We start from the raw sequence: 226,627 nt of genomic DNA on the forward strand, positions 1-226,627 counted from the left end.
GCCCCAGCGCACCGGATCGAGGCCCTTCAGTTCATCGGCGTTGTCGTCGTCGCGGGAAAACAGGAACTTGCCGGTCAGGCCGGCGCGGACACCGCCATCGTCGACCAGCGCCAACGAGATGTTGTCGTTGCGCGAGACAAAGCGTGCCGCCGGTCCGGCCTTGCCCAATGAGATGATGGGTTGGGCGCTCAGCATGTATTTCCTGCCGCCCTCGAAATTGGGCGCGACCAGGCCGGTGGCGCCAACGGTCAGATACCAGTCGCCGGACAGCCAGCTGCCCTCGCCCGCATTGGCGGCGCCCGCCCCGCCCAGCACCGCAGCGGCCAACACCAGAGAGATTCTTCCGACCGGACTCATGGCCACTCCACTAACACGATACACACGATTACCGATGACAGCTTTGACGGCCGTTTGGTAAAATTTGATTTAAACCCGAGACATACGCTCGCGCTTTGCCGCGATCCCCCTGCCGGTCGTCGACTGGACGTTGGCCCGCGCCCGGATTACCTTCCATCCGCAGTATTCCGCAGCCCTCGATGGAGACCGCGACAATGACCCTGCATGGCGAGGCCCTGAAAATCGCGATCGAACAGACACGGACAAAATGGGGATGGTTTGTCGCGCTCGGTGTGCTGCTGCTCATCTTCGGCGGCATTGCCTTCGCCAACCTGTTCGTCGCCACGGTGGCTTCCGTATACGTCGTGGGATGGCTGATGCTGATGGCGGGCATCATCGAGATCGTGCACGCGTTCGGCGTCAAGACCTGGAGCCGCTTCTTCTACTGGCTGCTCAGCGGACTGCTGTACGCCGTTGCCGGCTTCTTCGCTTTCGGCAATCCGCTGCTTGCCTCGGCGGTGCTGACATTCCTGCTGGCGATTACGCTGGTCGCGTCAGGGGTGCTCAGGGCCTGGGTCGGCTACAGCCATCGGCCGGAACGCGGCTGGGGCTGGATCGTCGCTGCCGGTGTCATCACCGCGCTTGCGGGCCTGATCATCGCCATGGGCTGGCCGGTCAACAGCCTGTGGGTGCTCGGTCTGTTCCTGGCGATCGATCTGATCTTCCAGGGCTGGACCTTCATCGCCGTCGGCCTGGCACTGAAGAAGTAGCTTAAAATGCCATCTCAGCGTCGAGGTCGGAGAGCGGCCTGACGCCGGCAAGCAGCGCGCGTGCCTCGGCTTCATCGCGCTTCATCTGCGCGACCAGCGCGTCGAGCCCTTCGAACTTCACCTCGGGGCGCAGGAAACCGAAGAAGGAAACCTGGCAGACCTCGCCATAGAGGTCGCCGGAGAAATCGAAGACGAAGGTTTCCAGCAGCGGCGCGCCATTGTCGTCGACGGTCGGGCGGCGGCCGAAGCTGGCGACGCCGTCGTGAAGCGTGCCGTCGGCGCGGCGGAAGCGGACGGCATAGATGCCCTCCTTGAGTGCGGCTTCAGCCGACAGCCTCATATTCGCGGTTGGAAAGCCAAGGGTGCGGCCAAGCTGCTGTCCGCCGACCACCTCGCTTTCGACGGTGAACCGGTAGCCGAGCAGACTGGCGGCTTCAGCCACCTCGCCCTCGCCCAGCAATCCGCGGATGCGGCTGGACGACACCACCTCGGCGCCCTCGTCCCGGAACGCGTCGACGAGCGTGACGCCGAAGCCGTGACGCTCGCCGGCCGCCATCAGGTAGGCCGGGCCGCCCTGACGATCCTTGCCGAAATGGAAGTCGAACCCGGTTACGGCGTGAGTAATGCCGAGGTTCGTTTCCAGCACATCCGTCACGAACGCTTCCGCCGACAGCGAGGCGAAGTCGCGCGTGAACGGCTGCTCGACGAGCGCGGCAAAGCCCAGCAGCGACAGCAGCCGCGCCTTCATCGGCGGCGGCGTCAGCACGAACAACGGGATATCAGGCCTGAAGATCTTGCGCGGATGCGGTTCGAATGTCAGCACCAGGGCCGGCACGCCGCGCCGTCCTGCCTCGGCCGAGGCTCGCTCGAGCACCGCCTGATGGCCGCGATGGACGCCATCGAAATTGCCGATCGCCACGACGCCGCCGCGCAGGTCGGCGGGAAGCGGCGCGGTTGCCAGGATGCGCTGGAAGGCAGCCATCGTCACCTACCGAAGTCTGGGAATGACGGCCACCGGACCATAGCCATGCTTTTCCAGGAAGGCCGCCAATCTTGCCGGATCCGGTTGCAGGGCATCGCCATAGTCGCGGGCATGGATACCGCCGGAGACATAAAGAACATCGAAGCCATTGTCGGCGGCGCCCTTCACATCGGTCATCATGCCGTCGCCGATGGCCAGCACCTGGCCGCGCTCGACCGGCTGGCCAAGAATCTCGGCAACCTCCTTCATCGCGAGATTGTAGATCGGCGCGTAAGGTTTTCCAGCGATCAATGTGCGGCCGCCGAGCTGGGCATAGTCACGCGCCAGCGCGCCGGCACACCAGATGATGCGTTCGCCACGTTCGACCACGATGTCGGGATTTGCGCAGATGAAAGGCAGGTTCCTGGCGCGCAGCCGCCGCAGGAGCTCCGTGTAATCCTCGGGCTTCTCGATCTCGTCGTCGAACAGGCCGGTACAGACGACGCCGGACGCCTCGAACTCCTCGACAAGCTCGACGTCGAGACCTTCATAGAGGGTGAAGTCGCGGTCGGCGCCGATATGGAAAATCTTGCGCGGCCCTTCGGCGATCAGATCCCGGGTCACGTCGCCTGAGGTAACCACCCGGTCGTAGGCTGACGGTGGAACACCGATCGCGTTCATCTGCGCCACTACATCGGCACTTCTGCGCGGCGAATTGGTGATCAGGACGACGGGGATTTTCGCCGCTCGAGCCCTTGCCAATGCGGAGGCCGCCACAGGGAAATGCGTTTCGCCATTATGGACCACGCCCCAGACGTCGCACAGGATTGCCGAATAGGCCTTCGACACGTCTTCGAGCGAGCCGATGATTTCAGGCGAATCCGCCATGCCGTTTCCTTCAGTCATGATCGTTGCGACCGCCACGACAGACGGTTCGCCGCAGCCGGTTCGGATTAGCCGAACCATTCCGGCCTGTCACCAGCTTTCGCCAGGCACGATTGGTTAGCGGTTGGTGAAGCGCTGCCCCGGCAATAGAGCGATTTGCCAAACCCGGCCTTCAGCGTTTTGTGGAAAGCTGGCGTCGATCGAGAATCCGCCGGCGGGGGCCGCTCCAAGACATGCATGGACTTTGGCGTCAGTTCTGCCGCGACCAACGCGGCAACTATGCTCTCATGACGGTCGTCGCGATGGTTCCGCTGATGGGCGCCCTGGCAATGGCCGTCGACTTCACCGAGATGAGCCGCGAAAAACAGGCGGTTTCGAACGCGCTCGATGCCGCAAACTTCGCCACGGCGCGCCGGCTGACGGAGGGTGCCACCGACGACCAGTTGCGGGCCTATGCGCTCGACTTCTTCAATGCCAACCTCAACAAGATCAATCCCGCCAATACGACGCTCACCGTCACCTTGCCAAGCAACACCACCGGCGGTGGCTTGCTCAAGATGACCGCGCGGCTTGACTATAAGCCCTATTTCTATCCGGTCTTCGGCCAGCTCGTCGGCAAATCCGAAACCGACGCCAACCAGAGGATCAGCTTCAACATCACCTCGGAAGTGCGGCTGAAGAACACTCTTGAAGTCGCCCTGGTACTCGACAATTCCGGGTCGATGACCAAGACCGGAACGGGCTCGGGGCAAACGCGCATCGACCTTCTCAAGACCGCGGCAAAACAGCTGGTCGACACGCTGGCCCAGCAGGCGGCGATGATCAAGCAGGTCGACAGGCCGGTGCAGTTCGGCCTCGTGCCGTTTGCCGCCTCAGTCAATGTCGGGCCCGGCAACGGCAATGCGCCCTGGATGGATACCGAAGGCCTGTCGCCGGTATCGAACGAGAATTTCGACTGGTCGACGCTGAACGCAGCCGACAAATACGCCCAGCAGACCAACGGCATCTGGTACAAGCGCGGCACCGGATGGGGAACCGACGAAGGCCAGATGCTGACCCGGTTTTCGCTTTATCGCGACATGAAGGTCGTCACCAACCATGAGCGTGTCGTCAACAGCAAGCGCGTGGTGTGCGACGAATACAACCCGAACAACACCTGCAAACGCGACCACGACGAATACGACTACATCGACACCTATGGCCCGTTCGCCAGTTGGCAGGGCTGCGTCGAGGCCAGGCCTTATCCCTACAATGTCAACGACGCGGCGCCTTCCGGCGGCTCGGCGAACACCGGCATAGGGGTCGGCGATCCGGCGACGATGTTTGTGCCGATGTTCGCCCCGGACGAACCCGGCAACCATTGGAGGCTCACCCAGGATCCCGACGAGGCCGCGCCGACGACCTATGGCGCCATCAACAGCTGGTGGAATGACGACCCGACGAGCAGCACCGGCCAATCCCGGCTGCGCAACATGTCCAAATATTTCCAACCGAGGCCGATCAATGCGCCGGCGCTGGCCGCCGGCAACGGGCCGAACTACAGCTGCTCCACCAACCCGATCACGCCGCTGACCGATGTCAGCGTTACCACTGGGCTTACCGCGATCAAGGCCGCGATCGACCTGATGAAGCCCGATGGCGGCACCAATGTTCCCGAAGGCATGGCCTGGGGTTGGCGGGTGGTTTCGAGCGGCGAGCCGTTCACGCAAGGCCGCCCGGAAACCGAGAGAGGCAACGACAAGGTCGTCATCGTGCTGACCGACGGCGCCAATACCTACTACACGCCGTCCTCGCTCAGCCATTCCGACCCCGCCGATTCGAAATCGACCTATGCGTCCTTCGGCTATCTCAACCCAGGCTACAACGGCACTTCGGTGGGCCGCCTGTTCATGGGCACATCGAGCGCCATTGGCCAGTTCGACTATTCGAACGGCAACTACACCAACGCGCTCAACGAGCAGATGGCGACGCTTTGCAACAACGCCAAGGCAGCCAATATCATGGTGATGACGGTGGCGCTCGACCTGTCGACGACCAAAACCGCCGATCAGCAGGCGATCGAGGCGCTGAAATCCTGCTCGTCGAACTCGCGCTTCCGCAAGGATCCAACGGACGCGAGCAAGCCGGCAAAACTGTTCTGGAATGCCACCGGCGCCAGCTTGTCGAACGATTTCAAGGAAATCGGCAACGAATTGTCGAACCTGCGCATCGTCGGCTGATCCTCAGGCTTCGGGGGCTGGCTGGAACAACGGCTGGCGCCGCCATGCACTTGCGCGCGCCTCCCGGGACAGGCACATCTTGGCCGCCTGCCGGATCGCGCGTCCATTCGCGGCGCGCTGGGGAAGAACAGATGCCCGAAACAGCCAATCATCTCGCCTTCGCGCTGGTCTGCCTCGGCATGGTGCTGACGCCTGGCCCCAACATGATCTATTTGATCTCGCGTTCCCTGTCGCAGGGGCCGAAGGCGGGGCTCATCTCGCTTGGCGGCGTGGCGCTCGGCTTTGTCTTCTATGTACTGGCGGCGGCATTCGGCATCACCGCGCTGCTGCTCGCAGTGCCCTACGCCTATGATGCGCTGCGCTTTGCCGGCGTGCTCTATCTCCTGTGGCTGGCCTGGCAGGCGGTGAAGCCGGGCGGACGCTCGCCATTCGAAGTGCGCGAATTGCCGAGGGACCGGCCGCGCAAGCTTTTCGCCATGGGCCTGATGACCAATCTGCTCAATCCGAAGGTGGCCGTGCTCTATCTGTCGCTGTTGCCGCAGTTCATCAGCCCCGGCAAGGGTCACGTCCTGTCGCAGCTCCTGGTGCTCGGCGCGACACAGATCTCGATCAGCCTCAGCGTCAATGCCGTCATCGCGGTAACGGCCGGTTCAATCGCCACCTTTCTCGCCGGACGGCCCTTGTGGCTGGTCATCCAGCGCTGGATGATGGGAACCGTGCTGGCGGCTCTTGCGCTGAAGATGGCGACAGACGCGCAGCGCTGAGAGTGCAAACCGGCGGTCGCCGCTGTCAGCCGCCGAAGACTTCTTTCAGGAATGCATGAGAGGCAAGGATGGATTGCTCGGCAGCATTGTACTGACCATAGGCCTCGATGCCGGTCTTCAATCCTGCGGAGTCAAATCCGTGACGAGCACCCGGGTAGACGTCAAGCTGCACAGAGCTTCCCTTGCCGCTGCGCTGCGTCATCATCTCCTGGCAATTTTTGGCGGGGGTCCGATCGTCCAGCTCGCCGATCAGGATCAAGGTCGGGACCGCCATGTCGCCATTCGTTGCCGAACAATCCGGATAGTAGGCGATCGCAGCCTTGAATTTGCGCTCCATAAGCCGCTCGTCTCCACCAGACTGCAAGGCCTCGAGCGTTGCGTTCCCGCCAGCGGAGAACCCCATCAACGCAATGCGCCGCGGGTCGACAAAACTGTATTTTGATAGGTATTCCAGAGCGCCGTAGGCGTCATATACGCGATCAACAGGGTGGAGGCCATCACAGGTCTCCTTAATGCCGCGGGTGCTGAAGCTATCGACGACGAGGACGACGTAACCCCAGGAAGACAGTCGCTCGGACCAGGTTTTCCTTACACTTCGGGGCAAACCTGAACATCCGTGCAGAACCACGACAGCCGGGAACGGCCCCTCACCCGGCGGACGCGTTAAATACCCCTGCAGCGGCGTGCCGGGAACGGCCCTCGGGACGTTGCCGCCCGCTTGCGCAATGCGCTTCTGAAATGGCGTTGGCTCCGAAGCCGCGCTTTCAAACTGCACCGGCTGGTCAGCGCGCGCTGGCGCGGCATGCAGATAGCTACCGATACAAAGGCAGGTCAGACAGACGACCTTGTTGGGCAGTCTCGGCAAGGTGAAGGCCATGGGTGCCTGCTTCGTTACATCGGCCGTCTTATCTGCTGTGCCCGCTCCGGCTCGACCACCTTGCGGTAGAGATGCCAGGTGGCATGGCCGAGCACCGGCATGACGACGGCGAGCCCGGCAAACAGCGGGATCGAACCGATCACCAGAAGCACGGCGACCAGCAAGCCCCACAGCGCCATTTGCAGCGGGTTGGCCATCACCGCCCGGGCCGAGGTCTCGATGGCTGAGACGGCGCCGACGTCGCGGTCGAGCAGCAGCGGGAAGGCAACCACAGTGGTGGCCAGCACGATTACGGCAAAGACAAAGCCCGCGGCATTACCGGCAAGGATCAGCGTCCAGCCCTTACTGGTGGTCAGCACGTCGCGGATGAAGCCGCCGATCGAGGCCGGCGGCTGGTCTCCGAACAGGCCAGTGTAGATCGATTGCGCGGTGTAGAGCCACAACAGGAACAGCGCCACCAGCATGACGCCGATGACGGCGATCGACGGGATCGCGGACGAGCGCCGGACATCAAACGCGTGCCGCCAGGAGGTGTTCATGCCGAGCTCGCGCCGGCGGCTGATCTCGTAAAGACCGAGCGCCGCAAACGGCCCGACCAGCGCGAAACCCGACATCAGGGGATAGATGAGCTGGATGGCATTGGCGCCGGACGTCCACTGCGTCAGGATCAGGCCGACGATGGGATAGATCAGGCATAGGAACACGTAGTGCGATGGTTTTGCCCAGAAATCCTCGAACCCGAGACGCAACGCATCCCAAAGGTCCGACGTGGCGATGCGGCGCACCGCCGGCTGCACATGCATTCCACGTGCGTCCGCCATGACATGAAAACCGGCCATAACCTTCCTCCCGTGTGTCGGGGCGGTCACCGCCTGGATGGCCGCCAGAGCTGCCACTTCAAGATCGAGAAGCATGATAGCAGAGTTGGCGGCGATTGTCGCCGGGTCAATGGCCTGGGGAGCAACTCCTCGTTGTGTTCAACTCTCCGTATGGCCTCTCATATGGCGTACCTTGGCAGACCTTCGTTTTGGCCAATCATTGTGCTGCATTTTAGCATTTACGCATTTTAGCATTTACTTAAATTACTCGTAGGGATCCCTGGCGTATCACCTGAGCTTTACGAGTTTCGGCGAGGGACTATGTTCGCATTGAAAGCCTTCTGGTCTTCGGAGCGCGGCAACTTTGCCATAACGACCGCCTTCGCTATGCTGCCAATAATGATTGGTTTGGCCGGCGCCGTCGATCTGATCGGCACGAGCCATGACGCCTCGCAACTCCAGAACTCGCTGGACGCGGCTGGGCTCGCCATCGGCACGAAGTTCTCTCCCGATATGGCGGCTGGCGATGTCCAGCAGCTTGGGCTGCAGTTCTTCGCCGCCAATATGAGCGCGGCCGACCAGCAGGAATATTTGGGCAGCGTCTCCGCTTTCGCGGCAACGGCAAGCGGCAGTCCAAGCGCCTACTTTATCTCGCTGTCGTCCAGCATAAGCCGCCCAAGCTTCATCAGCGCCTCGGCCCCCTGGCAGGCCTACCGCTCGGCCTCGGTCAAGATAAAACCTGGCGCACAGGCCTGCGTGCTGGCGCTCGATCCGCATGCGTCCGCCGCCGTGAACCTGCAGGGCTCGACCAACGTCTCGATGGACAATTGCGTGATCGCGGCGAACTCGGACGCGTCGGATTCCGTCAACAGGGGTGGTTCCGCACTGGTTTCGGCCGGCTGTGTCTCAACCGTCGGCGGCACCAGCGGGCTGTTGCCACCCAGCGCCAGTCTCGCCTGCGGAACGCCGCACGAACATAGGTACGCGTCTTTTGATCCATTGGCCGACGTCGTTCCTCCCCCTTACACATTGTGTTTGCCTGTCCCGAACGGCAAAACCTACACGCTGTCGCCCGGCACTTATTGCGACAAGACATTATCGGGGAACATCACGCTTAATCCGGGCGTCTACATCATGCGCGGCACCACCATAAAGCCAGGGGGAAACGGCAGCCTGACTGGCCAGGGCGTGACCATTTTCCTCATGGAAAGCGCTCAGATCTACATAAATGCCAATGAGAAGGTGAACCTTTCCCCGCCCACCAGCGGCCCTTATGCTGGCATCACCATTTTCCAGCATCCCGGCAATACGTCTGCCCTGACATTGAATGGTGGCGCAAATTCCGTGCTCAGCGGTTTCATCTACGCGCCGGACGCGCCCATTTCCTACGCCGGCAATTCTGATATGAGCGCCCAGGGCGACTGTCTCAGGCTTGTCGGCAATACGATACAGATGACCGGGAACTCGTCCGTCAAGTCCGACTGCGCGGCGGCGCTTGGAAATCGCACAATGTATGCCGATCGGATGATCACTCTGGTGAAATGAGAGACAACCTGACGTCCGGCGGCGCCAGCGGTAGCGTTGAGAAAAATGGCGGTAACGCACGGCCGGATCGGTTTCGATGCGAGGCGCAATCCGGCCAGCCTGGGATAGGCAGCGCCGTCGATCGCCTGGTGAAATTCCGCCCAGCATGCCACGCCGATCGCCGTTGTACCGGCCAGCGTCAGTCTGTCGCCCCCTCTTCGATTTTCGCCGCCCTGCCCGGCAAAAGCCATGATCACTATTATCTCAGAGGCATGACCATAGCGAAAATCGAAACCCACCCGATCCCGAAGCTGAACAGGCGCATGGTGCTGACCGGCCTCGCAGCCCTGGCGGGGCTCGCCGCCTGCAGCACCGTTTCACTGCCAACCGGCGAAGGCGCCGGGGTCTCCTCCTCCGCCACCAGCACGCTGGGCAGCATCCGCGCCTCGGCCGGGCTCGCGCCGCTGGTCCCCGACCGGCAGCTCGAACAGGCCGCCCTGCAGCAGGCAGGCTACATGGCGCAGCGCCGCCGCATGAGCCACACCACCGGCTGGGGCAAGGATTTCGCCTCGCGCGTCAGGGACAATCGAATTTCCGGTGCCGCGGCGGAGAACATCGCCGAGGGTCGTTTCGACCTCGAGAAGCTGTTCGACATCTGGGTGCATTCACCAGGCCATCGCCGCAACATGCTCGACCCGCGCTTCACACGCTTCGGCCTTGCCTATGTGCGCGACGGCAGCGACAGCAAGCTCCGTTACTGGAGCCTCGTGCTCGGAAAATAGGAAAACGTGCCGGTTCGGTGCGCCACCCCCAAGACGATTTGATGGAAAGCTAGTCCATATGCGCCGCCGGCGCGCCGCCGGCTGGCGCCTGCTTCGGCTTGCGCAGCAGGAAAACAAACGGGATGGCAAGCAGCGTCATCACCATGAGTATTTTGAAGTCGTTGACGTAGGAGATCATCATGGCCTGGAGATTGACCATGCGATCGACCTGCGAGAGCGCCGTTGGGTCGCCGCCTGCGGCAGCCGGCGAGACAGCCCACAGATTGGGGTTGAACGGATTGATGAAGGCCGAAAGCTCGGCATGGTTGATCTGCGTGTTGCGCACCATCAACACCGTCACGACCGACACGCCGATCGACGAGCCAAGATTGCGCACCAGGCTGAACAGAGCCGTGGCATCGGTGCGGAAGCGCACGTCGAGCGTGGCGAAGGCGACGGTCGACAGCGGCACGAACACCATCCCCATGCCCAGGCCCTGGATGACGCCGGAGCTGATGATCAGCCAATTGTCCATCTGCGGGGTGAAGCTGGACATGGTGTAGAGCGACTGCGCGGTCAGCAGGAAGCCGATGACGACGAGGATCCTGGCGTCAATCCTGCTCATGAGCCGCCCGACGACGAGCATCGAAATCATGGTGCCGACGCCGCGTGGCCCCATGACGATGCCGATGGTGACGGTCGGATAGCCGAAGATGGTCGACAGCATCGGCGGCAGCAGCGACATGCTCGCCAGGATGAGCACACCCATGACGAAGATGAACGCCAGCCCGGTCACGAAATTGCGGTCGAGGAAGATCTTGGGATCGATGAAGGGGTGCTCGGCCGTCATGGTGTGAATGATGAACACCCAGAAGCCGGTGAGCGAAAGACCAAGTTCGATCCAGATCTCGACCGAGGAAAACCAGTCGACCTCGCCGCCGCGGTCGAGCAGCAGCTGAAGCGCGCCGACGCCGAGCGATATCATGGCGAAGCCGAAGAAATCGAAGCCGCGCACGCGCCGCGCGATAGCCGGCAAATAAGCGGCCATACCGAGAAAGGCGACGATGCCGACCGGCAGATTGATGAAGAACACCCAACGCCAGTTGAAATTCTCGGTCAGCCAGCCACCGAGTGTCGGGCCCAGAATCGGACCCAGCATGATGCCGGCGCCCCAGATGGCCATCGCCTGGCCATGGCGTTCCCTGGGATTGATGTCGAGCAGGAAGGTCTGCGACAGAGGCACGATCGTGGCGCCGAACACGCCTTGCATCAGCCGGAAGAACACCATGGTCTCCAGGCTCCAGGCGATGCCGCACAGCATCGAAAACACGGTGAAGCCGACCACCGCCGTCAGGAACAGTTCCTTGCGGCCGAAGCGATCGGCCAGCCAGCCGGTGACCGGCGTCATGATGGCGGCGGCAACGATGTAGGAGGTCAGCACCCAGTTGATGTTGTCAGGCGAGGCGCCGAGATCGCCGGTCATGGTCGGCAGCGCGACGTTGGCGATCGTCGTGTCGAGCGCCTGCATGATCGTCGCCAACATGAGCGCGACCGTGATCAGGCCGCGATGCGGCACTTCTTTGAAGGGTTCGGGCGTGCTCATGGCGTGGAACTTCCAGCAGGTAACAAAAACGTGTACAAGGGGTTTCCGGGCGGCAACGCCTTCCGTTGAGAGACCCTCGTCGCGGTGGGACGCGATTGTCGATGTGGGGGTTACATCGACTGAAAGTCTCTGATGAGCGGATGCCTGCCGCCCGGAAACATGAGGACCGACGGGTCCGCGTCGGAGATTTCAGACTTCGGCCAGGCCGCTATGCGGCGTGCCCAAACGCTGATCCTTCCAGCTCCTCCCATCAGACCAATCCTGCTATTCACCTCCGCCGCTGGTCCTGCGGCATTCTGTTGACGTTACTGCGCGGCCTCGCCGGCCGTGGCGTGACCGAAGATCGAAGGCAGGCCACGCGCCACGCCGGTGTCGACGGTAACGGTGGCGCTCATGCCGGTGCGCAACGCCATCTTGGCGTCCGCATCGGTCAGTTCGAGACGAACCGGGATGCGCTGTGTGACCTTGACCCAGTTGCCGGTGGCATTCTGGGCCGGCAGCAGCGAGAATTCGGCTCCCGTGCCGGCGCCGATCGCCTTGACCGTCGCCTCGAAGGTGCGCCCCGGATAGGTGTCGACCACGATCTCGGCCTTCTGGCCGGGCTTCATGTGGGTGAGCTGCGTTTCCTTGAAATTGGCATCGATCCAAGTGTCGCCGGTCTCGACCAGCGAAAACAGCGGCGTGCCGGAACCGACATACTGGCCGACCTTGAACGACGAGGCCTGGCTGACGATGCCGTCAGCCGGCGCCTTGACCGTGGTCTGCGCCAGGTCGTAGGCGGCCTTGTCGCGCGCGGCGAGCGCGGCCATCACGGTCGGATGCTTGTCGGTTTCGATGTCGGGATTGCCGCCAAGGGCTGCCTTGGCGCTGATGATGCCTTGCTCGGCAACGGCGAGCTGCTGCTTGGCCTTGTCGAGATCGTTCTTGGCTTCGTCCAGCGACGATTTGGCGTTGATGCCCTTCTGGGCAAGATCGGCGGCGCGGTCGAACTGCGACTGGGCGAAGGCGACCTGGCTGGCATCGGACTTCTGCTGAGCCATCGACTGGCCATAGGCGGCGCGCAACTGCTCGACATTGAGACGCGCGCCCGCCACCGCCGCGTCGGCCTGCGCCAACGCGATCCGGTAGGGCTCGGGGTCGATGGCAAACAGCTCGTCACCCTGCTTGACCAGCTGGTTATCGAAGATGTCGACCTTGACGATGCGGCCGGCCGTGTCGGAAGCGATCGACACCTTGGCCTGCTGCAGATTGGCGTTCTCGGTCTCCTGATAACGGCCGCCGGTAACCCAGACATAGCCGCCGCCAACAGCCAATGCCGCAGGCAGCGCGACCATGAGCAGGAAGCGGCCCAGCCGGCGCTTTTTCTTCACCGGCGCCGGAGCCGGCTGCACCGGGGGAGCAACGGTTGCCGGGGCCGCGGCCGGCTGCGCCGGCGCTTCCATTTCCAGTTCGGTCACTTTCTCGTCTATCTTGGCTACCGCGTTCATGCTGCTGCGCCCTCTGTGTTCTTCACTTTTTCAATGGACGGCGTCTCGTCGTCGGTCAGGTTGCGGACCATCGCCTCAAGTCCCTCGACGAGGACGCGACGGGCTTCCGGTTTCACGCCGACCAGCGATTCCTCATAGACTTCTCCGGCAATGCTCTTGATCACGGCGTAGGCATCGCTTGCCTTGGGCGTCAGGAAGATCATGCGGACGCGACGATCGGTGGCGTCGGGACGACGCTCGATCCAGCCGCCCTCCTCCATGCGATCGACCAGGCGCGAAACGCTGATCGGCTCGATTTCGAGAAGTTCGGCCAGCCGCGCCTGCGCGACACCGTCTTCCTTGGCAACGCGGACCAAAAGCCGCCATTGCGCCGAAGAAAGCCCCAAGCCACTGGCCCTCGCCTCGAAGCGCTTGCGCATCAAGCGCTGCACGTCGTGGATCAAGAAGCCCAATCTGTCGATGCCATCGGAAACCATGAGCGGGATATATAATAAGCGTGCTCACTATTCAAGGTGCCGCAGTGCACACAAAGCCGACAAATGTGCATGACAGCTTTGCCGGGCCAATCATGGTTATCGATTTGCGAACGCATGATGGCCGCGCCGCCTCTCCGCTGGTCGCGTCTGGCATATTGATGTACAGCCGCTGAACAGGATCGGGGGATCAACGCAATGCCGACGCTTTACGCTCTCAAGCCGGCCTTCCAGGGTCGACTGCGGCCGCTGGTCAATCGGCTGGCGGCCATCGGGGTCACCGCAAACAGCATAACCATCCTGGCGGCCGCGATGTCGATAGTCGCCGGCGCGGCCATTGCGATCCGGCATGAATGGCGCTGGCTGCTGTTGCTTATCCCCGTGGTGATGTTCGTGCGCATGGCGCTGAATGCCGTGGACGGCATGCTGGCGCGCGAGCATGGCCAAGCCTCGACGCTCGGCATGTATCTGAACGAGTTGTGCGACGTCGTTTCGGACCTCGCGCTGATCTTGCCTTTTGCCGTCTTTCCGGAATTTGGCGCATGGGGCGTCGTCGCCTTCGCAATATCGGCGGTGCTGACCGAGTTTGCCGGCGTGCTCGGCATCGCCGCCAAGATCGGCCGCAACTATGCCGGGCCGTTCGGCAAGAGCGACAGGGCGCTGGCGCTTGGCGTCGTCGCCGTGCTGTGCGCCCCAGGGCTGTGGCCGGCATCGATCGCGCCATTTGTGTTTCCGGCCATGGCAACGCTTTCGCTGCTGACCGCCATAAACCGGATACGCGCCGGGCTTATTGGCAGCGCCAGCTGAGCATCGAGGCTCGCCATGCCGCCAGTGGGCCGCCAGAGGGAAAGACCATGATGCACGAACCGGTCGCCGCCGCGGCCACGGAAAGCCTTGCGCGGCAAGCGCAGGAGCGGGTCTTCCGCAGCCATGACGGGACGGAGATCTTCTACCGATTCTGGCCGGCGGCTTCGGCCGATGCCAAAGGCGCGGTGGTGCTCTTCCATCGCGGCCACGAGCATGGCGGCCGCATGGCCCATCTCGTCGATGAATTGCAGATGCCGGGCCACGCCTTCTATGCCTGGGATGCCCGCGGCAATGGCCGTTCGTCCGGCGAGCGCGGCTATGCCCCGTCCTTCTCGGCGCTGGTGCGCGACATCGACTGCTTCATGCGCGAGATCGCTGAAAGGGATGGCTTCGCCACGCGCGATATCGCGCTGATCGCGCAGTCCTTCGGCGCCGTTCTGGCCGCCGCCTGGGTGCATGACTATGCGCCGAAGCTGCGCGCCATGGTGCTGGCCTCACCGGCCTTCTCGGTAAAACTCTACGTGCCCTTCGCCAAGGAGGGCATAGCGCTCTGGCAGAAGATCAAGGGCCGCTTCTTCGTCAATTCCTACGTCAAGGCGAAATTCCTGACCCATGATCCCGTGCGCATCGCCTCTTTCGAGAGCGATCCACTGATCACGCGGCCGATCGCTTCCAACATCCTGGTCGAACTCTACCAGCACGCAGCCCGCATCGTCACTGACGCCCGCGCCATCACCGCGCCGACGCAGCTTCTGCTTTCGGGCAGCGATTGGGTCGTGCGCCACGGCCCGCAGCACGAGTTCTTCGTCAATCTCGGCAGCCGCATCAAGGAACGTCATGTGCTGCCGGGCTTCTTCCACGACACGCTGGGCGAACGCGACCGGGCGCAGGCCCTCGACCTGATCCGGCCGTTTCTGGCCAGGCAGTTCGCGGCACCGGATGCGCCGGTCGACCTGAAGCAAGCGGACATCGCCGGCTACACACGCGACGAGGCCGACCGGCTTGCTTCACCGCTCGCTTTGATGTCGCCAAAGGGCCTCTATTGGGCATTCAGCCGCGCCTCCATCCGCATGGGCGCCTGGGTCTCCCAAGGCATGAAGACCGGCATTGCCACCGGCTTCGATTCCGGCTCGACGCTGGATTATGTCTACGAAAACGACGCGCGCGGCCTTACGCCCCTTGGCCGCGTCGTCGACCGTGTCTTCCTGGAAGCCATCGGCTGGCGCGGCATCCGCCAGCGCAAGCTGCATCTCGAAGAACTGATCGGCTCTTGCCTGGCAACGCTCAAGACCACTGGCCGGCCAGTGCATATTCTCGACATCGCCGCCGGCCACGGCCGCTATGTTCTCGATGCCATCGTGAAGAGCCCCGACCAGCCGGCGAGCGTGCGTCTGCAGGATTATTCCGACCTCAACGTGCAGCTTGGCCGCAAGCTGATTACGGAGCGGCAATTGCCGGCTGACGTCACGTTCCAGCGCGCCGACGCTTTCGATGCCGACATGCTCGCCAACGCCGATCCGGCGCCGGACCTCGCCATCGTTTCCGGCCTCTACGAGCTATTCTCGGACAATGCGATGATCGCCCGCTCGCTCGGTGGATTGGCCAGCGCCATGCAGCCGGGCAGCCTGTTGCTCTACACCAACCAGCCTTGGCACCCGCAGCTCGAGATGATCGCCCGCAGCCTGACCTCGCATCGCGGCGGCGAGGCCTGGGTGATGCGCCGGCGCACGCAAGGCGAAATGGACCAGCTCGTCGAAGCCGCCGGTTTCGAAAAGCTCGACCAGCGCATCGACCAATGGGGCATCTTCACCGTCTCGCTCGCGCGGCGCCGCTGAGCAGCATGGTGTCATCGCCTGCATCCGTGGCGCGTGCCGAACCCTATAGCCGGGTGGTCGTCAGGGCAGCCCTGTGGCTGGCCTTCCTGGCGCCGTTCTTCTATCTCAGCTACGGCTTCGCCAACTGGCTGGCGTCGCGGCGCGACGATGTCGGCAGTATCGTGTTCTCGTGGGAGCACGGCATCCCGTTCGTCGCCTGGACCATCGTGCCCTATTGGTCGATCAACCTGTTCTACGGCCTGTCGCTGCTGCTCAACAACGACAGGCAAGGGGTCGACCGTCTGGCCGGACGCTATCTCACCGCGCAAATCGTCGCCGTTATCAGCTTCATTCTGTTCCCGCTGACCGCGACGTTCGTGCGGCCGGCGACGACCGGCCTGCCGGGCTTCCTGTTTGCCGTGCTCGGCGGTTTCGACAAGCCGTTCAACCAGGCGCCCTCGCTGCATATCGCCCTTTTGGCGATCATCTGGGATCATTGGCGCCACCGGCTCGGCGGGTTGCTCCTGCCGCTCTGGCATGGCTGGAGCTTCCTCATCGGCGCCTCGGTGCTGACGACCTGGCAGCATCACTTCATCGACATCCCGACCGGCGCGCTGCTCGGGTTCTTTGCGCTGTGGCTGTTTCCGCGTAGCGGCGCATTGCCGTTTGCAGGCTTCCGGCTGACCAACGATGCGAAAGCGCGGCGGCTGGCGCGGTTCTACGCGCTGGGCGCCGTCCTCGCGCTGGCCGGTGCCGCGCTCGGTGCCTTCCTTTGCGCTGTCGCGCTCTTCCTGCTTTGGCCGGCGCTGGCGCTGGCCATCGTCGCCTTCGCCTATGCTGGCGCAGGCGAAAAGGTGTTCCAGAAATCCGCCGATGGCACCATGACGCTTGCAAGCCGTGTCCTGCTCTTGCCTTATCGCCTCGGCGCCAGGGCAAACATATGGGCCTGGACGCGCAATCTTGCCCCCCAGGTGGCGATTGCCGAAGGTGTCTTTCTCGGGCGCTTTCCCACGGCAAGCGAGGCCAACAGCTTCGGCACGGTCATCGACCTCGCCGCCGAACTCGAAAAGCCGGCGACAACCGATTGCCGCTGGATCAGCTTTCCGATGATCGACCTGTTGCCGCCGCCACTGGCGATACGGGAACAGGCAGCCGGCGCGCTGGAGAATGCACGCCGCGACGGCACCGTCCTGGTGTGCTGCGCGCTCGGCTTCCAGCGCAGCGCCGGCGTCGTCGCCGAATGGCTGGTGGCGACCGGCAGGGCCGGGACGCCAGCGCTCGCCCGCGAGATGCTCGCGGCCGCCGGCCGGCCGATTCATCTTGCAGAGGCTACGGGGCGGGCGGCGTCATGACAGGCAATACCTATCAGGACCGCACCGACCGCTTCGCCGGCATGCTGATGCGACAGGCCGCGTGGCCGGCCGCAATCGTGCTGGCCGCAAATGTCCTTGCGCCTCTAGCCGCATCGGCGCGCGGTGCCTTCGAGACCTTGCCCGCGGCCATCGCTTTGTCGATCGCCGCCGCGAGCGCGGTTGCGGTGCTGGCGCTGTCGGCATTGCTGGCATTCGACGCGCTGCTGTTCCGACTGATGGCGAGCCATGACGACGAAGCTTCCGGCGGTGCCGCGGTAGATGACATGTTGGCGCGCATGCGCCTGAAACCGGCTCCGTTCGCGACACGCTTGCTCGATGACCGCATGGCCGGCACAAGCCGCTTGCTGTTCAAGCAGCGCGCTGCCCTGGCTCTGTTTGCCGCAGCGCTTCTGGCGGCAGGGTTTTGGGCGCCGCGATGAACAAGCTTTCGCTCAAGACCTTCACCTTGCTGCAGACGGTAACCTCCGTCGGCCTGTCGGCTCTGGCCCGGATGGTGACCGGGGTGCGGCCGATCTGGAACGGCAGCCTGCCCTCCGAGCGGCAGCGCATCTATTTCGCCAATCACACCAGCCATGGCGACTTCATCCTTTTGTCGGCCTGTCTCAGCGAAAGGGAGCGCGCGATCACCCATGCTGTTGCCGCAGGCGAATATTGGGGGAAGTCGCGGCTGCGCCGCTTCATCGCGCAGGACATGTTGTCGTCCGTGCTCATCAACCGGCAATGGACGAGACCTGAGGAAAACCCCATCGAGATCATGCTGTCGGTTCTCGACCAAGGGCACTCGCTTATCCTGTTTCCCGAGGGCACACGCAACATGACAGACGAGCCGCTGCTGGCGTTCCGCTCCGGGCTCTACAATCTGTCGACGGCGCGGCCTGAGGTCGAGCTGATCCCGTGCTGGATCGAGAACATGTCGCGCGTGCTGCCCAAGGGCCAGTTCCTGCCGGTGCCGCTGCTGTGCCGCGTCGTTTTCGGCGCGCCTGTCGCGGTTGGCCCGGGCGAAGAACGCCGCGCCTTTCTCGAGCGCGCCCACGCCGCGCTTCTGGCGCTCAACCCGCGTCCCGAGCGAGACGATTGATGCGCCACGAGATCTCCATCCTGATCATCGGCCTGCTGGCGGTTTTGACCACCGCCAGCATCGTCGCCACCATCCTTTCGGCGCGAGCGCCGAAGCCGCTGAGCTCGACGCTTGTCAATCTCACGCAGCGCATCAACGCCTGGTGGGTGATGGTGGCGCTGATGACGGTCGCCTTCTTCTTCGGCCGTTACGGGATGACCATCCTGTTTGCGCTGATTTCCTTCGCCGCGCTGCGCGAATTCGTGACGCTGACGCATACGCGCCGCAGCGACCATTGGGTGCTGCTCGGCATGTTCGGCATCATCATCCCGTTTCAGTACTGGCTGGTGTGGACCGCCTGGTACGGGCTCTTCGTCATCTTCATTCCGGTCTACTGCTTCCTCTTGATGCCGGCCATCACGGCGCTGCATGGCGACACCGAACGCTTCCTCGAGCGGATCGCCGCGCAGCAATGGGCGGTGATGATCTCGGTCTATTGCGTCAGCCACGTCCCCGCCCTGCTGACACTCGACGTGCCAGGCTTCGAAGGCCGCACCTTGCTGCTGATCGCCTTCCTGATCATCGTCGTGCAAGGCAGCGACGTGCTGCAGTACATCTTCGGCAAGCTGTTTGGTAAACACCGGTTTTCGCCGAACGTCTCGCCGTCGAAAACCTGGGAAGGGCTGATCGGCGGATTGGTGTCGGCGAGCCTGCTCGGCGCGCTGTTGTCGTTCGTGACGCCCTTCTCGCCGCTGCAGGCGGCAGGCGTGGCCTTCGTCGCCTGCTCGATGGGATTCCTAGGCGGGCTGGTCGCCTCGGCCATCAAGCGCGACCAGGGCGTCAAGGACTGGGGCCATCTGATCGAAGGCCATGGCGGCATGATGGACCGCACCGACAGCCTGGTCTTCGCCGCCCCGGTGTTCTTCCACATCGTGCGCTATTTCTGGACCGTGTGATCCGGCGACCGGTTGCCAAACGCGCTCAAAGCCGGTTGCGGATCAGCATGGTGACGACGAAGAACGCACCGACCGAGCTGGTGATGATGCCGATCGGCAGTTCCTGCGGCGGCAGCAGCGTTCGGGCCAGAAGATCGCTGGCCAGCAAAAGCACCGCGCCGAAGACGGCGCAGCTGGCAACCAGGCGCAGATGCAAGGGGCCTGCCAGCGGCCGCGACAGATGCGGGATCATCAGCCCGACGAAGCCGATGACCCCGGCGACAGAGACCAGGATCGCCGTCGAGAAGGCGGCGACGAGAAACGTTATTCGGCGCATGCGCGCCACTGGCACGCCAAGGCTTTCGGCGGCGTTTTCGCCGGCCAAGAAGGCATCGAGCCGGCGGTGGTTCCACAGCGCGTAAGCCAGAATGGTGCCCGCACCCAGCGCGCCCAACCAGATATTGTCCCAGCGCGCCAGGCCAAGGCCGCCCATCGTCCAGAACAACACGGAGTGGGCGGCGCGCTGGTCGCCGGCAAAGACCAGGTAGTTGGTCAAGGCGGTGAACATGAAGGACACGGCAAGGCCGGCGAGGATCAGCCGCTCCGGCCCTTGGCCCCTCACCCGCGCGACCAGCAGCAGGACGACGCCGGCGGCCAATATGCCGCCGGTGAAGGCCGCGACCGGCAACGTCCAGATGCCAAAGCTGTCGCCGAAGACGGTGATGACGGAAACAGCACCGGCGGCGGCGCCCGACGACAGGCCGAACAGGAACGGATCGGCGAGATCGTTGCGGGTCACTGTCTGCAGCAGCGCGCCGACGACGCCGAGGCCCGCGCCGACGCAGATGGCCAGGATCGTGCGCGGCAGCCGCAGATCGACGACGATCTTGCCGACCGGCCCGGACACGTCGTGCCCGCCTAAGCCGATTGCGCGGCCAAGCGCTGCTACAACGTCGGCCAGCGGGATCAGCGTCGAGCCATAGGCGATCGACAGCAGAGCGAGAGCGGCGATCGCCGCCGCTCCCGCCAGCATGGCCAACGCAAATGCCGGATGGCGCAAGCTCAAAATGCTTCCGGGTGCATGGCCTTGGCGATCTTGTCGATCGCTTCGATGTTGGCGGGTCCAGGCGTCAGCTCGGCGTAGCGGAGGGCAACGAAGCGCTCGTTCTTGACCGCGTCGGTCTCCTTCATGGCCGGATGCGCCTTCAGGAAGTCGAGCAGCTTCTTGTAGCCGCCACCGTCCTGGTAATCGAGCAGGATGAGGAATTGCGGATTGCGCGACGCCACCGTTTCCCAATCCGTGTTGCCCCAGCTGGTGTCCATGTCAGCCATGATGTTGTCGCCGCCGGCGGCAGTGATCATGGCGCTGGGGATGGCGAACTTGCCTGCGGTGAACGGCTTGTCCTCGCCGGAATCGTAGAGGAACACCCGCGTGCCCTTGGCGCTGCCGACCTTGGCGGTGATGTCGGCGAGCTGCGCCTTCCAGCCAGAGACAAGCTTTTCCGCCTCTGTCTCCTTGCCGAAGATCTTGCCCAGCTTTTCGACGTCGCCATAGAGCAGGTCCATCGAGGCGGCGGGGCGGCTCTTGTCGAGATGGACGCAGCTTTCCGTCAGCACCAGCGTCTTGATGCCGTGCGGGGCAAGCGTGTCGGGCGTCACCTCGCCACCCGGCTTCATGCCGTAGTACCAGCCGGCGAAGAAGAAATCCGGCTCCACGGCCACGAGGTTTTCGAGCGTCGGATATTTCGGCGCCAGCTCCGGGATCGAACCCTGCTCTGCCTTGAATTCGGAACCGACCTTGTACCATCCGGTGATGCCCGTCAGGCCGACGATTGACGGCTGCAATTTCAGCGCGAAAGCCATCTCGGCCATGTTCAGATCATGGATGACAGCGCGCTTCGGCGGCGCGTCGAAGGTCAGCGGCTTGCCGCAGCTGTCGACGGTTACCGGGAAGGCGAAGGCGGTCGAGGTCAGCAGCGAGACGGCAAGCGAAAAAGCGAGGCGTTTCACGGGTATGCTCCTTGTGGGTGGGATCGGGTCGACTATGGAACGGCTTCAATCACGACGGCGGCGCGGCACGGTTCGGAACCTCGAACACCGTCAACTCTCGATCCTCGGTCGGATGGCGCAGGCGCAGCACATCGATGCCGAAAATCTCGCGGATCAGCTGTTGGGCCAGCGCTTCGCGCGGTGCGGCGAGCGCTTGCAGGCGGGCATGATTCATCACCGCAACCCTGGTGGCGAAGGGTGCTACCAGCGCCAGATCGTGCAGCACCGCGATCACCGTCATCTCGAAGCCTGCCACGAGATCGAGCAGTTCGCCGCGGGCGCGCGGGTCCAGATGGTTGGTCGGTTCGTCGAGGAACAGGATTTTGGGCTGCTGGGCGATGGCGCGCGCCAGTTGGGCGCGCTGGCGCTCGCCGCCCGACAGCGAGCCGACGGTGCGGCCAAGCAGCGGCAGCAGGCCGGTCCGGCGCAGCGCCTCGACGGCGATATCGCGTTCCTCGCGCCTGCGCCGCAGCCCGGCGTGCGGGACCCGGCCAAGCTCGACATAATCGATCACCGCCAGCCGCGGATCGGGCTGGTCGGTCTGGCCGACAACGGCGATATGCAACGCCCGCTCGGCGGCCGAAATCCTGTCCAGCCCGCGTCCGCCAAGCTTCACCTCGCCGGAACTTGGCCGCAGCATGCCCGACAGCATGCGCAGCAGCGTCGTCTTGCCGGCGCCGTTGGGACCGATGATGGCAAGGCGATCGCCAGCGGCCACCGAGAAGCTGACCGCCTGGACCAGATTCCGCCCATTCGCCATGGCACAGAGGTCATGGGCTTCGAGAAGCACTGCGCTCATCGGCTGCTGCCCGCCGGATTGCGGGGACGGCAAAGCGTGCGCATGGTGATGCGATGATCGATGGAGCCGTCCAACTTTCCGTCACTTTCCAAAACTGGCGACGGAAGGAAGCTGGCGAACCGGCCGACAAGACCGGGACTCGCGTTTCCTCCCGGCACACCCCGTCCGGTCAACTCAGTGATGGCAGGTCTCCTGGCTCGCGGGTCGTTGCGCCATCCTGCCTTCCCAGCCTTGCCGGCCAGTGGCATTCACGGATTTTGCTCGCCGCTTACAGTTGCGGGGGCAGCCACGGCCTCGACCTGAACAGGCCTCACCGTGTTCCCTTTTCACCCCTCGCCTTTCGGCTCGGGGACCATCACCACTTCAGCGTAGATTTCCACCAAACGCTTCGCAATGGATTTCTCGGACGAAGTGGTGGGCCAGCTAAGGGAAACAGGCATTGCACGCTCGCTTTATGTAATAACATAACATTCTTAGGAGATGACGCGGCCCGCTGTCAAGCGAAAGCCCATGGGATCGGCGCAGATTGCACGGAATGCGCAATTTCGATCAAACTGGCCGCGCCAGGAAACGCCAAGATGATCCGGCCAATGCGAAAAGGAGCCCCATGAACCCGACCGAGAAAGCGCTGTGGTTCGTCGAGAGCCATCTGCCGGAGGCGATCTCGCTTGACGATGTCGCGCAAAGCAGCGGCGTGTCGCGTTTTCATGTGACGCGCGCCTTCGGCGCCGCAACCGGCCGCTCGGTGATGGGTTACATGCGCTCACGCCGGCTGACCGAGGCGGCGCGCAAGCTGGCCGGCGGAGCGCCCGACATCCTCGCCGTCGCGCTCGACGCCGGCTACAACTCGCATGAGGCGTTCACCCGTGCCTTCCGCGATCAGTTCGGCACCACGCCGGAACTGGTGCGCGCGCAAGGCTCGACCAACAACCTCGACCTCGTGGAGCCGATCCTGATGGACCAGTCCTTCCTCACCAATCTCGAACCACCGCGCTTCGAGACCAGCCGGCCGTTCCTGATCGCCGGCCTCGGCGAACGCTACAGCTGTGAAACCAGCGCCGGGATTCCGATGCAGTGGCAGCGTTTTGCACCCTATATCGGCAACATCCCCGGCGAGATCTCAGGCGTTTTCTACGGCGTGTGCCTTAACGGCGACGACGCGGGCAATTTCGACTATGTCGTCGGCGTCGAAGTGTCCGGCTTTGCGGATCTGCCGAAGGACTTCTATCGGGTGCGGGTGCCGGCGCAGAAATATGCGGTGTTCTCGCACCGCGAGCACATCTCATCCATCCGCCGGACGATCAACACGATCTGGAACAGTTGGCTGCCCGACTCCGGTCACGAAATCGCGGATGCACCGGAATTCGAGCGCTATGGACCGGAGTTCGATGCCCACAGCGGCAATGGCGGGCTGGAGATCTGGGTACCGGTGAAGGCGTAGCTCGATCACGCCATCGGCAGCGCCGGCCAGCGATCGATGACCTTTCCGCCGGAAAACACGGCGATCGACCCGAATTGCTGCAGCACGGCCTCGCTCTGCGTCGGCCTTAGAAACGCGTAGTCGCCTGGCCTTGCGGTCGCATCGGCGGGCAAGCCCATGAATTGCTGGTTGGAGGACAGGCCGAGCAGGCCGTTCGTCTTCATGCCTTGGGGGAAGACCGGCTCGGCCATCCACTTGCCGCCATAGAGATAGCAGCCCTTGCGCGGAAACCGGCCGAGCGCCTGCAGCAGGCGGGTAACGGCCGGCGGGCCAGGCAGCATCGGCTCGACCACTTTCAGGATCGGCGTAGCGATGAAAGCCGCCGGCTGGAAGCCGTCGAGGCCTGGCGTATCGAAGTCGCTGGGCAGCACGAAGGCCGAGCCCATCGACACTTCATTGGCCGCGCCGCCACGATGAAGCAGCGCGGTCTTGCTGCCGCCGATGTTGAGGATGCGGCGCTGGTCGGCACCGAGACAGGCGACGAACGCCGCAGCCTGCGCCGACGCCTCCGCCAATGCCTTTGCCGGTCCGCCGAAAAGGCCGGGAATGAGCGGCGCATGCGCCTCGTAGGCCATGACGCCTTCGCAATGCAGCCGGACCGGCAACGCGCTCAGCGCCTTCGACAAGGCCGCGGGATCAGCAAAGCCGCCGCGATGCAGCCCGACATCGATCTCGAAAGCGATGCGCAGGCCGATGCCGAGTTCGTCAGCGAGAGCACCGTATTCCGCCAGTCTCTCCTCGCTGTCGATCAGCCAGCAGACACGCGACCAGTCGGCATCACCCTTCACCAGCGCAGCCCTTGCCGCACCGATCGGCATCGGCTTGCCGTAGAGCAGATCGGCATCCGGAAACGCCTTCAGCACCGCCTTGCTGATCGGCGGGTGGAAGGTCATGAAGCGCTCATGGCGAAGCGCCTTGCCTATATGCGCAAGCAGCGGCAGGCAGGCGAGCGATTTGTCGACCAGCCGCACGGCCAGGCCGGGATCCAGCCTCCTTTTTACCAGGGCAATGTTTCCGTCCAGCCGATCGCGGTCGAGCAGCAGGCAGGGCTGGAAGATGCCGGCTTCCTTCAGCGCATCCGAGAGGGTGGAAAAATAGGTGCTCATCATTCGATGCCGAACAGGCCGGCCATGTAGGGCGACACGAAGCGGTTTTCCGGATCGATGTCGCGGCGCGCCGCCATGGCATCGTCCCAGCGCGGGTAGAGCTTTTTCAGCTCCGCCGCTTTCAGGCTGTGCATCTTGCCCCAATGCGGCCGGCCGCCATATCTGCGGAAGATCGGCTCTGCCGCCCGCATGAACGGCAAAGGATCGTTCGCGGCGTCATGGTGGATGGCGATGGAGCAGGTCAGCCTGTTGTAGAATGGCGAAAGCCAGAACTGGTCCGGCGTGACCGAGCGCACCTCCATCGGGAAATAGACCTCGGGAAAGCGCTTCTCGGTCAGCTCGATGATCTCGGCCAGCGCCTTCGGCCCTTCCTCGAACGGCAAATGATATTCCATCTCGTTGAACTTGGTCTGCCGGTCGCTGGCATAGACGTTGAGCCAGTCCTGCACGTAGTCCTCGGCGGGAAATTTGGCGGCCGCCGATCGGATCAGGCGGCCACGCAGCGATGGCAGCCAGGCAAGTGAAGTGCGCAGCCTGCGCAGTGTCCTCAAACCCGCCTCGTCCTCTTCCGGCGGCCGCGTGGTGGGTGCGGCATCGCTGAAATCGCTGGCGATGAACTGCGCATAGCCGGAAAACGGAATGTAGTAGAATTCGGCCGAGCGATGCGCGGCCATCATCGCCTCGAAATCGCGCAGCATCTCGGTGATCGGCAGCACATATTTGCGGCGGCGCAACCGGTAGGTCGCGATGTTGTTCAGCGTCACTTCGGTGAGCACGCCGAAAGCGCCGAGCGCAACACCGATGGCGTGGATCATGTCCCGATCCCCTGCCCGCTTGAAGTCGCGGACCTTGCCAAGTCCGTCGACGATCTGCACCGTCTCCAGCTGCGTGTGATAGGCGCCGAGCGTCGGTCCCGAGCCGTGCGTGGCTGTGCCCAGCGCGCCGCCGATCGCCTGGCGGTCGATATCGCCCATGTTGGGCAGGCCCTGGCCAATGCCTTGCAGGATGTGCATGAGCGGGCCGAGCCGGGTCCCTGCCCGCACCCGCGCCTGATGTTTTTGCGCGTCGTGCGAGACCAGCCCTTCCAGTCTCTCCAGGGACAGGATCGTGCCCTGCGATTTCACCAGCGGTGTGAAGGAATGACCGGCGCCGGCAACGCGCACCGGGCCAGGCGCGGTCCGGACGAGATCACCGAGTTCACCGGCATCGCCGGGGCTGGCGATCAGCTTGGGCTCGGCACTTACGAAGCCCGACCAGTTGCTCCAAGTGTTCGACATGGCGCTCCCCGCTCAGGCAACCGCACGACGGCGACGTGACACAAGGACGAAGAGACCGAGCAGCGCCACGCTTGCCACCGCGCTGGCGGCGGCGAATTCCGGCACCGGCCGGAAATCCTTGCCATCGATGAGCAGCGACGCCGCAATCGGCCCGATCGCCAGGCCGAACAGTTGGGCTGCCGGCACCAGCAGCACAGCGGTGCGCGTCTCGTCGGCGGTGATCGCCAGACGGATCTGGTAGGGCACGATGAACAGCAGGATAAAGCCCATGGCCAGGGCAGCGACCCAGAACGTCGTCAGGCCGGGGCTGCTGGCAAGAACCAGGGAACTGACAAGCGCCACGACGCCGATCGCCGCGATGGCAAGGCGATAATCGATGCGCGCCTCGAACGCGGTCGCCGTCATCGCCCCCAGGACCTGCACCGCGAGGCTGGCCGAGACGATCAGGCCGACGGTGCGGCCATCGATGCCGTATTGCGCGCCTAGCGGCTCCAGGAAAGCCCAGACCGCGCCGAAGAACATGAAGTAGCAGAAGACCGACAGCAGCGCGGTCATCGAGGGAACCGTCAGCACATTGGCCAGATTCTCTTCCTTGGGCAGGTCGGCATAGTCACCGGGCACGGTGAAAGCGACCGCCAGCGACACGACGCAGACGACGGCAAGAACGATGAAGCCACCCGCCGACCCTGCGGCCGGGATGACATAGAGCGCCAGCAACAGGGCGAGCGCGCATTGCGCCAGCGTCTGCATGGTGACGAAATAGCCGCCGATGCGCTCGGCACGCCGCGAGCGGGCGATCAGTTCGGTGGCGATGGCGACCAGACCGCCCTCGGCGAGCCCGGCAAGGGCGCGGGCCGCAATCAGCATGTTGGCGCTCGCGGCATAGGCCGTCCACACATTGGCCAGCGCCAGCAGCAGCAGAAGGACGGCACTTTTCCAGCGCATATTGTGGGCCGAAAGCAGCATCGCCACGACGGCCGAACCGATGGCAATGGCGATCATCTCGGCGGTGGCAACCAGCGCCAGTTCGTCGCCGCTGACATGGCCTTCGGTGTAGAGAGCTCCGAGCAGCACCGGCTGCAGGCCGAGGATGAGCAGGCCGACCGAACCGATCCACAGGGCCGAGGCGAGCTGCCAGCTGGTCGGATTGCCGACCAGCCAGTCGCCACTGCCTGCGTGGCCGATATCTGTCGAAGCCAAAGGCGCCTCCCCAACGTCCTTGCCGCGAGGCAAAAAAGCTGACAACCTGTCAGTATTTCAGAAACTGATACTTGATCATATTTCTTGTCAACCGGAATCTAAAAACCGTGCGAAAGATCGGTGCATGACGGAATTGAAGAGAATGGCGACCGAGCCGAGGCGCAAGCCCAAGCAGGAACGCAGCCGCGAGCGCATCGACGCGATCCTGTCGACGACCATGCGGCTGATCGGGGAAAAGGGTATCGACGCCGTCACTATGAAGGAGGTCGGCATGCTGGCGGGCGGGCCAATCGCCACCGTCTACCACTACTTTCCCAACAAATCGGCGATCCTGGCGATGCTCTATGAGCGGTTTTCAGAGGTCAGCCGGGCACGGCTGACGACGATCATCGCCGAAATCCACGAGGCGAAAGATGTCATCGTGGCCGCTGACCGGCTGCTCGATGATTATCTCAGCCGTGTCGCCGGCGATCCGGCCATCCAGGATCTGCAGAACGCCATCCAGGCCGACAAGGCGCTCAAGAACCTCGACCTCGCCGAAACGCGGCACCAAGCCAAAATGTTCTGCGACCATGTCATCGCCTTGCTGGAGCCCGAGAGGCGCGAGCAGTTCGAACGCATGGTTCTGCTGATCTTCCAGCTCGCCGGCGGCGTGGTGCGCCTGGCGCTTGCCGAGGGCGAAGCGGAAAGCCGCCGGACCATCGAGGATTACCGGTCTATCATTCACACGCAGCTGCGGCTGTTCCTCTAGAGCCGCGCCTATTTCGCCCGATGGACGAGGCCTTCGAAGCCGTGTGTCAGATCCGAAGCGCCGGCCGCGAACATCTTGACGAGATTTTGCGGACGGCCGGGAGTCTTGTTCGCATCGAGGAGGATGGCCCTGCCCTCATGCATGACGAAATCGAATTTTCCATAGTCGAAGCCGAGTTCACGCCGGCGCTCACGCAGTTCGTCGGGCACCGGGACGGGCTCGCGCCGGATCGTCTCCGATGCCTTGACCAGGCCGTTCGGGGAGACGTAGCGGGTGCAGCGCTCTCGCTCTCCGCAAAACACCCAGAAACGAACAGCAAAACCGTCGGGTTCTCTCTCCGGAATGAACTTTTCCACGACGAGATCGTCGCAATCAAAGACGCCGTCTGGAACGTCGCCGAGAGATCTGTGGATCTCATAGGGGTGCAAGATTGGCAAATGCGGAAACGGCGGCTGTTTGCCCGCGCGCTCGGATCGCCGGTTGAGGAGCGTCTCCGGGATTCCCCGATTGTTGAGATTGCTTTTGACGATCACCTGACCTTGCCAGCTGTCGGTTTTGTCGATCAATGCACCACTGATCCGCCGTTTGGATATGTCGGCGGCGCCGATGTTGAGGCAGAATGCAAAACTCCGGGCATAGTCGACATAGTCCGTGGGCGTCACCGTGGCATCGACATGCAATACCGCCATATCGGCGCTGACCGGCTTCGACAGGCCTTGCTGAACCCGAACCGAATGGCCGCGCCTTTTCAATTCCGCAAGAATGTCGAACAGCATGTATGGGCTGCTCCTGCGCAGCAGAATATCGCGCCTGCCCAGGAACCTGTCATGCTCATGCGTTATCACGGCGATACGCGCCACTATCCACCTCCTGGACTGTCTGTAGATGCCTTGAAATGTCTTGGCTTGTCCAACGACCTCTATTAAGCCCCGGTGATATCCAAAATCCAGGCGTGCAGGGGGCCAATGGAATTGCATGACAAATCATTGGGACGATTACCACCGCCATTGGAAACTTCTGGAAGCGCCGCTCCGGCCGACAGCGGAAACCGTCGCTATATTCGATCGCGAACTTGATCTCGGAAATGCCGATGTCCTTCTCTTGGGGGTTACCCCGGAATTGGCAGTTCTGGGCAAGTCGATGTTGGCGGTCGACCAGTCGGCGGCCATGATTTCCGGCGTATGGGCTGGCGACGACGGCTCGCGACGGGCAATCGCCGGCAACTGGCTTAACCTGCCCGTGGACCGCGCAAGCATCGACGCCGTCATCGGCGACGGATGCCTGTCGGCGGTCGCTTCCCAGGCGGCGCGCAGTTCGTTGTTTGGCGAGGTCGCCAGGGTGCTGAAGCCTGGCAGGCGCGCAGCGATCCGCGTCTTCGCACGACCGGAAACGGCGGACGATCTGTGCGGCATCGAAGCTCTGGTTCTGGCCGGCGGGATCGAGAATTTCCACGCGCTCAAATGGCGGATTGCGATGGCGTGTACGACCGACGACCGCGATTTTACCATCAAGGTGGCAACGATCCGCGATGCATTCGGCAGACTGTTTCCGGACCGCGAAGCTCTTGCCGCGCGAACAGGATGGAGCATGAGCTCGATCAACACGATCGACGTCTATGCAGGCTCGGACATAAGCTACAGCTTCGCGACGCTGGCCACGCTGACCAACGAGGCAGCCAACTGGTTCGGCGACGTGCGCGTCGTGCCGAGCGGAAGCTATCCGCTGGCGGAACGGTGCCCGCTTCTGGTGCTCGGTTCGGCCAGGCACCGGTAAGTTCATCATCATGCGCCAAGAGGCGCTCCGAGCGCCTTGACTCCGGCGCGCCGCCAGCCTATTTCAGCGCCACGTTAGCACTCGCCTTTGGTGAGTGCTAACCACATGTCCGGCGCCGCCGGATGGAGGAACTGTTTCTCACCGTTCTCATCGAGGAAGAAAAAATGGCAAAGTCGAAGTTCCGCCCGCTTCATGACCGCGTGGTCGTTCGCCGGGTCGAATCCGAATCCAAGACCGCTGGCGGGATCATCATCCCCGACACGGCAAAGGAAAAGCCGCAGGAAGGCGAGATCATCGCTGTCGGCTCCGGCGCTCGTGACGAAGCTGGCAAGCTGGTCCCGCTGGACGTCAAGGCCGGCGACCGCATCCTGTTCGGCAAGTGGTCGGGCACCGAAGTCAAGCTCAATGGCGAAGACCTTCTGATCATGAAGGAATCCGACATCATGGGCATCATCGGCTGATATCAGGCCTTTCCGTCAACTGAATTCCCGGGCTCGATCAAAGCCCCTGCCAGGAGCTAAAAATGGCTGCCAAAGACGTAAAATTCTCCCGTGATGCCCGCGAGCGCATGCTGCGCGGCGTCAACATCCTCGCCGACGCGGTGAAGGTCACGCTCGGCCCCAAGGGCCGCAACGTCGTCATCGACAAGTCGTTCGGCGCCCCGCGCATCACCAAGGACGGCGTCACCGTCGCCAAGGAAATCGAGCTTGAAGACAAGTTCGAGAACATGGGCGCGCAGATGGTCCGCGAAGTTGCTTCGAAGACCAACGACATCGCCGGCGACGGCACCACGACCGCGACCGTTCTGGCGCAGTCGATCGTCCAGGAAGGCCACAAGGCCGTTGCCGCCGGCATGAACCCGATGGACCTGAAGCGCGGCATCGATCTGGCCGTGACCGAAGTCGTCTCGGCGCTCGGCAAGGCTGCCAAGAAGATCAAGACCTCCGAGGAAGTTGCCCAGGTCGGCACGATCTCGGCCAATGGCGACGAGTCGGTCGGCAAGATGATCGCGGAAGCGATGCAGAAGGTCGGCAACGAAGGCGTCATCACGGTTGAAGAAGCCAAGACCGCCGAGACCGAACTCGAAGTCGTCGAAGGCATGCAGTTCGACCGCGGCTATCTCTCGCCCTACTTCGTCACCAACGCCGACAAGATGGTTGCCGAGCTCGAGGACGTCTACATCCTCCTGCACGAGAAGAAGCTGTCCAACCTCCAGGCCATGCTGCCGGTTCTCGAAGCCGTCGTGCAGACCTCGAAGCCGCTGCTCATCATCTCGGAAGACGTCGAAGGCGAGGCTCTGGCCACGCTGGTCGTCAACAAGCTGCGTGGCGGCCTGAAGATCGCTGCCGTCAAGGCGCCGGGCTTCGGTGATCGCCGCAAGGCCATGCTGGAAGACATCGCCATCCTCACCGGTGGCCAGGTCATCTCGGAAGACCTCGGCATCAAGCTCGAGAACGTCGGCCTCAACATGCTCGGCCGCGCCAAGAAGGTGTCGATCTCCAAGGAGAACACCACCATCGTCGACGGCGCCGGCAAGAAGGCCGAGATCCAGGGCCGCGTTGCCCAGATCAAGCAGCAGATCGAAGAGACCACTTCGGACTACGACAAGGAGAAGCTGCAGGAACGTCTGGCGAAGCTCGCCGGCGGCGTTGCGGTGATCCGCGTCGGCGGTGCGACGGAAGTCGAAGTCAAGGAAAAGAAGGACCGCGTCGATGACGCCCTCAACGCGACCCGCGCGGCCGTGGAAGAAGGCATCGTTGCTGGTGGTGGCGTCGCGCTGCTGCGCGCTTCGGCCAACATCAAGGCCACCGGCGTCAACGCCGACCAGGCCGCCGGCATCAACATCGTTCGTCGTGCGCTGCAGGCTCCGGCCCGCCAGATCGCGGCCAACGCCGGTGCGGAAGCATCGATCGTTGCCGGCAAGATCCTTGAGAACAAGGGCGCGACCTTCGGCTACAACGCCCAGACCGGCGACTATGGCGACATGATCGCCATGGGTATCGTCGATCCGGTCAAGGTCGTTCGCACCGCTCTCCAGGACGCGGCCTCGGTCGCCGGCCTGCTGGTCACCACCGAAGCCATGATCGCGGAGGCTCCGAAGAAGGAGTCGGCTGGCGGCGGCATGCCTGGCGGCATGGGCGGCGGCGGCATGGGCGGCATGGGCGGCATGGATTTCTAATCCAGCCAACCTGGCTAAGCTTACGGAAAGGGCGGCAGCGATGCCGCCCTTTTTCGTTCTTTTAGGACGCGTCAGAACGGGTGTTGGCTGTCGTCTACAGGTCGCGTTACAATTCCACATCCGCGTAAGGGATATACCGACAGGAACCGTTCGCTTTGTTGAAGCAGGCGGGCCTCCTGAACCAAAAGTGAGAAGCTTGCGTTACATTGCCTTCATCCACAAAGACCCGGACAGCATCTACGGTGTGAGCTTCCCCGACATGCCTGGCTGCATCTCGGCCGGAGTTACGATCGACGAAGCCGTACGCAACGGCGTAGAGGCGCTGTCGGGCCATGTCCGGATGCTGGAAGGGGATGGCGATCCAGTTCCGCCGCCGCGCGACTTCGATGCCATCATGAGCGATCCCGAACTGGCGGAGGATCGCGACGGCGCCATGACGACTGTCATTCCGTTGATCCGTGATCGCGGATCAACGACGCGGATCAACGTATCTTCCGATCTGGGCCTGCTCGAAGCTATCGATGCGACGGCGCGTGAACGTGGACAGACACGCTCGGCCTTCCTTGCTTCAGCTGCTCGCAAAGACATTGTGGATTAGCTGCGCAAAAAGCCCACTGCCTTCGGCTGCATGGCTGGAATACGCTGGGTCTTTGCCGCGTTGACCACATCAGGCGCGGTCGCAACGTTAGGTCCCCGGTGAGGATATCCCGACCGCGGAAATCGCCGCGTCGCGATTGCGGCCTGCTCCATCAAGCACCGCGGCTTCGATCAACGCCGCCACCTCATCGGCCACGGCCTGTACCGGGGCGCGGTCGCTTGTGGCGCGGGCGATCACCATCAGCCCTTCCAGTGACGATTCGACCAGCAGTGCCAATGCATGCGCGCGGCGCGCGGGCACCCCTGCCCTGACGAAGGCGTCCCGCAGCAGGCCTATCCACTGTTCGAAGGCCGAGCGGCACAACTCCGCCAGTTCCGGCACGTCGGTGGGCGAGTCCAGCACGACAGGCGCGATCGGACAGCCGAGTGAAAACTGGTTGTCTTCCAGCATGCGCCCCACCGACTGGTAGATATGATGGACGGCTACCGCCGGATCCTTTTCGGCGGCCAGCGCTTCGCCCAGCCTCTCCGTCACGTCGGCAACGCTGGCGCGCGTCACCTCGATGACCAATTGGTCCTTGCCGCCGGGAAAATGAAAATACAGCGAGCCCCGCGGTGCGCCGCTGGCGCTCAATATGTCGTTGAGCGAGGTGCCGTGATAGCCGCGCTGCCTGAGCAGCAGCCCAGTCGTCTCGAGTATGCGGGTGCGGGTGTCGTTGGCCATGTCAACCTCTGTCAGGAGAGATCATTATAGGCCTTGCGCAAAATATGACAATCGGTCTACATAATATGTAGATCAGTCTATATATTTGAGGTTCGAAATGCGCAGCTATCGCCTTGAAGGGACCGGCGGAATCGAAAGCCTGGTGCTGCGGGACGAGGCGCGACCGGAGCCGGGAGCGCACGAGATCGTGGTGCGCATTCGCGCCACCTCGCTCAACCGGCGCGACACGATGATCCTCAACGGCGCCTATCCGCTGACGCCGCGCCAGGGCGTCGTGCCGCTGAGCGACGGGGCTGGTGAGATTGTAGCCGTCGGCGCTGCCGTCACCCGCTTTGCCGTCGGCGACCGTGTCACCGGCAGCTATTTCGCGCGCTGGATCGACGGCCGCATCCATGCCGGGCTCGTCGACCAGCTCGGCTGCACGCTGGACGGCATGCTGGCGGAATATGCGGTTCTCGACGAACAATGGGCGGTGCGGCTGCCCGATCATCTCGACTGGCAAGAGGCCGCAACGCTGACCTGCGCCGGCCTGACCGCCTGGAATGCGGTGACGGGCGCCGGAATTCCGAAGCCCGGCCAATGGGTTCTGGTCATCGGCTCGGGCGGCGTCTCCCTCTTTGCATTGCAGTTCGGCAAGCTGCTCGGCTGCCATGTCGCCGCCGTCACCTCGCGCGGCGAGAAAGCCGACAGGCTGCGGGCGCTGGGCGCCGACCTGGTGATTTCGACATCGGATATGCCGCAATGGGGCGCGGCCGTCCGCGACCAGACCGGCGGCATCGATCTCGTCGTCGAGACCGGTGGCCCGGCGACCTTCACGCAGTCGCTGATCGCCAGCACGCTTTACGGGCACATCGTGCTCTTGACGCTGCAGGATGCGAAAGGCGGATCGATCCAGCTGCCGGCGGCACTCTACCAGCGCAGCCTCGCCACCATCAGCCGCCTGTTCGTCGGCAGCCGGACCAATCTCGAAGCCATGCTGCGCGCCGTCTCGCAGCACCGCCTGCGGCCCGTCATCGACAAGGTCTTCGCCTTTACCGAGGCCGGCGATGCCTATCGCTATTTCCAGCAGGGCGACGTCTTCGGGAAGGTGATCATCGACGGCGCCTGACCCATCGAGTCCTCAAACCCAAGGGAGAACGACCATGACAATTCGTGAAGCCTCGGCCAAATGGCAAGGGACGTTGAAGGAAGGTTCGGGCCGGTTGCGGCTCGGCAGCGGCGTCTTCGAAGGCGCCTATTCCTTCCCGTCGCGTTTCGAGAACGGGCCGGGCACCAACCCGGAAGAACTGATCGCCGCGGCGCATGCAGGCTGCTTCTCGATGGCGCTGAGCGCCATACTGGGCAACGCCAATTATGTCCCGACAAGCATCAGCACCGTCGCCAAGGTGCATCTTGGCGCAACCGCTGCCGGTCCGACGATCACCCGCATCGAACTCGAAACCGAGGCAGAGGTCGCGGGACTTGCCGAAGATGAATTCGAGCGCCTTACACAGTCCGCCAAGGCGGGCTGCCTCGTCTCGCGGGCCCTTGGCGGCGTGTCTCAGATCACCCTCAAGGCAACGCTCGTCGAAGCCACCAAAGGTCAATGAAGCCAGGAGAAAGAAGATGACACAGGAGATTGTCATGGACGCAAACGCGTACGATCTGTCCCAGAAGACCGCCGAGATCATGCGGCGCTACAACGACGTATTCCAACGCCATGATCCTTCGGCACTCGCCGAGCTGGTGGCCGAGGATTGCGTGATCGAGAACACCGTGCCGGCGCCGGACGGCGCTCGCCATGCCGGCAAGGAAGCGTGCGTCGGGCTTTGGACGGCGATCGCGACCCAGGCCGGCACGCGCTTCGATATCGAGGAAACCTTCGTTGCCGGTGACCGGGCAACGATCCGCTGGCGCTATTTCATGACCGACGGCAATTCGCTGCGCGGCGTCAACCTCATGCGTGTGGCCGATGGGCGGATCGTCGAAGCGATGGGCTATGTGAAGGGGTAGCGCGCCCCGAGCAATGCCCCGAAAGCGCATAACCGCTTTTCGCCCGGAATAGCGCAACAAAGGAGAGCGGATCAGCGAGACTGAACCGCTCCCCGCTACCGATCGGCCAGCGCCAGCTTTGCGCCGAGCATGACGAAGGCGCCGGCGAAGGTCCGGCGCATCCAGGTCAACACCATTGGCCGCGAGACGACATGGCTGCGGATCGAGGCTGCGAAGATGCCGTAGCCGACGAAAACCACGAACGTCAAAAGCATGAAGACGGAACTCAGTTCCAGCATTTTCGACAGCGCATTGGGCTCGGTGGTGCTGACGAACTGCGGCAGGAAGGCGAAGAAGAAGATCGACAGTTTCGGATTGAGCACGTTGACGAGGATACCGGTGGCAATCACCTTGCCGGCCGAGCGCGGCGTCACATCCTGCTCGACGCTGAGGCCGCCCTTTTCCTTCAGCGTGTTCCAGGCCATGTAGAGCAGGTAGGCGACGCCGAGATATTTCAGCGTCTCGAAGGCGAGCGCACTGGTGTGCAGCAGCGCCGCCAGGCCAGTGATGGCGGCGGCCATGTGCGGGATGATGCCGAGCGTGCAGCCGAAGGCGGCGATGACGCTGGCCCGCGCACCGCGCGAGAGGCCGGCGCTCAGCGTGTAGAGAACGCCGGTGCCGGGCGAAGCCACGACAATCAGGGACGTCAACAGAAATTCGATGCTCACGATGGTTCCTCCGCCACCCTACCAAGCCAGGAAGGTACCGGGCTGCGGGTCGGCGCACAAGCGGAGGCGACGGGAGATTGGCTACACCGGTAATCCGAGCGCCTGGCGTGCCATCAGACACTCCTCGTCGCCGGGCATGCAGGCGCGACAGACGTCCGGCCGCACGTCGTAGATGCCGCAAGCGGTCGACTTGCCGATCTCGCCGGACAGCGCCGAGCAGCGCACGCCCTCGCAACGCATGCCTGACAGGTCGGATGCGACATATTTTTCCGGGATACGGTCGAGCTGTGCGTCATCCTCGGTGGAAAAGCGCGGCCACTCGGCCGAATAGGAACAGCAGGCACCGCAGCTTTGGCAATCGAAGGTGCCCTGTTGCGACGACAAAACGCTTGCGGCGGCCACCAGGGCGGACAGCCCTGGCGCGGCGGGGTTGTGATCGGCGTCTTGCGGCAAGGCGCTATTTCTTCTTGGCCGTCTTGCCCTTCGGCGAATCCGCCGGCGACTTGAACAGGTCGGTCGCGGCCTCGGTGGCGTCGCCGGCTTTCGGCGCGGCAACCGGCTTCGCCGGTTTTGCCGCAGCACCCGAGGCTGCCGGCTGATCCTTGGAGGAGAATTTTATGGCCATGTCAGTCCTCGTCGGCGAAGCGCGATGATGGGGCGCGCGGATTGCGCAGGCGGCCGATCAGCGCCGAAACGGCCGTGATGTTCATTTCCTCGGGCGACCAGTTTTTCACCGCCTCGATGTGATGGGCTGCCAGCTCGCGATGCGTGCTGCCGCTGTAGGCGGCGTCCTGATACGTCACCCGCTCATGGGTCTTGGCGTCTTCGCGGACATACTCGATCAGGTAGTTCGGGCATTCGGCGCGGCCGCGCACGCCGACGCGAACCTGGGCATCACCGTGGGCACGCTTGCAGCGCTCGAGCTTTTCCAGCACACGCCGGACGAATTCGACCGGCTTGTCGAGGCCTTCGACCATATCGGCAATGGTTGCGTCGGCGGCGATCGGTGTTGGCGGTACGCGTTTGGTGGCCATCAGCGTCGTCCGGCCCGCTTCGGCAAAGCGGCTAGCGCGGCGGCGGCGGCCATCTCGTCGGCCTCCTTCTCCAGGCGCAATTCGCGCAGACGCGCGGTCTTGGCTTCGCGTGCCTCACTGACGGCGTCGCGCTCGGAATTGATGCGGTTGAGCGACATCGACTGGGTTTGCGTCTTGCTGAACAGGGACACGGCCTGATCGACGGTTGTCTTTGAACTGGTGGTCAAATCTTTCTCCTGTCAGGAGCCTGTGCCGATGGAGCGAGACCGGGTCTTCGGTCAGGATCACGCACAAAGCAATACGCGCGGCGAATTCAAATTGCTGGAGCGTCCCTTAGCACGTCCAGGCCGGCGCGCAGCGCACTTTCGGCGGCAAGGCGCGGAAAATGAAAAAGGCCAGGCACCGCCTGACCTTCCATGAGAGCGTCGCGCAACCAGATGACATCCAAAAGGATGCACCGCACGGGAACGCCCTGCTTATGCACATGATATGCCGTGGAAACTCAGGTCTCCGCGGCCATGCGCCCGAATTCGCCACTCACCGGTGCCAGTACATCCGTGGTCACCGGGAGAGCAGAATTCGTTTTTCAGGCCGCCTTCAACTGGTCGGCGGACATCTTGCCCGACTTGTTGTCGCGGACCATCTCGTAGCCGAGCTTCTGGCCCTCGACGATGTCACGCATGCCGGCGCGCTCTACGGCCGAGATGTGGACAAAAACGTCGGCCGAGCCGTCGTCAGGCTGAATAAAACCAAAACCTTTGGTGGCGTTGAACCATTTAACTGTGCCGGTGCTCATGACGAACCCTTTCCATGGCAAATATTCGTTCGACGCCATGCGGATGCACAACGTCGTTTGTCCCGATTTTTGATGTGGGAAGTTCGTCAAAGGCGCGCTCGAAAGCGCGGATAACAAAAGTCAGTCAAACAAATATCGACGATTTGCTTGTAGGCTTCTTTTGGCGCGCTGTCAAATTTGCATAAAGCCACAGATGCGGATTTCTCCCAAAACGCCAGGCCAAACCAGCTGGCATGACGGCAAACCGGGCGCCAAACAGCGCGCTTGCGCCAAGTTGAAAAAATTTTCTGGCATCCAGGAACCATCCGCGCAAAGGCGCATTTATGCCTTGTCGTCAGCAGTTCGTGAGAGCAATCGAAAGAACGGTTGATGGCAAAGACGCCCCCCGCACGATAAAAGGTGCGAGGGGCGTTTTCGTTGGATCCGGCTATTCGTCCGGGCCGGGTTCCGGCCACCTCTCCTTGGCCGCCTCGGCATACCAGTGCCGCATCGCCGGCGTTGCCAGCACGGCGTCGAGATAGGCGCGCGTATCCGGCGCCAGCGTGCCGCCATAGGTGTCGAAACGGGTGACGACAGGCGCATACATGGCGTCGGCCGCGGTGAAATGGCCAAACAGGAACGGGCCGCCCCTGCCGTATTTTTCCCGGCACTCGCGCCACAGCGCCTCGATACGGGCGCGTTGCGCCTCGCCCTCGGCGTCGAGCGGCTTGTGGCCCTTCGGCCGGCGCAAATTCATCGGCCAGCCATAGCGGACCTCGCGAAAGCCGGAATGCATCTCGCTCGCGGCCGAACGCGCCAGCGCGCGGGCGTCGATATCGGCCGGCCAGAGCTTTTTCTCGGGAAACAGGTCGGCGAGATATTCAAGGATAGCAAGGGTTTCCCAGACGATCTTGCCATTGTGATTCAGCACCGGCACCTGACCGGTCGGCGACACTTTCGCCAGATTGGCAAAGGTTTCAGGTGTGCGCAGCCGCACGAAACCTTCCTCGAACGGGATCTCCAGATGCCTCATCGCCAGCCATGGCCGCAACGACCATGAGGAGAAACACTTGTTGCCGATGTAGAGCGTGAATTCAGCCATTTTTCTCCCCGCATGCACGGCCATCCAAATTCCATGGTCGACGCGTGTTCGCAGCCTAGCCCACCAGCCTTGCCCCAGGGCGGCGGCCGCGCGACCTGATCTGCCGTCCGGGCGACGCCTGGAACCTAACCGACGCCGGCTCGTTAGCTACCGCAAATGAATTCCTCCGAATTCAGAACCCCAGGAGATGCGCAAAAAATGGTGAACAAGGATCAGGTTGCGGGCGTGGCCAAGCAGGTCAAGGGCTCGGTCAAGGAAGCCGCGGGCAAGGCAACCGGCAACAGGCAGACCCAGGCCGAAGGCACGGGAGACCGGACCGCCGGTAAGGCGCAGAAGGCCTATGGCGACGTCAAGGACAAGGTCAAGAAGGCGCTCTGATCCGACATCGGCAAACGCGCTTTATCGAGGGAAAGGCGGTCGCGAAGGCCGCCTTTTTCAGGTGCTCCAACCCTTGCTGAAAGCATTGGTGAAGGCGACCTCGCCGTGATCGCCGGTCGCCTCGCCCAGCACCACGTCCATGCCGTCGCTGGTCACCCTGGCCAGCGCGAAACCGCCCATATAGGCAGCCTTCGGCTTGAACAGGTCGATCCCGTCCCTGCGATAGATCAGCGGCGTTTCGTGCTGGTGGCCATGGAAAATGCCGACGATATTGTAGCCCTTCAGCGCCGCCAGCAACGCCTGCCGGTCGGCCTCGCTCCACCAATGCGGCGCACCACTGCCGTCATCATCGAAGTGCCGCTTGGCGGCATCCCAACGTTCCACCGAGAAGGTGTCCCAGCCATAATGCTGGAACAGGATGACCGGACGGCCGTCCGCCGCATAGGTCGCCAGATCCTGCTTCAGCCATGGCAGGCTGCTCTCGGCGCCGTGGCCGGTATCGCCGGCGAAACGATGCGTCTGGATCAGATGCAGGCCGCCCCAGTCCCAGGAGTAGCAGTCGGTGTCGACATCATAGTCGGTGGCCGGCACCGGCGGCTTGAAGAACACGCCGGCGCGATGGTTGACCTCGACATAGTCGCGCAGTTCGCGCCGATACCAGTCGACATGGTGCGGCGGGCCGTTCTGGTCGAGATCATGGTTGCCGAGCCCGATATAAACCGGCATGTGCACGCGATCGGGACCGACGCCCTGGCTGTAGCGTTGGCTGAACTGGAGCAGTTGGGTGCCCTCGCTCGGCTGCGTGATCTGGCCGCCGCCATCGTCGGTGATGTCGCCGCCGACGACAAGGCCGAGCGGCGTGCCTATCCTGCCGGCCGAACGCAGGCCGGTGGCGACGCCATTGATCTCAGTTGGCCAGTCCTTGTCGCCAAGCGCATTCAGCGCCGCCACGTTGCGCAGCAGCGCGGCGTCGGTCTTGCCTTCCTGCAGGCAGTTGGGGCTCAAGCCGCTCGCCATGCGGCAGGCATGGACATCGGCGATGAACAGGAAAGTGGCGTCGATCGACTGGACGCGTTGCCCGGTCTGGCTGAAGGCCGGGCGCGACAAGGCGCCGGCCGCGGCAAATCCTGCAGCCTGCGCCAGGAAGTTGCGTCGGGAAAGCGATGCAGTCGAACGGCGATTCATCATACGCTGATTCAGCATGGACAGCGGCCGGTCGTCCAGCGCCTCTGCGCCATCATCGACATGATGCCACGGGTCTGGCATGTCTCGCTTGCGCAAGCGGAGGAGGACGAAAAATGAAAGCCGCACCTATCTGCATGATCCTGGCCGCGATGTTGTGCGCGAGCACTGCGCATGCGGCCGGTTGCGTCGACGTCAAGTCCGCCAGAAAGGGTTTCGTTCTGGCGAGGCCCGGCATCCAGAGCGAATTTCGGCCCGTGGCCGGCGGGATGATGTCGGTTGCCAACACCTACGAATCGCAATCGCCGCAAACCCAGTATCTGTTTGCCGGCCTGATCGAGGTGTTTCGCGACAGCGACACCGGTCGCCTGGCGATGATCCCGCTTTCCGATCTGCGAAAGCTGTTTCCGCTGAAGGCGGGGACAAAGGCCGCGATGGAGTTCGTCGAGCTGTCGCCGAACAAGCCGCCGAAGGGCACCAAGACGCTGAGCCTGGTCGTCAAGGGCAAGGAGACATTCAGCCTGGGCGAGTGCAAATACAATGTCCTGGCGGTCAAGGAGACCTTCAAGAACGGTGCCGGCGAGACGCTGGATTCATTTACCGCCCTCTATGCGCCAGATCTGCAAGCCGCGCTCGCGCGGCGCTACGATGAAGGCACCAGTTCGGAATCCGTCAACGGCTACGAGACGATCAAGCCGCTGGCCGAGTAGCTGAACCAGAGCACGGCGAGTCAAGGGGTTCCCGGCCGTGGCAGTATCCTGTTGCGTCGCCTGGCCGCCAATGCGCCCTGCGATGGCGACGGCGCGCTTCGCTCAAGTCCCGCCAGACAATCCCGCAGCACACCGGCATCCTGCGTGGCCTTGGCCATCGACATCGCTCCGGAATAGGCGGCGACCGTCAGCGCGGCGAAGCGTTCGGGGTCCGTGCCCTCGTCCTTGCCCACCTGCTGGTCGGCATGCAGCTTGTCGGCAATCGCGCGCCGCCACCCGGCAAATATCCCGGCAAGGGCAATGCGGAAATCCGGGTCGGCAAGCGACAGTTCGTGCGCCAGATTGTTGAGCGGACAGCCGCGCACGAAACCCTGCTGCTCCAGTTGCGCCGCCACGGCCTCGAACACCGCGCGCACGCCTTCGCGGGCCGACGCCGCCGCCAGCACCGGCGCGATCCATGTCTCTTCGACCGCTGCCGCCACACGCTCGTCGATCACCGCCAGCGCGAGCGCCTTCTTGGTCGGGAAATGGTGATGCAGCGCACCGCCGCTGACACCCGCCGCCGCCATCAGGTCGCCGATGCTGGAGGCGTGATAGCCGCGCGCCTGGAACGCGTCCTCGGCGACATCGAGCACTTTCTTGCGCATGCCTTCAGGGTCGTTGATGCGTTTTCCCGGGCGCGGTTTTGGTTGAGCGATCATCTCTGCTGACATTGCCGGACATTAGCATATTGACAAAACAGGACAACCGGTCTGTTTTACAAACAGGACAATCACCCTGTTTTGGAGAATGCCGGATGAACCTGCCCCAGAACGTCGCGCCGAAACCCTCGGCGCTCGCCTCGCCTGTCGTCGAGTTGCGGCAATACACGCTGAAGCCAGGCCAACGCGACACGCTCATCGACATCTTCGACAGCAGGCTGATCGAGGGCCAGGAGGCCGCCGGCATGACCATCATCGGCCAGTTCCGGGATCTCGATCGGCCTGACATGTTCGTCTGGATGCGCGGCTTCGACAGCATGGATGCGCGGAAAAATGCTCTTGCCGCTTTCTATGGCGGGCCGGTCTGGGCGGCGCACCGCGATGCGGCCAACGCGACGATGATCGATTCCGACGATGTGCTGCTGCTCAAGCCGGCGTGGCCGGGCGCCGGCTTCGACCTTGCGGGGGCGCAGCGGCCAAGCCTGGCCGGCGACGAAAAGCCCATTCGAAACAGGCCGCTGACCGGCATCGTTGTCATCGAGATTCATCATTTGCAGCCCGGCACGGAGGCAGATTTCACCACCCGCTTCGAGATTGAGACGGCGTGCCTGATGACGGCCGACGCACGCCTGCTCGCCGCGTTCGTGACCGAGCCTGCCGAAAACAATTTTCCGCGCCTGCCGGTACGGGCTGACGAAAACGTCTTCATCAGCGTCATGGGTTTTGCCAGCACAGAAGCGCATGCCCGCCACAAGGCCGCGCTTGCCGCCTCGCCGGCATGGCAGGATTTTTGGCGGGCCGCGCAACCCGGCTTGACCAAACCCACGGAGACCTTGCGGCTGTCGCCGACATCGCAATCACTGGTCGGGATCTATTCCTAAAGCGCGTCGACGCGCTTAGGAATAGATCCTTTTTTGTGCATTTCGTTCTCCCAAAACCGGGGCCACTTTTGGGCGACATGCATCAGACTTCAAATGCCTCGACGATGGTCTTGGCGACAAGGGCCGGGTCTTCCCAATGCGGGTTGTGGCCACAGCGCTCGGCCCGGACGAAGACGGCTCCGGCAAGAGCGGATTGCAACGCCTGCTGGTGCGCCTCGCCGAACAGCGGGTCGCAGGCGCCGGCGATGATCAGCGTCCGGGCCTGCACGGCCCGCGCCGCATCGCTCAGATCGGCGCTGCGGATTTCCTCGAGAATCGCGCGCCAGCGCGGCGCCGGCAATGCCGACGCGTCTCTCGCCAAGCCGGCGAGAAAGGCTGGAGGCACGTCGGGACTGCAGGCATGCCACCAGGCGTAGAACGGATCGGCCGGCGATATCGGGTCGCGCAGCGCCTCGACGCCCGCGACCAGCGGATGATCCGGCGCGAAATCGGGCTTTAGCGTGCCGGCCAGCACCACCAGCCCGCCAATCAGCTCCCTGTGTCGCCCTGCCAATGCGATGGCCACCATGGCGCCCAGCGAATGGCCGACGACGAGCGGCCGGTCGAGCCGCAAGCGTAGGATCAGCCCGGCAATATCGTCGGCGAAATCGGCTATGCCGCAGCCTTTGCCGGCCTGCGAGGCGCCGTGGCCGCGCAGATCCGGCATGATCAGACGGCGGCCGGCCAGATAGGGCGCCAGAAGCGAAAAGCTGCGGCTGGTGTCGGTGAAGCCGTGCACCGACAGCAGTGCCGGCTCGGCGCCTGTTATCTCGACATAGGCGATGTCGAGATTGCCGACAGTGACGAACTGCTTGCGGCCGGCCCAGCCGTCCTGGTTCGCGCAGGCATTCAGCACCGCCGCCCTCACAGGCCGAGCTTTTCCTTGACCGCGGCAAGGCCGGGTTGGCCGTCGAAGGTGGTGACACCGGCGAGCCAGGCATCGAGACGGCTCTTGTTGGCCGTGATTGCCTTCAGCGCGCCGTCCTCCGGCTTCATGCCGTCATTGATCAGATAACCCATGCCGACATTCTCGAAATCGATGTCGAAGGCGAGGTTTTTCAAGAACTGTGCGACGTTCGGGCATTGCTGCAGATAGCCCTTGCGCACCTGCGTCGTCACCGTCGCGGCGCCGAAATTCGGGCCGAAGAACTTGTCGCCGCCGGTCAGATATTTGAAGTCGTACATCATGTTCATCGGGTGCGGCGCCCAGCCCTGGAAGACGATGAACTGCTTCTCCTTGATCTCGTAGCCGACCTCGGAAAGCATGCCGGCTTCGCTCGATTCGACCACCTGCCAGCCGTCCAGGCCAAAGGCGGGATCGGCGATAGCGTCCATCATCAACTGGTTTGAACCGGGCTCGATGCCGTACATTTTCTTGCCGAATTTGTCGGCGAATTTGTGCAGGTCGGAAATGTCCTTGACGCCGGCTTCCCAGACATAGGTCGGCACGGCGAATGTGTATTTGGCGCCTACGAGATTGACGCGCACATTCTCGACCGAGCCGTCCTTCTTGTAGGGCTCGTAATAGGTGACCATGGCCGGGTCCCAGTAGCCCAGGAACAGGTCGAGGTCCCTGTTTTTCATGCCCTCGTAGATGACGTTGATGCCGAGCACCTGGCTTTGCGGCTGATAGCCAAGCGCCTCCAACAGGACATTTGCGACTCCTGTGGTGAAGGCAAGGTCGTTCCAGCCGGGTTCGGCCATGCGGACCGTCTTGCACTCTTCGGCCTCGGCCGCCTGGGCCGCATGAGTGGCCAACATGAGGCCGGCAAGGCAGACGCCATTTGCAAGGATGCGCAACATTTCGGTTCTCCTCGTCCGTAAAATTGACCAATTGGTCTTTTTATTGTCCCATGGGTCAATTCTTGATCTGAACGGACGAAGATGTCAACGTGGATTCGAAATGCATGGACCGATCCCGTGAAACTCAAGCGTCTCAGTGAGATCCGCCGCAAGGAATTGCGGCAGGCGGCCTTCGCGGTGCTGGAGCGCGAGGGCATTGCCGGCGCGACACTGGAAAAGGTGGCGGCGCAGGCCGGTGCCTCCAAGGGCATCGTGCTGCACTATTTCCGCAACAAGCAGGAATTGTTCGAGCACGCGATGCGTGAGGCAAACGCCGTCCTGTGCCAGGCGGTGATCGCGCGGCTTCGCCGGGCGCAGACTCCGATGGAGCGCATGGATGCGGTGATCGAGGGCAATTTCGAGGAGCATCTGTTCCAGCCGCCTCTCTGCCATGCCTGGCTGTCGCTCTGCGCCGAGGTGCCGCGCGACGAGAAGATGGCTCGTATCCAGAGGGTGATCCATGCGCGCATGCGCTCGAACCTGTTGTCGGGCCTGCGCGGCCTCGCCTCGCCCGGAGATGCCGACGACATCGCGCTTGGCGTCACCGCGCTGATCGACGGGCTTTGGTTGCGGCTCGGCCTGCAGCCGGGCAGCGTGTCGCGCGAACAGGCTGTCCGCCAGGTCAAGAATTATGTCGCGGGACGGCTGGCTTTGGGGGAGCTTGCGACCGCCGGCGCTTAAACCAGCCTCGGCCGGCCTGCCGGGTGGCGGCGGTCGAAGTTCATACCGTGGGATTGGCTGACGGCTTGACCTTGGCCGCCACTATACGGTGCTCTCGACGACGCAGAAATCTCGGAGCATCCGATGAGACTTCACAAAAAGCGCGCGCTGGTTACCGGCGGGTCGGACGGTATCGGCCTGGCGATCGCCGAGGCCTTTTCGCGCGAGGGCGCCGACGTCCTGATCGTCGGCCGTGACACCAAAAAGCTCGACACTGCCGCCAAGCAGCTCGGCGGCACTATCGAGACGCTGTCGGCCGATCTTGCCACCTCGGCCGGCATCGCGGCCGTCGGCGAGCACGTCAAAGAATCCGGCAGGCCGCTCGACATTCTCGTCAACAATGCCGGGGTGGCTTTCCTGGTGCCGTTCGAGACCGTCAGCGAGGCGCAGTTCCAGCAATCCTTCGCGCTCAATGTGACGGCGGTGTTCTTCCTCACCCAGGGTCTGCTGCCGCATCTGGCGGCCGGCGCGTCGGTGATCAACGTCTCGTCCTATTTCGCCAACAAGATGATCCCGAAGCGGCCGTCGAGCCTCTATTCCCTGTCAAAGGGCGCGTTGAACTCGCTGACCAAATCGCTGGCCTTCGAACTCGGCCCGCGCGGCATCCGCGTCAACGCCATCGCGCCGGGCACTGTCGACACCGCCATGCGACGCAAGACCGTCGACAATTTGCCGGCCGAGGCAAAGGCCGAGCTGAAAGCCTATGTCGAGCGCAGCTATCCGCTTGGCAGAATCGGCCGCCCCGACGATCTGGCGGGCATCGCAGTGTACCTCGCTAGCGACGAGGCGGCCTGGACCAGCGGCGGGGTCTTCTCCGTCGACGGTGGTTATACTGCGGGCTGATCCGTCCGGGCGCCACGCCAAGCGCCGACATTTTCTGCGACGCCACTTTCTACAAATCCAAGTACGCCTACCGCCTCCAGGACCTGATCGCGAACCCAGCGATGGGGTGGCTCGTCGTCGTGGCGCGCGTGCCAGTACATCCTGATTTCCGGAACAGCAATGGGAAGCGGTGGTTCAAAGATGACGAGCGGCAGGGTCTCGGCCGCCCAAACCGCGAACTGCCTGGGCACCGCCGACAGGTGGTTTCCATTTGCCACGGCTAATGCGACAGCCTGAAAGTGCGGCAGGGTCAGGCTTACACGGCGCGTTCGCCCGATCTTGCGGAGCGCCTCGTCGGTGGAGCCCGACATCGAGCCGTCGATAGAACGAAGAATATGGGGCAGTTCGCAGAAGAGGTCGATCGGCAGAGTCTTGCCTTCCATGATTCCCGCCTGCCTGATCGCAGCGTTGTCGTGCGCGGCGATGATGGCGAATGGTGAATGGAACAGAGGCGTGCTTGAGACCCAGTCGGAGACCTCCAGCGGACGCTCGAGCGCTACGTCGATTTCATCCTCCTGGAGCAGCCGCGAGACATCGCCGCGCGCGCTATCGAGAAACCTTAGCGACGCGCGCGGCGCGGCGCCAGCGATGCGTGCCGCCAGCGCTGGCATCAGCATCATGGAAAAGAAATCCGCCCCCATGAACGTGAAGGTTCGCTCCAGTTCCGCCGGATCGAACGCCTTGGCCGAATGGAAGACGCGTTCGATCTCGCGAAGCGCCACGCGCAACGGCTCGGCCATGCTCTCGGCGCGCGGTGTCGGCATCATGTCATTGCCCCGTCGCACGAACAGCTGGTCGTTGAGGAGATGTCGCAAGCGATTGAGCGCAGCGCTGACGGCAGGCTGGCTGAGGCCGATCTGCTCGCCGGCACGCGTAACGCTTCTCTCCCGCAGAAGGGCGTCGAACACCTTGATGAGATTGAGGTCGAGCGCGTTCAAATTCATCGCATCAATTCGCCCCATACGATCATTCGATTTCCGTTGTCGGCGTATCCCTGGCTAGATCGTCATCGGCCCAGCAGGCACAGGCAACAGAAGGATCAGACACGCCATGACAATGACCCCCGGCACGATCACAGGCAAGGAACTCTTCTGGTTCAACAACACGCTCGTCGCGATCCACGTCTCGTCGATAGCAGGAGAGGACGGCACCTGCGTCGTCGAGCATCACATGCCCTATGGCGACTCGCCACCGCTGCATGCGCATCGCAGGGAAGACGAAGTGTTTCACATCCTGGAGGGGAGATTGCGCTTTCAGATCGACGGCCACGAACGCATTGCGGACGCCGGCGAAACCGTCATCGCACCGAAAGGCCTGCCGCACACCTACCGGGTCGAATCCCCGGAAGGTGCGCGCACCCTCACCATCACGCGCGGTTCGGATTTTGAGACGATGCTGCGTCAGGCGAGCCGTCCCGCCGAACAGCCCGAACTGCCGCCGCTGATGGAACCAACACCGGAAATCATCGCGGCACTGGTGCAGCTTTGCGCAAAAAACGGCATCGACATTGTCGGTCCGCCGCTGGGGTGAGAGGCCGAAACTGCGCAGTCCTTCCCTTCTCCCCTTTGTGGGAGAAGGAGAGACGCGCCGCGCCTTCAACCGATTTGCATCCTCGCCGCCCGCATTCTCCGCTTGAAGCCGTTTGTGCAACGCGATACGCCGTTGCCGACTTCGACAAGGAGAGACCCGTGACCGCTGCAAAGACCAGAACCGAAACCGACACGTTCGGTCCCATCGAAGTCGCCGCCGACCGGTATTGGGGCGCGCAGGCGCAGCGTTCGCTCGGCAATTTCAAGATCGGCTGGGAAAAGCAGCCGGCGTCGATCGTGCGCGCATTGGGCATCGTCAAGCGGGCGGCGGCCGAAGCCAACATGGAGCTCAAGCGGCTCGATCCGGCGATCGGCAAGACGATTGTCGAGGCAGCGCAAGAGGTCATCGACGGCAAGCTCGATGAGCATTTCCCGCTGGTGGTCTGGCAGACCGGTTCGGGCACCCAGTCCAACATGAACGCCAATGAGGTGATCTCCAACCGGGCGATTGAGATGCTGGGCGGTGTCATGGGCTCCAAGAAGCCGGTGCATCCCAACGATCACGTCAATATGAGCCAATCGTCGAACGACACCTATCCGACAGCCATGCACATCGCCTGCGCCGAACGCATCGTGCACGATCTGTTGCCGGCACTGAAGCACCTGCACAAGGCACTCGCCGCCAAGAGCAGAGAGTTCAATCACATCATCAAGATCGGCCGCACGCACACGCAGGATGCCACCCCCCTTACGCTTGGCCAGGAATTTTCGGGCTATGCCGCGCAGGTCGCTTCGTCGATCAAGCGCATCGAGCTGACGTTGCCCGGCTTGCAGGAACTGGCGCAGGGCGGCACCGCCGTCGGCACCGGCCTCAACGCGCCGGTCGGCTTCGCCGAAAGGGTCGCGGATCGCATCGCCTCCATCACCGGCATCGCCTTCGTCACCGCGCCGAACAAGTTCGAGGCGCTGGCGGCCCATGATTCCATGGTGTTTTCGCACGGCGCCATCAACGCGGCGGCCGCCGCGCTATTCAAGATCGCCAACGACATCCGCTTCCTCGGCTCAGGCCCGCGCTCGGGCCTCGGCGAACTGTCGCTGCCGGAAAACGAACCGGGCTCGTCGATCATGCCGGGCAAGGTCAACCCGACCCAGTGCGAGGCGCTGACGCAGGTCTGCGTACAGGTGTTCGGCAACAATGCGGCGCTCACCTTCGCCGGCAGCCAGGGTCATTTCGAGCTCAATGTCTACAATCCGCTGATGGCCTACAACTTCCTGCAGTCGGTGAAGTTGCTCTGCGACGCCTCGGTCTCCTTCACCGACAATTGCGTCGTCGGCATCGAGGCCCGCGAAGACAACATCAAGGCGGCACTCGACCGCTCGCTGATGCTGGTGACGGCGCTGGCGCCGACCATCGGCTACGACAATGCCGCCAAGATCGCCAAGACCGCGCACAAGAAGGGCACCACTTTGCGCGAGGAAGCGCTCGCCACCGGGCTGGTCAGCGAAGCCGATTACGACCGGCTGGTGCGGCCGGAGGATATGACGCATCCGGGGTAGGCAATTCCAGGAAAAGTGTCTGCGGTTTTCGGTCCGGAATTGCGTCAACCAAAAGCCCGGTATTTCGTGAGGGGAGAATTTACTCCCGTCACGACCTCACCCGAAGCGAATTTTGCGCAGGCCGCCCGATCACGGAAACGTAAGTACTGTGAACAATGTGTCGCCAGTCTGGTGGCTTTGGTGAACAGTCGGTTTGCTCTATCTCCCCGGCATCAACCCATCCCGGAGAGCCACCATGTCCACCAACATTTCAGTCGCCGGTTCCGGCGCATCCAATGCCTCGACCACCATCCTCCTCGGCCGCGTCCTGCTCGCGGTCATCTTCCTGCTTTCAGGTTTCGGCAAGCTCACCGCCATTAGCGGAACAGCGGGCTATTTCGGCAGCCTCGGCCTGCCCTTGCCGACCGTAACGGCCACCGTCGTCGGCCTGATCGAGCTTCTCGGCGGCCTCGCCATCCTCGTCGGCTTCAAGACCCGGATTGTCGCCTGGGTGCTGGCGGTCTTCACGGTCGCTACCGGTTTGGTCGCCCATACCGGTTGGGCCGACCAGATGCAGATGATCCAGTTTCTCAAGAACCTCGCCATTGCGGGCGGCTTCCTCGTGCTGGCTTCCTCGGGCGCCGGTGCCTATTCGATCGACGCCAAGCGCGGCTGAGCCAAGACCCGGCAATAGCCGAACAAGAAAGCGGCGCGGAATTTTCCGCGCCGCTTTTTCGTTGTTGGTGCATGACCGCCGATCTGTCGGCCGGAGTTTCTGATAGGATCGGGGCTATCGGGACGAGGCCGGCCGGCGGCCGACAACGGAGGTGAACATGCCCCGCAACGCGCTGCTCCTGCTCTCCCGGCTGCTGCTCGCCGCCCTGTTCGTGCCTTCCGGTTTCCATGCATTGAGCGACATCGCCGGCACCACAGGCTATTTCGCCGGCCTCGGCCTGCCGCTGCCGACACTTGCTGCCTGGGGCACGGGACTGTTCGAACTGATCGCCGGGCTGCTCATCCTGGTCGGTTTCCAGACCCGGATCATAGCGCTTCTGCTCGCTGCCTTCTGTATCGTCGCCGGCTTCATCGGCCATTATGGCCAGGGCGGCGGCGACGCGATGCTCGCCTTCCTGCACCAGCAGATGCTGATGAAGGACATTGCGATATCAGGTGGGTTTGTAGCGCTGGCGATGGCCGGCGCCGGCGCATGGTCGATCGACGGGCGCGGCGCGGTTTGATATTTTTGCGTAGATGGGCCCGAGCTGATCGACCCCACTCCGTCTCGGCTTCGTCGAGTCACCTCTCCCCTGATCGACGGGGTAGAGGAAGGCCGCGAGCCTATTGCCGCCAACGCTCTTCCAACGAGGCTCCCTTCCTTTCCCTCCGGAGGGGGGAAAGGTGGCGCTGCAAAGCAGCGACGGATTGGGGGAAGCCGGTCATCAAAGGCGAAGCCGCCGGCGAAGTACGACCGGCAGGTCTCCGCTTAAGTCAGATAAGACACGGGTCTGCTAGCAGCTAGCGCCTTATTTCACTGACATGCTGGGGCCACCCTCGACGGCCAGCACCAGCCGGCGGTTGGTGATCCTGGCCAGCTGCGCCAGGCGCCCGGCCGGCCGCTCGCCATAGAGATCGGCCAGCGATGCCGGCAAGACCAGCGCCAGCATGCCGTTGGCGCGCTGTTCCCATTTCAGCCTGGGCATGATGCCGGGCATCGACGCCGTCAGCAGGTAGACGACGCGCATCATCGCGGCGAGGACGCGGGCGCGCTCCAGATAACGCGGCGATGCCAGAGCCTTGATCTCGGGGGCGATGGCTTCGTTGAAGATGCCGTCGTGACGATAGGCGTTGGCCATCGCCAGGAAAGCACGGCCAGGATGGTCGACGCCGAAGAAGGACGCGTGCGCAATGATGTTGAGCGATTGCTTGCCGCGGTATTCGGGATGCGCGCGCCAGCCGATGTCCGCCAGCAATGCGGCCGCGTGGCGGTAGCGCGCCTCGTCCTCGGTCTCGTCGATGCCGAAGGCGGCAAAGGTCTTGGCGGTCCAGTCGACAAGTTCATGCGCATGGGTGACGGAGCGCGAGCGCAGGCGGGCGAGTTCCTCCGAGGCCGAAATCAGCGGATCGGCCTTCCGCTCGGCCTCGTCGAGCAGCGAATAGAGAAAGCCTTCGCGCACGCCAAGCGCCGAGACGATGATCTTCGACGGCTGCATCGCCGCCATGATCTCCTGCAGCACGATGGCGCCATAGGGCAGCAGCGAACGGCGGTTCTTCGAAACGCCTTCGATGCCCTTGACCTTCTCGATCTCGGCCTTGGCCACCTGCTTGAGGAAGTTCGCCGCGCTTTCGGCCGATATCTCGTAATGGTGCATGACGCCAAGCGGATAGTTGGTCATTTCCATGTGCAGCCGGGCAAGATTTCGCCAGGTGCCGCCGACGGCGTAGAAGGGCCTGCCCTGCCCGCCTTTCAACAGCTTGGCCTTCGCCAGTTCGTCACGCGCGATCCTGGCCGCCTGGGTCAGCGAGTTCTTCGCCATGTCCTGCAGGCGCAGGCCGCCCAGCGGCAGCGTGATGCCGTCGCCGATCGCCTCGCCGCTGACATCGACCAGTTCGAGGCTGCCGCCGCCCAGATCGCCGGCGATGCCATCGGCCGGATGGAAACCGGAAATGACGCCGAGCGCGGAATAGTACGCTTCCTGACGACCGCTGATCACTCGGATCTCGGTCTTCAGCACATCCTCGGCGCGGTGGATGAAATCGGGGCCGTTGACCGCCTCGCGGGCCGCCGCGGTCGCCAGCACATACATCTGCTCGGCGCCCGCCTGGTCGGAAAGCGCACGAAAGCGGCGGAACTCTTCCATCGAGCGCGTTACCGCCTCGGGGTCGAGCTTGCCCGTCGAAACGATGCCGCGGCCGAGACCGGCCAGCATCTTTTCGTTGAACAGCATGGTCGGCGAGCGCGCCAGCCCCTCATAGACGACGAGACGGATCGAGTTCGATCCGATGTCGATGATGGACAGCGGTCGGCGGTCCTGCAGCCGGCCCTGAGAATCAGACAGCATCAGCCGGACGCTGCAGCGTTCTTCTTGCGGCGCTTGAACTGCGCGATGCGCTTGGGCGCATGCGACTTCAGCGCGTCACCCCGTCCCGACAGGCTCGGATTGGTCATGAAATATTCCTGCGCGTTGAACGGTTCCTCGCCCTCCTCCAGCACGACGCGCCGGGAGGTTCCATCAGCCAATACGTCGAAACTTTGCTGATTGTCCATAATGTTGCCCAGCATGATCTGGCCAAGGATCTGTTCATGCACAGTTGGATTGGTGATCGGCACCATGGTTTCGACGCGGCGGTCGAGATTGCGCGGCATCAGGTCGGCCGAGGAGATGTAGACGATCGCCTCGTCCGACGGCAGGCCGAAACCATTGCCGAAACAATAGATGCGGCTGTGCTCGAGAAAACGGCCGACGATCGATTTTACGCGGATGTTTTCCGACAGGCCCGGAACCTGCGGCCGCAGGCAGCAGATGCCGCGCACGACAAGGTCGATCTCGACGCCGGCGCGGCTGGCATCGTAGAGCGCGTCGATGATGATCGGATCGACGAGGGCGTTCATCTTCATCCAGATGCGCGCCGGTTTGCCTTGCACCGCGTAGGCAATCTCGTCGGCAATGTGCTTCAGGATGCGGCTTCTCAGCGTGAACGGCGAGATCGCCAACCGCATTTCGTCCGTCGGCTCGGCATAGCCGGTGATGAAATTGAACAGCTGGGCGACATCGCGGGCAATCGTCGGATCTGTGGTGAAGAAGGACAGGTCGGTGTAGATGCGTGCGGTGACCGGATGGTAGTTGCCGGTGCCGAGGTGCACGTAATTGCGCAGCTTGCCGTCCTCGCGCCGCACCACCAGCGACATTTTCGCATGTGTCTTCAGTTCGAGAAATCCGAACACCACCTGCACGCCGGCCCGCTCCAGGTCGCGCGCCCAGCGGATGTTGGCTTCCTCGTCGAAACGCGCCTTGAGCTCGACCAGCGCGGTGACCGACTTGCCGGCCTCGGCCGCGTCGACCAGCGCGCGCACGATCGGGCTGTCGTTGGAGGTGCGGTAAAGCGTCTGCTTGATCGCCACCACCTCCGGATCGGCCATTGCCTGGCGCAGGAACTGCACCACCACATCGAAGGATTCGTAAGGGTGATGGACGACGATGTCCTTCTCGCGGATGGCGGCGAAACAATCGCCGCCATGCTCGCGGATGCGCTCGGGAAAACGCGGATTGTAGGGCGTGAATTTCAGGTCGTCGCGGGGAACGGCGACGATCTCGGAAATCTGGCTGAGCGCCAATGGACCGGTCAAGACGCTGATGCGGCTGGACGACACGCCAAGCTCGCCGGCGACGAAATCGCGCAATTCGCCAGGCATCAGCCTGTCGAATTCGATGCGGATCACCGATCCGCGCCGACGCCGCTTCAGCGCCGTTTCGAACAGGCGCACGAGGTCCTCGGACTCCTCCTCGACCTCGATATCGCTGTCACGGATGATGCGGAACGTGCCGGAGCCCTTGACCTCGTAGCCGGGGAAGAGCTTGCCGATATAGAGGCCGACAGCCTCTTCCAGCGGGATGAAGCGGACATGATGCTTGCGGTCCGGCAGACGGATGAAGCGCTTCAGCGCCACCGGCAGGCGCAGCAGCGCGCTCATCTCCTCGCCATTCTTGCGATGGCGCAATTGCAGCGCCATCGAGAAGCCGAGATTGGGGATGAACGGGAACGGATGCGCCGGGTCGATCGACAGCGGGGTCAGCACCGGGAAAACCTGTTCCTGGAAATGGTCTTCCAGCCAGATTTTCTCGTCCTTGGTCAGCGCATCGCGGGTGATGCTCTCGATGCCTTCCTTGTTGAGCAGCACGGTGAGCGCCGAAAGGCTCTTCTGCTGGTCTTCCTGCAGCCGCTCGACCTCACGCAGCAGCTGTTCGAGCTGCTGTTCGGGGGTGCGGCCGTCGGGGCTCTTCAGCGTGATGCCCTCGCGCACCTGGCCGGCAAGACCGGCGACTCGGACCATGAAGAACTCGTCGAGATTGGCGGCCGAGATCGACAGGAAGCGGACGCGCTCCAGCAGCGGATGATTGAGGTTCAGCGACTCCTCGAGAACGCGCCGGTTGAACTGCAGCCAGGAAAACTCGCGGTTGACAAACCGGTCCGGGTTGCCGCCTTCCGGGCGAGCCACCTCGACATCCACGAATTCGTTCTGCACCGGCTTCAGTTCGTTCATGATTCCCGCTCTTCCACACCCGCTCAAGCCGGCTAGCCAGTCACTCTAGCGACCCATGGTCCCTCCCGGAAACCGAAATCGGTTTTCGGGCCATGGGTTAACCGGCTTAACTTATCCTCTGACAGGCTTTTGCGACAGTTTGATTTCATCGAACTTGCAAAGAGGCCTGATATGATCCAGATGCAGACGAGACTGCGTTAAGGAGACGACGATGGCAGGCGGTTCCATTCCCCATTTTCAGAACGATGCGGGCTATCCGGCAATCGACATCGGCGTGAAGGAATTCATGTGCACGGGCGCCAATCCGCCTTTCGACCACCCGCATGTGTTTCTGGACATGGGCGACGACAATGAAAAAGTCTGTCCCTATTGCTCGACGCTCTACCGCTATTCGCCGAAGCTGAAGGCGACGGAAACGCTGCCGGCCGGATGCATCTACATCGAACAGGCCGCCTGAGACTTTCGCGACCAGCCCGATGAACGACACGCGTTCCCGGCAAATTGTCGTCGCCGGGGCCGGTGTCGCCGGATTGACCGCAGCCCTTGCATTCGCCTCGCGCGGCTACGCGGTTCGGGTGTTCGAACAGGCGCAGCGCCTGGAAGCTGCCGGCGCCGGCATCCAGCTCTCTCCAAACGCGACGCGCATCCTTCGCCAGCTTGGCGTGCTCGACCGGCTGCTGCCGGCAGCGGTGCGGCCGCAAGCCGTGGTGTTGAAGAAGGCCGCGACCTTGCGCGAACTGGCGCGCGTGCCGCTGGGGCAAGCCGCCGAAACCCGCTGGCAAGCACCCTATCTCGTCGCGCACAGGGCCGATCTGCAGAGCGCATTGACCGCGCGCGTTGCCGAGGTGCCGGATATCCATCTCACCACCGGCGCGCGCATCGGCGACGTTGCCTCCGGCCCGCATGGCATCACGGCGACGGCCGAGATCGACGGCAAGACCATCGAGGCGGAGGGCTTCCTGCTGGTCGGGGCCGATGGCGTCTGGTCATCGGTGCGCCCACTTGTCGACTCGGCCAAGGGGTCGGCTTCGCCAAGAAACCATTTCTCCGGCGAACTGGCCTGGCGCGCGACCATCGCAGCCGATAGCGCCGCGGGGCAGAGCTTTGCCGCCATCGGCGCCAGGGACTGCGTCACCACCTTCCTGCATCCCGGCTTCCATATGGTGGCCTATCCCGTCAGCAAGGGTGCGGCCTTCAATCTCGCGGCCTTCACCAGGGGCGACCGCATTGCCGAGGGCTGGTCCGGCAACGCCGACGCCGGGATCCTGACCCGAGCTCTTGCCGGCACTGCGGCAGAACTTGCCCGTCTGGTCGAGCAGGCCGGCCCGTGGACCGCGTGGCCGATCCACACTGTCGACCCGCAACAGCCCTGGACAACACCGAACGGCATGGCGCTGATCGGCGACGCCGCGCATGCGATGACCCCATTCGCGGCGCAAGGTGCGGCCATGGCGATCGAGGATGCAGCGACGCTTGCCGACGCCGTCTACGCCTCCCCTACGAACCCGCTGGCCGCGCTTGCGGTTTGGGAACAGTCACGGCGGCCGCGTGTCGCGCAGGTCGCCCGACGCGGCGCTGTCAACCGGCTGGCCTGGCATGCCGCAGGGCCGGTGGCGATTGCGCGCAACGTGTTCCTGAAAATGCGCTCGTCGGAAAAACTCGCGGCGGATTTGGACTGGCTCTATGGCTGGCGGGCACCGGAGGCTGACGAAAGCTGAAACCTGCGAAAGGTTGGCGGGACAGAGGGGGGTGTGAAGGAACGCGACACTCGCCAATTCGCGGAATGCCCACGCTAATTATACAGCCGCATCGATAGCCCGAGCGATACAGGCAGCGGGTTCCACCAGCCGGTGCGCAGGCCTGCGGTGCGCAAGGCGGCCGCCGTCCAGGTGTTGCAGCCGATCAGTGCGTTGAAATGGCCGTTGGCTTCGTAGAAGCCGTCGAACCTGGAATAGGCCGCGTCCGGAACGAGGATCGGGCCTTCCGGTCCGCGCTGGAAACTCGCATCGATGAAATCGAGCAACGCCGCGAACCGGTCCTCTGTGATGTCGAACCCCGCGATGTCAGGGGGCGGTTCGAGGATGTCACCGGCGACATCGACATGCATGACCGACGCGTCGAGGGTCAGTGCCTTCATCACCGGTACCGCCTTCAGCTCGGACCATGTCGGCGTCTCCAGGTAGAAGGCGCGACCGCCCCAGCCGAAGACGATGTAGCGGACCTCCGGCCTGTCGGCCGGTATGCCGGCGTCGACCAGGAAGTGGAAACGCTGGCGCACGGCATCGTCGACCGGGATGGCGATATCGGTGTGGATCGGATTGTTCAGCACCAGGATGTGGCGCGTCGCGGCGGGCATGGCGGCGGCCGCCGGCCACAGCGGCCGCGGCACGAGGGTGCCCGTCGTCACGGCGAGAGCGACGACAATCAACAGAAGGCCTAGAAAACGTCCCAGTCTCTTCATGAAAAGCGGCTCTGCAAAAGCGCTCCAGCGCGACAGGAACGGTCGCCTGTTATGCCATACGCAAAAGAGCCCGGCAGTGTTTCAGCCGGGCTCCTCGCAAACATCGAAAGCCTAGTGCAGGATCTGCGACAGGAACAGCTTCGTGCGCTCATGGCGCGGGTGGTCGAAGAACTCGGCCGGCGTGTTCTGCTCGACGATCTGGCCCTGGTCCATGAAGATCACCCGGTTGGCGACCTTGCGGGCAAAACCCATCTCGTGGGTGACGCACAGCATGGTCATGCCTTCTTCGGCAAGGCCAACCATGGTCTCCAGCACTTCCTTGATCATCTCCGGATCAAGCGCCGAGGTCGGCTCGTCGAACAGCATGATGCGCGGGTTCATGCACAGCGAGCGGGCAATCGCCACACGCTGCTGCTGGCCGCCGGAAAGCTGGCCGGGATATTTGTTGGCCTGTTCCGGGATCTTGACGCGCTTGAGGAAATGCATGGCGATTTCCTCGGCCTGCTTCTTCGGCGTCTTGCGCACCCAGATCGGCGCCAGCGTGCAGTTCTCCAGGATGGTCAGATGCGGGAACAGGTTGAAGTGCTGGAACACCATGCCGACCTCGCGGCGCACCTCGTCGATCTTCTTGAGATCGTTGGTCAATTCCTTACCGTCGACGATGATCTTGCCCTTCTGGTGCTCCTCCAGGCGGTTGATGCAGCGGATCATGGTCGATTTGCCGGAGCCGGAGGGGCCGCAGATGACGATGCGCTCGCCGCGCATCACTTTCAGGTTGATGTCCTTCAGCACATGGAACTCGCCATACCATTTGTGCATGGCGATGATGTCGATGGCGACATCGGTCGTCGAAATCTGCATCTTGGCGGCGTTGACCTTGATCTCTTCGGCGCTGACGGCATTTTCGGTGGCCATGAGAGGGATCCCCTTGTTCTTTTGTTTATGTTTAGCGTTTGTGGCCGGTGTCGAGCCGGCGTTCGGTGTACATTGAATAGCGCGACATGCCGAAGCAGAACAGCCAGAAGACGAAGGCGGCGAAGATCAGGCCGGACCTCGCCGTCTGCGCGGTTGCCCAGTTTGCATCGGAAAAATTCTGTTTGACGATGCCGAGCAGGTCGAACATCGAGATGATGATGACCAGGCTGGTGTCCTTGAACATGCCGATGAAGGTGTTGACGATGCCCGGGATGACCAATTTGAGCGCCTGCGGCATGACGATGAAATACATCTTCTGCCAATAGCCGAGGCCGAGCGAATCGGCACCTTCATATTGGCCCTTGGGGATCGCCTGCAGGCCGCCGCGCACCACTTCGGCCATATAGGCGGCGGCAAACAGCGACACGCCGATCAAAGCGCGCAGGAACTTGTCGAACGAAACGCCCTCCGGCAGGAACAGCGGCAGCATGACGCTGGCGAAGAACAGCACGGTGATCAGCGGGATGCCGCGCACCGTCTCGATGAAGACGACGCACAGCGTCTTGATGATCGGCATCTTGGAACGGCGGCCGAGCGCCAGCACGATGCCGAGCGGCAGCGACACGGCAATGCCGACGAAGGACAGGCTGAGCGTTACCAAGAGCCCGCCCCAAAGCGAGGTCTCGACATGCGGCAGGCCGAACATGCCGCCGACCAGCAGGACGAAGGCGACGATCGGCAGCACGAAGAACAGCAGAACCGCATTCAGCCCTTTGCGTGGCACCTTCGGCATCAGCATCGGCACCAGCAGCGCCACGAACAGGATGGCGACCAGGATCGGCCGCCAGCGCTCCTCGATGGGATAGCGGCCGAGCATGAACTGGCCGAACTTGGCATTGACGAAAGCCCAGCAGGCGCCGGTCCAGCCATCCGGCTGGATGCCGCCTTGCGCCACCGTGGCGCATACGGTCCGGTCCGGCCCCGTCCACACGGCGTTGATGAACGCCCAATTGATGATTTGCGGCAGGATCATCGCCACCAGGGCGATGCCGACGATTGTCAAAATGGTGTCGCCGGTAGACGCGATCAGGTTCTTGCGCACCCATGCGCCGAGGCCGGTGACGCTGGCGGGCGCCGGCTGCGCCAGCACCATTTCGGTGCGCACCCAGGACATATCATGTTCTTGCATGTCCTTACCTCACCTCTCCACCAGCGCCATCTTGGCGTTGAACCAGTTCATCACAAGCGAGGTCAGAAGGCTGATGGCGAGATAGATCACCATCATGATCACCACGCCCTCGACGGCCTGGCCGGTCTGGTTCAGCACTGTCCCGGCGGTCGCCGTCAGGTCCGGATAGCCGATGGCGATGGCCAGCGACGAGTTCTTGGTCAGGTTGAGATACTGGCTGGTCAGCGGCGGAATGACGATGCGCATGGCCTGCGGCACGACGACCAGCCGCAGGATCGATCCGGAACGCAATCCCAACGCTCCGGCGGCTTCCGTCTGGCCCGCGCTGACACCCCTGATGCCGGCACGCACGATCTCGGCGATGAAGGCGGCGGTATAGCAGGACAGCGCCAGATAAAGCGACAGGAACTCCGGCCGGACCTGAAAGCCGCCGGTCAGGTTGAAAGTCGACTGCTTGGGGTAATCGAAGCTCAGGGGAAAGCCGCTCAGCGCATAGGCGAGCAGCGGCAGCCCGACGATCAGCGCCGCGGATGTCCAAAACACCGGAAATTGCTGGCCGGTCGCCATCTGCCGTTGCCGCGCCTTGCGCGCGACGAACCACGCCATGGCGATGCCGACGAGCAGGGCGACGAAAATCAGCCATGAACCGTCGCCCCATACGGCGCGTGGAAAATAGAAACCGCGCTGGTTGAGAAAGGAGCCGAACGGCAAATTGATGCTGTCGCGTGGCGCCGGCAGCACGGCCAGCACGCCGGAATACCAGAAGAAGATGACCAGCAGCGGCGGGATGTTGCGGAAGACCTCGACATAGACGGTGCAGATCTTCCTGATCAGCCAGTTCTTCGAGAGCCGGCCGATGCCGATGACGAAGCCGATGATTGTCGCGGTGATGATGCCGACGATGGCGACGATGACCGTGTTGAGGAGGCCGACCAGAATGGCGCGGCCATAGGTCGAATCCGACGAATAGGCGATCGCGCTCTCGCTGATATCGAAGCCGGCGCGGCCCTTGAGGAAGCCGAAGCCTGAAGCGATGCGCAACCGCGTCAGGTTGTCGATGACGTTGTGGGCAATCCACCAGACGCCCGCCACCAGCAGCACGACGACCAGCACCTGGAAGAATATGCCCCGGATTTTCGGATCGTTGATGAAGGAGCCGCGGCTGGGCTCCTCGCGAAGTACGTCCTGCGATGCCATTCGACCGTCCCCTGGAAAGAGAAACCGGGAGGCAGATGATCTGCCTCCCGGATCACATTTCGATCAGCGGATCGGCGGCGCGTATTGCAGGCCGCCCTTGGTCCACAGCGCGTTGATGCCGCGCGCGATCTTCAGCGGGCTGCCCGAGCCGACATTGCGCTCGAACATTTCGCCATAATTGCCGACGGCCTTGACGATGTTGACCACCCAGTCATTGGAGACGCCGAGATCGGTACCGATCTTGGTGTCGGCTTCCTGGCCGAGAACGCGCTTGATCTCGGGGCTGGCCGAGTTCTTCATCTCATCGACATTGGCCTTGGTGATGCCGAGCTCTTCAGCCTGCAGCAGCGCAAAATAGGTCCATTTGACGATGTGGTACCACTGGTCGTCGCCCTGGCGAACGGCAGGTCCGAGCGGCTCCTTGGAGATGATCTCGGGCAGCACGACATGGTCGGCCGGCGATCCCAGCGTCAGGCGTATGCCATAGAGGCCCGACTGATCGGTGGTGTAGACGTCGCAGCGGCCGGCATCATAGGCGGCGTTGACCTCTTCCAGCTTTTCGAAGACGACGGGATTGTACTCCATCTTGTTGGCCTTGAAGTAGTCGGCGAGGTTCAGCTCGGTGGTGGTGCCGCTCTGCACGCAGACGGCTGCGCCCGAGAGCTGCAATGCCGAATTGACACCCGGCAGCTTCTTGGCGTTGATCATGAAACCCTGGCCGTCATAATAGGTGACGCCGATGAAATTCAGGCCGAGTGCCGTATCGCGGTTGATGGTCCAGGTGGTGTTGCGCGACAGGATGTCGATCTCGCCCGACTGCAGCGCGGTAAACCGCTCCTTGGCGCTGAGCGGCGTGAACTTGACCCTGGAGCCGTCACCGAAGACGGCGGCCGCGACAGCGCGGCAGAAATCCGCATCGATGCCTTGCCAGTCACCCTTGTCGTCCGGCGCCGAAAAGCCGGCCAGGCCGGTGGAGACGCCGCACTGGATGAAGCCCTTCGCCTTGACGGTGTCGAGCGTGGCCGCCGACGCGGCGGACGCCATCAATCCAAGCGTGGCGGCGCCTAGAATGCCGATAGCAATGTGTTTCATGACCCACAGACCCTTTTCTCTGTTTTTCAGGAGTAAATCCTGATTTTTTTCTCCCGTGTGAACGCGGCTTCATCCCGGCCCATCCCGAAACCCCGCATCGTAACCGACGCGCCGCCTCCCATTCACAAATGTCATCGAAGGCGATAATTCCTGTGAGGTCAAGGGAAATGACCCAAACCCGAAGAGTTTGAAAACCGATTGCCGTAAATGCCTGATTTACAGACAAACACGCCCGCGAATTAGTCAGCAGGGGCCAATAAAGGCGGCAAAGCTGATGCAACGCCAACGCGGGGCCGATACCGGCCGCGGCAGCGAAATCCATCCCGGGCAAATACCTCGTGGTTGTTGACCTCCGCGTGGGGCGAACTACCATGTCCCAAGATTGTCTTCTGACGATTTACTGGCGGCTGCAGTCCAATACAGGTCGCAGACGAAGACTGTTCTCAAGAGGCTTGAAAGACGATCCAGGTCCCGATGCCAGCCATCAACGCGCCTGAAACGCGCGGAATCAGCTGCCCGGTCGGCACCGTCTTCTCCAGCAGGACGAGGATGGCGATGCCGGCGATCCACAGCACGTTCATGACGCCACCGACGAACAGCAGAGCCATCAGCGCCCAGCAGCACCCCAGACAGTAGGCGCCGTGATCGATGCCCAGCCGGAGCGCGCCGAGCGGAGCGGAGCGGAATCCGCCATGGCCGGCCAGGAACGCGATCGGGGCCTGACATTGGCGCAGGCAGACGCCCTTCATCGGCGTCCATTGATAGAGACCGGCGGCGATCAGGACGAGGCCGCCGAGGACCGCGCTGCCGGTCGCCATCGAGGGGTCGAGCAAGGCAAGACGGGCGAGCAGCCATTGCGCACCGGTCGCCACGAGGCTGAAGACGGCCCAGACGGCGAGGTAGCCGGCAAAAAACCATCCCGTCGAAGCGATGGGCCTGCCATCCGCCCGCGCCTTGCGGCCGACACCGGCATAGAGCAGCAACATCGGTGCGACCGAAGGCGTCATCATGCCGACCATCATCACCGCCCACATCGTGAAGGTGAAAGCGAAATCGGCCAATGCCCAGGCCCGGATGCCTGGCGCCACGGCGGCGCCCATATCCATGCCGCCCATACCCATGTTCGACCCGTCCATATTCGACATGTCCATTCCGGCCATGTCACCGCCTCCGCTGTCCGGCAAGGCGGAGCCGGGCATGACCATGTCGGTGGCGAGCCACAGCACATAGGCCCAGGCGAGCACGGCAATCACCACGAGCGCGGCCATCACGACCGCGCGATCGCGCCGCAGCACCGCCTCGAGGGCCGTGTCGCCCATTGGATCAGGTCAATGCACGATGCCGCTCTGCGTGAGATGCAGATTGGCGAAATGGCTGTGCGTATCGGCCAGCTCGAACTTGATCGGGCCCGTCGCCTTTGTCCAGCCGCGCCCGACCTCGGCGATCGCGTATTCGAAGCCGTGCGGCAGGTCGATGCGCGCCTGGTGGGCAGCGCCGGTGACCGGATTCCGGATCGGCTCGCCACGACCGTCGGTTATACCCTCGACATGCAGCTGACTGGTTCGCGCGTCGACGTCGATGTTGAATTCGATCGGCGCAAAGATCGGGTCGTGGAACTTCTCCAGCGTGGTCGAAAAGACCTGGAATATCGTTGCACCCGGTTCGGTATCCAGACCGCCCAATATGCGAAGCAGCGCGCCACGTTGGGCTTCCGTCGCCCTCTCGTCGATGATCACCGCGGCTTCGCCCCCGCCCTGGTGTATGGCGCCGGGCCAGCTGAAAATCCCGACGAACCGCAATCCGTCGAGCTTGGTGTCGCCGTGATGGCCGCTTTCGATTTCCATGCCGGCGACCGCCTGGCAGAACCCGTATGTCGGCATGGCGTTGAACTGGCACGGGCAGCCATAGGCGCAGTTGCAGTTGATGAATTCGCGCGCCTTCATGGCCCATTTGACGTCCGGCATGGCATTCCTCCCTTGCCGCGCTCACGCTTGGTGAGCGCGATCCGGATCGTGGAGGACCAGAGGTCAACCGGCAGCAACCATCCGGCAGCATCTGATCGAAGCAATCCGGCGATTAATATTAGCCGACAATCATATACCTTCCGCAGCCGCCCACAATAGCCGATCGGCGGAGATGAGGGCTCCGAACGCAGGTCAATCAAAGACCGCCTTTTCGCGATAGGAATTTTTTCTTGACAGCCTGCCCTCAGCTATGATACATTTTCGTCCATGGTGCTGATTTGCGCCGATGACCCGCCGCACAGGCGGGTTTTTCGTTTTGATATCCTGTCCCCGCATCGCTGTTTTTGCCGCGACGAATTGGCATATTCGAAGTCCATCTCCTGGCGGACGGTGGCTGTTGCACGGTCCATGCCGCCGCACTATGGCTAGCGGCTTGTCAAACAAGGCGACGCAGAATGGCGAAAGACGGCGAGCACTTTAGCGGCGGGATGGGCATCAACACGCGGCTTGCCCATTCGGGCAACAATCCGCACGACTATTTCGGCTTCGTCAATCCGCCGGTGGTGCATGCCTCGACCGTGCTTTTTCGCGACGCGGCGTCAATGGCGGCTCGCACCCAGAAATACACTTACGGCACGCGCGGCACGCCGACGACCGATGCGCTCGCCCACGCCATAGACGCGCTGGAAGGTTCGGCAGGCACGATCCTGGTGCCGTCGGGCCTTGCGGCGGTGACGGTACCGCTGCTCGCCTTCGTGTCGGCCGGCGACCATCTGCTGATCGTCGATACCGTCTATCATCCGACCCGCAACTTCGCCGACACGATGCTGAAGCGGCTGGGCGTCGAGGTCGAGTACTACGCCCCCCATGTCGGCGCCGGCATCGCGGCGTTGATCAAGCCCAACACCAAGGTGGTGTTCACGGAATCACCGGCCTCCAACACCTTCGAGGTGCAGGACATCCCAGCCATCGCCAAGGCGGCGCACGCCGCGGGCGCCATCGTCATGATGGACAATACCTGGGCGACGCCACTGTATTTCCGCCCCCTCGACCACGGTGTCGACATCTCGATCCATGCGGCGACCAAATACCCGGCCGGCCATTCCGACGTGCTGCTTGGCACGGTGTCGGCCAATGAGAGCTGCTGGACGCATCTTTATGAAAGCTTCTGCACGCTTGGCTGCTGCGCCGGGCCCGACGACGTCTACCAGGTGCTGCGCGGCCTGCGCAGCATGGGCGTGCGCCTTGAACACCATCAGCGCAGCACGCTTGCCATCGCCTCCTGGCTCGAAGGCCAGAAGGGCGTGGCGCGCGTGCTCCACCCGGCCCTGCCCAGCCACCCGGACCACGAACTGTGGAAGCGGGACTTCTCCGGATCGAGCGGCATCTTTTCCATCGTGCTTGCCGGCGGCGGACAAAAGCAGCAGCACGCCTTTCTCGACGCGCTGCAAATCTTCGGCCTCGGCTATTCCTGGGGCGGCTATGAGAGCCTTGCCGTGCCGGTCTGGCTCGGCGACCGCGTTGTCGCGAAGGCCCCCTATGAGGGTCCATTGATCCGCCTGCAGATCGGCCTCGAGGACGTCGACGACCTGAAGGCCGACATTTCGCGCGGCCTGACCGCGGCGGCGGCTGCGTAGCGGAATTCTATTCCCTCAAATTGCAGTTTCCCGGATCAGTTTGGCTTTCAAATTCAACGATGCCGCGTCATTGCGGTGCGATCAGCACATTTTCGACTTCCCCTGGAATATCGGCAGAGTTTTCGACCCCATGGCTTTCCGCCTTTTTGTTCCCATTCTTGCCGGCGCGACGCTGCGCGAGCGTCTCGTCGCCTGTATCGGCGCGACGATCGGCATTGCACTCACCGGTGTGATCGCCAGCCTTGTGCTCGGCAACGGCCCGCACGTGCCGCTGCTGGTGGCGCCGATGGGGGCGTCGGCGGTGCTGCTGTTCGCCGTGCCCGCCAGTCCGCTGGCACAGCCATGGTCGATCATCGGCGGCAACACGATATCGGCACTGGTCGGCGTGATCGTGGCGCATTTCATCCACGAAACCGCCCTTGCCAGCGGCATCGCGGTGGCACTGGCCATCGCCGCCATGTCGTTCACGCGCTGCCTGCATCCGCCGGGCGGAGCGGCCGCGCTGACCGCGGTGCTGGGAGGGCCTGCCGTGATCAGCGCCGGCTTCCTGTTTCCATTCGTGCCGGTGGCGCTGAACTCGATCCTGCTGGTGGCGCTCGGCTACGGCTTCCACAGGCTGGCCCGGCGCAATTATCCGCATGTGCCGGTTGCGGCGCCGGCAAACAGCCACGGCACCGGCGATCTGCCGGCGCAGCTGCGCGTGGGCTTTCGGTCGGAAGACATCGATGCCGCGCTTGGCGCACTCGACGAGACGTTCGATATCGATCGCAACGATCTCGACCGGCTGCTGCGGCAGGTCGAATTGCAGGCGATGGTGCGCGCGCACAAGACCCTTCTGTGCGAGGACATCATGTCGCGCGATGTGATCTCGGTCGATGCTCACACCTCCACCGAGGCGGCGCGCCAATTGCTGCTTGACCACAACATCCGCACCTTGCCGGTCGTCAATGCGGAAGCCAGGCTGGCAGGCACGGTGGGGTTGCGCGAACTCACCCAGGCCTCGGGGACGGTTGGATCCGTCTTAACGCCCGCGGCAACAGCCGCCGCCGGCGTCGCCGCCATGGGTCTGCTGCCCGTCCTCACCGACGGCCGCAGCCATGCGGTCATCATCGTCGACGACGACAAGCGGATTCTCGGGCTGATCACCCAGACCGATCTGTTGGCGGCCACGGCGCGCCTGCAGGCTGCCTGACAAGCCTTCGCTCGCACTGTAGTGTAGCGGCCGCCGGACCCGGCAGAAAATCTTCGGGAACCTTTTGCCGGCGACAGCGTCCAATCTCCCAATCGAGATCCTGGTTCGGAGATTGGGTTGAGGAAACTTGCCATGCCTGCTGTGTTGACGGCCGTGCCTTCCGCTGTGCCAGGCGAGATGCAGCTTGTGCACCGCGCGCTGGCGCGCGACGGCGACGCCTTCCGCACCATCATCAAGACACACAATCAGCGGCTTTACCGGATCGCGCGCGGCGTCGTGCGCAATGACAGCGAGGCCGAGGACATCGTGCAGGAGGCATACGTCAAGGCCTTCGCCCATCTCGATGCGTTTCGCGGCGACTCCTCGCTCGCCACATGGCTATCGCGCATCGTCATCAACGAGGCGCTCGGCCGGCTGCGCAAAAGACGCAAAACGGTGGCGCTGCCGGAAAATCCGCAAGCCGAGATCATCCGGTTTCCCCTCAATCCCAGCGACGATCCGGAACGGACAATGGCGCAACGGCAGATCCTCCAACTGGTCGAACAGGCCACCGACAGCCTTCCCGACGTCTACCGGACGGTGTTCGTGGCGCGGGTGATCGAGGGGCTGAGCATCGAAGAGACCGCCGACCTCCCCGGCGTGCGGCCGCAAACCGTCAAGACAAGGCTGCACCGCGCCCGCGCCCTTGTCCGCAAGGCGCTGGACGACCAGATCGGGCCGGTGCTGCTCGACGCCTTCCCCTTCGCCGGCCGGCGTTGCGAACGACTGACCAGCGCCGTGATGCGACGGCTCGGGCTGGAAAGCTGAGCCTCAGCGGATTTCAGTTCATTTCAGCGGGAACGTTTGCCGCTGACCAGCATCCAATGACCGTCAACCGAAAAACACTGTCCGGGACGATTTCAGCGTCCCGGCGAAGGAGATGCCATGTCTATCCGACACACTGCTGCGCTCGCCGCCCTGCTGCTGCTCGGCACCGCGCCGTTCGCACAAGCCGCCGACAAGCCGACCGATCCGCAGATCGCCCATATCGCCTACACGGCCGGGGTCATCGACATCGAAGCGGCCAAGCTGGCCATCGACAAATCGAAGAACAAGGAGGTTGTCGATTTCGCCAAGGATATGGTCCGCGATCACGAGGCTGTAAATGTTCAGGCGCTCGACCTGGTCAAGAAGCTCAAGGTCACCCCGGAAGACAACCCCACCAGCAAGGCGCTGACCAAAGCTGCGACGGAGGAGCGGGCCAAGCTCGCCAAACTCCACGGCGCTGCCTTCGACAAGGCCTATGTCGACAATGAGGTCGCCTATCACAAGCAGGTCAACGGCGCGCTCGAAACCCTTTTGATCCCGTCGGCGCAGAATGCCGAGCTGAAAAGCCTGCTGGAAACCGGCTTGAAGATATTCCAGGGCCATGAGCAGCACGCCGAACACGTCGCCGGCATGCTCAAGTAAGGACCGGGAGCATGCAGAACCACCATCTGTGGATTGCGTTGACGCTCGCCGTCGGGATCGTGCCGGCGCAAGCCGAAACCATCCAGGTCACCATCGACAGGCTGGTGTTCTCTCCGGCCACCGTCGAGGCAAAGGTCGGCGACACGATCGAGTGGGTGAACAAGGATGTGTTCGCCCACACGGCAACCGTGAAAGGCGGCTGGGAAGTGATGATCCCGCCGAAGAAATCCGCAAGCCTGACTTTGAAGACGGCGGGACCGGTCGACTACTTCTGCCGCTTTCACCCCAACATGAAGGGCCGTTTGGTGGTGGCGCCCTGATCCAGCTCCGACGAGTGCATGTCGCCCAAAAGTAACCTCGGTTTTGGGAGAACGACACGCATAAAAACAAAGACCTGAAGCGGGTCGCCTGAGGAATTCCAGCGACCCGCTTCAGGCTCGCCTGGCCTCGTCGGGACGCGCGATATGTGTCCACGAGCCGTCATAGCCCGGCTCGCGGCGTGCAATCCAGGCATTCAGCCCTTCGCGCAGATCAGCGGTCGGGGCCACGCGGGCAAACTGCTCGGCCTCGACCAGCAAACCTTCGGCGATGCTCTGGTTGAGGCCGCGCGCCACTGCCGTGAGGATGCCGGCAATCGCCAGATCGGAGTGCCGCAGGATACGCCTGGCCAGATCAAATGCCGCCGGCATCAACTCGGCATGCGGCACAACCTCGTTGACGAGACCCAGTTCAAGCGCCCGCGGCGGCGCAAACCAGTCGCCGGTCAACAGCAGTTCGAGCGCCCGCTTGCGCCCCGCGAGCCTCGGCAAGCGCTGGGTTCCACCAAAGGTCGGCGGCATTGCGAGGTTGATTTCCGGCTTGGCGAACAAAGCGCGGTCACTGGCGATAGCGAGCGGTACGGCCTCGGTGATTTCGCAGCCGCCACCAAAGGCAATGCCGTTGACGGCGGCGATGATGGGCTTGCGGTAGGCTTCCAGCCTCGCCGTCAGCCGCTGCCCGCGCATGACGAAATCCCGCATCGCGACACCGACGCCAAGCGCCACGCTGGCCGAGAACTCGTGAATGTCGCCCCCCGCCGAAAACGCCCGCTCCCCTGCTCCGGTCAGAATGACCGCTCGGACGCCGTCATCGACTTCCATGTCGTCAAGGACCGCAAGCAGGCGGTCGATCAGGGCATAGTTCAGCGCGTTGAGTTTCTCCGGCCGGTTGAGGGTGAGGATGGCAATCCCATCCCGGGTTTCGCTAAGGACAAGATCTGTCATTTGGCTGTTCCTTCTCCATCATGCTGATGGAAGGAAGACTATGCCCTTTGTCGCTTGTGTATATTCACTAGTCGGTATACATAGGCTTATGCCCGACACGCAGAGCCCTACCCGCAAACGCATTGTCGATGCCGCGACCAGGCTCTTCTATGCAGAAGGAATCGGTCGTGTCAGCGTCGATGCCGTTGCCGAGGAAGCGGGTCTCACCAAGCGCACGCTCTACTACCATTTCAAGAGCAAGGACGACCTGATCGCCGCCTATCTCGACGGCCGCGACCAACCCAATCTGAAGCGGATGGCCGGCTGGTTCGAGGCTGCCGAAGGCGGCGCGGATCGCAAGGTCGAGGCGATCTTCACCAATCTGGCGAGGTCCGCTCGCCACCCGAAATGGAAAGGATGCGGCTTCCTGCGCACGGCCGCCGAACTCGCCTCGATGCCCGGACATCCGGCGGTCAAGGTGGGCGCGCGGCACAAGCTGAATTTCGAAACATGGCTGGCCGGCGCCCTGTCGGACCATGGCGTCGCGGAGCCGCAAACCCTGGGGCGCGAGATCGTGCTTTTGATCGACGGCTGCTTTTCGATCATGCTGATCCACCGCAACCCCGATTACATCGAAGCGGCCGGACGCGCCGCGGCGACGCTGGTGCGGGCGCGACTTTCAGGCAGTCAGGTCTAAAGCGCGACGCGCTTTAAGCCTTTGGTTTTATGCATGTCGTTGGCCCAAAACCGGGGCCACTTTTGGGCGACATGCATTAGAAACCGAAAGCCAGCCATGCGGTGCCGGCGGCCAGCGTTATCAGCGTCAAAGGCAAGCCGACCTTGAAAAAAGCGCCGAACGACAGCGTCGTGCCGGCGGCCCGCGCCTGTTCGGCGACGATCAGGTTGGCGACCGAACCCAGCAGCGTGAAATTGCCGGCCAGCGTCGAGCTCATGGCGACGACCAGCCAGGCGCGCTCGGGGTTTTCGAGGCCGGGTATGAAGGGCCGCAGCGCCAGCACGGCCGGAACATTGCTCATGATGTTGGAAAGCACCGCGGTGAAGCCGGACAAGCGCCAGACGTCGTCCAGCCCGAGGTTCCTGGGCGAAGCGATCATGTCGGGCGAAAGAAGCGTCTTTTCAGCGCCGGCGACGACAACGAACAGACCGGCGAACATGAACAGCAGCGGACCGTCGATCTCGCGGTAGATGCGCTCCGGCTTGATGGCCCGGGTGAGCAAGAGGATGGCGCCGCCGATGAGTGCTGCCTTGGCGACGGGCACGCCGGCGAAGAAGGCAATTGCCAGCCCGATGCAGACCACCACCGCCTTCAGCACCTGCCCCTTGTGCATGCGGCCACGCGAGACCTCGGGCGTCAGTTGGACGGTGCGGGCGAATTCGGCCCGGAAGACAATGCGGATGATGACAACGACCGCGACGAGGCCGAACAGGGCGACCGGAGCCAGCGCTGCCGAAAAGGCCGGATAGGAAATGCCCGACAGTGCACCGATGACCATGTTTTGGGGATTGCCGGTGATGGTTGCGACGCTGCCGCAATTCGACGCGGTGGCGGTGGCGATCAGATAGGGGATCGGGTTGCGCTTGATCACACGGGTGACGTGGACGACGATCGGCGCCATGACGAGACAGATGGCGTCGTTGACCAGGAAGGCGGACAACACGCCGGTCAGCAGCGTCACCATCACCAAGAGCATGAAGGGCGCATGCGCGTGCTCGATGGCGACGGCGCCAAGGCCACGAAAGGCGCCCGACACTTTTAAATGCGCCACCACAATCATCATGCCGAGCAGAAGCGTGATGGTATCGAAATTGATCGCCCGGTACGCATCCTCCATGCTGAGCGCGCCGATGGCGATCATCGCGGCCCCGCCGAGAAGCGCGATCCCTGCCCGGTCGAGGCGCAGGCCGGGGATGCGGCCAATGGCGACACCGGCGTAAGTCAGGATCAGGATCAGCAGTGCCGCCGCGCCCATCAAAGTCATCGATAAGAAGTCCTGCCCAGTCTGTGGCACGCCGCTGGCTGTCGGCCCCATTCGTCCGCTTTGCGTGCCTGCTTTAGCGCGATGTCGAGATCGATGACAGCGGGCATGTTGTTGCGCCAAGGATGTCCCATGGCCCAAAGGATGACGTGCAGCTAACGCAGGTAGAAATCCAGCCTCTGTCGCACAGCTTGGGAAGAATAGGTCTGCTCGACGGTCTGCCGTGCCTTGAGGCCCACTGCCGCCCGCAGCGCCGGGTCGGCTTTGAGATCGGCCAGGATGCGCGCCGCCTGCTGCGTCGTTTCGAACAAGAAACCGTTTTCGCCATGCCTGATATGGTCGGAATAACCGCCATATGAATGGCAGACCACGGGCAACCCGCAGGCCATCGCCTCGAACACCACGCGACCGAAGGTTTCCATATGCCAACCGGTGCGATAATAAAACACGTCGAGCGTCTGCAGAAACTCTTCGGCGGAAAATTGGCCGGGTGGGAACAGTTCGAGTTGCGGATGCGGCATGAGGCTGTCCTTGAGCCCTATCCCTCCCTGTATCCGCAAGGCTGTACCTTCGGCCAGCAATGTCTTGTAGAGGGGTATGTCATCGGGATGATGTTTGCCCGGCCCATCGCGGCTCAAGCGTCCGACGGTGAAGGGACGATCCGAACCCAGACGCCGTGGTGAAAAACGTTCGATATCGATCGGAGACGGATGCACGGTGCCATCGACTTGGAGCATCCGTCTCTGAAAATCGGAAATCAGCACCAGTTCGGCGTCGGGCCAGTTCAGCATGCGGGGCATGCGTCTCGTCAGCGAGATGATTTTCGGGTGAAAGGTATTGAAGACATAGATCAGCCGGCGCGGCCGCGGGATCAGGTAAGGCCATATCTTGTTGCGCCAATGAGAGCCGAGAAAGACGTAGGTACCGCCATTCGGTACATCCCACTTCGACAGCGAGACGCGGCGAATCGGGAAATTCCGCATCAACTCGCCGGACACGCTGGAGGAGGTTGCCCACAGATGCACCTCGGAATCGACACTCAACAACCGGTACAGTTCCAGAGCTTCAAGGTCACTGCCACCGAAGGGGTCCTGAAAGCCGTTGAACAAATGGATCATAATAGCTGTGTTTACCTGACCGTTTCCGCATATGTTCGCCAGCATCAAAAATCATGATCGCTGTCGGCCGGAACGCTTGGAAACTCAGAGTCAAAACCGTTTCTGCCGACAACGAAAATCGCCAACGCGGGGGAGTATACCGGCAAGCGGTTGCAGTCCATGGCCCATCGAGCCGGCATGCTATCCGTAAGGATCGGATTCCTTGCGGCTGATTATAAGCATTTGGAAACATAGAAGGAGCGTCTGTTTCGAGAGCTTCCCGATCAGCCTTCTGCAAGTTTCTGCCATCAATGCACGGTGGCGACGCCGGGCGCAGGCGCCGGAGACGTTCCGGCCGGATCGAAGCTGACTTGATCGCGTCCGTTCGACTTGGCCGTGTAAAGCCTTCTGTCGGCAGCGGAGAAAATTTCCTCATAGGTGATCGGGCCGGTAAAGCTTGTGCCGCCGATGCTGACGGAAAGCGGACAAGGCCTGCCGCCGGGTGAGAATTCCATCTCCCTGATACGCCGGCGGATGCTTTCGGCAACCACCCAGGATTGCGAGGGATCCACGCCGGGCAGAAACACGCCGAATTCTTCGCCGCCGATGCGGCCGACGATATCGCTGCCACGCAGTTGCCCCTTGATCGCCTGCGCTATCAGTTTGAGGGCCTGATCGCCGCAATCATGGCCCAGGCGGTCATTGATCGACTTGAAGTGGTCGGCGTCGATGATCAGCAGCGCCCCCGAACGGGTCTGCTCCTGCTTGCGGGTCTGCTCGAGATAGGCTTCGACCAGCATCGAGAAGGCGCCACGGTTCAGCACCGCCGTCAGGCTGTCGGTCGCGGCGATGACGCTGAGATCGCGCTGCGCGATGGCCAGCTGGCGAATCTTCCACATCAGGAAAAACAGAAACGAGCCGCCCAGCACCAAAGGCAGCATCAGGTCGGTCATCTGCGCCCGCCACACGGCCTCGGGCGAAAGATAGGGAAAATTGAAGGAATCGACGAAGAACGCCACGGCAATGAAGAATGCCGTACCGACTGCCGTGACAGCGATCACCCTGCCCCAGCTCGTCGGCGACAGATCGAGCTTCATCGCGTCCACTCCGTTAGCCGTCGCTACTATGACGCACCAACCCAAACAAATTGATAAGACTTTCCCTCCAATTCGATGTCGGCGGCGGAATCAAATCCACCGGCCAACCAGCCCCTGCCTATGACTTGCGACAGACGCTTGGGCAGACGCCACAGGACGGCCGCTGGAAAGCAGCCATCCTGTTTCAAAGTGTGAAGGCGTGGGCCAATTGCCGGCCGGGCAAGGGCAAAACGGCGCGCGAAGCCAGATCGCCCGTCGTCAGTTGAGCGTCGGTTCACCCAGCGCATCGACGACAAAGGATGCCGCGATCAGGTCGTCGGCATCGAGACGCAGGGAGCCTCCGTCGCCTCCCATGGCTGAAGCCACTTTTTGAAAGGTCTTCATTTCGTATTCCGTGATCCGGGCGTCCTGCATCCTGGCCCTGAGATCGGCAATGCGCCGATCGAGGGCCGAAGATATCCCTATTTCTCGCTTCGACATGGCAACACTCCTCCCCACCCTTGTTTGCCTCCCGCCTGTCCACTTTTATATGAGGGTCCGCGAATACAGCGGGCCGAACGCGCCGTGCGCGGGAAGGTTCCGAAAAGGCCGAGTAACGAAATAATACGCTGGCGCCGAGCCACGCCCGCGGACTTTTCTATATCAGACGCAGCTAATCCTTGACGCCGGCAGATGCCGCCCCAGAATCAGAGCATGGCAATAAAGTCGGCGACGAGGTGGCGGTCATGGCGACGGTGCTGAAGCGCGTCACGAAGGACCGCGTCAGCGTGTCGATCCCCGGTCTTCCGCATTCGGTCATTGATCCGGCAACCAGGCTGACCAGGGGCCAGCAGATGGAATTATCCGGCGACGTTACGCGGATCGACGGCGACAAGGTCACGGTGTCGCTCGGGACAATGGTCACGGTGGATCTGGACAAGGCGGGCCTGGTGCAAAGCCGTGTCCCACCGAAGCGAAGGACCGTCAGGATGTGAACAAGCGAAGCGCCACCGTCTCAGGGACCCAACCCCTTACACCCCAGCAGTGCAGAGCTGCACGAGCGATCCTGAAGTGGTCGCAGGTGCGACTCGCCGCGAAGTGCGGCCTCAGCGAAGGAACGATTGGCAGTTTTGAGAGCGGGCGAAGGATTCCCAGTCCCGCCAAGCTGGCTGCCATCCGTCGAGGCTTGGAGGCAGCGGGCGTGGTTTTCATCGATCAGAAGACCGCAGTGACAAAGAGCGGTCCGCCTCGCGAAACTATTAGTGGAACATAATTTAGACATCGCTGTTAGGCCGTAAATGGGAGGCGCGCGATGTCACAACATGAAATCGGCATTGTTTCGGACTGGTCGAAATTGGTGGCGGACGATCCTCTGATCGCCGCCGATATAATCCAGCGCCTTTCTGTGCGCGCTTGCAATGACAACGCTGCCACCGCCGCCGACGTCCCGTCGCCCGGCACCGAAACATTTCGGGGTCCCGACATAACCAGCCTCGCAACACCCACCGAGTATCCTCGGCCGATCGTGCTCCTAGCGACGATCTATGCGTCGACGGTCCTGGGGGTAACGCTGCTTCTGGCGGCGGCGGTCTGAGCGCACGAGGCCTGATACCGCTCTCTGAAAGCCCGTGTCTCCGGTATAAACCGTAACCTATGTGTCCGGAACGGACCGAAAGGCTTTGGCGATCCCGACAGGATTCGAACCTGTGACCATCGGCTTAGAAGGCCCAAAGCCAACCCCTTAGTTCTGCGGGTTTTCGGGTTTCCAGCTGTAAACGGGACCCGTTGAGCCATTGAATAATTCGGTTCTGCTGTAAACGGCGGTTGGCTCTATTCGCCTCCATGTTCCCTAGACTCGCAGCCAGGGACCCCCTGTTCGGTCGAGCGTCCTTCTTGGGTTCTTTCGGACGTCCAGAATTTCATTGGCGGAGTTCGCACTTACTGCATGAGATGTACATGAACGGCGGCATTCCAGGGGAAACCGGCACTCCCGCCGAACGCACAGAGTGGCGCAATTTGTCTGGCGTCCTCCGGCAAACTCTGGCATCCCTTGACGTCCAATCCAACAGGGGCGGTCTCATGCCGGACGAGATTCAAACTCTCACCGAAGTGGGTCGATTGCCAAAGGTGCCGAGAAGACTGTGTACATAATGGCCCAAAAGAACCAGCTACCAGCCTTCAAAGTGCGCGGCCAATGGCGCTTCAAGCGTGTAGATCTCGACAGCCGGATCGAGCAGCAGAAAGAAGCCGTGCGCGGCGAAGGTCAGACCTGACGTGTCCAGATCACTTGCCTCTCAGATCCAGGATGTTCTGCCCAAGACGTCGGACACTTACTACAAACTGATTTTGACCGTAGGGCCGGAACGCGCCGGCAAGACCGCCGCGCTCACCGAGCTGGCCGCCAAGCACAAGTGGCCTCGGGTAAATGTCAATCTCTCTTTAGCGGAGCAACTCCTCGGGCTGACGCATCGGCAGCGAGCCGTTCGAGCCGCAGGCATTCTTGACGACATAGCTAGCGCCAGGAATTCTAATGTTGTCCTGCTTGACAATATCGAGCTGCTCTTCGCTATCGAGCTAGCGCAGGATCCGCTTAAGCTTCTTCAATCACTCTCCCGAAACCGCACGATTGTTGCAGCGTGGCCGGGAGACTTCGAAGGTGCCACTCTGACATATGCGGTTCCCGGCCATCCGGAAGCACGGCGATATCCGGCGCCGCAAGCGGTCATCGTCAGGGCCGGCGACACTGAACGGCAAGACGTTCGAGCGGTTCGACGGGAGACGAAATGAAATACTCAGACCTGATCCAGTTCGAGCCTATTGAAACTGTTGTCCAACTCCGGGAGGCGGACTCTGCAGTAGACGCCCGCCGTCTAGTCGAAACATTCGTCATTTCTGACCGAATGGCTGACGTGCTTGGCGAGCTCGTATTTCCGCAACTGCAGTTCAGCAAGCCGTCAGACAACAAGGGCATTCTCGTCGTTGGCAATTACGGTACGGGCAAGTCGCATCTCATGGCTGTCATCTCGGCGATCGCCGAACACGGCGATCTCGCTTCCCGCCTGACCAATCCAAATGTCGCTGAAAAGGCCGCCGATGTTGCCGGCCGGTTCCGCGTAATCCGGGCGGAGATCGGTTCCACCACCATGTCGCTGCGGGACATTGTATGCTCGGTCTTGGAAGATGGCCTGTCGCGGCTTGGAGTCACCTTCGAATTTCCGTCAACCGACGATCGGCATGAAAACAAGTCCGCCTTACAGGAAATGATGGCCGCGTTTCAGGCCAAGCACCCCGATCGCGGCCTTGTCCTCGTCCTCGACGAGCTCCTAGATTATCTGCGCTCTCGCGCAGACCAAGCGCTAAGCCTCGACCTTTCTTTCCTCCGGGAGCTGGGTGAGGTCTGCAAAGGCTCCCGCTTCCGCTTCATCGCAGGCGTGCAAGAGAGCCTGTTCGACAACCCACGCTTTCAGTTCGTCGCTGATACCCTCCGGCGCGTGAAGGATCGCTTCGAACAGGTCCGCATCGCTCGCGATGACGTTGCCTTCGTCGTGGCCGAGCGAATCCTCAAGAAGGATGCCAAACAGCAGGCGTTGATACGGGAGCACCTAAAACAGTTCGCGCCTCTCTACGGCTCCATGAATGAACGAATGGAGGAGTTTGTTCGTCTTTTCCCGGTACACCCAGCCTATCTCGACACATTCGAACGTGTGTTCGTAGCCGAAAAGCGTGAAATTTTGAAAACGCTTAGCGCTGCAATTCGCCGGATCATCGGGCTCGATGTTCCAACAAACGATACAGGACTAATCGCTTACGACTCCTACTGGGGCGTATTGCGCGATAATCCATCATTCCGATCCGATCCCGCCATCAAGGAAGTCATCGATCGCAGCGGCGTTCTAAGCGCTCGGGTGGAGCAAGCTTTTACCCGCCCACAATACAAGCCTGCCGCCATTCGCATTGTGAACGCACTGTCCGTCCACCGCCTGACGACGTCAGATATATATGCGCCCATCGGAGCAACCGCGGAGGAATTGAGAGACGATCTCTGCCTGATGCTACCTGTTCCGGAAAAGGACGCGGGCTTTCTCCGTACGCTTGTCGAAACGGTACTCAAGGAACTGCTGCGTACGGTGAGTGGACAGTTTCTCAGCTTCAACAAGGAGAACGGTCAATATTTCCTCGATCTGAAGAAGGATGTCGATTTCGACTCCCTTATCGAGAAGCGAGCAGAGACACTCAGCGACACGCAACTGGATCGATACTATTTCGATGCGCTGCGTCGAGTGGTTCTCGAAGACCCCGATGCTGCGCCCTACGTTAGCGGCTATCGCATCTGGGAACATGAGATCGAGTGGCGCGAACGGCGTGCTGGAAGAAGCGGGTACCTATTCTTCGGCGCTCCGAACGAGCGCTCAACCGCGCAGCCCGTTCGCGATTTCTATCTCTATTTCCTGCAGCCGTTCGATACTCCCTATTTCAAGGACGAGAAGAAGGCTGACGAGGTCTTCTTCAAACTGAAGGAGCGCGACGATACCTTCGACCGTACGTTGCGCCTCTATGCCGGCGCTCGTGAACAGGCGGCTGCGGCCTCCGGCAGCAACAAGAAGACCTACGAGGATAAGGCCGGTGATCACCTCCGGACGCTTACGTCTTGGCTCCGTGAACATATGCCTACGGCGGTCGAAGTTATGCATCAAGGGCGGTCAAAGACGCTGTTGGAAGTCGTTCGCGGCAAGCTACCTCCCGATGCGACGGTCAAGGATTATGTCGACACCGCTGGTTCTGCTCTCTTGGCACCCCACTTTGCGGACCGTAGCCCGGAATATCCGCTCTTTAGTGTTCTGGTCACGCGACAAAACCGCGATCAGGCCGCGCAAGAGGCACTGCGGTGGATCGCCGGCAGCGTCAAGAGTAAGCAAGGCACCGCAATTCTCGATGCGTTGGAATTGCTCGACGGCGAGACGCTCAAGCCGCGTAACTCACGCTATGCAAAATACGTGCTCGACACCTTGAGCCAGAAGGGCCAAGGCCAAGTTCTCAATCGATCTGAGCTGGTAGCCTCGGAGGCGGGTGTCGACTATTGGACGAAATTTCGCATCGAGCCTGAGTTTCTAAGCGTGGTTCTGGCTGCGCTGGTTCACAGTGGCGACATCGTCCTCAGTCTCACCGGCAAAAAAATTGACGCTGCCGACATCGATCAGTTCGCTAAGGTCGGAATTGCCGACGTCACTGAGTTCAAGCACATCGATAGGCCTCGCGATTTGCCACTCGGGCCGCTCCAGGATCTGTGTGATCTGTTGGACGTGCCAAAAGGTCTTGTCGTCAATCCTGCGAACCGGGATGAAGGTGTGGCCAAGATTCAGCAGCGCGCCGGCGAACTTCTCGGCAAGGTCGTCGCCGCCCACGCGCGCGTTCCCGACCTGATCTTCTGGGGCCGTCCCATTCTGTCCGACCAGGAGCAGAAAGACTGGAGAGACCGGCTAGGCAGTCTGAAGGGATTTCTTGAATCGCTCCAGCCGTTCAACACCACCGGCAAGCTCAAGAACTTCCCACATGACTCTGCAGCGGTCTTGGGACAGAAGCCTGCGATTGGGCTCTCCCGCGAAGTCGATGAGCTTGGCACGTTGCTTCAGCAGTCCAACCCAATGACATCCTACCTCGGCAAGGCAGAGGCGCTGCTCGACTCGACGCATCCCTGGCAGGACATGGTACGAACGGCGCGCGCTGATCTCATGGGGCGGATTGCAAATCCAAAACAGCGCTCCGAAGCTGATTTCAAACGCTTTTTGACCCAGACCCTGAGCGATCTGAAGAGCAAATACCAGGACGCCTACCTGGCCGCGCACGAGCGCTCCCGCCTCGGGGTCAACGATGACAAACGCAAGGCAAACCTCGCCAAAGATCCCCGCTTGGCTCAGATTCAAAAGATCGCCAACGTCGAGATGATGCCAACGCCGCAACTGCGGGATTTCGAGAACAGACTGTTTGCACTGAAGACCTGCTTCCAGCTCGGTCGTCCAGACCTTGAAAGCGATCCATTGTGCCCACATTGCGGCTTCCGGCCCGCGGAAGAACCTGCAGGCGGCGCAGCTGCAAAGAAAACGCTGTCCGACCTTGATGAGGTGTTAGACGGTATCGTGCGCGGTTGGACGGAAACCCTGCGTACTAATCTCGAAGACCCGACCGTATCTGGAAACATCGAGTTAGTCAGCGATGCCGATGGAAAGAGCGAACTACAGGCATTCCTGGGCAGTAAGCAGTTGCCGGATCCTGTAAACCCAGCCTTCGTGAAGGCCCTGCAGGAGGTGTTGAGCGGATTGCAAAAGGTGGTGCTCGGCAGCGCTGAGATGCAGGCTGCTCTCTCCGATGGCGGCCTGCCGTGCACGGTCAGCGACCTACGGGAACGCTTCGACCGCTATATCGCCAACCTGACCAAGGGCAAGGATTCGTCCAAGGTCAGGATCGTGATAGAATAGGGCAGCCAATGTCCGATGGAATCATAGACCCGGTTTCTTCAAGCTTGAAACGGGCATCACTGGTTTACCCGCAACCCGTCGCCATTGCCTGCGGTAGGGTGTTGCGGGCCCGTTCACTGTCAGAACGGTTAGATGCGTGCTTGCGGGCTGCGGAAGTGCTGGCGCGCTATATCACTGCGGTAGCATTGTCCTCGTTTGCAGCGCGAGATGGCGGAGCCAACCTCAATATATCGCCCCTCGATGGAAATCTGTCCTTCGGTCACTTCCTCTCCGCGTCGCAGCAAGTCGCAAATGTTGGGGTTCCGCACCCAGCGGCACCATACCTCCACGCGGGCTTCCGGCCAAAGAAGGGGCAAGTTGTGGGCGTCACCTACGCTGCCTTGGAAGCGCTGCTAGCCCTTCGCAACGATCTAGGTCACCAGCTTCAAGCCATGACCAGTTCTCAGGCCCAGGCCATACTTGATGATCGGAAGCCGGACACGCTGCTCACTGACGCGATGGCAGGCATCCACGGCCTTCTTTCGTTACCGCTCTTCGTAGTCGAGGAGCAACAAGTCGTGCAGCGCGTCATCCGAGCCCGCAGGCTACTGCTTATGGGGGAGTCAGCTGACCCAGCACCCGACGAAATCGAACTTGCCGAAGCCTTGGATGATGCCGGAGTTCCCTACATTGCCGTTGGGCCTATCGTGCTTAGGCTGCCACCCGTTCTGGTGTGGGAACTCGTCCAGCAACGGGCAAACACTCGCTTGCTGTTCCTCGACAGGGTGGCAGCTCAAGGCTGCCGCTATAAGACTGTGGAAGGTGACGAAGCCGCTGGGACACCGGAGCGTGCCGCAGAGGTCGCAGCTCTATGCGCGGGGCTGACCCGAGCGAGCGAGCGAGTGCAACTCCGAGACGGCCGCCATCTTGCGCACGAATGGGGAGAGCGACGGCGCCTCATCGAGGAAACAGGCGCCCGTGGCGAAGGATTGATTCCTTGGCATCTCTTAGACTCGGACACCATAAGCTGGTTTGTGAACCGCCTTGAGCCGGGTGCCGAGCATCCGCACTCTGAGGTTGTTTGTGAGCACCTTCTCGACGGCCGGACATCCATCGATGCTCACGAACGCCGTCAGTTGGTGCTGCTATTCGGGACGGATGCAGCGACACGGGAGGAGCTTCGACGTGACATCATGGATCTTCAAGTCATCTCGGACCCAACCAAACGCTGGGACGAACGACTTCTCATTAATCAAGGGAATCTGTTCGGCGCGCTCCGCCAGGCGCTTGAGTTTCTTGCAAAACATCTCAGCCGCGCGGGTTTGACTCTTGAGGGCTTAACTCAGACCGATGGGCCACCGGACTATCTCGCGATACGGGAAGCTCTGATGAACCTGTTCATTCATCAGGACTACGCCGATCAGAGAACATGTGCTCGAATCATTCTTCGGTCCGAAGAGACTGTGTTGTCCAACGCGGGCCACTCCCTGGTTGCTGTCGAACGGCTTGAAGAAGGAGGCGCACACCAAGCGCGAAATCCGCTTGTGGCTCGGGCACTTCGCCTAGTCGGATTTGCTGAGATTGCGGGCTCAGGGCTACGAATGCTGCACGCTGCGTGGCGCGGGGCTCACCGCCTCTCGCCGGCCATTTCGTCTGATCGAGAATCGAACAGCTTCGAAATGAGACTCGATTGGCGACCGGTCGAAAAGGCCTATGACGAGAAGTGGCTTCGAAGAGGTATCAAGCTCACCCAAGTCGACGTCAAGATAGTTGAACTTGCAAGGAAACCGGAAGGCGTGACGCTCCAAATCCTTTGCGAAACACTTGGTCTGTCACGCGAGGCAGTGAAGACCGCCACCAGCCACCTCGTGGTCCAGGCGCTGATTGAAGCGTCCGGCGAGCGGTATGTCATTGCGGACCATTGGAGAGAAAATTCATGACGCGACGCTCGAAACAGCCTGGTGACCTCTTCATCGAAGAGTCCGGTCAACTGCGCTTGGTCGACAGATCGGTCGAGCAGCAGGCCTTGGAGAAAGGAAAGGTCAAATGTCTTGGAATGACGTTTGACAGTGAGGACAAACGCCGGGCCTATTTCACTGATCGGCTACGGGAGAAGCTGGCGGATCCTGAGTTCCGCAAGACGCCGGGATTTCCCAAGGGGACCGACGACGACATCATCCGGATGTCGGATGCTCCTTGGTACACCGCCTGTCCCAATCCCTTCCTTGTCGACTTCGTGCGCGTGTACGGCAAACCTTACGATCCGAAGGAGCGCTATGAGCGCGACCCCTTCGCGGTCGACACGAGCGTCGGGAAGACCGATGCGCTCTACAAGGCGCATGGCTACCACACGAAGGTGCCGCATCTCGCGATCGTCCCGTCGATCCTCCACTATACGGAGCCAGGCGATATTGTACTCGATGGTTTCGCAGGATCGGGCATGACTGGCGTCGCCGCCCAATGGTGCGGTTCGGCGCCTGCGGGGTACCGCAAGCAACTCGAGGCGGATTGGTCGAAACAGGGGCTGCCAAAGCCGAAATGGGGCGCTCGCCGGGCAGTGCTAAACGATCTTGGGCCGGCGGCCACCTTCATCGCTGCGAACTATACACTGCCATTCGACGTAAGAGCGTTCTCGAAGGGGGCAGAGCAAATTCTTGCCGAGGTTCAGCAAGAAGTCGGCTGGATGTACGAGACGCTTCACACAGACGGGAAGTCGAAGGGAACTATCAACTTTACAGTGTGGAGTGAGATATTCAGCTGCCCACATTGTGGCGGCGAGGTAAATTTCGTCAAAGAAGCTTTAGATCCGGTCACCAAAAAAGTTCACAGTAATTTCCCTTGCCCTCACTGTTCGGCTGAGTTGTCAAAAGAATCGCTCGATCGCATTTTCGACTCTGCTCTTGACCCATCAACAAACCAGTACTCGAAAAAGGTTAGGCTCCGTCCATCATTCATAAATTACAGCATTGGAAGAGTAAATTACGAAAAAGCGCCCACCTCAAAAGACCTTGAAGTACTTGAGAAAATTTCTGCTCTACCAGTTCCGGCAGAGTTGCCTATTGTCCCGTTCCCTATCGAAGAGATGTATCATGGGTCGCGAATCGCACCCAAGGGATTCACATATGTGCATCACCTGTTCTTACCACGGATTGCACACACGCTCGCGTTATTTTGGCGTAAGGCGCGGGACTTCAAGGACCCGTCCCTCAGTCTGATCCTTCGGTTTTGGGTCGATAGTCATATCCTCAATCTTTCGATCCAAAATAGGTATCGGCCCGAGGTAAGTTTTCCATACAATCCGCTGAGCGGCGTCTACTATGTTTCTTCGATGATAAGTGAGGCATCCCCGTTCACAGCCTATCGCAATAAGGCCAAGAGGATCACCACCGCGTTCGTTCAGCAGGGCGCTACAGGGGCAAACGCAATAACGAGCACTGGCACTGCGAGTACTCTCCGTTTGCAAAGCAATTCTGTAGATTATATCTTTACAGACCCGCCTTTTGGGTCAAATATATTCTACGCTGATTTGAATTTTCTTATCGAAGCTTGGCATCGCGTTATAACGAACGCGAATGCCGAAGCAATCGTCGATTCATTCAAAGGTAAGGGCATCTTGGAATATCAGGCTCTAATGCGAGCTTGTTTTGAGGAATATGGGCGGGTCCTCAAGCCTGGCCGCTGGATGACGGTCGTCTTCAGCAATTCGGCAAATGCCGTTTGGCGGGCGATACAGGAAGCGCTGGGGACCGCTGGCTTCGTTGTCGCGGACGTCAGGACACTCGACAAGCAGCAAGGCTCCTATCGGCAAGTCACGAGCACTGCAGTCAAGCAGGACCTCGTCATATCCGTTTACAAGCCGACCGAGGCTTTGGCTGAGCGATTTGCCCTAGGCACGTCGTCGCCAGAAACCGCTTGGGCCTTCGTGGCAGAGCATCTTGCTCATGTTCCAATTTTCTCCAGCGTCGAAGGCGTCGCCGACGTAATCGCCGAACGCACTGCGCACGTGCTTCACGATCGCATGGTCGCGTTCCATGTACAACGTCAACTCTCGGTACCGCTTTCGACCGCTGCGTTTCTGGGTGGCTTGAACCAGCGCTATCCCGAGCGTGACGGCATGTACTTTCTCGCCACGCAGGTGACCGAGTACGATCGCAAGCGCAACACGGCTGCCGAGCTGCGCCAACTGAGCCTCTTCGTGATCGATGAAGCGAGTGCCATTCAGTGGGTACGCCGCGAACTTCAGGATAAGCCGCGCAGCTTCCAGGACCTTCAGCCGGCGTTCATGCGCGAAATCCAGAACTGGGCAAAACACGAGCAGACGGTCGAGCTCAAGGAAATCCTGCGGCAGAACTGTATTCACTACGACGGCAACGGACCGGTCCCGAGCCAGATCCATTCATACCTGTCCACGAACTTCAAAGAGCTTCGCAATCTCGCCAAGGATGATCCAGCACTGACAGCTAAGGCGGCGGATCGCTGGTATGTGCCCGATCCGGGCAAGCAGGGCGATCTGGAGAAGCTGCGCGAGAAGGCGCTGCTGACGGAGTTCGAGACCTACAAGCAGGCAAAGGAACGCAAGCTGAAGCTGTTCCGCACCGAAGCGGTGCGCGCCGGCTTCAAGGCCGCTTACGACGGGCAGGATTACAAGACAATCGTTAGCGTCGCAGCAAAGCTGCCGGAAAGCGTCCTGCAAGAGGACGAGAAGCTGTTGATGTATTACGACGTCGCAAGCATGCGCCTCGGCGATGATTAAGGTGATATATGCGAGTGGGCGACTGGTGGCAGAGCATCGACCATGACGAACCCTGTCGCGTAATCGATACCGACACACTTTGGGGACAGGCTACGTGTTTGGTCTGGCTACCTCGCCGGAACGCGGCCGTTCGGGTGCTGCAGAGGCGTCTCGCTCCGCTGAAATCTGCTGAATCCCATCTGCTCGACCGCCTTTCCTATGTCAGCGCCGCCGCGCGCATCGCCGACTCTCTGGAACGGGACGCCTTGGTCGCCCCGCTGGAAGGCACGGTCATCCCGCTGCCCCACCAGCTGCTTGCTTTGCAGCGCGCCATCTCCGGCGACCGCATCCGGTACCTGTTGGCGGATGAGGTGGGCCTCGGCAAGACGATCGAGGCCGGCCTGATCCTACGTGAGTTGAAGATACGCGGGCTCGTGCGGCGAATCCTTGTGGTCGCTCCTGCGGGATTGGTGCTGCAGTGGCAATCGGAAATGAAGAGCCACTTCAACGAGGACTTCCGGCTGATCCTTCCCGGCAGCCTGAGCGCACTCCGTCAGGCCGGCGCGTTAGACGAGAACGAAAACCTGTGGCGCATGCACCAACAGGTCATCTGTCCCCTCGACTCGGTGAAGCCGATCGACTCCCGCCGCGGCTGGAGCCAGGAACAGCTTGCCCGCTACAATCGCGAACGGTTCGAAGACCTGGTCTCGGCCGGATGGGACCTGATCATCATCGACGAGGCCCATCGCATTGGCGGCAGCACCGAGCAGGTTGCCCGCTTCAAGTTGGGTGATGCCCTTTCGCAGGCGGCGCCATACCTGCTGCTGCTTTCGGCAACGCCGCATCAGGGAAAGTCGGACGCCTTTCGCAGGTTGATCAGGTTCCTCGATGCCGACGCGCTCCCCGGCGACGACACGATTTCGCGGGAAGCCGTCGCCCCCTTCGTCATCCGTACCGAGAAACGCCGCGCTATCGACGCCGAAGGGAACCCACTCTTCAGGCCGCGTTTCACGCAGTTGGTGCCGATCGAATGGGGGGCAGCGCACACGGAACAGCGCGCACTCTATGACGCTGTGACCGAGTACGTTCGCGATGGCTACAACCGCGCGATGAAGGAAAAGCAGACCGCCGTAGGCTTCCTGATGATCCTCATGCAGCGCTTGATCACTTCCAGCACCGCAGCGATCCGCACATCCCTGGAACGAAGACTGGCGGTGCTCGATCTGCCCCAGGGACAGCTTTCCCTATTCCCCGAGGATGTGGGGGAGGACTGGTTCGCGCTGGATGGTCAGCAACAGCTCGATACTATTCTGAGGACGCGCCTGAAGGGCCTCAAGGACGAGCGCAAGGAAGTCGAACTCCTGTTGTCGGCAGCGCGCCGCTCCGAAGCCAGTGGTATGGACGTCAAGGCTAAAGCGCTGCTCGAACGCATTCAGCAGCAACAGCGCGAGGAGAATGACCCGACCCTGAAGGTGCTGATCTTCACGGAGTTCGTTCCGACTCAGGTGATGCTTGCCGATTTTCTTGAGCGTCGCGGGTTTACGGTTGTGTCGCTCAATGGCGCAATGGACTTGGAGGAGCGGCGGCAAGCGCAACGACGCTTCGCGACTGACGCACAGATCATGATCTCCACCGATGCCGGCGGCGAGGGTCTGAACCTGCAATTCTGCCACGTGATTGTGAACTACGACCTTCCATGGAACCCGATGAAGATCGAGCAGCGGATCGGCCGCGTGGATCGTATTGGGCAGAAACACATCGTACGGGCGATGAACTTCGCACTCGCGGATACGGTTGAGCTTCGCGTTCGCGAGGTGCTGGAAGAGAAGCTCGCAAGAATTCTCGAGGAGTTTGGCGTCGATAAGCTGGCCGATGTACTCGATTCCGAGGACGGCGGCGTGCCTTTCGAGGCTCTGTTTGCGCTAGCGATGATTGCGCCCGAGGATGCAGAACAGCGAGCCGCCGGTGTCGCGGACGAGATACGCCGGCGAGCGGAGGAAGCCCGAGCCGGATCCAGACTACTCAGCGCAACCGAGCGATTGGACCCTTCCGCGGCGAAGAAGATTGCAAACCATCAGATGCCGTATTGGACCGAGCGGATGATCATCGCCTATCTGCGCAGCCAGGAGTCAGCAGGCGCATTCATTAAGCCTGCCGCTATCGGGCACGACCTTCGCTGGCCGGATGGCGAAACATGCCTCGGGGCCGTGTTCAGCCGCAATGACGCGGATCTGCCAGGCGCCACGCTGATTTCGCTTGAAGACGAGAGGGTCCGGGGACTCACAAATAGCTTGCCCGTCTTCGCGCCCGGCCAGCCGATAGCCAATATCCAGGTCCCCGAGGTTTCCGACAAGACAAGCGGGCTCTGGTCATTGTGGCGGATCAGCCTGCACACGGTTGGTGGGCGAGAGCAGCGATACCTTGCGCTTTTCCTGGCGGAGGACGGTCGCGTATTTGGGCCGACAGCTCGCACAATCTGGGAACTGTTGATCGACCTGCCCGACGGCCTGAGCCAAGCGGGTGAAGAGATCTCAGGTTCCACTGCGGTAAATGCGTTCGATGCCAGCCGCAAGGCTGCCGAAACGCAGGGTGCCGCGGTGTTTGAGGAACTGACCGCTACTCATCAGATGAGAATTATGCGTGAGCGCAAAAAGGGCACACACGCATTCTCATCGCGTCGCCGTGCCATCGAGCGGCTCGGGTTACCCCAGGTCCGGGCTCATCGCCTTCGGATTTTGGGGGACGAAGAGCAAGCATGGACCCGAGAGCTTGCAGCGCGGGAAGCCGCGCTCCCTGATCTCGCCGCCGTCCTCATGGTTCGCGTGGCGCCGATTGGAGGCAGTGCATGAGCACCTCGTCGCTCAACGGCACATGGCGCGAGCCCATTCTGGCGCAGTTCAGCCTCGACATCGCCAGTGTCGCGCGTCTGACCGTCGTGGCGGACCCAGACGAGCTGCTGACGGAACAGGGTATCGTTGACGGTATCCGCCAGCGCGGATTCGAGATCGTGCCATTCGAGGACCACGTCGCATTTCGATACGCCTATGAGCGGCGTTTTCGGGAGGTTTGGGACAACGGCAACGACACAAATCTGGTCGTCGTTCTGCGAGCGGCGCGATCGGACGTGAGTAGCCTTCCCTTTGACCTGCTTCAGCATGCGGAGCGTGACCGGCGGTTGCTTTCATTCAGTCTCGCGGAGCTTTTCCCTTCGCTCGCCCCTCATGTCCTTTCCGAGCTCGATCGGGGCGAGCTCAATGCCGTGTCTGCGGCCAATCAACTTTTCAAGCCAGAGCCTATGGGCGAGAACGCGACACGTGATTTTCTTTTGCGAAACGTGTTCCGACTCGATCCCGTACAAATTCAAAGCGATACAGACCTACTCCGCGCCCTTCTGCAGCGGCACTACAGCGGCAAGATAGTTCCTAAGTCACTGGACGAGCGGTTGATCCATCTGCTGCGATCCACCGGGCGATGGGAGGATTGGCCGCTCGAACAGATTCTACCTAGCCGCGCGAGCTTTCTGGAGTTCCTGCAAGAGAGATGGCCAATCTTTTTGCAGGGTCGTTTGGTCTCGCCAGACGGTGGACTTCGCGAGAAGCCGGAACTCTACGATCTGCAGTTCACAGGTCCCAAGCATCTCTCCTTCGACCACGACGATGTGCGGGTCTACGTCGATAATCTTTTCACAGACGGCTTGCTAACCCCGACGAATAGACTCTCTCGATCGCTCGTCGAGGGAACCTGGATGGCTGTCGGTGTGGCGGGATCCCAGTCCGCCGACGACACATCGCGCTTCCGAAGGCTAGTGGAGCTATTGCACTCCAACGGTCCGTCGCCGAGCAGCGATCATCATGAGTGGGCTCGGGCCGCGGCTCGGTGGGCCGAGATTGTTGCGTTGCGTTGGTCCCTGCCCGGAGATGTGGCCTCCGAAGACAAGGATCGCTTCAACTCCGCACACAAACAGATCGAGCAGAGCTTCTATGCGTGGATGGACACGCACTACGCCTCCCTGCATAGCCTTTCGTACCTGCCACGGCCGGTCATGGTTCATCAGATCCCAAAGTACATGGCCCATCGGGTTTCCTCTAAGGGTGCCACGGCGAAGTTGGCCCTCGTTGTCGTTGACGGTCTGGCGATGGATCAGTGGGCGGTGGTCCGCCAGGAAATGCCGCGTCGGAAATGGATAACAGAGGAATTCGCCGCCTTCGCATGGGTGCCAACTCTGACATCAGTGTCGCGCCAATCGATCTTTGCGGGCGATCCTCCCTTCTTTTTTGGACAAAGTCTCGATACGACGCGGAAGGAAGAACAGCACTGGTTTCGCTTCTGGGAAGATCGCGGTCTGCGTAGGGGCGACGCCGTTTATGCTTGTCAGGGCACTCTGGAAGACGACGACAACTTCATTGCTCGAATTTGCGGAAAGCTGGACGAGCCGCGCTGCAGGATCGCAGGCATCGTGGTCGGAACAATAGATCAGATGTTGCACGGCATTGTCACGGGCACCGATGGCATGCATGCAGGTGTCCGCCATTGGGCCAAGAGGGGCTCGCTTTGGCGCCTTCTTGACGCTCTGGTTGATCGCGGCTTTGAAGTTGTTGTCACCGCTGATCATGGAAACGTGGAAGGCGTCGGCATGGGAAAGCCTAATGTTGGCGCAACTGCCGATGAGCGAGGCGAAAGGGTCCATGTGTTTTCAAACGCTCTCCTACGATCCAATGTTTCGGCGAACTATCCTGGTTCTGTCGAATGGCCGAGCATCGGGTTACCCGATGACTATCTGGCATTGATAGCCCCACCGCTGCGCGCCTTCATTGGTGAAGGAAAAAGAACGGTGGCGCATGGCGGAATATGCATCGAGGAAGTCATCGTGCCTTTCATAACGGTGGCGAGACCGGCATGAGCACTGGAAGAAAGACCACGATTGGCTTCGATCGAACGATCCACATTGAATGGCTCGATATTGCCGCCGCGCGGGTCTCCAGAGGCGAGCCTCCCACACAGATACGGAAGGCCCTCTGGGAATTTCTGGAGGACCTCGTTCCGGGTAACACCAATAGCAGTGGCCGTGGAAAGACCCTTACGGTCCTGACCCGTATCTGGCTAACGGTGCCAGAGCAGGTGGAACCGTTGCGAGACCGTGCTCTCAAGTGCCTCGCAAAGGCGAGCAGCGAAGATCGCCTCGCGATCCACTGGTCGATGGTGATCGCCACACATCCATTCTTTTTCGATGTGGCCGCCAATCTCGGAAAGCTTCTGGCGCTGAATGCCCAAGGCAATCGATCGCAGATAAAGCGCCGCATGACGGAGGCGTGGGGAGATCGCTCCACGCTGGAACGCACGATCCAGCATGTGATCAAGTCCATGGCTCAGTGGGGGGTGCTGCATCCCGGCTTGGAAAAGGGATCGCTCGTAAGCGGACGAAAGCCTATCCAGGTTTCAGGGGAGATCGCTGGGTTGCTTGTGCGTGGTGTCTTGTTGAGCCAAGGACACGGCATGTCAATTGGGCAGTTGGCCAGCCACCCAGCGCTTTTCCCATTCAAGCTTAAGCTGAACATAGACACCCTCAGAAATCACCCTGGCTTTCGAGTCCAGCGCCAAGGCGATCAAAGCGAGTTCGTCGAGCTGACGTGATTAAACCTATTCACATATGTCAGATTGCGCTTCAATTTCTGACCCAAGCTGCAGGAGACGACGGATTGTCGTTAAGCCCACTCCGTGTTGATTGCTGCATCATGGATCAGCTCGTGATCGATGGTTTTCGGCGGGATATTCGAGATAATGATTATCTTGGAAACCCGATCGATTTTCCCAAATACATTATTGGAACCAAGAAGAAAGCGATCGGCATTGTTGAACTTCTAGGCGTCCAACTCGACGTGCGGCCCAAGAAATGCCGGAGCCGGCGGCCATGCCTGCTCCCGCGAACCAAGGACGAGCAAACCACCGTAGCCGTCGAGGCTGACGCTACCTGCAACGAGAAGACCGACGTTTTGGGTACCGCTGAAGAGGTCGTCAAGACCAAGGCTGCGGCCGCCGAGGGGCTGGTTACCAGGGATCTATTTTTTGATAATCTCGATTCTATTTTCTTCGTAATCTTAGCTGGAACACCGTTAATCGCTCATGTGATTATCAAGGAAGGTAATCAAGTTAATCGGCCCCCATGGCTGCGGCCTTTTCGTTTCGATGAACCAATGAGCGCACGTATCGGGGCCTTGGAGGATTTCAAGATCGACCTGGCCGCTATCTGCGCGCCCAGGAGTTTTTTTTGACAGCCTTCCGCTGCCGATAGATGAGTGGCTCGATGTCAAATAGCCATTCCACTCCCCTGACCTAGATCTCGCTTCTAAGAGCCGAGATAATTCAGTCGGGTTTCACTTTGCGTCCATTTCTTTGAGGGATCGTCTTAGGGTAGCTGGATTCTTTTCCTCCAGAAGCCATGCTGAACCAGGGACTGAGACCAAAGCTGTGCACAGCGCCAAGTGCGGACGGGCGAAGCTACTGTAAACTCCCCTAAGAGATTTCACCGCTCTGAATGAGAACTTTCACAATGAGATAATCATCTTAGATATTATGAGAATATATCGCTTCATAATTTGATATTAACTTATATCAAAATCCATGCGCTATTTCTATGGCGATTTAGTAGGTAATACCTTCTCATTATCTGGATCCATTATTTGGATAATATAATATTATTAATCTGCCGTATGAGATTTTTCATGCTCAGTCTTAGAGCCCCTATTTGGCACTGAGGCTGCCCCCGTCAGTTGATCTACCCCCATGTGAAAACCTCCATTGTGCTTCCTGGCTCACACTGCGCCCTTCGGGCGTTCAGGATTATTATTCGACTAAGAGCAAGACAATGGCCAACGTCGTGGATCCAGAGAGGCGCCTAGTCGCATCCTCAACATGATGCAGCACATCGGCCCCTACCTTGGCCAATGAAGGCTGGACCATCGGGAGCGGCGGAGCCAATGGCGGCGATGCCGCATTCGAGGCGAGTTGTCGATCAGATAGATCAGAGCAGGGAACCAAGGAAGGAAATCGATCTGCTGGGATTTGCACCCTCGATCCAGGGGGACCCCAACCATGTACCTGACAGTTCGGGCGTACCCTGGCTTCTCAATTCCGCGGCGACCAACTTCACCACCGATGCACAGGGATGCCCTCGCTCATGGTCTGCGGTTTGATATAATCAACGTCCTTTTTCCCATGGTATTATTGGAATAATATTATCTGATTTTTCCTCTCTGATTTTTGAGATAATACAGCGCCGGCCTAGCGGTGAACGGCCATTCAGCGCGCAGACGGCGAGCCACCACAGGAACTGAACCAGATCCTGTTGAAACTGAGATGGCTTCCTTCGGCATTGAGACTCAGAGCATCGCAACCTCGCCTGCTATTCGCCGATTGTGCAATGCGGACGAGTTCCCAACCGACGCCGGAGAGGTCTTCACCCTCCCGTCACCCTAATGATGGACAAGGACGGCAAGCCGACCAAGCTGGAGACTAATGCCACGACTCTTCTTACCGTCTCACACGAGCTCGACTGGCATGAGATCGACGTCGCCGTGGGCTTCTGGCTTCGCCCTACCATCCATTATTGATAGACACGTCTCTTCTGGAGCCCTTGGAAACCAAGGCGATTTGACGAACTAGGATTCTTTTCCTACCATGTACCCATCACCTGAGTCGACCCACAGCTGCCGTTCCCCTTAGAAGAAGAATAAGGATAGGGAAACGACGGACGGGCGAAGCTATTGGTAAATCCCAAGGGATTCACCCAGCTCTTGGGCTAAAGCCCACTCAATCATTACAAAGTTAATATTATCTAGTTAACAATACCACAGTGATTAGAAAATCATTATATGGATTTTCTGCTATATATTTTCTAGTTCATTATCTAATAATATTATCTTGATAATGCTCACCAGGGTTCGCCTCACGCACTACCTCCCTTGGTTCGCTGCGCTCACTCCCTTCGGGATGCTTCGGCTCACCTGGTTCGCTTAGGAGCCCCCTGGTTCCTTCCTTCTGGTTCCATTATCAGGCATTATCCCGCAGCATTATCTAGATAATGATTATCTTTATTATCTGGTTCATAATCCAGATTATATTATATAATTATATTATCTATATAACGCTCACCAGGATTCGCCTCCCGCATTACCCTTCGCTCGCTGCGCTGACTACGGTCGCTTCGCTCCCTGCGTCATGCTCGCTCGCTCGGGATGCTTCGGCTCACCTGGTTCGCTTAGGAGCCGCCTGGTTCCTTCCTTCTGGTTCCATTATCAGGCATTATCCCGCAGCATTATCTAGATAATCATTATGTGGATTACCGCTTCGGGTTATGGGGAAAATATTATAATATTTTTGCAGTACGGATTTTTTGATAATTACGTCCTATAGCAGTATTCACACCGGGGGCTACCCCCTGGTTCAAACTACCCCCCCGGGTGTCTCCGGCCACACGATCACACCCTCCCCCCCGTCTTCTTCCTGGTTCCAGGGTTCGGTTCTTCTCCATGGTTCCGGCGCTTCGCGCCTTTGGGCATCTTGGATCAAGATGACCACAAACCAATGGAGGCACGATCACGGCTACAGTTATGGTGTTCGTTACTCGCGTCGAGCCATCCTTTCGGCGAGACCGTGGACCACCAAAACAAACGAGACACATCGGCATGGCATTGCCGCCAATTTTTAGGACACACGGCAGGGGTAGATGGCCCCCTTCGGACGCTATTTTTCAAAGATAGTCCAGCGTCGAGAGATCCGCCGAGGATTGTATGCGCTCGATTAAATCGGACACCTTCGGCCCGGTCCGGACCTTCGTCTGTGAGCGTCGCACAGGTGCCAAGTTGGACCGCTAGGTGGAGTGCGCCCCTGGGGGTGGACAGTAATCAGGCTGCTGTTTTGCCAGTCTGCCGGATGTGTTGATCCTCGAACTGCTGCGGGCTCAGATAGCCGAGCGCTGAATGGAGCCTGCGGTTGTTGTAGACGTCATTGATGAAGCGGGGAAGGTGTTCAATGACGTCGTCGAAGGTTTCGAAAGCCATCGGGTAGACGGCTTCGACCTTTAGCGTCTTCATGAAGCTTTCGGCCTTGGCGTTGTCGTAGGGGTTGCCTCTGCGGCCCATCGAGCCGACCAGACCTTGATCGGCAAGAAGCTGCCGGTAGATCTCGGCGGCATATTGCGAGCCGCGATCGGAATCCTTCGGCGATGGAGATGCCCCGGGGCCGGTGACGACGGATGTAGTCCCTCTTCTCGGCGGCGGTGCGCTTTTCAGAGCCCCCTTTAGAAACTCCAGTTCCAGAGTCTGCTTGCCGACGAGCCGCTCAAGGGCAGCAATCCGGGCCTCGTATTCCTGGATAAGGTCGGCCACCTGCGCATCGTCATCGAAGACGCTTTCCTCATATTTGCGCACCCAGACGCGGATCAGGTTGCGGGTGACGTCGTGTCGTTTCGCCAATCCGTGAAGCGTCTCGCCTGACAGATATTCCTGCGCGACCTGACGCTTAAACTCGATGCTGTGAGTGCGATATCTTGCCATGGGTTCTCTTTTCGAAACCCGACAAGCCTGGTCAATTCCTCAAGCCGACCCTGTCCACCCCCAGGGGCGCACTCCAAGGGAGGTTGCTGCGATTGAGGCATAGTCCTAGGCGTTCACCCTCTTGGTTCAGGAAGGCATAGCGTATCCGGCCTGCCTCTGTGTTGGTCATCAACGATGAGGCCTCACAGCGGCGAGCCGTACCATCAGCTCGGCGCCTTCAATGAGATGCACAGTCGGTAGAAGTTAACTTCAATTCTCAGCCGAACTGAGCCCAACCGGAATATCCATCCACCGAAACTACTCCTAAAGCCTAATCGAATCCGCCCTCGTCTTCGTCGATCTTTGTCAGGACGACCAATGCCGTTACGAGATTGGAGTAACTCCGGGCGGCAGCACCGCCCAGTGACCTGCTGCGTTCTGGTTCGATGCCACGTTCTCCGACGCATTCGAGAAGAAGCACGATGGTCTCGCCTGGAAGGATGCGACCTGATGAGAAGCTGATCCATATCTCTTTCTTTGGCTCGTGGATCGCTCAAACGCGGAGCGCAACCAGCGACGATCACCTATGAACCAAAGGAGCAATTTTCACCGTGAGAATCCTTGCACGTTACCAATTCTTTGACCCGGGTTCCGCCGCCGGCCGGCCGTGGATCCATTTTCGGTACCTGATCTTCAGCAAGCAATCGACCAATCGCCTTATGGTCAAGCCCTGGGTGAAGACAAAACCGGAGGCCAACGATTGTTCCGCCAACCGGCCGATCTGTGCACCCTTTGAGCCGAAGCATCGCCGGGAAAGTTCGCGGCCAGCACGTCGTTTCGGTGAACGTCAGGACGGAGCGCAACGAGCTGCTTACCCCTGTAGAACCTCGATCCGAGAGGTCAGCTGGGCTATGAAACTGACCTACTCACTGCTCTACAAACCTGCTTCGTGTCAACGAGGACGCCAGCGTCCTGCCGGATATCAACGAATACAGCATAGATCTCGTCACGCTGCTCACCGGTACGTTCGTAAGTCACTCGTCCGCATCCGAAGGACTCACCGCACAGCTTCCTGCACACGAACACCCTCGCAAGGCTGAGTGGTTCCAGAGAGGGGGCAAGGAAGAACCCTTGCTCCCTTTATAAATGCTCACACGATGGAAAAAGCCTAAAAGTATATTCGGGATTACGACTGCGAAGGATGGAAAAGTTGAGCTCGTTTCCAACCTTGGTTCCGACTTTCTAAATGGTATTCTAACTTTTTTTTGAACATCGGCGATAGGGAGCCTAAAACCTAACGATTGCCCACGTCATGTTCTCCTTCCTGCTTCTCGCCTTGCTTCGTAGATCCTAAATGTTGCCGTGCGGCCATCGCATATGATGAGACAAACGCTACCGGCCAGCGGAAACACGATCGCCGGCGTCGTGTATGGAGGTGAACGTCCGTGCGGCGAAGATCCGGCGCGTTTGGCCGGAAAGCGAGAGCGCGAATCGCAGCAACGCGCCTCATGTCGGCGACAACACACTTTGCTTGACCCCCGGAAACAGGTGTCCGGGCGCCTTGACGCTTGGCAAACCATTTTGCGTTGTCGTGGCTGTCTGCTCACTGCCCAAAACAAGGGGTTGGGACGAGTGCAGCAAACCGATACTCAGTTTGATCAATCCTTCCGTGCCAGTGTAGAGTTCGAGCTAGGCGAGCCATCACTTCAGATTTCGGGCTAGGCTTGGGAGGGGAAATGATAGTTGAGGTTCCGGGTGCGACTGATGTCGCACACATGGCGCTATTCGCGCGAGAACTGCGAAGCATTCAAGCGAGCGAAGAGATTCAGCTAGATTTCGGCGAGGTAAGATTCACCTCGCCGGCATGGCTAGCGATCATCGGTGGATCCTTGCGCCAGCTGAAGATTGATCATCCGAAGATAAAGCGCCGCGCGCTCAACTACAGGCACCTGGGCTACGCTGGGCACATGGGGTTTTTCGGCTATCTCGGCCTCAACTTCGGATCACCTCTTGGTGCCGCGTTAGGAAGTGAAACCTATGTGCCGCTGACCGAACGTTTCACCGCCGAGGTCCGTTGCGCTGCCGCGGAGAAAATGGTCCCAGTCGGCGAACATATTCATGCTGAGGCGGAACGGTTGGCGGCAGTGCTGACCTGTACTGACAGCGGCGCCCTACAAGACACGTTAGCCTATGCAATTCGGGAGATCATCCGCAACGTCGTAGAACATAGCGAAGCGCACAGCTACACTTTCGCAGCCCAGTACTGGCCAAGCCGGCAGGAGGTCGAAATGGTCGTGTCGGATCAAGGTATTGGCTTGGCATCGTCCCTCCGGCAGAATTCCAATCTCTCAATTGAAAGTGATGCGGACGCTTTAACCACAGCTATCCAACCTGGGATGTCGTCGAAGGCGTGGCGAAAATCGCGACACGATGATGATTGGGCCAATAGCGGCTACGGTCTGTTTATGACTGAAGGCCTCTGTCGGCTCGGCGGTATTTTCCAATTGATGAGCGGCGACGTTGTACTCGACATTAGGGGCGCCCAAAAGCGACTTCACCCCGCTTCCTGGGCTGGCACGGTCGTAGTTCTTCGACTGGATACCAGCCAACTTCGTGCCTTGAGTGAAACCCTCCAAGACTTGAGGGATGAAGGTCGACGCATGGAGCGAGCGGCCAAAGGGCACGCCATTGGTCCCTCGCGGGCCTCGCAAGCAAGTAAACCCCGGGGATGGACGCCACAAGCATGACGAGCCTTCTCGAAGCGTTTGACGCTATGTTGTCGGCCGGAGATGTGACGATCGTCGAGGAACTGATGAGCCCCCCGGTGCTCGAACGGCGCGGTCCCATTCCAAGCACTTACATCAATGGTCCGCTCAGCCCCTGGCTTCGCAATGGAGTGGCGCCGGATGGCGCAATTTGGCGTCACCAGGGCATGGCTTTGCAATTGCTCGAAAACGGCGAGAACATCGTGGTTGCAACCGGCACTGCTTCGGGTAAATCCCTCATTTTTCAGTTGGCGGTCGCACAGGAATTATTGGCGGGTTCGGGCACCGCGCTCGTTCTCTATCCGCTGAAGGCGTTGTTGGCCGATCAGGCGCAGCGCTGGCGGCGGTTCGCAGATGATCTGGGCCTACCGAGAGAAACGGTTGCTGAGCTTCACGGTCAAGTGGACTTTGAAGACCGGGCCGCCGCAGTTCGTAAAGCCAGGGTAATCCTGGCAACTCCCGACATCATTCAGGCGTGGCTCATGCGTCAGGTCGCCACGCCCATGGTTCGCGAAATGCTCTGTAGCCTTCGCTTCTTGATCTTAGACGAAGCACATACCTACGAATCGGTTTTCGGCAGCAACGTAGCCTACCTCCTTCGGAGAATCCTTGCTGCGCGTCGACGCGCGTGCCGGGACCGGAACGTTAGCAGAAAACTTCAAATCATCGGGGCCACAGCTACGATTTCAGATCCTGCCGAACATCTCGAAAACCTCACTGGATGGCCATTTGCGGTCGTGGGGGAAGAGGATGACGGATCACCCAGCCATGGGCGGAGGTTGTTGCATATCGAGGGGCCAGATAGCGGCGCCGCCGCCGAGGCTATGCTCGTCGATCTGTGTTCGCGGCTCGTGGTCAGATCAACCGATGGCACTTTCATAGCCTTTCATGACTCTCGCCAAGGCGTCGAACGGGTAGCCAGGGATATTGATGAAGACGACGTACTGCCCTATCGGAGCGGCTACGAAGCCAAAGATCGCCAATCCATCGAGCGGCGTCTGCGGGCCGGATCGCTGAGAGGTGTCATATCGACTCCAGCCCTGGAACTGGGAATCGACATCTCCAGTTTCCTTCTGGGCCTTAACGTCGGCGTCCCGCAGTCAAAAAAGGCGTTTCGTCAAAGAATTGGACGCGTGGGACGTGCGTCACAGGGCTTGTTCGCCGTAATAGCGCCAAGGCACGCATTCACGCGCTTTGGCTCCAGCTTTTCTGGCTATTACGCAGGCTCAGTTGAGCCTTCCCACTTGTATCTTGCCAACAGGTTTATCCAATTTGCACAAGCACGTTGCTTGATGGATGAATGTGAAGGTCTCGGAAGCGACCAGAAAGAGCCGCCACCTGGCGTATCGTGGCCCGATAGCTTTGGCGGTGTGTTCGATCTCGCAAAACCTGGCGCTAGGCGGCCGCGCGAGTTTGATTTCATGGCTCAGTTAGGAGCTGACAACCCACACCAGAATTACCCCTTACGGCAGGTTGGCGAGCCAAATTACGTTATAAAAACCAAAGGCGGTGAGGATGACGTCGGCAACATCGCCTTGAACCAGGCGATCCGCGAGGCCTATCCAGGAGCCACGTATCTGCACTATCGCCAACCGCTACGAGTGATTGAGTGGCGCACCACTTTCGATCGCTCAATCCGTGTCGAAGAATCCAAGAAGGCTCCACCAACGAAGCCGATGTTGCGGAAGACCCTCAACGTGGGTTTAGGCCCGGAAGAGATCGTTGGAGGACGAATTCAGAGCAGTGCGAGCGGAATACTTGCCGAAGCGTTCCTACAAGTCAACGAGTCCGTCGAGGGCTATCGTGTGGGCTCTAATACCTTCGCCTATCGGGACTTGCGGCAAAGCAACCCCAAGATGTCTCGTAAACAGCGCGAGTTCCGCACCACGGGCGTGGTATTGAAAATCTCCGAAAACTGGTTTGCCGGCAGCGGCACGGTCCAGGCAACAAACCGGATGCTTGTGGCGACCGCCCTTGCCGACCTCCTAAAACGCGAGCGCAGCGTATCTCAGAATGACATCGATCATGCTGCGACGCACATCGCAATCTATCAGAATGGCGCCTTGAGCCGCGCGACCGACACGATCGTAATTTACGACAGTATATACGGCGGGCTGAGGCTAACCGAACCCCTCTATAGTGAGTTTCCAGAGTATCTGATGAAGTTGCACAATGCGGCCGAGTTGGCTGGCGACGCGGCGGCTTTACCGCTGGCGCTTACGAAAAAACTTCGCGCTTGGGCGTTGGACTTGCAACTGGGGACGCCCAGTCCAGAGCACACGCTTACGGCCCCCGACGGGGAATTGCTGGTATACGCGCCGGGAAGCGTCGTGTCCGTGATGCAGAATGGTGCTCTCTTGGAACGAACCTTGATTGGTCCACAAATGCTTCCTTTCGGTGGTTCCGAGATGCTCGTCTACAGTTATGAAACGGGTCGAGGAGCCTTGGGTATGGTACCACACGACCAAGTTCAGCAGACTGGCCAAGATTGGTCGATGGCATACTGGAATCCCACCACAAACGGGATCAGACCAATCGACCAAGAAGACGGAGTATTCTGATCCTGCGCTACGACTCGTCTTGATCTCCGGAAGGCGGTCACGCCATCCGCGAGCGCGCGCAGGGTTGCCGCGTAATCGGTGAAGCGCTTCTTATCGAGCTTTATCGGATTGGCCTGCTGCCGGTTTTTCGGACACGAGGTTAAGCTAACTGGACGAGACCACCTAGACTAGACAGCTTCGCGGTGCGATTTAGGTTGCGAAGGGCTTGGATAAACCGCCACCGGCGCTGACCTCCAGCCTGTCTGATGGCGAATCCGGCATCCCAGTTCGCGAGCTTTCTCAATGAAGCGTTGTAGAGCAGAGGAGAGTACCAATCCCATACGAGAAATTGCAAGGTCCCGCAGTCGTTCGCGATCTAGTGGTGCAAAGCCAGTCAAGTTGGATTCGCGGCAGTTTACGACCGACTACATTGTCGGCCGTGAACTATCCGCAAGCCATTGATCTGGCCTGTTGATTGAGGCGGATAGCGGCTTTGGAATTGCAGGATTAGCGGTATTTGGACGCTGTTTTCCTGCAATTCGGTTTTGCGATTCCCTTGTGGCGCGGAGCGTGATTCACTCGGTTCGGCGGCGGCGAATCGAGGGGACAGCGAATGTCCAGGCCACGCGAGAAGCGCGAGACGGGAGAGCAGGACCTGTTCCGCTCCCGGCTCGACCAAATCATCAACATGAAGCACGAGCTGGTGCGGCTGGCGCAGGCGATCGACTGGCCGGTGCTGGAGGAGCGTTTCGGCGCCGTCTATTCGGACGGCCCCGGCATGCCGCCGCTGCCGACCCGGCTGATGGCGGGGCTGGCGATCCTCAAGCACACCTTCAACCTGTCGGATGAGGTGCTGTGCGAGCGCTGGGTGGAGAACCCTTATTTCCAGTATCTCACCGGCGAGACGTTCTTTTGCCATACGCTGCCGTTCGACCGCTCCTCGATGACGCGTTGGCGCAGCCGTATGGGCGAGGAGCGGATTATGGTGCTGTTGCAGGAGAGCCTCAGCCTCGCGGTCAAGACCGGGGCGATGAAACCGGCCGACACGCGCCAGGTGATCGTCGACACCACCGTGCAGCCGAAGAACGTCATGTTCCCGACCGACGCCAAGCTCATCCATCGGGCACGCGAACGGCTGGTGCGGCTGGCCAAGAGGACGGGTCTCCATTTGCGCCAGAGTTATGTGCGGGTCGGCAAGCTGGCGCTGATCAGCCACCAGCGCTATGCCCACGCCAAGCAGTTCAAGCGGGCCAACAAGGCGCTACGCAAGCTCAAGACCTATCTCGGCCGGACCATTCGCGACATTGGTCGCCAGATCGCCGGCGATCAGGGGCTGGACGCGCTGTTCAAATGGCCGCTCTACCAGGCCGCCACCGTTCTCGAGCAACGCCAGCGCCAGCGCGGCCGCAAGATCTACAGCCTGCACGCACACGAGGTGGAATGCATCGGCAAGGGCAAGGCGCATGCGCCCTACGAGTTCGGGGTGAAGGTGTCGGTGGCCACCACGCTGAAGCGCTCCAGGGGCGGCCAGTTCGCCCTGCATGCAAAAGCACTGCCCGGCAATCCCTATGACGGCCACACGCTGGCAAGCGTCATCCCCGACATGGAAAAGACCATCGGCAACGAGATCGGCCGCATCCTCGCCGACGCCGGCTATCGCGGCCACAACGCACCGCAGAGCCACAAGCTCAGGGTCTTCACCGCGGGCCAGAAACGCCGCGTCACCCCAGCCATCAAGCGCCAGATGCGACGGCGGTCGGCGGTCGAGCCCGTCATCGGCCACATCAAGAGCGAACACAGAATGGGCCGCAACTACCTCGCCGGCCAGCAGGGCGACACCCTCAACGCCATCCTGGCCGCCGCCGGCTACAACTTCTCCCTCCTGCTCAGGTGGCTGAAGGGGTTTTTGTCGCTCTTGATTGCCCTGCTTCAAATCCGGCCGAAGCCGGTCGCCGCTTAGGGCTCGGATTGTTCACGGTCGACTACATTAGCTTTCTCTGAGACCTCTACTCCCGGAACGCCCTGTGAATCTGGTCCGACAACGGCTTCATCACGTAGGACCAAACGTTGCGTTCGCCAGTCTGGATGTGGACCTCCGCAGGCATGCCTGGCTGGAGCCGCCTGCTGCCACGCAGGCATGACTTCTGGTCGTCGAGCGTCGTCCTCGCCACGAAATACGAAATCTGCCGCTGCGGGTCTTTTATCAGGTCGGCTGAGACTCTCTGCAAGGTGCCCTTGCATTCCGGGGTCGTGTTTGCGTCGAACGCGGAGAAGCGTATTGAAACAGGCTGTCCGGGCTCGATGTCATCGATGCTGGCTGGCGCGACCATAGCATCGACTACGAGCCTGTCCAGTTCGGGTACGATCAGCATAATGGTCTCTCCGGGACTGATTACGCCACCGACGGTATGGACGGCAAGCTCTTGGACAAGTCCTGACTGGGGAGCCCGGATTTCGGTCCGCGCAAGCTGGTCCTTCGCCACGGCCTTGCGCTCGACGAGTTCGACCTCCTTGCCGTCGAGTTCACGCAGTTCCTCGTTAACGTCCTTGCGCATGTCCTCGTCGACCTGAAGTGCTTGCAGCCTGGTTTCGCTGATTTTGCCCTCGGTTTCGGCTATGGCAGCCGCCAAGCGACCGGACTCGCCGCGCAGCCGCGATAGTTCGAGCTGGAGCTGGCTCACCCTTTCCAGCGACACCAGCTTCTTGTCGTAGAGCGTTTTCAGGCTGTTGTAGTCCCTTTCGACTAGGGCCGCCGATTCATCCATGGACTTCCGCTGCGCCGCCAGACCCTCGATCTGCCTTGCCAGTTGTCCGGACCGAGCCTCCATCTGCGATTTCAGTCCGGCAGCAGCTTTGGTCCGGCTTTCGAAGAGCGCTTTCTCCCCGGCAATCAGGAGTTCGACATCAGGCTCCGCCATCCGTTCCACGAGGCTTTCCGGAAACTCGATAGATAGTAGTCCCAGCCGTTCGGCCTGCAGCCGCGCCTGGCGGGCGATCGTGCGGTCGTACTGCTGGGCGAGGATCTGGAGGTTCGCGCGCGTCAGGGTCTCGTCGATCCGCACAATCACGTCGCCAGCTGCCACGCGGTCGCCTTCGTGAACGTTGATGGCTCCCACGATGCCTCCGGTCTGGTGCTGCACCTTTTTGGCGCTGCTTTCGACGACCACGGTGCCCGATGCGATCACGGCCCCGGCCAGCGAGGTCGTTGCAGCCCAGGCACCAACGCCGCCGACAAGCACAACGGAGACTGTCAGTCCCAGCAGGATGTTTGCCCGGATGCCTTCGCCGGATTTCTCGGGAGCGCACACCGAGTTGGAACCCGGAAGCCTGAAGGGCGAGATCAATTCGGACACGGAAGACCTCCACTTCTGGATTCTTTCGGCACGCATTCCTCAGACATGGCGCTCGCTCGGCGCATACAACGGAATGACCGTGGAATCACGGCGTTTGGCAGGTGGCTCTTTGGGATGCTGGGCTGCGGCGGCGTTTGTGACAGCGGCGAGCACGCCTTCCTTGGGGCCGAAAGCCTTGACCGCCCCGGCCGCCATGACCATGAGCTGGTCGACGTTTGACAGGGCCGAGGGGCGGTGTGCGACGACGATGACGATCCCTCCCCGCTGGCGTACTCCGTGGATCGCGATCGCCAGCGAGTCGTCGCCATCGGAATCGAGGTTGGAATTGGGCTCATCGAGCACGACAAGGAAAGGCTCACCATACAGCGCCCGCGCCAGTCCGATGAGCTGCCGCTGCCCCGCTGAGAGGGCGGTGCCGCGCTCGCCGACCAAGGTCTGGAACCCTTCCGGCAGCAGGAGGATCATCTTGTCCACCCCGGCAGCCTGCGCCGCCGCCAGGATGTCCTTCGGCGAGGCATTTCCGTCGAAACGGCTGATGTTTTCGGCAACCGTCCCGTCGAACAGTTCAATGTCCTGGGGGAGATAGCCGATGTCGCGCCCGAGTGCCTCGCGATCCCATTGGTCAAGGGCCGCATGGTCGAGACGCACGGTTCCGCGCAGCGATGGCCACGCTCCGACCAATGCACGGACCAACGTGGATTTGCCCGATGCGCTCGGCCCAATCACGCCAAGGGCAGCGCCCGCGCGGAGAACGAACGTCACGTTCTGGATGAGAGGTTTCTGATGGCCAGGCGCGGCTACGGCCAGGCTGTCCACCGAAAGCACATTGTGGGGGCGCGGCAGTGCCATGGGCTGGCCGTGGTCGGAGAAGCCCTTGAGGGTCCTCGAGAGCTGGCCGTAGCTCTGGCGGGCTGAAATGAAGCCGCGCCAGTTCGCGATGGCGACATCCACGGGCGCCAGCGACCGTCCCAGCATGATCGAAGAGGCAATGATCACCCCCGATGTCGCTTCTCCTGCAATTACAAGATAGGCCCCCAGACCCAGCATGAGCGATTGAAGCATCATTCTGAGCGTCCGCGACATGGCGCTGGTGAAGCCGACAAGGTCGGAAAGCCGCCGCTGGTCTGCGAGAAAGCGGGAGCTTTGATGGCTCCAGAACGTCGCGAACCGACCCGAAAGGCCCATCGCCCGTATGATTTCGGCATTGCGGCGGCCTGCGTCCGAGAAGGTCGAGCGTGCGATGACCGATTCTGTCGCCCTCCGGCCCGGTGCCCTGCCCAACGCTTCGGCAACCAGCGTGAGCAGAACGATCACCGTCGCCCCAGCAGTGGCAAGGACGCCGAGCCATGGATGCAGCATGAAGATGAACGCGATGTATACGGGAATCCACGGCATATCGAAGAAGGCCGTGGGTCCGGTTCCCGACACGAACGAGCGTATCTGGTCGAGATCGCGGACCGGCTGGACGCGCGCTCCATCGTGCCCGGTCCTGAGGGGCAAAAGCAGCGATGCCTCGAAGGCCTGCCGGCGAAGCCTGTGATCGAGTGTGTTGCCTATTCTTACCAGAAGACGGAGACGGACGAAATCGAGCAGGCCATAAGCCGCGTAGAGCCAGACCATGACGATGGTCATGCCGACCAGTGTCGGGATGCTCCGCGATGGCATCACGCGGTCGTAGACCTGCAGCATGTAGAGCGACCCGGTCAGGCCGAGAATATTGACCACAGCCGAAAAGGCGCCGACACAGAACAGCGCTCCCTTGCAGTGCGAGAATGCTGCTCTCAGTTCGTTCCCTGGCGTCATCGCAATCTGCCCCGTGCCCATGGGTTTGCCCCCGTTCAGCCTACGCCACCATGAAATCGGCGTTGGTCAGCGCGAGTCCGGCGCCGATATTTGCGAACTGGATCGCCCCGCCTGACGCGTTGCCGTTGGCGTCATAGGTGAGCGTTCCGGTCGTGGCGTTATAGAGGATGCGGTCGTCGGCATCGGCCGCTGCCGTTCCGATGTGGAATGACCCCGCCGCCAACGTTCCCGGCCCGCCAAGCGCCGTGAAGATGGCGTCGTCCAGCGCGATCGTGTCGTCGGCAACGTTGAAGTCCGTGATGACATCCTTGTTTGTCGAGGCGTTGAGGGCGGTGCTGAAGCGGAAAGTATCGGCTCCGAGACCGCCCGTGAGCGTATCGTTTCCGGCCCCGCCGTCCAGCACGTTGGCTCCGCCATTGCCCTTCAGCACGTTGTTCGCAGTGTTGCCCGTACCATCGATGTCAGAGTTGCCCGTCAATGACAGGTTCTCGAAGACGCCGAGGACACGGGCGGAGTTCAGCAGGCTGAACGAAACCGATGCCTGGATCGTGTCCGTTCCTGTTGAACTCGCGACGCTTTCGTCCACAGTGTCGGTGACGCTATCGACGATGTAGGTGTCGTTTCCGGCCCCGCCGCGCATAGTGTCGCTGCCTGCGCCGCCGTCCAGGGTGTCGTTTCCGCCCCCGCCGTCGAGCAAGTTGTCGCCCGTGTTGCCTGTCATCACGTTGCTGGCAGAGTTTCCGGTCGCGCTGGTGTTGCCGGATCCGGCCAGCGTGAGGTTTTCGATCGTCCCGATCGCATGAGCGGGATCGGACAGGTTGAAACTGACCGACGAAAGGACAGTGTCGATGCCTTTTGAGCCTGACTCGTCGACTATGTCTCCGGCACTATCGACGACGTAGGTGTCGTTGCCGCCGCCGCCCCGCATTGTGTCGTTTCCGGCTCCGCCGTCGAGCGTATCGTTGCCACTGCCTCCGAGCAGTGTGTCGTTTCCAGCTCCGCCGACAAGGGCATCGTTGCCGCCACGGCCGTCCAGCGTGTCATCTCCATCACCGCCGTCGAGGACGTTGGCAGTGTTGTTGCCCACAATGATATTGTTGGCAGCGTTGCCTGTGCCGTTGATGGCGGCTCTGCCCGTCAGTGTTAAATTCTCGACGGTGCCGAACACCTGGGCAGGGTCAGAGAGGCTGAACGAAATTGACGACTTGACAAGGTCGGTGCCATCCGATCCCGCGACGCTTTCATCGACGATATCACCAATGGTATCGACTATGTAGGTGTCGTTACCCGCGCCACCGCGCATCGTGTCGGTACCTGCGCCTCCATTGAGAGTATCGTCCCCTATGCCACCGTTGAGTTCGTCATCACCACTGAGACCCTTCAGCGTGTCGTTGCCGCCAAAGCCGTTGATGATGTCTACCAGGCCAGTACCCCTTAGGCTGTTGTTTCCGGCCGTTCCGTTGATGACGTTGCCCTCTGCAACATTGGTTACAGTTATGGCGACTGAGCGGTTGGTGCTGTTTGTACCGTCGAAGGCCGTCACAAGGATGTCATAGACATTGTTGCTTCCGGCATCAGTTGAAGCTTCGAAGTTCGGCGGAGTCTTGAAGGTGACCACGCCAGTTGCGGCATCGATATTGAACAGCGCCGCGTCGGTGCCGGACAGCATGTAGGTGAGCGCGGCAAGGTGGTCGGCGTCTGTTGCATCCGCGTCGTAAGCAAGTCCCGTTCCGTTTTCCGCGAGACTCGCGGACGCTCCGGACGAAAACGCTGGAGCGTTATCATTGAGGTTGGTCACCGTGACTGAGATTGTCTGAGTATCGAAGCCGCCATTGCCGTCGCCGACTTGGACCAGGACTTCGTAAACGTTGTTGGCTCCCATATCGGTCGGCATCTCAAAATCGGGAGCCGTTAGGAAACTCAAGACACCGGTCGTGTCTTTAATTGAGAAAAGACTGACATCCGCGCCACCGACGATGGAGTACGATAGCGTCGCCCCTGCGTCTGGATCGCTCGCAGTCACAGTAGTCACCGAAGCGCCGTTTTCGGCAATCGAAACTGCTGCGGTTTCACCTCCGCCATCGGACGATATTACGGGAGGCCTCGAGCGGAGCAGTTCCTCGACGGTGTACGTTCCGTCTGCAAACTTCACCAATTCGACCCCTAGGATCGAATCTGTTCCGTCGGGGGAGCCTTCTCGGCCATCGCGGATCACGACCGTTCCGTCGTCTAGCCTTGCCGCAGCGTAATCCGCACGTTGGCCCGATAAGGAGACGGTCTCCACACCATCCCCCCCGAACAACAAATCATCCCCGGCGCCCGGCACTACCACAATTTGACCAAGAGCGGGATCTGCCGGTCCCCCTGAAGAAAGGTCGGACACGACTTTACTGATGACGATGTCATTACCAGAGCCGGCCCTGATCGTCTTATCTCCGATGCCATAGACGATGACATCGGCTCGAGCCGACCCAAGCACATCGAAATCACCGTCTCCCGCATCGGCGTAGTCGAAACTTGGTTTGACTACAAACTCCGTGGAACGAGTCTCTGGCGTTTGAACAGTGCTGGGGGTTCCATCCAAGTGCACAACTAGAGCATCGGGCTCAACTGGTAGCTCGGGATCGAATAGCCACCGCGGGAAAACAAGTGTCTCCACTCGGTCGAGAACGGCTGTCTTCTCGCCGGAGAAGCTGACCGTGAAAGTATCCGCATCAATGGCTACGATTTGGTAGTCGGACCGGGAACCCTCCATCACCACCTTGTCGATATCTAGCCCGCCGTCGATCACACGCTCACTCGCACCACGGCCCTTCATGCCGATGACATCATCCCCGCCGCTGGCAAGAACGAACTCGTCAAGGGGCGAAGCTACGAGCTTGTCGGCTCCCTCACTACCCAGAACAATGTCATGCCATAATGAGACATCACCTGCCCCGCGCAGCTCTTCTGCCAGCATGCTGTTATAGAACATCCCACCCTGGTCATACGCTTCTGCAACAAGCTGTCCGGTCGACAGCAGGTAGGTGTCCATGGAGTGAGGCTTGATATAATCGAACTGGTTCAAGACCACGTCAGCGAAGCTATACTGTGCGATAGGAGTCTCGATTGCGACATGCCCTCCAACCGTATTGCCAGGCAAGATGCTTCCGCGGTTGACGATAGCCGGATCGTTCACATGGCCGAAGTTTGCAATCTGCTCGTTGGCAGGCGTTACCTTCGCGCCAATGGACCCGAAGGTGAAGCCCTTCACATTGGCGGAGCCAGAACCCTGCAGATCCTCATTGATCAGGTACTGGACCATGGCTCCGCCCAAACTGTGGCCCGTCACCAATACCTGCTCGACTCCATTTTCGGAATCGGCGATGTAGCTCTTCAATGCGTCGACGAGCGGCCTGAACAGTCCGTAGTAATCTGTAGGATCGTGCCATTCAGGCGATTCGAGTAAAAACTCGTCTGTACCCCGGAAAGCCACCACCAGCGTGCGTGAGTTACCTACGATTCCAGTTAGGACGAGCGCATCTGCATCTGCAGCCTGTGCAGAGCGTGCAGCGAAGAGGCCACTCTCGAATTGGTAAGGACCGCCAGCTGGGTAAGGACTGCCAATGTAGTTCGCGGGCATCATCCCGAGCTCGAGAGCTGAGACGGCATGCCAGCCTCGGCTTTCCGCAGCAGTCGCTCCGGTGTAAGCCTCTTTCGCAAGACTCGCCATCTCGAACACGAGGTTACCACGCGAGAGGATCACCCTGTTATCTACCGGTCGTTCGAACTGGGCAAACTCAATCTGATTCGTCACCAGAGAGATGCTTGGAAAGCCACTGCTATTATTTGGTGCAGTTGTAATCGTGGTGGTGGTGTCAGGCCAACCAGGCCCAAAATTTACACTAACCTTATAGTCATCGGCGGACCCTGGGAGCTTGATTAAATCGCCACCAGCCTCCGGATTGGGGCCACCATCGAGTGTTTGTATCGTGTTACCTGCAAAATTGGGAAATTTGCCGTTCCAATAGTCGAAGATATCATCACCGTCGCCTCCAAACAGGGAATCGTTCCCGGGCGAGCCGACGATAGTGTCGTTTCCACCGACTCCCCCCCAAGAGTTCCCGGAGGTGTTCAGTCTGAGCGAGACTCGTGAGCCTAAGTCACTGACCGAGGCGCTCTGGGGAAAATCACTAAAATCGCCGTGAATCTCATCGTCGAGATTGGAGCCGACAATGGTATCGTCTCCGCCGCTCCCAAACACACCGACACCGACGGTGGGATCAACTGTGATTTGGTCGTTGAAATTTGATCCCACGACAACTTCGATATTGCTTAGGGTATCACCCTGCGCATCGCCGCTCGACGAGCCGCCCGCCAGATCGAGAGTGATGGCCGATGACTTCACGTAACCGAGGATGTCGAAGCCACCGCCACCATCAATCGTGTCAGCCCCCTGTCCCCCAATGATCAGATCGGAATCGTCGCCGCCATTAATTGTATCGTCACCATCTCCATCGTCGATGGTGTCATTCCCACCTCCGGCGAAGAAGGTTCGCGTGTGATCCCATGTGACACCTGGAGCGAGGCCGTAGTTCGACTTGTTCGGCAGATCGACAACGTCGTCGCCGAGAAGCGCGTCATATAGGTAGGCGCCCTTGCTGATCACTGCGATTTGTTCGGGCCCAAGGGAATTGAAGTCGACGAGATCTTGATTGTCGGTAAAGAGCCCAGCATCCACAATGCCAAAGGACATTGCAACACCAAAGGAAGTTACCACACCAGTACCAAGTGGGGCGCCGGCTGGTGCATAAATTTCACTACCAAAACCATGTATATTTATGATCCCGCTCGTAGCGAATGTAGTGACAGTTCCAGCGCTCCAATCCGCATAAGGTATATCCGTATATTCTGTATTAACTATGTTGTAATATCTTGACTGACTGTAAGCTTGCGGTGGTGTTAAAATAGCGTTTGCCGATGATGTAAAACTAACAAATGCCACTAATCTTGTTGTGTCATCGGGAAGTACGTAATGAAAAAGGTCATCGAAACTGTAGGTTACTCCAGAGGTTATGCTAAACACGTCTTGTACGATGGTTACCATTTGCCTCTCCCGCAACTTATCAGTTGGATATTATTATGTTGTCGACAACAATCATTATGTTGAGAATGTCGCCAGGCACGTCAGAAGCAACGCCAGCATTGATGAAAAACGCCGGCTAAGCCGCGATCAATAAACTATTTCACTTTAGAGCCGCCCATCGTCGTCCCCACAGCACTGGTTCCCAAGAAGCAGACGAAAATCTAAGCGCATTCAGAGAACGGCGGACCTCCCATATGGGGGCTATTTAGAATCAAAACCCTGGAGTTCTAACCTAGGGTAAGGTAAATTCATCGGCAGGAGTGGGGCTGCCGCCTTATGACCCCACGTCGCAGTCAATCGCTTTGGCCCAATTGCCTGGGTAGTGGGAGACGCTTGGAGACTCTAGCGCATCGCGACCCTGCTCGATCGGGCCCAACCGTGCCTAGGCGGCGGCGCAGCGCGCAGCTATCTGTCGAGGTTTCTTCCCCCTCAAAGCTTCTCGAAAACGGCTCGAAGAGACGCCTCTTTGCCGCTGGCATGGGTCTACCGACCGGTATTCTGGTCAGGCGATCACCCAATGTTCGATAAACCTTACGAGACTTTGTTGGATACAATTTATGAGGCGGTCGTGTTGCCTCAGAAATGGATCGAAGTATGCGATCGCTTGGCCCGGCTGGAAAACGGGGTCGGTGCATTGTTGCTACCCGATGTAACCGAATTGCGAAGGTTCGGGCTGCCTCATTCAGATGCGCTAAATGAGTCTGTCGAGGTCTATCAACGTGACGGTTGGTATTTCCAAGATGAACGATACCACGGAAGAGCCACTCACGGGCTTGCCCGCGTGGTGTTCGACCAGGACATTATGACAGCGGAGCAAATGGCAAGCTCGCCGTTCTATAACGACTTCCTTCGTCCCTGCGGCCTCAGGTGGTTTGCTGGCATCAGCATCAGTGTCGGCGGGAAGCCGTGGACGGCATCGATCCAGCGCAGCAACAAGCAAGGGCCGTTCGAAGAATCAGATCGTAGGCGGCTAGAACTTTTGGCAAGCCATCTGTCTCGCGCCGCCACCACTGCCGCCGCCCTCCACTACGTCCAGGCTGAGGGCGCGGTGGAGGCTTTCGAGCGCATGTCGATCGGCGCCGTCGTGATCGATGACGGTGGGCGCGCCATTCTCATCAACAAGATCGCCTACGCGCTAATGGGCGATGGTCTGCAAATTCGCCAAAGTAGATTGGAGGCCACCAACACCATCGATGCAGCTGCACTAAATGCCATGGTGCACGCGTGCGCCTCACTCTCGAATGTTGCTCAGCTATCGCCTCCGCAAATTGTTGCGGTTCGGCGCCCGTCGGGGAAAAACGCTTATCAGCTATCAGCCTGCCCCTTGAGCAAACGTTCCGTCGATATTTTTGGCGATGCACGGGCCCTTATTCTTATTGTAGACCCCGCACAACGGCGCAGACCGACCACTGAGGTTCTGCGTACACAGTTTGGCTTGACGGTATCTGAGGCTAAGCTTGCCAAGATTCTCGCCGAGGGACATTCGCTTGAGGGTGCGGCGAATCTCGTTTGTATCACTGAAGAATCCGCTCGGTCCTATCTAAAGTCTATCTTCTCCAAAACGGAAACGCACCGGCAGGGTCAACTGGTGGCCCTACTCGCCACCATGGGACTCCTCTCAAATGACAAAAGTGTTGATTTCTTGTAGCTCTGCCCGATATCGAGGCATGCGAGAAGCTTATCCGCCAGCAGCTGCGTAAGCTGAATTTTGAACCCACTGTTGCTAGCAAGCCAGCGGAACCACCAAATCGGATAGCCGCAGCGGGAAACTGACTTGCGGTGGCGTCATTGATCAGTTCGACGCCACCGCACCAAAATCAGAAGCCGCCGGCCGAGATCAAACTGCTTCGTTACAGTCCCGCGGAGCCTCAACATTTGAGCGAGTTGCAGCTGACGGTGAACGATATGTTCTCCATCGATTCCGCGATGGCATGTACCGGGTTGCCGACCCAGCTCTCGGGTGAACAAAACATCACGCCGCGAACCAGATCGTTACTACGGCAGAGGAAATAGCAGGCTATTTACGAAAGGGATTTCTGCTGCGCATGCGCGGTGGAATCAGCGGGTAGGTGAACTTGATAGCGGCCTCTGAGATTGCGGACAGGTTCTTGTCTTAACACGGCAAGCGCCGCTCCCGACTGTCTGGCCTGTTGCCGATCCTGATTTAGAAGGGACGCGCGACATCGTGACAGCCGCGATAGAGGACACAACCCACTGCGTGTTGGCGAACAGGCACCGCGTCGGCGGCTTCTCGTGGCGGTAGATCAATCAGCTCGTGGGTGTGACGGGCATCGCCGGCGGCTTCGGCCAGGATGTCAGCAAGAAAGCTCATGGACGCCGCCATCGCTGCAAGGAACGCGGATGCGCAAATGAACCGCTCCCTTGCCATCTCCCACAGACAAGCCCAGAATCTCATCGGCGCTGTGGAACTGGATACGGCAATCTTTGAATGTCGGAGACGTAGTTTTCCGATCTCCCTCGTTTGCGATGCGGGAGCCAGCGAGAGTTTGACTACAATGCTCTCCCGAAGCCTTGGTTCTTCGGATGAGCACAATGAATTGGAGGGACAGGACTCGTGATAATCAAGATAAAGGGGATCCACAAGGTCAAGCGGCGCCTGGCAGATGGTTCGGTCAGGGTCTATTACTACGCATGGCGCGGCGGGCCGCAAATGGGGCAAAAACCTCATACCGAGGCATTCGCCGCCGAGCACGCACGATTGAGAGAGGGAGAGAAGGCTGCGAACAGGAAGGTCGACACGATCGAGACCTTGATCGAGTATTTCACCGGACCAGAGCGTGCTCGCAATGGCGATTTCCTTGCGCTTGCCGAAACCACCCAAACAGCCCACCTCTATGCCTTCAAACTCATCCGGAAGGAGTGGCCCAGTCTACCGGTCAAGCTGACGCAGGGTAAGGGCATGAAGGCCGAAATCAGACGATGGCACCGCGGCTTCTCTGCCAATCCACGTAAGGCGGACAAGCTTCTTTTTTCCCTGTCGAAGGTGTTCTCTTACGCGATCGCCGACGAGTTGATCGATAAAAACCCGTGCACCGGAATCACCAGGCTCTACGAGGGGTCCAGAAAAGAATTCCTCTGGTCGGCCGAACAGATAGCAATCGTGCGCGAGAAATTGGAGTCGCATCTGCTCTTACCGTTCGAAATTGCGCTCGCCACCGGCCAGCGTCAGGGTGATATCGTAGCCATGACCTGGAAGCAGTGGGATGGCAAATATCTAATGTTCCAGCAGTCGAAGACAGGGAAGAAGCTTAAGGTGCTGGCGAACGCCCGCCTCAAAGCTCTGCTGGATCCACTGCCCAAGGACAAGATGAGGGTCTGCCTCAACTCTCGCGGGCGTCCGTGGACCAAGGATGGTTTTAAGACGTCATGGCGCAAGGCAATGAGTTCCGAAGCGATCAAGATCGAAGGTGTCACCTATCACGATCTGCGCGGCACGTTCATCTGCGAGAGAGCCAGGGAAGGCTCCAGCATTGAGGACATTTCCCGCATTTCCGGGCACTCGATGGCCGAGATCAAATCGGTCCTCGAAAAGCACTATCTGGCGACCGATCAGGTCCTTTCAGACGCAGTTATTGACCGCATGGAAAAGAACTCATGAGGAACAAATCTGTAAAATGACCTGTAAAATGACCTAAACTCAGGCACCATAAGAAAGGGTAACCTCTTGAAATTACTGGCGATCCCGACAGGATTCGAACCTGTGACCATCGGCTTAGAAGGCCGGTGCTCTATCCAGCTGAGCTACGGGACCGCTGGCCGGCCCTTGGGCCGGCTGGATATTCTGGCGCCGGGCGCCGTTCAATGCGTCCAGGGCGTCCTGCGGTCATAGCGGAAATTCTCCGCATAGGAAATCTGGCGGCGCTTGGTCTCTTTCGGCTCTTCGACGCGGAAAGCGAGCCCTTGCTTTTCGGCGTAGGCGACCGCCTCTTCGCGCGTGTCGAAGCTAAGCCTGATCTGGCTTCTCATGTCTGCCGACGTCGTATAGCCCATCAGCGGGTCGATCTTCTTGCGCGACTCGGGATCGAATTCCAGCACCCAGTAACCGGTCTTGGCCTTGCCGGACTGCATCGCGGTTTTGGCTGGGCTGAAAATGCGCGCGGACATGGCCACCTCGTTGTTGTGCAAGGCAGCATCGCCACCCTTCGCCCGTCATTACTGCGCAATGCGCACGGCGGCAAGGTTTTTGCTCTCGCAGGTTTTTGCACTTGCCATGCACCACCGAAATGAATAGGCAACAGACCGTTCGGAGTGTAGCGCAGCCTGGTAGCGCATCTGGTTTGGGACCAGAGGGTCGGGAGTTCGAATCTCTCCACTCCGACCATCCCCCCACAGCCCAATGCCCGGCGCAGCCATACGGTTCACTTGCTGCGGCACCGGCCGTGTGTCCGGCAGCCGCGGGCGGTTCGGCAAACAGGGGGGTCAGATGCTTGGAATCGATGCCTGGGTGTCGCTTTTCGGACCGGCCTACTTTGCCTATGCCGGCATAACGGTTCCGGTCATGGTGACGTGGGCAATTGCCTGCGCCGCACTGGCGATGTGGAATAACCGTGAAAGCCGCAGACAGGCGAGGCAGGCCCCGGGCGCCGTGGTCTCCCGCTCCTGGCGTGTCAGTATCGGGATGTTTGTGCTGGTCGCCGCCGGCTATATCGCCGCTCACTCTGCCGTCTATCTCGCAGTCCGTCATTTCGCCAGAATGTGGCTCTGATCGCCAGAATGTGGCTCTGAGACCGGCCTCTCAGGCTCAGATCTCGAACTCGCCCTGCCCTTCATCCATGGCACTGACGGTTTCGGCTGCCAGCGCCCTGGTGATCGGCGTCTTGCGTTCGAGCGCGGTCCGGTCGAGCCGCTCCACCACGCGCATCGCTGTCGCCAGCGAGCGCTCGATGCGGCGGACCAGATATTGCACGACATGCGGTTCGACCTCGATCTGACGGTCGGCGAAGAGTTTTGTGATGACGCCTGCCAGCAGGAGATCGTCGGGCTCATGAATTTCGACTGTCGCAGCCGCCTTCAGCCGCGAGGCAAGATCAGGCAGGCCAACACCCCAGGCCGAGGGAAAGCGGCGCGCCGTCAGAAGCAGTTGCGAGCCGGCACCACGCACCGCATTGATCAGATGGAACAGGCCTTGTTCGTCAACCGTCCCGGTATCGACATCGTCGATCAGCGCCGGCCGCGCGCCGAGATTGGCGATGCTGTCGCCGATGCGCCTGGCGTCGACCGCCGCCGCATTGGCACGCGCGCGCCAGATCGAGGCCAGATGCGTCTTGCCAGAACCCGCGGGACCGGCCAGCACCACCACCGGCGATGGCCAGTCCGGCCAGCGGTCGACCAGCGCAACCGCCTGGTTGTTGGTGCCGGAGACGACGAGTTCGTCACGCGAATAGCCGGTGCCATGGCCGAGGTCGAGCGGCAACTGGCGCGGCGGGTCGGTTGGCTGGGCAGTCACTTCAGCGACGCGGTTGCGTGCGGTGGCCGCCGCCGCGATCGGCCGGAAGCTGCGGCACAGGTGCCGCGCCGCGACCCTTGTAGAGCGGCGATTCGAGATAGCGGGCTATTGCGAACCGCACCAGCACGGCGACGGCGGCCGAAGCCGGCACCGCGATCAACAAGCCGACGAAGCCGAACAGCGCGCCGAAGGCAAACAGCGAAAACATCAGCCATACCGGGTGCAGGCCGACGCTCTTGCCGACCAGCCGCGGCTGCAGGATGTTGCCCTCGATGAACTGGCCGATGAAAAACACGACCGCGACCGCGACGATCATCGTCCAGTCCGGCCAGAACTGGACGAAGGCGACGCCGACGGCCAGCACCAGCCCGGTCAGCGAGCCGACATAGGGGATGAAGGAAATCAGCCCGGCGAACAGGCCGATGAGGATGCCGAAGTTCAGTCCGGTCAGCGTCAGCCCGGTGGCATACATGGCGCCCAGCACCAGGCACAGCGTGCCCTGGCCACGCACGAAGCCTGCCGTGGCGGTGTTGATGTCCCGTGCGATGGCGCGCACGGTCTGGACGTTGTCGCGTGGCACCCAGCCGTCGATGACCGCCACCATGCGGTCCCAGTCGAGCAGCATGTAGAAGGCGACCACCGGTGTCACCACGAACAGGCTGACCACAGAAACCAGCGCCATGCCGGAACTCCACAGCGAGGTGAAGACGGTGGTGACAAAACCGAAGCCGGAGGTCAGCAGCGAATTCAGCCCGTCGCGCAAGCTATTGGCGTTGACGCCGAACTTCTGCTCCAGCCATTTCGGATCGAACGAGGTGATCAGGCTTTGCAGCCGGGTCAGATATTCCGGCAATTTGCCGGCGAAATCGGCCATCTGCGTGGCCAGAACCGGAATGAGGATGACAAAGGCCAGGACCAGCACGATGAGGAAGGTGATGAGGATGACCACCGTCGCCATGAAACGCGACAGGCCGAGCCGCTGCAGCCGGTCGGCAACGGGATCGAGGAAATAGGCAAGCACCATGCCGGCGACGAAGGGCAGCAGGATGGCGCTGAAGACATAGAGGAAAAGCGCCAGCAGCGCGGCGCCGGCCAGCCAGAAGAAGATCTGGCGGCGAAAGGTCGCGGACGCGGCGATGTCGGCGGCCGCGGCCTCGATCGCCGCCGCTTCTGTCTCGGATGTCCGGAGTGGAGCCTTCGTCATGTCAGCTCATGTGCCTCAGCCAAGTCACGAGATAGGCTGCGGCCGAAGCCACGGTCAAGACCCCGGACAGCAATATGAGAACCGGCCTCAGCGGGTCGAGATGAACCGACAGGGCAAGCTCACCCAGCACAACCGCCGCCAGCACGATCTGGATGGCGGTGTTGGCCTTCGACACGAAAAGCGGTTTCATCTCGACCGGATGGGCCATGACGGCGGACAGCAGGACCGCGCAGACGATCAACGCGTCGCGCGACACCATGGTGACGACCAGCCACAGCGGCAATTGCCCGATGAGGCCCATGACCACGAACACCGAAACCAGCAGCAGCTTGTCGGCGATCGGATCGAGATAGGCGCCGAGCGTGGACTGCTGATTGAAACGGCGGGCGATGAAGCCATCGACGCCGTCCGAAATGCCGGCGACGAGGAACCCGGCAAAAGCCCAGTCCCAGCGCGCCTGCAGCATCGCCAGCACCACCGCCGGCACCAGGACAAGGCGCAGGATGGTGATCAGGTTGGGGATGGTCAAATGCCTGGCACCTCCTCTTGGTCGGAGATAGATGATGAAGATGGCGGGTGGCAACAAGGGAGGAGCTGCCGATCTCCCCGCACGGGAGCGGCCTTCAGCTTGGCTTTCGCCAATCACGAGCGCCTGTACGTGCGCGCTGTCCACGGTTTTGTAGGCCGAGATGGCCGTTATCCTTGCGGACAGAAACCGTTCATGCGAAGAGCCCGCGACAAGGAAAATTGCTGAACGGGCACCAGAAATGAGCAAGCGCGACGTGAACAAGCGCAAGAACGGGCTCACCTATGCCGAGGCCGGTGTCGATATCGATGCCGGCAATCTCATGGTCGAGAAGATCAAGCCGCTGGTGCGCGCGACGCGCCGGCCGGGCGCCGATGGCGAGATCGGCGGTTTCGGCGGCCTGTTCGACCTCAAGGCGGCCGGGTTTACCGATCCGGTGCTGGTGGCGGCCAATGACGGCGTCGGCACCAAGCTCAAGATCGCCATCGATGCCGGCAAGCACGACACGATCGGCATCGACCTCGTCGCCATGTGCGTCAACGACATCGTCGTGCAAGGTGCCGAACCGCTGTTCTTCCTCGACTATTTCGCCACCGGCAAGCTCGATCCCGACCAGGGTGCCGCGATCGTCGGCGGCATTGCCGAGGGCTGCCGCCAGGCCGGCTGCGCGCTGATCGGCGGCGAGACCGCCGAGATGCCCGGCATGTATCACGGCAACGACTACGACCTCGCCGGCTTTGCGGTGGGTGCCGCCGAACGCGGCCAATTGCTGCCCACCGATGACATTGTCGAAGGCGACGTGCTGCTGGGCCTGGCTTCCTCCGGCCTGCACTCGAACGGCTATTCGCTGGTGCGCCGCATCGTCGCCGTCAGCGGTCTGTCGTGGAGCGATCCGGCACCGTTCAACGACGAGGCCACTCTGGCCGAAGCACTGCTCGAGCCGACCCGCATCTACGTCAAGTCGATTCTCAAGGCGATCCGCAACACGCATGGTATCAAGGCGCTCGCCCACATCACCGGCGGCGGCTTCCCGGAAAACATTCCACGCGTGCTGCCCAAGGATTTTTCGGCCGAGCTCGACCTCGAGGCGATCGACGTTCCTCCCGTGTTTTCGTGGCTGGCCAAGACCGGCGGCGTGGCGCCGGAAGAAATGATGCGCACCTTCAATTGCGGCATCGGCATGATCCTGGCGGTCGCGTCCGGCCAGGCAGCGCAGGTCGCGGCCGTGCTACAGGAAGCCGGCGAGACGGTGACGCCGATCGGCCGCATCGTGCCGCGCCGCGACGCAGGCGTCATCTATCGGGGTTCGATCGGCCTATGAGCGCGCAGAGGAAACGCACCGTTGTCCTGATCTCGGGACGCGGCTCCAACATGACCGCGCTGATTGCCGCGGCCAGCGACCCGTCGTTCCCGGCCGAGATCGTCGGTGTCATTTCCGATAAGGCGGATGCCGCCGGGCTCGGCATCGCCAGGGCGCGCGGCATCGCCACGCAGGTCGTCTCACGTGCCGACCACGGCAGCAAGCAGGCGCATGACGCCGCCATCGACGCGGCCCTTACCGCCTTCAACGCCGAGATCGTGGCGCTGGCCGGCTATATGCGCATCCTCAGCCCCGGCTTCGTCCAGAAATGGCAGGGCCGCATGATCAATATCCACCCTGCCCTGCTGCCGGCCTTCAAGGGGCTCGACACCCATGCGCGCGCGCTGGCCGCCGGCATCCGCATCCATGGCTGCACCGTGCACTTCGTCACCTCCGAGATGGATGACGGCCCGATCATCGCACAGGCAGCCGTGCCGGTGATGGTCGGCGACACCGCCGATACATTGGCAGCCCGCGTGCTGAAGACCGAACACCGGCTCTATCCGCTGGCGCTGGGGCTGGTCGCCGAAGGCAAGGCGCGCATGGAGTCCGGCCGCACCGTGCTTGCCCACTTTGCCGACGATGCCGACAACGGCACCTCGGTGGTGATGGCCCCGGATCCGCTGCGCGAGGAAGCCGACCTCGAGCATCTGGCGCGCATCACGCCTTGAGCTTAGAGCGGCGATGAAACAGCTTCTCCTGCTTCGTCACGCCAAATCCAGCTGGGACGACCCTGATCTCGATGATTTCGACCGGCCCTTGGCCGAACGCGGAGTGAAGGCAGCCCGGTTGATGGGGCGCGAGCTTGCGACGCGCGGCTGGCTGCCGGACCTGGCGCTGGTGTCGGCGGCGCTGCGCACCCGCGACACCTGGCGGCTTGTGGCGGCGGAATTGCCCGTCCCGCCCCAGGTCGCATTCCTCAAGGCGCTGTACGATGCTTCAGCGGCGGACATTCTGAGCCAGATTGGTCAAACCGACGCTTCGAGCGGCAGCTTGCTGGTAATTGGCCACAATCCGGGCCTGGAGCAGTTGGCCAGACAGCTTGCCGGGCCGGGGTCAGACGCCAAGGCGATCGCAAGACTTGAGGAAAAATTCCCGACGGGAGCCCTCGCCCGGGTGGTCTTCAAAGGCGATTGGTCCGTCGTGTCCCCCGCCCGGCTGACACATTGCTTGCGGCCCAAGGACCTGGGCCCGCGGCCGAAGGACCTGGGCTAGTGTCCATGGCAGGTGCGGCGGGTCAAGCCCGCCGCACATCCGCTTGAGCCGTCAGTTTCCCCAGTTGCCCTGACCGGATTCCGGCTGGACCGAATCGGGCGTCAGCGTGAGGTCGCGGTGCTTGACCTGCCTGTGGGTCGAAGCCGTGTAGCTGTGGTCGACATTGACCGCGTGCGAGGTGACGGCCGGCTGATTGACATTGTCCGAACCATAGTTGTCGCTGCCGGCAAAAGCGGCACCAGTGGCAACGAGGATGGCGGCGGCGGCAAGAGCGATCCTGTTCATTCTATTTACTCCGGTATTCCTGATTCTGTCCGTCTAGTGGCGTGCCCCTGGGGAGGAAATTTCGCGTCGCTCGGACAACCTCGATCTGGGTTTTTCGTGCGCCGACTTCCAATCACGAAGACGTTCCCTCACGCGCGGCATCGGGACCTCGAACGTCGGCCAAGGGATTGAGCTCACCCTGTTTTATCAGTTTATCTCAGACGCTTACAAGGAGGGTGCCTGACGCATGATGCGGCGGTTCATCGAGCCAGCGCTCGCCATCCGTTCACGATTCGTCAACATAAATTGAACCAGCTGGTTCGATTTACGATCGGCGCTCCGACACCGATGCCGTCGGCCGAAATCCTGCTCATGCATAAAAAACAAGAGCGGCGGGCAAGGCCCACCGCTCTTTGTGGTCGCAGACTTCAGAAATCAACGACCCCAGATGCCCTGACCCGACTGAGCCGGCACGTTGGCATTGGCATCACCCTGCGTCTTTACGGACTTCGGGATCGAGCCGGTGTGCGTGGTGTCGATGTCGGACACGGACTGGTTCGCAACAGGCTGGTTGGCATTGTAAGAGCCGTAGTTGTCGCTGCCGGCAAAAGCGGTGCCCGTGGCAACGAGGATGGCGGCGGCGGTGAGTGCGATCTTGGTCATTTTAGTTACTCCTGAGTTCAATGTTGGGTCGATATCGGCAGTCGCGATTAGCGGCCGAAGAGGTTGCGGTCAGCGCCCTGCGAAGCGGGGGCCTGGACGGTTTGCGTCGACTTGGAGATCGAAGCAGTGGCCGACTGGTCGACGGTGACGGCAGGCTGATTGGCGTTGGCCGAGCCATAATTGTCGCTGCCGGCAAAAGCAGTGCCCGTGGCAACGAGGATGGCGGCAGCGGTAAGAGCGATCTTGGTCATTTTAATTACTCCTGAGTTCAAGTTTGGGTCGATATCGGCAGTCGCGATTAGCGGCCGAAGAGGTTGCGGTCAGCGCCCTGCGAAGCGGGGGCCTGGACGGTCTGCGTCGACTTGGAGACCGAAGCGGTGATCGAATGGTCGACAGCGACGGCAGGCTGATTGGCGTTGGCCGAGCCATAATTGTCGCTGCCGGCAAAAGCAGTGCCCGTGGCAACGAGGATGGCGGCGGCGGTAAGAGCGATCTTGGTCATTTTAATTACTCCAGTATTTGTCATGTCCGTCTAGTGGCGTGCCCTTGGGAGGAATTTCGCGTCGCTCGGACCACCCCGAGATGGGCTCGCGCTGCCGCGGATTCCAATCACGAAGATGTTCCCCCGCGGCTCGAATCCAGGCCTTGAAATTTGACACAGGGTCTCGGCGGTCATAATTTAACTGTTTGAAATCAGACAGTTAATCGATAACGCCCATCACCAGGCGCGACCGCTCGCCAGGCCGGCGTTCACCATCTGCTACACAGTGCGTCAACAGAAATCGAACTGAACGGTTCGGTTTGAAGCGATTGCGCACCATCTGAACTTCTGGATCTCCTACATTTGCCTTGCGGTTGGATCGAGATTATCGCTTGTGCACGATCATCAATCGGGCGCGACTTGGCGGCGCCAGTTGAAGAAGTGGCGGAAATCCGGGTGACCTGCACCCCAGGACAGCGATAGAAATGCGGTTGCTGCTTGTAGAAGACAATCGCGAGCTGGCGGATTGGCTGGGCAAGACCCTGCGTCAGGCGAACTATGTCGTCGACATCGTCCATGATGGCGAGGATGTCGAACACGCGCTCGCCGCCGGTGACCACGCGCTTGTCATCCTCGACCTTGCGCTGCCGCGCATGAGCGGGCTGGAGGTGCTGCGAATGTTGCGGACGCGCGGCAACCGGGTGCCGGTGATCGTGCTGACCGCAAACGCCAGTCTCGACGGCCGGGTCAAGGGCCTCAATGAGGGCGCCGACGACTATCTGGCCAAGCCCTTCCAGATCGAAGAGCTCGAAGCACGAATCCGCGCGCAATTGCGCCGTGCCAATGACCGCACCGCGCCGGTCGTTGCCTGCGGTGATCTCGTCTTCGACACCAACACGCGGCTGTTTTCGCTTGCCGGCGAGGCGCTGGCGCTGACACCGCGCGAGCATGCCGTGCTTGAGCAATTGATGGTCAAGGCCGGACGCACGGTGAGCAAGGCGGCATTGTCGGCCGCGATCTACGATTTCGAGACCGACGCCGATCCCAGCGCCATCGAGATCTACGTGCACCGCGTGCGCAAGAAGCTCGACGGGTCGCGGGTCCAGATCGCCACACTGCGTGGCCTCGGCTACCTGTTGCGCCAAGACGATTTGGCGCCGTGACGATCCTGGCGCCATGAGGATCAACAGCCTCCGCCTGCAATTGCTGGCATGGGTGGTGCTGCCGCTTGCCGGGCTCGCGACCATCAACCTGTGGACCAGCCAGCGCAACGCACTGGCGACCGCGGACCTGGTCACCGACCGGATGCTCGTCGGATCGGCGCGGGCGATTGCCGAGCAGGTCGCCATGGTCGACGGCGTGCTCGATGCCACGGTGCCCCCGGCGGCGATCGAGATGTTCGACACCGGCGACCGCGACAGCGTCTACTATCGCGTCGAGACAGCCGGCGGGCGGCTGCTGACCGGATATCCCGACCTGCCCGAAGCGCCGCAGCATGCCAGTGTCGAGGCCGCCTACCGCGATCACCAGCTGCGGCTCCTGACCCTTGGCCATGCGGTGATCGGCGCCGGCAACGACTCGCCAATATCAGTCACCGTGGGCGTCACCCTTGCCGGCCATGACGCCATGGTCAAACAGCTTTGGTTCAGCGCCTTTGCCCAGCAACTGGCGCTGGTGGCGATTGCCGGCGTGTTCGTGCTGCTCGGCTTGCGTCGCGGCCTGGCGCCGTTGATCCGGCTGCGCGATGCGGTACGCTCGCCAAACCGCAGCGACCTTGACCCCGTCGAAGTGCCCGGTGCGCAAAGCGAGATCCGCCCGCTGATCGACGCCCTCAACGCCTACATGGAGCGCGTGCGGGCGCAGATGGCGGCGCAACGCCGCTTCATCGCCAATGCGGCGCACCAGCTGCGCACGCCCCTGGCGCTGCTGTCGACACAGGCAAGCTATGCGCTTCGCGAAAGTGCCGCCGATGCCCGCCAGGAGGCGCTGGTGGCGCTGCAGGCGAGTTCCGGCAAACTGGCGCGGCTGGCCGAACAGCTCTTGACCCTGTCACGCGCCGAGCCAGGCAGCCGGCGGCCGCGCGCCGACCGCATTGACCTGGCGGAAGCCGCCCGGCACGTGCTGGAAACCCTGGCGCCAACGGCCATCGATCGCAAAATAGATCTCGGCCTCGAGGAGGCTGGCCCCGTTCCGGTCATCGGCGACGGCACCATGCTGCGCGAGATGATCGTCAACCTCGTCGACAACGCACTGCGCTACTCCCGGGCTGAGGGCAGTGTCACGGTGAAGCTGGCGGCCATCGACGGCGAAGCCGTGCTGACGGTCGCCGACGACGGGCCTGGCATTCCGGCGGACGAGCGAGACCATGTCTTCGAGCGCTTCTACCGTATTGCCGGTTCGACCGAGGAAGGCAGCGGGCTGGGACTCGCCATTGTACGCGAGGTCGTCGAAAATGCCGGCGGCCGCGTCACCCTTGGGGATGGCGCGGCCGGCGGTCTGTTGGTTGAGGTCAGGCTGCCGCTGGCCTGACCGGTCAGGCTGCCCCTGGTCTGACCGATCACGTTCCCTGCTCGTTGAACGGCGCCGGCCGCCACTTCACGACATAGTTCTCGAAGCGGGTGATGATGAACTCCACCACCAGCGCCATGACAGCCAGGATGATCATCGCGGCGAACACGCCATTGGCGTTGAAGGCGCCCTGCGCGGTCGAGATCAGCAGGCCCATGCCTTGCTTGGCGCCGAGGAACTCGCCGACCACCGCGCCGACCAGCGCGAAGCCGAAGCTGACATGCAGGCTGGCGAGGATCCAGCTCATCGCCGAAGGAATGATGACGGTGCGGGTGATCTGGAACGGCGAGGCGCCAAGGATCTGGGCATTGGCGATCATTGCCCTGTCGGCCTCGCGCACACCCTGGAAGGCGTTGGCGAAAACAACGAAGAACACCATCACCACGGCAAGCGCCACCTTGGACGCCATGCCGAGGCCGAGCGCGATGATGAACACCGAGCCGAGCACGACGCGCGGCACCGAATTGGCGATCTTGATGTAGATCGAAAAGACATCCGCCAACAGCCGATTGCGGCCGAGGATGATGCCGGCGGCGATGCCGCCAAGGGCACCGATGACAAAGCCGAGGAAGGTTTCCTCCAGCGTCACGTAGATCTGCAGCCAGAGTGGGCCTTGCGAGGTGCCTTCGGTGATCCACGACCAGATCTGCTGCCAGATGCCAGAAGGGCTGGCGAAGAAGAACGGGTCGATGATGTTGTAGTCGGCGCCGAGTTCCCACAGGCCAAGGAAGACGACCAGGATCGCCAGGCGCAAGGAGATGACAAGCGCGTGGCGGCGGCGCAGCCTTGCCCTCGCCCGGGCTTCGGCAACGGCGATGGAAGCATCGCGGACGGCGGCCTGGTTGGCGGTCGGAGAGATTGCGGTCATGCTGTTTCTCCTTTCAATGTCCGGTCTGCAAGGTCCGGCTCTGGCCGAGCTGCACTTCCTCGCGCAGATCGTTCCAGATCACCTTGGCGATCTCGACGAAGTTCGGGTCGTAGCGGATGTCGGCCATGACGCGGGGGCGCGGCAGGTCGATGCGGTAGACGCTCTTGACCGTGCCCGGCCCAGCGGTGAGCACATAGACCTTGTCGGCCAGCGCCACCGCCTCCTCTAGGTCGTGGGTGACGAAGACAACCGAGGATTTCTGCTCCGACCACAGATCCAGCAATTCGTCCTGCATGGCGGTGCGCGTCTGCATGTCGAGCGCGCTGAACGGCTCGTCCATCAAAAGGATCTTGGGCTGGTTGATGAAGGTCTGCGCCAGCGCGACGCGCTTGCGCATGCCGCCCGAAAGCTGGTGCGGATAGTGCTTCTCGAAGCGGCCGAGGCCGACGCGGGCGATCCAGTCGCGGGCGCGGTCGTAGGCCTGCGCCTTTGGCGTGCCGCGATAAAGTGGACCGGCGGCGACATTGTCGATGACACTGCGCCAGGGAAACAGCGCATCCGCCTGGAAGACAAAGCCGATGTCCCGGCTGATATCGGTGACCGGCGTGCCCATGACGCGGACATTGCCGGTCGTCGGCCGCAACAGGCCGGTGACCAGGTTGAGCGTCGTCGACTTGCCGCAGCCGGTCGGCCCGACGACGCAGGCGAACTCGCCGCGCGCCACGGTCATCGTGAAATCGCGGATCGCCGTCATCATGTGCCCGTCGGGCGTGACGAAACGCAAGGTCACATCATCGATGGCGATCGCGGCGTCGGCTTGTGGCGCGGCCTGAGACAGCTTCTCGGCCGCCATGGGTTGCACTTGCATGGCGCACTCCTGTCGCAATGGGGCAAGGGAGCCCGCGGCAGTGCCACGGATCTCCAGGTGTTCGGGAGGCCGCGCCGCTGCCTTCTTGATTCAAGCAGCCGGCGCAAGTCCTTGTTATTCAACGAGTGGTAGGCTGGCGCCGCTATTTGGCAGCGTCGACGAATTCGGTCGTGTAGGTCTTCGACAGGTCGATCTGCTTGCCTTGCAGGCTCTTCGAGAATGTCGAGAGAACCTTGAGCACGGTCGGCGGACCATCGGCCGGCATGCGGCCATCCGGCGTGAACATCGCCTTGCCGCCGGCCAGCCCCTGCACGTAAAGGTCCCGGTTGCCGGCATAATAATCCTTCGGCATCTTGTCGGCGATCTCTTCGGCCGAATGCGTGGCGATGAATTTCATCGTCTTGACGAAGGCATTGGCGAGCTTCTGTGCCTCATCCTTGTGGCCTTCCAGCCAGGAGGACTGGACATAGAAGGACGCCGCCGGATAGTCGCCGCCCAGCGCTTCCTTGGTCTTTTCGGGCGTGCGCATGTCGACCAGGATGCTTGCCTCGCCGGTCTTGAGCAGTTTGGCGATGGTCGGCTCGGTGGTCATGCCGGCCTGGATCTGGTCCTGCTTGACGGCGGCGATGAAGGTGTTGCCGGCGCCGACCGGCAGCAGCGTGTAGTCGCCGGGCTTCAGGCCGCTGCGCACGGCAAGATACTGGGTCAGGAAATCGGTCGAGGAGCCGAGACCGGTGACGCCGAGCGTGGCGCCCTTGAAATCGGCGGGCGACTTGATCTCCGGGTGCTTGGCGGAGACCAGCTCGACCTCACCGGGCGCTTGGCTGAACTGGACGATCGACTGGATGTATTTGCCCTTCGACTGCAGGTCGACGGTGTGATCGTAGAAGCCGACAACGCCTTGGACGGCACCTGCCAGCAGTTCATTTTCGGCCTCGACCCCGGCGCGCGAGTTGAGCAGTTCGACATCGAGCCCCTGGTCCTTGAAGTAGCCGAGCTGCTGGGTGAGCACGGCAGGCAGATAGATCTGCTTTTCCATGCCGCCGACGATGATGGTGATTTTGTCGGCAGCCGAAGCCACCGTGGCGCTTGTGGCTGCAATAGCAAGGCTTAGCGCCGCTGTGCGCAGGGCGCACTTCGAGATGAAACCGGTCACGAAACTTCCTCCACTTGGGCGGCGCGCCATCCCGGCTGCGCCGCATTCCTCCTTACCGGCCGCTCCCGCACCGGTCACACGGCGAACGCCGTAATGACTTCATGGCACGCCCAAGCTTTCAGCTGGCTTTCAGTCGTTTTAACGGCCGTTGAAATGGAATCCGTTGTGGCTGCCGGTCACGGAGCGCCGAAACCGAGAACGTCGCGCATGTCGTATTCGCCGGGCGGGCGTCCCTCGAGCCAGAGCGCGGCGGCAATGGCGCCGCGGGCGAACATGACGCGGTCGCCGGCCGCATGCGACAAGGTCACAAGCTCGCCTTCGGCACAGAAGCTCACGCTGTGTTCGCCGATGATGCTGCCGCCACGCAGCACCGCAAAGCCGATCTCACCGGGAGGCCGCGCGCCAATGGCGCCATCGCGAACAGGCCGCGCCACCGCGTCGAGCTCGACCTTGCGGCCGCCGGCCACGGCCTGGCCAAGCATCAAAGCGGTACCTGACGGCGCGTCGATCTTGTGTCGGTGATGCGCCTCGAAGACCTCGGCGTCCCAGTCTTCGGGATCGAGCGCTGTCGCCGCCTGTTCGACCAATCCGACCAGCATGTTCAGCCCCAGCGAAAAGCTGCCGGAGCGCACGATGGCGATGGTCTTCGCGGCCTCGGCGATGTCGGCGAATTCAGTCGCATCGAAACCGGTCGATCCGATGACCAGGGCCGGCCCGCCGCGGGCGGCGCAAAACCTTGCCAGGTCAGCCGAGGCCGCCGGCGTCGTGAAGTCGATGACCACATCGGCCGTGGCAAGCGCCTCCTCGCGGCTGACCAGCCCATCGCCGACAGCGCCGGGCCGATGGAACCGCGCAGCGAGCGCCAGCCGTGGATCGACCCGCACGGCGTCCGTCATCTGGCGGCCCATGCGGCCGAGCGCGCCGGCGATGGCGATCCTGATCGGCGGCTGCGGCATGGCCTCGGCTATTTCCACATGCCGCGCATACGGGCGCCAATGTCGACGCGCACCTCCGGCCGGGCCGCCCTGCCCTGCGCGGCCAGCGCGCTTGGCCACGACATCTGTTCGAACGCGGCGAGGATCGAGGCCGGGATGAAACGGGTGCGCGAGGCATAGAGATGGCGGTCGCCGCGCGCCGCCTGGCCATGTGGAAAGAAACGCTGCGGCATGACCAGGTTGAGATTGTCCTTGGCCCGTGTCATCGCGACATAGAGCAGCCGGCGCTCCTCCTCGATGTCCTCCTTGGTGCCGACGCCGAGATCGGCCGGGATGCAGCCATCGACGGTGTTGAGCACGAAGACATTTTTCCACTCCTGGCCCTTGGCCGAGTGGATGGTCGACAGGATCAGATAATCCTCGTCGCGATGCGGCGGCCCAGCCTGGTCGCTGGTGGCGTCCGGCGGATCGAGCGTCAGTTCGGTCAGGAAGCGCTCGCGCGAGGCATAGCCCGAGCCGATCTGCTCAAGTTGCAACAGGTCGGCCCGGCGCGTCGTCGCGTCCTCGTGGATGCGTTCCAGATGCGGCTCGTACCACAGCCTGATCTGTTCGAGGTCGGCCGGCCATCTGGCGCCGGCGCGCAGGCCGGAATAGAGCGCGACGAAGCCAGGCCAGTCGTCCGCCGCGCGTTGCGGCGGACGCCAGCCGGCCAGCCCCATGGCCTCGTCCAGCGCCGTCGTCATGGTCTCGACGATCTGCGCGGCGGCCGAAGGGCCGATGCCAGGCAAGAGTTGCAATACGCGAAAACCGGCGACCCGGTCGCGCGGGTTTTCGGCAAAGCGCAGCACCGCCAGCACATCCTTGACGTGGGCGGCATCGAGAAACTTCAGGCCGCCGAATTTGACGAAGGGAATGTTGCGCCGCGTCAGTTCGATCTCCAGCGGCCCGCTGTGATGCGAGGCGCGAAACAGCACCGCCTGGGATTTCAGCGCTGTGCCCGCCTCGCGCTCGGCCAGGATGGTGTCGCAGACGAAATTGGCCTGCTCGACTTCGTCGCGCACGGTCACCAGTTTTGGCCTGTCGCTGGATTTGCGCTCCGACCACAGGTTTTTGGTGAAGCGCTCCGAGGCTTCGCCGATCACCGCGTTGGCGGCAGCAAGGATGGTCTCGGTCGAGCGGTAATTGCGCTCCAGCATCACCACGTCGGCGGCTTGCGCGAACTGATTGGGGAAGTCGAGGATGTTGCGAACCTCGGCGGCGCGGAACGAATAGATCGATTGCGCATCGTCGCCCACCACCGTCAGCCCGGCGCCGTCGGGTTTCAGCGCCATGAGGATCGAAGCCTGCAGGCGATTTGTGTCCTGGTATTCGTCGACCAGCACATGGTCGAAACGCCCGCCCAGATGCGCCGCTATCTCGGGCTCCGCCGCCATCTGCGCCCAGTAGAGCAGCAAATCGTCGTAATCGAGCACGTTTTGCGCCTGCTTGGCCTCGACATAACCGGCGAACAATTCTTTCAGCTGCTCCGCCCAGCCGGCGCACCAGGGAAAGGCGGAACCCAACACCTCGTTGAGCGGCGCCTGCGCGTTCACCGCGCGCGAATAGATGGCAAGGCAAGTGCCCTTGGTGGGGAAACGCGCTTCCGTCTTCGAGAAGCCGAGTTCGTGGCGGACCAGATTCATCAGGTCGGCGGAATCCTCGCGATCATGGATGGTGAAGGCCGGGTCGAGACCGATCTCCAGCGCATAGTCGCGCAACAGCCGCGCGCCGATGCCGTGAAAGGTGCCGGCCCAGGTCAGCGCATCGGTGATGACGGCTGCATCGCGGCCGAGCACCTCGCCGGCAATACGCTCGACGCGCCTGGCCATTTCGGATGCCGCGCGGCGCGAAAACGTCATCAGCAGGATGCGGCGCGGGTCGGCGCCCTTGACGATCAGATGAGCGACGCGATGCGCCAGCGTGTTGGTCTTGCCAGATCCGGCGCCGGCAATGACCAGCAACGGGCCGGCAATCTGACCGGCGCCGTGCTCGACGGCCTGGCGCTGGGCATCGTTCAGCCGCGCGAGATAGGCAGGCTGGACGGTCGGTTCCCGAAAGGTCGAATCAGCGGTGGCGAGGTTCATCGCCCATCAAGCATCGTTTCTGCTTTGTTCGCAACATCGATGCGGGCACACCTAACCCATGCAGGACTGGGGCCGGTCTGAAGAGAAGGGATCGCGGCTAGCGTTGCGGATCGACACCCATGTCGGCCGACTGCCGTCGCAAGGTCTCGCGATCAGGTTGCGACGGCGGCAACAGCAGCGGGTCGACCGTATCGGGCACGTTTTCGACCATCTTCCTGGCGATGCGATAAGTGACATAGGCGAAGGCGCCGGCGACGAGCAGACGGAACATGGTGCAACACTCCTTTGGAGCAGAACCAACCGTAGAAACAGCCTTTGGTTCCCTTGCCAATCGTCCACGCGCGCAGTCGAAGATGGAGGGCGGTTTCGCCGGCGCTCCCGATGCATTCTCGAGGCAACCGGAGGCGGAACTTGGCCTTTGCGAGGTTCGCGTGCTGCCGCAACCCGCTGTGGCGTCCCGGACGAACTTTTGGAGAAGAAGGCCGGCGCCGCTTGGGAGGAGTGAAGCGCCGGCCAAGCGGATAATTAAGTCCGCCGCACAGGTAAGGCTAGCTGAGTCTTTCCCCTGCGTCATCGGGGGATTGTCTTTGTTAAAAACGTACCGACGCACACGGCCCTATCGGTCACCAGCCGTCAAGAGCTTGTCTTGACCATCATCCCGGCAATCTCAATAAACCCGGGAGTTGGCGATCAAAACGCGATCATCTTCCCGCGTCGCCACCCAGCCTTTGCCTGACCACGGCTACATGGAAATTCGTGCCGAACAGCAGCCCGTCATCGTTGAAGTCGTAGCTGGAATTGTGCAGCGGCGCGGAAGCTTCGCCATTGCCGAGGAAGACGAAGCAGCCCGGCACGTGGTCGAGGAAGCGGGCGAAATCCTCCGAAGCGGTCATCGGCTCGCGGGCGACGGCGATGTTGCCGGGTTCGAAGACGCCTCTGGCGGCGGCGAATGCGGCATCGACCAGTTCGGCATCGTTGCGCAGCGGCACGAACTCCCTGCTGTACTTGACCTCGGCGGTGACATTATAGGCGGCAGCGATGCCCTCGGCGAGAATGCGCATCTGCCGCTCGATCTCGGCGCTGACCTCGGGACGGAAGCTGCGCGCATCGCCGAGGATGCGGGCAAGACCGGGCAGAGCGTTGCGGGTGCCGTCGGTGATCAGCTCGGTCACCGAAACCACGGATATGTCGGCCGGACTCAGTCGGCGCGAGACGATGGTCTGCAGATTGGTGACCAGCGCGCAGGCCGCGACCAGCGTCTCGTTGCCCGCATGCGGCCGCGCGGCATGGCCGCCGAGCCCCTTGAGCACGATCTCGAAGTTGTCCTCGGCCGACATTATGGGTCCGGCACGGGTCTCGAAATGCCCGATCGGCAGGCCGGGCATGTTGTGCAGGCCAAAGATCTCGTCGAAGGGAAAGCGCTGCATCAGCCCATCTTCGAGCATGGCGAGTGCGCCCCTGCCCCATTCCTCGGCCGGCTGGAAGACGAAGCGCACGGTGCCGTCGAAACCGCCCTCACCGGCCAGCAGCTTTGCCGCGCCGAGCAGCATGGTGGTGTGGCCGTCATGGCCGCAGGCATGCATGATGCCGGGATTGCCGGACCGGTAAGATGCGTCCGATTGTTCTGATATGCGCAGCGCATCCATGTCGGCCCTCAGCGCAATCGCCCGGTTGCCGCTGCCGCGCTTCAGCGTGCCGACGACACCGGTGCCGCCGACGCCTTCGGTGACATCGTCCAACCCAAATTCGCGCAGTTTGGCGGCGACGAAGGCGGCGGTGCGCTTCTCCTCGAAGCCGAATTCCGGGTGTGCATGCAGATCGCGCCGCCAGAAAATCATCTCCTGCTTCAGCGCGTCGCGATCGAGTTCAGACATTCTTCTGCCCCTTCTGCTTCTGCCCCTTCTGACCTACTTTGCCAGTTGCGCGGCCACATCAAGCAGGATGTTGGCGCCGGCAACAAGCTCGGCGTCATCGGTGTGTTCGCGAGGACTGTGACTGATGCCGCCAACGCTCGGCACGAAGATCATCGCCGCAGGCGCGATACACGCCAGCATCTGCGCGTCGTGGCCGGCGCCTGATGTCATGCGCCTGACCCCGAGGCCACGGCGTTTCGCGGCGGCCTCGATTTGTTCGACGATGCGCAGGTCGAAGATCACCGGTTCGAAGCGGGCCAGTTGCTCGACCGAAACCGTCACGTTCTCAGCGGCGGCAAGCTGCTCGAGATAGGCGGCAAGCGCCGCTTCCGCCGCCTGCAGGCGCTGTTCGTCGGGATCGCGCAGATCGACGGTGAAGACCGCGCGCGAAGGGATGACATTGATGGCATTCGGCTCGAAGCGGATCGTGCCGACGGTGGCGACGGTCGGCGCGTTCGAGGCTTTGGTCCGGTCGAGCAGGAAGGTGATGACCCGGGCGGCGGCGTGGCCGGCATCGTTGCGCATCGACATCGGCGTGGTGCCGGCATGGTTGGCGACGCCGTCGATTGTGATGCGCTGCCAGGAGATGCCTTGCAGATTCTCCACCGCGCCGACCGGCAAGCCTTCGCGCTCCAGCACCGGCCCTTGCTCAATATGCAGTTCGAGATAGGCGTGCGGCGTGAGGAAGCCGGGTTCCCGGTCGCCGGCATAGCCGATGCGGGCAAGCTCCTGCCCGAGCACGCTGCCGTCGGTGCCGACGGCCGCCAGCACCGTTTCGGCATCGATGCCGCCGGCGTGGACCAGCGAGCCCATCATGTCGGGTGTGTAGCGTACGCCCTCCTCATTGGTGAAAGCGGCGACCGCGACCGGGCGCGACGGCGAAAAGCCTGTCGCCTTGAGCGTCTCGATCACTTCCAGCCCGGCAAGCACCCCGTAGCAGCCGTCATAAATGCCGGCATCGATGACGGTGTCGATGTGCGAGCCGATGAGCAGCGGCGCTTGCCCGGTGTTTTCCGGGCTTTGCCAGATGCCGAAAATGTTGCCGACCCGGTCGATGGCGACATCGAGCCCGGCCTGCCGAAGCCAGCCGACGAAGAGGTCGCGGCCCTGCCTGTCGGTGTCTGAGGCGGCCAGCCGGGTCAGCCTGCCCTCGACATCCCGGCCAACAGCGCCGAGTTCGCGGATGCGGCCGAGCAGGCGCTGCGCATCGATGGCGATCATGCCGTTGCCTCGGCTGTCATCTTGCCTTCCAGCACATCGGCCGGGTTCATGCCAACCAGTTCGGCGTAGCGATGCGGGTCGGTGGCGCCTTCGGTGTTGATCACCAGCACCCGCGATTTGCCGTCAAGTCCAAGATCGGCCCGGTTGTCGGCCACCGCCCGGATCAGCCCGGCAAGGCCGACACCACCGCTTTCGCCGGCGACGATCACCGGGTCACCGCCGGCCGGCCAGGCCAGCCGCCGCATCACCGCGATGGCCTCGTCCTCATCCACCGTCATGAAGGCGTCGGCGGCGCGCGCCAGCACCCGCCAGGCGACCGGCGAGGCTTCGTAACATTCAAGCATGGCCATCACCGTCGGCTGGCCGTGCGCGACCTTGACCGGGCGCCCGACCTGGGCGGCTGCGAAGACACAAGCGGCACGCGCCGGCTCGACCACGATGAAGGTCGGCCTAGCGTCACCGAGCACGGTGGCCAGATGACCGGCCAGCGCGGCGGCAATGCCGCCGACACCGGCCTGCACGAAGACGTGGGTCGGCGTCCGAGGGAGTTGGCGCAAGGCTTCGCGTACGATCGCGGTATAGCCCTGCATGACCAGGCCGGGAATGCGCTCATAGCCCGGCCACGAGGTGTCGGAGACCACGGTCCAGTCCTTGTCGGCCGAAACCTGGGCAGCTTGCCTGACCGAATCGTCATAATTGCCGTGGACGCGGATCATCTCGGCGCCATAGCGGGCGATCGCCGCGATGCGCTCCTCGCTGACCCCGGCGTGGACGAAGATCGCCGCCCGCGCGCCGACGAGTTGCGCGCCTTGCGCGACGGAGCGGCCATAGTTGCCGTCGGTCGCACAGGCAAATGTCATCGCCGCGGCGACCGCCCGCACATCAGGCCGATCGAGATCGGCCACATCGAGGAGCCGGCCAAGGCGACTGCCGGCCTCCTCCAGCACCAGGCGGAAGACGGCATAGGCGCCGCCAAGCGCCTTGAAGCTGCCGAGGCCGAGGCGAAAGCCCTCATCCTTGATATGGATGGCGCCCAGTCCGAATTCGCTGGCGAGCGCCGGCAGTGCATGCAGCGGCGTCATCCGGTGATTGTCGCGGTGGCTGAGAAAACGCTCGACCGTGTCGGCTCCGGCCACGCCAAGGGTTTCGGCATCGATCGGATCGAGCGGCCGGCGGTGCGATGCGTTGCGGTTGAGCAGGAACATTGGCCGGTCCCGTTGGTCAGCGAGAACATATTGCAGGAGCAACGCAAAGAGCGCTGTAATATGGTCTCTTAAATGCAAGTTTGTTTCGTCCAGGATATTCCATTGCCTGCATTGCCGTCCTCGCTCGATAGTTTCGATCTCGCCATCCTTGCCATCCTGCAGCGCGACAACACGACGCCGCAGCGGTTGATCGGCGAGGCGGTGAACCTGTCGGCGCCGGCGGTGCAGCGCCGCATCAAGCGCATGGAGCAGACCGGCGTCATTGCCGGCAATGTCGCTGTCGTCGAGCCGGCAGCGGTCGGTCAACCCATCACCATCTTCGTCGAGGTGGAACTCGAGAGCGAACGCGCCGAACTGATCGACGCGGCCAAGCGGCAGTTCTCGGCGACCCCCGAGGTCCAGCAATGCTATTACGTCACCGGCGAGGCCGACTTCATCCTGGTCATCACAGTGGCCGACATGGGCGCCTATGAGGCGCTGACGCGAAAACTGTTCTTCGACAGCAACAATGTCCGCAAATTCCGCACGTTCGTTGCCATGGACCGGGTCAAGGTAGGGTTGACGGTGCCTTTGCCTGTCTAAATATTTGTCGCGCGGCAGGCCTTTACTTTCCCACCATGTTTTTGACATTCTCGGGCTGTGAATTCTGCCGCGGAGGCCGGCTTGGACGACACCACCCCAGTTGCGATCATCGGTGCCGGGCCGGCGGGCCTGGCCATTGCCGCGTGCCTGCGGCAGAGCGGGCAGGATTTCGTCCTGCTGGAAAAGGAGCAGCAGGCCGCACCCGCCTGGCGACGCCACTATGAGCGCGTCCATTTGCACACGGCCAAGCGCTTTTCCTCGCTGCCCTTCGCGCCCTTTCCCAGGGACTATCCGCGTTATGTGCCGCGCGATCTCTTCATCGACTATCTAGATGCCTATGCGCAACGTTTCGATCTGCGGCCGCGATTTGGAGAAACAGTGCGGGCGATCACCCGGCGGGGCAGAAGCTGGCTCGTGGATACGACGACCGGTCCCTTGCATGCTTCAAACGTTGTGATTGCATCTGGCAACAACGCAGAGCCGCTGATGCCCAGATTTGCCGGCGCCGATGCCTTCAAGGGCCAAAAGCTGCATAGCGCCGACTATCGCAACGCAGTGCCTTTCGCCGGCCGGCCGGTGCTGATCGTCGGCATGGGCAATACCGGCGCCGAGATCGCGCTCGATCTGGTGGAAGGCGGTGCGCGGCCGACGATTTCGGTGCGCGGCGGCGTTCATATCGTACCGCGCGAACTGCTTGGCGTGCCCATCCAGATGATCGGCATGGCGGCGCGCCTGATGCCGCAGCGCATCAACGATGCCTTGTTTCCCATCATCCTCGATCTGGCGTTGGGCAGGCTGGGGAAATACGGGCTCAGGCGGCCGCAGCAAGGAATGCTGCAGCAGATCGCGCTCTCGTCGCGCATTCCGACGATCGATATCGGCACGGTGCGCAAGATCCGCGAAGGTGCGATCAAGATCGTACCCGACATTGCCGAGATCACCGAACAGGGCGCCCGTTTTACCGACGGCAGGCATGGCGAGTTCGACGCGATCATCTTCGCCACCGGCTTCCGGCCCGGCTACGCCAAATTGCTGGAGCCCGGCGTTCAGCCAGAGCGCAGCGGCGTCAATGCGAGGGCTTCAGAGCTTGGCCTCTATCTCATCGGCTTTCACAATCCGGTCACCGGATTGCTGCGCGAAATCTCGATCGAGGCCGAGCAGATCGCCGACGACATCAGTCTTAGGCGAAACCGAAAGAAGGTGGCCGAAGCCCTGCCGGTATAATTTGACGCGAGAGCAACTGAGTTCTCTCACCTTGCCGCGCGCAGCCAGACCTTGTTGTCGTGGAAGGCAGCACCCCCATAGGGTGCAGGCGCGTCGGCGCCGGTCAAAACGTTGATGCCCTCGCCGCGCTCATGGGCGCTGTTTGGCCAGATGCCTTCGGCGATCACCACGCCACGCTTGATGCCGTCGAACAATTTTGCATGCAGCACGACTTCGCCGCGCTGGTTGCCGACCTCGACACGGTCGCCATCGGCCAGCCCAAGTGCCGCGGCATCGTCGGGATGTAGAAGCAGTTCCGGGCGGCCCTCCCTGGCTTTCGACACCGGTGTTTCCGAGAATGTCGAATTGAGGAAGTTGCGCGCCGGCGACGTCGTCAGCCGGAACGGGTGGGCTTCGTCGGCGACCTCGATCAGGTCGACATGGTCGGGGAATTCCGGCAGCCGCGCCACCGGGCCGAACAGGCCCATGCTTTTGGGCGGCCGGTTGGGCGCCGCCTGCCCGGTCCAGTCGGCGCGGAAGCGGAATTTTCCATCCGCGTGGCCAAATCCGTTGATGAAGTGTGCTGCCTCGAAATCCGGCTGCAGGTCGACCCATTTGTCTTGCTTCAAGCTTTCGAAACTGCCCAGCCCGCGCTTGCCCAGGATGATGTCGATATGCTGCTGCTCGGTCAGGCCGAAACCCGGACGGTCGGCGACACCGAGGCGATCAGCCAATTGCTCGATGACGAAATGGTTGGTGCGCGGTCCCTCCGGCGGCTCGATCAGCTTGGGGCCAAGCGTGATGTGCTGGTTGCCGCCGCCCTTGTAGACATCGTCGTGCTCGAGGAACATCGTGGCCGGCAATACGATGTCGGCAAGCTTGGCCGTGTCGGTCATGAACTGCTCGTGCACGCAAGTGAACAGGTCGTCGCGCAGGAAGCCTTGCGTCACCAGCCGCTGCTCCGGCGCGACATTCACCGGATTGGTGTTCTGGATCAGCATCGCCGTCACCGGCGGGCCACCATAGAGCGCATCGCTGGCACCGGTCAGCACCGGGCCGATGCGCGAATGGTCGAGATAGCGGATCGAGGGATCGCGCATCCTGGTGCCTTCGAGCACATCCTGGTTGAGCTTGAAGATGCCGGAATTGGAATGGAAGGCGCCGCCGCCCTCATATTGCCAGCTGCCGGTGACAGCCGCGATGCACGAGGCGGCATGCATGTTGACGGCGCCATTGCGCTGGCGTGCAAAACCATAGCCGAGGCGGAAATAGGTCTTCTTGGTCGTGCCGACGAGGCGGGCGAAGGCCTCGATCTCGGCAACCGTCAGGCCCGTGATCCCGGCCGCCCACGCCGGAGTGCGCGTCTCGAGATGCGCTTCCAGCCCTCTCGGGTCGTCGGTGTATTTCGAGAGATAGGCGCGGTCGGCCATGCCCTCCTTGAACAGCACATGCATGACCGCGCAGGCCAGCGCGCCATCGGTGCCTGGCTTCAGCACAAGGCCAAGATCGGCCTGCTTCATCGTCGCGTTTTCGTAGACGTCGATGACGACGATCTTGGCGCCGCGCTCCTTGCGCGCCTTGATGGCGTGGGTCATGACGTTGACTTGGGTCACCACCGCATTGGTGCCCCAGATCACCACGCAATCGGATTTCGCCATCTCGCGCGGGTCCGGCCCGCGCAAGGCGCCGGCCCCCATCATCCAGCCCGTCCAGGCGAGATTGGTGCAGATCGACCCGAAGAAGCCGGAATACTTTTTCGCGTGGCGCAGCCGGTCGATGCCGTCGCGCTGCACCAGCCCCATCGTGCCGGCATAGTAGTAGGGCCAGATCGTCTCCGAGCCGTACCTCTCCTCGGCCGCAATGAACTTTTCGGCGACGAGGTCGAGCGCGGCCTCCCAGCTCGCTTCCTTCCAGGTGCCGTCGCCCTTAGCGCCGGCGCGGATCAGCGGCTTCAGCAAACGGTCGGGATGGTGGACGCGGTCGGCATAACGCGCAACCTTGGCGCAGACGACGCCGGCGGTGTAGCTATTGGACTTGGCGCCATGGACGCGGCCGATCCGATTGCCGTCGAGCAGTTCGACCTCGAGCGCGCAGGTCGAAGGACAATCATGCGGACAGGCCGAATGGCCGATGCGAAGCTTGGCGTGCTGGTTCATGCGGCAAGACTAGCGGGTTTCAAAGGGCGCGTGTAGGGCCAGATGATTAGCCAATCTCCCCACTTGTGGGGAGATTGCGTAATCACTCCGCCGTGCCTTCTTCATACTCTGCCGACATGGACAGCCACTTTTCCTCGTGGCCGGCCAGCGTCTGGGCCAGTTGCGAGCGCTCCTTGGCCAGCCGGGTCGCTGTCGAGGGATCCTTTTCGTACACCGCCGGATTGGACAGTTCGTCCTCGATGCCGTCGATGCGCTTGCGGATGCGGTCCATCAGCGCTTCGGTGGCGCGGATTTCCTTGGCCAGCGGCTCGAAGGCGGCGCGGCGTGCCGCCGCATCGCGACGGCGGTCGGCCTTTGACGCCTTTTCCGCCTCGCGCTTGCCGCGGCGGTCGCCGGACACGCCGGTGACCAGCGTCTTGTAGTCTTCCAGATCGCCGTCATAGGGGTTGACCGCGCCGTCCTTGACCAGCCACAGCCGGTCGGCGGTTGCCTCGAGCAGATGGCGATCATGCGAGATCAGGATGACGGCGCCAGGGAATTCGTTCAACGCATGGATCAGCGATTCGCGGCTGTCGATGTCGAGATGGTTGGTCGGTTCGTCGAGGATGAACAGGTTCGGCCCCTCGAAGGCCGACAGGCCCATCAGCAGCCGCGCCTTCTCGCCGCCCGAAAGATCCTTGGCGGCGGTGTTCATTTTCTCGGTCGTGAGGCCGAACTGGGCGACGCGGCCGCGCACCTTCGATTCCGGCGCCTCCGGCATCAACCGGCGGACATGCTCGTAGGCGTTTTCGTCCGGCCGCAGATCGTCGAGCTGATGCTGAGCGAAGATCGCCACCTTCAGCCCGGGCGCCACCGTCATGGTGCCGCTCTCCTGCTTCAACCGGCCGGACAGCAGTTTGGCGAAGGTCGACTTGCCGTTGCCGTTGGCGCCGAGCAGCGCGATGCGGTCGTCGGCGTCGATGCGCAGCGTCATCTTCTTAAGGATCGGCTGCTCCTCGGTGTAGCCGACATTGACGTTGTTCAGCGCCACGATCGGCGAGGCCACCGTCTTCACCGGCTCGGGGAAGGAGAACGGCCGCACCGAGTCGTTCACCAGGGCCGCGATCGGCTTCATCTTTTCCAGTGCCTTGATGCGCGACTGTGCCTGTCTCGCCTTGGAGGCCTTGGCGCGGAACCGTTCGACGAAGGATTCCATGTGCTTGCGCGCGGCTTCCTGCTTGACGCGGCCCTTCTCCTGCAATTCCTTCTGTTCGGTGTATTGACGCTCGAACTGGTCGTAGCCGCCGCGCCAGAAGGTCAGCTTCTTCTGGTCGAGGTGAACGATCGAGTTGACGGCGCGGTTGAGCAGGTCGCGGTCGTGCGAGATCAAAAGCACGGTGTGCGGATATTTCGACACGTAGTTTTCCAACCACAGCGTGCCTTCAAGATCGAGATAGTTGGTCGGCTCGTCGAGCAGCAGCAGATCGGGCTCGGCAAACAGCACCGCGGCGAGCGCCACGCGCATGCGCCAGCCGCCGGAAAAGGAGGAGGCCGGACGCCGTTGCGCAGCGTCATCGAAGCCGAGGCCGGCGAGAATGGTGGCGGCGCGGGATTCGGCTGAGTGCGCGTCGATGTCGGCCAGCCGCATATGGATGTCGGCGATGCGGTGCGGATCGGTCGCCGTCTTTTCCTCTTCGAGCAACGCCGTGCGTTCGAGATCGGCCTTGAGCACGATCTCGATCAGCGCATCCTCGGTGCCTGGCGCTTCCTGCGCCACCTGGCCGATGCGGGTGCTCTTCGGCAGGCTGATCGAGCCTGTCTCGGACGGGAAATCGCCGGTAATGGCCTTGAACAGCGTCGTCTTGCCGGTACCGTTGCGGCCGACGAGGCCGGCTTTGGTGCCGGCTGGCAAGGTCAGCGAGGCATGGTCGAGAAGCAGGCGTCCGGCCATGCGGAGCGATAGGTCGTTGATGATCAGCATGGCCGCGCTTTTGCACCGGACATCAACGCTTCGCAAGGCCTTGCGGGCCAGTTGGCCGCACAAGGCCTCGAAACGACGCCCGCGAGGGCGCCGTCAAAGCAGCCGAACGGTGGCTTGCCTGCTCTCAGGCAGTCGCCTTGCGCTTCGTTGCCTTGGCGACAGCGGCCGGCGCTGCTGCCGGCTTGCGGCCAAGTCCCGTCGACTTTGCCAGCGCCGATCGCGTCGCCGAGTAGTTCGGCGCAACCATCGGATAGTCCGGCGGCAAGCCCCATTTGGCCCGATAGTCGTCCGGGCTTAGGCCGTAGTCGGTCCGCAGATGCCGCTTGAGCGACTTGAACTTCTTTCCGTCCTCAAGGCAGATGATGTAGTCGGGAAACACCGACTTCTTCGGATTGACTGCCGGAACCAGGTTTGGAGTTTCCGCGACAACTGCACCAGCGAGCTTGCGAACCGAAGCACTGACGCTGGCAATCAACTCAGGCAGGCCGGAAGCCGGAAGGGGATTGTTGCCTACATAGGCCGAGACAATATCGGCCGTCAGCTCGATAACGGTCTTATCATCGATATTTGACAATTCTTTCACCTTATTTGCGACAAAATCCTCCACCCCAGCGAAGACTTGTGTCGATGTATCTCTTTAACCGCGTCCCCCAACGGACCGCCAAGTCTCATAAAAGAATGAAGAATCGGCCAAAATAGCATTCATGCGAAATCGACGCCGTGCAAATTAGAAAATCTAATACTTGGAACCAGCAGACTTAGCGGCAGGACTTTCGTCCAATATCTCCAGAATACGCTTCCAGCGGGCGCAGCGCGCCAAATCCTTTTGTTCTATCGCCTTTTCGGCCCTCATCGCGGCGTAAAGCGGTGCCTCGACGCCGAATTCGTCGATCAGCCAATGCGCTTCCTGAATGGCCAGACGCTCATTCTCGTCAAACATGGTTTTCGGCCTCCGAACGTTCCACACCGACCGCGACACAACTGCCGATGACGAGAATGGCTCCGACAATGGCCGTCACCGTCAGCCGTTCGCCGGACAAGGTCAAAAGCAGGGTCGAGGCGATCGGCGTGAGATAGGCGACCACCGCGACCCTGCCGCTGCCTTCAAGCTTCAAGGCGCGCGACCAGAAATAGTAGCCCAAGCCCATCGGACCGGCGCCGAGATAAAGGCCGAGAGCCAGGTCCGCGCCGATGGGCCAGGTGAAACCGTCGCGAGCGCACCACAGAAACGTCAAAGCGACGCCGATCAACGATGAGGGCAGCAACAGGCGATCGGCTGGGGTGGCGACCCGTCCCACCATGATCGAATAGAAGGCCATGCACAGCGCCGACCCGAATGCGGCGAGATACCCGACCAGATCGCCGTCGAGCCAGGATTGGTTGCGCCCTCCCGAAATCACCAGCGCGACGCCGATGAAGCCTACCACCGCGGCGAGACCCAACAGTGCCGGACGCCGCGGATTTTCCAAGGCAATGACTGCCGCCGCGACCATCAACGGCCAGGTGTAGGCGACCAGATTGGCCTCGATCACCGGCATCGAAGCGAAGGCGATGTATTGCAGCACCATGGTGCCGACCAGGCCGATGAAGCCGACCGCGAGAGAGATGAGCGCCGCCCCGGCCGTGACCGGTGCTACTCTTTCCCGGCTCATCAATCGGATGGCCCGGCTCATCAATCGGATGGCGGCGAAGACGAGTGCAGCGCCTGCAAATTGCAGGAACTGGACCTGCGACACCGGGTGGCCGGTCAGCAGGGATTTGCCGACCAGGGCATTGGTGGACCACAACGCCACCGCACCGGCAGCGAAGACCAACGCGGATATCGAGCCGGATCCCTGCCGAAACAATCGGCATGGGATTCTATTTTGCTGTTCGACCATGATCCTGTCCGAAAACCGGTTCCGACTTTTCGGGATCATGGTTCACTATCATGATTCCCTGGCTCCGCCCGGAACCGGAGCATCGACGGCGGCGGGCACGGGATGCTCCGCCTCGAACCGACGGTAGGCCGGGAGCTGGTTGGTCCAGACATCTTCGGCCAGTTCGCTGACCCACTCACGGTCGTGGTCATTGTCGGCGGCGAGATAGAACATTCTGTTGTCGTCGACATAGGGTTTGGCCACCGAGCGCTGGTTGAGCACCAGCGTGACGCGCTCGCCGAACCGGATCGGCGCGGTGCGATGCAGGACGCCCAGGAACTGGCCGAGCGTCGCGTAGTTCATCTTGTGATCGATGCGCATGACACTGTTGCGCGGGATCTCGCGGCCGGATTCGAGAATGGCGCGGCCGGTTTCGGAGTCGTCGCAATAGATTTCGAGGTGGCCGCCGACCAGCGGATTGCTGATCGACAGCGGAATGAGCTCGGTGACCGGAACGCCATCGCAATGCCACTCCACGGCGCCGTCCCTGGATTCATGAAGGTGACCGTCGAGCCGACGATCGACAGCGGATAGGGCTCCAGCTTGGTGCCCATCATGTCGGACAGCCGCTCCAGGCGCAGCTTGTCATGCAGCAATTCCCTGATCTCGGGGATGTAACGGTCGGCCCCGGTGATGAAGGTCAGATCGAGGTGCTTGTGCACGGCATGGCTGGCCTTGAGCTTCAGGGCAGCCTCCTCGATCGCGGCAAGCAGTGCCGGGTCATAGCCGTGCAGATATTGCGCGACACCGAAACTCGACACTTTCCAGGCGGTTTCATGGCCGATAATGGCTTCGCGGCTCATCGCATAACGCAGTTCGGGAATGGTGTGGGCGTTCATTGTACTTCTCCAGGATGGGGGCAACACTTGGTAAACAGTCGATTAATTCACCCACCCCTGTAAAATTAGGAATGCTGGTGCTAGTGTAAGCCAAGCTTAAGGTCGAAACCGTGCGTCTGCTCAGTCAGGTCAACCTCAATTCGCTGAAAATCGTCGAAAGTGCTGCGCGGCACGGGAATTTCACGCGCGCCGGTGAAGAACAGTTTATTACCGCTTCAGCGGTCAGCCAGCGCGTGAAAAGCCTGGAGGATCAGCTTCGTTTCAAGATTTTCCAGCGCGGCGGCAATGCGGTGTCGTTGACGCCGGAGGGCGAGACCTATGTCTCGCGCGTTCGCGAGGCGCTGGAGCGAATCGTGGCCGCCAGCATGGAAGCGACCGGACAATCGCAGGAGCATGTGCTAAAAATATCGGTGCTGCCGACCTTTGCGGCACGCTGGCTGTTTCCGCGCCTGCCGCTGTTCCAGCAGCAATATCCCGATATCGTGATGCGGGTCTCGACTTCGTACGCGACGCATGAGTTCACGGCCTCGGAATTCGATCTCGAAATCCGTTATGGCGACGGTCACTTTCACGGGCTGCAGTCCGATCTGCTGTTTCGCGAAGACCTGACACCGGTGTGCAGCCGCAAGCTGTTCCACGAAGTCCTCGGCGACAAGCGGCTGTCGAAGGTGACACCGGACGACCTCAAGCACTTCACCCTGCTGCATTCCGACACCTGCACCCAGAATTGGCAGTCCTGGCTTGGTTTCGCCGGCGCCAGCTTCGTGCTCAGCGAGACCAAGAGCATCTATTTCGACTCGTGCATGATGTCCTACGAGGCAGCCAATTCCGGGATGGGCTTTGCGGTGGCCAACCGTGCCTATATGGCCAGCGACATCCGCGCCGAAAGGCTGGTGGCTCCCTTCGCCGTCCATCATCCGAACACGGCTGGCTGGTATTTTGTCTCTCCGCTGAAAGGCCTTGCCGCACGCAAGGTCCAGTTGTTCAAGCAGTGGGTCATGGCGGAAGCGGCCCTGACCCAGTCCCAGTTGGACAACGAAATCAGGGGCGAGGCTTCGACGGCTGCCTGAATCCATCCGGTGCCTACTGATGCAAAGACGATGCTGCAGCACAAAATGCAGCGACGGCCGGCACAACCTTCGGACTGACTACGCAAACGCCACCGGATCAGGCGAAAGCCCTGCCCTCCTCGGTCCGCTGGAAAAGCATCAGGTCCAACCCCAGGCTTGGCCGTCCCAGGATGGTCAAGATCGTATGCGCCTGGCCGCGATGGTGGGTCTGGTGGTTGAAGACATGGTCCAGCGCCGGCGCCAGCCTTTGCGAAACGGTGCGCATGTCCGAGACGGTCATGTAGGTGAACCGGCCCGTCAACGCCTTGTCATTGAGGCCGCCGACCCAATCGATGATCCGCCTGTCCTCGGCTTCACGCGCCGCCCGCAGGCCGGTCAACCCCCGATGCAGGATAGCGTCCAGTGTCGTCGGCGCGTCGCCCTCCCCGGTGAAGCGCTTCATCCAGATGCGGTCGGCAGTCAAAAGGTGGTTGAGCGTGCCCATCATCGAGCCGAAGAAGGCGCCGACATCGCGGTTGAATTCCTCATCATCGAGTTCGGCGGCGGCATCATAGATGCGACCGTTGGCCCATTGATTATAGGCCGCAAACATCATGAAATGCTGTCTCATGGCTTCCCTCGGCTCGCGTCGATGCGGGGCCTACCTAACCCGCACGGGAGCCGCCGCCAATGACCATTCTGCTTTATGATCTCGTCGGACGCGACAGCACACGTCCGTTCAGCCCGCATTGCTGGAAGGTGGCGATGGCGCTTGCCCACAAGGGGCTCGACATATCAACCGTACCGACGCGCTTTCTCGAGGTGCCCGCTGTCGAGGGCGGCGTTTCGAAAACCGTTCCGGTGATCCGCGACGGCGAGACAGTCCTCGCGGATTCTTTCGCCATCGCGCTCTATCTCGATGAAGCCTATCCGGACCGGCCGACGCTGTTTGGCGGTGAAGGCGGCGAGGCGATGGCGCGCTTCATCGAACGCTGGTCGCAAGTGACCATTCATCCCTACGTGACCACCGCGGCCATCATGGACCTTCATGCCATGCAGGACGCGGAAAACGCCGTCTATTTCCGCCAAAGCCGGGAGCAGCGTCTTGGCAAGAGGCTGGAGGAGGTGACGGCCGCCAGGGAGGCCGGGCTCGGCACTTTCAGAGCCTCGCTGGAGCCATTGCGCTCGATGCTCTTCTATCAGCCGTTCATCGGCGGCGCGGCGCCGCTGTTTGGCGACTATATCGTCTTCGGCGCCTTGCAATGGGCGCGCATAGCCTCGCCCTACCAATTGCTCGACGACGGCGACGTGGTGGCGCAGTGGTTCGCCCGCTGCCTCGACCTGCATGGCGGGCTGGGGCGAAAGGTCGCCGCCGCGGCTTGACGCCGTAAAGCAGTAACTTACTTGGCCGCCTTCTTTGGCTTGCCGGCCTTCGTGGCAGCCTTTGCCTCCTTGGGGGCGGCTTTTGGCTTGGCGGCGCCAGCTGCCTTCTTGGTTGGCTTTTTGGCTGCCGACTTGTCCGTGGCGTCCTCCTGGTCGACATCCGCCGCCGCCTGATGCCAATGGCGCTCATGATGTCCAGCCGGCTGGCCCTCTTGCAGCCAGATCTGGTGCGCACGGTTGCGAATGCGTTCCTGACGATCGTCTGTCATGGTCATGTTGTCTCCATACGGCCCGACCTCAGCGCGGCGCCGGCACGCGACTATAGCAAGCAAAGCGTTGCTGTGCAGCCGTCTGATCGGGGGCCCTTGGCAATGGGCCGGGCGGCTTGTATAGAGCCCGCCACTCTCAATTCCATTCTCAGACAAGGACGACCCATGGCGCTCGAACGCACATTTTCCATGATCAAGCCGGACGCAACCCGGCGCAATCTCACCGGCGCCATCACCAGGATGCTGGAAGAGGCAGGCCTGCGTGTCATCGCCTCGCGCCGGGTCTGGATGAGCCGCCGCGAAGCGGAAGGCTTCTATGCCGTCCACAAGGACCGTCCTTTCTTCGGCGAATTGGTTGAATTCATGTCGTCGGCACCGACCGTCGTCCAGGTGCTGGAAGGCGAGAACGCCATTGCCAGGAACCGCGAAGTGATGGGCGCCACGAACCCGGCCAACGCCGCCGAAGGCACCATCCGCAAGGTTCATGCGCTGTCGATCGGCGAAAACTCCGTGCACGGCTCCGACGCACCGGAGACCGCGGCAGAAGAGATCAAGTACTGGTTCTCGGACACCGAGATCGTCGGCTGAGCCGACGATCCAGACCTTGGATTCCGTAAAAAGAAGGCCGGCGTTTCGCCGGCCTTTTTCGTTGGGGGTCAGCTCGCCGCGCTAAAGCGCAGGATCTCGCGGCCATCCTTGCCTGATATGATGAGCTTGCCGGCCTCGACGCGGTATGACGCCGCCTTGGCCAGCGCATCGAACAGCGCCTTTTCCTCGGCCATCACCTCTGGCGCACAGGCCTTGTAGGTCGAACCGATGTCTCCGATCACGATCGTTTGCCCATTGACCTTGGCGGTGGCGAAATAGGTGTTGCAGGGGCCGCTGCCGCCCGCCTTGCCGGCCTCGCTGACCCTGAATGTCGCTTGCGGGGCAGCGATGACGCCGATGCCGTCGACATAGTCGACCAGCCAGAGCTGGTCGAAGACCGAAACCGTCGGCTCGGCGTTCGGGGCGACCATCTTCAGCATGATGGTCTGCGGCACGTCGGTCAGCGGATCGACCTGATGGCGCATATCGGAGATGAACAGGAGCTTGTCGTCGACGGTGATGCGGGCTTGCAACGCGTAAGTCATCTGCGACCGGATGACGGAAGGGTCGAATTTGATCTCGAAGCTGATCGGCACCTGGCCGGTCGGCTTCACTTTCTGCTCGCCGATAATGGTGGCCGGCGCATCGGCCAGCGACACATCGGCAAGTTGCACAGAGAGCACGGCACTGGGCGGCAAGGCAATGCGCTCGCGATAGATCACTTCGCCTCTCACTGCCTTTTCGGCGGCAACAGACTGCTCAGGAACGGCCAATATGCCGACGACCAGAGGCACGAAACCGAAGATGAAGAACTCCGCGATCCTGTCCAGCATGACCATCTCCCTCACCCCGGGCTGCCAATGCCCTGGGCTGCCAATGCCACGGGTTGCCAATGCCCAGGCTGACCAATTCCGCCAATTGGCCAAAGGATTGCGGTCAATGCATGGCTGCGGCGGATCTTATTCGGACGCTTTCCAGCGTTGCGCGGCCGTTGCATCGGCTTCCTTGGCCTCGACCCAGCCACCCTCCGAGCCGTCAGCCCGATGCTCCTTCTTCCAGAAGGGCGCGCGCGATTTGAGATAGTCCATGAGAAAATTCGCCGCCTCGAACGCCGCATGGCGGTGCGCGGAGGCTGCCACCACCAGCACGATGCTCTCGCCGGGCGCGATCTTCCCGTGGCGGTGGATGGCGGTGAGCCCCTGCAACGGCCAACGCTCGACCGCTTCAGCAGCGATGCGGGCGATTTCTGCTTCGGCCATACCGGGATAGTGTTCGAGCTCGAGCGCTGAGAGCGCGCCCTGCTCGTCGCGGCAAAGGCCTGAGAAGCTCACCACGGCGCCGATATCGGCGCGGCCTTGCGTCAGTCTGGCGATTTCGGCCGCGACGTCAAAATCTTGGCGCTGAATGCGCACGACAGGTATGATCCCGCCGGTCATTTCAGCCCCCGGTCATCGGCGGGAACAGCGCGATTTCGCGGGCGCCCGCGATCTTCTCGCGGTGCTCGACATGCTCCTGGTTGATAGCGACACGGATGACGTCAGGATATTGCAGCGCGTGCTCGTAGCCCTCGCCGCGCGATTTCAGCCAGCGCAGGAGATCGGCGACCGTCTCGATGCCAGCCGGCAAGTCGACGTCTTCCTCGGGCATGCCGATGCGCTCGCGCACCCAGGCAAAATAGATGAGCCGGGTCGTCATCTCACTCGTCCATGATGTGCTTGAGGCCGGCGCGGAAATAGTCGTAGCCGGTGTAGAGTGTGACCAACGCCGCGATCCACAGCAGCACCAGCCCGGTCTGGGTGGTCAGCGGAAAGATCTTGTCGCCGGCCGGTCCGGCCAAGAGGAACGCTATGGCGACCATCTGGATGGCGGTCTTCCATTTTGCCAGCTGCGTCACCGGCACCGAGACTTTCAGCGCCGCCAGATATTCGCGCAGGCCCGAGACGAGGATTTCGCGGCACAGGATGATGATCGCCGCCCACAACGACCAGCCGGCAATGCCCGCATGGCGATCGGTGTCCGCAGCCAGCAGCAGCAGGCAGGTGGCGACCAGCAGCTTGTCAGCGATCGGGTCGAGCATCTTGCCGATGTTGGAGGTCTGTTGCCAGGCGCGCGCCAGATAGCCATCCAGATAATCGGTGATCGAGGCGAGCAGGAAGATGATCAGCGCCGACCACCGGGCAAAGTCGCTCGACTTCAGATGTCCTTCGAGAAAAAAGCACAGCACCACCATCGGCACCGCGACGATGCGGGCGTAGGTGAGCATGTTGGGCAGGTTGAACGCGCGCTTGGCCATATCCGGGAAACTCTTTCTGCCTGCCTACTCAAATCAGAAGCGAATGTGGGGGGTCAACAGGCCAGATTCGACAGGCCAGATGAAAGTGCCAGATTTTTCAACTCTCGTGGAAGTGATTGTAGACCAGTTTCGCCACCTGCTCGGAAATCCCGTCGACTTTCCGCAGATCCTCGATGGCCGCGCGGCTGACCGCCTTGGCGGTGCCGAATGCCAGCAGCAATGCCCGCTTGCGGCCGGGACCGATGCCGCTGATCTCATCAAGTGGGCTCTTGACCATTTCCTTCTTGCGGCGAGCCCGATGCGAGCCGATCGCGAAACGGTGAACCTCATCGCGCAGCCGCTGGACGAAATAGAGCACGGGGTCGCGGACCGGTAGGGAAAACGAGTCCCTGCCTTTGACGAAGAACCGCTCGCGGCCGGCATCGCGGTCCTGGCCCTTGGCGATGCCGATGGCAACCACGCGGTCCTCGATGCCGAGATCGGCGAGGATCTTGCGCACCGCGGTCATCTGGCCCTGGCCACCGTCGATCAGGATGACATCGGGCCAGGCCGGGAAGCTGCCGGAGATATCGTCCTCCATATCGTCTGCCGAACCGTCGGCTGCATCCCCAGCCGGGACATCGCCATGCTCCTTGAGCAACCGCGAAAACCGCCGTTCCATCACCTCGCGCATCATGCCGAAATCGTCGCCAGGCGTGATCTCGGTCGAGCGGATGTTGAATTTCCGGTACTGGTTCTTCACGAACCCCTCCGGTCCGGCAACGACCATGGCGCCGACGGCATTGGTGCCCATGATGTGCGAATTGTCGTAGACCTCGATGCGCACTGGCGGCTTCGGCAGGCCGAATGTCTCGGCGAAACCGGCAAGCAGGCGTCCCTGGGTGGAGGTTTCAGCCAGCCGGCGTCCGAGCGCTTCGCGGGCATTCTGCAAAGCGTTGTCGGTCAGGTCCTTCTTCTCGCCGCGCTGCGGCACGGAGATTGCGACCTTGCGGCCGGCGCGGGTGGAGAGCGCCTCGGCCAGCAATTCCTGATCCTCGACGCCATGCGACAGAAGAATGTTCCGCGGCGTCGGCTTGTCGTCATAGAACTGCGCCAGGAACGAGCCCAGCACCTCGGCTGCTTCCAACGCCGGATCGGCCTTGGGGAAATAGGCGCGGTTGCCCCAGTTCTGGCCGGTGCGGAAGAAGAACACCTGGATGCAGACCTGGCCGCCTTCCTGATGGATGGCGAAGACATCGGCTTCGTCGACGGTCGCCGGGTTGATGCCCTGGTGGCTCTGCACATGCGACAGGGCCGCCAACCGGTCGCGATAGATCGCGGCGCGCTCGAAATCGAGAGCTTCCGACGCCTGCTGCATGGCGGCCGAGATTTCCGTCTTCACCTTCTGGCTGCGGCCGGACAAGAAGTCCTTCGCCTCATTGACCAGCTCGGCATAGTCCTGGTGCGAGACCTCGCCGGTGCAGGGACCGGCGCAGCGCTTGATCTGATAAAGCAGGCATGGCCGCGTGCGGTTCTCGTAGAACGAGTTGGTGCAACTGCGCAGCAGAAAGGCGCGCTGCAGCGAGTTGATGGTGCGGCCAACGGCACCGGCCGAAGCAAAGGGACCGAAATAATCGCCTTTGCGCGAGCGCGCGCCGCGATGCTTGTAGATGCCCGGCGAGACATGGTCGCCGGTCAAGAGGATATAGGGAAACGACTTGTCGTCGCGCATCAGGACGTTGAATCGCGGCCGCAAGCGCTTGATAAGATTGGCTTCGAGCAGCAGCGCTTCGATCTCGGTGCGGGTGACGACGAACTCCATCGTCGACGTTTCGCGCACCATGCGGCCGATGCGGGTGGTGTGGAAGCGGCCTTGCGCGTAGTTGGTGACGCGCTTCTTCAGGCTGCGTGCCTTGCCGACATAGAGCACATCGCCGGCAGCGTTCATCATGCGGTAGACGCCGGGCGCGTTGGGCAGCCGCTTGACCAGCGTCTGGATCACCTCGGCGCCGATCATGCCTTCCGCGTCGCCGGCATGCGGCGTCCAGTCGATGGCGGTGAAGGCGACATCGGGACCGACGGTTTCAACGATTTCCTCGACCGCCTCGTCCTCGAGGTCGATATCGGGGGGCAGATCGTCGGTGCCGCCGCGCGGCTTGCTTTTGTGGTCTACAGGACTCATTCCGTCATGCCTGTCACATCGGGCGTCTGCCACGCAAGATGCTGGCCGCCATCAAGCGCGATCATCTGGCCGGTGACCGAGCGCGCTTCCCAGAGATAGCGGATAGTGGCGCCGAATTCCGGCAATTCCGGGCCGCGCTTGAGGATCAAGCCATCGACTTGGGCTGCAAAATCGCTGTCGTCCTGACGCGCGTTCTTCAATGTCGGCCCCGGGCCGATGGCATTGACGCGGACGCGGGGACCGAGCGCTTGCGCCATCATCTGGGTGGCTGTCCACAGCGTCGATTTGGACAGTGCATAGGAGAAGTAGCGCGGCGTCGGCCGCCAGACGCGCTGGTCTATCATGTTGACGATCAGGCCCTCCTGCCCTGCCGGTAGTGCCCGGGCGAAATTCTGCGCCAGGAGCGCGGGCGCTTTCACATGGACGGCAAAGTGCCGGTCCCAGGCCCGCCAGTCGAAATCCAGAACCGAATCGTCCTCGAACAGCGACGCGTTGTTGACCAGCAGCGAGAGCGGCCCGAGCGCTGCTTGCGCCTCGCCGATAAGGTCATCGATGGCGTCCATATCGGTCAGGTCGGCGGCGACCACTGCGGCGCGGCCACCTCCGGCGATGATTTCGGCAGCCAACGCATCGGCCTCGCTGCGCGAGCGGTTGCAATGGATGGCGACGGCAAAACCGTGCGCGGCGAGATCCTCGACGATCGCCCTGCCGATCCGCCTGGCCCCGCCCGTCACCAGCGCCGTGACAGTGGCTTTGCTCATATGGTGTCAATCCTCAATTTCGGCCCGAAAAAGCAGTGCCGGCGAAATATGGCCCGGCATGCGTTAAATGGTGTTCGCACCTTGGGCAGCATTGTGGCGAAACGGCCGTTTGGGCATCTTGGCCCGCCCTGGACTCAGGCGTGCCGACCGCAATATAGGGTGCTGGAGTCCTTGCACCAAGCGGTGTGCAGCGCAGCACCGGATGGTTCCTGCCATTTCGCTGTTGCGAAGATGCAACGTCAAGGTTCTGCCTCATTTGCGCCGGGGAATGACCCAAGTTCAGGTTCGCTTCAGCCGCATTTTGACACGACATTTGGAACCGACGAACGCCAGATCCGTTCCCCCCCCCGGACGGGTCGATGGCGATCGTGAGAAACAAGCCTGTGTCCTGTGGCTTAAGGAGTAAAGAACAATGCAAGCCAATCTCAAATTCGCACGGCCGCTGGCCGTTGCGCTCGGGCTCTTCGCCCTCAGCGGAACTGCCTATGCTGCTGACGTGGTTTCGGAAGAGCCGCCGGCACCTGCGCCGATCGCTGAACTTCCCGTCGCTTCGTGGGCCGGCCCCTACGCCGGTCTCAACGTCGGCTATGGCTTCAGCGGCCATACCAAGGAAAAGGATCTGGGTGTTGACAATGTTGACGTCGGCACCAAGGGCTTCGTCGGCAGCGTCTTCGGCGGCTATCAGTGGCAGCAAGAGAACTTCGTCTACGGCGCTGAAGCCGAACTCGGCTACAACGGCGTCAAGGGCGACGATTCTGGCGTCAATTCCAAGGCCGGCTTCGAGGGTTCGTTGCGAGCCCGTCTCGGCTATGCCGTGACCCCCGAAATCCTGCTCTATGGCACCGGCGGTCTCGCCGGAAGAAGCCTGAAGGTCGAAGACGACGTATACGGTTCGGACCGCGCCACGTTGCTCGGCTGGACCGCTGGTCTCGGCACCGACATCAAGCTGACCGACAATGTCTTCGGTCGCGTCGAGTATCGTTACACCGACTTCGGCAGCAAGAGCTTCGATGGCATCGGCAAGGTCAAGGCCACCGACAACCGCGTCACCTTCGGCGTCGGTATGAAGTTCTAAGTCGTTCAAGCCACGACACGAAAAAGCCGGGCCTCGCGCCCGGCTTTTTTTATGCTTGCGTGATTTCCGGGTAAATCTATTCGGGTAATGGGCGGTCAACCGGGAATGCAGGGCTTCAGTTCTGGAAACTTCTCGTCGAAGCGTGCCGCCCACCGCGTCAGCCGGGCGCGACCCTTCTCCCATTTCCCGGCAAAGCGCAGCGCGAGATAGCCAAGGCAGGCGCGCAGCGCCATCTGGCCGGCGGTGATCTTTTTCGGCAGCTTCGGCGGGTTGGCGTTGAGCAGGTCGAGTGCCGCCGTGATCTTCGCCCACTGGCGATCGAGCCAGGGCTGATAGACCATCCCCTCAGGCCGCGTGCGCCGTTCATAGACCATCGACAGCGCACAGTCGCAAATGCCGTCGGCCAATGCCTCCAGCACTTCCGCCTCGAGCCGCTTGTCGGGATTGCGTGGAAAAAGCGCACTCTTCGACAAACGGTTGAGATGCTGGGTGATGGCGCGACTGTCATGGATGGAGCGACCGTCGTCGAGCACCAGAACCGGAATCTTGCCGAGCGGGTTGGCGATCATCAAGTCGGCCGGCTTCTCCTCGGTCTTGATCGGCACCAGATCGACAGCGATGCCGGCATAGGCTGCCGCCATTCGTACCTTGGAACTGTAGGGAGAAGACGACGCATAGAGCAGTCTGGGCATGATCCGTTTCCTGTTTTGCAGGCCGGCAGTGTTGACCGATCGGGCGCGATCGGGCAATGGCCAGAAGCGGAAAACCCAGCCGCCAGAGCGACGCAGCGGCCAGGGCCGTTTAGCGAGCGCTCCATGAAGACGGTGCTTCATCACCATGGTTGCCGGGATCGCGCGAAGCCGCCAGCCGACTGGCAAGACCGACGAGCCTCGCGCCGATGTTTCATCACCCGCATGAATGACACGAAAAAAGCCCCACCGGACTCCGCCCTATGGCGAAGTCCTGGGAGCTGCGAAAAGATATCCTCCGTCCGCCTCTGTTCTCGCCTTCCGACTGCCTAAACAACGAGCGGGGCGCCCTGTGAGGCACCCGCCCTTGACTGTTTCGGCACCGCCCCCGGCGAGGGAAGCGCGACTACTTCTTGCCGGCCTTCGCGGGCGCTGCCTTCGGCTTGGCCGCAGGTGCCGCTTTCTTCACCGGCGCTGAAGATTTCGCTGCCGCAGCCTTCTTTGCCGGAGCAGCCTTGGCAGCCGGCTTCTTGGCTGGTGCAGCCTTGGCAGCCGGTTTCTTGGCAGGTGCTGCTGCCTTCTTCGCTGCGGGTTTCGCCGCAGCTTTCGCTGCAGGCTTCTTGGCCGGTGCCGCCTTGGCAGCCGGCTTTGCCGCTGCCTTGGCGGGTGCCGCCTTCTTCACTGCCGGTTTCGCCGCAGCTTTCGCTGCCGGCTTCTTGGCCGGTGCTGCTTTTGCCTTGGCCGCCGCGGCCTTCGGCTTGGCAGCGGGTGCTGCTTTCTTCACTGCAGCTGCGACCTTTGCCGTCGCTGCTTTTGCGGGTGCTTTCTTTGCCGGTGCCTTGGACGCCGGCGCTTTGGATGACTGCTTAGCCATGCGATGCCCCTTCCTTTGTGCCGACGGCCGTAATGACCCGGCGCGCTCATGCATATCTGACTCGCGGCTTGCTAGCCAGCGAAGCAATAGACTGATTTTCGCAGCTTAAATTTCGGTTACGATCGGCACATGATCGTGCTGATCGTCGCAGAAATTCACTTCTGATCTTCGACCATTGGCTAGAATGTGTCGCCGACATTCTCCACACTCCGCGGAAGCGCTCCTCTCGTGAAGCTCCGAAGATCAGCGAGCAGCTTTGCGTGTCGATCGTCGGTCGCCGATATCATGACCGCTGCCTCATCGGTGCGATCATCTCGTGCAGGCGGACGATCTATACTGCAATGCGACAGCCGATCGGTGCATCGTCTTGTCAAGCACGAACGCAGATCGGCCTGCTCGTGAATTGACAGATAACTCTACATGGCAGAGTATTCTGTACAGCATGCTGGAGCATTTCAATGTCGATCGCACAGGAGCAAGCGGCGCTGTCGCCGTTCGAGATTGCCAAGACGGTCCGCCACGGCGGCAGCATGGTTGTCGGCGGCCTCCGGCTTGGCTGCGCCGGAGCCAATCGATGAGTGCCGACGAAATCATCCACCAGAGCACTCGGCTCAGGATCATGGCGGCGCTGAGCATGCTGGAAAGGCGGCAAACGCTGGATTTCACCGGGCTGAAAGCCATCGTGGACGTCACCGACGGCAATCTCGGTGCGCATCTCGATACGCTGGCCAGGGCTGGTTATGTCGACATCGAAAAGCTGTTCGTCGGCCGCCGGCCGCAGACGCGCGTCAGGGCGACGACGAGCGGACGGCGCGCGTTCCGCGGCCATGCCGCATTCCTGCGCAAGATCCTCGATCAGGCCGAGGCGGCGGCGCGCAGGAAATAGCGTGATGACTGGGCAATCCGCTCAGCGCGCGGCAACAACGGCAACGCCGGCGCCGATCATCACACCGCCCGCCGCGCGGTTCACCCGGCGTACGATCCTTGGTGTGCGCAACAGGCTGCGGGCGCGACCGGCGAGGACGACATGACCGCCGATCACCACGACCTCGACGGCCACGATCACCATCATCAGCACACCGAGATGACCTGCGTCGAGCGATGCGCCGACGACGCTAGGCAACAGCGCAATGTAGAACAACGGCATTTTCGGATTGCCAAGATTGAGCGCGATGCCGGTGGCAAAAATCATCAACAGCCCTCGCCGTCCTGAGATGGGCTGCAGTTCGGGAATGACGGGCGCCGCCATCCACAGCCTGATGCCCGTCCAGACCAGATAGGCCGCTCCACCATAGCGAAGCACCGTCATGAAGATGAGGATGCCGACCACGGTGCCGGCACCGTAGGCGATGCCCGACGCGGCGCCATTGGAGATTGTGCGCGCGACGATCGTCATGTTGTCCGGACCCGGGCTGGCAGCGAACACGAAGAAGGCGGCCGCAAAGGCAAGCGAGGTCGCGAGATCCATGAAAACTCCCGAGGGTAATGCCGCTCTCGGGAGTCCAGACTAGCCGGTTTACCTGTCGGCGCCATCAGGAAAATCGAGAAACTGCGCGATGCGCATTTCCGTCACGGCTGATAGCCGAGGCAGATGGCGCCGAGCGCGACGATGGCGCAGGCGCCGACCCGCCGCGGCGTCAGCACCTCGCCGAGGAACAGACGTCCGATGAAGGCCGCGAAGACGACGCTGGTTTCGCGGATCGCGGTGATCGGACCGGCCGGTCCGAGCGCGAAGGCCGCGACCACGACACCGTAGGCCAGAAGTGCAAACAGGCCGCCGCCCAGCGCCTTCCAGGTTTCCGGCGCACCCAGGTCGACTGTGAGCCGGCCACGGCAGGCGACGAAGGCCGCCGGCAGCAACGCGCCGTAGATCACCAGCACCCATGCGGTATAGGCACCGGCGTTTCCCGCCGCCCGAACGCCGAGCGCATCGACCGTCGCATAGGCGGCGATGATCGCTCCCGTTGCCAGCGCATAGAGTATCGATGTCGTGGCGGCCCTGCCCCTTCCGAGAGAAAGGCCCATGATGCCGCCCGCGACCAGCGCGACACCGATGGTCTGCGGCAGAGTGAGCTGCTGGTTGGCCAGGAAGAACCCGCCGAGCGTGACGAGCAGCGGCACGCTGCCGCGAACGATCGGATAGACCTGTCCCAGCTCGCCATATCTGTAGGCGGCCACCAGAAACAAACTGTAGCCAACCTGCAGGCAGGCCGAGAGCACAATGTAAGACCAGGCCGACGCGGCCGGAAGGGCGTGGAAGAAGGCTAAGGGGATGGCGAGCGCCGTACTGGAAAAGCTCATGACGGTGACGGTCCACAACCTGTCGGCCCCCGTGCGCAGGAACGCGTTCCAGGTTGCGTGCAGGATTGCCGCAAACAAGGCGAGCCCGATGACCAGCGGGCTCATTGGGACTTACGCGAAGCAGCGACGATGCCCATGGCCGCCTTGCGGGCGTCGCGAATGGCGGCGTCGGCCGGCCCCATCTGCGCCAGCAAGGTCGCACCTTCGATCAGCATAAGCAGTGTCGCCGCCACGCTTTCGGCGCGGCCGCGCGGCATCATCTCTTCGAGGATAGACCGCATGCGCCGCTTGAGGCCGTTCTTCTGCCTGACAACGGCCTTGAAAACCGGATGCCCGGGATCGCCGAACTCGGCCAATGCATGAGCGAACAGACAGCCATGGAAATCGGCGCTGCGGAACCAGCGTGCATGCCAGTCAAAGATCCTTCCGATTTTCTGTTCCGGCGGAATGCCCTCCTGGGCGAGCCGGTCGAGCTGGCGGTCGAAACGCATAGCGCGATAGTCGAGCACCTCGACGATCAATTCGTCCTTGCTGGGGAAGTGGCGATACATCGTCATCTTGGCCACATCGGCTTCGGCGATGATCCGGTCGATACCCGTCGCATGGAAACCGGCGCGCTTGAACAGCACGTAGGCCGTTTCAACGACGTGCTGGCGCTTATCGGAAACGGGCGATGGTGTCATGGCGCATACCGAGTGATGAGACAGGTCTGTCTCATATCTATGCGACGGATCGCGCCAGCTGTCAACGCAGCACGAAAAACGCCTGCAGCCGATCAAGCCACAGGCGCGAAAGAGATTGGAAGGGGAAACCGGGTTTAGCGCAGAATGCGGCAGCGGCCGTTGTAGACCATCCAGCGGTCGAAGCCCGAGACGCAGAATTCGACATTGTCGCCGATCGAGGCAAAGCCCTGGCCTTCCTCGATCAGGTACCAGATGGTGCGATCGCGGCCGTCGGACAGGCTGACGGTGGCCCCGCAATAACGGCGACCGATCGGCCAGGTATCGTCGGCCGCCAGATAGCGATGCTGGTGAATGCGCCGGAAATCAGTGATCTCTACATCCGGCAGATGCGGCACGTGATGCACCTGATAGGAAAAGCGGCTGGTGATCTTGTTCAGTACCCAAGGCTGACCGCAGACCCCGCTGTCTTCATCGGAATAGACCGTAAGATCGGCGGCCTGCACGGTCTGGGCGATACCGAGAGGCGCGGCAAGCGGGGTGCAGAGCGAAATCAGGGCGGCAAGAGCGGATTTGGCGAAGCGAGTCATGGCAGCCTCTCAAGGTCGATTGTGCGCACTGTGCGGATTCGCTCGGCGGCGGTCAAGCGGTTGCGTTGACAATGGTTTCCCAGTTTGAAACTGCTTTTCGACCAAAGCCGAATTTACACGGCACCGGAATGGCTCTGGCACGTTCATGCCCGGATCCAAAAGAGCGCGGGTCCCGGGTTGTCAATGAGCCCGCCTCAAGCCTGCTCGCCGGCCAGCCATTCCAACGACCAGTGCGCCGGCCGCCCCACCGCAAGCAGCCTGTGCAGGGCCGGCAGCAGCGTCCGCAACTCGCCCTCCAGCGTGAACGGCGGATTGACCACCAGCAGACCGCTGCCGTCGAGGCTGGGTTCCAAAGAGGCCGGCCTGATCTCGAATTCGATGTCGAGCAGCTTCGGGATGCCCGATTGCTTCAGCGCCTTGCGGAAAGCGATGATCGCCTTGCGGTCCTTGATCGGATACCAGAGCGCGTAGATGCCGCCTGGCCAGCGCTTGTGCGCCCTTATGAGCCCGTCGACGAGGCGATCGAACTCACCCGCTTCCTCGAATGGCGGATCGATGAGAACAAGGCCGCGCTTCTCCTTCGGCGGCAGATGGGCGCCGAGCGCCAGCCAGCCATCGAGTTCGATGATCCGGGCCTGGAAATCGCCGGCAAAGAACGTCCTCAGCCTCGCGGCATCCTTGGGGTGCAGCTCGATCGCGGTCAGCCTGTCCTGCTTGCGCATGAGATGGCGCGCAATCAACGGGGAGCCCGGGTATTTCTGGATGCCACCCTCAGGGTTGAGCGACCGTATTGTCTCCAGATAAGGCGCGAGCAGTGCTGCCACCGGCGCGGCAAACGGGGCATCGATCAGCCTGCCGATGCCGCCTTGCCACTCACCCGTCTTCTGCGCTTCGGCCGACGACAGATCGTAGCGGCCAATGCCGGCATGAGTGTCGACGACCCGAAACGCCTTGTCCTTCTGCTTCAGATACTCGAGCAAGCGCGTCAGCACGACATGCTTGACGACGTCGGCGAAATTCCCGGCATGGTAAGCGTGGCGGTAGTTCATCGTCTTGTGCCGTTATGCATGTCGTTGTCCCAAAACCGCTGCACACTTTTGGGCGACATGCATCAGCCCCTGCCCCAGCGCGGCGGTGGCGGCTGAGAGTTCGGATTTTCCGGCCGACCGCCTCGAGTGCGCAAGGTCAGCAAAAATCCGATCAGGCCGATCGCCATCAGCGCGAAGCCGACCGGCCGTGCACGGCTGTCGATCTCGCCTGCGCCGGAGCGCAGGATGAGATCGACAGCCCGCATCGGTATGTCGTCGGCATCACCCGGTCCGACGGTGAAGACGTAGGGACCCGGGCTGACGGTCGCGATGACGCCGGCCTCGTCGCGAAAGATCTTGTCGGGCAGTTGCGGGCTGGCCTGGCGAGGATTGTCGGAATGGTTGAACTGCAGCGTCGAGGCGAGCACCGTGCGGCCATTGCTGGCGGCGGTCAGCGTCAGCACGGTGCGCTGCTGCGAGACGATGCGCTCGGCTCTTGCGGTCAGGTCGACCAGCACCCGCACCGGCGCATCGCGGCCGGAGAGCGGCACCGTCAGCGGCTTGAAACGGCCCTGCTCATAGACCCGCCAGGTGCCGATCTCGTGCCCGGAGAAATTGCTCATCGCCCAGGGATAGATGACACCGACGCCGGCGCCGACAAGCAGGATCAGGACAAACAGAAAGCGCATTCACATCACCATGGCGTATCGTGACCTTGCCAATAGCGCCCCGACGGCCAAAAGGCGATGGCCAGTTGCGGCAGCCACCCTGGAGGTGGACCGTGCGGGGTGCGAGCGCAACCAGCTTGGCGGCGTGGCTGCGCAACAATGCCGATAACGTTCTACCTATGCGCTCAAAAATTAAGCCGTGTATTTCGCGCGCCGCGCTGAATATTGCTGTCGGCTCATTCTTGGCCGTTCTTGCTGTCAGGTTTTGATTCTACCTCAAGGGACAGCTTGCCGCGTCCGGCAACATATTGACGTCGATCGAGCCAATATGCTGATTCATAAACAGGATTTGCCTTGTGCGCCATGCTTCGGTCCGAGAGGCCGTAGCCGCTTTCATGATTAACCATTCGCGAGCGCATTTGGTTAAGGAATTGCTAATTTAGTTGACTATAATTTCCACAGGTATATTTTCGATGCGTTGGGATGTGCAATTTGGGCGAGCAATCGATGGTGACACCGGGCGTGTGATCGCGATTTCGGGGCGCGGAGAATGCTGAGCGGCAGCACGGAGGTTGTGTAGTCGCACCAGCTTCGCGAAAGCCAAGAACAATTGACGCACATCAGTGATGGCGGTTCCGCAGATGCGGAGGTTTGCCACGTTCTCAGGAACGTGGCCGGGCGATGCTTTGTCCCGGCCCGGCGGTAGCGTGTTCGGTGCGTATGAGGAAAGCATGACTAAGCTTGTCAAGGTTCTGAAACTGGAATCCGGCAGCCAAAAGGACGCCAGCCAAAGCCGACGACGCGCCCTTGTCGCCGGAGGAGCGGGATTTTTAGGTTCGCATCTGTGCGAACGTCTTTTGCGGGACGGATACGACGTTGTCGCGCTGGACAATTTCCACACCGGCAAAAGATACAATCTCAATGCCCTTCAGCGCAATCCGAGCTTCAGCTGCATCGAGCACGACATCGTCGATGCACTGCCTTCGGACCTTCAGTGCGACGAGATCTACAATCTCGCCTGCCCAGCCTCTCCGCCGCACTACCAGGCAGATCCGATCCACACCTTCAAGACAAGCGTGCTTGGCTCGCTGAACCTTCTGGAACTCGCGCGACAGAACAAGGCCAAGATATTCCAGGCCTCGACGTCCGAAGTCTATGGCGATCCCTTCGTGCATCCACAGCCCGAGAGCTACTTCGGCAACGTCAACACGCACGGGCCGCGCTCCTGCTACGACGAAGGCAAGCGCTCGGCCGAAACCCTGTTCTTCGATTATTCGAGAACCTATGGTCTCGATATTCGTGTCGCCCGCATTTTCAACACCTACGGTCGCCGCATGCAGCCCGACGACGGACGTGTGGTTTCGAACTTCATCGTCCAGGCGCTGCGCGGCGAGGACCTGACCGTCTATGGCAGCGGCCAGCAGACGCGCTCCTTCTGCTATGCCGACGACCTGATCGAGGGCTTTATCCGGCTGATGAATGCGCCGAGCGCGCCCGCCCACCCGGTCAATCTCGGCAACCCTGCCGAATTCACCATCATGGAACTGGCGACGCTGGTCGTCGATTACACCAACGCCCGATCGAAGATCGTGCATCGGCCGCTGCCCGTCGACGATCCCAGGCAACGCAAGCCGGACATCTCCTTTGCCAGGGCCAATCTCGGCTGGGAGCCGAAAATCAGCTTGAGCCAGGGGCTCGCGCGTACCGTCGAGTATTTTGATACCCTGCTCTACGGAAGTCACACCGCCAGAGGAGCTGCTGCTTCATGAGCCGGCCGGCGGTCCTGGTGACGGGTGGAGCCGGCTTCATCGGCAGCCACACCTGCAAGCAGTTGGCCGCCGCCGGCTACATGCCGGTGGTTTTCGACAATCTGAGCCGCGGCAATGAGAGATCCGTCGCCTGGGGGCCGCTTGTCGTCGGCGATATCCGGGATCGGGATGCACTGCGGCGGGCGATGGAAACGCACCGGCCGACGGCCGTGATCCATTTTGCTGCGCTGGCTTATGTCGGAGAGTCCGTTCGCGAGCCGGCCGAATATTATTCGACCAATGTGACAGGCACCATCGCGGTGCTCGACGCCGCACGCGCGAGTTCGATCGAAAACATCATCTTCTCCAGCAGCTGTGCGACCTACGGCGTGCCGGAGGCGTTGCCGGTTCGCGAGACCTCCTCGCAAAATCCGATCAGCCCCTATGGGCGCACCAAGCTGATGGGCGAACAGATCATCGGCGACTATGCGTCCGCGTACGGAATGAAATTTGCGATCCTGCGCTATTTCAATGCTTGTGGCGCCGATCCCGATGGCGAGCTCGGTGAGTGGCATTCGCCGGAAACCCATCTGGTTCCCAGAGTGCTCATGGCCGCATCGGGCATCATCGACGCGATCGAGGTTTTCGGCACCGACTACGACACGTCGGACGGCACTTGCGTAAGGGATTATATCCACGTCACCGATCTGGCCCGCGCCCACCTGAAAGCGCTCATGCATCTCGAGGGTGGCGGGCGAAGCCTTGCGGTCAATCTCGGCACCGGGCGAGGCGTCTCCATCAAGGAGATTGTCAAGGCGGTCGGCCGAATGACGTCGAGGCCGGTTCCGGCAGTGTTCAGGAGCCGACGCCCCGGAGATCCGGCGGAGCTCTACGCCGACCCGGGAAGCGCACGCGAACATCTTGGCTTTGTGCCGGAGCTTTCAGACATCGATACGATTGTCAGGACGGCCGCTCCCTTTTTCGGACTGAAGACCAGGCCCATGAAACTGCCGCCAGTGAGGGCGGCAGCGCCGGTCGTCGCCCGACGGGTCAGAGATAGCGGGGGTGACAGCTCGCGCGCTGGCCAAATCCGCTAGGGCTGCAGATATAAGGCGAGCCGCCCGAGAACGTGCTGCCATCGCCCGGATTGAACGAGATGTTCACCGGCGCCGGCGTGCTGGCTTTGATCCGTTGCGGCGGTGCAAAGGCGTAGGCACTTTCGGTTCCTATTGTGCTTGTCATCTGGATCGGAAGGTCGGCCCGGAGCGAGCGCACGAGAAATCTGGCCTGCACGGGCTGGACCGCGGGCTGACTGCGGACCGGGTGGACGATGGGCCTGATAAGGACCGAACCGGTTTCAGTTGCGTCCATACCTTGACAACCTGCAACCATAGAGCTCAGCGCCACAGCCGCGGCAATAGATACGACATTCTTGCTTGAGCGAAATACGCTCGCGGAATTTCTCATCCTCTGTCCCTTGCTATCAAGTATAAGCCAGGGGCGCATTGCGACATACTATACTTGGGCCGCTTCCACGCCGCATGAGTGACCACTCGCACATCACACGTTATATTAGATATCACTAATTATTAAATTTCATCAAAACCGTATGGCAGGCCATCGTCTTGTCGTCCGGGTGATACAGTTGAATGCGACTAAATGCGATCGGCGCACCGAGCGCCTGCCGAGCCACTCAACTATAAGCGATTCGCGGGTTCCACGACAGGCGCACGGGAAGAACAGCCAGGCCATCTCAGCGCGGCCGGAAGCGCGGCCTACTTTTTGGCATCGACCAGCTTGCGGGTCACTTCGAACTGCGCGCCCTTGGTGTCGCCTGCTTCGAATTTCTTGTATTCGTCGGAAGGATCCTCGGGAGATCGCTTGAAACCGTACCATTCCCCGTCCGGATCCTTGCGTTGCTCGATATTCCGGCCCTGAATGCGGTGGCTGTAGCAGGTGCGGTGCTGCTCGCCGGTGTAACCTTTCGATCGCCAGGCGAGCTCCATGCACATCTTGCCGTCCTTGGTCACCAGCCATCTGCCCTCCGCGACAGACGTGGTGTCCTGCCCGGACGTCCAGGCCTGGAGACGTCGATTGTCCTGCGCGAAAAAGGCCGCGCCGTTTTTCCATATCCATGTGCGGTCGGCATAAAGAAGCTGCAGCTCGTAGGCAGTTGGAGCCGGTGCGATGACCGTTCCCGCTGGTCTGCCGTCTTTGGCGGCAGCCGCATGCGCCGTTCCCGAAAGCGCCGTCTGGCCGCAGAGGGCCAGGAGAAACATGAGTTGCATACAAGTTGCGAACCGACAATGTTTGCGTCGACCGTCGACACCATGCGGTGGCAATCCGGTCAGTGCTGTCAGTACAATTGGCGTTCGCATGCCCGTTTTGCCCAAGGTAGCACTATCATCGCTCTGACAGCCGTATGAACTATTTAACAGTCGCGAGAACGGTGATGTCAACCTTTGCGAGCGGACGGACAACAACCGTTCCAGATGTGCGCATCCCGCTGTCGTCAAAATTAAGAAATGTGGCATATGCTCTGCCCAACTCTGACAATCGCACTCAAAAGCAACATCCGCAGACGTGAGGGAGGACGCGGTTTCAAATGGCGGGCGACCCGGAATTGAACCAGGCCGAAGGTCAGCAATACCGGCAGCAGTCGACCGTCCGGGAAACGACTGCTCGCAATACCGTGAGCCCCAACATGGCGATCTTGCTGGGGATACTGTTCATTGCGATCCTGTTCAGGTTCCACAACATAACCTTGCCGCTGGTCGATGCCTTCAGCTGGCGCGAAACAAGTACCGCGATGATGGCCGACAATTTCCAGCAGCGCAGCTGGAACATCTTCTTCCCCGAGGTCAGCTGGACCGGGCCCGGGCCAAGCTATCAGGGCCGCGAGTTCCAGATCGTCAGCTATCTGACCGCCATACTCTACCAACTCTTTGGCTGGCACGACTGGTTCGGCCGCATGATTGCGGCCCTTTTCGGCTTGGTGACGGTGTTTTCACTGCACAGACTAACGGCGTTATGCTGGGGCGAGACGCACGCCCACGCCGCGGCACTTGCCTATGCGCTGATGCCGGCGGCGATCATGATCGACAGCTCGTTTCTTCCCGACCCCTCGATGCTGGCTCTAGTAACCTTGGGCGTCTGGCTTTTCACGAAATACTGGACGGGAGGCAGCGCGTGGCTGCTCCCTTTCGCCACAGCCAGCTTTTCCCTCGGTGTGCTTGCAAAACCACCGGGTTTGGCTGCTGGAGGCGTCATATTCTATCTGATGGTTTGCTGGCTTTTGCAAAATCGGCGAAAGCATGCGGCCAAAGTATTCATAAGCGGACTGGTCAGCCTGTTCGTCATCGGCGCCTACTACAGCTGGGCCATTTATCTCGGGCGAACCTATCCGCCCTTTCATGTCGCGGGCAGCGGATACATCTGGGATTCTGGATTCTGGACGTTTTTCAACAACGATTTCTATTTCAAATCTGTTTGGAACACGTCGGTCTGGTGGTTTTATGGCTATCCGTTCATGATTTTGATGGCGGTCGGATTCTGGATGCCGCCCCAGCCAGTCGCGGAATCGAAAGAACGCGCTCTTTCGGCCATACCTTTCATATGGCTTGCAGCGGCCTCTGTTGTTTATCTCGCTGCGGCACGTGAGATCACGACCAATCCATGGAACTATCATATATTCCATGTGCCATTTGCGATGTTTTGCGGCCGTGGCGCGGTCGTCCTGGCGACGCTTGGAGCCAAAACCGTTCCGTCTCCTGGGATAATTCTGCGGTCGATTTGCATCGCGGCCGCTATGCTTGTCTGGTCGACTTTTCCCCTCGTCCGGACGATGAAGGCGCCCTTCGCCATGAATGGAAAGTTGCTTGGCGACGAGCTGGCGCGCAGGGCCCAACCTGGCGATCTTGTCGTGGCCATCGCTCCGGAGGTGGGAGATCCTGTCGCAGTCTATTACAGCAGGGCGCGCGGGTGGGTGTTTCCGCCTGGTGGCGGCGACGTGGAGTGGTCCAGGTTCGTCGAGGACGATGCCATCGCGATAGCACAGCTTGAGGAACTTCGCACGCAAGGCGCGGATTGGTTCGGCGTGGCAAAGGATGCCGAAGACAGTCAGAAACGGCCGTTCATCGAGCATCATGACGGGGTGATCGACTATCTCAACAAGATCGGGACCAAGCGGCTGGATTCGGACAACCTCCTGATTTATGAAATCAGCCGGCCTTGATCTGGTCAGGCCGTTGGGCTTATGGGCTGGGGATCAGGCAAACGTTGGAAATCCGGCGACGGTCAGCGACCTTGCCGACCCGCCCTCGCCTGCCCAACGCAGCAAGCTAAGCGAGACAAGCCGGCCAGCAAGGTCAAATATCTCTACGGCTGGCGGAATTCGACGGTTGCGACCGGAGGAATTGTTGAAACGAGCGATTTCGATCATTGTGACGCTGGCCCTGCTGGCCTGGCTCGCCAGCGACTCGCGCTGGCGCATGGTCGGCGACGCCTTTGCCCGCATCACGCCCGGCACTTTCGCCGTGGCGACGATCGCGTTCTTCGCCACCTATGTCTTGCGTGCGCTGCGCGTCTGCGACGAGTTCCGCGACGAGGTGCATGGCCGCTTCGGCGCCTGCCTGCGCGTCATTCTGATCCACAATGCGATGATCAACGTCGTGCCCTTTCGCGGCGGCGAGACGGCCTTTCCCCTGCTCCTGCGCCAGGTCTTCGGCATACCGATCATGCGCGCCAGCGCCTCACTGCTGTGGTTCAGGCTGCAGGACGCCTTCGTCGTCGGCGTGCTGGCCCTGGCTGTATGGCCGAGCCTGCATCCGGCGATTAGGATTGCGGGCGGAGCCGTCTTGATCGCCGCCGCCTGGTACCTGCCGCGCTGGGCGCGTGCGCCGCATGACTGGGCCGGCCGCGGCAAGATCGTGGCGAAGCTCGGCAAGCTCCGAGATGTGTTCACCGAAGCAACCGGGCGCTCGCGCTATGGCTGGTGGTGGACGATCGCGAACTGGTCGCTGAAGCTCACTGTGCAGGGATGGTTGTTGGCAATGCTGCTGGGGACATCCTTTTCGACCGCCTTTCCAGGCGTCGTTGGGGCCGAAGGAGCCGCCATACTGCCGGTGCAAGGCGTCGCCGGCTTCGGCACCTATGAAGCGGGAGCAGCGGCGGCGCTGCTCACCTCCGGAATCACGATGAAGAATGGCTTGCAGGCGGCGCTGGCGCTGCACCTGTTCATCTTCTGCTCGGCAATCGCCACGGGTGCGATCGCCTGGCTGTTTCCCTCGAAATCGACGCTGCCGGGAAATCCGGCTGTCGGACCTGCAAGGAAGCCATCCCAATGAACGTATTGCCCATCCCTGCTTCGGGACTGCCTGACGGCGCGGTAATGCCGAACCATACGCTGTCCATCGTCGTCCCCATGTACAACGAGGCCGAAAACGTCGAGCCGCTGCTGGCACGGATCCACCAGGCGATGGAACGCTACGACCAGCCCTGGGAGGTCGTGCTGGTCGATGACGGCAGCACCGACGCGACGGTGAGCGAGATCAGGCGCCTTGCAGCGCATTACGGCTCGCATGTGCATGCGGTCGAGCTGGTGCGCAACTACAAGCAGACCGCCGCGATGCAGGCAGGTATCGACGCGGCGCGCGGCGACGTCATCGCCACGATCGACGGCGACCTGCAAAATGATCCCTACGACATTCCCCGCATGGTCTATCGCCTGCTGAGCGAGGATCTCGACCTGGTGGTCGGCTGGCGCAAGGACCGCCAGGAAGGGTTTTTCATGCGCAGGCTGCCCTCGCGCATCGCCAACGCGCTGATCGCGCGCGTCACCGGCGTGCGCCTCAAGGACTATGGCTGCAGCCTCAAGGTCTATCGCGGCAACGTCATCCGCAGCGTCAAGCTCTATGGCGAGATGCACCGCTTCATCCCTGCATGGCTGGCCACGGTTACGACCCCCAGACGCATCGCGCAGGAGGTGGTGACGCACCACGCCCGCATCCACGGCCAGTCCAAATACGGCATTTCGCGCACCTTCAGGGTCGTGCTCGATCTGGTGTTCATGTACTTCTTCATGCGCTATCGCACACGGCCGGGACATTTCTTCGGCGGCATCGGCATCGTGCTTGGCGCGCTGGGTTCGCTGATCCTTGCCTACCTGCTTTGCCTGAAGCTGTTTTTCGCCGAAGACATCGGAACACGCCCGATGCTGTTCACCGGCTTCTTCCTGCTCATCGCCGGGGTGCAGATGGTGACGTCGGGCGTGCTGGCGGAAATGCTGGCACGCGTCTATCACGAGGCGAACGGAGCATCGGCCTATGTCGCGCGGCTACGGCCGCCGGCCGGCGACAATGACGGCTGGCACGCCCCGGGCCGAGCATCGTGACCTGATCGGAATGCCACGGAGGTCCGCGCCTAACGAACGCATGGCGGTCGGAGGGCAAGAGGCAAAGCGCAACGTCTGCGCAAACCTCTCGCCCTCCACTCGCGCCCCCCCGGCAAAGACCCGGCAGCGGTCAAATCGGCCGCGCTTCAGGTCTGATGTTCTGGTCTAGTAACGCGAACGGCAGCTGGCGCGCTGGCCGAAACCGCTCGGACCACATATCCAGGGCGAATGACCCAGGAGCGGGCCGCCATTGCCCAGACTGTAGGAGACCTTCACCGTCGCCAGCCTGCCGACCCGCTGCGGCCGCACGAAGGCCGCATAGGCCTCCTCCCTCGTACGCGTCACGTTGGTCATCTTGGTGAGCGGTTTGCGGTTGATCAGATGCAGCCGCTTGTCCTTGGCGTAGTGCACCCTCTGGCCGAGCGAATGAACCACGGGCTTGGTGCCGATCGAGCTCGTCTTGGTGGCATCCATGCTTTGGCAACCGGACATCATAGAGATCAATGCAACCGCGGCAAATGCACAGGCATGTTTCTTGCCGAGCCTTGCCCCTCTTTCCATTATTTTGTTCATCGCTATCCCCTGCCATGAAATACAAGTCGCTGGAGCGCGGAGATATATTGCTCTTATTTGCTTTCCGCACCACGCGAGTGACCCATCGCCACTCACATCATGGGCTGTATATTAGGGGGGACTTATTAAATATCATGCAAACGATATGATGAGCGCGGTCTTTCGGCACTCGACCGGATATTATTAAAATTTGACCTTTTGGGCTCGTGCCTGGCCCTGCTACAGCTTGCCGGCCGGCTATCAAGGCAAACGCGGTTCAGGGGAGTTGTTTGCGCACGGACGCCTGTCGGCGTCAGCGCGGCGGATTCCAGGCGGGGTCAAGATGGAATGTGCGGGTTCCGCTCCCGCCGCGCCCGGCTCCGGAAACCGGGTAGGCCACGCTGACGATGCGCATACCGCCTGCCCCCTGCTGGAGCCCATATATGCCTTCCAGGCCGCGGTCACAGAACGCGGCGCCCGGGACGAAGAGCGCAACGCCAGCGAGCGAGGCCTGCAAGGTGAGTTTCGCGGCATTGCAACGCAACGAAATTTTGTTCTCCACGAGGTGCCTGGTGATGATCACGACCACAAGCAATCCGTAGACGAACGCATTGAAGGCAGCGAACCAGTAGAAGCCGGTGGCGTCCGAGGCGCGGTCTACAAGAAGGACCGGCAGCGAAGCTCCCATTGCAAGCACCACATAGGGAACAATAACGCGGGCAGGCAGCAGGTTTTTCGGGCCACTGCCCTTGGGGGTAACGCGAAAATCGACGAACGACTTGGTCAGATAATCGCGGATCGACGACAGCGTGCCCGCCAGCACCCACGGCCAACGAGCGAAGAATGAGAACAACATTCCCTCCCAACTGATCGTCTTGGCGGTCAGTGGGCGCGACAGCCCGAAGGACTTCAACAGCATCACCAGCACAATCAGCGAAATCGAATTCGGCGCATAGTATAGAAGGAAGTCAATATACGTCACATTGGCGAAATTCTGACCCGTAAGAAGTGCGTATATCGGCATGATGTACATGAGAAGCGAAAATACGGCGAAAAGCGGATACCAGAGCTGGCGAAACAGGAACTGGAATTTCAGCCGTGGCGATACCTTGGAAAGGTATATGGGCGAGTATTCGAGCATGATCGTCATCAGGCTCCGCGACCACTGGAACTCTTGCGTGACAAGATCGGCAAAGGTCTGCGGGCCGTCGCCATGGGCAATGGCGTCTATGGCATGCACACCGCGCCAACCAGCCGCAATGAACAGCATGGACGTCGAGTGATCTTCGGCCAGTTCCGGGCCAAGGCCGCCGACCTGCTTGAGCGCTGCGGTTCTCACGGCATAGTGCGAGCCGATGCAGAGCGGCGTTCCGTCGCCCGTGTGGCCGGACTGCAAAGGTCCATGGAACATCCCTTCCGGGAACAGCCGGCCGCGTGCCGACCAGCTTTCAGCGGCATTGTTGTCGCATATGCTCGGCGCCGATACATAGCCAACCGCCGGGTCGGCAAAGGCGACCAGGATTTCCCTGAGATAGGTTGGTGTCGGGACGTGGTCCGCGTCCATCTGAGCGACGAAGTGATAGCGTTCATAACCATAGTGGTCGTAGAAGAAGGCCAGGTTTCCCTCTTTGCAGCGCGTCCGGCGGGGCCACACCTTGCGGTGATAATCTTCCCGCCCGCGCCGCGTCGAAATCATGACGTTATGGGCATCGCACCAGGCAATCGTTTCCTCGGACGGGTCCTCGTCGGCCAGCCAGGTATCATGCGGACAGTCCTGCGCCAGCATTGCCTCGAGGGTTCGCGCAACCACGGAAAACGGCTCTGACGGAGCCTTGGTCACCACCATCGCGACACGCGAATGCTTCGGGATCGTGTGAAGCCTGGACGGCTTTTTCATCGCATGCACGTTCAAGAGAAAATACATCGGCATGAATGTCAGCCATACGAGCGTCAATGTCGCCAGCATGTATGGGATGACGTGTTCGATGTGCCCGGGCTGCAGCCACCAGAACCAGAAAAATCCGAACGTTACCGACCAGCAGGCAAGTCCCAGCTTCCAGATCCGCTTCTGGGCGGCCGACAGCACGGGCACCAGAAAAGGAGGCTTCTCCGCCGCCTTCCCCGGAGCTGCCCCACGCCCCCGTTTCGGCATGGTCTTACTGCCGATGATCCCCACGTCCGCGGAAACACTCATACACTTTACTGCCGCCACCCGAGCATCAGCCAAACGACGGCCGATGAGCCTAACCCAGCAGCAGAATCCGCTCAGGCATCCTTAGAGTCAACTAAATTAGTTATTTCTTAACTATGGTTCTTCAGAACTGGTTAAGGATAGTCCGGTGGAACAGTTTCCACCGACCAGCACGTGAACGATGAGCCGCAAATTTTTCAGCGCTGGAGAATTCGCCGATGGGCCAAAGCTGTCCGGCAAGGATCGAACTTTGAGAGCAGCGTTAACCATGTCGCGCGCACATGGTTAAGCAACCGTTAATTGCACTTGACTCTTGGTCGCGACCGGCTCTTAAATTAGCCAGGGATGATATATCGGGATATTGACGCGAATTTGTGAGTATCGCGGCGAACTTTCTCTCGAGCGCCCCCTGTATAGGGCCTTGAGAGATAATTTTTTGGGTGGCTCTGTGTCAGGTTTCGCACATCCGCCAACGGGTCGCTCCGAAATCCCGCAGATTCTGCCAAATAGAGCCGATCGGTTTTGGGTAATCGTGTCGATCAAGCATCGATGCGCACGGGCGAAGCCTTAACTTCCGCAAGAGGTTGGGGCCATGGGAGATCGACATGAAACACTCCACAGTAAAAGCACTTGCAATCGCGCTGGCATTGGGCGGAAGCGCCGCGTTCCCCACGGCAGGAGGCGCTGGCTCAGTAGCCGCGACGGACCCCGTCCAGACGAGCAGCGCCGCCTCGGCGTTCGGATCCTACGATCCCTACGGCGACTTCAGCGCCGACAAGAGCGCCAGCATCGAAGAGCTGTTCCTGCCCTGGGAAGACGTCGATCTGTCGACGCTGCCACTCGCCGACGTCTATGCGCTGCAGCGCGGCCGTTCGCTGCTGATCACGGTTGAGCCGTGGACCTGGTCCAAGGACTGGCGCATCACCCCGCCCGAATTGCGCGACGGCATTTTGAGCGGCAAATATGACGCCAATATGCAGGCGATCTGCGACCTGGTGGGACAGATGAAGAGCCCGGTGACCATTCGCTGGGCGCAGGAAATGGAAGACAAGAACGGCCGCTTCACCTGGGCTAACTGGGCTCCCAAGGACTGGATCTCCGCTTACAAGCGCGAAGTCGACATCTGCCGCAAAGCTGCCCCCGCAGCCAAGTACATGTGGTCGCCCAAAGGCGAAGAGGGTTTGGAAAAATACTACCCCGGCGACGACTATGTCGACGTCATCGGCCTGTCGGTGTTCGGTCTGCAGAAAAAAGATGATGACGAGACCGGCCGCGACCGCACCTTCGCTGAGCTGCTGAAGCCCGGCTATGACCGCGTTGCAGTGTTCAACAAGCCGATCATCGTTGCGGAACTCGGCTATGTCGGGAAGCAGGACTATGTCTCGAAATGGCAGGAAGATTCCCGCAAATCCTACGCGGAGTTCCCGGCGCTGACTTCGGTTGTCTACTTCAACCAGAAGGAAGTGTGGCCGTGGCTGGGTGGCTATGGTCTGCCCGACTGGAGGGTGACCCAGCACGTCCTGCCGTAGACGCATCGTGCTGATCGACCCCGACGCGATCGGGATCGACTTCCAATCTCCTTGTTTGATCGTGATCCATCCCGAACCAGCGGTTCGGGATGAGGATTGAGGCGTGGCGTAAATCAGTCTGTGGAGAAGTTTCGTGAAGCGGGTAGTGGGAAATTATCTTGGAGCGGCATTCGCCTGCTCCGTTCTTGTTCTTGCCTTCCAGGCTCCTGCGACAGCCAAGACGGCGATGAAAATCGCCGAGCAGGCTCAAGAAGCCACAGCGGTTCCTGACGAAGGCGTCTACCAGATCTATCAGAACCATTCGTGGCTGTGGGGCAAGAAGGGCGCCGGCTTCTTTGCCGTCAAGCAGAGACAGTTCGAGTCCTGGACCCACGACAAAGGCAAGTCGGGCTATGGCGACGGCATGTGGTTCATTCCCGGCGGCGGCAAGCTGTGCTGGCATGCGCAATGGCACGGTTCCTGGGGCGTGAAGGGCTCGATGACCTGCTTCGAGCACCGCCAGGCTGGCAAAGTAATCTACCAGCGCAAGGCTCCGGATGGCGACTGGTATGTTTTCAAGAGATTGAAACACGGCGACTACGTCACCCGGAAACAGAACCGGATCAAGGCAAGACTGTAGGATCGTGTCATCCGCCACAAGCGGCTGGTCTACGCCTTGCGCTCCCAGCGGCGATCTGGCGTCTGTTGCCAGTAGGTGACGTCGTGGCCAGCGCTCTTCATCACCTTCCAGTGTCCTCGCGCCGCCTCGAGCTGGGCGGCATCGTGGCCATCGAACAGGAACACCGCGCGCTCGTAGCCGCCAAGGTCAGGCGGCACCGCGCCGTCGACCAGGAACCTTATCTTGGCGTCGTTGGGATTGCCGTCGCCGGTGGTCAACAGAATCGGCTGTTCGCCGGGATGAGCTTCACGATCGGTTGCGTGCGCCAGGAACGAATCGTCGCGGAAGGTCCAAAGATGCTGGTCGAGCGCATCGCGGCGTTCCTCGGTGCCTGTCTGCACCACGGCGCGCCAGCCACGGTCGACGCTGCGCTCCAGGAGGCCTGGCAGCGCATCCTCCAGCGTCGATTCGGTCAGGTGGTAGAACAGAACGTCGGCCATCGCTTCAGCCTATAGTGATCGAACCCGTTCACTGCTCATAGTTATCGCGCACCAGCCGGTCGAGCAGCCTGACGCCGAAACCGGAACCCCACGACTGGTTGATCTCGTTCGACGGCGCCCCCATCGCCGTGCCGGCTATGTCGAGATGAGCCCATGGCGTGTCCTTGACGAAGCGCTGCAGAAACTGCGCCGCGATGGTGGCGCCGCCAAAACGGCCGCCGATGTTCTTCATGTCGGCGTTCTTGGAATCGATCAGCTTGTCGTATTCGGCGCCGAGCGGCATGCGCCACAGCCGTTCCTGAGTCGCCTGCCCCGCCGCCGACAATTTTTCGGCCAGTTCGTCATTGTTGGAAAACAGGCCGGCATAATGTTGGCCGAGCGCCACCATGATGGCGCCGGTCAGCGTCGCCAGATTGACCATGAATTTCGGCTGGAAGCGGTCGTTGCAGTACCACAACGCATCGGCCAGCACGAGGCGGCCCTCGGCGTCGGTATTGAGCACCTCGATGGTCTGACCCGACATCGAAGTGACGATATCACCGGGACGCTGGGCATGACCGTCGACCGCATTTTCGACCAGTCCGATGATACCGACGACATTGGCTTTCGCCTTGCGGGCCGCCAGCGCATGCATCAGGCCGGTAACAGCGGCGGCGCCGCCCATGTCGCCCTTCATATCCTCCATGCCCGAGGCCGGCTTTATGGAATTGCCGCCGGTGTCGAAAGTGACGCCCTTGCCGACGAAGGCGATCGGGCTGTCCTTCGGCTTGCCGCCGTTCCACTGCATGATCGCCATGCGGGCGCCGCGTGGCGAGCCTTGCGCGACACCGAGCAGCGAGCCCATGCCGAGCTTCTTCATTTCCTTCTCAGTCAATATCTCGACCTTGACGCCGAGTGCCTCGAGTTCCTTGGCGCGGGCAGCGAACTCGACCGGCCCAAGCACGTTTGCCGGTTCGTTGACGAGGTCGCGCGCCAGAAGGACGCCGTCGATCACCGCCTCGGCATCGGCGAAGGCCTTCTTCGCAGCGGCCGGATCGGCGGTATGGATGGTCACCTTGACCGGCTTCTTCGGCTCTGCCTTGCCGTCGTCCTTATCCTTCCTGGTCTTGTACTTGTCGAAGGAATAGCTGCGCAGGAGAATGCCCGCGGCAAGGCTTGCCGCGTCCTTCGCGCTCGGCGAGGCGCCGACCACATCGAGGATCACCGCTACCTCGGTCGCCTTGCGCAGCGACGCGGAAACGGTGCCGCCAAGCTTCAACCACGCATATTCGTCCAGTCCCGACACCTTGCCGGTGCCTATCGCCACCAGTCTGTCGAGCGACGCTCCCTGCGGGGCCAGAACTTCCACCGTGCTGGCGAACTTGCCCGTGAACTCAGCCACGGGAAAAGCCCGCTCCAGTGTCTTGCCGGGATCACCGGCCTTGGCGACGTCGCTCAGGCCGCCCTCATCCGCCGCGAGCACGAAGACCGTGCCCTTCTTGTTCACCGCGCTCTGGGACCCGGAAAATTTGGCGAAGGCGATCGACGGTCTTTGATTCATCATGTCCTGCTTTCAGGGAATGCGCGACTTTTGGGGAAGCGGTTCGAAACGATGCGCGACATTTGGTCGTTTTCCGGCATTTGGCAAGACTTTGCCGAATTGGCATCCCATATGACCTATGGAATCGATGACGATTCGTCGCGGCACGGCCCCGCTTTTTGCCGCAACTTGTTGTTAACCATCGATGTTCGCCCTTTCTTATCCATTCCCGCCGACACTCCGCCCAGCCGGGGGGCGTGATGTGGGACAGAACCCGGATAGACCATCTGATGAGCCAGTTGTGCAGGCGCTGCCGGACAGCTACCTTGTTCGGCGGCATGATGCCGTTCGAAAAAATCGAGAAAAGCCTTCATGAAGGTCGTTGAACGCTACATCATGCGCCGCGCTTTCGTGGTCTTCATGGCCGCTCTTGTGTGGACGCTGGCGATCGTATGGACGACGCAGGTGCTGGCAAAGATCGATCTGGTCACCGACAGCGGCCAATCGGCGCTGACCTTCTTCGAAGTCGCCGCCCTCATCCTTCCGTCCATCATCCCGATCGTGGTGCCTTTTGCGCTTGTGGTGGCGGTCGCACAGACACTCAGCGTCATGAATTCGGATTCCGAACTTGCCGTCGTCAACGCCGCGGGGGCCTCGCGCTGGACGATCGTGCGGCCGATCATGTTGCTGGCGCTCGCCGCAGCCGTTTTTTCCTTTGCCGTCGACAACGGCATCGATCCTTACGCACGGCAGAAGAACCGGGCCCTGGTGGCATCGTCACGCGCGGATCTGTTGTCGCTGATCATCCAGGAAGGCACCTTCCGCAAGATCGACGACGGGTTGTTCCTGCAGGTCGGCGAGCGCCTTCCCAACAATCGGCTGGGCGGCATTTTCGTCGCCGATTCGCGCGAAGAAGGCGTCAACCTCGTCTACTACGCCAAGACCGGCAGCATCATCGAACGCGGCGGTGAAAAGGTGCTGATGATGAATGACGGCGTCATCCATCGCAAAACGCTGACCGGCGATCTCTCCGTCATCCGCTTCACCTCCTATGCCTTCGACATGTCGGCCTTCATGGCGGCGGCTTCAGCGGTGACGCTCCTGCCCAAGGACCAGACGACGCAGTACCTGCTCAACCCGAGCGCCAACGACAAGTATTATCAGCAGAGCCCCTACGAATACCGGGCCGAAGTCAACCAGCGGTTCTCGGAATGGACCTATTCCATGGTTTTCGCGCTGATCGCGCTTGCGGTCGCCGGGGATGCGCGGTCGCACCGCGAGGCGCGCGTCAATCCGCTGATCACCGCGATCACGATATCGCTGTTCGTGCGTTGGCTGGGCTTTTTCGCCGCCAGCAAGGCGGACGAGATCCCGCAATATGCCTATATGGTCTATGGTGTGCCGATCGTGGCTTCCGCGGTGGCGATCTGGTTCATCGTCTCGAACCGGACACTGGAACTGCCCGTGACCTGGGCGGACTGGATGACAAACTTCGCCTCGCGCATCGCTGACAGCTGGAATGCTTTCAAATTGCGTTTGTCCAGGCGCGGCACATCAGGGCAAGGGGTCGGCTGATGGGCTGGACACTGGGCCGCTATTTCTTCTTCCGCTACGTGACGATCACCATCTGGTTCTTCATCGGCCTCCTGGCGCTGGTGTTCCTGATCGATTTCACCGAGCTGTCCGGCCGCACCACCGGCCTGCCCGGCTTCACCTACGGCACGGCGGTAGCCATTTCAGGCCTCCGTATGCCGATGATCATGCTGCAGACGGTGCCGTTCGTCGGTCTCTTCTCGGCGATGGCGACGCTGGTGTCGCTGAACCGGCGCTACGAGCTGGTCATCGCGCGTTCCGCCGGTGTTTCCGCCTGGCAGTTCCTCTTGCCCTGCTGTATCGGAGCCTTGCTGTTCGGCGTCCTGTCGGTTGGTGTCATCAATCCGCTCGCCGCGCACGCATTCTCCTGGTCCGAGCAGATCGAAACCCAGCTGCGTTCCGGCAAATCGAATACGGTCTCGGCCGATGCCGCGCCCTGGATCCGGCAGAAAACCAGTTCGGGGGACACCATCATCGGTGCGCGGGCCATCCTGAACCAGGGCCTGGAAATGGCCGATGTCGTATTTTTCATTCTCGACCCGCAAGGCAACATCGTCGAGCGCAAGGATGCTGCCCGTGCCTTCCTGCGCGACGGCTATTGGGAATTGCAGGACGTCAAGACGTTCCAGAACGGCACGATCCAGGCATCGGCAACCGATCGCGTACCGACCAATCTGAAGCCCGAATTCGTGCAAGAGCGGCTGGCGCGCCCGGAAACCATCCCCTTCTACGACCTGCCCGGAAAGATCGAGGTTGCCCGCTCCTTCGGCCTCAAGGCAAATGCCTTTGCCATGCAGTTTGATTCGCTCGTGGCGTTGCCGTTCCTTCTCGTCGCCATGACGCTGATCGCGGCAACGGTTTCAATGCGATTTGCTAGGATGGGGCAGTCGGCGACGATGATTCTGGGTGGCATCATCGCTGGCTTTCTGCTTTATGTCGTTTCGGTTCTGGTGAAGGCATTCGGCGTGGCGGGATTCGTGCCGACTGTCGTAGCCGCCTGGGTACCGGTCATGGTGGCTATGTTCTTCGGGGTGACTTTCCTGCTATACAAGGAAGACGGCTAGTGAGGGAGGCGTTTTTGCCCAGCAACAGGCAGGCCGGTTTGGCGCGCCTCTATGCGGCGACCGCCTTGGCGTGCGTGCTTGCCTACGCCGTTCCGGCACCGGCGCTTGCGCAGGACGTCGGCGACATGGCGACATCGGTTCCATCCGGCTCGCAAATGCTGCTGGCGGCCGATACGCTGGTCTATAACAACGACAATCAGACCGTGACCGCCGTTGGCGGCGTGCAGATCGACTATGGTGGCAATCGCCTTGTCGCCCAGCGGGTCGAGTACAACCGTAACACCAAGCGAATGGTCGCAAGCGGTAACGTCGAAGTCATCAACAGCGACGGTACCAAGATCAATTCGCAGCATATCGACATCACCGATGACTTCGCCGACGGCTTCGTCAACGCGCTGCGGGTCGAAACCATCGACAAGGCCTATTTCGCCGCCGAAAGCGCCGAACGCATGGGCGGCGTGCTGACCACCTTCCACAATGGCGTCTACACCGCCTGCGAGCCGTGCGAGGATAAGCCGGACAAAGCGCCGACCTGGCGCGTCAAGGCCAAGAAGATCATCTGGAACGGCGAGAAGAAGACGGTTCGCTTCGAGAATGCGAATTTCGAGTTCTTCGGTTTTCCGCTTGCCTATCTGCCTGCATTCGAAATTGCCGACCCGACGGTGAAGCGCAAGAGCGGCTTCCTGATCCCGAGCATCATCTACAAGAGCGATCTCGGCGTCGGCGTGAAAGTCCCCTATTATCTTGCATTGGCGCCGACCTACGACCTGACCGTCACCGGCACCGGCTATACCAAGCAGGGTTTCCTCGGTGAGGCCGAGTGGCGTCAGCGCTTCAACAATGGCGAGTACAGCTTGAAGATCGCCGGGATACACCAGCAGAATCCCGACGCTTTCCTCGACACCACTGCCTTCCCCTCCAGCTCTGGCCACAACGTCAATTCGGGCAGCGCCGGCGATCCCAACAAATTCCGCGGCATGATGGGTACCCAGGGGCAGTTCGCCATCAACTCACGCTGGAACTTCGGCTGGGACGTGCTGCTGCAGACCGACAAGAATTTCTCGAACACCTACGGCATCGAAAAGTACAATAGCAGCGTCCACCAGTCGTCGGTCTACTTGACGGGCCTCAACGGCCGCAACTATTTCGACGTGCGCGCCATGCATTTCGATGTGCAGGAAGATACACCTGACGACAACGCCTCTGCACGAAGCGGACAACAGCCCTGGGTGCTGCCGTCGCTCGACTACGCCTATATTCCTGATGCGTCGGTGGCCGGCGGCCAGCTATCGCTCAATGTCAACGCGCGTGTCATCCGCCGCGACGATGTCGATGAGACCTTCGTCGAGCCCTACAATGCCCTCACTCCCACGCAGCGCGTCCGCGGCATCGAAGGCGAATCGGGCCGTCTCACCGCCGAGGCCGAGTGGAAGCGGAGCTTCGTCACCGATGGCGGGCTGGTGCTGACGCCGTTGCTCGCGCTGCAGGGCGACGTCGACTACCTCAACGCGTCGTCGGCTTCGCTGGACGCGATCGACAGAATGGCGACGCATTTGGGCGAGCAGGACGACATGCGCTCGTCATTTGCCCGTTACATGGCAACCGCCGGGCTTGAGATGCGTTGGCCGGTGCTGTTTTCCATGGCCAGCGGGTCCAGCCATGTCATCGAACCGATGGCACAGGTCTTCATGCGTCCGAACGAGCAATATGTCGGCGGCCTCTCAGTGCCCAACGAAGACGCCCAAAGCATGGTCTTCGACGCGACCACCTTGTTCGAACGCGACAAGTTCTCCGGTTACGACCGCGTCGAAGGCGGTTCGCGCGCCAATGTCGGCTTCCGCTATTCCGGCTCCTACAACAATGGCTGGGGCACCAATGCCATTTTCGGCCAATCCTATCAGATTGGCGGCGAGAACTCGTTCGCCGCGCCGGATTTGGTGAATGTCGGCGCAAACTCCGGCCTCGACACGACCAAGTCCGACTATGTCGGCCTGTTCGGCATCAACAGCCCCAACGGCTTCGCGGCCTCGGTTAGCGGCCGTTTCGACGAACAGAGCTTCGAGATCCGCCGCGCCGAGGTGAAGGCCGCCTATTCCGGCCTGCCTGTGTCGCTGAGCGCCAAATACGCCTTCATCCAGGCCCAGCCGCTGTACGGCTTCACCACCGACCGCCACGAAGTCACGCTTGGTGCATCCACGCATCTGGCCGAAAACTGGCGCGTGTTCGGCACAGGAACCTACGACCTGCAGCAGAGCCTGCTGGTCAAGGACGGCGTCGGCTTCGCCTACAACGATTCCTGCTTCACTTATTTGATGACCTACTCGCAGTCGCGCGATCTGAACACCAGGGAGGTGTCGCAGACCATCGGCTTCAATCTGTCGTTCCGCACCCTCGGCGATTTCGGCTCGTCGACCAGTGCCGTCGACACGATCCAGTAACAATCGGCGACATCGTTTCGCCGCATAGGGCTGGCACGGATTTCGCGCACCTGGAAAGATCAAATTGGGCGGGACCGGGACAGAATTGGGATGCCAACGATGAGGAAATACCTCTTTTCAGCAGGTTTCGCGTTGCTCGTGGCGGCGACGTCCGTGTCGATCACCGTAATGGCGCCGCCGGCTTTCGCCAGCGAGATCAAATACGTCGTCAACGACATTCCTGTCACCACCGGCGACATCGCCCATCGCGCCGCCTTCCTGAAGCTGCAGCGCAAGAAGGGCGATGCCGGCCAGGAAATGATCGAGCAGACGCTGCGTATGGCCGAGGCCAAGCGGCTTGGTATCCGCATCAGCGACGCCCAGGTCGATGCCGCGTATCAGCGCTTTGCCTCGAGCAACAAGATGCAGCTCAGCCAGCTCGACGGCGTCATGGAGAAGTCGGGCGTCACCAAGAGCCACTTCAAGGAATTCATCCGCGCCCAGATGGCCTGGAACCAGGCCTTGAGCGCGCGCTACCGTTCCGGCGACGGCACCGGCGCCGTCAGCGAACAGGATCTCGTCAGGAAGATGCTCGAAAAAGGCGGCGCCAAACCGAGCGCCACCGAATACATGCTGCAGCAGGTCATCTTCGTGGTGCCGGCGGCTGAACGCAGCGCGACGCTGGGCAAACGCAAGCGAGAGGCCGACGCCATGCGCGCCCGCTTCAATGGCTGCAACACGACGCGCGAATTCGCCAAGGGCCTGATCGACGTCACCGTTCGCGATCTGGGCCGGGTGCTGGCGCCGCAACTGCCGCCGGACTGGGCCGAGCAGATCAAAGCTACCAAAGTCGGCGGTGCCACCGTCACGCGCGAAACCGAACGCGGCGTCGAATTCATCGGCATCTGCTCGTCGCGCGAAGTGTCCGACGACAAGGTTGCCCAGATGGCGTTCCAGGCCGAAGGCTCCGGCGGCGACAAGGATGCCGACGCGCTCAGCAAGAAATATGTCGACGAGCTGAAGGCAAAAGCCCGCATCGTCAAGCGCTGACGTGGGCAACGCAGTGACTGCGCTCGCGTTGAGCGCCGGCGATCCGTCCGGCATTGGGCCGGAGATCGCCATCGCCGCCTTTATGGCGCGCGAGGCTGCCGCCCTGCCCCCCTTCTACCTGCTCGCCGATCCGGCGCTGATCGCCTCCCGGGCGCGCCTGCTTGGCCTCTCGCTGCCGATCGCCGAAGCCACCCCGGCACAAGCGGCGCAGGTCTTTGCCCGCGCCTTGCCGATCGTTCCGCTGGCTGCAGGCTGCATCGACAGCCCCGGCCAGCCGGATCCGGCCAATGCGGCCGCCACGATCGAGGCCATCGACCGCGCCGTCGCCGATTGCCTTGCCGGCGAAGCCTCGGCCGTGGTCACCTGCCCCATCGCCAAGAAGCCGCTCTACGATGCCGGCTTTCGCTTTCCCGGCCACACCGAATATCTGGCGCATCTGGCGGCTCGGCACAGCGGCGTCGAGGCGATGCCGGTGATGATGCTGGCAGGACCCGACCTGCGCACCGTTCCCGTCACCATCCACATAGCGCTGGCCGAGGTGCCGAAGGCACTGACCACCGAACTGATCGTCGCCACCGCGCGTATCACCGCTGCCGACCTTGCCGGCCGCTTCGGCATCGCCAGGCCACGGCTGGCGATTGCCGGGCTCAATCCACATGCCGGCGAAGGCGGCGCCATGGGCCTCGAGGACGAGCGGATCGTGCGCCCGGCGGTCGACATCCTGCGCGCCGAAGGCATCGACGCTTTCGGCCCTTTGCCGGCCGACACATTGTTCCATGCCCGGGCGCGGGCTGGTTACGACGCGGCCCTTTGCATGTATCACGACCAGGCGCTTATCCCGGCCAAGGCGCTGGCTTTCGACGAGGCGGTCAATGTCACGCTCGGCCTGCCCTTCATCCGCACCTCGCCCGACCACGGCACGGCCTTCGACATCGCCGGCAAGGGTGTGGCGCGGCCCGACAGCCTGATAGCGGCGCTGAAGCTTGCCCGGCGGCTGGCCGACACGAACACCAAGGCGGTTGCCGCATGAGATCTCGGACATGAGCATCGACGGGCTGCCGCCGTTGCGCGAGGTGATCGAGCGGCATGGGCTGCAGGCGAAGAAGGCGCTCGGCCAGAATTTCCTGCTCGACCTCAACCTCACCGGCAAGATCGCCCGCACCGCCGGCGACTTGTCCGATGCAATCGTCATCGAGGTCGGCCCCGGTCCCGGCGGGCTGACCCGCGCCTTGCTTGCCAACGGAGCGCGCCAGGTGATCGCCATAGAGCGCGACGAACGTTGCCTGGCTGCTCTTGCCGAAGTGTCCGACCACTATCCCGGCCGGCTGGAGGTTGTTTCGGGCGATGCGCTGAAGACGGATTTCACGGGCCTTGCCAGTCGAGCGACCGGCAATGGCGGCCCGCTCAAGATCGTGGCCAACCTGCCCTACAACATCGGCACGGAGCTGCTGGTGCGCTGGTTGACCGTCAGCGACTGGCCGCCTTTCTACACCTCGATGACTTTGATGTTCCAGCGCGAGGTGGCCGAGCGCATCGTCGCTCCCGCCGGCAGCGACAGCTATGGCCGGCTGGGGGTCCTTGCCGGCTGGCGGACGGAGGCGAGGATCGCCTTCGACGTACCGCCACAGGCATTCACGCCGCCGCCAAAGGTCACCTCCTCGGTGGTGCATCTTGTGCCGCGCCCGATGCCCCTGCCCACCGAGGTGAAGAAACTCGGCCGCGTCACAGAAGCCGCCTTCGGCCAACGTCGCAAGATGCTGCGGCAAAGCGTTAAGAGCCTCGGCGGCGAGGCCCTGCTCGACCGCGCCGGCATCGATCCGACACGCCGCGCCGAGACGCTCAGCGTCGAGGAATTTGTAAGGTTGACAAACGCGGTGTAAGAAGCTGCCGATCTCCCCCCTCGTGGGGGAGATCGGCGCTTCACCGCCTCAGCCCGTCTTCTCGTCCAACAGTCCCGAGACGAAATCGAACAGGCCTGGCCGGCGGTCGCGTCTCAGCCGCTCGGCGACGACGATGCCGCGCACTTCGGCGAAGGCGCGATCGAGGTCGTCATTGACGATGACGAAATCATATTCCTTCCAGTGCTCGATCTCGTTGCGGGCGTTTTTCAACCGCGTTTCGATCACCGCTTCCTGGTCTTCGGCGCGGCGCTTCAGCCGTGCCTTCAACTCCTTCATCGACGGCGGCAGGATGAAGATCGAGACGATGTCGGCGCGCATCTTCTCCTTGAGCTGCTGGGCGCCTTGCCAGTCAATATCGAACAGCATGTCGCGCCCCTCAGACAGCGCCAGTTCGGCAGGTTCGCGCGGTGTCGCATAGCAATTGCCATGCACCTCGGCCCACTCCAGCAGCGCGTCGGAATCACGAAGCCGCTCGAATTCGCGCATCGTCCGGAAATGATAGTGGACGCCTTCGATCTCGCTTCCGCGACGCGGCCTGGTGGTGACCGAGACCGACAGTTCGAGGCTGGAATCGCTTTCCAGAAGATTGCGCGCGATCGTCGACTTGCCGGCGCCGGATGGCGACGACAGGACGAGCATCAGGCCCCGGCGGCGAATGCGGGACCCCAAATCCTTGGCAACCATCGGCTACTCCAGATTCTGGATCTGTTCACGAAACTGGTCGACCACCGCCTTCAGGTCCAGCCCGATCGCGGTGATGGCGGCGGCATTCGACTTGGAACACAGCGTATTCGATTCGCGGTTAAATTCCTGTGCCAGAAAATCGAGCTTGCGACCGACCGCGCCGCCGCCCACCAGCAGTGCCCGGCCGGATGCGATATGCGTTTTCAGCCGGTCGATCTCTTCGCGAATATCGGCCTTGGTGGCCAGGAACGCGGCCTCCATGTGCAGTCGGGTGGCATCCAAATTGGCGGAAGCGTCCATCAGCAGCCTGACCTGCTCGGCGATGCGTTCCCGGATCACCGCGGTCTCGCGGGATGGATCCACTTCTGCCCGCAGCGTCAGCGCCTCGATTGTGTCGATATGACCCGACAGCAGCAAAGCCAGCGCGGCCCCTTCGCCCTGCCGTGCCTGTTCAAGCCCGTTCAAGGCCACTTCGAGCGCGGCCATGATCGCGGCATCGAGCGCGGCCCTCGCCTCCTCGGTTTCGACAGTTTCGGGAATGTCGAGCACGCCGCGCAGCGACAGCAGTCCATCCGAGGTCGCCGCAGCAACGCCGAACTGCTCCTGCAGCCGCTTGGCGAGCCCGGCCAGGTCCTTCAGGAAGGCTTCGTTGACGACCGGCTGCGCCTGCGCGCCGACGGCACGGCCGATGGTCAGCGTCGCCTGAAAATTGCCGCGTGCAAAACGTTTCTGAAGTATCTGCCGGACAGCCGGTTCCAACCGCTCGAAGCCTTGCGGCAGCCGCAGCCGTACTTCGACGCTCTTGCCGTTAACGGACTTGACCTCCCAGGCGATCGAAGTGCCTTCGTGCTCGGCGACGGCACGTGCAAAACCGGTCATGCTCTGCAAATTCATATCGCCCACACGTCCCTGGCACATTGCCCCGAACCGGCTTTCCGGACAGAGCAAGTGCTGCTTGAAAATGACTGCGCCGCAGGCGCGTCGAAATCGGACGCGCGGCGCTCTTGCAAATGTCAGGGCGTCGCCTGTCGGGCAACGCCTTTCTTCATTCTACTGGGCAGCGCCCGCGTCACCGCCGCTGTCGTCGGCACCGTCAGCCGGCGCACTGTCGGCCGGCCCACCGTCCGCCGGCTTGACGGCATCGCTGTCGCCGCCGCCGGTCGTCTTGGCGGCTTTGGCGACGTCATCCGCCTGCTTCTTCTGCAGAGCGCGATAGCGGGCGACATTCTCGTTGTGCTCGTCCAGCGTCGCGGCAAAGACGTGCCCACCGGTGCCGTCGGCGACGAAATAGAGGTCGTCGGTCTTCGATGGGTTGGCCACCGCCTCCAGCGCTGCACGACCCGGATTGGCGATCGGCGTCGGCGGCAAGCCGTTGATCACATAGGTGTTGTAGGGGGTCTGTTTCTGGATATCCGACTGGTAGATCGGCCGGTCCGCCGGCTTTCCCTTGCCGCCGAACAACCCGTAGATGATGGTCGGATCGGATTGCAGGCGCATGCCCTTGGCAAGCCGGTTCAGGAAGACGGCGGCAACCCGTGAACGCTCGTCACCCTTGCCCGTCTCTTTCTCGACAATCGAAGCCAGCGTGACGAACTCTTCGACGTTGGCCAGCGGCAGGTCCGGCGCGCGCCGCTGCCAGACATCGTCAACCAGTTTCTTCTGATCCGCAAGCAGCTTGTCGACCATCTGCTGGCGTGTCGCGCCGCGCGTGAAGCGCAGCGTGTCGGTGGCGAGGCTGCCCTCCGGCGGCGTGGTTGCCGGCATGTCGCCGCTCAAGGCAGTCTCCTCGGCGATGCGCTGCAGTGCCTGGTCGACAGTCAGTCCTTCAGGGATGGTCAGCGAATACATCACCGACTTGCCGCTCTTCAGAAGCTCCATGATATCGCGCATGGAAGCCCTGGGCTTGATCTCGTACTCGCCGGCTTTCAGCGCCGAATCATTGCCGAAGGCGCGCACGCCAAGGCGGAATACCCGGGCATCGCTGATCAGCCCGCGGCGTTCGAGCTGGTCGGCGATATCCTGGACGCCGGTGTTCGGCTTGACCAGGAAGGTATCGCCATTAGCGGAGGGTCCGGGCTCGGTGAATTCCTGCTTGCCGAAATAGACCGCGACGCCGGCCGCCAGAACCACCAGCATCACCGAGGAGATGACGAAGTTCATGAACACGACGACCTGGCTGCGTGACGCACGCGAGCGCTTCGGCGGCGGCGTGCCGGCCTCTGGCCGCAACGCCTCGCTGGCCGTTTTCGGCACGATCGGTCCGGATGTTGCCGGCCGTTGCCCGAATTCTCCGTTGCCTGCCGGATTTGTGTTCATTTCGCCCTACCGTTTGATCGCCCAACGAATCCCCAGCGGCAGAGTAGAGGCGAATATGGCAAAATTGGCGGCACGCCAAAGCGTCGCCCGGCAGCCGGACGATCAGCCATTGTAGCGCTGGAAGACCAGCGACGCATTGGTCCCGCCAAAGCCGAACGAATTGGACAGCGCCACGTCGATCTGGCGGGCGCGCGGCTTGTTCGGCACCAGGTCGATCGCGGTTTCGCGTTCGGGGTTGTCGAGGTTGATGGTCGGCGGCGCGACATTGTCCTGATGGCAAGGATCGAGAAGATCGCTTCGGCGGCACCGGCCGCCCCAAGCAGATGTCCGATCGACGACTTGGTCGACGACATCGAAATCTTCGATGCGGCATTGCCGACAAGCCGCTCGACAGCGCCGAGCTCGATCGTGTCGGCCATGGTCGAGGTGCCGTGCGCGTTGATGTAGTCGACGTCGGCAGGCGTAAGCTTGGCCCGGTTGAGTGCCGCCGTCATGCAACGGAAGGCACCATCGCCATCCTCGGCGGGCGCCGTGATGTGATGCGCGTCGCCGGTGAGACCATAACCCGTCACCTCGGCATAGATCTTGGCGCCGCGCGCTTTGGCATGTTCGAGCTCCTCGAGCACGACAACGCCGGCGCCCTCGCCCATGACGAAGCCGTCGCGGTCGCGATCATAGGGGCGCGACGCCGTTTGCGGCGAATCATTGCGTTCCGTCGACAGTGCCCGGCATGCGGCGAACCCGGCGATCGACAGCCGCGTCACCGGCGCTTCGGCGCCACCGGCGACCATCACGTCGGCATCGCCCCACATGATCAGCCGGGCAGCATCGCCAATGGCGTGCGCGCCGGTCGAACAGGCCGTGACGACGGCATGGTTCGGGCCTTTCAGCCCGTGCCGGATCGAAACCTGCCCGGAGACGAGATTGATGATCTGGCCCGGGATGAAGAAGGGGCTGATGCGGCGCGGGCCGCGTTCCTTGAGGATCATCGCGTTCTCGGCGATGCCCTCGATGCCGCCGATGCCGGAGCCGATCAGGACGCCGGTGGCGCATTGCTCTTCATGCGTCTTGGGTTCCCAGCCGGAATCCTTCAGCGCCTCGTCGGCGGCGGCAATCCCGTACAGGATGAAGTCGCCGATCTTGCGCAATTCCTTCGGCTCGAGCACGGCCTCGGGATTGAAGGTGGCATTGCTGCCGTCACCACGCGGAATGACGTGGGCGATCTTGCAAGCAAGGTCCTCCACCTCGAACTCGGTGATGCGCTTGGCAGCGCTGCGGCCGGTCAGAAGCTCCTTCCAGCTGTGCTCGAAGCCCATGCCGAACGGCGACAGCAAGCCAAGGCCCGTGACGACGACACGCCTCATCGCAGGTCCTCCCCGGTGATGACTGCAGAAAGCGTCAGGCCGAAGCCTTGTCGATGTACTTCACGGCATCGCCGACGGTCAGGATGGTCTCGGCCGCGTCGTCGGGGATCTCGACGCCGAATTCTTCTTCGAACGCCATGACGAGTTCGACCGTGTCGAGGCTGTCGGCGCCCAGATCATCGATGAAGCTCGCCTGCTCCGTCACTTTGTCGGCATCGACGCCAAGGTGCTCGATGACGATCTTCTTGACGCGCTCTGCGGTGTCACTCATTTGGGCATCCTCGTCTTTTGTTTGTCTGTCTTCGTTAGCGGGCAGAATGCCGCTAATCAAGCTGAAAGATGGTCCTGCCGGAAACGCAACGACTACGGACCGATTTTTGCCCGAACCGCCGGGTTGCGGGCCGCATTACACGAAAAATAGCTGAGGTCCAAGCCGAAATGGTCTCTTTACACAACCCGCCGGCGTTGCTGCAGAACCTCGTTCAAATCATAGCCATGCCGCCATTTACGTGGATGGTCTGGCCGGTGACGTAGGCGGCTTCGTTGGAGGCGAGATAAGCGACGGCGGACGCGACTTCGACGCTGGCGCCCATGCGCCGCGTCGGGATCGCCGCCATGATCGCCTCTTTCTGCTTGTCGTTGAGCTTGTCGGTCATTGCCGATTCGATGAAGCCTGGTGCAACGCAGTTAACGGTGATGTTGCGGGTGGCGATCTCCTGCGCCAGCGACTTGGAGAAGCCGATCATGCCGGCCTTGGAGGCGCAGTAATTGGTCTGGCCGGGGTTGCCGGTCACGCCGACCACCGAGGTGATGTTGATGATGCGGCCATGGCGGCGGCGCATCATCGGATGGGTGAGTTCGCGGGTGAGCCGGAAAACGGCGGTCAGATTGACCTCGATCACGCTGTCCCAATCGGCATCCGACATGCGCACGAACAGCCCGTCCTTGGTGATGCCGGCGTTGTTGACCAGGATGTCGACGCCTTCGAGATCGGCCTCGGCTTTCTGGCCGAGCGCCTTGACCTCGTCACGGTTGGACAAATTGGCCGGGAACAGCTTGACCCGGTCGCCAAGCTCGCTAGCCAGCGCGTCCAATTTCTCGATGCGAGTGCCATGCAGGCCGACGATCGCGCCTTGCGCATGCAGCATCCGGGCGATCGCCTCGCCGATGCCTCCCGATGCGCCGGTGACGAGCGCCTTGCGGCCAGTCAATTCGAACATTTTTGTCTCCTGATTGAGAAGAGAACACCCCTTTTGCAGGGAATGGGATCAAATGGGGCTTTATGCAAGCGCTGCTAGCGTTGCCTCGACCTCAGCCGCCGAGCCGACCGACGCAGTGGCGATGTCGCGGTTGATGCGCCGCGCCAATCCCGAAAGCACCTTGCCGGCGCCAATCTCGTAAAGCGTGGTGACGCCATTTGCGCCGAACCACTCCACGGTCTCGCGCCAACGTACGCGGCCGGTTATCTGCTCGACCAGGCGGCGGGCGATCTCGTCCGGATCGCTGGTCGGGCTGACCGTGACATTGGAGAGGACGGGAACGACCGGCGCATTCTTTGTCACACCGGCGAGTGCGTCGCGCATGACGTTCGCGGCCGGCGCCATCAGCGCCGAATGGAAGGGCGCGGACACCTGCAGCATCAGTGCGCGCTTGGCGCCTTTCTCAGTGCACAGTTTCGCCGCCAGTTCGACCGCGGCCCTGGCGCCGGAAATGACCAGTTGGCCGCCGCCATTGTCGTTGGCGATCTGGCAGACGGAGCCTTTGGCGGCTTCCGCGCAAGCGGCTTCGACATCGGCCTGTTCCAATCCGATGATCGCCGCCATGGCGCCCTCGCCGGCCGGCACCGCCGCCTGCATGGCATTGCCGCGGATGCGCAGCAATCTGGCGGCATCGGCAACCGAAACGAAGCCGGCAGCCGCCAACGCCGAATATTCGCCCAGCGAATGACCGGCGACATAGGCGATCTTGCCTTTCAGCGAGAAGCCGCGCGATTCCAGCGCCCGGATCGCGGCCAGCGACACCGCCATCAGCGCCGGCTGCGCGTTGGCGGTCAGCATCAACGTCTCTTCCGGCCCTTCCCAGATCAGCTTCGACAGGTTTTCGCCGAGCGCGTCGTCGACTTCCTGGAAAATTCTGCGCGCCTCGGGAAAAGCCTCGGCGAGATCCTTGCCCATGCCGACTGCCTGGCTGCCTTGTCCAGGAAAGGTGAATGCAACGGCCATGCGCGGGCTCCCAAGGGCTGGTTTTGCTTGCCTGATAGACGAGTTTTTCTTGCCTGTGACGCAAGGCAGGCCGCCAAGTCAAGCCCGGTTCGACCCTGCTCGACGGCAGCTTCATCCGCCGAGTGCCTGTTCCGAAAGGCTTTTTGGCGATCACTCCTGATGAAAACCGCTCACGATTCGTTTGCTGGCTCTTCTTATTTTGGCCACAGGCGCTAGCTTTGCGTGACAATTCCATGACAATCGAGTGACGTGCTTGTCGCTGGGTGGGGAAGTTAAAGTGGCAAAGAGTTACAAACGCGCCGGCAAGGCCGCGCCACAGTTCCTGGAAGACGACCCCTCCACCGGCTATCTGCCGGGCAGGAGATGGCCGGTCGTGCGCTATGGGCTGATCAGCCTGGCGATCGCCGCCGTCCTGGTGTTTGCCATCGAACTGATCGTGCGCGGCGACTTTGCCGGCACGGTCTCCTTCTTCCTGCAGCCGCTCAAGCCGGGCTGGACCACCATCGTCGTGTTCGCGCTGATCCTGATCGGCCTCGATGCGGTGCTGGGCCGCAGCCATCAGAGCCTGATGATCGTCGCGCCGCTGACGCTATCGCTTGCCTTCGTCGGCCACCAGAAGTCGCATTATCTCGGCGATCCGCTCTATCCGACCGATTTCCTCTATGCCCGCCAGATCTTTGCGCTGTTGCCGCTTTTGGTGCGCGACCGGCCGATGACCGCGCTCGCCATGGTCGTCGGCATCGTCGCCGGCCTGTCGCTGCTCGTCTATGGCTGGCGGATGTGGCGCCGCAAGGTTCCCGCACTCAGCCGCAAGGGACGCCTTGCGCGGCTGACGCTGGCAGTGCCGCTGCTCGCCTTCTTCGTTTCGATCATGGACTATGCCACGTTCTCCTGGACCAGGGACCGGTTGCAGATCATCCCGATCATGTGGGACCAGAAGGAAAACTATGCCTCCAACGGTTTTGCGCTGGCCTTTGCGCTCAATGTGCCGATGGCGCATGTCTCTGCGCCGCCGGGCTATTCCGACAAGGCGATCGCGGCGATCGCCAGGTCCGATGTGACCGCCTCGGTGCCGGCCGAGAAGCCTGACATCATCATCGTCATGAGCGAGTCCTTCTGGGACCCGACCAAGCTGCCCGGCGTCACCATCACGCCCGATCCGATCCCCAATGTGCGGGCGCTGCGCTCCGGCTCGATGTTCTCGCCGGAGTTCGGCGGCATGACCGCCAATATCGAGTTCGAGGCGCTGACCGGCTTCTCCAACGCGTTCCTGCCGGCCGGCAGCATCCCCTACCAGCAATATGTGCGCACGCCGACGCCGTCGCTGGCAACCTTCCTCAAGAGCCAGGGTTATCGGGCGCGCGCCATCCATCCGGGCACCAACTGGTTCTGGAACCGTGGCGCGGTCTACGCCGATTTCGGCTTCAACGATTTCAAGTCGGAAGAGACGCTGCCGCCAATGCAAAAGCGCGGGCCACTGGCATCGGATGCCGCGATGACCGACGAGATCATCAGCGAGGCCGACGCCAGCGAAGAGCCGGTGTTCTTCTTTGCGGTCAGCCTGCAAAACCACGGTCCCTACGAACCGAACCGCTATTACAGTCCCACGCACAGGGTGCAGGCGCCGATCAGCCAGTGGGCGCGCGAATCGCTGCTCAGCTACGCCGAAGGCTCAGCCGATGCCGATCGCGGTCTCGAACGCCTCGTCGAATGGGCAAAGACACGCTCCCGCCCAACCGTGATCGCCTTCTTCGGCGACCATCTGCCGCCGCTCGGGCCGGTCTATGTCGAAACCGGCTTCCTGAAGGACAATGTCGCGCCGCGCAAGGAAGCGTCGCCCGAGGCTGCCCTCGAGCATCATGAGACGCCGCTGGTCATCTGGTCGAACCGCACCGGGCCGGCTGAGCACATGGGCGCCGTCAGCCCGGCCTTCCTGCCCTATCATATCCTGAAGACGGCCGGCATCAGCCATCCCTACTACACCGGCTTCCTGGGCGAGATGAGCGAACACTACCGTGTCGTCGACCGCAATTTGCTGCTGACGCCGGCTGGCGAGGCCACGCCCGATTGGGCGCGGCAGAAGGAGATCGATCCGGCGATCCGCGATTTCCGCCTGCTGCAGTACGACATGATGTTCGGCAAACGCCACGCGGCGCCCGACTTCTTCCCCGAAACGGTCGACAAGATTGTCGCCGCCCATACGAGTTGAGGCCAGCGATTCCCTCGGAGCCAGCTGGTCCGTCTCGGGTCGCGTGTTCAGTTCGTCAATTGCAGCTTCGTGAAGTTGTTGGCGATCTGAAGGAAAACGTTCGGCAGTTTGGTCGGATCGTTGACGGCATAATAGTTGCTCGGATCCGAGGCGCAGGCGCTGTAAAGAGCACGGTTGGCTGCGGTGTCGGATTGCAGCACCATGGTGTAGATTTGCACGCCCTCGTTCTTCAATTGCGTGCAAACGTTTTTGGTCCAGCCGTCGACATTGCGCGCAGCGGTCGTCTGGTTGTCCGATCCGAAGCGGCCGCCAGCCAGATAGCCATAGGATGTGTAATCCGACTTTGTCGATTCTTGTTCGCTGGCGCCATAGACGACGTTCTCGCCGTCGGTGAGCAACAGCACGATCTTGCTGATGCCAGGCGTCTTCCACGGCGCTCCGTCGGTGTAGGGCGCGGCGGGCGACAGCACACGCATACCCCATGACAGGCCCTCGGAGACATTGGTACCCGAGCCATTCCACTCGGTCATCTGACTGGCCGCCTTGCGCAGCTTGTCGAAGTCGTCGGTCAGGGGGACCACCGGGGTCGGACACGCACGGTTCGGGCCGACAGTGATGGGAGAGCCTCGATCTCGGTGATGAGTTCCTCGGCGGGCGCAACATATTTGGCGATCTTTTCCCTGGCATCCCTGTCATCGGGCGACAGAAGTTCGATGAGATTGCCGAGCAGGTTGCTGAGATCGATGCCCAGAATGTTGATGCCCGACTGGGCAAGCCTGGTTTTGTCGCTGACATCGTTGAGATAGGAGTTGTTGTAGTATTTATCCGAATTGCCATAGGAGCCAGACGGCTTCTGGGCGTCTTCGGGATCATCCGGCGCAAAGTAGGGCACGAACAGCGTGTCGGGCTTGGCCGGGTCGGGTGGCGTGTCGGAGATATTGTAAGCGCCTGGCCGCGCCTCGACGCAACCTTTCCATCCGGTGCCATTCCATCCGGCATCGGCCCATCCGGTCTTCTTGAGCTGTTTGAAAAGCGCCATGTGGTTCGGCCGCTTGCCGTCGATGACGGGAAAATTGACGCCGTTGGTTGAGGACTTGCCGTCCATGTCGATCCAGGACGGGTCGAAGCCGTCGCCATTGACGTTGACGGCCGTCACGAAAGGAACCAGCGAGGCGCGGATCTTGCGCGTTGGCGATTTCGCCGCTTCGAGCGTGTCGAGCAACGATTTTGTCGCCGTCCTCAGCGCCGTCATCCGCGCGCCGGCCATCGAGCCGGTGTTGTCCAGCACCAGCACGACTTCGAGCTGGTTGTTCGATTCGACCGCCGAGGCATCGACCACGATGTGCTTGCTGTCGCCGAACAGGAAGGCGAAGTTGAGATGGACGTCCGCCGAGGCAACCGCCTTGGTCTTGACGAAGTTGACGCCCTTGTCGACAGTCAACGTCGCCTGCGCATTGTCGAGCTCGCCATGACCGACGATGTTGGCCTGGAAATAGCGGTTGAAAGCGTCATTGCGGGTGATGTCGAGATCGCCAAGGTGCGAAGAAGCAAGGTTTGCCGAATCGAGAGCGTTCTGCAAATTGCTCTTGGCCCGCATAAGGGTCGAGACATCGGTTGCGAAAGCGACTGCCGTCAGGATGACCGGCAAACCCAGTCCCAGCACAAGCGTGAAATTGCCGCTCTTCGAGCGCCAGAATTTGTTGAGAAGCATCCTTACCCCCGGAAATGCTTGCCGCTTTTGCGCGGTTGTCCGGGCTTTTGCGCCTTCCATGATGAATCGACCGTTGACGGCCAGGCTTCAACTCCACACAACCTGCTGGTGTGGTTAAGACGTGGTTGCCGGAAACCACGACTCCGGCCGTTGCTGCTCCCGATCGTCGCCTGCGACACACGGGAATGCCGCTTGCCCTTGCTTTGCGGCCGGATTGCTGTATAGACGCCCGCAATCTGCCGGTCCTTGCTGGGGGCTGAACGGAGGGCCGGAGGTTTTTCAGAACCTTCGTGTGAAGCCGGAAGTGCTTCCGCCTCCCGTGTCTCCGCTCTCGACCGTCTCGTCATGCTCCTTTCTTCCCCCTGCCCCTCGAGGGTTTGCGGGTCAGAGAAGTTGCAGAGGCTTTTGCCGCCGGGAACCGGGAGAGAAACGAAGAAAGGCATAAGACATAATGGCTCTTTACGAACATGTGTTTCTTGCCCGGCAGGACCTCTCGCAGCAGCAGGTCGATGCGCTTGTCGAACAGTACAAGGGTGTCATCTCCGCAAATGGCGGGTCCGTCGGCCGGGTCGAGAACTGGGGACTGAAGTCCCTCACCTACCGGGTCAACAAGAACCGGAAGGCTTACTACACGCTGATGGACCTGAATTGCCCGGCGGCCGCGCTCAACGAGATGGAGCGCCAGATGGGCCTGTCCGAAGACGTGCTGCGTTTCCTGACCATCAAGGTCGAGGCGCATGAGGAAGGCCCGTCGGCCATGATGCAGAAGCGCGAAGAGCGCTCGGAACGCGGCGGCTTCGGCGACCGTGACCGTGGCGATCGTGGTCCGCGTTCGTTCGGCGATCGTGATCGCGGCGACCGTGGCGATCGTCCGCCGCGCTCGTTCGGCGACGCCGGTGCCGATCGTGGTCCGCGCCGTCCGCGCGAAGGCTTTGAAGGGGGTGCAGAATAATGGTCGACATCAATCAGATCCCGACCCGGCGCCCGTTCCATCGCCGCCGCAAGACCTGCCCGTTCTCCGGCGCCAACGCGCCCAAGATCGACTACAAGGACGTGCGTCTGCTGCAGCGCTACATTTCCGAGCGTGGCAAGATCGTGCCGTCGCGCATCACCGCCGTCAGCCAGAAGAAGCAGCGCGAACTCGCCAAGGCGATCAAGCGCGCCCGCTTCCTCGGCCTGCTGCCCTACGTGGTTCGCTAATATCTCAAATGCGGGCGGTTCGCCGCCCGCTCTTCTCCCACGGCGACGGGCGCCGCAGGGTTGAACATCAAATCCCGGGTTGAGGTCAAAACCTCTAACTGCCGCACAGGCAGGACAGCGACACCAGCGCCAAAGGCGCTCAAGCTTCCTGACCTGTTCCCAAGACATTCGGCGCCGATCTCATCGATCGATTGGCGTCCAACCAAAGGAACAAATCCATGGACGTCATTCTTCTCGAACGCGTTTCCCGCCTCGGCCAGATGGGCGATACCGTCAAGGTCAAGGACGGCTTTGCCCGTAACTTCCTGCTGCCGCAGGGCAAGGCGCTGCGCGCCAACGAAGCCAACAAGAAGAAGTTCGAAGGCCAGCGCGCCCAGCTTGAAGCCCGCAACCTCGAGCGCAAGTCGGAAGCGGCCCAGGTCGCTGAAAAGCTCGACGGCAAGAGCTTCATCGCCGTTCGCTCCGCCGGCGAAACCGGTCAGCTTTACGGTTCCGTTTCGACCCGCGACATCGCCGATCTGCTGACGGCGGAAGGTTTTTCGATCAACCGCAACCAGATCCTGCTCAACCAGCCGATCAAGACCATCGGTGTCACCAATGTGGCGATCGCGCTGCATCCGGAAGTCGAGGTCACCGTCACGCTCAACATCGCCCGCACGGCCGACGAAGCCGAGCGCCAGGCCAAGGGCGAGACGCTGACCACCGCCGAAGCCATCTATGGCGACGACATCAACGACAACGCCCGGCCGGAGAACTTCTTCGATCCGAACACCGAGTTCGAAGGCGACGAAGACAACGCCTGATCACACGTCGCAAGCGATTGGAGCCATGGGCTGATCACGACTTGACGCCAAGCTCCGATCACTTTGCCGTCATCCAGCCATGCTGGACCAATGCCCGGGCCTCGCGCCCGGGCATTTTTGTGCCAAATGGAACTTTTCGAACCCCTATATATTGTTGCAGACTATGGCGTCGCGCGTCCTTTGGCCGCGCAAAGCACGCTGTGCAACTTTGGTTCGGCGCAAGATCTCCGGCGAAATCGATCCCGATTTTCGCGGTCACGCGCCAAGGCAGCCTGTCTGGCCGAGAGGGGACATTTGGTCATGAATATTCTGTTGAAGCGCGTTCTCGACCGCTTGGTGCGCACCGGCAATCTTAGGGTAACCGGCCCCAAGGGCACGGCGGTGGTTTTCGGCGACGGCAGCGGCGAACCGGTGCACATGCACATCAAAACCGCGCATGCCGAGCGCGCCATCACCTTCGATCCGATGCTGGCGGTGCCTGAAGCCTACATGGACGGCGAACTCGACATTCTCGAGGGCGGCGTGCTGGGCGTGATGCGCATCGCCTTCCAGAACATGGGCAGCGGCGGCATCGACGCCACCTGGTCGAAGGCCATCGAAGGCCTGCGCCACGCCTTCCGCCGGCTGCAGCAGATCAACACCGCCTCGCGCTCGCGGCGCAACGTGCAGCGCCACTACGATCTGTCGGGCGATCTCTACCGGCTCTTCCTCGACGAGGACATGCAATATTCCTGCGCCTATTTCGAGCAGCCGGACATGACGCTCGACGAGGCGCAGGCCGCCAAGAAACGCCACATCGCCGCCAAGCTCCGGCTGAAGGCCGGCCAGACGGTGCTCGACATCGGCTCCGGCTGGGGCGGGCTTGGCCTCTATCTCGCCAAGGCGTTCGACGTCGACGTGCAAGGCGTCACGCTGTCGACCGAGCAGCATGGCGTCGCCACCGACCGGGCGCATGCGCAAGGGCTGGAAAGCCGCGTGCATTTCGAGCTGAAGGACTACCGCGAACTTAACGAGCGTTTCGACCGCATCATCTCGGTCGGCATGTTCGAGCATGTCGGCGTCAACCACTACCGTACGTTCTTCGACAAGAGCGCGACGCTGCTCAAGCCGGATGGCGTCATGCTGTTGCACACGATCGGCCGTTCCGGCGTGCCGTGGGCGACCAGCGCCTTCATCCGCAAATACATCTTCCCGGGCGGCTACATCCCGTCGCTGTCGGAAGTGATGCCTGCGATCGAGAAGTCGGGCCTGGTCGTCACCGACGTCGAGATCCTGCGGCTCCACTATGCCGACACGCTGAAGCACTGGGGCGAGCGCTTCGCCGCCAATCGCGACAAGGCCAAGGCGATCTATGACGAGCGCTTCTGCCGCATGTGGGAATTCTATCTGGCGGCCTCGGAAGCCGCCTTCCGCTGGCAGGATCTGGTGATCTTCCAGATCCAGATCGCCAAGAAGAACGATACGCTGCCGATGACACGCGACTACATGGCCAAATGCGAAAAAGCGCTCGAGATGCGCGATATGGGGCATCGTGAAACGGCTCCCGTCAAAAAGAGCCCGGCCGCCAAGCCGGCTCGCCGCCGCAAGGTTGCCGACCAGGAATAGCATTGCCGCTTGCCATTGCCGGCGCCTGCACTGAAAAAGGTCCCGTGACCGTCGCGGGACCTTTTTCATGACCTTTGTCCTCTATGCCGCCGCCGCTCTGGCCGAGATCGCCGGCTGCTTTTCATTCTGGGCCTGGTGGCGGCTGGAGAAGTCGCCGCTTTGGCTGCTTCCCGGCCTCGCCTCGCTTGCCCTGTTGGCTTCCTGCTGGCGCTGGTCGACACGTCAGCCGCCGGTCGCGCCTACGCCGCCTATGGCGGCATCTACATCGTGGCGTCGCTTGGCTGGCTGTGGCTGGTTGAAGGCGTTCGCCCCGACCGCTGGGATCTTGCCGGTGCCGCGCTCTGCATTGCCGGTGCTTCGGTGATCCTTCTCGTCCCGCGGGGCGCTTGAGATGGAGTTGCCTGCCTCCCTTCGCCAAGGTGTCGAGCGTCTGCTCGAAAACGTTCCGCTGGCGGTACTCAAGCAAGCGGCAAAGACGCTGTCCGACCGCTACCGCGCCGAGTTGCGCGACGGCCGTCTGCACATGGCCGAGGATCTGGCGGTGAAGGCCTATCTGGCGACGCGGCTGCCGGCGACCTATGCCGCGATCCGTTCCAGCCTCGACGCGCTGAGCGACGCCAAGCCTGCCTTTCAGCCCAGGACCTTGCTCGATGTCGGCGCCGGCCCTGGCACGGTGCTTTGGGCCGCGACCGATCTGTGGCCCGATCTCGAACAGGCGGTGTTGTTCGAAGCCAGTGCCGCCGTGCGTAAGATCGGCGAGACGCTTGCCGGCAACACTATTGCCGCCCAGATCAGATGGCTGGCCGGTGATGCCACCATCGACCTTGCTGACATCGAGCCGGCCGATCTGGTCACGTGCGCTTATGTGCTCGATGAAATCGCGCCGGCATCGCTGCCGAAACTCATTGACCGGCTCTGGCAACTCACTGGCGACACGCTCCTGATCGTCGAGCCGGGCACCCCCGCCGGCTGGCAGCGCATCCTTGCCGTGCGCCGGCAGCTGATCGAGGCGGGCGCGCATGTGCTTGCGCCTTGCGCGCATCAGGCGCCCTGCCCGCTGGTCCAGCCCGACTGGTGCCATTTTTCCCGCCGCGTCGCCCGCTCGCGCCTGCATCGGCTGGCCAAGGATGCCGACGTGCCGTGGGAAGACGAGAAATTCATCTACGTCGCGGCTTCTCGCGACGGCCCCACATCACACCAGGCACGAGTTCTTGCGCCACCGAAATCCGGCTCCGGCAAGGTTCTGCTCAAGCTTTGCCAGGACGACGGCACCGCCACCGAGCGCTTGTTCACCAAGCGCGACGGCGCCGACTTCAAGTTGGCCCGGCGATTGGACTGGGGCGACAGGCTGGACAACATCGCAAAATGAACAGTGCCAGTGTTCTTGCTTTGTTCCGACGAGTCAGATAGAGATCCACGCCCTGTCGAGTCAACCGGAATCGGGGCACGCGAATACTCTCCTGTGGACGATTGGTTGTTCCTGTGAACAACGGGCATCAAGGTTCTTTGGTTGGGTAGTGATGCAGAAAGGTCAGCACCGACTCATCACGTTCTGATATCGAAAGGCCGGGATTGAAATCGGGGATATCATGGCAGAGGCAGCGCGAAAATTCGGCGTCGCGGAAACACCGCTTTATCGTGAAGCGCCAAACAACATCGAGGCCGAGCAGGCGTTGCTCGGCGCCATCCTCGTCAACAACGACGCCTTCTACCGCGTCTCTGACTTCCTCAAGGCCAGCCATTTCTACGAGCCGCTGCACCGCAAGATCTATGAGGTGGCGTCCGAGTTCATCCGTATGGGCAAGGTGGCGACGCCGATCACGCTGAAAACCTTCCTGCCAGCCGACGAGAAGGTTGGCGACATGACGATGGCGCAATATGTCGTGCGGCTGGCGGTCGAGGCTGTGACCGTCGTCAACGCCACCGACTATGGCCGCGCCATCTATGACCTTGCGACGCGCCGCGCGCTGATCACCGTCGGCGAAGACATGGTCAACATCGCCTATGACGCGCCGGTCGACATGGCACCCGGCGAACAGATCGAGGATGCCGAGCGGCGGCTGTTCGAGCTGGCCGAAAACGGCCGCTACGATGGCGGTTTCGAAAGCTTTTCCGATGCGTTGAAGAATGCCGTCGACATGGCCAGCGCGGCCTATATGCGCGATGGCCACCTGTCCGGCATTGCCACCGGCCTGCGCGATCTCGACCATCGCATGGGTGGCCTGCAGCCTTCGGATTTGATCATCATCGCCGGCCGCCCAGGCATGGGCAAGACGTCGCTGGCCACCAACATCGCCTACAACATCGCTGCCGCCTATGAGCCTGCCCAACAGGCCGACGGCTCCGTCAAGGCGGCCAATGGCGGCGTCGTCGGCTTCTTCTCGCTTGAAATGTCGTCGGAGCAGCTGGCCACCCGCATCATCTCCGAGCAGACCGAGATTCCATCGTCGAAAATCCGGCGCGGCGATTTGACGGAAGCCGATTTCGGCAAGCTTGTCGCCTACACGCAGGAGAACCACAAGCGCCCGCTCTACATCGACCAGACGGGTGGTATCTCGATCGCCCAGCTCGCGGCGCGCGCCCGCCGCCTCAAGCGCCAGCGCGGGCTGGACCTGATGGTCATCGACTATATCCAGCTGATGCAGGGTTCATCTGCCAAGGCGTCGCAGAACCGCGTCCAGGAAATCACCGAGATCACCACCGGACTGAAGGCGCTCGGCAAGGAGTTGGGCGTGCCGATCATCGCGCTCTCACAGCTCTCGCGTCAGGTCGAAAGCCGCGACGACAAACATCCGCAGCTGTCCGACCTGCGCGAATCGGGCTCGATCGAGCAGGACGCCGACGTCGTGCTGTTCGTGTACCGCGAGGAATATTACATCAAGAACAAGGAGCCGGAGAAAGGCACGCCCGAGCATCTCGCCTGGGAGACGAAGATGATCGAGGTCCAGGGCAAGGCCGAAGTGATCATAGCCAAGCAGCGCCATGGACCGACCGGCACCGTCAGCCTTGCCTTCCAGGGCGAGTTCACCCGCTTCTCCGACCTCGCCGAGGAGCATCATCTGCCGGAAAGGTTCGAGTGACCTATTGAGACAGGTCCCATTCCTTGGCGCCCCCCTCTGTCCTGCCGGACATCTCCCCCTCAAGGGGGGAGATCGGATGGCATCGACGCTTTCGCCAATTTTTGGCGTTGAAAAGAAGGCGCAAGCGCTGAAGCTGCAAATCTCCCCCCTGGAGGGGGAGATGGCCGGCAGGCCAGAGGGGGGCGCTGCCCCGCCAGCCTGTCACGGCGTGGCTTCCATCTGATGGCCAAGTCGCGCGTCCAATTCATCTGCCAAAGTTGCGGATCGGTGCATCAGCGCTGGGCTGGCAAATGCGATGCCTGCGGCGAGTGGAACACGCTGGTCGAGGAAGGCACGTCCGGCGGCATCGGCTCAGGACCAGCCAACACGCGCAACGCCCGCAAGGGACGCGCCGTGGTGCTGACCACGCTGTCCGGCGATATCGAGGACGCGCCACGCATCATCTCGGGCATTGGCGAACTCGATCGCGCCACCGGCGGCGGGTTCGTGCGCGGCTCGGCGCTGCTGGTCGGCGGCGACCCCGGCATCGGCAAGTCGACGCTGCTCACCCAGGCGGCCGCGGCGCTGGCATCAAAAGGCCACCGCATCGTCTATGTCTCGGGCGAAGAGGCGGTCGCGCAGATCAGGCTGCGGGCGCAGCGGCTTGGCGTCGCCTCCTCTCCGGTGGAACTTGCCGCCGAGACCAATGTCGAGGACATCCTGGCGACGATCGCCGACGGCAAGCGGCCTGATCTCGTCATCCTGGATTCGATCCAGACGCTGTGGACCGACCTTGCCGATTCGGCACCCGGAACCGTCACCCAGGTGCGCGCTGCCGCCCAGGCGATGATCCGCTATGCGAAATCCACGGGTGCGGCGATCGTACTGGTCGGCCATGTCACCAAGGAAGGCCAGATCGCCGGGCCGCGCGTCGTCGAGCACATGGTTGACGCCGTGCTCTACTTCGAAGGCGAAGGCGGCCACCACTACCGCATCCTGCGTACGGTGAAGAACCGTTTTGGACCGACCGACGAGATCGGCGTCTTCGAAATGTCGGACAAGGGCCTGCGCGAGGTCGCCAATCCGTCCGAGCTTTTTCTTGGCGAACGCCATGCCAAATCGCCGGGGGCGGCGGTTTTCGCCGGCATGGAGGGGACAAGGCCGGTGCTGGTCGAGATCCAGGCACTGGTCGCACCCTCCTCGCTCGGCACGCCGCGCCGCGCCGTCGTCGGCTGGGACGGCGCCCGGCTGTCGATGATCCTGGCGGTTCTCGAAGCCCATTGTGGGGTGCGATTCGGCAGCCATGATGTCTATCTCAATGTCGCCGGCGGCTACCGGATTTCGGAGCCCGCGGCAGATCTCGCAGTGGCGGCCGCCCTGGTTTCCTCGCTCACCGGTCTTGCCCTTCCCGCCGATTGCGTCTATTTCGGCGAAATCAGCCTTTCGGGCGCCGTGAGGCCGGTTGCGCATGCGCAACAGCGCCTCAAGGAAGCCGAAAAGCTGGGTTTTGGAAGCGCGGTTCTGCCCTCGGGCAGCGGGGAACTGGCCGGGGGGATCGGGGCCGGTTCTTTCCAGCCGACCGAGCTTGCCGACCTCGTGGCACGCATAGCCGGCTCACGCCGAAGCCGCGTGGACGAAGAAGACTAGAGCATCGGACCCAGAGCCCGATGTTCGGCGCTATAATGCGGCTCATGGAGTGGGGCGAAAGACATGCCGATTACGCTGCTTGACGGAATTCTCGTCGGCTTCACTCTGGTTTCGGCGATGCTCGCCATGGTTCGCGGCTTCTCGCGCGAAGTCCTGTCCGTCGTCTCCTGGGCAGCGGCGGCAGCGGCGGCGTTCTTCTTCTACAAGCCGGTCGTGCCTTACCTCGCTCCCTACATCGAGAATGAAAAGGTCGCCATGGCGGCCGCCGCCGGCGTGGTTTTCATCATCGCGCTGATCGTCGTCTCGGTCATCACCATGAAGCTCGCCGACTGGATCATCGATTCCCGGATCGGCGCGCTCGATCGTACGCTCGGTTTCCTTTACGGCGCCGCGCGCGGCATCCTGGTCGTTGCCGTCGCCCTGCTGTTCTTCAACTGGCTGGCCGGCGCCAAGGCGCCAGCCTGGGTCACGGAAGCCAAATCGCGGCCGCTGCTCGAACAAATCGGCGCCAAGCTCGAAAGCCTGCTGCCCGAGGATCCGGAAAACGCGATCCTCAAGAAGCTCAATCCGAATCAGCCGGCCGCCGAGACGCCAGCTGCTCCGGACGCACCGGCGGCGGATGCTCCGGCGGGCGGCGACGATACCAACACGCCGGCGCCTGACGACAATGACGCAACACCACCGGCGAACAACGCCCCGGCCGCTCCGGCACCGGCGGCACCGGCAAACTGACGCCGAAAAACGGCGTCAGTATCTGACGATGGTGTGAACGACTGCACGGCCCGCGTTGCTTTCGGCGCGAACCCGCATTATATGGCGATTTTAGCGGAGCTTAAGATGGCAGACGCAGACGACGTGCTTTCCGCCGAGGCCGACGACCATTTCCACGACGAATGCGGTGTGTTCGGCATTTTCGGCCGGCAGGACGCTGCGGCCATCGTTACATTGGGCCTGCATGCGCTGCAGCATCGCGGCCAAGAAGCGGCCGGCATCGTTTCCTATGACGGCAGCCAGTTCCATGTCGAACGCCATGTCGGCCTGATCGGCGACACCTTCACCAAGCAGCGCGTCATCGACAGCCTGCAAGGCAACCGCGCCATTGGCCATACGCGCTACGCCACCACGGGCGGCGCCGGCATGCGCAACATCCAGCCCTTTTTCGCCGAATTGGCCGATGGCGGTTTCGCCGTCGCCCACAACGGCAATCTGACCAACGCCATGACCGTGCAGCGCGCGCTGCAGAAGCAAGGCGCGATCTTCTCCTCCACCTCCGATACCGAGACGCTTTTGCACCTCGTCGCCACCAGCAAGGAGCGTGATTTGAACTCGCGTTTCATCGATGCGGTGCGGCAGGTCGAGGGCGCTTTCTCCCTGGTGGCGATGACGGCCAAGAAGATGATCGGCTGCCGCGATCCGCTCGGCATCCGGCCGCTGGTGCTGGGCGATCTCGACGGCGCCTGGATCCTGGCCTCCGAAACCTGCGCGCTCGACATCATCGGCGCGCGTTTCGTGCGCGACCTGAAGCCCGGCGAGATGGTCGTCGTCACGTCCAAGGGCATCGAGAGCCTGTTCCCCTTCGAGCCGCAGAAGACCCGCTTCTGCATCTTCGAATATGTCTATTTCGCGCGGCCGGATTCCTCGGTCGAAGGCCGCAACGTCTATGAGGTGCGCAAGCGTATCGGCGCCGAGCTGGCGGTCGAAAGCCCGGTCGAGGCCGACATCGTCGTGCCGGTGCCGGATTCGGGCACGCCGGCGGCGATCGGCTTCAGCCAGGCGGCCGGCATTCCCTTCGAGCTCGGTATCATCCGCAATCATTATGTCGGCCGCACCTTCATCCAGCCGGGCGATTCGATCCGCCATATGGGCGTCAAGCTGAAGCACAATGCCAACCGCCGCATGATCGAAGGCAAGCGCGTGGTTCTGGTCGACGACAGCATCGTGCGCGGCACCACCAGCCAGAAGATCGTGCAGATGGTGCGCGACGCCGGCGCCAAGGAGGTGCATATGCGCATCGCCTCACCGCCGACACGCGCCTCCTGCTTCTACGGTGTCGACACGCCGGAGAAATCGAAGCTCCTGGCATCGCGCATGTCGATCGAGGAGATGGCCGAGTTCATCCGCGTCGATTCGCTCGGCTTCCTCACCATTGACGGGCTCTACCGCGCGGTCGGCGAGGCCAGTCGCGACAACGACCAGCCGCAATTCTGCGATGCCTGCTTCACCGGCCAGTACCCGACCCGCCTGCTCGACTTCGAAGGCCACGACAATGTGCGCACGCTGTCGCTGCTGGCGACAAGCGGGACGTAGGCCGGACCGCCATCAGCGTTAGTCAATTCCCGGAATCCATCGCATGACCCTCGACCTTTCCGGCCGCGTTGCGGTCGTCACCGGCGCCTCGCGCGGCATCGGCTATTTCATTGCCAAGGAATTGGCTGCCGCCGGCGCGCATGTCATTGCGGTGGCTCGTACTGTCGGCGGGCTGGAAGAGCTCGACGACCAGATCAAGGCGGCCGGCGGCCAGGCGACACTGGTGCCGCTCGACCTCGCCGACATGGCCGGCATCGACCGCCTGGGCGGCGCCATCCACGAACGCTGGGGCAAGCTCGACATTCTCGTCGCCAATGCCGGCGTGCTCGGCGTCATCTCGCCGATCGGTCATGTCGAAGCAAAAACCTTCGAGAAGGTGATGACCATCAACGTCACCTCGACCTGGCGGCTGATCCGCTCGGTCGACCCTCTGCTGCGGCTCTCCGATGCTGGCCGCGCGATCATCCTGTCTTCCAACGCCGCGCACTCGGCGCGCGCCTTCTGGGCACCCTACGCGGCATCCAAGGCCGCGGTGGAGACGATGATGCGCTCCTGGGCGCATGAGACGCAGAGCCTGCCGCTCAGGGTGAACGCCGCTGACCCCGGCGCCACCCGCACCGCCATGCGGGCCCAGGCAGTGCCGGGCGAAGATCCCGAGACGTTGCCGCATCCCTCCGAGATCGCCAAACGCATCGTGCCGCTGGCCAGCCCGGGGCTGAAAGAGACCGGATTGATCTTCCAGGCCAAGCACAATCGCTTCGTCGCCTATAGGCAGCCGGAATAAACTTGAGCCTTTTTTTGACGCATGTCGGTTTCCCAAAAACCGCTGCGCACTTTTAAGCGACATGCGTAGGGATTAAACAGGCCTCCGGAAACGTTTCTTCGACGTAGTCGAAGCCCAAACCGGAGGAACCACCATGCGCAAACTGCTTCTCGCCACCGCGGCCATCCTGATCGCAGCCGCGGGCGCCGCTTACTCGCAAGATGCCAAGATGAGCTTCTTCGTCACCAGTGTCGGTTCCGGCAAGGGTGCCGACCTCGGCGGCCTCAAGGGTGCTGACGCGCATTGCGCATCGCTGGCGGAAGCCGCCGGCGTCACCGGCAAGAGTTGGGCCGCCTATCTGTCAACCAGCGACACTGACGCCCGCGACCGTATCGGCAAGGGGCCGTGGGTGAACGCCAAGGGCGTCAAGATCGCTGACGACGTCGCCTCGTTGCACAGCGATGCCAACGGCATCACCAAGCAGACGGCGCTCAGCGAGAAAGGCGAAGTGGTCAACGGCCGCGGTGACACGCCGAACCGCCACGACGTGCTGACCGGCTCCAAGTCTGACGGCACCAAGATCGCCGACCAGACCTGCGGCGACTGGACGATGAGCGGGGCGGAAGGCGCCGCGATGATGGGCCATCACGACCGTACCGGCCTCGACGATTCGGCAGCCGCCAAATCCTGGAATTCCTCGCACGCCTCGCGCGGCGGCTGCAGCCAAGAGGCGCTGAAGGGCACCGGGGGCGATGGCTTGTTCTATTGTTTTGCCACCAACTGAGCCGATTGCGCTTCGAAATCGGGCTGGGAAACCCGCCGTCACATCACGCGGCTGTGATTTGGCGGCGGGAGGCTGTGCCGCGGTCATGCTTTCGTCATTTCCTTGGAGTTGGTAGGGTCACCGCGACTCCCACAACAAGCGCCCAACTGGCAGAACAAGGAAATCCCCATGGCTACGACCGCAGCAGCGTTGGTCTGGTATCTGGTAATCGCCGGTCCGCAAGGCGGCATGGTCGTGCTGCCCAGCACCTTCGACAAGCGCGAACAATGCACCGCCGCCATCACCGAATATCAGAAGCAGCCGACACCGGCCGGCTGGTCGGTGCAATGCGTGCCGAGCGCCTCGCCCTTCACCGACGAGGGTGACGCCGAAGAACCGTCAGCACAGTAGGCGTCAGCGGCGTGCGCTGACCGTCAGTTCCGGCTTCTGGCTGATGGTCTGGAATACCACGCAATAACGCTCGGTCAGCTTCAGCAGCGAGTCTATCCGCTCCTGCGGCTCATCGGTGTCGAGGTTGAAATTGAGCCGGATGGCGCGAAAGCCGACCGGCGCATCCTTGGCGACACCGAGCGTGCCGCGAAAATCGAGATCGCCTTCAGCCTCCACCGTGGCGGCGCCGAGTTTGAACTCGAGCGCCGTCGCCACCGCCTTCAGCGTCACCCCAGCGCAGGCGACCAACGCCTCCAGCAGCATGTCGCCCGAGCAGAGCTCAAGGCCTGAGCCGCCTGTTGCCGGATGCAGGCCGGCGATGGCGAGCGCCCTGCCCGTCTCCACCTTGCAGGCAACCGACTGGTCGTCGATCGAGCCCTTGGCGCGAAGCGTGATCATGGCCTGCGAAGCGTCGTCACGATACGCCTGCTTCAGCGGCGCCTGCATGGCCTTCAGTTCGGTCGCATCCATCCGCTTTCCCCTTTCGTCGACTGCTTGCGTCACCGGCATGCGCCGTCCGGTCAAGATTTGCGCCGATCACCTTGGGAAGGCAATGCCATTCCGCAACAGGTGCCAGCCGCCTACACCGATATCCCAAATGGGACATTGACGGACAAGGTCCCAAAAACGTCTGATCCGGGCAAGTCATCACTCCATTTCCCGGCGGTCCCCGATGCCTCGAACCCTCTCGACAAGGCCGAAACAGGATGGGTTTCGCGCGCCCGGCGAATTCGAACCCAAGTCAGGCTGCTGGATGATCTGGCCGGAGCGGCCGGACACCTGGCGCCTCGGCGCCAAGCCCGCGCAAAAACTGTTCGCCGATGTCGCCGCGGCGATCGCGCAAAGCGAGCCGGTGACGGTGGCGGCTTCTGCTCGCCAGTGGCAGAATGCCCGAGCGCGATTGCCCGGTCATGTGCGCGTCGTGGAAATGTCCACCAACGATTCCTGGCTGCGCGACAGCGGTCCCAACTTCGTCGTCAACGATCAAGGCGACGTGCGTGGCGTCGATTGGATCTTCAACGCCTATGGCGGTTTTGACGGCGGCCTCTATTCGCCATGGGACCTGGATGACCTTGCGGCGCAAAAAGTGCTCGAAATCGAGAACATGGATCGCTACCGCGCACCTCTGATCGCCGAGGGTGGCGGGTTGCAGTGCGACGGTCAGGGCACGCTCATCACGACGGAGCAATGCCTGCTCAACCGAAATCGCAACGCTCATCTCGGCAAGGCCGAGGTGGAGCGCCAGCTTGGCGACTATCTCGGTGTCGACACCATCATCTGGCTGCCACGCGGCTTTGCCTTCGACGAGACCGACGGCCATGTCGACGACGTCTGCTGCTTCGTGCGCCCCGGCGTGGTCGTGCTGAGCTGGACCGACAATCGGGACGACCCACAATATGAGATCGTGCGCGAAGCCGAGGCGGTGTTGCGTTCGGCTCGTGATGCGAAGGGCCGCGCGCTGGAAGTTCACCGGCTGCCCCACCCCTTGCCGATCGAGATGACGCCGGAAGAAAGCGACGGCGTGGACCGGCTGGATTCGACCTGGGCGCGACCGGCCGGAAACCGGATCGCGGCGAGCTACATCAACTACTATCCGGGCAACAGCGTTGTGGTGGTACCGCAGTTCGGCTGCGATCTCGATGTGAAGGCCAAGCGGACGCTGGCCGATCTGTTTCCCGACCACCGAATAGTCGGGATCGAAAACTCGCGAGAGATCCTGCTGGGCGGCGGCAATGTCGCCTGCATCACCTTGCCGGTCTATGCCCCGCAACGACGTTGAGGGAGCATGCCGAGAACACATAGCGAAAACGGAGGACATTCATGCGCGCTCTGATCTTCTCAACCCTGCTTGCCTGCGGCGTCTGCGCAAATGCGGCTTCGGCGGACGAGGAAAAGATCGTCAACGTCTACAACTGGTCCGACTACATCGCGCCGGACACGGCCGAGAAATTCGAGAAGGAAACGGGAATCAAGGTTCGTTACGACGTCTATGACGGCAACGAGGTGCTTGAGACCAAGCTGCTCACCGGCGGCTCGGGATATGACGTGGTCTACCCTTCAGCCTATCCGTTCCTCAAGAACCAGGTGAAAGCAGGGGCTTTCCTGGAACTCGACAAATCGAAGCTTGCCAACCACTCGAAGATCGATCCGCAAGCCCTCGCGCTGATCGCCGGCGCCGACCCGCAGAACCTGCATGCAGTGCCCTATATGGCGGTCACCGACGGCATTGGCTACAACGTCGCTGCGGTGAAGCAGCGGCTGCCGGACGGGCCGACAGATTCCTTCGCCATGGTCTTCGACGTCGATGTGGTCAAGAAGCTGTCCGATTGCGGTGTAGCTATCATCGATGCGCCGGCTGAAGTCATCCCGATGGCGATGAACTACCTTCACATCCACCCCAAATCGACCAGTCCCGACGACCTCGCCAAGGTCGAGGACCTGCTGGTCAAGGTGCGGCCCTACATCCGCTATTTCCATTCGTCGAAATACATCAACGACCTCGCCAACGGTGACATCTGTGTGGTGTTGGGCTGGTCGGGCGACATACTCCAGGCAAGGACCCGTGCGGCGGAATCCGTAAAGAAGCTGGAGATCGCCTATTCTATCCCCAGAGAAGGCACGCTCATCAACTTCGATACGATGGCGGTACCGAAAGATGCGCCGCATCCCGACAACGCCCAGGCCTGGATCAACTTCAATCTGCGGCCCGATATCGCCGCGGCCAATTCCAGCTATGTCTCCTACGCCAATGCGATACCGGAGTCCCTGCCGCTGATGGACAAGGCCATAGCCAGCGATCCCGGCGTCTTTCCGCCTGATGCCGTGAAGGCCAAGCTGTTCGTGGTGGACAACAACGACCCAAAGCTGCTGCGATCCCAAAACCGCATGTGGACGCGCATCGTGACGGGACAATAGAGCAATTCCGGAAAAAGTGCGCAGCGGTTTTCCCGGGAAAAGCGCGTAGCGCTTTCCCTTGGGAATTGCGTCAAAGCAAAAAGACAGAGCCGGGCGGAAGCCGTCAGGCTCAAGCGGCTTCGCGGATGGCCGCCAGCAACTCGACCTGGGAGTGCACGCCGAGCTTGCGATAGATCTGCTTGATGTGGTTGCGGACGGTCCCGGGCGAGATGGCGAGGCATCGCGAAATCGTCTTGGCGTTGCCACCATCGACCAGATGTCGCGCAATCTCGGTCTCGCGCCTGCTCAGCCGCGAGCGAGCGTCACCGATTGCGGCGCCCTTGTGCCGGAAGCGGCACAGATGGAGCAATCTTTCCAAAATGAGCCTTGTCGCGCTGCTTGCCGCGCAAGCCGTCGCCAGATCCTGCTCGCCAAACGGTTCTGCCCCGTTTCGCCTGAGAAAAGTGACATAGCCAGCGGTCAGCCGGTCGAGATTGAACACGCCGGTGATCTCGTCGAAACTGTCGGAAGGGCCGAAGAATTCGCGATAGTAGGGAGTCCGCTGGAAGTCGCCATTGCGGAGTGCCGACAGCGGCAACAGGAAATCCTGCCTTGTGCTGGCGAACCTCTGGAAGAAGGGATCCTGGCGATACAGTCGTGCATCGTAGTCGCGGTTCCAGCGATCGGGACCGGCATCGTCGATGGTCAGGGATGTGATGTCGCGACGGTAAAAGCCGACATAGGCGCGGTCGGAGCCAAGCAACTCGCTCGCCGCTGCCGTGAAGCGAGCCGACAATTCTTCGGGTGTCACGGCAACGGCCGCAGCGGCGACACCGCCGCTCCAGCGCCCAAACTGATCGAGGGAAAGGTTCGACTGCATTCCAATTCATACTAGGCATGATGCCGAAAAGTGTGAAGCGGTTTTCGGACGGCATCATGCTCCATCTGTTTGATTTAGAGCCGGATTCAGATTTCAGGTCGATCGACCTGAAATCATCCGGCTCTAGCGCAAGCCGTTGCAAGTTCAAATCAGCCATTTCCTTTGACTTCGACCCTCTCGGCCATACCTATGCGGGAGTCGTTGTCGCGGAGCCATCATGCCGGTCAAATTGAAACTGATCTGCCTTATCCTGCCGATGCTCGCCGTCCTGGCGCAGCCCGTCCTGGCTGAAACGGCGGAGCGGCCGGCGCCCTCGGGCGGCGTGCTATCCCTGCTGCCGCCGCCGCAGACCACCAACCATTCGATCACGCTGGCCGGGCGCAAGCTGGATTACCAGGCAAAGGCGGCGACCCTGTCGCTGCTATCGGGCAAGGGCGACGTCACGGCGGAGATCTTCTACGTCGCCTACACACTGGAGCCGCCGGCAAGCGGGGCCAAAGACCAGCAGCGGCCGATCACCTTCGTGTTCAACGGCGGCCCTGGAGCAGCGTCCGCCTATCTGCATATCGGCGCACTCGGTCCACGGATAATCGCGACGGGAGCCGACGGCGAATTCCTGCCGTCACCGCAAAGACTGATCGACAATCCGGACAGCTGGCTCGACATGACCGATCTCGTCTTCGTCGATCCGGTGGGAACAGGCTATAGCCGCGAGGCACCGGGTCAGGACACGCGCGATTTCTGGGGCGTAAACCAGGATGCCAGCTCGATAGGCGCCTTCATCCGGCTCTATCTCGCGCAGAACGGCCGCACCGGGTCGCCACTGTTCCTCGCCGGCGAAAGCTATGGCGGGTTCCGCGCAGCGCTGCTCGCCAGGACGTTGCAGGAAGATATCGGCATCAGTCCGAACGGCATCGTGCTGATCTCGCCGGCGCTGGAGTTCACGCTGGTGCAGCCCGACGAATTCGAGCCGCTGCATTGGGCGCTCGAACTGCCTTCACTGGCTGCGGTGCGCCTGCGCGCCGAAGGCGTCAGCGGCGACGCGTTGCGGGAGAAGCTGGCAGACATCGAACATTATGCGATGGGCGATTACCTCACGGCAATCACCAGCGGACTGGAGCAAGGCAGGCGGCTGGCCAGCCAACGCGTGGCTGACATCACCGGCCTGCCGCTCGACCTGGTGCAGCGGAACTCCGCCCGCATCCCCACCGGCCTGTTCGCAAGGGAGTTCGCCCGCGCCAGCGGCAAGGTGCTCAGCCCCTATGACGCCACGATCGGCACGGCCGACATCGCGCCCGAGAGCGCCCGCATCGCCGGCCCGGATCCGGTGCTCGACCGCAGCGTGCCGGCGCTGACGTCGGCGTTCGTCGGCTATATCAGCGACGAACTGCATTTTCGCACCGATGTCAGCTATCGGCTGCTCAATGGCGAAATCAGCCACAATTGGGATTACGGGACCGGCGCCTCGCGGCAAGGCTATGCCGGGGTGATGGACGATCTGCAGCGCGCACGCTCGCTGAACCCTTCGCTCGGCGTCGTGATCGTCAACGGCTACACCGATCTGGTGACACCTTACCTCGCCTCGCGCTACCTGGTGAGCCAGATCCCGTCGCTCGCCAATGCCGAGCCCATCCGTCTCGATGTCGTCGAGGGCGGGCACATGATGTGCTTCAGGTCCGACGGCCGGCGCGCGCTGAAAGAAGCCGCTTCGGAACTTTACCAGGCGACGCAGTAGGCTTGGCGACAGTGCAGTTCGGCAAAGACCCGTGCCCCAATATAAGCACCGGGCTGGCGTAGCGCCGCAGGGGTTTTCGCCCGTATAGCTTGGTACCAAGGGAGTTGAATTCACGGCTCCCTTGTGTCGCTCCTCACAGCATTTCTGCCGCTCCGGCAAATTTGGTCCCACGCGCCTTATGGCCGATATCGCCATTCTCGAAACACGCGAGCGGGTTCTTGCAGGCATCCTGCTGACCGGTGCGGCCTATCTGCTGTTTTCGACACAGGATGCTTCGATCAAGCTGCTGGTCGTCGGCATGAGCGTCTGGCAGATCATGTTCTTCCGCAGCATCACCATTCTGGGCGCGTGCGCGGCGATCGGCGGACGACAGCTGTTTGCCGACACGATGCGCTCGCCGATCGTGCGGCCGATGCTGGTGCGCAGTGCCTTCACGCTTGCTGCGTGGCTCTGCTACTACAACGCCGCGCGCAGCCTGCAGCTCGCCGAACTGACCACCGTCTATTACGCGGCTCCGATCATCGTCACCGTGCTTTCGGTGTTCCTGCTCGGCGAAAAAGTGCCGATGCTGCGCTGGCTGGCGGTGCTGATCGGCTTTGCCGGCGTGTTCATCGCTTGCGATCCGACCCATCTCGGCCTGTCCGTGCCGGTGCTGCTGGTGCTGGCGGCCGCCTTCTTGTGGGGCATCGCCATCGTGCTCTTGCGCAGGACCGCCCTTGCCGAGCGCTCGATGATCCAGCTCCTGCTCAACAATTTCTATTTCCTGCTGTTTTCGGCGGTGCCGGCGCTGCTCTGGTGGCAGACGCCAAACCTGGCGCAATTGCTGCTGCTTGCCAGCGTCGGCGCACTCGGCGGCCTGGCGCAGTATCTTCTCTTCGAAGGCATGAAGCGCACACCAGCCTCGGTGCTGGCACCGCTGGAATACACCTCGCTGTTGTGGGCATTCGCACTCGGCTTTGCGATCTGGGGCGACGTGCCGCGCCGCGAAGTTTTCCTGGGCGCTGCGCTGATCGTCGCCGCCGGCCTGCTGATCGTCGGCACCGAGCATTTCCGCAAACGGCTATGATGTGCATGGCCATGATTGCTGACGCTACGATGTCAGGACCAAGCGGCGTAGGCTGGCGGCATGATTGAGATTGCAGCCGCCACCGACACCGCCGCGGAGCGGACACTCGGCATCATCCTGGTATCGTCCTCAGCCGCCGTTTTCGGCCTGACCGGCGTTCTTACCAAGTCGATCCACGCCGACCCGTTGACCATCATCTGCTGGCGCGGTTTTGTCGGCGCGATCCTGATCAGCCTCTATGTGCTGTGGCGGCGTCACCGTTCCGGTGGGCGTGAGACCCTGCGGCTTGGCTGGCGCGGCTGGCTGCTGGCGGTGGAAGGCGCGCTGGCCAGCATCGCTTTCATCTCGGCGTTCAAGTTCACCTTCGTCGCCAATGTCGCTGTCATCTATGCCACAGCACCTTTCGTCACGGCGCTGCTGGCCTGGGTTCTGACGCGCGAACCCTTCCGGTTGCAGACGATGGTCGCCGCCGCCGTGTCGCTGTGCGGCGTGGCGATCATGGTCTGGTCCGGCTTCGGCACCGGCAATCTGTTCGGCGACGGACTGGCACTGCTAATGACCATCGGCAGCGGCCTTTACATGATCATGGTTCGCGCCTTCCGCGACACGCCCGTGGTGTGGGCCGGTGCGGTGTCGGCATTCCTGTTGTTCGTGCTCGGTTGGTTCGTCACCGATCCGCTGGCGGTTTCGCCGAGAGATGCCGTTCTGCTCGCCACTTTCGGCGCGTCCTTCGCGCTGTCCTCGATCCTGTGGACGGAGGGCGCACGACTCATCCCGCCGGCCGAATCCGGGCTTCTCGGTTCGGCCGAAGTGCCGTTCGCGATCCTGTTTGCCTTCCTGTTCCTGGGCGAGATTGCACCAGCCGTCAGCATGATCGGCGGCGCCGTCGTGCTCACCGCAGTGTTCGCCCATGCGGGGCGGGATTGGCTGATGGCGCGCTCGCAACGCATGGCGTCAAATATTTCTTAAAAAGTGACACGGTCATGGAACCATCATCCGGGTCAGGCATTATTGCTGCGACGGGCCATCCCCAAGTCCCCCCAAACCCCTCGGCCCGTCCTACTCCAAGCCGACCGTAAGGTCGGCTTTTTCTTTGCCACTTGGGACCGCAAGGTCGGGTTCGTTGGGCATTCAGCCCGACAAGGCAAGGTTGGCGCTGAGCAGGGTCGCCAGATCGGCTGCCGATCCATCGGCACCGGCGCGCAGCCGGATGGCGAACTCAGCCAAAGGCACCTGCGGCAGGCCAAGCTGGCGCGGCGCCTCGACAATCCCGGAATGGGCAAAACGAGCCGTTCGCAGCGTCAGTGCGACACCGGCGTTCACGGCTGTGCGCAGGCCGGCCAGACTGGCGCTGCCGGCAGCAATGCGGTAGCGGCGGCCGGCGGCATCGAGTGCGGCAAGTGCCGCTTCGCGAAAACCGCAATATGGATCGAGCAGCGCCAGCGGCAGTTCCTCCTGCCGCGTGGCCAGCCCCTTTTGTGAGCATAGCCACATCATCGGCTCGCGCAGCACGCCGACTTCGTCCGGCGCTGCCGTCTGGCGCATGACGATCGCCAGATCGAGGCCGCCAGACTGCAGCGCCTGCGCCAACTCGGCGGAACGGCCGACCCGCAGTTCGATCCTGACGCGCGGATGGCTGCCGGCGAAAGCACGCAGCAGATCCGGCAGGCCGCTGTCGGCAAAATCCTGCGTCGTGCCGATGGCAACGCGCCCGGCAGCGCGGGCGCCCTTCAGCGCCAGCCAAGCCTCGCGATGGGCGGCAAGAATGCGCTTGGCGTGGCCGACGAGATCCTCACCCGCCGGCGTCAGACCACGTCCTCGCCCTTGCGCCGCCAGCAGCGGCTCGCCGACGATTTCCTCCAGCCGCTGCATCTGGGCGGTCACCGCCGAGGGCGAGCGGCCGATGCTTGCAGCCGCCCGGGCCAGCGAGCCGCTGTCGACGAAAGCAAGGAAGGTTCGGAGCAGATCGGGATCCAGTGTTTCCATACTTCGACAATATCGAAGTATGGGTTAAAAACAATTCGATTTTTTTGACTAAAAGGTGGTGGCATGGTTGTTTCAACGGCGATCGGACGCCGCTCAAGCCAAGGAGAAGAAGAATGCCTATCATCAACATCAGCGTCACCGGCAAACCTGACGCGGCGCTTTCCGCTCGCATCGCAAAGGAGGCCACAGAAATCACCGCGACGCAGTTGCGCAAGGACCCGACGATCACGGCAGTTGCCGTGTCCTATGTCGATCCGCAGCACTGGTTCGCCGGCGGCAAGTCGCTGGCCGAGCACGGCACCAACACGTTCTGGCTTGATATCAAGGTGGTCGACGGCACCAACACCAAGCTTGAGCTGGAGGCCTATCTGAAGGCGATCTTCGCAGCCTTCGGCCGTCTGCTGGGCGGCGTGCACGAGGAGAGCTACGCCTTCGTGCATGAAGTGCCGGCAGCCGCTTACGGCTATGGCGGCAAGACGCAGGAATTTCGTTTCATCAGTGGACGGCTGCAGGCGGCGTGAGAAGCAGCTTCCCGCACCAAGGGAAGCAAAAGCTCCGCATTGACCTTGCTCCCACATCGTCTAGGTTCTGGCCGACACGGCCGCAAAGAGCCGAGATGCTAAAAACGTTGGGAGAGACGCGGCATGATCCTGACACTGGCGCTGCTTGCGGGTCTTGTTCTGGCCTGGCTCCTGATTGGCGTGGCGGAAAAATTCCGCCTCGGCCTACGCTTCACCCAGGCGCTGCTCTATGTCCCGTTCAAGCTTGCCTACCGGATCGGAGACAGCCGCATCAGGATCGCCCGCAAGGCGCAGGCCCCAGTCATCTACGTCATCTCGCATCAATCGCGCTTCGAGCCGGCGCTGATGCTGTCGCTGCTGCCGGAAGACACGCTGCATATTCTCGATGAGGTCTCGGCGCGCTCGCCGTGGCTCGAACCTTGGCGCGAGCTTGGCCGTACCATCGCCTTCAACGCCGAACATGTCTTCGTCAGCCGCCGGCTGGTGCGGGTGCTGAAGGGCAAGGGCCGGCTCGCTGTCTATCTGCCGGATGCAGTCGAGCCCGACGTCAAGACGTTTCGGTTGTTTCGTGCCGTCACCCGCATCGCCATGCAGGCCGATGCCAAAATCGTGCCGATCTTCGTCGGCGGCGCGCGCAGCCTGCCGGTGTCGCTGACGCCTGGGGACAAGGCGCCACGACACTGGTTTCCGCAACTGTCGATCAGCGTGCTGGAGCCGATGACCATCACTGAGCTGGTGGCGCGCAACCCCGAGCAGGCCTCGAACACCAGCGCGCTGTTCGACCGTGTCGCCGAGGCGCGGCTCTTCGGCACCAACCTCGATCGCGGCCTGTTCCTGGCCATGCGCGATGCCGCCGACCGCGTCGGCGCTTCGCATATCATCATCGAGGACGTGATCTCCGGCGCGCTGAGCTACCGCAAGCTGTTCATCGGCGCCCGCGTCCTGGGCAGGCGCTTCGAGGCGGTAACGGCTCCGGGCGAGGCAGTCGGCGTGATGCTGCCCAATGCCAATGGCGTCGTGCTGTCGCTCACCGGACTTCTGTCGGCCGGCCGGGTGGCGGCGATGATCAACTACACGGCCGGGCCGGCGAGCGTCACCGCGGCCGTGCGCACGGCGGTGATAAGGACCGTGATTTCGTCCCGCGCGTTCGTCGAGAAGGCCGACCTTGCCGATATCGTCGCGGCGGTCGAAAAGGGCGGCGCCAGGCTTCTCTGGCTCGAGGATGTGCGGGAGAGCGTCACCGCGCTGGACAAGCTTGCCGCCGCCTTGCTGTGGCGCTGGCCGCTGCAGCGACAGGACGCGGCCAAGCCGGCGGTGATCCTGTTCACCTCGGGCTCGGAAGGCACGCCGAAGGCAGTCGTGCTGTCGCACAAGAACCTTTACGCCAACGCCATGCAGGCTGAGGCGCGCATCACCATCTCGCCCGCCGACATCCTGCTCAACGTGCTGCCGGTGTTCCATTCGTTCGGCCTGACGGGCGGCACCATCCTGCCGCTGGTCACCGGGGTAAAACTGTTCCTCTACCCCTCGCCGCTGCACTACAAGATCATCCCCGAGGTTGCGCGCAAGGTGAAACCGACCATTATGTTCGGCACCGACACGTTCCTCGCCAACTATGCGCGTACCGCCAAGGACGGCGATTTTTCCAGCCTGCGCTTCGTCGTTGCCGGCGCCGAGGCGGTGAAGCCGGAAACCCGCCGTGTCTATCGCGAACGCTTCCAGGCCGAGATCATCGAAGGGTTCGGGCTGACAGAGGCGGCACCGGTGGTTGCCGTCAACACGGCAATCCATGGCCGCGACGGTACCGTCGGGCGGCTGCTGCCGGCCATGCGCATGAAGCTTGAGCCGATCGAAGGCATTTCCGACGCCGGCCAATTGTGGCTCGACGGACCGAACCTGATGATGGGCTACATGACCGCGGACCGCCCCGGTGAATTGCAGCCGCTGACGGGCTGGCACGACACCGGCGACATCGTCGCTGTCGACCGCGAAGGCTTCATCACCATTCGCGGCCGCGCCAAGCGCTTCGCCAAGATCGCCGGCGAGATGGTGTCGCTGGGTGCTGTCGAGATGCTGGTGCAGTCGTTGTGGCCGGAAGAACGCCATGCGGCGGTAGCGGTGCCGGACAAGAGGCGCGGCGAGCGCATTGTGCTGGTCACCACCGCCGACGACGCCAATCCCGACGAGTTGCGCAGATTCGGCAAACAAGCCGGCGCCGCCGAACTGATGGTGCCCAACGACATCGTCAAGGTCGAGGAAATCCCGGTGCTGGGTTCGGGCAAGACCGACTATGTCTCGACCCGAAAGCTGGCGATCGACAGGCTGGGGCTCGGCGTCGCGGCCTGAGTCGGATCAAGCACTTCCGCCGACCTTCTAACCTATATCCGAAGGCGGCACCTTCTCGCCCTCCAGCTTGGCGCGTTTCGAATAGGCGCGCACACTGAACGGCAGGAAGATCAGGTAGCCGGCAACCGAAGCGGTCAGCGTGTACCAGGGGTAGGTCATCAGCAGCAGTACGTAGAGCACGACACCCAGGATGATCGGCAACACCCTGTCGCCCGGGATTTTCAGGCTCTTGCCGGAATAGACCGGCAGCCGGCTGACCAGCAGGAAGGCGACCAGTATGGTAAAGCCGGTGGCGACGAAGGCCGCTGGACGACTGGGCTCCAGCCCTGTGCGCAGGAAATAGAGATAGAGCGGCAGCATCACCAGCACAGCACCAGCCGGCGCCGGCACGCCGACGAAATATTCGGACTGCCATATCGGGCGGTCGGCCTTCTCGTCGTCGAGCACGTTGAAGCGGGCGAGCCTTAGCCCGCAGGCGATGGCGAACAGCAAGGCCGCAATCCAGCCCGGCGAGCCGGCACGGTCGAGCAGGAAGGCATAAAGCACCAAAGCCGGGGCGACGCCGAAATTGACGATGTCGGCCAGCGAATCCATCTGGGCGCCGAATTTGGAGGTTGCCTTCAGCATCCGCGCCAAGCGGCCATCAATGCCGTCGAGGAAAGCGGCCAGCAGCACCATCACCACGGCCGGCTCGAAGCGGCCTTCGAAGCCGAAGCGGATGCCCGACAGACCGGCGCAGATGGCAAGCACGGTGACGAGGTTGGGCAGCACCATGCGCATCGGGATCTCGCGGATGCGCGGACCGCCGCTGGCATGGGCCTCGAACTTCTTATACTGCGTGCCCACGGCTCAGGAAATCCGCACGAGGGGTGTGCCGGCGACACCGCCGAATTCGGCCAGCACGGTTTCGCCGCCGACCGCTGTCTGGCCGACGGCAACGCGCGGCGTGGCGGTCAAGGGCAGGAAGACATCGACGCGCGAGCCGAAGCGGATCAAGCCGAAACGCTCGCCGGTGCCGATCGAGCCGCCCGCCTCGGCCCAACAGACGATCCGCCGCGCCACCAGGCCGGCGATCTGGACGGCGGCGATCGTGCCGTTGGGGCTTTCGATGACCAGGCCGTTGCGCTCGTTCTCGGTGCTGGCCTTGTCGAGTTCGGCGTTGAGGAATTTTCCGGGCCGGTGTTCGATCCTGACGATACGACCGCGTACCGGGGCGCGGTTCACGTGACAGGAAAAGACATTCATGAACACCGAGATGCGGGTCATCTCGACATTGCCGAGGCCGAGTTCGCGCGGCGGCACGGCCGGCCCGACCGCCGAGATGATGCCGTCGGCGGGGCTGACCACCAAGCGGTCGTCGACCGGCGTGACGCGCTCGGGATCGCGGAAGAAATAAACGCACCAGGCCGTCAGGATCAGACCGATCCAGAACAGGACCGAGGAGAAATAGCCGAGGAAAAGCGTCGCCGCGCCAAAGGCCGCGATGAAGGGATAGCCTTCGCGATGGATCGGTACGAACGCGTTCTTGACCGTATCGACAAGGCTCATCAGCTAAAAACAGGCTCCGTTTCAAGTCCGGCCTCAATAGCCGAAAGCCCCCCTCGCCGCAACGCAACAATCGGCGGCGCGGGCGAACGGGCAAGGGCCTGTCGCCTCAGGATAGCCGAACGCTCCGCGTTCGTGAGGTCGCGACCGGCTCGCATGCCTGTGCCACTGGCGTCAGAATTTCGAGACAATCAGCCCAGATCAGTTGGCACCATCGGCTTCGGCGCGCACAAAATGTTCTTCGATCTCAAGCCTATGGGCATCCGCCAGCGGATCTTCGGCGCCCGACCTCAAGAGCGCGCTCCCGTTGGGAGAGGACACCAAAAACAGCAGTCTACCGTCAGCAGCAACTGTCCAACTGACGACCGATCCTCCCTCGCTCGGAATCAGCATCGATGGCAAAGCAACTGCTCCTGCCGTATCAATTCCAGCCCTGCGCAAAAGAAGGTCGAGGGCTGCTGGTGCCCCGTATTCATCAGCCAGTTCGATGACTGTCGCTATTGAATCAGCGCCGACATGCGACAGCTTCAGACCGACACGTGGAGCACCTTCGCCAAGTAACTCATCAACGCTATCGACCGGTCCGAGGTCGAGTTGCAGTTCTGTACCATCAGCAGCCAGGTACTGGTATGCAGCCGCATGCGTTGGCGTGACTACGCACAAACGCACCCTGCCGGCGTTGGTTACGACCGGAAATGTCATCTGCTTCTCGCCATCTAGTCCAACATCCGTCCTTTGCCGAGCCCGAGCTTAACCTCGGGCTGCGGCAAAGCTGCACAGGCGAGCCCGATGCCCACTTCAAGTCGGCTCGTCATCACTGCTTTCAGATGGAACACCGAACGATGGCGCAATCGAGGTTCGCGCCTGGAGTTGGCCATCACAATGTCAAGAGTGGCCTCCTGGCATTCGGCATCGTCGACAATCTCCAGTTCAGGCCAGGAGGCTATCCAACCCACTGCGCGGGCAAGCATCGGGACGCTGTCTTCCTCCTTGTAAAAAAGATCGTCGAGTCCATCAAGGAAATCAGCGCGGCCACCTTCGAATCCAGTCTGTTCCTCCGCTTCCTTGGGATGTTCCCGGACCCAAGCAACCATCTGTTTCAAAATAGCTAAATGGTTTTCTGCTCGCATTCCAGCCAAAGCCAAATGCACATCCGAGGTGACTTTATCGAGGTGATCACGGTAATTGTGAATAAATTGGCTATGGCCGCCATTAGCCACTTCCATCCCGTATAGGTAAGCGTGAAAAAACTGCCTCGCTGACGGCGGTATTTCGTGATCTTTGTAGAGGCCCTGATCAAACATTGCGGTCACGAAATCCATGACTGCAGTCACGAGGTCAGCAACGTAGTTTTCCTTAGCGGCGCGCTCGACTGCTGAAAACGGGACAACAATTGAAGTCACGCGCGGACTGGCCGTCGGTTGCTCCGGCTGGTGCGCCGAAATCGTTGTCGACTGCTGCAGCCTTTTCTTTCGCGAAAAAATTCCGAACATTCCAAAGCCTTCTTACCCGGAGGAAAGCAATACCGGTAGATCAGAGTCTGTCAGCAGAATATCACTTGGAAAAGTGGATAAAAAGGCGCTTGAAATTCATTTTCACTGCGTCTTACCAATATTTTGAAGAACACTTCAACCGATAGTTTGAAGAACACTCCAAAAACTGACCTCGAGGCTTCGTCGCGAACTCAGCAAAGAGCAGCCAAACCAAAATTATCGGTTCTGTGCCTGTCGGCAGACCGCTGCCTCGCCCGTCCTTGGTGAGACAGCGCCATCATGGACCATTTGGCGATGCTGACGCACTCAACAAGGAGTCCCCTACATGCAGAAACCACCTGCCCCCCAAGCGCATCTCGTCACTGCCGGTCTCGCTTTCGGCGAGTCGCCGCGCTGGCATGACGGACGGCTGTGGCTTTGCAACTGGGGCACCGGCGAGATTATCGCCGTCGATGCCGACGGCAACCGCGAGGTCATGCTCACCGTACCGGCTGTCCTGCCCTACTCCATTGACTGGCTGCCGGATGGCCGCCTGCTCGTCATCTCCGGCCGCGAAGGGCTGCTGCTACGACAGGAGGCCGACGGGAGCCTCGTCACTCGCGCCGATTTGCGTGACCTGTCGAAAAGCCCTTGGAACGAGATCGTCGTCGACGGGCGCGGCAACACCTATGTCAATGGCGGCGGACCGGCGCCGGCTTCTGGCGAGCATTTCAGCCCCGGCACCATCGTGTTGATCACGCCGGACGGCGCGGTCCGGCAGGTGGCGGAAAATATCGCCTTTGCCAACGGCATGGCAGTGAGCCCGGACAACAAGACGCTGATTGTCGCGGAATCCCATGCCAATCGGCTGACCGCCTTCGACATTGCCGCCGACGGCAGCCTTGCCAACCGAAGGGTCTGGGCCGACCTCGACGGCTATCCCGACGGCATCTGCCTCGATGCCGAAGGGGCGGCCTGGTATGCGGATGTTCCCAACAAGCGTTGCGTGCGGGTGCGTGAAGGCGGCGAGGTGCTGCAGACAGTGACCGTCGATCGCGGCTGCTTTGCCTGCATGCTGGGCGGCACCGACAGGAAAACGCTGTTCATTCTCGCCGCCGAATGGCGCGGCTTCGAGCATATGGTCAGCGACGCCCGCACCGGCCAGGTGTTCAGCGTCGAAGCGCCGGCACCTGGCATCGGCTGGCCGTAACAGCCTTGCTACAGCCCGGGAACCCTCTGATAGTTGGCGATGTCGGCGCGAACGCCGAGCCGGGCGATCGTCTCCTGCGGGTTGAAGGCGATGCGCTCGTGCGCGGCCTTGACGATCGGCACGACATTGTCGACGGCCGCCTGGCTTTCCCATTCGACGATGGTGACGAGGTTGAATTCGCCCGGCCCGGAGAATTGCTCGAGCAGGAAATCCTGCACGAAGCCATGCTGCAGGCGCAGCAATTCATGCGTTGTCCTGACCTTGGCGAGTATCTCCTCGCGGGCGCCGGCCGGGACGACGAATTTGTCCACCCTGAACACGCTGCCGCCGTTAACAGTCTGATTTATCTTGCTCATTTCGATTGCTCCGTTCCTGGATCATGGTGTTTTTTGGGCTCCAGGAACGGCCTACAATCTCAACTTAAGTTGAGATCAAGTGCAAAAATCAGATCACACGCCGAACCTTCAATTCACCTCCGACGTGCGCCGGCGGACGATGACACCAAGTTCGTCGCCTTCGCGAGCCAAGCGCAGCCGCTCTTCGGCCTCGGTCGCCTCGCGCTGGCGGTCCCACATCGAGGCGTAGAGGCCATGCTTGCGCATCAGCTCGGCATGGGTGCCGCGCTCGGCGATCTGGCCGTCCTGCAGCACGATGATCTCATCGGCCGTGATCACCGTCGACAGGCGGTGGGCGATGACGATGGTGGTGCGGCCACGGCTGACCAGATCGAGCGCGGCCTGGATCTCCTGTTCGGTGTGGCTGTCGAGCGCCGAGGTCGCTTCGTCGAGCATCAGGATCGGCGGCGCCTTCAAAATGGTGCGGGCGATTGCCACGCGCTGCTTCTCGCCGCCCGAAAGTTTTAGCCCGCGTTCGCCGACCATCGACTTGTAGCCGTCAGGCAATCGCTCGATGAACGGGCCGATCTGAGCGAGTTCGGCCGCCTTGCGCATATCCTCCTCGCTGGCGCCGATGCGGCCATAGCGGATGTTGTAGGCGATGGTGTCGTTGAACAGCACGGTGTCCTGCGGCACCATGCCGATCGCCCCGCGCAGGCTCTCCTGCGTCACGTCCCTGATATCCTGGCCATCGATCAGCACCTGGCCGCCCTGCACGTCGTAGAAGCGGAACAGAAGCCGCGAGATGGTCGACTTGCCGGCACCCGAAGGCCCGACAATGGCGACGGTCTTGCCGGCCGGCACCTCGAAGCTGATGCCCTTCAGGATCTTCCGGTTCGGGTCATAGGAGAAGTGCACGTCGCGGAACTCGACCTTGCCGGCACTGACGGCGAGCGGCCTGGCATCGGGCTTGTCGACGATCTCCTGCGGCACATCCAGCAGATCGAACATCTGCTCGATATCGGTCAGCCCCTGGCGGATTTCGCGGTAGATGAAGCCGATGAAATTGAGCGGCACCGACAGCTGCATCAGCATGGCGTTGATGAAGACGAAGTCACCGACCGTCTGCGTGCCGGCCTGCACTTCGAGCGCCGACATGCACATGACGATGACGGTGCCCAGGCCGAAGATGATGCCCTGCCCGAAATTCAGCCAGCCAAGCGAGGTCCAGATGCGCGTCGCGGCGACCTCGTAGCGTGCCATGGAGCGGTCGAAGCGCTCGGCTTCCATGCCCTCATTGTTGAAATATTTCACCGTCTCGTAGTTGAGCAGCGAGTCGATTGCCTTGGTGTTGGCGTCGGTATCGCTGTCGTTCATGTCGCGGCGGATCGAGATGCGCCAGTCGCTGGCGCGGACCGTGAACCAGACATAGACCCAGACGGTGACCGCGACGACGACCACATATTTCCAGCCATAGGTGTAGGCGAAGATGCCCGTGGTCAGCGCGAATTCGAGGATGGTCGGCGCCGTGTTGAGCATGATGAAGCGCACGATCGTCTCGATGCCCTTGGTGCCGCGCTCGATGATGCGCGACAGGCCGCCGGTGCGGCGCTCGAGATGGAAGCGCAGCGACAGTTGGTGCATGTGAACGAAAGTACGGAAGGCGAGCTGGCGCACGGCATATTGGCCGACGCGGGCAAACAGCGCGTCGCGCAGCTGATTGAAGCCAAGCTGCACCAGGCGCACGACATTGTAGGCGACGACCAGCATGACGGGCACCAGCAGGAAGCTCGGCAGCGGCGGCACCGATTTGGCGTCGCCGGCCAGCGCGTCGGTCGCCCATTTGAAGAAATAGGGACCGGCGACCAGCGTCAGCTTGGCGACGACCAGCAACAGCGTCGCCCATGTGACCCGGGCTCTCAGATCGGCGCGATCCGCCGGCCACATGTAAGGCCACAAATTGAGCAGCGTCTTGAAGGTCGAGGAGTCGGAGACGGTTTTTTCGGCCATTTCTTGTGCCTTCTTCTTATTTCAGCGGCCGGAGCAGCAGGAATTGACGAGAGCGGCCACCGATGCGGAGACGTCGGCGAGCGCGGCATGGTCGATCGCATAGCGCGAGCGCTGGCGATCGGGCTCGAAGCGAACCAGCCCGGCTTCGACCAGTATTTTCAGATGTTGTGACACGGTGGACTGCGCCAGATCTAAGCGGTCGACGACCTCGCGGCAGCAGCAGGAACTGCTCGTCGATAGGTGTTTCAGGATTTCGATCCGCGCCGGATGGGAAAGCGCTGCAAGTCGGGCGGCGACCGCACGGCTGTCCGGACCGCCGCATGATGCGTTTGTTTCCATCAGGGATTCTGCCATCGTTCATCGGCGATAGACGATGAACGGGCACGGGGCAAGCTAACCCTATGGGCAGAGCGCCGGAACCGCCAATCTCCCCCTCGTGGGAGAGATGTCCGGCAAAGGTAGCTCGACCGGATTTGGCCGACAGGTTGGCGAGGCGCCCCCCTCTGCCCTGCCGGGCATCTCCCACAAGGGGGAGATTGCGCTCAACCGTCGGCGCTCAAACCCTACTCCGTCTTGGCGGGCGCTGTCGTTGCCTGCTCGCCCATGGCCTTGAGGTCGGCGGCTTCGCCTTCCTTCGACTTTTCCGGGACCTTGAACACCTGGCCCGGCCAGATGCGGTCGGGATCACTGATCTGGTCCTGGTTGGCGAGGTAGATGGTCGAGAAGCGTACGCCGTGGCCATAGACGCGCCGCGAGATCCGCCACAGCGTGTCGTTGCGGCGGATGATGACGGCGCCGTCGGCATGTTCAAGCTTGGGCGCCACGGTCTCGGGCACATCGCTTGGCGGCGTCGCCTCCGCCACAACGGCCGGAGCCTCGGCGGCGGGAGCAGGCGTCGTGGCCGGGGCCGTTTCGGCCGCGGCCGGCGCCTCGGCGGCGGCAGGTGCGGCCGGCTTGGGCTGAACGGGCTTCGGCGCCGAGGGTGCCACGGCGGCGATCGCTTCGCCGGGCTCACGCTCGAACGGTACGGCCGCGCGGGCCACAACTGTCACACCGTCGGCATCGAGGCCGTCGACATGGATTGTGTAGCTGCCGACCGGAATGTCGCGCGTCGCCTCGACCAGGAAATGACCGTCCGTCGAAGTTTGCGCGTCACCGAGCAGGATGTCGTTGGCATACGCGCGCACCTTGCGGCCGGCATCGGCGAGGCCGGCGACAAAGATCTTGCTGCCGTCGATCTCGACCGCCTCGACGACGATCTTGGGCTCGGTCACGCCTGCAGCGGGCGGCGTCGCCGGCGCTGCAGGAGCCGGTGTCGCGTCGACCACGGCTGGCGCTGGGGCGGCTGGCGCCGGAGCGGTTGCGGGGGCTTCGGCTGTGGGAGCAGCCGGCGCGGCGGCCGGAGCAGCCGGCTTTGTCTCGGGTGCGGGAACGGTCAGCAATTCGGCCGGCTTGCCCGGCTCCTCGACCATGGCCAGCACCTGGCCGGCCGCATCCTTGGGAACCGAAACGACGGCGGTCTGCACCGAGGGCGTTACGACGTCACCGGTGGTCGCGCGCAGCGCGATCGTATAATCGCCGGGCTTCAGCGGATCATCGAGAATGATAACGAAGGCGCCATCGGGACCAGCGACCGTCGAGCCAAGCACCGTCGAGCCATTGAGGATTTCGACCTTGGCGTTGGGCGCCGCATTGCCGGCGACGACAATCGAGCCATTGCTTTCGACGCGCACGACATCGAAGGACGGTGCGACCGGACCGGTCGCAGCAGGCGCCGCCGCGTCCGCGGCCGGTGCGGCGGGTGCCGTTGCCTGGGGCACTGCGGCGGGAGCCGCCGGGACTTCAGCGGCGGGCAGCCGCGCTTCGGTGCCGGGATCGGCCGATTTTGCCGCTGCGGGCGGCGTCTGCGCCGCCACTTGCGCCGGCGGCGTGGGATTGAGATACGGGTCGAGTGCGCCCGCTACATAGGCGGTTCCCGCGGCCGCAACGGTCCCACCCGCCGCGAACAGGAACGCCTTCAGTGGATTAATTGCCATATTTCCCTACCCCTTAGCCACCTAACGCCGGTCTAGCCTGTTTTAGCAATACCGACAAGAAAAAGCCCAGGCCGTTAACCCTTGGGGCTTGACCGCGCTTTCAGACCCAATCACCAATCATCGACATGAACACGATTCGATCCGTCTGCGTCTATTGCGGCTCGTCTCCGGGCCGCGATGAAATCTATATCAAGGCCGGACACCTGCTCGGGCGCTCAATTGCCAAAGCGGGATTGCGGCTGGTCTATGGCGGCGGCACCAAAGGCATCATGGGCGCTGTCGCCGAAGGCGCGCTCAAGGCCGGCGGCAAGGTGACGGGCATCATTCCGCGCTTCCTGATCAACAAGGAGGCGAGCGAAACAGCGCTTGACCGGCTCGATGAACTCTTGATCACCGACAACATGCACGAGCGCAAGCACAAGATGTTCGAGAAATCCGACGCCTTTGTGGCACTGCCGGGCGGCATCGGCACGGTCGAGGAGATCGTCGAGATCATGACCTGGGGACAACTTGGCCATCATCGCAAGCCGATCGTCTTCGCCAATGTCAAAGGATTTTGGGATCCGATGCTGGCGCTGCTCGATCACATGGCCGCCGAAGGCTTCATCCACACCGCGCAGCGGGTCAAGCCGCTGGTCGTCGACGACCCCGAAGCGATCGTCGCCGCCATCATGGTAGCCGGATCGTCCGTCGACGCCCCGACCGAGGGCGTGCAGTCGGTGATCGACAAGATGTAGGGCGATAAGGAATAGGGGCAGTAAGGCAGTATGTGAATTGCCTCGAGTGTCCTGCCTACTCCCCTACTCCCCTACTCCCCTATTCCCCTACTCCGCCGCAGCCTGCCGCAAATCGGCAATCACCGCGCGCCGGTCATGACGCCGCCAGGCGAGATGGAGTGAAACCGTGCGCTCGAGCCACGGCAGGTCGCGAAACACGATCCGCGGCGGCGCGGCGGCACGCAGGCTGGCTTGCACCGTCGCCAGGCCGAGACCCGCGCTGACAAGGCCGAGCGAGGTCAGCGGGTCCGCCGTCTCATAGGCGATGTCGGGCAAAAAGCCGGCTTTGGCGCAGGCGGCAAGGAACTGGCCGCGATTGGTGTCGTCCGGCTGGCGCACGACGGTGATCCAGGTGCGACCGTCAAGATGGTGAGGCCCGATCTCTGGCACTTCAACGAGTGGGTCATCTTCGGGGATCGCCAGCACCAGCGGCTCATGCCGCAGCGCCATGGCGGCGACATCCGGATCATCATCGGGTGGCGGCGAGTAGACAAAGCCCAGATCCAGCGACCGCTGCCGTAGCCCTTCCAACTGCGCCGCCGAGCGCAGGCTTCTCAGCTGCAGGTGGAAATCCGGCCGGTCGCGACGGAACTGGCGCAGCATCCCGGCGACAAGCCCGGCATGAACGGCCCCTTCGACATAGCCGATGGCGAGCCGGCCGACGGCGCCACTGGCCAGGTTGCGGCCGAACTCCTCCACACGTCGCGCATTGGACAGCAGCGCGCGGGCCTCGGTGAGGAAGGCGCGGCCCTCGGCGTTGAGATGGACCCGCTGCTTCGACCTCTCAAAGAGGGAAACACCCAACTGCTCCTCGAGCTGGATGATCTGCCGGCTGAGTGGCGATTGGGAAATATGCAGCATTTCGGCTGCGCGCCCGACATTTCCGGTTTCGGCGACCGTGACGAAATAGCGGAGCTGGCGCAGGTCGAACATTTCTCCTCCAAGGCTCAAGTCCCTTTGGGTCTCAACTTTAGCCTAATCAGTCTTGGACTGTCTGACCAGCCAAAAGCGATAATCGGCCATCCAACCAAAGGAGACCGCCATGCAGTTCTTTGCCCTTCTCGCTCGCAACACCGA

218 protein-coding genes, 2 tRNA genes, 2 pseudogenes and 1 riboswitch (2 of these 223 running past the window's edge) are annotated in these 226,627 nt (G+C 61.9%); of the genes and pseudogenes, 107 read left to right on the plus strand and 115 right to left on the minus strand.

Annotated elements, in window-relative coordinates; translation table 11 throughout:
• A protein-coding gene (locus RPF88_RS12345; protein WP_024504841.1) for a MipA/OmpV family protein crosses the window boundary here: on the minus strand, positions 1-357 show its 5' end (the start). 450 nt of this gene lie to the left of the window's left edge; only the first 357 of its 807 coding nucleotides appear in the window; the start codon lies at positions 355-357; its stop codon lies off the left edge, out of view.
• Between the two features lie 194 nt (positions 358-551).
• On the opposite strand from RPF88_RS12345, the gene RPF88_RS12350 reads away from it, so the two are divergent.
• A complete protein-coding gene (locus tag RPF88_RS12350) occupies positions 552-1,106 on the plus strand; it encodes an HdeD family acid-resistance protein (RefSeq protein WP_337122498.1) in 555 nt (184 codons plus the stop codon).
• A 1-nt stretch (position 1,107) separates the two neighbouring features.
• Here the strand turns inward: RPF88_RS12350 and RPF88_RS12355 are convergent, their stop codons facing one another.
• Complete coding sequence (locus RPF88_RS12355) at positions 1,108-2,088, minus strand: bifunctional riboflavin kinase/FAD synthetase (RefSeq protein WP_337122499.1); 981 nt, start codon at positions 2,086-2,088, stop codon at positions 1,108-1,110.
• Positions 2,089-2,094: 6 nt separating this feature from the next.
• Complete coding sequence (locus RPF88_RS12360; RefSeq protein WP_337122500.1) at positions 2,095-2,955, minus strand: TIGR01459 family HAD-type hydrolase; 861 nt, start codon at positions 2,953-2,955, stop codon at positions 2,095-2,097.
• Positions 2,956-3,185: 230 nt separating this feature from the next.
• On the opposite strand from RPF88_RS12360, the gene RPF88_RS12365 reads away from it, so the two are divergent.
• Both RPF88_RS12365 and RPF88_RS12370 read left to right on the plus strand, forming a co-directional pair.
• A complete protein-coding gene (locus RPF88_RS12365) occupies positions 3,186-5,171 on the plus strand; it encodes a TadE/TadG family type IV pilus assembly protein (RefSeq protein ID WP_027163218.1) in 1,986 nt (661 codons plus the stop codon).
• A gap of 131 nt (positions 5,172-5,302) precedes the next feature.
• Positions 5,303-5,935 carry a LysE family translocator gene (locus RPF88_RS12370; protein WP_024504845.1) on the plus strand — a complete coding sequence of 211 codons (633 nt, stop codon included), beginning with the start codon at positions 5,303-5,305 and terminating at the stop codon, positions 5,933-5,935.
• Between the two features lie 25 nt (positions 5,936-5,960).
• Here the strand turns inward: RPF88_RS12370 and RPF88_RS12375 are convergent, their stop codons facing one another.
• Together RPF88_RS12375 and RPF88_RS12380 are read right to left on the minus strand one after the other, a co-directional pair.
• Positions 5,961-6,812 carry a dienelactone hydrolase family protein gene (locus tag RPF88_RS12375; RefSeq protein ID WP_063167719.1) on the minus strand — a complete coding sequence of 284 codons (852 nt, stop codon included), beginning with the start codon at positions 6,810-6,812 and terminating at the stop codon, positions 5,961-5,963.
• Positions 6,813-6,826: 14 nt separating this feature from the next.
• The gene (locus RPF88_RS12380) at positions 6,827-7,651 is read right to left on the minus strand and encodes a DUF2189 domain-containing protein (protein WP_063173641.1); all 825 of its coding nucleotides are present in this window, start codon (positions 7,649-7,651) and stop codon (positions 6,827-6,829) included.
• Between the two features lie 300 nt (positions 7,652-7,951).
• Between RPF88_RS12380 and RPF88_RS12385 the strand changes: the two genes are divergently transcribed.
• Entirely contained in the window at positions 7,952-9,175 is a 1,224-nt protein-coding gene (locus RPF88_RS12385; protein WP_337122501.1) for a TadE/TadG family type IV pilus assembly protein, read from the plus strand.
• 251 nt (positions 9,176-9,426) lie between these two features.
• Complete coding sequence (locus tag RPF88_RS12390; protein ID WP_337122502.1) at positions 9,427-9,936, plus strand: CAP domain-containing protein; 510 nt, start codon at positions 9,427-9,429, stop codon at positions 9,934-9,936.
• Positions 9,937-9,985: 49 nt separating this feature from the next.
• Here the strand turns inward: RPF88_RS12390 and RPF88_RS12395 are convergent, their stop codons facing one another.
• From RPF88_RS12395 to RPF88_RS12405, 3 genes are all read right to left on the minus strand, one after another.
• Positions 9,986-11,518: a DHA2 family efflux MFS transporter permease subunit gene (locus RPF88_RS12395; protein WP_337122503.1), complete on the minus strand. Its 1,533-nt coding sequence runs from the start codon at positions 11,516-11,518 to the stop codon at positions 9,986-9,988.
• Positions 11,519-11,823: 305 nt separating this feature from the next.
• On the minus strand, positions 11,824-13,005 hold the full coding sequence (locus RPF88_RS12400) for an HlyD family secretion protein (RefSeq protein ID WP_013532371.1): 1,182 nt from the start codon (positions 13,003-13,005) through the stop codon (positions 11,824-11,826).
• A complete protein-coding gene (locus RPF88_RS12405) occupies positions 13,002-13,481 on the minus strand; it encodes a MarR family winged helix-turn-helix transcriptional regulator (RefSeq protein ID WP_183453612.1) in 480 nt (159 codons plus the stop codon). The genes RPF88_RS12400 and RPF88_RS12405 overlap by 4 nt, the downstream gene beginning before the upstream one ends.
• Positions 13,482-13,676: 195 nt before the next feature.
• Between RPF88_RS12405 and RPF88_RS12410 the strand changes: the two genes are divergently transcribed.
• Genes RPF88_RS12410 through RPF88_RS12435 form a run of 6 tightly spaced genes read left to right on the plus strand, consistent with a single transcriptional unit; the run spans position 13,677 to position 19,485 of the window.
• Positions 13,677-14,285: a CDP-alcohol phosphatidyltransferase family protein gene (locus tag RPF88_RS12410; protein ID WP_024504849.1), complete on the plus strand. Its 609-nt coding sequence runs from the start codon at positions 13,677-13,679 to the stop codon at positions 14,283-14,285.
• Positions 14,286-14,335: 50 nt separating this feature from the next.
• Entirely contained in the window at positions 14,336-16,120 is a 1,785-nt protein-coding gene (locus RPF88_RS12415) for a bifunctional alpha/beta hydrolase/class I SAM-dependent methyltransferase (protein ID WP_442921300.1), read from the plus strand.
• A 5-nt stretch (positions 16,121-16,125) separates the two neighbouring features.
• A complete protein-coding gene (locus tag RPF88_RS12420) occupies positions 16,126-17,451 on the plus strand; it encodes a phosphatase PAP2/dual specificity phosphatase family protein (protein ID WP_337122505.1) in 1,326 nt (441 codons plus the stop codon).
• A complete protein-coding gene (locus tag RPF88_RS12425) occupies positions 17,448-17,891 on the plus strand; it encodes a hypothetical protein (protein ID WP_013532376.1) in 444 nt (147 codons plus the stop codon). The genes RPF88_RS12420 and RPF88_RS12425 overlap by 4 nt, the downstream gene beginning before the upstream one ends.
• A complete protein-coding gene (locus RPF88_RS12430) occupies positions 17,888-18,550 on the plus strand; it encodes a lysophospholipid acyltransferase family protein (RefSeq protein ID WP_013532377.1) in 663 nt (220 codons plus the stop codon). Before RPF88_RS12425 ends, RPF88_RS12430 begins: the two co-directional genes overlap by 4 nt.
• On the plus strand, positions 18,550-19,485 hold the full coding sequence (locus RPF88_RS12435; protein WP_013532378.1) for a phosphatidate cytidylyltransferase: 936 nt from the start codon (positions 18,550-18,552) through the stop codon (positions 19,483-19,485). Before RPF88_RS12430 ends, RPF88_RS12435 begins: the two co-directional genes overlap by 1 nt.
• A gap of 25 nt (positions 19,486-19,510) precedes the next feature.
• On the opposite strand, the gene RPF88_RS12440 is transcribed toward RPF88_RS12435, so the two are convergent.
• The 3 genes from RPF88_RS12440 to RPF88_RS12450 are packed head-to-tail and all read right to left on the minus strand — an operon-like array spanning position 19,511 to position 22,312.
• Positions 19,511-20,497 (minus strand): FecCD family ABC transporter permease, encoded by a 987-nt coding sequence (locus RPF88_RS12440; RefSeq protein ID WP_337123874.1) that lies wholly within the window; start codon positions 20,495-20,497, stop codon positions 19,511-19,513.
• Positions 20,498-20,526: 29 nt separating this feature from the next.
• Positions 20,527-21,474 (minus strand): ABC transporter substrate-binding protein, encoded by a 948-nt coding sequence (locus RPF88_RS12445; protein WP_337122506.1) that lies wholly within the window; start codon positions 21,472-21,474, stop codon positions 20,527-20,529.
• Positions 21,475-21,523: 49 nt separating this feature from the next.
• Positions 21,524-22,312 (minus strand): ABC transporter ATP-binding protein, encoded by a 789-nt coding sequence (locus RPF88_RS12450; RefSeq protein WP_064994132.1) that lies wholly within the window; start codon positions 22,310-22,312, stop codon positions 21,524-21,526.
• A 165-nt stretch (positions 22,313-22,477) separates the two neighbouring features.
• Positions 22,478-22,684: riboswitch (cobalamin riboswitch) on the minus strand.
• A gap of 235 nt (positions 22,685-22,919) precedes the next feature.
• Between RPF88_RS12450 and RPF88_RS12455 the strand changes: the two genes are divergently transcribed.
• Positions 22,920-23,753, plus strand: a complete 834-nt coding sequence (locus tag RPF88_RS12455) for an AraC family transcriptional regulator (RefSeq protein WP_064994164.1) — start codon at positions 22,920-22,922, stop codon at positions 23,751-23,753.
• Positions 23,754-23,758: 5 nt separating this feature from the next.
• Here the strand turns inward: RPF88_RS12455 and RPF88_RS12460 are convergent, their stop codons facing one another.
• From RPF88_RS12460 to RPF88_RS12470, 3 genes are read right to left on the minus strand one after another with little or no spacing between them, the layout of a single operon-like run.
• Positions 23,759-24,898 carry an alanine racemase gene (locus RPF88_RS12460; RefSeq protein ID WP_164919957.1) on the minus strand — a complete coding sequence of 380 codons (1,140 nt, stop codon included), beginning with the start codon at positions 24,896-24,898 and terminating at the stop codon, positions 23,759-23,761.
• Positions 24,898-26,175 carry a D-arabinono-1,4-lactone oxidase gene (locus RPF88_RS12465; protein ID WP_013532384.1) on the minus strand — a complete coding sequence of 426 codons (1,278 nt, stop codon included), beginning with the start codon at positions 26,173-26,175 and terminating at the stop codon, positions 24,898-24,900. Before RPF88_RS12465 ends, RPF88_RS12460 begins: the two co-directional genes overlap by 1 nt.
• A 12-nt stretch (positions 26,176-26,187) precedes the next feature.
• A complete protein-coding gene (locus tag RPF88_RS12470) occupies positions 26,188-27,375 on the minus strand; it encodes an MFS transporter (RefSeq protein ID WP_013532385.1) in 1,188 nt (395 codons plus the stop codon).
• Between the two features lie 124 nt (positions 27,376-27,499).
• Between RPF88_RS12470 and RPF88_RS12475 the strand changes: the two genes are divergently transcribed.
• Positions 27,500-28,126 (plus strand): TetR/AcrR family transcriptional regulator, encoded by a 627-nt coding sequence (locus RPF88_RS12475; RefSeq protein WP_027163205.1) that lies wholly within the window; start codon positions 27,500-27,502, stop codon positions 28,124-28,126.
• Positions 28,127-28,134: 8 nt separating this feature from the next.
• Here RPF88_RS12475 and RPF88_RS12480 read toward each other — a convergent pair whose 3' ends face one another.
• Positions 28,135-28,986: a hypothetical protein gene (locus RPF88_RS12480; RefSeq protein ID WP_013532387.1), complete on the minus strand. Its 852-nt coding sequence runs from the start codon at positions 28,984-28,986 to the stop codon at positions 28,135-28,137.
• Between the two features lie 115 nt (positions 28,987-29,101).
• Between RPF88_RS12480 and RPF88_RS12485 the strand changes: the two genes are divergently transcribed.
• From RPF88_RS12485 to RPF88_RS12500, 4 genes are all read left to right on the plus strand, one after another.
• Positions 29,102-29,899 carry a class I SAM-dependent methyltransferase gene (locus RPF88_RS12485; protein WP_013532388.1) on the plus strand — a complete coding sequence of 266 codons (798 nt, stop codon included), beginning with the start codon at positions 29,102-29,104 and terminating at the stop codon, positions 29,897-29,899.
• A 164-nt stretch (positions 29,900-30,063) separates the two neighbouring features.
• Positions 30,064-30,360, plus strand: a complete 297-nt coding sequence (gene groES, locus RPF88_RS12490) for a co-chaperone GroES (RefSeq protein ID WP_006203049.1) — start codon at positions 30,064-30,066, stop codon at positions 30,358-30,360.
• A 62-nt stretch (positions 30,361-30,422) separates the two neighbouring features.
• Positions 30,423-32,078: a chaperonin GroEL gene (groL, locus tag RPF88_RS12495; protein WP_013532389.1), complete on the plus strand. Its 1,656-nt coding sequence runs from the start codon at positions 30,423-30,425 to the stop codon at positions 32,076-32,078.
• Between the two features lie 196 nt (positions 32,079-32,274).
• Positions 32,275-32,676 carry a type II toxin-antitoxin system HicB family antitoxin gene (locus RPF88_RS12500; RefSeq protein ID WP_063167711.1) on the plus strand — a complete coding sequence of 134 codons (402 nt, stop codon included), beginning with the start codon at positions 32,275-32,277 and terminating at the stop codon, positions 32,674-32,676.
• Between the two features lie 87 nt (positions 32,677-32,763).
• On the opposite strand, the gene RPF88_RS12505 is transcribed toward RPF88_RS12500, so the two are convergent.
• Positions 32,764-33,399 carry a TetR/AcrR family transcriptional regulator gene (locus RPF88_RS12505; RefSeq protein WP_013532391.1) on the minus strand — a complete coding sequence of 212 codons (636 nt, stop codon included), beginning with the start codon at positions 33,397-33,399 and terminating at the stop codon, positions 32,764-32,766.
• A gap of 97 nt (positions 33,400-33,496) precedes the next feature.
• On the opposite strand from RPF88_RS12505, the gene RPF88_RS12510 reads away from it, so the two are divergent.
• The 3 genes from RPF88_RS12510 to RPF88_RS12520 are packed head-to-tail and all read left to right on the plus strand — an operon-like array spanning position 33,497 to position 35,391.
• Positions 33,497-34,507, plus strand: a complete 1,011-nt coding sequence (locus tag RPF88_RS12510; protein WP_063167710.1) for a zinc-dependent alcohol dehydrogenase family protein — start codon at positions 33,497-33,499, stop codon at positions 34,505-34,507.
• A 34-nt stretch (positions 34,508-34,541) separates the two neighbouring features.
• Positions 34,542-34,988 (plus strand): OsmC family protein, encoded by a 447-nt coding sequence (locus RPF88_RS12515; RefSeq protein ID WP_013532393.1) that lies wholly within the window; start codon positions 34,542-34,544, stop codon positions 34,986-34,988.
• Positions 34,989-35,004: 16 nt separating this feature from the next.
• On the plus strand, positions 35,005-35,391 hold the full coding sequence (locus RPF88_RS12520) for a nuclear transport factor 2 family protein (protein WP_013532394.1): 387 nt from the start codon (positions 35,005-35,007) through the stop codon (positions 35,389-35,391).
• Positions 35,392-35,486: 95 nt separating this feature from the next.
• Here RPF88_RS12520 and RPF88_RS12525 read toward each other — a convergent pair whose 3' ends face one another.
• The 7 genes from RPF88_RS12525 to RPF88_RS12555 form a co-directional block, all read right to left on the minus strand.
• Entirely contained in the window at positions 35,487-36,098 is a 612-nt protein-coding gene (locus RPF88_RS12525; RefSeq protein WP_013532395.1) for a LysE family translocator, read from the minus strand.
• 81 nt (positions 36,099-36,179) lie between these two features.
• The gene (locus RPF88_RS12530; protein ID WP_032809400.1) at positions 36,180-36,500 is read right to left on the minus strand and encodes a YkgJ family cysteine cluster protein; all 321 of its coding nucleotides are present in this window, start codon (positions 36,498-36,500) and stop codon (positions 36,180-36,182) included.
• Positions 36,501-36,555: 55 nt separating this feature from the next.
• Complete coding sequence (locus RPF88_RS12535) at positions 36,556-36,723, minus strand: hypothetical protein (protein WP_013532397.1); 168 nt, start codon at positions 36,721-36,723, stop codon at positions 36,556-36,558.
• A gap of 1 nt (position 36,724) precedes the next feature.
• A complete protein-coding gene (locus RPF88_RS12540) occupies positions 36,725-37,132 on the minus strand; it encodes a hypothetical protein (RefSeq protein ID WP_013532398.1) in 408 nt (135 codons plus the stop codon).
• Positions 37,132-37,359 (minus strand): hypothetical protein, encoded by a 228-nt coding sequence (locus RPF88_RS12545; RefSeq protein WP_013532399.1) that lies wholly within the window; start codon positions 37,357-37,359, stop codon positions 37,132-37,134. The genes RPF88_RS12540 and RPF88_RS12545 overlap by 1 nt, the downstream gene beginning before the upstream one ends.
• Before the next feature lie 359 nt (positions 37,360-37,718).
• The gene (locus tag RPF88_RS12550; RefSeq protein ID WP_010915421.1) at positions 37,719-37,928 is read right to left on the minus strand and encodes a cold-shock protein; all 210 of its coding nucleotides are present in this window, start codon (positions 37,926-37,928) and stop codon (positions 37,719-37,721) included.
• A 427-nt stretch (positions 37,929-38,355) separates the two neighbouring features.
• Positions 38,356-39,009, minus strand: a complete 654-nt coding sequence (locus RPF88_RS12555; protein WP_063167709.1) for a glutathione S-transferase family protein — start codon at positions 39,007-39,009, stop codon at positions 38,356-38,358.
• Positions 39,010-39,207: 198 nt separating this feature from the next.
• Here RPF88_RS12555 and RPF88_RS12560 point away from each other — a divergent pair, with 198 nt between their 5' ends.
• Positions 39,208-39,387, plus strand: a complete 180-nt coding sequence (locus RPF88_RS12560; RefSeq protein WP_013532401.1) for a CsbD family protein — start codon at positions 39,208-39,210, stop codon at positions 39,385-39,387.
• A gap of 57 nt (positions 39,388-39,444) precedes the next feature.
• On the opposite strand, the gene RPF88_RS12565 is transcribed toward RPF88_RS12560, so the two are convergent.
• On the minus strand, positions 39,445-40,575 hold the full coding sequence (locus RPF88_RS12565; RefSeq protein WP_063170195.1) for a metallophosphoesterase: 1,131 nt from the start codon (positions 40,573-40,575) through the stop codon (positions 39,445-39,447).
• A 110-nt stretch (positions 40,576-40,685) separates the two neighbouring features.
• On the opposite strand from RPF88_RS12565, the gene RPF88_RS12570 reads away from it, so the two are divergent.
• Positions 40,686-41,279, plus strand: coding sequence for a hypothetical protein (locus RPF88_RS12570; RefSeq protein ID WP_337122507.1), 594 nt, complete (start codon positions 40,686-40,688; stop codon positions 41,277-41,279).
• A 20-nt stretch (positions 41,280-41,299) separates the two neighbouring features.
• Here RPF88_RS12570 and RPF88_RS12575 read toward each other — a convergent pair whose 3' ends face one another.
• Positions 41,300-41,926, minus strand: a complete 627-nt coding sequence (locus RPF88_RS12575) for a TetR/AcrR family transcriptional regulator (protein ID WP_164747190.1) — start codon at positions 41,924-41,926, stop codon at positions 41,300-41,302.
• Between the two features lie 149 nt (positions 41,927-42,075).
• On the opposite strand from RPF88_RS12575, the gene RPF88_RS12580 reads away from it, so the two are divergent.
• Positions 42,076-42,861, plus strand: a complete 786-nt coding sequence (locus RPF88_RS12580; RefSeq protein WP_013532405.1) for an NIPSNAP family protein — start codon at positions 42,076-42,078, stop codon at positions 42,859-42,861.
• Positions 42,862-42,943: 82 nt separating this feature from the next.
• On the opposite strand, the gene RPF88_RS12585 is transcribed toward RPF88_RS12580, so the two are convergent.
• Entirely contained in the window at positions 42,944-43,756 is an 813-nt protein-coding gene (locus tag RPF88_RS12585) for an alpha/beta fold hydrolase (RefSeq protein ID WP_013532406.1), read from the minus strand.
• Positions 43,757-43,764: 8 nt separating this feature from the next.
• A complete protein-coding gene (gene choX, locus RPF88_RS12590; RefSeq protein ID WP_013532407.1) occupies positions 43,765-44,703 on the minus strand; it encodes a choline ABC transporter substrate-binding protein in 939 nt (312 codons plus the stop codon).
• Positions 44,704-44,784: 81 nt separating this feature from the next.
• On the opposite strand from choX, the gene betI reads away from it, so the two are divergent.
• Together betI and RPF88_RS12600 are read left to right on the plus strand one after the other, a co-directional pair.
• Positions 44,785-45,423 carry a choline-binding transcriptional repressor BetI gene (gene betI, locus RPF88_RS12595; protein ID WP_013532408.1) on the plus strand — a complete coding sequence of 213 codons (639 nt, stop codon included), beginning with the start codon at positions 44,785-44,787 and terminating at the stop codon, positions 45,421-45,423.
• A gap of 123 nt (positions 45,424-45,546) precedes the next feature.
• Positions 45,547-46,305 carry an SDR family NAD(P)-dependent oxidoreductase gene (locus RPF88_RS12600; protein ID WP_013532409.1) on the plus strand — a complete coding sequence of 253 codons (759 nt, stop codon included), beginning with the start codon at positions 45,547-45,549 and terminating at the stop codon, positions 46,303-46,305.
• Here the strand turns inward: RPF88_RS12600 and RPF88_RS12605 are convergent.
• Complete coding sequence (locus RPF88_RS12605; RefSeq protein WP_013532410.1) at positions 46,290-47,288, minus strand: LysR family transcriptional regulator; 999 nt, start codon at positions 47,286-47,288, stop codon at positions 46,290-46,292. The two genes, RPF88_RS12600 and RPF88_RS12605, sit on opposite strands and share 16 nt — an antisense overlap.
• A gap of 106 nt (positions 47,289-47,394) precedes the next feature.
• Between RPF88_RS12605 and RPF88_RS12610 the strand changes: the two genes are divergently transcribed.
• From RPF88_RS12610 to RPF88_RS12625, 4 genes are all read left to right on the plus strand, one after another.
• Positions 47,395-47,874 carry a cupin domain-containing protein gene (locus tag RPF88_RS12610; protein WP_013532411.1) on the plus strand — a complete coding sequence of 160 codons (480 nt, stop codon included), beginning with the start codon at positions 47,395-47,397 and terminating at the stop codon, positions 47,872-47,874.
• A gap of 158 nt (positions 47,875-48,032) precedes the next feature.
• Complete coding sequence (gene fumC, locus RPF88_RS12615) at positions 48,033-49,430, plus strand: class II fumarate hydratase (RefSeq protein WP_013532412.1); 1,398 nt, start codon at positions 48,033-48,035, stop codon at positions 49,428-49,430.
• Positions 49,431-49,665: 235 nt separating this feature from the next.
• Positions 49,666-50,085: a DoxX family protein gene (locus RPF88_RS12620; protein WP_013532413.1), complete on the plus strand. Its 420-nt coding sequence runs from the start codon at positions 49,666-49,668 to the stop codon at positions 50,083-50,085.
• A 157-nt stretch (positions 50,086-50,242) separates the two neighbouring features.
• Positions 50,243-50,647 carry a DoxX family protein gene (locus RPF88_RS12625; RefSeq protein ID WP_013532414.1) on the plus strand — a complete coding sequence of 135 codons (405 nt, stop codon included), beginning with the start codon at positions 50,243-50,245 and terminating at the stop codon, positions 50,645-50,647.
• A gap of 285 nt (positions 50,648-50,932) precedes the next feature.
• Here the strand turns inward: RPF88_RS12625 and ppx are convergent, their stop codons facing one another.
• Together ppx and RPF88_RS12635 are read right to left on the minus strand one after the other, a co-directional pair.
• Positions 50,933-52,468 carry an exopolyphosphatase gene (gene ppx, locus RPF88_RS12630; RefSeq protein ID WP_337122508.1) on the minus strand — a complete coding sequence of 512 codons (1,536 nt, stop codon included), beginning with the start codon at positions 52,466-52,468 and terminating at the stop codon, positions 50,933-50,935.
• Positions 52,468-54,669, minus strand: a complete 2,202-nt coding sequence (locus RPF88_RS12635; protein ID WP_013532416.1) for an RNA degradosome polyphosphate kinase — start codon at positions 54,667-54,669, stop codon at positions 52,468-52,470. Before RPF88_RS12635 ends, ppx begins: the two co-directional genes overlap by 1 nt.
• Before the next feature lie 211 nt (positions 54,670-54,880).
• On the opposite strand from RPF88_RS12635, the gene RPF88_RS12640 reads away from it, so the two are divergent.
• Positions 54,881-55,126 carry a zinc-finger domain-containing protein gene (locus tag RPF88_RS12640; protein WP_013532417.1) on the plus strand — a complete coding sequence of 82 codons (246 nt, stop codon included), beginning with the start codon at positions 54,881-54,883 and terminating at the stop codon, positions 55,124-55,126.
• A gap of 19 nt (positions 55,127-55,145) precedes the next feature.
• Entirely contained in the window at positions 55,146-56,387 is a 1,242-nt protein-coding gene (locus tag RPF88_RS12645) for an FAD-dependent monooxygenase (protein ID WP_013532418.1), read from the plus strand.
• Between the two features lie 74 nt (positions 56,388-56,461).
• On the opposite strand, the gene RPF88_RS12650 is transcribed toward RPF88_RS12645, so the two are convergent.
• The 7 genes from RPF88_RS12650 to RPF88_RS12680 form a co-directional block, all read right to left on the minus strand.
• Entirely contained in the window at positions 56,462-57,130 is a 669-nt protein-coding gene (locus RPF88_RS12650; RefSeq protein ID WP_013532419.1) for a TIGR02117 family protein, read from the minus strand.
• Between the two features lie 111 nt (positions 57,131-57,241).
• On the minus strand, positions 57,242-57,991 hold the full coding sequence (locus RPF88_RS12655) for an amino acid ABC transporter ATP-binding protein (protein WP_031213892.1): 750 nt from the start codon (positions 57,989-57,991) through the stop codon (positions 57,242-57,244).
• Positions 57,992-58,076: 85 nt separating this feature from the next.
• Positions 58,077-59,234 (minus strand): amino acid ABC transporter permease, encoded by a 1,158-nt coding sequence (locus tag RPF88_RS12660; protein ID WP_013532421.1) that lies wholly within the window; start codon positions 59,232-59,234, stop codon positions 58,077-58,079.
• Positions 59,235-59,243: 9 nt separating this feature from the next.
• Complete coding sequence (locus RPF88_RS12665) at positions 59,244-60,431, minus strand: amino acid ABC transporter permease (RefSeq protein ID WP_013532422.1); 1,188 nt, start codon at positions 60,429-60,431, stop codon at positions 59,244-59,246.
• A 63-nt stretch (positions 60,432-60,494) separates the two neighbouring features.
• Complete coding sequence (locus tag RPF88_RS12670) at positions 60,495-61,523, minus strand: amino acid ABC transporter substrate-binding protein (protein ID WP_013532423.1); 1,029 nt, start codon at positions 61,521-61,523, stop codon at positions 60,495-60,497.
• 443 nt (positions 61,524-61,966) lie between these two features.
• Positions 61,967-62,842, minus strand: coding sequence for a DUF2182 domain-containing protein (locus RPF88_RS12675; protein WP_013532424.1), 876 nt, complete (start codon positions 62,840-62,842; stop codon positions 61,967-61,969).
• 9 nt (positions 62,843-62,851) lie between these two features.
• Complete coding sequence (locus RPF88_RS12680) at positions 62,852-63,487, minus strand: DUF1326 domain-containing protein (protein WP_013532425.1); 636 nt, start codon at positions 63,485-63,487, stop codon at positions 62,852-62,854.
• A 455-nt stretch (positions 63,488-63,942) separates the two neighbouring features.
• Here RPF88_RS12680 and RPF88_RS12685 point away from each other — a divergent pair, with 455 nt between their 5' ends.
• From RPF88_RS12685 to RPF88_RS12705, 5 genes are all read left to right on the plus strand, one after another.
• Positions 63,943-65,124 carry a cystathionine beta-lyase gene (locus RPF88_RS12685; protein WP_013532426.1) on the plus strand — a complete coding sequence of 394 codons (1,182 nt, stop codon included), beginning with the start codon at positions 63,943-63,945 and terminating at the stop codon, positions 65,122-65,124.
• Between the two features lie 130 nt (positions 65,125-65,254).
• Positions 65,255-66,316 carry an HPP family protein gene (locus tag RPF88_RS12690; RefSeq protein WP_013532427.1) on the plus strand — a complete coding sequence of 354 codons (1,062 nt, stop codon included), beginning with the start codon at positions 65,255-65,257 and terminating at the stop codon, positions 66,314-66,316.
• Between the two features lie 132 nt (positions 66,317-66,448).
• On the plus strand, positions 66,449-67,123 hold the full coding sequence (locus RPF88_RS12695; RefSeq protein ID WP_337122509.1) for an RNA polymerase sigma factor: 675 nt from the start codon (positions 66,449-66,451) through the stop codon (positions 67,121-67,123).
• 117 nt (positions 67,124-67,240) lie between these two features.
• Positions 67,241-67,765, plus strand: coding sequence for a DUF4142 domain-containing protein (locus tag RPF88_RS12700; RefSeq protein ID WP_013532429.1), 525 nt, complete (start codon positions 67,241-67,243; stop codon positions 67,763-67,765).
• Positions 67,766-67,776: 11 nt separating this feature from the next.
• On the plus strand, positions 67,777-68,085 hold the full coding sequence (locus RPF88_RS12705; protein ID WP_013532430.1) for a cupredoxin domain-containing protein: 309 nt from the start codon (positions 67,777-67,779) through the stop codon (positions 68,083-68,085).
• Between the two features lie 111 nt (positions 68,086-68,196).
• On the opposite strand, the gene RPF88_RS12710 is transcribed toward RPF88_RS12705, so the two are convergent.
• Positions 68,197-69,027 (minus strand): crotonase/enoyl-CoA hydratase family protein, encoded by an 831-nt coding sequence (locus RPF88_RS12710; RefSeq protein WP_013532431.1) that lies wholly within the window; start codon positions 69,025-69,027, stop codon positions 68,197-68,199.
• Between the two features lie 88 nt (positions 69,028-69,115).
• Here RPF88_RS12710 and RPF88_RS12715 point away from each other — a divergent pair, with 88 nt between their 5' ends.
• On the plus strand, positions 69,116-69,703 hold the full coding sequence (locus RPF88_RS12715; protein ID WP_024505017.1) for a TetR/AcrR family transcriptional regulator: 588 nt from the start codon (positions 69,116-69,118) through the stop codon (positions 69,701-69,703).
• Positions 69,704-69,779: 76 nt separating this feature from the next.
• Here RPF88_RS12715 and RPF88_RS12720 read toward each other — a convergent pair whose 3' ends face one another.
• From RPF88_RS12720 to RPF88_RS12735, 4 genes are all read right to left on the minus strand, one after another.
• Positions 69,780-71,006, minus strand: coding sequence for an anion transporter (locus RPF88_RS12720; RefSeq protein WP_337122510.1), 1,227 nt, complete (start codon positions 71,004-71,006; stop codon positions 69,780-69,782).
• Positions 71,007-71,158: 152 nt separating this feature from the next.
• Positions 71,159-72,121 carry a glycosyltransferase family 4 protein gene (locus RPF88_RS12725; RefSeq protein ID WP_013532434.1) on the minus strand — a complete coding sequence of 321 codons (963 nt, stop codon included), beginning with the start codon at positions 72,119-72,121 and terminating at the stop codon, positions 71,159-71,161.
• Positions 72,122-72,408: 287 nt separating this feature from the next.
• Positions 72,409-73,197 carry a GGDEF domain-containing protein gene (locus RPF88_RS12730; RefSeq protein ID WP_013532435.1) on the minus strand — a complete coding sequence of 263 codons (789 nt, stop codon included), beginning with the start codon at positions 73,195-73,197 and terminating at the stop codon, positions 72,409-72,411.
• 258 nt (positions 73,198-73,455) lie between these two features.
• Positions 73,456-73,677, minus strand: a complete 222-nt coding sequence (locus RPF88_RS12735; RefSeq protein ID WP_013532436.1) for a hypothetical protein — start codon at positions 73,675-73,677, stop codon at positions 73,456-73,458.
• 179 nt (positions 73,678-73,856) lie between these two features.
• On the opposite strand from RPF88_RS12735, the gene RPF88_RS12740 reads away from it, so the two are divergent.
• The 12 genes from RPF88_RS12740 to RPF88_RS12795 all read left to right on the plus strand — a co-directional run bounded on the left by RPF88_RS12740 (position 73,857) and on the right by RPF88_RS12795 (position 90,629).
• Entirely contained in the window at positions 73,857-74,171 is a 315-nt protein-coding gene (locus RPF88_RS12740) for a hypothetical protein (protein WP_337122511.1), read from the plus strand.
• Entirely contained in the window at positions 74,168-74,449 is a 282-nt protein-coding gene (locus RPF88_RS12745) for a helix-turn-helix domain-containing protein (protein WP_013532438.1), read from the plus strand. The genes RPF88_RS12740 and RPF88_RS12745 overlap by 4 nt, the downstream gene beginning before the upstream one ends.
• A 39-nt stretch (positions 74,450-74,488) precedes the next feature.
• The gene (locus RPF88_RS12750) at positions 74,489-74,770 is read left to right on the plus strand and encodes a hypothetical protein (RefSeq protein ID WP_013532439.1); all 282 of its coding nucleotides are present in this window, start codon (positions 74,489-74,491) and stop codon (positions 74,768-74,770) included.
• 547 nt (positions 74,771-75,317) lie between these two features.
• Entirely contained in the window at positions 75,318-75,449 is a 132-nt protein-coding gene (locus RPF88_RS12755) for a helix-turn-helix domain-containing protein (RefSeq protein WP_442921277.1), read from the plus strand.
• Between the two features lies 1 nt (position 75,450).
• The gene (gene brxF, locus RPF88_RS12760; protein ID WP_337122513.1) at positions 75,451-75,963 is read left to right on the plus strand and encodes a BREX-3 system P-loop-containing protein BrxF; all 513 of its coding nucleotides are present in this window, start codon (positions 75,451-75,453) and stop codon (positions 75,961-75,963) included.
• A complete protein-coding gene (locus RPF88_RS12765; protein ID WP_337122514.1) occupies positions 75,960-79,649 on the plus strand; it encodes a DUF6079 family protein in 3,690 nt (1,229 codons plus the stop codon). Before brxF ends, RPF88_RS12765 begins: the two co-directional genes overlap by 4 nt.
• An 8-nt stretch (positions 79,650-79,657) precedes the next feature.
• Positions 79,658-81,568 (plus strand): hypothetical protein, encoded by a 1,911-nt coding sequence (locus RPF88_RS12770; RefSeq protein WP_337122515.1) that lies wholly within the window; start codon positions 79,658-79,660, stop codon positions 81,566-81,568.
• The gene (locus RPF88_RS12775) at positions 81,565-84,381 is read left to right on the plus strand and encodes a DNA methyltransferase (protein ID WP_337122516.1); all 2,817 of its coding nucleotides are present in this window, start codon (positions 81,565-81,567) and stop codon (positions 84,379-84,381) included. Before RPF88_RS12770 ends, RPF88_RS12775 begins: the two co-directional genes overlap by 4 nt.
• A 134-nt stretch (positions 84,382-84,515) precedes the next feature.
• Complete coding sequence (locus RPF88_RS12780; protein WP_337122517.1) at positions 84,516-87,209, plus strand: DEAD/DEAH box helicase; 2,694 nt, start codon at positions 84,516-84,518, stop codon at positions 87,207-87,209.
• Positions 87,206-89,260 (plus strand): BREX-3 system phosphatase PglZ, encoded by a 2,055-nt coding sequence (pglZ, locus tag RPF88_RS12785; RefSeq protein ID WP_337122518.1) that lies wholly within the window; start codon positions 87,206-87,208, stop codon positions 89,258-89,260. Before RPF88_RS12780 ends, pglZ begins: the two co-directional genes overlap by 4 nt.
• Positions 89,257-89,991 carry a hypothetical protein gene (locus RPF88_RS12790; protein ID WP_337122519.1) on the plus strand — a complete coding sequence of 245 codons (735 nt, stop codon included), beginning with the start codon at positions 89,257-89,259 and terminating at the stop codon, positions 89,989-89,991. Before pglZ ends, RPF88_RS12790 begins: the two co-directional genes overlap by 4 nt.
• A gap of 101 nt (positions 89,992-90,092) precedes the next feature.
• On the plus strand, positions 90,093-90,629 hold the full coding sequence (locus tag RPF88_RS12795) for a hypothetical protein (protein ID WP_337122520.1): 537 nt from the start codon (positions 90,093-90,095) through the stop codon (positions 90,627-90,629).
• A gap of 2,631 nt (positions 90,630-93,260) precedes the next feature.
• Here RPF88_RS12795 and RPF88_RS12800 read toward each other — a convergent pair.
• A complete protein-coding gene (locus RPF88_RS12800; RefSeq protein WP_337122521.1) occupies positions 93,261-93,911 on the minus strand; it encodes an integrase core domain-containing protein in 651 nt (216 codons plus the stop codon).
• Positions 93,912-95,626: 1,715 nt separating this feature from the next.
• Between RPF88_RS12800 and RPF88_RS12805 the strand changes: the two genes are divergently transcribed.
• The 3 genes from RPF88_RS12805 (at position 95,627) to RPF88_RS12815 (ending at position 101,155) form a co-directional block, all read left to right on the plus strand.
• Positions 95,627-96,637 carry an ATP-binding protein gene (locus RPF88_RS12805; protein WP_337122522.1) on the plus strand — a complete coding sequence of 337 codons (1,011 nt, stop codon included), beginning with the start codon at positions 95,627-95,629 and terminating at the stop codon, positions 96,635-96,637.
• Entirely contained in the window at positions 96,634-99,216 is a 2,583-nt protein-coding gene (locus RPF88_RS12810; protein WP_337122523.1) for a DEAD/DEAH box helicase, read from the plus strand. Before RPF88_RS12805 ends, RPF88_RS12810 begins: the two co-directional genes overlap by 4 nt.
• 592 nt (positions 99,217-99,808) lie before the next feature.
• Positions 99,809-101,155, plus strand: coding sequence for an IS5 family transposase (locus RPF88_RS12815; protein WP_063169227.1), 1,347 nt, complete (start codon positions 99,809-99,811; stop codon positions 101,153-101,155).
• 46 nt (positions 101,156-101,201) lie between these two features.
• Here the strand turns inward: RPF88_RS12815 and RPF88_RS12820 are convergent, their stop codons facing one another.
• From RPF88_RS12820 to RPF88_RS12830, 3 genes are read right to left on the minus strand one after another with little or no spacing between them, the layout of a single operon-like run.
• Positions 101,202-102,548 (minus strand): HlyD family type I secretion periplasmic adaptor subunit, encoded by a 1,347-nt coding sequence (locus tag RPF88_RS12820; RefSeq protein ID WP_337122524.1) that lies wholly within the window; start codon positions 102,546-102,548, stop codon positions 101,202-101,204.
• A gap of 39 nt (positions 102,549-102,587) precedes the next feature.
• Positions 102,588-104,351 (minus strand): type I secretion system permease/ATPase, encoded by a 1,764-nt coding sequence (locus tag RPF88_RS12825; protein ID WP_337122525.1) that lies wholly within the window; start codon positions 104,349-104,351, stop codon positions 102,588-102,590.
• A gap of 40 nt (positions 104,352-104,391) precedes the next feature.
• The gene (locus tag RPF88_RS12830) at positions 104,392-109,437 is read right to left on the minus strand and encodes a hypothetical protein (RefSeq protein WP_337122526.1); all 5,046 of its coding nucleotides are present in this window, start codon (positions 109,435-109,437) and stop codon (positions 104,392-104,394) included.
• Between the two features lie 556 nt (positions 109,438-109,993).
• Between RPF88_RS12830 and RPF88_RS12835 the strand changes: the two genes are divergently transcribed.
• Positions 109,994-111,124: a helix-turn-helix transcriptional regulator gene (locus tag RPF88_RS12835; RefSeq protein ID WP_337122527.1), complete on the plus strand. Its 1,131-nt coding sequence runs from the start codon at positions 109,994-109,996 to the stop codon at positions 111,122-111,124.
• Positions 111,125-111,640: 516 nt separating this feature from the next.
• On the opposite strand, the gene RPF88_RS12840 is transcribed toward RPF88_RS12835, so the two are convergent.
• Entirely contained in the window at positions 111,641-111,808 is a 168-nt protein-coding gene (locus RPF88_RS12840; RefSeq protein ID WP_337122528.1) for a hypothetical protein, read from the minus strand.
• Here RPF88_RS12840 and RPF88_RS12845 point away from each other — a divergent pair.
• Together RPF88_RS12845 and RPF88_RS12850 are read left to right on the plus strand one after the other, a co-directional pair.
• On the plus strand, positions 111,807-112,055 hold the full coding sequence (locus tag RPF88_RS12845; RefSeq protein WP_337122529.1) for a hypothetical protein: 249 nt from the start codon (positions 111,807-111,809) through the stop codon (positions 112,053-112,055). The two genes, RPF88_RS12840 and RPF88_RS12845, sit on opposite strands and share 2 nt — an antisense overlap.
• The gene (locus RPF88_RS12850) at positions 112,052-113,095 is read left to right on the plus strand and encodes a tyrosine-type recombinase/integrase (RefSeq protein WP_337122530.1); all 1,044 of its coding nucleotides are present in this window, start codon (positions 112,052-112,054) and stop codon (positions 113,093-113,095) included. The genes RPF88_RS12845 and RPF88_RS12850 overlap by 4 nt, the downstream gene beginning before the upstream one ends.
• 76 nt (positions 113,096-113,171) lie before the next feature.
• On the opposite strand, the gene RPF88_RS12855 is transcribed toward RPF88_RS12850, so the two are convergent.
• Positions 113,172-113,248, minus strand: a tRNA-Arg gene (locus tag RPF88_RS12855).
• Between the two features lie 47 nt (positions 113,249-113,295).
• On the minus strand, positions 113,296-113,601 hold the full coding sequence (locus RPF88_RS12860; RefSeq protein WP_013532440.1) for an ETC complex I subunit: 306 nt from the start codon (positions 113,599-113,601) through the stop codon (positions 113,296-113,298).
• A 140-nt stretch (positions 113,602-113,741) separates the two neighbouring features.
• Here RPF88_RS12860 and RPF88_RS12865 point away from each other — a divergent pair.
• A tRNA-Pro gene (locus RPF88_RS12865) sits at positions 113,742-113,818 on the plus strand.
• Positions 113,819-113,920: 102 nt separating this feature from the next.
• Entirely contained in the window at positions 113,921-114,202 is a 282-nt protein-coding gene (locus RPF88_RS12870) for a hypothetical protein (protein WP_013532441.1), read from the plus strand.
• Between the two features lie 36 nt (positions 114,203-114,238).
• Here the strand turns inward: RPF88_RS12870 and hdaA are convergent, their stop codons facing one another.
• The 3 genes from hdaA to RPF88_RS12885 are packed head-to-tail and all read right to left on the minus strand — an operon-like array spanning position 114,239 to position 116,676.
• Positions 114,239-114,943 (minus strand): DnaA regulatory inactivator HdaA, encoded by a 705-nt coding sequence (gene hdaA, locus RPF88_RS12875; RefSeq protein ID WP_013532442.1) that lies wholly within the window; start codon positions 114,941-114,943, stop codon positions 114,239-114,241.
• Position 114,944: 1 nt separating this feature from the next.
• The gene (locus RPF88_RS12880) at positions 114,945-116,147 is read right to left on the minus strand and encodes an AI-2E family transporter (RefSeq protein WP_013532443.1); all 1,203 of its coding nucleotides are present in this window, start codon (positions 116,145-116,147) and stop codon (positions 114,945-114,947) included.
• A 1-nt stretch (position 116,148) separates the two neighbouring features.
• Positions 116,149-116,676 carry a CDP-alcohol phosphatidyltransferase family protein gene (locus RPF88_RS12885; RefSeq protein ID WP_013532444.1) on the minus strand — a complete coding sequence of 176 codons (528 nt, stop codon included), beginning with the start codon at positions 116,674-116,676 and terminating at the stop codon, positions 116,149-116,151.
• Between the two features lie 238 nt (positions 116,677-116,914).
• Here RPF88_RS12885 and purM point away from each other — a divergent pair, with 238 nt between their 5' ends.
• From purM to RPF88_RS12900, 3 genes are read left to right on the plus strand one after another with little or no spacing between them, the layout of a single operon-like run.
• Positions 116,915-117,994: a phosphoribosylformylglycinamidine cyclo-ligase gene (purM, locus tag RPF88_RS12890; protein ID WP_013532445.1), complete on the plus strand. Its 1,080-nt coding sequence runs from the start codon at positions 116,915-116,917 to the stop codon at positions 117,992-117,994.
• A complete protein-coding gene (gene purN / locus RPF88_RS12895; protein WP_013532446.1) occupies positions 117,991-118,704 on the plus strand; it encodes a phosphoribosylglycinamide formyltransferase in 714 nt (237 codons plus the stop codon). Before purM ends, purN begins: the two co-directional genes overlap by 4 nt.
• 13 nt (positions 118,705-118,717) lie before the next feature.
• Positions 118,718-119,248 carry a SixA phosphatase family protein gene (locus RPF88_RS12900; RefSeq protein WP_013532447.1) on the plus strand — a complete coding sequence of 177 codons (531 nt, stop codon included), beginning with the start codon at positions 118,718-118,720 and terminating at the stop codon, positions 119,246-119,248.
• A 51-nt stretch (positions 119,249-119,299) separates the two neighbouring features.
• Here the strand turns inward: RPF88_RS12900 and RPF88_RS12905 are convergent, their stop codons facing one another.
• The 4 genes from RPF88_RS12905 to RPF88_RS12920 form a co-directional block, all read right to left on the minus strand.
• The gene (locus RPF88_RS12905) at positions 119,300-119,533 is read right to left on the minus strand and encodes a DUF680 domain-containing protein (RefSeq protein ID WP_013532448.1); all 234 of its coding nucleotides are present in this window, start codon (positions 119,531-119,533) and stop codon (positions 119,300-119,302) included.
• Positions 119,534-119,947: 414 nt separating this feature from the next.
• Entirely contained in the window at positions 119,948-120,175 is a 228-nt protein-coding gene (locus RPF88_RS12910; RefSeq protein WP_013532449.1) for a DUF680 domain-containing protein, read from the minus strand.
• Between the two features lie 47 nt (positions 120,176-120,222).
• Entirely contained in the window at positions 120,223-120,426 is a 204-nt protein-coding gene (locus tag RPF88_RS12915; RefSeq protein ID WP_013532450.1) for a DUF680 domain-containing protein, read from the minus strand.
• A 47-nt stretch (positions 120,427-120,473) separates the two neighbouring features.
• Positions 120,474-120,677, minus strand: a complete 204-nt coding sequence (locus tag RPF88_RS12920) for a DUF680 domain-containing protein (protein ID WP_013532451.1) — start codon at positions 120,675-120,677, stop codon at positions 120,474-120,476.
• A 464-nt stretch (positions 120,678-121,141) separates the two neighbouring features.
• On the opposite strand from RPF88_RS12920, the gene RPF88_RS12925 reads away from it, so the two are divergent.
• Positions 121,142-121,819, plus strand: coding sequence for a response regulator (locus RPF88_RS12925; protein ID WP_013532452.1), 678 nt, complete (start codon positions 121,142-121,144; stop codon positions 121,817-121,819).
• Between the two features lie 13 nt (positions 121,820-121,832).
• Entirely contained in the window at positions 121,833-123,185 is a 1,353-nt protein-coding gene (locus RPF88_RS12930) for a sensor histidine kinase (protein ID WP_013532453.1), read from the plus strand.
• Between the two features lie 28 nt (positions 123,186-123,213).
• Here RPF88_RS12930 and RPF88_RS12935 read toward each other — a convergent pair whose 3' ends face one another.
• The 9 genes from RPF88_RS12935 to RPF88_RS12975 form a co-directional block, all read right to left on the minus strand.
• Positions 123,214-124,092 carry an ABC transporter permease gene (locus RPF88_RS12935; protein WP_013532454.1) on the minus strand — a complete coding sequence of 293 codons (879 nt, stop codon included), beginning with the start codon at positions 124,090-124,092 and terminating at the stop codon, positions 123,214-123,216.
• Between the two features lie 13 nt (positions 124,093-124,105).
• A complete protein-coding gene (locus tag RPF88_RS12940; protein ID WP_013532455.1) occupies positions 124,106-124,960 on the minus strand; it encodes an ABC transporter ATP-binding protein in 855 nt (284 codons plus the stop codon).
• Positions 124,961-125,102: 142 nt separating this feature from the next.
• The gene (locus tag RPF88_RS12945) at positions 125,103-126,089 is read right to left on the minus strand and encodes an ABC transporter substrate-binding protein (protein ID WP_245265360.1); all 987 of its coding nucleotides are present in this window, start codon (positions 126,087-126,089) and stop codon (positions 125,103-125,105) included.
• A gap of 203 nt (positions 126,090-126,292) precedes the next feature.
• Entirely contained in the window at positions 126,293-127,072 is a 780-nt protein-coding gene (gene dapB, locus RPF88_RS12950) for a 4-hydroxy-tetrahydrodipicolinate reductase (protein WP_013532457.1), read from the minus strand.
• 8 nt (positions 127,073-127,080) lie between these two features.
• Positions 127,081-129,174, minus strand: coding sequence for an ATP-dependent helicase (locus RPF88_RS12955; RefSeq protein ID WP_013532458.1), 2,094 nt, complete (start codon positions 129,172-129,174; stop codon positions 127,081-127,083).
• A 97-nt stretch (positions 129,175-129,271) separates the two neighbouring features.
• Positions 129,272-129,445: a hypothetical protein gene (locus tag RPF88_RS12960; protein WP_013532459.1), complete on the minus strand. Its 174-nt coding sequence runs from the start codon at positions 129,443-129,445 to the stop codon at positions 129,272-129,274.
• A gap of 430 nt (positions 129,446-129,875) precedes the next feature.
• Complete coding sequence (locus RPF88_RS12965; RefSeq protein ID WP_013532460.1) at positions 129,876-131,048, minus strand: M20 aminoacylase family protein; 1,173 nt, start codon at positions 131,046-131,048, stop codon at positions 129,876-129,878.
• Positions 131,049-131,081: 33 nt separating this feature from the next.
• Positions 131,082-132,308 carry a Zn-dependent hydrolase gene (locus RPF88_RS12970; RefSeq protein ID WP_013532461.1) on the minus strand — a complete coding sequence of 409 codons (1,227 nt, stop codon included), beginning with the start codon at positions 132,306-132,308 and terminating at the stop codon, positions 131,082-131,084.
• Positions 132,305-133,513, minus strand: coding sequence for a diaminopropionate ammonia-lyase (locus RPF88_RS12975; protein ID WP_013532462.1), 1,209 nt, complete (start codon positions 133,511-133,513; stop codon positions 132,305-132,307). The genes RPF88_RS12970 and RPF88_RS12975 overlap by 4 nt, the downstream gene beginning before the upstream one ends.
• 72 nt (positions 133,514-133,585) lie before the next feature.
• On the opposite strand from RPF88_RS12975, the gene RPF88_RS12980 reads away from it, so the two are divergent.
• On the plus strand, positions 133,586-134,095 hold the full coding sequence (locus RPF88_RS12980; RefSeq protein WP_063167707.1) for an Lrp/AsnC family transcriptional regulator: 510 nt from the start codon (positions 133,586-133,588) through the stop codon (positions 134,093-134,095).
• 81 nt (positions 134,096-134,176) lie between these two features.
• Positions 134,177-135,319 carry a flavin-containing monooxygenase gene (locus RPF88_RS12985; protein ID WP_013532464.1) on the plus strand — a complete coding sequence of 381 codons (1,143 nt, stop codon included), beginning with the start codon at positions 134,177-134,179 and terminating at the stop codon, positions 135,317-135,319.
• A 26-nt stretch (positions 135,320-135,345) separates the two neighbouring features.
• On the opposite strand, the gene RPF88_RS12990 is transcribed toward RPF88_RS12985, so the two are convergent.
• The 7 genes from RPF88_RS12990 to RPF88_RS13020 form a co-directional block, all read right to left on the minus strand.
• Positions 135,346-137,454: a molybdopterin-containing oxidoreductase family protein gene (locus tag RPF88_RS12990; RefSeq protein ID WP_013532465.1), complete on the minus strand. Its 2,109-nt coding sequence runs from the start codon at positions 137,452-137,454 to the stop codon at positions 135,346-135,348.
• An 82-nt stretch (positions 137,455-137,536) separates the two neighbouring features.
• Complete coding sequence (locus tag RPF88_RS12995; RefSeq protein ID WP_013532466.1) at positions 137,537-139,414, minus strand: ABC-F family ATP-binding cassette domain-containing protein; 1,878 nt, start codon at positions 139,412-139,414, stop codon at positions 137,537-137,539.
• A gap of 124 nt (positions 139,415-139,538) precedes the next feature.
• Positions 139,539-139,988: a MucR family transcriptional regulator gene (locus tag RPF88_RS13000; protein WP_013532467.1), complete on the minus strand. Its 450-nt coding sequence runs from the start codon at positions 139,986-139,988 to the stop codon at positions 139,539-139,541.
• A gap of 162 nt (positions 139,989-140,150) precedes the next feature.
• Entirely contained in the window at positions 140,151-140,354 is a 204-nt protein-coding gene (locus tag RPF88_RS13005; RefSeq protein WP_013532468.1) for a hypothetical protein, read from the minus strand.
• Entirely contained in the window at positions 140,347-141,294 is a 948-nt protein-coding gene (locus RPF88_RS13010) for a DMT family transporter (RefSeq protein ID WP_013532469.1), read from the minus strand. The genes RPF88_RS13005 and RPF88_RS13010 overlap by 8 nt, the downstream gene beginning before the upstream one ends.
• 48 nt (positions 141,295-141,342) lie before the next feature.
• Entirely contained in the window at positions 141,343-141,654 is a 312-nt protein-coding gene (locus RPF88_RS13015) for a hypothetical protein (RefSeq protein ID WP_244514285.1), read from the minus strand.
• Positions 141,633-142,172 carry a hypothetical protein gene (locus RPF88_RS13020; protein ID WP_013532471.1) on the minus strand — a complete coding sequence of 180 codons (540 nt, stop codon included), beginning with the start codon at positions 142,170-142,172 and terminating at the stop codon, positions 141,633-141,635. The genes RPF88_RS13015 and RPF88_RS13020 overlap by 22 nt, the downstream gene beginning before the upstream one ends.
• Positions 142,173-142,282: 110 nt before the next feature.
• Between RPF88_RS13020 and RPF88_RS13025 the strand changes: the two genes are divergently transcribed.
• Complete coding sequence (locus RPF88_RS13025; RefSeq protein ID WP_013532472.1) at positions 142,283-143,242, plus strand: LysR substrate-binding domain-containing protein; 960 nt, start codon at positions 142,283-142,285, stop codon at positions 143,240-143,242.
• 97 nt (positions 143,243-143,339) lie between these two features.
• Here the strand turns inward: RPF88_RS13025 and RPF88_RS13030 are convergent, their stop codons facing one another.
• Positions 143,340-143,852: a DinB family protein gene (locus RPF88_RS13030; RefSeq protein WP_013532473.1), complete on the minus strand. Its 513-nt coding sequence runs from the start codon at positions 143,850-143,852 to the stop codon at positions 143,340-143,342.
• Positions 143,853-143,911: 59 nt separating this feature from the next.
• Here RPF88_RS13030 and RPF88_RS13035 point away from each other — a divergent pair, with 59 nt between their 5' ends.
• Positions 143,912-144,604: a glutathione S-transferase family protein gene (locus tag RPF88_RS13035; protein WP_013532474.1), complete on the plus strand. Its 693-nt coding sequence runs from the start codon at positions 143,912-143,914 to the stop codon at positions 144,602-144,604.
• A 17-nt stretch (positions 144,605-144,621) separates the two neighbouring features.
• Here RPF88_RS13035 and RPF88_RS13040 read toward each other — a convergent pair whose 3' ends face one another.
• Positions 144,622-144,879 carry a DUF2934 domain-containing protein gene (locus tag RPF88_RS13040; RefSeq protein ID WP_013532475.1) on the minus strand — a complete coding sequence of 86 codons (258 nt, stop codon included), beginning with the start codon at positions 144,877-144,879 and terminating at the stop codon, positions 144,622-144,624.
• Positions 144,880-145,038: 159 nt separating this feature from the next.
• Here RPF88_RS13040 and ndk point away from each other — a divergent pair, with 159 nt between their 5' ends.
• Complete coding sequence (ndk, locus tag RPF88_RS13045) at positions 145,039-145,461, plus strand: nucleoside-diphosphate kinase (RefSeq protein ID WP_013532476.1); 423 nt, start codon at positions 145,039-145,041, stop codon at positions 145,459-145,461.
• A 68-nt stretch (positions 145,462-145,529) separates the two neighbouring features.
• Here the strand turns inward: ndk and RPF88_RS13050 are convergent, their stop codons facing one another.
• The 6 genes from RPF88_RS13050 to RPF88_RS13075 all read right to left on the minus strand — a co-directional run bounded on the left by RPF88_RS13050 (position 145,530) and on the right by RPF88_RS13075 (position 150,676).
• Positions 145,530-146,294: a YbaY family lipoprotein gene (locus tag RPF88_RS13050; protein ID WP_013532477.1), complete on the minus strand. Its 765-nt coding sequence runs from the start codon at positions 146,292-146,294 to the stop codon at positions 145,530-145,532.
• A 126-nt stretch (positions 146,295-146,420) separates the two neighbouring features.
• Positions 146,421-146,897: a molybdenum cofactor biosynthesis protein MoaE gene (locus RPF88_RS13055; RefSeq protein WP_013532478.1), complete on the minus strand. Its 477-nt coding sequence runs from the start codon at positions 146,895-146,897 to the stop codon at positions 146,421-146,423.
• A gap of 1 nt (position 146,898) precedes the next feature.
• Positions 146,899-147,156 carry a molybdopterin converting factor subunit 1 gene (moaD, locus tag RPF88_RS13060; protein WP_013532479.1) on the minus strand — a complete coding sequence of 86 codons (258 nt, stop codon included), beginning with the start codon at positions 147,154-147,156 and terminating at the stop codon, positions 146,899-146,901.
• Position 147,157: 1 nt separating this feature from the next.
• Positions 147,158-147,754 carry a CDP-diacylglycerol--glycerol-3-phosphate 3-phosphatidyltransferase gene (gene pgsA / locus RPF88_RS13065; RefSeq protein ID WP_013532480.1) on the minus strand — a complete coding sequence of 199 codons (597 nt, stop codon included), beginning with the start codon at positions 147,752-147,754 and terminating at the stop codon, positions 147,158-147,160.
• A 97-nt stretch (positions 147,755-147,851) separates the two neighbouring features.
• Positions 147,852-149,915 (minus strand): excinuclease ABC subunit UvrC, encoded by a 2,064-nt coding sequence (gene uvrC / locus RPF88_RS13070; protein WP_013532481.1) that lies wholly within the window; start codon positions 149,913-149,915, stop codon positions 147,852-147,854.
• On the minus strand, positions 149,912-150,676 hold the full coding sequence (locus RPF88_RS13075; RefSeq protein WP_013532482.1) for an SDR family oxidoreductase: 765 nt from the start codon (positions 150,674-150,676) through the stop codon (positions 149,912-149,914). The genes uvrC and RPF88_RS13075 overlap by 4 nt, the downstream gene beginning before the upstream one ends.
• Before the next feature lie 412 nt (positions 150,677-151,088).
• On the opposite strand from RPF88_RS13075, the gene RPF88_RS13080 reads away from it, so the two are divergent.
• Positions 151,089-151,751 carry an outer membrane protein gene (locus tag RPF88_RS13080; protein ID WP_013532483.1) on the plus strand — a complete coding sequence of 221 codons (663 nt, stop codon included), beginning with the start codon at positions 151,089-151,091 and terminating at the stop codon, positions 151,749-151,751.
• 95 nt (positions 151,752-151,846) lie between these two features.
• Here the strand turns inward: RPF88_RS13080 and RPF88_RS13085 are convergent, their stop codons facing one another.
• Together RPF88_RS13085 and RPF88_RS13090 are read right to left on the minus strand one after the other, a co-directional pair.
• A complete protein-coding gene (locus RPF88_RS13085) occupies positions 151,847-152,443 on the minus strand; it encodes a glutathione S-transferase family protein (protein WP_337122531.1) in 597 nt (198 codons plus the stop codon).
• A 403-nt stretch (positions 152,444-152,846) separates the two neighbouring features.
• A complete protein-coding gene (locus tag RPF88_RS13090; protein WP_063167706.1) occupies positions 152,847-153,314 on the minus strand; it encodes a hypothetical protein in 468 nt (155 codons plus the stop codon).
• A gap of 574 nt (positions 153,315-153,888) precedes the next feature.
• Between RPF88_RS13090 and RPF88_RS13095 the strand changes: the two genes are divergently transcribed.
• Positions 153,889-154,200: a transcriptional regulator gene (locus tag RPF88_RS13095; protein WP_013532486.1), complete on the plus strand. Its 312-nt coding sequence runs from the start codon at positions 153,889-153,891 to the stop codon at positions 154,198-154,200.
• Between the two features lie 21 nt (positions 154,201-154,221).
• Here RPF88_RS13095 and RPF88_RS13100 read toward each other — a convergent pair whose 3' ends face one another.
• The 7 genes from RPF88_RS13100 to RPF88_RS13130 all read right to left on the minus strand — a co-directional run bounded on the left by RPF88_RS13100 (position 154,222) and on the right by RPF88_RS13130 (position 158,946).
• A complete protein-coding gene (locus tag RPF88_RS13100; protein ID WP_337122532.1) occupies positions 154,222-154,782 on the minus strand; it encodes a LysE family translocator in 561 nt (186 codons plus the stop codon).
• 101 nt (positions 154,783-154,883) lie between these two features.
• On the minus strand, positions 154,884-155,720 hold the full coding sequence (locus tag RPF88_RS13105; RefSeq protein ID WP_337122533.1) for a DMT family transporter: 837 nt from the start codon (positions 155,718-155,720) through the stop codon (positions 154,884-154,886).
• Entirely contained in the window at positions 155,717-156,298 is a 582-nt protein-coding gene (locus RPF88_RS13110; RefSeq protein WP_024504299.1) for a TetR/AcrR family transcriptional regulator, read from the minus strand. The genes RPF88_RS13105 and RPF88_RS13110 overlap by 4 nt, the downstream gene beginning before the upstream one ends.
• Positions 156,299-156,432: 134 nt before the next feature.
• Positions 156,433-156,885, minus strand: a complete 453-nt coding sequence (locus tag RPF88_RS13115) for a hypothetical protein (protein ID WP_337122534.1) — start codon at positions 156,883-156,885, stop codon at positions 156,433-156,435.
• Positions 156,886-157,079: 194 nt separating this feature from the next.
• On the minus strand, positions 157,080-157,934 hold the full coding sequence (locus RPF88_RS13120) for a 23S rRNA (adenine(2030)-N(6))-methyltransferase RlmJ (RefSeq protein WP_024504300.1): 855 nt from the start codon (positions 157,932-157,934) through the stop codon (positions 157,080-157,082).
• Between the two features lie 62 nt (positions 157,935-157,996).
• On the minus strand, positions 157,997-158,602 hold the full coding sequence (locus tag RPF88_RS13125) for a hypothetical protein (RefSeq protein WP_013532492.1): 606 nt from the start codon (positions 158,600-158,602) through the stop codon (positions 157,997-157,999).
• A gap of 215 nt (positions 158,603-158,817) precedes the next feature.
• On the minus strand, positions 158,818-158,946 hold the full coding sequence (locus RPF88_RS13130; RefSeq protein ID WP_255337192.1) for a hypothetical protein: 129 nt from the start codon (positions 158,944-158,946) through the stop codon (positions 158,818-158,820).
• A 366-nt stretch (positions 158,947-159,312) separates the two neighbouring features.
• On the opposite strand from RPF88_RS13130, the gene RPF88_RS13135 reads away from it, so the two are divergent.
• Together RPF88_RS13135 and galE are read left to right on the plus strand one after the other, a co-directional pair.
• Entirely contained in the window at positions 159,313-160,350 is a 1,038-nt protein-coding gene (locus tag RPF88_RS13135) for a UDP-glucuronic acid decarboxylase family protein (RefSeq protein WP_032808992.1), read from the plus strand.
• Positions 160,347-161,426 carry a UDP-glucose 4-epimerase GalE gene (gene galE / locus RPF88_RS13140; protein WP_337122535.1) on the plus strand — a complete coding sequence of 360 codons (1,080 nt, stop codon included), beginning with the start codon at positions 160,347-160,349 and terminating at the stop codon, positions 161,424-161,426. Before RPF88_RS13135 ends, galE begins: the two co-directional genes overlap by 4 nt.
• A 678-nt stretch (positions 161,427-162,104) precedes the next feature.
• On the opposite strand, the gene RPF88_RS13145 is transcribed toward galE, so the two are convergent.
• Positions 162,105-162,722 (minus strand): DUF995 domain-containing protein, encoded by a 618-nt coding sequence (locus RPF88_RS13145; RefSeq protein WP_337122536.1) that lies wholly within the window; start codon positions 162,720-162,722, stop codon positions 162,105-162,107.
• Positions 162,723-162,934: 212 nt separating this feature from the next.
• Here RPF88_RS13145 and RPF88_RS13150 point away from each other — a divergent pair, with 212 nt between their 5' ends.
• From RPF88_RS13150 to RPF88_RS13160, 3 genes are all read left to right on the plus strand, one after another.
• Positions 162,935-164,563: an ArnT family glycosyltransferase gene (locus RPF88_RS13150; protein WP_224673074.1), complete on the plus strand. Its 1,629-nt coding sequence runs from the start codon at positions 162,935-162,937 to the stop codon at positions 164,561-164,563.
• 184 nt (positions 164,564-164,747) lie between these two features.
• Positions 164,748-165,674: a lysylphosphatidylglycerol synthase transmembrane domain-containing protein gene (locus RPF88_RS13155; protein WP_337122537.1), complete on the plus strand. Its 927-nt coding sequence runs from the start codon at positions 164,748-164,750 to the stop codon at positions 165,672-165,674.
• A gap of 44 nt (positions 165,675-165,718) precedes the next feature.
• Positions 165,719-166,720 carry a glycosyltransferase family 2 protein gene (locus RPF88_RS13160; RefSeq protein ID WP_337123875.1) on the plus strand — a complete coding sequence of 334 codons (1,002 nt, stop codon included), beginning with the start codon at positions 165,719-165,721 and terminating at the stop codon, positions 166,718-166,720.
• Between the two features lie 165 nt (positions 166,721-166,885).
• Here the strand turns inward: RPF88_RS13160 and RPF88_RS13165 are convergent, their stop codons facing one another.
• Together RPF88_RS13165 and RPF88_RS13170 are read right to left on the minus strand one after the other, a co-directional pair.
• Positions 166,886-167,293, minus strand: coding sequence for a hypothetical protein (locus tag RPF88_RS13165; RefSeq protein WP_337122538.1), 408 nt, complete (start codon positions 167,291-167,293; stop codon positions 166,886-166,888).
• 292 nt (positions 167,294-167,585) lie between these two features.
• Complete coding sequence (locus RPF88_RS13170) at positions 167,586-169,424, minus strand: glycosyltransferase family 2 protein (RefSeq protein WP_442921301.1); 1,839 nt, start codon at positions 169,422-169,424, stop codon at positions 167,586-167,588.
• Between the two features lie 644 nt (positions 169,425-170,068).
• Between RPF88_RS13170 and RPF88_RS13175 the strand changes: the two genes are divergently transcribed.
• Together RPF88_RS13175 and RPF88_RS13180 are read left to right on the plus strand one after the other, a co-directional pair.
• A complete protein-coding gene (locus tag RPF88_RS13175) occupies positions 170,069-170,992 on the plus strand; it encodes a glycoside hydrolase family 26 protein (protein ID WP_337122539.1) in 924 nt (307 codons plus the stop codon).
• Positions 170,993-171,125: 133 nt separating this feature from the next.
• Positions 171,126-171,611, plus strand: coding sequence for a DUF995 domain-containing protein (locus RPF88_RS13180; protein WP_337122540.1), 486 nt, complete (start codon positions 171,126-171,128; stop codon positions 171,609-171,611).
• Between the two features lie 29 nt (positions 171,612-171,640).
• Here the strand turns inward: RPF88_RS13180 and RPF88_RS13185 are convergent, their stop codons facing one another.
• A complete protein-coding gene (locus RPF88_RS13185) occupies positions 171,641-172,090 on the minus strand; it encodes a DNA polymerase III subunit chi (protein WP_013532504.1) in 450 nt (149 codons plus the stop codon).
• 28 nt (positions 172,091-172,118) lie between these two features.
• Positions 172,119-173,630: a leucyl aminopeptidase gene (locus RPF88_RS13190; protein ID WP_337123877.1), complete on the minus strand. Its 1,512-nt coding sequence runs from the start codon at positions 173,628-173,630 to the stop codon at positions 172,119-172,121.
• Between the two features lie 351 nt (positions 173,631-173,981).
• Between RPF88_RS13190 and lptF the strand changes: the two genes are divergently transcribed.
• From lptF to rsmA, 6 genes are all read left to right on the plus strand, one after another.
• A complete protein-coding gene (gene lptF, locus RPF88_RS13195; RefSeq protein WP_013532506.1) occupies positions 173,982-175,184 on the plus strand; it encodes an LPS export ABC transporter permease LptF in 1,203 nt (400 codons plus the stop codon).
• The gene (gene lptG, locus RPF88_RS13200; RefSeq protein ID WP_174299091.1) at positions 175,181-176,266 is read left to right on the plus strand and encodes an LPS export ABC transporter permease LptG; all 1,086 of its coding nucleotides are present in this window, start codon (positions 175,181-175,183) and stop codon (positions 176,264-176,266) included. Before lptF ends, lptG begins: the two co-directional genes overlap by 4 nt.
• Complete coding sequence (locus RPF88_RS13205; RefSeq protein ID WP_024504312.1) at positions 176,266-178,704, plus strand: LPS-assembly protein LptD; 2,439 nt, start codon at positions 176,266-176,268, stop codon at positions 178,702-178,704. The genes lptG and RPF88_RS13205 overlap by 1 nt, the downstream gene beginning before the upstream one ends.
• Positions 178,705-178,794: 90 nt before the next feature.
• Complete coding sequence (locus RPF88_RS13210; protein ID WP_337122541.1) at positions 178,795-179,733, plus strand: peptidylprolyl isomerase; 939 nt, start codon at positions 178,795-178,797, stop codon at positions 179,731-179,733.
• Position 179,734: 1 nt separating this feature from the next.
• Entirely contained in the window at positions 179,735-180,763 is a 1,029-nt protein-coding gene (gene pdxA, locus RPF88_RS13215) for a 4-hydroxythreonine-4-phosphate dehydrogenase PdxA (protein ID WP_063171794.1), read from the plus strand.
• A 10-nt stretch (positions 180,764-180,773) separates the two neighbouring features.
• The gene (rsmA, locus tag RPF88_RS13220) at positions 180,774-181,613 is read left to right on the plus strand and encodes a 16S rRNA (adenine(1518)-N(6)/adenine(1519)-N(6))-dimethyltransferase RsmA (protein ID WP_337122542.1); all 840 of its coding nucleotides are present in this window, start codon (positions 180,774-180,776) and stop codon (positions 181,611-181,613) included.
• A 48-nt stretch (positions 181,614-181,661) separates the two neighbouring features.
• Here the strand turns inward: rsmA and gmk are convergent, their stop codons facing one another.
• The 7 genes and pseudogenes from gmk to fabD all read right to left on the minus strand — a co-directional run bounded on the left by gmk (position 181,662) and on the right by fabD (position 188,220).
• Positions 181,662-182,318, minus strand: a complete 657-nt coding sequence (gene gmk, locus RPF88_RS13225; protein WP_013532512.1) for a guanylate kinase — start codon at positions 182,316-182,318, stop codon at positions 181,662-181,664.
• A gap of 3 nt (positions 182,319-182,321) precedes the next feature.
• Positions 182,322-183,212 (minus strand): YicC/YloC family endoribonuclease, encoded by an 891-nt coding sequence (locus tag RPF88_RS13230; RefSeq protein WP_337122543.1) that lies wholly within the window; start codon positions 183,210-183,212, stop codon positions 182,322-182,324.
• A gap of 156 nt (positions 183,213-183,368) precedes the next feature.
• Positions 183,369-184,634, minus strand: a complete 1,266-nt coding sequence (gene mltG / locus RPF88_RS13235) for an endolytic transglycosylase MltG (protein WP_337122544.1) — start codon at positions 184,632-184,634, stop codon at positions 183,369-183,371.
• Positions 184,635-184,736: 102 nt separating this feature from the next.
• Positions 184,737-185,998: pseudogene (fabF, locus tag RPF88_RS13240) on the minus strand (beta-ketoacyl-ACP synthase II).
• 34 nt (positions 185,999-186,032) lie between these two features.
• Positions 186,033-186,269, minus strand: a complete 237-nt coding sequence (locus tag RPF88_RS13245) for an acyl carrier protein (protein WP_006203723.1) — start codon at positions 186,267-186,269, stop codon at positions 186,033-186,035.
• Positions 186,270-186,480: 211 nt separating this feature from the next.
• Positions 186,481-187,218 (minus strand): 3-oxoacyl-[acyl-carrier-protein] reductase, encoded by a 738-nt coding sequence (gene fabG / locus RPF88_RS13250; RefSeq protein WP_337122545.1) that lies wholly within the window; start codon positions 187,216-187,218, stop codon positions 186,481-186,483.
• Between the two features lie 60 nt (positions 187,219-187,278).
• Positions 187,279-188,220: an ACP S-malonyltransferase gene (gene fabD / locus RPF88_RS13255; protein ID WP_224621685.1), complete on the minus strand. Its 942-nt coding sequence runs from the start codon at positions 188,218-188,220 to the stop codon at positions 187,279-187,281.
• 253 nt (positions 188,221-188,473) lie between these two features.
• Between fabD and RPF88_RS13260 the strand changes: the two genes are divergently transcribed.
• The gene (locus RPF88_RS13260; protein ID WP_442921278.1) at positions 188,474-190,429 is read left to right on the plus strand and encodes an LTA synthase family protein; all 1,956 of its coding nucleotides are present in this window, start codon (positions 188,474-188,476) and stop codon (positions 190,427-190,429) included.
• 47 nt (positions 190,430-190,476) lie between these two features.
• Here RPF88_RS13260 and RPF88_RS13265 read toward each other — a convergent pair whose 3' ends face one another.
• Positions 190,477-191,010 (minus strand): hypothetical protein, encoded by a 534-nt coding sequence (locus RPF88_RS13265; RefSeq protein WP_337122547.1) that lies wholly within the window; start codon positions 191,008-191,010, stop codon positions 190,477-190,479.
• The gene (locus tag RPF88_RS13270) at positions 190,998-192,140 is read right to left on the minus strand and encodes a TadE/TadG family type IV pilus assembly protein (RefSeq protein ID WP_337122548.1); all 1,143 of its coding nucleotides are present in this window, start codon (positions 192,138-192,140) and stop codon (positions 190,998-191,000) included. The genes RPF88_RS13265 and RPF88_RS13270 overlap by 13 nt, the downstream gene beginning before the upstream one ends.
• A gap of 451 nt (positions 192,141-192,591) precedes the next feature.
• Between RPF88_RS13270 and rpsF the strand changes: the two genes are divergently transcribed.
• From rpsF to RPF88_RS13340, 14 genes and pseudogenes are all read left to right on the plus strand, one after another.
• Positions 192,592-193,092, plus strand: coding sequence for a 30S ribosomal protein S6 (rpsF, locus tag RPF88_RS13275; RefSeq protein WP_013532520.1), 501 nt, complete (start codon positions 192,592-192,594; stop codon positions 193,090-193,092).
• Entirely contained in the window at positions 193,092-193,340 is a 249-nt protein-coding gene (rpsR, locus tag RPF88_RS13280; protein WP_006203718.1) for a 30S ribosomal protein S18, read from the plus strand. The genes rpsF and rpsR overlap by 1 nt, the downstream gene beginning before the upstream one ends.
• A 218-nt stretch (positions 193,341-193,558) precedes the next feature.
• Positions 193,559-194,143 (plus strand): 50S ribosomal protein L9, encoded by a 585-nt coding sequence (rplI, locus tag RPF88_RS13285; protein WP_013532521.1) that lies wholly within the window; start codon positions 193,559-193,561, stop codon positions 194,141-194,143.
• Between the two features lie 300 nt (positions 194,144-194,443).
• Positions 194,444-195,748 carry a cyclopropane-fatty-acyl-phospholipid synthase family protein gene (locus RPF88_RS13290; protein WP_337122549.1) on the plus strand — a complete coding sequence of 435 codons (1,305 nt, stop codon included), beginning with the start codon at positions 194,444-194,446 and terminating at the stop codon, positions 195,746-195,748.
• A gap of 67 nt (positions 195,749-195,815) precedes the next feature.
• A pseudogene (locus RPF88_RS13295) lies at positions 195,816-196,138 on the plus strand (YnfA family protein).
• A gap of 1 nt (position 196,139) precedes the next feature.
• The gene (locus tag RPF88_RS13300; RefSeq protein ID WP_337122550.1) at positions 196,140-197,117 is read left to right on the plus strand and encodes a small ribosomal subunit Rsm22 family protein; all 978 of its coding nucleotides are present in this window, start codon (positions 196,140-196,142) and stop codon (positions 197,115-197,117) included.
• Positions 197,118-197,337: 220 nt separating this feature from the next.
• Positions 197,338-198,828, plus strand: a complete 1,491-nt coding sequence (locus RPF88_RS13305; RefSeq protein WP_013532525.1) for a replicative DNA helicase — start codon at positions 197,338-197,340, stop codon at positions 198,826-198,828.
• A 76-nt stretch (positions 198,829-198,904) separates the two neighbouring features.
• Positions 198,905-199,051, plus strand: coding sequence for a hypothetical protein (locus tag RPF88_RS13310; protein WP_224621689.1), 147 nt, complete (start codon positions 198,905-198,907; stop codon positions 199,049-199,051).
• Positions 199,051-200,454, plus strand: coding sequence for a DNA repair protein RadA (gene radA / locus RPF88_RS13315; protein ID WP_013532526.1), 1,404 nt, complete (start codon positions 199,051-199,053; stop codon positions 200,452-200,454). Before RPF88_RS13310 ends, radA begins: the two co-directional genes overlap by 1 nt.
• Before the next feature lie 63 nt (positions 200,455-200,517).
• Positions 200,518-201,186 (plus strand): CvpA family protein, encoded by a 669-nt coding sequence (locus tag RPF88_RS13320; RefSeq protein ID WP_013532527.1) that lies wholly within the window; start codon positions 200,518-200,520, stop codon positions 201,184-201,186.
• A 105-nt stretch (positions 201,187-201,291) separates the two neighbouring features.
• Positions 201,292-202,761: an amidophosphoribosyltransferase gene (gene purF, locus RPF88_RS13325; protein ID WP_013532528.1), complete on the plus strand. Its 1,470-nt coding sequence runs from the start codon at positions 201,292-201,294 to the stop codon at positions 202,759-202,761.
• A gap of 43 nt (positions 202,762-202,804) precedes the next feature.
• Entirely contained in the window at positions 202,805-203,545 is a 741-nt protein-coding gene (locus RPF88_RS13330) for an SDR family NAD(P)-dependent oxidoreductase (RefSeq protein ID WP_127369620.1), read from the plus strand.
• Positions 203,546-203,678: 133 nt separating this feature from the next.
• Positions 203,679-204,308 (plus strand): hypothetical protein, encoded by a 630-nt coding sequence (locus RPF88_RS13335; protein WP_337122551.1) that lies wholly within the window; start codon positions 203,679-203,681, stop codon positions 204,306-204,308.
• A 168-nt stretch (positions 204,309-204,476) separates the two neighbouring features.
• The gene (locus RPF88_RS13340) at positions 204,477-204,698 is read left to right on the plus strand and encodes a hypothetical protein (RefSeq protein WP_013532531.1); all 222 of its coding nucleotides are present in this window, start codon (positions 204,477-204,479) and stop codon (positions 204,696-204,698) included.
• A 3-nt stretch (positions 204,699-204,701) separates the two neighbouring features.
• Here RPF88_RS13340 and RPF88_RS13345 read toward each other — a convergent pair whose 3' ends face one another.
• Positions 204,702-205,208, minus strand: coding sequence for an OsmC family protein (locus RPF88_RS13345; protein WP_027162698.1), 507 nt, complete (start codon positions 205,206-205,208; stop codon positions 204,702-204,704).
• A 202-nt stretch (positions 205,209-205,410) separates the two neighbouring features.
• On the opposite strand from RPF88_RS13345, the gene aguA reads away from it, so the two are divergent.
• Together aguA and RPF88_RS13355 are read left to right on the plus strand one after the other, a co-directional pair.
• The gene (gene aguA / locus RPF88_RS13350; RefSeq protein ID WP_337122552.1) at positions 205,411-206,517 is read left to right on the plus strand and encodes an agmatine deiminase; all 1,107 of its coding nucleotides are present in this window, start codon (positions 205,411-205,413) and stop codon (positions 206,515-206,517) included.
• Positions 206,518-206,558: 41 nt separating this feature from the next.
• On the plus strand, positions 206,559-207,653 hold the full coding sequence (locus RPF88_RS13355; RefSeq protein WP_337122553.1) for a polyamine ABC transporter substrate-binding protein: 1,095 nt from the start codon (positions 206,559-206,561) through the stop codon (positions 207,651-207,653).
• Between the two features lie 109 nt (positions 207,654-207,762).
• Here the strand turns inward: RPF88_RS13355 and RPF88_RS13360 are convergent, their stop codons facing one another.
• Entirely contained in the window at positions 207,763-208,512 is a 750-nt protein-coding gene (locus RPF88_RS13360) for a helix-turn-helix transcriptional regulator (protein ID WP_013532535.1), read from the minus strand.
• A gap of 217 nt (positions 208,513-208,729) precedes the next feature.
• Between RPF88_RS13360 and RPF88_RS13365 the strand changes: the two genes are divergently transcribed.
• From RPF88_RS13365 to RPF88_RS13375, 3 genes are all read left to right on the plus strand, one after another.
• Positions 208,730-210,247 carry a S10 family peptidase gene (locus RPF88_RS13365; protein WP_337122554.1) on the plus strand — a complete coding sequence of 506 codons (1,518 nt, stop codon included), beginning with the start codon at positions 208,730-208,732 and terminating at the stop codon, positions 210,245-210,247.
• Between the two features lie 178 nt (positions 210,248-210,425).
• Entirely contained in the window at positions 210,426-211,313 is an 888-nt protein-coding gene (locus tag RPF88_RS13370; protein ID WP_224673085.1) for a DMT family transporter, read from the plus strand.
• A gap of 60 nt (positions 211,314-211,373) precedes the next feature.
• Entirely contained in the window at positions 211,374-212,282 is a 909-nt protein-coding gene (locus RPF88_RS13375; protein ID WP_337122555.1) for a DMT family transporter, read from the plus strand.
• Between the two features lie 162 nt (positions 212,283-212,444).
• Here RPF88_RS13375 and RPF88_RS13380 read toward each other — a convergent pair whose 3' ends face one another.
• Positions 212,445-213,299 (minus strand): LysR substrate-binding domain-containing protein, encoded by an 855-nt coding sequence (locus RPF88_RS13380; protein ID WP_337122556.1) that lies wholly within the window; start codon positions 213,297-213,299, stop codon positions 212,445-212,447.
• A gap of 113 nt (positions 213,300-213,412) precedes the next feature.
• On the opposite strand from RPF88_RS13380, the gene RPF88_RS13385 reads away from it, so the two are divergent.
• Both RPF88_RS13385 and RPF88_RS13390 read left to right on the plus strand, forming a co-directional pair.
• A complete protein-coding gene (locus RPF88_RS13385) occupies positions 213,413-213,820 on the plus strand; it encodes a tautomerase family protein (RefSeq protein WP_013532540.1) in 408 nt (135 codons plus the stop codon).
• A 123-nt stretch (positions 213,821-213,943) separates the two neighbouring features.
• Positions 213,944-216,166 carry an AMP-binding protein gene (locus RPF88_RS13390; RefSeq protein WP_337122557.1) on the plus strand — a complete coding sequence of 741 codons (2,223 nt, stop codon included), beginning with the start codon at positions 213,944-213,946 and terminating at the stop codon, positions 216,164-216,166.
• Positions 216,167-216,193: 27 nt separating this feature from the next.
• Here the strand turns inward: RPF88_RS13390 and RPF88_RS13395 are convergent, their stop codons facing one another.
• The 4 genes from RPF88_RS13395 to RPF88_RS13410 all read right to left on the minus strand — a co-directional run bounded on the left by RPF88_RS13395 (position 216,194) and on the right by RPF88_RS13410 (position 219,204).
• A complete protein-coding gene (locus RPF88_RS13395) occupies positions 216,194-217,012 on the minus strand; it encodes a CDP-alcohol phosphatidyltransferase family protein (RefSeq protein ID WP_013532542.1) in 819 nt (272 codons plus the stop codon).
• Positions 217,013-217,015: 3 nt separating this feature from the next.
• Positions 217,016-217,714: a phosphatidylserine decarboxylase gene (locus RPF88_RS13400; RefSeq protein WP_013532543.1), complete on the minus strand. Its 699-nt coding sequence runs from the start codon at positions 217,712-217,714 to the stop codon at positions 217,016-217,018.
• A 198-nt stretch (positions 217,715-217,912) separates the two neighbouring features.
• Positions 217,913-218,413: a hypothetical protein gene (locus RPF88_RS13405; protein WP_337122558.1), complete on the minus strand. Its 501-nt coding sequence runs from the start codon at positions 218,411-218,413 to the stop codon at positions 217,913-217,915.
• A 14-nt stretch (positions 218,414-218,427) separates the two neighbouring features.
• Positions 218,428-219,204 carry a DMP19 family protein gene (locus tag RPF88_RS13410; protein ID WP_337122559.1) on the minus strand — a complete coding sequence of 259 codons (777 nt, stop codon included), beginning with the start codon at positions 219,202-219,204 and terminating at the stop codon, positions 218,428-218,430.
• 325 nt (positions 219,205-219,529) lie between these two features.
• On the opposite strand from RPF88_RS13410, the gene RPF88_RS13415 reads away from it, so the two are divergent.
• Positions 219,530-220,393, plus strand: a complete 864-nt coding sequence (locus RPF88_RS13415) for an SMP-30/gluconolactonase/LRE family protein (protein WP_013532545.1) — start codon at positions 219,530-219,532, stop codon at positions 220,391-220,393.
• 8 nt (positions 220,394-220,401) lie between these two features.
• Here RPF88_RS13415 and RPF88_RS13420 read toward each other — a convergent pair whose 3' ends face one another.
• The 4 genes from RPF88_RS13420 to RPF88_RS13435 form a co-directional block, all read right to left on the minus strand.
• Positions 220,402-220,749 (minus strand): antibiotic biosynthesis monooxygenase, encoded by a 348-nt coding sequence (locus RPF88_RS13420; protein WP_013532546.1) that lies wholly within the window; start codon positions 220,747-220,749, stop codon positions 220,402-220,404.
• A gap of 108 nt (positions 220,750-220,857) precedes the next feature.
• Positions 220,858-222,738: an ABCB family ABC transporter ATP-binding protein/permease gene (locus RPF88_RS13425; RefSeq protein ID WP_337122560.1), complete on the minus strand. Its 1,881-nt coding sequence runs from the start codon at positions 222,736-222,738 to the stop codon at positions 220,858-220,860.
• A gap of 21 nt (positions 222,739-222,759) precedes the next feature.
• A complete protein-coding gene (locus tag RPF88_RS13430; RefSeq protein ID WP_013532548.1) occupies positions 222,760-223,092 on the minus strand; it encodes an ArsR/SmtB family transcription factor in 333 nt (110 codons plus the stop codon).
• Positions 223,093-223,301: 209 nt separating this feature from the next.
• Positions 223,302-224,774 (minus strand): LysM peptidoglycan-binding domain-containing protein, encoded by a 1,473-nt coding sequence (locus RPF88_RS13435; RefSeq protein ID WP_064993126.1) that lies wholly within the window; start codon positions 224,772-224,774, stop codon positions 223,302-223,304.
• Between the two features lie 125 nt (positions 224,775-224,899).
• On the opposite strand from RPF88_RS13435, the gene RPF88_RS13440 reads away from it, so the two are divergent.
• Positions 224,900-225,511, plus strand: a complete 612-nt coding sequence (locus RPF88_RS13440; protein ID WP_013532550.1) for a TIGR00730 family Rossman fold protein — start codon at positions 224,900-224,902, stop codon at positions 225,509-225,511.
• Positions 225,512-225,598: 87 nt separating this feature from the next.
• On the opposite strand, the gene RPF88_RS13445 is transcribed toward RPF88_RS13440, so the two are convergent.
• Positions 225,599-226,483, minus strand: a complete 885-nt coding sequence (locus RPF88_RS13445) for a LysR substrate-binding domain-containing protein (RefSeq protein ID WP_013532551.1) — start codon at positions 226,481-226,483, stop codon at positions 225,599-225,601.
• Between the two features lie 109 nt (positions 226,484-226,592).
• On the opposite strand from RPF88_RS13445, the gene RPF88_RS13450 reads away from it, so the two are divergent.
• Positions 226,593-226,627, plus strand: the 5' portion of a protein-coding gene (locus RPF88_RS13450; RefSeq protein WP_013532552.1) for a muconolactone Delta-isomerase family protein. 256 nt of this gene lie beyond the right edge of the window; the window shows 35 of its 291 coding nt (coding positions 1-35); the start codon lies at positions 226,593-226,595; its stop codon lies off the right edge, out of view.

It is taken from the genome of Mesorhizobium sp. ISC11, assembly GCF_037162595.1.
Lineage (GTDB): Bacteria > Pseudomonadota > Alphaproteobacteria > Rhizobiales > Rhizobiaceae > Mesorhizobium > Mesorhizobium ciceri.

Excerpts from the sequence above, each read along its gene's own strand:
- RPF88_RS12925 (WP_013532452.1), top strand. The coding sequence starts at position 121,142 with ATGCGGTTGCTGCTTGTAGAAGACAATCGCGAGCTGGCGGATTGGCTG.
- RPF88_RS12375 (WP_063167719.1), bottom strand. The coding sequence starts at position 6,812 with ATGGCCTTCACCTTGCCGAGACTGCCCAACAAGGTCGTCTGTCTGACC.
- RPF88_RS12790 (WP_337122519.1), top strand. The coding sequence starts at position 89,257 with ATGAGCACTGGAAGAAAGACCACGATTGGCTTCGATCGAACGATCCAC.
- lptF (WP_013532506.1), top strand. The coding sequence starts at position 173,982 with ATGAAGGTCGTTGAACGCTACATCATGCGCCGCGCTTTCGTGGTCTTC.
- RPF88_RS12735 (WP_013532436.1), bottom strand. The coding sequence starts at position 73,677 with ATGTCGAAGCGAGAAATAGGGATATCTTCGGCCCTCGATCGGCGCATT.
- RPF88_RS12960 (WP_013532459.1), bottom strand. The coding sequence starts at position 129,445 with ATGTTCCGTCTGCTCGTCGCCGGCGCCTTCGCCTATGTCACTTATCGC.
- RPF88_RS12705 (WP_013532430.1), top strand. The coding sequence starts at position 67,777 with ATGCAGAACCACCATCTGTGGATTGCGTTGACGCTCGCCGTCGGGATC.
- RPF88_RS12845 (WP_337122529.1), top strand. The coding sequence starts at position 111,807 with ATGGACGCCGCCATCGCTGCAAGGAACGCGGATGCGCAAATGAACCGC.
- RPF88_RS12390 (WP_337122502.1), top strand. The coding sequence starts at position 9,427 with ATGACCATAGCGAAAATCGAAACCCACCCGATCCCGAAGCTGAACAGG.
- RPF88_RS12810 (WP_337122523.1), top strand. The coding sequence starts at position 96,634 with ATGACGAGCCTTCTCGAAGCGTTTGACGCTATGTTGTCGGCCGGAGAT.
- ndk (WP_013532476.1), top strand. The coding sequence starts at position 145,039 with ATGGCGCTCGAACGCACATTTTCCATGATCAAGCCGGACGCAACCCGG.
- RPF88_RS12970 (WP_013532461.1), bottom strand. The coding sequence starts at position 132,308 with ATGATCGCCATCGATGCGCAGCGCCTGCTCGGCCGCATCCGCGAACTC.
- RPF88_RS12935 (WP_013532454.1), bottom strand. The coding sequence starts at position 124,092 with ATGACCGCAATCTCTCCGACCGCCAACCAGGCCGCCGTCCGCGATGCT.
- RPF88_RS13335 (WP_337122551.1), top strand. The coding sequence starts at position 203,679 with ATGCGCAAACTGCTTCTCGCCACCGCGGCCATCCTGATCGCAGCCGCG.
- RPF88_RS12455 (WP_064994164.1), top strand. The coding sequence starts at position 22,920 with ATGAACCCGACCGAGAAAGCGCTGTGGTTCGTCGAGAGCCATCTGCCG.
- RPF88_RS12650 (WP_013532419.1), bottom strand. The coding sequence starts at position 57,130 with ATGAAGAGACTGGGACGTTTTCTAGGCCTTCTGTTGATTGTCGTCGCT.
- RPF88_RS12715 (WP_024505017.1), top strand. The coding sequence starts at position 69,116 with ATGCCCGACACGCAGAGCCCTACCCGCAAACGCATTGTCGATGCCGCG.
- RPF88_RS13300 (WP_337122550.1), top strand. The coding sequence starts at position 196,140 with ATGGAGTTGCCTGCCTCCCTTCGCCAAGGTGTCGAGCGTCTGCTCGAA.
- purN (WP_013532446.1), top strand. The coding sequence starts at position 117,991 with ATGAGCGCGCAGAGGAAACGCACCGTTGTCCTGATCTCGGGACGCGGC.
- RPF88_RS13390 (WP_337122557.1), top strand. The coding sequence starts at position 213,944 with ATGATCCTGACACTGGCGCTGCTTGCGGGTCTTGTTCTGGCCTGGCTC.
- RPF88_RS12765 (WP_337122514.1), top strand. The coding sequence starts at position 75,960 with ATGAAATACTCAGACCTGATCCAGTTCGAGCCTATTGAAACTGTTGTC.
- RPF88_RS13005 (WP_013532468.1), bottom strand. The coding sequence starts at position 140,354 with ATGTTTGACGAGAATGAGCGTCTGGCCATTCAGGAAGCGCATTGGCTG.
- RPF88_RS12550 (WP_010915421.1), bottom strand. The coding sequence starts at position 37,928 with ATGAGCACCGGCACAGTTAAATGGTTCAACGCCACCAAAGGTTTTGGT.
- RPF88_RS12365 (WP_027163218.1), top strand. The coding sequence starts at position 3,186 with ATGCATGGACTTTGGCGTCAGTTCTGCCGCGACCAACGCGGCAACTAT.
- pgsA (WP_013532480.1), bottom strand. The coding sequence starts at position 147,754 with ATGGCCAAGCGCGCGTTCAACCTGCCCAACATGCTCACCTACGCCCGC.
- RPF88_RS12700 (WP_013532429.1), top strand. The coding sequence starts at position 67,241 with ATGTCTATCCGACACACTGCTGCGCTCGCCGCCCTGCTGCTGCTCGGC.
- RPF88_RS12840 (WP_337122528.1), bottom strand. The coding sequence starts at position 111,808 with ATGAGCTTTCTTGCTGACATCCTGGCCGAAGCCGCCGGCGATGCCCGT.
- RPF88_RS12640 (WP_013532417.1), top strand. The coding sequence starts at position 54,881 with ATGGCAGGCGGTTCCATTCCCCATTTTCAGAACGATGCGGGCTATCCG.
- RPF88_RS12695 (WP_337122509.1), top strand. The coding sequence starts at position 66,449 with ATGCCTGCTGTGTTGACGGCCGTGCCTTCCGCTGTGCCAGGCGAGATG.
- RPF88_RS13050 (WP_013532477.1), bottom strand. The coding sequence starts at position 146,294 with ATGCTGGACAGGATCGCGGAGTTCTTCATCTTCGGTTTCGTGCCTCTG.
- RPF88_RS12625 (WP_013532414.1), top strand. The coding sequence starts at position 50,243 with ATGCCCCGCAACGCGCTGCTCCTGCTCTCCCGGCTGCTGCTCGCCGCC.
- RPF88_RS13085 (WP_337122531.1), bottom strand. The coding sequence starts at position 152,443 with ATGCCCAGACTGCTCTATGCGTCGTCTTCTCCCTACAGTTCCAAGGTA.
- RPF88_RS13245 (WP_006203723.1), bottom strand. The coding sequence starts at position 186,269 with ATGAGTGACACCGCAGAGCGCGTCAAGAAGATCGTCATCGAGCACCTT.
- RPF88_RS13270 (WP_337122548.1), bottom strand. The coding sequence starts at position 192,140 with ATGCTTCTCAACAAATTCTGGCGCTCGAAGAGCGGCAATTTCACGCTT.
- RPF88_RS13360 (WP_013532535.1), bottom strand. The coding sequence starts at position 208,512 with ATGCAGTCGAACCTTTCCCTCGATCAGTTTGGGCGCTGGAGCGGCGGT.
- uvrC (WP_013532481.1), bottom strand. The coding sequence starts at position 149,915 with ATGAGTCCTGTAGACCACAAAAGCAAGCCGCGCGGCGGCACCGACGAT.
- RPF88_RS12955 (WP_013532458.1), bottom strand. The coding sequence starts at position 129,174 with ATGAACCTCGCCACCGCTGATTCGACCTTTCGGGAACCGACCGTCCAG.
- purF (WP_013532528.1), top strand. The coding sequence starts at position 201,292 with ATGGCAGACGCAGACGACGTGCTTTCCGCCGAGGCCGACGACCATTTC.
- aguA (WP_337122552.1), top strand. The coding sequence starts at position 205,411 with ATGCCTCGAACCCTCTCGACAAGGCCGAAACAGGATGGGTTTCGCGCG.
- fabG (WP_337122545.1), bottom strand. The coding sequence starts at position 187,218 with ATGTTCGAATTGACTGGCCGCAAGGCGCTCGTCACCGGCGCATCGGGA.
- RPF88_RS13290 (WP_337122549.1), top strand. The coding sequence starts at position 194,444 with ATGAATATTCTGTTGAAGCGCGTTCTCGACCGCTTGGTGCGCACCGGC.
- RPF88_RS12515 (WP_013532393.1), top strand. The coding sequence starts at position 34,542 with ATGACAATTCGTGAAGCCTCGGCCAAATGGCAAGGGACGTTGAAGGAA.
- RPF88_RS12975 (WP_013532462.1), bottom strand. The coding sequence starts at position 133,513 with ATGTTCCTGCTCAACCGCAACGCATCGCACCGCCGGCCGCTCGATCCG.
- RPF88_RS12815 (WP_063169227.1), top strand. The coding sequence starts at position 99,809 with ATGTCCAGGCCACGCGAGAAGCGCGAGACGGGAGAGCAGGACCTGTTC.
- RPF88_RS13100 (WP_337122532.1), bottom strand. The coding sequence starts at position 154,782 with ATGGATCTCGCGACCTCGCTTGCCTTTGCGGCCGCCTTCTTCGTGTTC.
- RPF88_RS13385 (WP_013532540.1), top strand. The coding sequence starts at position 213,413 with ATGCCTATCATCAACATCAGCGTCACCGGCAAACCTGACGCGGCGCTT.
- RPF88_RS13355 (WP_337122553.1), top strand. The coding sequence starts at position 206,559 with ATGCGCGCTCTGATCTTCTCAACCCTGCTTGCCTGCGGCGTCTGCGCA.
- RPF88_RS12535 (WP_013532397.1), bottom strand. The coding sequence starts at position 36,723 with ATGGCCATAAAATTCTCCTCCAAGGATCAGCCGGCAGCCTCGGGTGCT.
- rpsF (WP_013532520.1), top strand. The coding sequence starts at position 192,592 with ATGGCTCTTTACGAACATGTGTTTCTTGCCCGGCAGGACCTCTCGCAG.
- RPF88_RS12730 (WP_013532435.1), bottom strand. The coding sequence starts at position 73,197 with ATGAAGCTCGATCTGTCGCCGACGAGCTGGGGCAGGGTGATCGCTGTC.
- RPF88_RS12870 (WP_013532441.1), top strand. The coding sequence starts at position 113,921 with ATGCTTGGAATCGATGCCTGGGTGTCGCTTTTCGGACCGGCCTACTTT.
- RPF88_RS12940 (WP_013532455.1), bottom strand. The coding sequence starts at position 124,960 with ATGCAAGTGCAACCCATGGCGGCCGAGAAGCTGTCTCAGGCCGCGCCA.
- RPF88_RS13175 (WP_337122539.1), top strand. The coding sequence starts at position 170,069 with ATGAAACACTCCACAGTAAAAGCACTTGCAATCGCGCTGGCATTGGGC.
- fabD (WP_224621685.1), bottom strand. The coding sequence starts at position 188,220 with ATGGCCGTTGCATTCACCTTTCCTGGACAAGGCAGCCAGGCAGTCGGC.
- RPF88_RS13135 (WP_032808992.1), top strand. The coding sequence starts at position 159,313 with ATGACTAAGCTTGTCAAGGTTCTGAAACTGGAATCCGGCAGCCAAAAG.
- RPF88_RS13210 (WP_337122541.1), top strand. The coding sequence starts at position 178,795 with ATGCCAACGATGAGGAAATACCTCTTTTCAGCAGGTTTCGCGTTGCTC.
- RPF88_RS12710 (WP_013532431.1), bottom strand. The coding sequence starts at position 69,027 with ATGACAGATCTTGTCCTTAGCGAAACCCGGGATGGGATTGCCATCCTC.
- RPF88_RS12725 (WP_013532434.1), bottom strand. The coding sequence starts at position 72,121 with ATGATCCATTTGTTCAACGGCTTTCAGGACCCCTTCGGTGGCAGTGAC.
- RPF88_RS12965 (WP_013532460.1), bottom strand. The coding sequence starts at position 131,048 with ATGTCTGAACTCGATCGCGACGCGCTGAAGCAGGAGATGATTTTCTGG.
- RPF88_RS12720 (WP_337122510.1), bottom strand. The coding sequence starts at position 71,006 with ATGACTTTGATGGGCGCGGCGGCACTGCTGATCCTGATCCTGACTTAC.
- RPF88_RS12860 (WP_013532440.1), bottom strand. The coding sequence starts at position 113,601 with ATGTCCGCGCGCATTTTCAGCCCAGCCAAAACCGCGATGCAGTCCGGC.
- RPF88_RS13345 (WP_027162698.1), bottom strand. The coding sequence starts at position 205,208 with ATGGATGCGACCGAACTGAAGGCCATGCAGGCGCCGCTGAAGCAGGCG.
- RPF88_RS12370 (WP_024504845.1), top strand. The coding sequence starts at position 5,303 with ATGCCCGAAACAGCCAATCATCTCGCCTTCGCGCTGGTCTGCCTCGGC.
- moaD (WP_013532479.1), bottom strand. The coding sequence starts at position 147,156 with ATGACGACCCGGCTCATCTATTTTGCCTGGGTGCGCGAGCGCATCGGC.
- RPF88_RS12675 (WP_013532424.1), bottom strand. The coding sequence starts at position 62,842 with ATGGGCGACACGGCCCTCGAGGCGGTGCTGCGGCGCGATCGCGCGGTC.
- galE (WP_337122535.1), top strand. The coding sequence starts at position 160,347 with ATGAGCCGGCCGGCGGTCCTGGTGACGGGTGGAGCCGGCTTCATCGGC.
- RPF88_RS12465 (WP_013532384.1), bottom strand. The coding sequence starts at position 26,175 with ATGTCGAACACTTGGAGCAACTGGTCGGGCTTCGTAAGTGCCGAGCCC.
- RPF88_RS13320 (WP_013532527.1), top strand. The coding sequence starts at position 200,518 with ATGCCGATTACGCTGCTTGACGGAATTCTCGTCGGCTTCACTCTGGTT.
- RPF88_RS13230 (WP_337122543.1), bottom strand. The coding sequence starts at position 183,212 with ATGAATTTGCAGAGCATGACCGGTTTTGCACGTGCCGTCGCCGAGCAC.
- RPF88_RS12555 (WP_063167709.1), bottom strand. The coding sequence starts at position 39,009 with ATGGCTGAATTCACGCTCTACATCGGCAACAAGTGTTTCTCCTCATGG.
- RPF88_RS12995 (WP_013532466.1), bottom strand. The coding sequence starts at position 139,414 with ATGCTGATCATCAACGACCTATCGCTCCGCATGGCCGGACGCCTGCTT.
- RPF88_RS12880 (WP_013532443.1), bottom strand. The coding sequence starts at position 116,147 with ATGACGAAGGCTCCACTCCGGACATCCGAGACAGAAGCGGCGGCGATC.
- RPF88_RS12430 (WP_013532377.1), top strand. The coding sequence starts at position 17,888 with ATGAACAAGCTTTCGCTCAAGACCTTCACCTTGCTGCAGACGGTAACC.
- RPF88_RS12990 (WP_013532465.1), bottom strand. The coding sequence starts at position 137,454 with ATGAACCAGCACGCCAAGCTTCGCATCGGCCATTCGGCCTGTCCGCAT.
- RPF88_RS13375 (WP_337122555.1), top strand. The coding sequence starts at position 211,374 with ATGATTGAGATTGCAGCCGCCACCGACACCGCCGCGGAGCGGACACTC.
- RPF88_RS12800 (WP_337122521.1), bottom strand. The coding sequence starts at position 93,911 with ATGGCAAGATATCGCACTCACAGCATCGAGTTTAAGCGTCAGGTCGCG.
- RPF88_RS12540 (WP_013532398.1), bottom strand. The coding sequence starts at position 37,132 with ATGGCCACCAAACGCGTACCGCCAACACCGATCGCCGCCGACGCAACC.
- RPF88_RS12670 (WP_013532423.1), bottom strand. The coding sequence starts at position 61,523 with ATGAAACACATTGCTATCGGCATTCTAGGCGCCGCCACGCTTGGATTG.
- groES (WP_006203049.1), top strand. The coding sequence starts at position 30,064 with ATGGCAAAGTCGAAGTTCCGCCCGCTTCATGACCGCGTGGTCGTTCGC.
- RPF88_RS12775 (WP_337122516.1), top strand. The coding sequence starts at position 81,565 with ATGACGCGACGCTCGAAACAGCCTGGTGACCTCTTCATCGAAGAGTCC.
- RPF88_RS12565 (WP_063170195.1), bottom strand. The coding sequence starts at position 40,575 with ATGATGAATCGCCGTTCGACTGCATCGCTTTCCCGACGCAACTTCCTG.
- RPF88_RS13445 (WP_013532551.1), bottom strand. The coding sequence starts at position 226,483 with ATGTTCGACCTGCGCCAGCTCCGCTATTTCGTCACGGTCGCCGAAACC.
- RPF88_RS12420 (WP_337122505.1), top strand. The coding sequence starts at position 16,126 with ATGGTGTCATCGCCTGCATCCGTGGCGCGTGCCGAACCCTATAGCCGG.
- RPF88_RS12575 (WP_164747190.1), bottom strand. The coding sequence starts at position 41,926 with ATGCGCAAGAAAGTGCTCGATGTCGCCGAGGACGCGTTCCAGGCGCGC.
- RPF88_RS13310 (WP_224621689.1), top strand. The coding sequence starts at position 198,905 with ATGGCATCGACGCTTTCGCCAATTTTTGGCGTTGAAAAGAAGGCGCAA.
- RPF88_RS12930 (WP_013532453.1), top strand. The coding sequence starts at position 121,833 with ATGAGGATCAACAGCCTCCGCCTGCAATTGCTGGCATGGGTGGTGCTG.
- RPF88_RS12350 (WP_337122498.1), top strand. The coding sequence starts at position 552 with ATGACCCTGCATGGCGAGGCCCTGAAAATCGCGATCGAACAGACACGG.
- RPF88_RS12685 (WP_013532426.1), top strand. The coding sequence starts at position 63,943 with ATGGCGAAAGACGGCGAGCACTTTAGCGGCGGGATGGGCATCAACACG.
- pglZ (WP_337122518.1), top strand. The coding sequence starts at position 87,206 with ATGAGCACCTCGTCGCTCAACGGCACATGGCGCGAGCCCATTCTGGCG.
- RPF88_RS13365 (WP_337122554.1), top strand. The coding sequence starts at position 208,730 with ATGCCGGTCAAATTGAAACTGATCTGCCTTATCCTGCCGATGCTCGCC.
- RPF88_RS12805 (WP_337122522.1), top strand. The coding sequence starts at position 95,627 with ATGATAGTTGAGGTTCCGGGTGCGACTGATGTCGCACACATGGCGCTA.
- RPF88_RS13150 (WP_224673074.1), top strand. The coding sequence starts at position 162,935 with ATGGCGGGCGACCCGGAATTGAACCAGGCCGAAGGTCAGCAATACCGG.
- RPF88_RS13020 (WP_013532471.1), bottom strand. The coding sequence starts at position 142,172 with ATGAACGCCCACACCATTCCCGAACTGCGTTATGCGATGAGCCGCGAA.
- RPF88_RS13035 (WP_013532474.1), top strand. The coding sequence starts at position 143,912 with ATGACCATTCTGCTTTATGATCTCGTCGGACGCGACAGCACACGTCCG.
- RPF88_RS12635 (WP_013532416.1), bottom strand. The coding sequence starts at position 54,669 with ATGAACGAACTGAAGCCGGTGCAGAACGAATTCGTGGATGTCGAGGTG.
- choX (WP_013532407.1), bottom strand. The coding sequence starts at position 44,703 with ATGTTGCGCATCCTTGCAAATGGCGTCTGCCTTGCCGGCCTCATGTTG.
- RPF88_RS13165 (WP_337122538.1), bottom strand. The coding sequence starts at position 167,293 with ATGAACAAAATAATGGAAAGAGGGGCAAGGCTCGGCAAGAAACATGCC.
- RPF88_RS12900 (WP_013532447.1), top strand. The coding sequence starts at position 118,718 with ATGAAACAGCTTCTCCTGCTTCGTCACGCCAAATCCAGCTGGGACGAC.
- RPF88_RS13170 (WP_442921301.1), bottom strand. The coding sequence starts at position 169,424 with ATGCCGAAACGGGGGCGTGGGGCAGCTCCGGGGAAGGCGGCGGAGAAG.
- RPF88_RS13340 (WP_013532531.1), top strand. The coding sequence starts at position 204,477 with ATGGCTACGACCGCAGCAGCGTTGGTCTGGTATCTGGTAATCGCCGGT.
- dapB (WP_013532457.1), bottom strand. The coding sequence starts at position 127,072 with ATGCCGCAGCCGCCGATCAGGATCGCCATCGCCGGCGCGCTCGGCCGC.
- RPF88_RS12475 (WP_027163205.1), top strand. The coding sequence starts at position 27,500 with ATGACGGAATTGAAGAGAATGGCGACCGAGCCGAGGCGCAAGCCCAAG.
- ppx (WP_337122508.1), bottom strand. The coding sequence starts at position 52,468 with ATGCTGTCTGATTCTCAGGGCCGGCTGCAGGACCGCCGACCGCTGTCC.
- RPF88_RS13400 (WP_013532543.1), bottom strand. The coding sequence starts at position 217,714 with ATGAGCCTTGTCGATACGGTCAAGAACGCGTTCGTACCGATCCATCGC.
- purM (WP_013532445.1), top strand. The coding sequence starts at position 116,915 with ATGAGCAAGCGCGACGTGAACAAGCGCAAGAACGGGCTCACCTATGCC.
- RPF88_RS12385 (WP_337122501.1), top strand. The coding sequence starts at position 7,952 with ATGTTCGCATTGAAAGCCTTCTGGTCTTCGGAGCGCGGCAACTTTGCC.
- RPF88_RS12665 (WP_013532422.1), bottom strand. The coding sequence starts at position 60,431 with ATGGCATCGCAGGACGTACTTCGCGAGGAGCCCAGCCGCGGCTCCTTC.
- betI (WP_013532408.1), top strand. The coding sequence starts at position 44,785 with ATGTCAACGTGGATTCGAAATGCATGGACCGATCCCGTGAAACTCAAG.
- RPF88_RS13415 (WP_013532545.1), top strand. The coding sequence starts at position 219,530 with ATGCAGAAACCACCTGCCCCCCAAGCGCATCTCGTCACTGCCGGTCTC.
- RPF88_RS13440 (WP_013532550.1), top strand. The coding sequence starts at position 224,900 with ATGAACACGATTCGATCCGTCTGCGTCTATTGCGGCTCGTCTCCGGGC.
- RPF88_RS13095 (WP_013532486.1), top strand. The coding sequence starts at position 153,889 with ATGAGTGCCGACGAAATCATCCACCAGAGCACTCGGCTCAGGATCATG.
- RPF88_RS12830 (WP_337122526.1), bottom strand. The coding sequence starts at position 109,437 with ATGGTAACCATCGTACAAGACGTGTTTAGCATAACCTCTGGAGTAACC.
- RPF88_RS13075 (WP_013532482.1), bottom strand. The coding sequence starts at position 150,676 with ATGAGCAAAGCCACTGTCACGGCGCTGGTGACGGGCGGGGCCAGGCGG.
- RPF88_RS13330 (WP_127369620.1), top strand. The coding sequence starts at position 202,805 with ATGACCCTCGACCTTTCCGGCCGCGTTGCGGTCGTCACCGGCGCCTCG.
- RPF88_RS12910 (WP_013532449.1), bottom strand. The coding sequence starts at position 120,175 with ATGACCAAGATCGCACTCACCGCCGCCGCCATCCTCGTTGCCACGGGC.
- RPF88_RS12600 (WP_013532409.1), top strand. The coding sequence starts at position 45,547 with ATGAGACTTCACAAAAAGCGCGCGCTGGTTACCGGCGGGTCGGACGGT.
- RPF88_RS12620 (WP_013532413.1), top strand. The coding sequence starts at position 49,666 with ATGTCCACCAACATTTCAGTCGCCGGTTCCGGCGCATCCAATGCCTCG.
- RPF88_RS12520 (WP_013532394.1), top strand. The coding sequence starts at position 35,005 with ATGACACAGGAGATTGTCATGGACGCAAACGCGTACGATCTGTCCCAG.
- RPF88_RS13435 (WP_064993126.1), bottom strand. The coding sequence starts at position 224,774 with ATGGCAATTAATCCACTGAAGGCGTTCCTGTTCGCGGCGGGTGGGACC.
- RPF88_RS12395 (WP_337122503.1), bottom strand. The coding sequence starts at position 11,518 with ATGAGCACGCCCGAACCCTTCAAAGAAGTGCCGCATCGCGGCCTGATC.
- RPF88_RS12655 (WP_031213892.1), bottom strand. The coding sequence starts at position 57,991 with ATGCAGATTTCGACGACCGATGTCGCCATCGACATCATCGCCATGCAC.
- RPF88_RS12605 (WP_013532410.1), bottom strand. The coding sequence starts at position 47,288 with ATGAATTTGAACGCGCTCGACCTCAATCTCATCAAGGTGTTCGACGCC.
- RPF88_RS12355 (WP_337122499.1), bottom strand. The coding sequence starts at position 2,088 with ATGGCTGCCTTCCAGCGCATCCTGGCAACCGCGCCGCTTCCCGCCGAC.
- gmk (WP_013532512.1), bottom strand. The coding sequence starts at position 182,318 with ATGGTTGCCAAGGATTTGGGGTCCCGCATTCGCCGCCGGGGCCTGATG.
- RPF88_RS12825 (WP_337122525.1), bottom strand. The coding sequence starts at position 104,351 with ATGACGCCAGGGAACGAACTGAGAGCAGCATTCTCGCACTGCAAGGGA.
- RPF88_RS13015 (WP_244514285.1), bottom strand. The coding sequence starts at position 141,654 with ATGCGCATCGATCACAAGATGAACTACGCGACGCTCGGCCAGTTCCTG.
- RPF88_RS13105 (WP_337122533.1), bottom strand. The coding sequence starts at position 155,720 with ATGAGCCCGCTGGTCATCGGGCTCGCCTTGTTTGCGGCAATCCTGCAC.
- RPF88_RS12795 (WP_337122520.1), top strand. The coding sequence starts at position 90,093 with ATGGATCAGCTCGTGATCGATGGTTTTCGGCGGGATATTCGAGATAAT.
- RPF88_RS13380 (WP_337122556.1), bottom strand. The coding sequence starts at position 213,299 with ATGGAAACACTGGATCCCGATCTGCTCCGAACCTTCCTTGCTTTCGTC.
- RPF88_RS12680 (WP_013532425.1), bottom strand. The coding sequence starts at position 63,487 with ATGCCGGACGTCAAATGGGCCATGAAGGCGCGCGAATTCATCAACTGC.
- rplI (WP_013532521.1), top strand. The coding sequence starts at position 193,559 with ATGGACGTCATTCTTCTCGAACGCGTTTCCCGCCTCGGCCAGATGGGC.
- rsmA (WP_337122542.1), top strand. The coding sequence starts at position 180,774 with ATGAGCATCGACGGGCTGCCGCCGTTGCGCGAGGTGATCGAGCGGCAT.
- RPF88_RS12360 (WP_337122500.1), bottom strand. The coding sequence starts at position 2,955 with ATGGCGGATTCGCCTGAAATCATCGGCTCGCTCGAAGACGTGTCGAAG.
- RPF88_RS13425 (WP_337122560.1), bottom strand. The coding sequence starts at position 222,738 with ATGGCCGAAAAAACCGTCTCCGACTCCTCGACCTTCAAGACGCTGCTC.
- RPF88_RS12435 (WP_013532378.1), top strand. The coding sequence starts at position 18,550 with ATGCGCCACGAGATCTCCATCCTGATCATCGGCCTGCTGGCGGTTTTG.
- RPF88_RS12690 (WP_013532427.1), top strand. The coding sequence starts at position 65,255 with ATGGCTTTCCGCCTTTTTGTTCCCATTCTTGCCGGCGCGACGCTGCGC.
- RPF88_RS12440 (WP_337123874.1), bottom strand. The coding sequence starts at position 20,497 with ATGCTGGCGGGAGCGGCGGCGATCGCCGCTCTCGCTCTGCTGTCGATC.
- RPF88_RS13110 (WP_024504299.1), bottom strand. The coding sequence starts at position 156,298 with ATGACACCATCGCCCGTTTCCGATAAGCGCCAGCACGTCGTTGAAACG.
- mltG (WP_337122544.1), bottom strand. The coding sequence starts at position 184,634 with ATGAACACAAATCCGGCAGGCAACGGAGAATTCGGGCAACGGCCGGCA.
- RPF88_RS12750 (WP_013532439.1), top strand. The coding sequence starts at position 74,489 with ATGTCACAACATGAAATCGGCATTGTTTCGGACTGGTCGAAATTGGTG.
- RPF88_RS12460 (WP_164919957.1), bottom strand. The coding sequence starts at position 24,898 with ATGAGCACCTATTTTTCCACCCTCTCGGATGCGCTGAAGGAAGCCGGC.
- RPF88_RS13080 (WP_013532483.1), top strand. The coding sequence starts at position 151,089 with ATGCAAGCCAATCTCAAATTCGCACGGCCGCTGGCCGTTGCGCTCGGG.
- RPF88_RS13405 (WP_337122558.1), bottom strand. The coding sequence starts at position 218,413 with ATGACATTTCCGGTCGTAACCAACGCCGGCAGGGTGCGTTTGTGCGTA.
- RPF88_RS12660 (WP_013532421.1), bottom strand. The coding sequence starts at position 59,234 with ATGCAAGAACATGATATGTCCTGGGTGCGCACCGAAATGGTGCTGGCG.
- RPF88_RS12400 (WP_013532371.1), bottom strand. The coding sequence starts at position 13,005 with ATGAACGCGGTAGCCAAGATAGACGAGAAAGTGACCGAACTGGAAATG.
- RPF88_RS12425 (WP_013532376.1), top strand. The coding sequence starts at position 17,448 with ATGACAGGCAATACCTATCAGGACCGCACCGACCGCTTCGCCGGCATG.
- RPF88_RS12770 (WP_337122515.1), top strand. The coding sequence starts at position 79,658 with ATGTCCGATGGAATCATAGACCCGGTTTCTTCAAGCTTGAAACGGGCA.
- RPF88_RS12610 (WP_013532411.1), top strand. The coding sequence starts at position 47,395 with ATGACAATGACCCCCGGCACGATCACAGGCAAGGAACTCTTCTGGTTC.
- RPF88_RS12905 (WP_013532448.1), bottom strand. The coding sequence starts at position 119,533 with ATGAACAGGATCGCTCTTGCCGCCGCCGCCATCCTCGTTGCCACTGGT.
- RPF88_RS13420 (WP_013532546.1), bottom strand. The coding sequence starts at position 220,749 with ATGAGCAAGATAAATCAGACTGTTAACGGCGGCAGCGTGTTCAGGGTG.
- RPF88_RS12645 (WP_013532418.1), top strand. The coding sequence starts at position 55,146 with ATGAACGACACGCGTTCCCGGCAAATTGTCGTCGCCGGGGCCGGTGTC.
- RPF88_RS13125 (WP_013532492.1), bottom strand. The coding sequence starts at position 158,602 with ATGCGCTTTCTGTTTGTCCTGATCCTGCTTGTCGGCGCCGGCGTCGGT.
- RPF88_RS13160 (WP_337123875.1), top strand. The coding sequence starts at position 165,719 with ATGCCGAACCATACGCTGTCCATCGTCGTCCCCATGTACAACGAGGCC.
- RPF88_RS13120 (WP_024504300.1), bottom strand. The coding sequence starts at position 157,934 with ATGAACTACCGCCACGCTTACCATGCCGGGAATTTCGCCGACGTCGTC.
- RPF88_RS12570 (WP_337122507.1), top strand. The coding sequence starts at position 40,686 with ATGAAAGCCGCACCTATCTGCATGATCCTGGCCGCGATGTTGTGCGCG.
- RPF88_RS12380 (WP_063173641.1), bottom strand. The coding sequence starts at position 7,651 with ATGGCCGGTTTTCATGTCATGGCGGACGCACGTGGAATGCATGTGCAG.
- RPF88_RS13370 (WP_224673085.1), top strand. The coding sequence starts at position 210,426 with ATGGCCGATATCGCCATTCTCGAAACACGCGAGCGGGTTCTTGCAGGC.
- RPF88_RS12410 (WP_024504849.1), top strand. The coding sequence starts at position 13,677 with ATGCCGACGCTTTACGCTCTCAAGCCGGCCTTCCAGGGTCGACTGCGG.
- RPF88_RS13410 (WP_337122559.1), bottom strand. The coding sequence starts at position 219,204 with ATGTTCGGAATTTTTTCGCGAAAGAAAAGGCTGCAGCAGTCGACAACG.
- RPF88_RS12920 (WP_013532451.1), bottom strand. The coding sequence starts at position 120,677 with ATGACCAAGATCGCTCTTACCGCCGCCGCCATCCTCGTTGCCACGGGC.
- RPF88_RS12980 (WP_063167707.1), top strand. The coding sequence starts at position 133,586 with ATGCAAGTTTGTTTCGTCCAGGATATTCCATTGCCTGCATTGCCGTCC.
- RPF88_RS12835 (WP_337122527.1), top strand. The coding sequence starts at position 109,994 with ATGTTCGATAAACCTTACGAGACTTTGTTGGATACAATTTATGAGGCG.
- RPF88_RS13430 (WP_013532548.1), bottom strand. The coding sequence starts at position 223,092 with ATGGCAGAATCCCTGATGGAAACAAACGCATCATGCGGCGGTCCGGAC.
- RPF88_RS13305 (WP_013532525.1), top strand. The coding sequence starts at position 197,338 with ATGGCAGAGGCAGCGCGAAAATTCGGCGTCGCGGAAACACCGCTTTAT.
- RPF88_RS13115 (WP_337122534.1), bottom strand. The coding sequence starts at position 156,885 with ATGACTCGCTTCGCCAAATCCGCTCTTGCCGCCCTGATTTCGCTCTGC.
- groL (WP_013532389.1), top strand. The coding sequence starts at position 30,423 with ATGGCTGCCAAAGACGTAAAATTCTCCCGTGATGCCCGCGAGCGCATG.
- RPF88_RS13010 (WP_013532469.1), bottom strand. The coding sequence starts at position 141,294 with ATGGTCGAACAGCAAAATAGAATCCCATGCCGATTGTTTCGGCAGGGA.
- RPF88_RS12560 (WP_013532401.1), top strand. The coding sequence starts at position 39,208 with ATGGTGAACAAGGATCAGGTTGCGGGCGTGGCCAAGCAGGTCAAGGGC.
- rpsR (WP_006203718.1), top strand. The coding sequence starts at position 193,092 with ATGGTCGACATCAATCAGATCCCGACCCGGCGCCCGTTCCATCGCCGC.
- RPF88_RS12485 (WP_013532388.1), top strand. The coding sequence starts at position 29,102 with ATGACAAATCATTGGGACGATTACCACCGCCATTGGAAACTTCTGGAA.
- RPF88_RS13185 (WP_013532504.1), bottom strand. The coding sequence starts at position 172,090 with ATGGCCGACGTTCTGTTCTACCACCTGACCGAATCGACGCTGGAGGAT.
- RPF88_RS13030 (WP_013532473.1), bottom strand. The coding sequence starts at position 143,852 with ATGAGACAGCATTTCATGATGTTTGCGGCCTATAATCAATGGGCCAAC.
- RPF88_RS12580 (WP_013532405.1), top strand. The coding sequence starts at position 42,076 with ATGAACCTGCCCCAGAACGTCGCGCCGAAACCCTCGGCGCTCGCCTCG.
- RPF88_RS12510 (WP_063167710.1), top strand. The coding sequence starts at position 33,497 with ATGCGCAGCTATCGCCTTGAAGGGACCGGCGGAATCGAAAGCCTGGTG.
- RPF88_RS12450 (WP_064994132.1), bottom strand. The coding sequence starts at position 22,312 with ATGAGCGCAGTGCTTCTCGAAGCCCATGACCTCTGTGCCATGGCGAAT.
- RPF88_RS13190 (WP_337123877.1), bottom strand. The coding sequence starts at position 173,630 with ATGAATCAAAGACCGTCGATCGCCTTCGCCAAATTTTCCGGGTCCCAG.
- RPF88_RS13055 (WP_013532478.1), bottom strand. The coding sequence starts at position 146,897 with ATGACCGGCGGGATCATACCTGTCGTGCGCATTCAGCGCCAAGATTTT.
- RPF88_RS13040 (WP_013532475.1), bottom strand. The coding sequence starts at position 144,879 with ATGACCATGACAGACGATCGTCAGGAACGCATTCGCAACCGTGCGCAC.
- RPF88_RS12405 (WP_183453612.1), bottom strand. The coding sequence starts at position 13,481 with ATGGTTTCCGATGGCATCGACAGATTGGGCTTCTTGATCCACGACGTG.
- RPF88_RS12415 (WP_442921300.1), top strand. The coding sequence starts at position 14,336 with ATGCACGAACCGGTCGCCGCCGCGGCCACGGAAAGCCTTGCGCGGCAA.
- RPF88_RS12915 (WP_013532450.1), bottom strand. The coding sequence starts at position 120,426 with ATGACCAAGATCGCTCTTACCGCTGCCGCCATCCTCGTTGCCACGGGC.
- RPF88_RS13130 (WP_255337192.1), bottom strand. The coding sequence starts at position 158,946 with ATGGCGCACAAGGCAAATCCTGTTTATGAATCAGCATATTGGCTCGAT.
- RPF88_RS13090 (WP_063167706.1), bottom strand. The coding sequence starts at position 153,314 with ATGGCTAAGCAGTCATCCAAAGCGCCGGCGTCCAAGGCACCGGCAAAG.
- RPF88_RS12505 (WP_013532391.1), bottom strand. The coding sequence starts at position 33,399 with ATGGCCAACGACACCCGCACCCGCATACTCGAGACGACTGGGCTGCTG.
- radA (WP_013532526.1), top strand. The coding sequence starts at position 199,051 with ATGGCCAAGTCGCGCGTCCAATTCATCTGCCAAAGTTGCGGATCGGTG.